The organism is Parafrankia sp. BMG5.11, assembly GCF_004337455.1.
In genome coordinates, this window is record NZ_SJXI01000044.1 from 57,672 (window position 1) to 288,357 (window position 230,686).

Annotated in this window: 171 protein-coding genes, 2 tRNA genes and 5 pseudogenes (1 of these 178 running past the window's edge); 84 read left to right on the forward strand and 94 right to left on the reverse strand. The window is 72.0% G+C overall.

Features of this window, described 5'->3' with window-relative positions; genetic code table 11:
- The first annotated feature begins 6 nt into the window (after positions 1-6).
- Positions 7-273: a cell division protein CrgA gene (locus E0504_RS27670; protein ID WP_112107966.1), complete on the forward strand. Its 267-nt coding sequence runs from the start codon at positions 7-9 to the stop codon at positions 271-273.
- 206 nt (positions 274-479) lie between these two features.
- Here E0504_RS27670 and E0504_RS27675 read toward each other — a convergent pair whose 3' ends face one another.
- The 3 genes from E0504_RS27675 to E0504_RS27685 form a co-directional block, all read right to left on the reverse strand.
- Positions 480-2,390: a glycoside hydrolase family 15 protein gene (locus E0504_RS27675; protein ID WP_071063985.1), complete on the reverse strand. Its 1,911-nt coding sequence runs from the start codon at positions 2,388-2,390 to the stop codon at positions 480-482.
- Positions 2,391-2,561: 171 nt separating this feature from the next.
- Positions 2,562-3,479 carry a PIG-L deacetylase family protein gene (locus E0504_RS27680; RefSeq protein ID WP_131626089.1) on the reverse strand — a complete coding sequence of 306 codons (918 nt, stop codon included), beginning with the start codon at positions 3,477-3,479 and terminating at the stop codon, positions 2,562-2,564.
- Complete coding sequence (locus E0504_RS27685; RefSeq protein WP_243657641.1) at positions 3,476-4,732, reverse strand: class I SAM-dependent methyltransferase; 1,257 nt, start codon at positions 4,730-4,732, stop codon at positions 3,476-3,478. Before E0504_RS27685 ends, E0504_RS27680 begins: the two co-directional genes overlap by 4 nt.
- Before the next feature lie 228 nt (positions 4,733-4,960).
- Here E0504_RS27685 and E0504_RS27690 point away from each other — a divergent pair, with 228 nt between their 5' ends.
- Positions 4,961-8,098: a BTAD domain-containing putative transcriptional regulator gene (locus E0504_RS27690; RefSeq protein WP_131626091.1), complete on the forward strand. Its 3,138-nt coding sequence runs from the start codon at positions 4,961-4,963 to the stop codon at positions 8,096-8,098.
- Between the two features lie 5 nt (positions 8,099-8,103).
- Positions 8,104-8,556 (forward strand): PH domain-containing protein, encoded by a 453-nt coding sequence (locus E0504_RS27695; protein ID WP_112107962.1) that lies wholly within the window; start codon positions 8,104-8,106, stop codon positions 8,554-8,556.
- Between the two features lie 23 nt (positions 8,557-8,579).
- Here the strand turns inward: E0504_RS27695 and E0504_RS27700 are convergent, their stop codons facing one another.
- A complete protein-coding gene (locus tag E0504_RS27700; protein ID WP_131626092.1) occupies positions 8,580-9,725 on the reverse strand; it encodes a rhomboid family intramembrane serine protease in 1,146 nt (381 codons plus the stop codon).
- 78 nt (positions 9,726-9,803) lie between these two features.
- Positions 9,804-10,331 carry a peptidylprolyl isomerase gene (locus E0504_RS27705; protein ID WP_071063993.1) on the reverse strand — a complete coding sequence of 176 codons (528 nt, stop codon included), beginning with the start codon at positions 10,329-10,331 and terminating at the stop codon, positions 9,804-9,806.
- Between the two features lie 416 nt (positions 10,332-10,747).
- On the opposite strand from E0504_RS27705, the gene E0504_RS27710 reads away from it, so the two are divergent.
- Complete coding sequence (locus tag E0504_RS27710; protein WP_071063995.1) at positions 10,748-11,470, forward strand: hypothetical protein; 723 nt, start codon at positions 10,748-10,750, stop codon at positions 11,468-11,470.
- 102 nt (positions 11,471-11,572) lie between these two features.
- Here the strand turns inward: E0504_RS27710 and E0504_RS27715 are convergent, their stop codons facing one another.
- The 3 genes from E0504_RS27715 to E0504_RS27725 all read right to left on the reverse strand — a co-directional run bounded on the left by E0504_RS27715 (position 11,573) and on the right by E0504_RS27725 (position 17,336).
- A complete protein-coding gene (locus E0504_RS27715; RefSeq protein ID WP_306769274.1) occupies positions 11,573-13,108 on the reverse strand; it encodes an MFS transporter in 1,536 nt (511 codons plus the stop codon).
- Between the two features lie 69 nt (positions 13,109-13,177).
- The gene (locus E0504_RS27720) at positions 13,178-14,980 is read right to left on the reverse strand and encodes an FAD-dependent oxidoreductase (protein WP_112105378.1); all 1,803 of its coding nucleotides are present in this window, start codon (positions 14,978-14,980) and stop codon (positions 13,178-13,180) included.
- Between the two features lie 79 nt (positions 14,981-15,059).
- Positions 15,060-17,336, reverse strand: coding sequence for a hypothetical protein (locus tag E0504_RS27725; RefSeq protein ID WP_131626093.1), 2,277 nt, complete (start codon positions 17,334-17,336; stop codon positions 15,060-15,062).
- A gap of 950 nt (positions 17,337-18,286) precedes the next feature.
- Between E0504_RS27725 and E0504_RS27730 the strand changes: the two genes are divergently transcribed.
- A complete protein-coding gene (locus E0504_RS27730; RefSeq protein ID WP_112105380.1) occupies positions 18,287-19,432 on the forward strand; it encodes a universal stress protein in 1,146 nt (381 codons plus the stop codon).
- 24 nt (positions 19,433-19,456) lie between these two features.
- On the opposite strand, the gene E0504_RS27735 is transcribed toward E0504_RS27730, so the two are convergent.
- From E0504_RS27735 to E0504_RS27745, 3 genes are all read right to left on the reverse strand, one after another.
- Positions 19,457-21,244: a C2 family cysteine protease gene (locus E0504_RS27735; protein WP_112105381.1), complete on the reverse strand. Its 1,788-nt coding sequence runs from the start codon at positions 21,242-21,244 to the stop codon at positions 19,457-19,459.
- Positions 21,245-21,385: 141 nt separating this feature from the next.
- Positions 21,386-22,558: a phosphotransferase family protein gene (locus E0504_RS27740; RefSeq protein WP_235013775.1), complete on the reverse strand. Its 1,173-nt coding sequence runs from the start codon at positions 22,556-22,558 to the stop codon at positions 21,386-21,388.
- A gap of 74 nt (positions 22,559-22,632) precedes the next feature.
- Entirely contained in the window at positions 22,633-23,802 is a 1,170-nt protein-coding gene (locus tag E0504_RS27745; protein ID WP_112105382.1) for a phosphatase PAP2 family protein, read from the reverse strand.
- Positions 23,803-24,553: 751 nt separating this feature from the next.
- Between E0504_RS27745 and E0504_RS27750 the strand changes: the two genes are divergently transcribed.
- The 3 genes from E0504_RS27750 (at position 24,554) to ahcY (ending at position 29,439) form a co-directional block, all read left to right on the forward strand.
- Positions 24,554-24,760, forward strand: coding sequence for a DUF1918 domain-containing protein (locus E0504_RS27750; protein ID WP_112105383.1), 207 nt, complete (start codon positions 24,554-24,556; stop codon positions 24,758-24,760).
- A gap of 430 nt (positions 24,761-25,190) precedes the next feature.
- Positions 25,191-27,788, forward strand: a complete 2,598-nt coding sequence (locus E0504_RS27755) for an RND family transporter (protein ID WP_112105384.1) — start codon at positions 25,191-25,193, stop codon at positions 27,786-27,788.
- Between the two features lie 214 nt (positions 27,789-28,002).
- Positions 28,003-29,439, forward strand: a complete 1,437-nt coding sequence (gene ahcY, locus E0504_RS27760) for an adenosylhomocysteinase (RefSeq protein WP_071064009.1) — start codon at positions 28,003-28,005, stop codon at positions 29,437-29,439.
- A 132-nt stretch (positions 29,440-29,571) separates the two neighbouring features.
- Here ahcY and E0504_RS27765 read toward each other — a convergent pair whose 3' ends face one another.
- Both E0504_RS27765 and E0504_RS27770 read right to left on the reverse strand, forming a co-directional pair.
- Complete coding sequence (locus E0504_RS27765) at positions 29,572-30,249, reverse strand: hypothetical protein (protein WP_131626094.1); 678 nt, start codon at positions 30,247-30,249, stop codon at positions 29,572-29,574.
- A 182-nt stretch (positions 30,250-30,431) separates the two neighbouring features.
- Positions 30,432-31,139, reverse strand: coding sequence for a GNAT family N-acetyltransferase (locus E0504_RS27770; protein ID WP_243657642.1), 708 nt, complete (start codon positions 31,137-31,139; stop codon positions 30,432-30,434).
- A 275-nt stretch (positions 31,140-31,414) separates the two neighbouring features.
- Here E0504_RS27770 and E0504_RS27775 point away from each other — a divergent pair, with 275 nt between their 5' ends.
- From E0504_RS27775 to E0504_RS27785, 3 genes are all read left to right on the forward strand, one after another.
- Complete coding sequence (locus tag E0504_RS27775; protein WP_131626095.1) at positions 31,415-31,987, forward strand: IS607 family transposase; 573 nt, start codon at positions 31,415-31,417, stop codon at positions 31,985-31,987.
- Entirely contained in the window at positions 31,984-33,312 is a 1,329-nt protein-coding gene (gene tnpB, locus E0504_RS27780; protein WP_112105031.1) for an IS607 family element RNA-guided endonuclease TnpB, read from the forward strand. Before E0504_RS27775 ends, tnpB begins: the two co-directional genes overlap by 4 nt.
- Positions 33,313-33,640: 328 nt before the next feature.
- On the forward strand, positions 33,641-34,444 hold the full coding sequence (locus E0504_RS27785) for an N-acetylmuramoyl-L-alanine amidase (RefSeq protein WP_112105030.1): 804 nt from the start codon (positions 33,641-33,643) through the stop codon (positions 34,442-34,444).
- Positions 34,445-34,502: 58 nt separating this feature from the next.
- On the opposite strand, the gene E0504_RS27790 is transcribed toward E0504_RS27785, so the two are convergent.
- Positions 34,503-35,819 carry an ABC transporter permease gene (locus tag E0504_RS27790; RefSeq protein ID WP_131626096.1) on the reverse strand — a complete coding sequence of 439 codons (1,317 nt, stop codon included), beginning with the start codon at positions 35,817-35,819 and terminating at the stop codon, positions 34,503-34,505.
- Positions 35,816-36,796 carry an ABC transporter ATP-binding protein gene (locus E0504_RS27795; RefSeq protein WP_071059643.1) on the reverse strand — a complete coding sequence of 327 codons (981 nt, stop codon included), beginning with the start codon at positions 36,794-36,796 and terminating at the stop codon, positions 35,816-35,818. The genes E0504_RS27790 and E0504_RS27795 overlap by 4 nt, the downstream gene beginning before the upstream one ends.
- A 175-nt stretch (positions 36,797-36,971) precedes the next feature.
- Between E0504_RS27795 and E0504_RS27800 the strand changes: the two genes are divergently transcribed.
- The 3 genes from E0504_RS27800 to E0504_RS27810 are packed head-to-tail and all read left to right on the forward strand — an operon-like array spanning position 36,972 to position 38,950.
- The gene (locus tag E0504_RS27800) at positions 36,972-37,919 is read left to right on the forward strand and encodes an SPFH domain-containing protein (RefSeq protein WP_071059639.1); all 948 of its coding nucleotides are present in this window, start codon (positions 36,972-36,974) and stop codon (positions 37,917-37,919) included.
- Positions 37,920-37,942: 23 nt separating this feature from the next.
- Positions 37,943-38,215, forward strand: coding sequence for a hypothetical protein (locus tag E0504_RS27805; protein WP_071059638.1), 273 nt, complete (start codon positions 37,943-37,945; stop codon positions 38,213-38,215).
- Between the two features lie 24 nt (positions 38,216-38,239).
- Positions 38,240-38,950: a GPP34 family phosphoprotein gene (locus tag E0504_RS27810; protein ID WP_071059637.1), complete on the forward strand. Its 711-nt coding sequence runs from the start codon at positions 38,240-38,242 to the stop codon at positions 38,948-38,950.
- Positions 38,951-38,979: 29 nt separating this feature from the next.
- On the opposite strand, the gene E0504_RS27815 is transcribed toward E0504_RS27810, so the two are convergent.
- On the reverse strand, positions 38,980-39,609 hold the full coding sequence (locus E0504_RS27815; protein WP_131626097.1) for an SRPBCC family protein: 630 nt from the start codon (positions 39,607-39,609) through the stop codon (positions 38,980-38,982).
- A 141-nt stretch (positions 39,610-39,750) separates the two neighbouring features.
- Positions 39,751-40,587, reverse strand: a complete 837-nt coding sequence (locus E0504_RS27820) for an undecaprenyl-diphosphate phosphatase (RefSeq protein WP_112105027.1) — start codon at positions 40,585-40,587, stop codon at positions 39,751-39,753.
- A 306-nt stretch (positions 40,588-40,893) separates the two neighbouring features.
- Here E0504_RS27820 and E0504_RS27825 point away from each other — a divergent pair, with 306 nt between their 5' ends.
- The 7 genes from E0504_RS27825 (at position 40,894) to E0504_RS27855 (ending at position 49,158) form a co-directional block, all read left to right on the forward strand.
- A complete protein-coding gene (locus E0504_RS27825) occupies positions 40,894-42,132 on the forward strand; it encodes an alpha/beta hydrolase (RefSeq protein WP_131626098.1) in 1,239 nt (412 codons plus the stop codon).
- A gap of 133 nt (positions 42,133-42,265) precedes the next feature.
- Entirely contained in the window at positions 42,266-42,925 is a 660-nt protein-coding gene (locus tag E0504_RS27830) for a TetR/AcrR family transcriptional regulator (protein ID WP_071059634.1), read from the forward strand.
- An 88-nt stretch (positions 42,926-43,013) separates the two neighbouring features.
- Positions 43,014-44,786, forward strand: a complete 1,773-nt coding sequence (locus E0504_RS27835) for a GGDEF domain-containing protein (protein WP_131626099.1) — start codon at positions 43,014-43,016, stop codon at positions 44,784-44,786.
- Positions 44,787-44,996: 210 nt separating this feature from the next.
- Entirely contained in the window at positions 44,997-46,298 is a 1,302-nt protein-coding gene (locus tag E0504_RS27840) for an acyl-CoA dehydrogenase family protein (RefSeq protein ID WP_112105024.1), read from the forward strand.
- A complete protein-coding gene (locus E0504_RS27845) occupies positions 46,295-47,317 on the forward strand; it encodes a phosphotransferase family protein (protein ID WP_112105023.1) in 1,023 nt (340 codons plus the stop codon). The genes E0504_RS27840 and E0504_RS27845 overlap by 4 nt, the downstream gene beginning before the upstream one ends.
- Complete coding sequence (locus E0504_RS27850) at positions 47,314-48,117, forward strand: enoyl-CoA hydratase-related protein (RefSeq protein WP_071059631.1); 804 nt, start codon at positions 47,314-47,316, stop codon at positions 48,115-48,117. The genes E0504_RS27845 and E0504_RS27850 overlap by 4 nt, the downstream gene beginning before the upstream one ends.
- Before the next feature lie 63 nt (positions 48,118-48,180).
- A complete protein-coding gene (locus tag E0504_RS27855) occupies positions 48,181-49,158 on the forward strand; it encodes an NADPH:quinone oxidoreductase family protein (RefSeq protein ID WP_131626100.1) in 978 nt (325 codons plus the stop codon).
- A 178-nt stretch (positions 49,159-49,336) separates the two neighbouring features.
- Here E0504_RS27855 and E0504_RS27860 read toward each other — a convergent pair whose 3' ends face one another.
- Positions 49,337-50,599, reverse strand: coding sequence for an amidohydrolase family protein (locus tag E0504_RS27860; protein WP_131626101.1), 1,263 nt, complete (start codon positions 50,597-50,599; stop codon positions 49,337-49,339).
- 496 nt (positions 50,600-51,095) lie between these two features.
- Positions 51,096-52,007, reverse strand: a complete 912-nt coding sequence (locus E0504_RS27865; protein ID WP_112108754.1) for an alpha/beta fold hydrolase — start codon at positions 52,005-52,007, stop codon at positions 51,096-51,098.
- Positions 52,008-52,239: 232 nt separating this feature from the next.
- On the opposite strand from E0504_RS27865, the gene E0504_RS27870 reads away from it, so the two are divergent.
- Positions 52,240-53,265 carry a TetR/AcrR family transcriptional regulator C-terminal domain-containing protein gene (locus E0504_RS27870; protein WP_200835466.1) on the forward strand — a complete coding sequence of 342 codons (1,026 nt, stop codon included), beginning with the start codon at positions 52,240-52,242 and terminating at the stop codon, positions 53,263-53,265.
- A gap of 85 nt (positions 53,266-53,350) precedes the next feature.
- Positions 53,351-54,307 carry an NADP-dependent oxidoreductase gene (locus E0504_RS27875; RefSeq protein ID WP_112108755.1) on the forward strand — a complete coding sequence of 319 codons (957 nt, stop codon included), beginning with the start codon at positions 53,351-53,353 and terminating at the stop codon, positions 54,305-54,307.
- Between the two features lie 98 nt (positions 54,308-54,405).
- Here E0504_RS27875 and E0504_RS27880 read toward each other — a convergent pair whose 3' ends face one another.
- Together E0504_RS27880 and E0504_RS27885 are read right to left on the reverse strand one after the other, a co-directional pair.
- Complete coding sequence (locus E0504_RS27880) at positions 54,406-55,323, reverse strand: hypothetical protein (protein ID WP_112108756.1); 918 nt, start codon at positions 55,321-55,323, stop codon at positions 54,406-54,408.
- Entirely contained in the window at positions 55,320-55,931 is a 612-nt protein-coding gene (locus E0504_RS27885) for a SigE family RNA polymerase sigma factor (RefSeq protein WP_112108757.1), read from the reverse strand. Before E0504_RS27885 ends, E0504_RS27880 begins: the two co-directional genes overlap by 4 nt.
- Before the next feature lie 215 nt (positions 55,932-56,146).
- On the opposite strand from E0504_RS27885, the pseudogene E0504_RS52280 reads away from it, so the two are divergent.
- A pseudogene (locus E0504_RS52280) lies at positions 56,147-56,461 on the forward strand (MerR family transcriptional regulator); the annotation flags it as partial.
- 168 nt (positions 56,462-56,629) lie between these two features.
- Positions 56,630-57,622, forward strand: coding sequence for an aldo/keto reductase (locus E0504_RS27890; RefSeq protein ID WP_243657660.1), 993 nt, complete (start codon positions 56,630-56,632; stop codon positions 57,620-57,622).
- Positions 57,623-57,659: 37 nt separating this feature from the next.
- Here E0504_RS27890 and E0504_RS52285 read toward each other — a convergent pair.
- Positions 57,660-58,127 (reverse strand): annotated as a pseudogene (locus E0504_RS52285) (aldehyde dehydrogenase); the annotation flags it as partial.
- On the opposite strand from E0504_RS52285, the gene E0504_RS52290 reads away from it, so the two are divergent.
- On the forward strand, positions 58,023-58,388 hold the full coding sequence (locus E0504_RS52290; RefSeq protein WP_243657644.1) for a hypothetical protein: 366 nt from the start codon (positions 58,023-58,025) through the stop codon (positions 58,386-58,388). The pseudogene E0504_RS52285 and the gene E0504_RS52290 sit on opposite strands and share 105 nt — an antisense overlap.
- A gap of 326 nt (positions 58,389-58,714) precedes the next feature.
- On the opposite strand, the gene E0504_RS27900 is transcribed toward E0504_RS52290, so the two are convergent.
- Genes E0504_RS27900 through E0504_RS27915 form a run of 4 tightly spaced genes read right to left on the reverse strand, consistent with a single transcriptional unit; the run spans position 58,715 to position 62,446 of the window.
- The gene (locus tag E0504_RS27900) at positions 58,715-60,034 is read right to left on the reverse strand and encodes an ABC transporter permease (protein ID WP_243657645.1); all 1,320 of its coding nucleotides are present in this window, start codon (positions 60,032-60,034) and stop codon (positions 58,715-58,717) included.
- Complete coding sequence (locus E0504_RS27905) at positions 60,031-60,738, reverse strand: ABC transporter ATP-binding protein (RefSeq protein ID WP_243657646.1); 708 nt, start codon at positions 60,736-60,738, stop codon at positions 60,031-60,033. Before E0504_RS27905 ends, E0504_RS27900 begins: the two co-directional genes overlap by 4 nt.
- Complete coding sequence (locus E0504_RS27910) at positions 60,735-61,940, reverse strand: peptidoglycan-binding protein (RefSeq protein WP_243657661.1); 1,206 nt, start codon at positions 61,938-61,940, stop codon at positions 60,735-60,737. Before E0504_RS27910 ends, E0504_RS27905 begins: the two co-directional genes overlap by 4 nt.
- Before the next feature lie 2 nt (positions 61,941-61,942).
- The gene (locus E0504_RS27915; RefSeq protein WP_071059620.1) at positions 61,943-62,446 is read right to left on the reverse strand and encodes a hypothetical protein; all 504 of its coding nucleotides are present in this window, start codon (positions 62,444-62,446) and stop codon (positions 61,943-61,945) included.
- Between the two features lie 171 nt (positions 62,447-62,617).
- Between E0504_RS27915 and E0504_RS27920 the strand changes: the two genes are divergently transcribed.
- Both E0504_RS27920 and E0504_RS27925 read left to right on the forward strand, forming a co-directional pair.
- Positions 62,618-63,277: a response regulator transcription factor gene (locus E0504_RS27920; protein WP_112108406.1), complete on the forward strand. Its 660-nt coding sequence runs from the start codon at positions 62,618-62,620 to the stop codon at positions 63,275-63,277.
- Positions 63,274-64,485, forward strand: coding sequence for a cell wall metabolism sensor histidine kinase WalK (locus tag E0504_RS27925; protein WP_131626106.1), 1,212 nt, complete (start codon positions 63,274-63,276; stop codon positions 64,483-64,485). The genes E0504_RS27920 and E0504_RS27925 overlap by 4 nt, the downstream gene beginning before the upstream one ends.
- Before the next feature lie 279 nt (positions 64,486-64,764).
- Here the strand turns inward: E0504_RS27925 and E0504_RS27930 are convergent.
- The 3 genes from E0504_RS27930 to E0504_RS27940 form a co-directional block, all read right to left on the reverse strand.
- Positions 64,765-64,837: transfer RNA gene (locus tag E0504_RS27930), tRNA-Ala, on the reverse strand.
- A 2,081-nt stretch (positions 64,838-66,918) separates the two neighbouring features.
- Complete coding sequence (locus E0504_RS27935) at positions 66,919-67,983, reverse strand: ParA family protein (protein ID WP_112108408.1); 1,065 nt, start codon at positions 67,981-67,983, stop codon at positions 66,919-66,921.
- Positions 67,984-68,197: 214 nt separating this feature from the next.
- Positions 68,198-68,905: a maleylpyruvate isomerase family mycothiol-dependent enzyme gene (locus tag E0504_RS27940; RefSeq protein ID WP_071065068.1), complete on the reverse strand. Its 708-nt coding sequence runs from the start codon at positions 68,903-68,905 to the stop codon at positions 68,198-68,200.
- 562 nt (positions 68,906-69,467) lie between these two features.
- Between E0504_RS27940 and E0504_RS27945 the strand changes: the two genes are divergently transcribed.
- The 4 genes from E0504_RS27945 (at position 69,468) to E0504_RS27960 (ending at position 73,106) form a co-directional block, all read left to right on the forward strand.
- Positions 69,468-70,667, forward strand: coding sequence for an ABC transporter ATP-binding protein (locus tag E0504_RS27945; RefSeq protein ID WP_131626143.1), 1,200 nt, complete (start codon positions 69,468-69,470; stop codon positions 70,665-70,667).
- Complete coding sequence (locus tag E0504_RS27950) at positions 70,664-71,917, forward strand: spermidine/putrescine ABC transporter substrate-binding protein (RefSeq protein WP_112108409.1); 1,254 nt, start codon at positions 70,664-70,666, stop codon at positions 71,915-71,917. The genes E0504_RS27945 and E0504_RS27950 overlap by 4 nt, the downstream gene beginning before the upstream one ends.
- Before the next feature lie 134 nt (positions 71,918-72,051).
- Entirely contained in the window at positions 72,052-72,897 is an 846-nt protein-coding gene (locus tag E0504_RS27955; protein ID WP_235014657.1) for an ABC transporter permease, read from the forward strand.
- Positions 72,894-73,106 carry a hypothetical protein gene (locus tag E0504_RS27960; RefSeq protein WP_235014659.1) on the forward strand — a complete coding sequence of 71 codons (213 nt, stop codon included), beginning with the start codon at positions 72,894-72,896 and terminating at the stop codon, positions 73,104-73,106. Before E0504_RS27955 ends, E0504_RS27960 begins: the two co-directional genes overlap by 4 nt.
- 70 nt (positions 73,107-73,176) lie before the next feature.
- Here the strand turns inward: E0504_RS27960 and E0504_RS27965 are convergent, their stop codons facing one another.
- Both E0504_RS27965 and E0504_RS27970 read right to left on the reverse strand, forming a co-directional pair.
- The gene (locus E0504_RS27965; RefSeq protein WP_018504118.1) at positions 73,177-73,305 is read right to left on the reverse strand and encodes a DLW-39 family protein; all 129 of its coding nucleotides are present in this window, start codon (positions 73,303-73,305) and stop codon (positions 73,177-73,179) included.
- Between the two features lie 206 nt (positions 73,306-73,511).
- Positions 73,512-74,054, reverse strand: a complete 543-nt coding sequence (locus E0504_RS27970; RefSeq protein WP_012157465.1) for a YbhB/YbcL family Raf kinase inhibitor-like protein — start codon at positions 74,052-74,054, stop codon at positions 73,512-73,514.
- A gap of 114 nt (positions 74,055-74,168) precedes the next feature.
- On the opposite strand from E0504_RS27970, the gene E0504_RS27975 reads away from it, so the two are divergent.
- A complete protein-coding gene (locus E0504_RS27975) occupies positions 74,169-74,507 on the forward strand; it encodes a P-II family nitrogen regulator (RefSeq protein WP_131626107.1) in 339 nt (112 codons plus the stop codon).
- A gap of 344 nt (positions 74,508-74,851) precedes the next feature.
- Here the strand turns inward: E0504_RS27975 and E0504_RS27980 are convergent, their stop codons facing one another.
- On the reverse strand, positions 74,852-75,916 hold the full coding sequence (locus E0504_RS27980; RefSeq protein ID WP_112108411.1) for a DedA family protein: 1,065 nt from the start codon (positions 75,914-75,916) through the stop codon (positions 74,852-74,854).
- A gap of 224 nt (positions 75,917-76,140) precedes the next feature.
- Between E0504_RS27980 and E0504_RS27985 the strand changes: the two genes are divergently transcribed.
- Positions 76,141-77,418 carry a lipase family protein gene (locus E0504_RS27985; protein ID WP_165938628.1) on the forward strand — a complete coding sequence of 426 codons (1,278 nt, stop codon included), beginning with the start codon at positions 76,141-76,143 and terminating at the stop codon, positions 77,416-77,418.
- Positions 77,419-77,421: 3 nt separating this feature from the next.
- On the opposite strand, the gene E0504_RS27990 is transcribed toward E0504_RS27985, so the two are convergent.
- A complete protein-coding gene (locus E0504_RS27990) occupies positions 77,422-77,904 on the reverse strand; it encodes a type II toxin-antitoxin system Phd/YefM family antitoxin (RefSeq protein ID WP_131626108.1) in 483 nt (160 codons plus the stop codon).
- 261 nt (positions 77,905-78,165) lie between these two features.
- Here E0504_RS27990 and E0504_RS27995 point away from each other — a divergent pair, with 261 nt between their 5' ends.
- Positions 78,166-78,741, forward strand: coding sequence for an ATP-dependent Clp protease proteolytic subunit (locus E0504_RS27995; protein WP_071065067.1), 576 nt, complete (start codon positions 78,166-78,168; stop codon positions 78,739-78,741).
- 7 nt (positions 78,742-78,748) lie between these two features.
- Here E0504_RS27995 and E0504_RS28000 read toward each other — a convergent pair whose 3' ends face one another.
- On the reverse strand, positions 78,749-79,438 hold the full coding sequence (locus tag E0504_RS28000; protein WP_112108413.1) for a TetR/AcrR family transcriptional regulator: 690 nt from the start codon (positions 79,436-79,438) through the stop codon (positions 78,749-78,751).
- Positions 79,439-79,660: 222 nt separating this feature from the next.
- On the opposite strand from E0504_RS28000, the gene E0504_RS28005 reads away from it, so the two are divergent.
- The 4 genes from E0504_RS28005 to E0504_RS28020 all read left to right on the forward strand — a co-directional run bounded on the left by E0504_RS28005 (position 79,661) and on the right by E0504_RS28020 (position 83,813).
- A complete protein-coding gene (locus E0504_RS28005) occupies positions 79,661-80,089 on the forward strand; it encodes an organic hydroperoxide resistance protein (RefSeq protein WP_012157459.1) in 429 nt (142 codons plus the stop codon).
- 253 nt (positions 80,090-80,342) lie between these two features.
- Complete coding sequence (locus E0504_RS28010; protein WP_112108414.1) at positions 80,343-81,719, forward strand: glycosyltransferase family 4 protein; 1,377 nt, start codon at positions 80,343-80,345, stop codon at positions 81,717-81,719.
- Positions 81,713-82,582: a class I SAM-dependent methyltransferase gene (locus tag E0504_RS28015; protein WP_112108415.1), complete on the forward strand. Its 870-nt coding sequence runs from the start codon at positions 81,713-81,715 to the stop codon at positions 82,580-82,582. The genes E0504_RS28010 and E0504_RS28015 overlap by 7 nt, the downstream gene beginning before the upstream one ends.
- Entirely contained in the window at positions 82,569-83,813 is a 1,245-nt protein-coding gene (locus tag E0504_RS28020; protein ID WP_112108416.1) for a hypothetical protein, read from the forward strand. The genes E0504_RS28015 and E0504_RS28020 overlap by 14 nt, the downstream gene beginning before the upstream one ends.
- Here the strand turns inward: E0504_RS28020 and E0504_RS28025 are convergent.
- From E0504_RS28025 to dnaA, 9 genes and pseudogenes are all read right to left on the reverse strand, one after another.
- Positions 83,772-84,389 (reverse strand): class I SAM-dependent methyltransferase, encoded by a 618-nt coding sequence (locus tag E0504_RS28025; protein WP_071065024.1) that lies wholly within the window; start codon positions 84,387-84,389, stop codon positions 83,772-83,774. The genes E0504_RS28020 and E0504_RS28025 overlap by 42 nt on opposite strands.
- A gap of 820 nt (positions 84,390-85,209) precedes the next feature.
- A tRNA-Ile gene (locus E0504_RS28030) sits at positions 85,210-85,283 on the reverse strand.
- Positions 85,284-85,355: 72 nt separating this feature from the next.
- The gene (locus E0504_RS52295) at positions 85,356-87,293 is read right to left on the reverse strand and encodes a DUF3566 domain-containing protein (protein WP_243657649.1); all 1,938 of its coding nucleotides are present in this window, start codon (positions 87,291-87,293) and stop codon (positions 85,356-85,358) included.
- A 107-nt stretch (positions 87,294-87,400) separates the two neighbouring features.
- The gene (gene gyrA, locus E0504_RS28045; RefSeq protein WP_112109229.1) at positions 87,401-89,914 is read right to left on the reverse strand and encodes a DNA gyrase subunit A; all 2,514 of its coding nucleotides are present in this window, start codon (positions 89,912-89,914) and stop codon (positions 87,401-87,403) included.
- Positions 89,915-90,110: 196 nt separating this feature from the next.
- Positions 90,111-92,108: a DNA topoisomerase (ATP-hydrolyzing) subunit B gene (gyrB, locus tag E0504_RS28050; protein WP_112108062.1), complete on the reverse strand. Its 1,998-nt coding sequence runs from the start codon at positions 92,106-92,108 to the stop codon at positions 90,111-90,113.
- A 289-nt stretch (positions 92,109-92,397) separates the two neighbouring features.
- A complete protein-coding gene (locus tag E0504_RS28055; protein ID WP_235014457.1) occupies positions 92,398-93,144 on the reverse strand; it encodes a DUF721 domain-containing protein in 747 nt (248 codons plus the stop codon).
- A gap of 127 nt (positions 93,145-93,271) precedes the next feature.
- Positions 93,272-94,495 (reverse strand): annotated as a pseudogene (recF, locus tag E0504_RS28060) (DNA replication/repair protein RecF); the annotation flags it as partial.
- Between the two features lies 1 nt (position 94,496).
- Positions 94,497-95,657 (reverse strand): DNA polymerase III subunit beta, encoded by a 1,161-nt coding sequence (gene dnaN / locus E0504_RS28065; RefSeq protein ID WP_112108064.1) that lies wholly within the window; start codon positions 95,655-95,657, stop codon positions 94,497-94,499.
- A 2,111-nt stretch (positions 95,658-97,768) separates the two neighbouring features.
- Positions 97,769-99,352: a chromosomal replication initiator protein DnaA gene (gene dnaA, locus E0504_RS28070; RefSeq protein ID WP_071065017.1), complete on the reverse strand. Its 1,584-nt coding sequence runs from the start codon at positions 99,350-99,352 to the stop codon at positions 97,769-97,771.
- Positions 99,353-100,460: 1,108 nt separating this feature from the next.
- Between dnaA and rpmH the strand changes: the two genes are divergently transcribed.
- The 10 genes and pseudogenes from rpmH (at position 100,461) to E0504_RS28120 (ending at position 113,344) form a co-directional block, all read left to right on the forward strand.
- On the forward strand, positions 100,461-100,598 hold the full coding sequence (gene rpmH / locus E0504_RS28075) for a 50S ribosomal protein L34 (protein WP_071065016.1): 138 nt from the start codon (positions 100,461-100,463) through the stop codon (positions 100,596-100,598).
- Between the two features lie 32 nt (positions 100,599-100,630).
- A complete protein-coding gene (gene rnpA, locus E0504_RS28080) occupies positions 100,631-100,996 on the forward strand; it encodes a ribonuclease P protein component (protein ID WP_020464713.1) in 366 nt (121 codons plus the stop codon).
- Entirely contained in the window at positions 100,993-101,499 is a 507-nt protein-coding gene (gene yidD, locus E0504_RS28085; RefSeq protein WP_071065015.1) for a membrane protein insertion efficiency factor YidD, read from the forward strand. Before rnpA ends, yidD begins: the two co-directional genes overlap by 4 nt.
- 12 nt (positions 101,500-101,511) lie before the next feature.
- Positions 101,512-102,897: a membrane protein insertase YidC gene (gene yidC, locus E0504_RS28090; RefSeq protein ID WP_071065014.1), complete on the forward strand. Its 1,386-nt coding sequence runs from the start codon at positions 101,512-101,514 to the stop codon at positions 102,895-102,897.
- A gap of 231 nt (positions 102,898-103,128) precedes the next feature.
- Positions 103,129-103,740 carry a R3H domain-containing nucleic acid-binding protein gene (locus E0504_RS28095; RefSeq protein WP_131626110.1) on the forward strand — a complete coding sequence of 204 codons (612 nt, stop codon included), beginning with the start codon at positions 103,129-103,131 and terminating at the stop codon, positions 103,738-103,740.
- A 152-nt stretch (positions 103,741-103,892) separates the two neighbouring features.
- On the forward strand, positions 103,893-106,118 hold the full coding sequence (locus tag E0504_RS28100; RefSeq protein ID WP_112108067.1) for a hypothetical protein: 2,226 nt from the start codon (positions 103,893-103,895) through the stop codon (positions 106,116-106,118).
- A gap of 966 nt (positions 106,119-107,084) precedes the next feature.
- A complete protein-coding gene (locus E0504_RS28105; RefSeq protein ID WP_112108085.1) occupies positions 107,085-109,349 on the forward strand; it encodes a GH92 family glycosyl hydrolase in 2,265 nt (754 codons plus the stop codon).
- Positions 109,350-109,945: 596 nt separating this feature from the next.
- Positions 109,946-110,866: a 16S rRNA (guanine(527)-N(7))-methyltransferase RsmG gene (gene rsmG, locus E0504_RS28110; RefSeq protein WP_112108068.1), complete on the forward strand. Its 921-nt coding sequence runs from the start codon at positions 109,946-109,948 to the stop codon at positions 110,864-110,866.
- A pseudogene (locus E0504_RS54355) lies at positions 110,829-111,839 on the forward strand (ParA family protein); the annotation flags it as partial. The gene rsmG and the pseudogene E0504_RS54355, both read left to right, overlap by 38 nt.
- 575 nt (positions 111,840-112,414) lie before the next feature.
- Positions 112,415-113,344, forward strand: a complete 930-nt coding sequence (locus E0504_RS28120) for a ParB/RepB/Spo0J family partition protein (protein WP_112108069.1) — start codon at positions 112,415-112,417, stop codon at positions 113,342-113,344.
- Positions 113,345-113,432: 88 nt separating this feature from the next.
- On the opposite strand, the gene E0504_RS28125 is transcribed toward E0504_RS28120, so the two are convergent.
- From E0504_RS28125 to E0504_RS28170, 10 genes are all read right to left on the reverse strand, one after another.
- Entirely contained in the window at positions 113,433-114,071 is a 639-nt protein-coding gene (locus E0504_RS28125) for a GNAT family N-acetyltransferase (RefSeq protein WP_112108070.1), read from the reverse strand.
- Between the two features lie 273 nt (positions 114,072-114,344).
- Entirely contained in the window at positions 114,345-115,592 is a 1,248-nt protein-coding gene (locus tag E0504_RS28130; RefSeq protein ID WP_112108071.1) for an N-acetylmuramoyl-L-alanine amidase, read from the reverse strand.
- Positions 115,593-116,203: 611 nt separating this feature from the next.
- On the reverse strand, positions 116,204-116,530 hold the full coding sequence (gene trxA / locus E0504_RS28135) for a thioredoxin (protein ID WP_071065006.1): 327 nt from the start codon (positions 116,528-116,530) through the stop codon (positions 116,204-116,206).
- Between the two features lie 96 nt (positions 116,531-116,626).
- Positions 116,627-117,673, reverse strand: coding sequence for a thioredoxin-disulfide reductase (trxB, locus tag E0504_RS28140; RefSeq protein WP_083391147.1), 1,047 nt, complete (start codon positions 117,671-117,673; stop codon positions 116,627-116,629).
- Positions 117,674-117,852: 179 nt separating this feature from the next.
- Positions 117,853-119,430, reverse strand: a complete 1,578-nt coding sequence (locus E0504_RS28145; protein WP_112108072.1) for an anti-sigma factor — start codon at positions 119,428-119,430, stop codon at positions 117,853-117,855.
- Positions 119,431-119,436: 6 nt separating this feature from the next.
- Entirely contained in the window at positions 119,437-120,321 is an 885-nt protein-coding gene (gene sigM / locus E0504_RS28150; RefSeq protein ID WP_112108087.1) for an RNA polymerase sigma factor SigM, read from the reverse strand.
- A 77-nt stretch (positions 120,322-120,398) separates the two neighbouring features.
- Complete coding sequence (locus E0504_RS28155; protein WP_112108073.1) at positions 120,399-122,333, reverse strand: protein kinase family protein; 1,935 nt, start codon at positions 122,331-122,333, stop codon at positions 120,399-120,401.
- A 629-nt stretch (positions 122,334-122,962) separates the two neighbouring features.
- Positions 122,963-126,412 (reverse strand): murein biosynthesis integral membrane protein MurJ, encoded by a 3,450-nt coding sequence (gene murJ / locus E0504_RS52305; RefSeq protein WP_243657650.1) that lies wholly within the window; start codon positions 126,410-126,412, stop codon positions 122,963-122,965.
- Positions 126,346-128,859: a DUF6049 family protein gene (locus E0504_RS28165; protein WP_112108074.1), complete on the reverse strand. Its 2,514-nt coding sequence runs from the start codon at positions 128,857-128,859 to the stop codon at positions 126,346-126,348. The genes murJ and E0504_RS28165 overlap by 67 nt, the downstream gene beginning before the upstream one ends.
- Before the next feature lie 239 nt (positions 128,860-129,098).
- The gene (locus tag E0504_RS28170) at positions 129,099-129,569 is read right to left on the reverse strand and encodes an NUDIX hydrolase (RefSeq protein ID WP_207974595.1); all 471 of its coding nucleotides are present in this window, start codon (positions 129,567-129,569) and stop codon (positions 129,099-129,101) included.
- A gap of 207 nt (positions 129,570-129,776) precedes the next feature.
- Here E0504_RS28170 and E0504_RS28175 point away from each other — a divergent pair, with 207 nt between their 5' ends.
- Positions 129,777-131,297, forward strand: a complete 1,521-nt coding sequence (locus E0504_RS28175; RefSeq protein ID WP_112108076.1) for a CCA tRNA nucleotidyltransferase — start codon at positions 129,777-129,779, stop codon at positions 131,295-131,297.
- A gap of 42 nt (positions 131,298-131,339) precedes the next feature.
- On the opposite strand, the pseudogene E0504_RS28180 reads toward E0504_RS28175, so the two are convergent.
- Positions 131,340-132,763 (reverse strand): annotated as a pseudogene (locus E0504_RS28180) (MFS transporter).
- Positions 132,764-133,050: 287 nt separating this feature from the next.
- Between E0504_RS28180 and E0504_RS28185 the strand changes: the two are divergent.
- Entirely contained in the window at positions 133,051-134,817 is a 1,767-nt protein-coding gene (locus tag E0504_RS28185; RefSeq protein WP_235014464.1) for a substrate-binding and VWA domain-containing protein, read from the forward strand.
- 102 nt (positions 134,818-134,919) lie between these two features.
- On the opposite strand, the gene E0504_RS28190 is transcribed toward E0504_RS28185, so the two are convergent.
- Together E0504_RS28190 and E0504_RS28195 are read right to left on the reverse strand one after the other, a co-directional pair.
- Positions 134,920-135,993, reverse strand: a complete 1,074-nt coding sequence (locus E0504_RS28190; protein ID WP_020464691.1) for an inositol-3-phosphate synthase — start codon at positions 135,991-135,993, stop codon at positions 134,920-134,922.
- A gap of 158 nt (positions 135,994-136,151) precedes the next feature.
- Positions 136,152-136,841: a PadR family transcriptional regulator gene (locus E0504_RS28195; RefSeq protein WP_071064997.1), complete on the reverse strand. Its 690-nt coding sequence runs from the start codon at positions 136,839-136,841 to the stop codon at positions 136,152-136,154.
- Positions 136,842-137,305: 464 nt separating this feature from the next.
- Between E0504_RS28195 and E0504_RS28200 the strand changes: the two genes are divergently transcribed.
- From E0504_RS28200 to E0504_RS52310, 14 genes are all read left to right on the forward strand, one after another.
- Entirely contained in the window at positions 137,306-137,713 is a 408-nt protein-coding gene (locus E0504_RS28200) for a DUF5318 family protein (RefSeq protein ID WP_020464689.1), read from the forward strand.
- Positions 137,714-138,040: 327 nt separating this feature from the next.
- Positions 138,041-141,841, forward strand: coding sequence for a transglycosylase domain-containing protein (locus tag E0504_RS28205; protein ID WP_112108079.1), 3,801 nt, complete (start codon positions 138,041-138,043; stop codon positions 141,839-141,841).
- A gap of 87 nt (positions 141,842-141,928) precedes the next feature.
- Positions 141,929-143,875 (forward strand): glycosyltransferase family 87 protein, encoded by a 1,947-nt coding sequence (locus E0504_RS28210; protein ID WP_131626111.1) that lies wholly within the window; start codon positions 141,929-141,931, stop codon positions 143,873-143,875.
- Positions 143,872-145,086, forward strand: coding sequence for a glycosyltransferase family 39 protein (locus E0504_RS28215; RefSeq protein ID WP_071064994.1), 1,215 nt, complete (start codon positions 143,872-143,874; stop codon positions 145,084-145,086). The genes E0504_RS28210 and E0504_RS28215 overlap by 4 nt, the downstream gene beginning before the upstream one ends.
- A gap of 169 nt (positions 145,087-145,255) precedes the next feature.
- Entirely contained in the window at positions 145,256-145,513 is a 258-nt protein-coding gene (locus tag E0504_RS28220) for a hypothetical protein (protein ID WP_131626112.1), read from the forward strand.
- Positions 145,514-145,635: 122 nt separating this feature from the next.
- On the forward strand, positions 145,636-145,962 hold the full coding sequence (gene rpsF, locus E0504_RS28225; protein ID WP_020464685.1) for a 30S ribosomal protein S6: 327 nt from the start codon (positions 145,636-145,638) through the stop codon (positions 145,960-145,962).
- 63 nt (positions 145,963-146,025) lie between these two features.
- Positions 146,026-146,607: a single-stranded DNA-binding protein gene (locus E0504_RS28230; RefSeq protein WP_112108089.1), complete on the forward strand. Its 582-nt coding sequence runs from the start codon at positions 146,026-146,028 to the stop codon at positions 146,605-146,607.
- Positions 146,608-146,669: 62 nt separating this feature from the next.
- A complete protein-coding gene (gene rpsR / locus E0504_RS28235) occupies positions 146,670-146,906 on the forward strand; it encodes a 30S ribosomal protein S18 (protein ID WP_006543269.1) in 237 nt (78 codons plus the stop codon).
- A gap of 11 nt (positions 146,907-146,917) precedes the next feature.
- Complete coding sequence (rplI, locus tag E0504_RS28240) at positions 146,918-147,364, forward strand: 50S ribosomal protein L9 (RefSeq protein ID WP_020464683.1); 447 nt, start codon at positions 146,918-146,920, stop codon at positions 147,362-147,364.
- Positions 147,365-148,337: 973 nt separating this feature from the next.
- Positions 148,338-149,696: a replicative DNA helicase gene (gene dnaB / locus E0504_RS28245; protein ID WP_020464682.1), complete on the forward strand. Its 1,359-nt coding sequence runs from the start codon at positions 148,338-148,340 to the stop codon at positions 149,694-149,696.
- Between the two features lie 121 nt (positions 149,697-149,817).
- The gene (locus tag E0504_RS28250; protein WP_020464681.1) at positions 149,818-150,189 is read left to right on the forward strand and encodes an antibiotic biosynthesis monooxygenase; all 372 of its coding nucleotides are present in this window, start codon (positions 149,818-149,820) and stop codon (positions 150,187-150,189) included.
- Between the two features lie 30 nt (positions 150,190-150,219).
- Complete coding sequence (locus tag E0504_RS28255) at positions 150,220-151,485, forward strand: hypothetical protein (protein ID WP_112108082.1); 1,266 nt, start codon at positions 150,220-150,222, stop codon at positions 151,483-151,485.
- Between the two features lie 339 nt (positions 151,486-151,824).
- Positions 151,825-153,678, forward strand: a complete 1,854-nt coding sequence (gene ilvD / locus E0504_RS28260; protein WP_112108083.1) for a dihydroxy-acid dehydratase — start codon at positions 151,825-151,827, stop codon at positions 153,676-153,678.
- Between the two features lie 267 nt (positions 153,679-153,945).
- The gene (locus tag E0504_RS52310) at positions 153,946-155,412 is read left to right on the forward strand and encodes a family 16 glycosylhydrolase (protein ID WP_243657651.1); all 1,467 of its coding nucleotides are present in this window, start codon (positions 153,946-153,948) and stop codon (positions 155,410-155,412) included.
- Positions 155,413-155,499: 87 nt separating this feature from the next.
- Here E0504_RS52310 and E0504_RS28270 read toward each other — a convergent pair whose 3' ends face one another.
- Genes E0504_RS28270 through egtA form a run of 4 tightly spaced genes read right to left on the reverse strand, consistent with a single transcriptional unit; the run spans position 155,500 to position 160,481 of the window.
- Positions 155,500-156,678 carry an L-histidine N(alpha)-methyltransferase gene (locus E0504_RS28270; RefSeq protein ID WP_112104884.1) on the reverse strand — a complete coding sequence of 393 codons (1,179 nt, stop codon included), beginning with the start codon at positions 156,676-156,678 and terminating at the stop codon, positions 155,500-155,502.
- Between the two features lie 43 nt (positions 156,679-156,721).
- The gene (egtC, locus tag E0504_RS28275; RefSeq protein WP_112104885.1) at positions 156,722-157,465 is read right to left on the reverse strand and encodes an ergothioneine biosynthesis protein EgtC; all 744 of its coding nucleotides are present in this window, start codon (positions 157,463-157,465) and stop codon (positions 156,722-156,724) included.
- Between the two features lie 53 nt (positions 157,466-157,518).
- Positions 157,519-159,096 (reverse strand): ergothioneine biosynthesis protein EgtB, encoded by a 1,578-nt coding sequence (locus tag E0504_RS28280; RefSeq protein ID WP_373693943.1) that lies wholly within the window; start codon positions 159,094-159,096, stop codon positions 157,519-157,521.
- Positions 159,078-160,481: an ergothioneine biosynthesis glutamate--cysteine ligase EgtA gene (egtA, locus tag E0504_RS28285; protein WP_112104892.1), complete on the reverse strand. Its 1,404-nt coding sequence runs from the start codon at positions 160,479-160,481 to the stop codon at positions 159,078-159,080. The genes E0504_RS28280 and egtA overlap by 19 nt, the downstream gene beginning before the upstream one ends.
- A gap of 604 nt (positions 160,482-161,085) precedes the next feature.
- Here egtA and E0504_RS28290 point away from each other — a divergent pair.
- On the forward strand, positions 161,086-161,877 hold the full coding sequence (locus E0504_RS28290; protein WP_020464673.1) for a nuclease-related domain-containing protein: 792 nt from the start codon (positions 161,086-161,088) through the stop codon (positions 161,875-161,877).
- Positions 161,878-161,980: 103 nt separating this feature from the next.
- On the opposite strand, the gene E0504_RS28295 is transcribed toward E0504_RS28290, so the two are convergent.
- The 6 genes from E0504_RS28295 to E0504_RS28320 form a co-directional block, all read right to left on the reverse strand.
- Positions 161,981-164,056, reverse strand: coding sequence for a conjugal transfer protein TraC (locus E0504_RS28295; protein ID WP_112104886.1), 2,076 nt, complete (start codon positions 164,054-164,056; stop codon positions 161,981-161,983).
- Positions 164,053-165,555 (reverse strand): SCO6880 family protein, encoded by a 1,503-nt coding sequence (locus tag E0504_RS28300; protein ID WP_112104893.1) that lies wholly within the window; start codon positions 165,553-165,555, stop codon positions 164,053-164,055. Before E0504_RS28300 ends, E0504_RS28295 begins: the two co-directional genes overlap by 4 nt.
- Positions 165,556-165,562: 7 nt before the next feature.
- Positions 165,563-166,870: a hypothetical protein gene (locus E0504_RS28305; protein WP_112104887.1), complete on the reverse strand. Its 1,308-nt coding sequence runs from the start codon at positions 166,868-166,870 to the stop codon at positions 165,563-165,565.
- A 128-nt stretch (positions 166,871-166,998) separates the two neighbouring features.
- Positions 166,999-167,781 (reverse strand): hypothetical protein, encoded by a 783-nt coding sequence (locus E0504_RS28310; RefSeq protein ID WP_131626113.1) that lies wholly within the window; start codon positions 167,779-167,781, stop codon positions 166,999-167,001.
- Positions 167,782-167,853: 72 nt separating this feature from the next.
- Positions 167,854-168,291 (reverse strand): DUF6112 family protein, encoded by a 438-nt coding sequence (locus E0504_RS28315; RefSeq protein ID WP_071064984.1) that lies wholly within the window; start codon positions 168,289-168,291, stop codon positions 167,854-167,856.
- Positions 168,288-171,314 carry a hypothetical protein gene (locus tag E0504_RS28320; RefSeq protein WP_131626114.1) on the reverse strand — a complete coding sequence of 1,009 codons (3,027 nt, stop codon included), beginning with the start codon at positions 171,312-171,314 and terminating at the stop codon, positions 168,288-168,290. The genes E0504_RS28315 and E0504_RS28320 overlap by 4 nt, the downstream gene beginning before the upstream one ends.
- A 540-nt stretch (positions 171,315-171,854) precedes the next feature.
- On the opposite strand from E0504_RS28320, the gene E0504_RS28325 reads away from it, so the two are divergent.
- The 3 genes from E0504_RS28325 (at position 171,855) to E0504_RS28335 (ending at position 173,895) form a co-directional block, all read left to right on the forward strand.
- Positions 171,855-172,166, forward strand: coding sequence for a helix-turn-helix domain-containing protein (locus tag E0504_RS28325; protein ID WP_235013835.1), 312 nt, complete (start codon positions 171,855-171,857; stop codon positions 172,164-172,166).
- Between the two features lie 74 nt (positions 172,167-172,240).
- Positions 172,241-172,879, forward strand: a complete 639-nt coding sequence (locus tag E0504_RS28330) for a hypothetical protein (RefSeq protein WP_235013834.1) — start codon at positions 172,241-172,243, stop codon at positions 172,877-172,879.
- A gap of 26 nt (positions 172,880-172,905) precedes the next feature.
- Entirely contained in the window at positions 172,906-173,895 is a 990-nt protein-coding gene (locus E0504_RS28335; RefSeq protein WP_112105634.1) for an NlpC/P60 family protein, read from the forward strand.
- Between the two features lie 15 nt (positions 173,896-173,910).
- Here E0504_RS28335 and E0504_RS50530 read toward each other — a convergent pair whose 3' ends face one another.
- The 4 genes from E0504_RS50530 to E0504_RS28350 form a co-directional block, all read right to left on the reverse strand.
- Positions 173,911-174,069 (reverse strand): hypothetical protein, encoded by a 159-nt coding sequence (locus E0504_RS50530; protein WP_165938629.1) that lies wholly within the window; start codon positions 174,067-174,069, stop codon positions 173,911-173,913.
- A gap of 460 nt (positions 174,070-174,529) precedes the next feature.
- Positions 174,530-176,158 (reverse strand): FAD-binding oxidoreductase, encoded by a 1,629-nt coding sequence (locus E0504_RS28340; protein ID WP_131626115.1) that lies wholly within the window; start codon positions 176,156-176,158, stop codon positions 174,530-174,532.
- 34 nt (positions 176,159-176,192) lie between these two features.
- Positions 176,193-178,469, reverse strand: a complete 2,277-nt coding sequence (locus E0504_RS28345) for a serine/threonine-protein kinase (protein ID WP_131626116.1) — start codon at positions 178,467-178,469, stop codon at positions 176,193-176,195.
- A 59-nt stretch (positions 178,470-178,528) separates the two neighbouring features.
- Complete coding sequence (locus E0504_RS28350) at positions 178,529-181,234, reverse strand: protein kinase (RefSeq protein WP_131626117.1); 2,706 nt, start codon at positions 181,232-181,234, stop codon at positions 178,529-178,531.
- A 413-nt stretch (positions 181,235-181,647) separates the two neighbouring features.
- Here E0504_RS28350 and pgi point away from each other — a divergent pair, with 413 nt between their 5' ends.
- The 3 genes from pgi (at position 181,648) to E0504_RS28365 (ending at position 184,578) form a co-directional block, all read left to right on the forward strand.
- Positions 181,648-183,300, forward strand: coding sequence for a glucose-6-phosphate isomerase (pgi, locus tag E0504_RS28355; RefSeq protein ID WP_131626118.1), 1,653 nt, complete (start codon positions 181,648-181,650; stop codon positions 183,298-183,300).
- A 162-nt stretch (positions 183,301-183,462) separates the two neighbouring features.
- The gene (locus tag E0504_RS28360) at positions 183,463-183,810 is read left to right on the forward strand and encodes an STAS domain-containing protein (protein ID WP_071064975.1); all 348 of its coding nucleotides are present in this window, start codon (positions 183,463-183,465) and stop codon (positions 183,808-183,810) included.
- A 444-nt stretch (positions 183,811-184,254) separates the two neighbouring features.
- Entirely contained in the window at positions 184,255-184,578 is a 324-nt protein-coding gene (locus tag E0504_RS28365; RefSeq protein WP_241831719.1) for a hypothetical protein, read from the forward strand.
- Between the two features lie 33 nt (positions 184,579-184,611).
- Here the strand turns inward: E0504_RS28365 and E0504_RS28370 are convergent, their stop codons facing one another.
- From E0504_RS28370 to E0504_RS28380, 3 genes are read right to left on the reverse strand one after another with little or no spacing between them, the layout of a single operon-like run.
- Complete coding sequence (locus E0504_RS28370; RefSeq protein ID WP_243657652.1) at positions 184,612-185,706, reverse strand: hypothetical protein; 1,095 nt, start codon at positions 185,704-185,706, stop codon at positions 184,612-184,614.
- 38 nt (positions 185,707-185,744) lie between these two features.
- Positions 185,745-188,327, reverse strand: coding sequence for a right-handed parallel beta-helix repeat-containing protein (locus tag E0504_RS28375; protein WP_235014225.1), 2,583 nt, complete (start codon positions 188,325-188,327; stop codon positions 185,745-185,747).
- Positions 188,324-189,604: a glycosyltransferase family 2 protein gene (locus E0504_RS28380; protein ID WP_131626119.1), complete on the reverse strand. Its 1,281-nt coding sequence runs from the start codon at positions 189,602-189,604 to the stop codon at positions 188,324-188,326. Before E0504_RS28380 ends, E0504_RS28375 begins: the two co-directional genes overlap by 4 nt.
- Before the next feature lie 368 nt (positions 189,605-189,972).
- Between E0504_RS28380 and E0504_RS28385 the strand changes: the two genes are divergently transcribed.
- Both E0504_RS28385 and E0504_RS28390 read left to right on the forward strand, forming a co-directional pair.
- Entirely contained in the window at positions 189,973-191,370 is a 1,398-nt protein-coding gene (locus E0504_RS28385; protein ID WP_112107296.1) for a UDP-glucose/GDP-mannose dehydrogenase family protein, read from the forward strand.
- Entirely contained in the window at positions 191,367-192,344 is a 978-nt protein-coding gene (locus tag E0504_RS28390) for a polysaccharide lyase (RefSeq protein WP_131626120.1), read from the forward strand. The genes E0504_RS28385 and E0504_RS28390 overlap by 4 nt, the downstream gene beginning before the upstream one ends.
- Before the next feature lie 27 nt (positions 192,345-192,371).
- Here E0504_RS28390 and E0504_RS28395 read toward each other — a convergent pair whose 3' ends face one another.
- The 4 genes from E0504_RS28395 to E0504_RS28410 all read right to left on the reverse strand — a co-directional run bounded on the left by E0504_RS28395 (position 192,372) and on the right by E0504_RS28410 (position 198,007).
- Positions 192,372-195,533 carry an adenylate/guanylate cyclase domain-containing protein gene (locus E0504_RS28395; RefSeq protein WP_131626121.1) on the reverse strand — a complete coding sequence of 1,054 codons (3,162 nt, stop codon included), beginning with the start codon at positions 195,531-195,533 and terminating at the stop codon, positions 192,372-192,374.
- Positions 195,534-195,637: 104 nt separating this feature from the next.
- The gene (locus E0504_RS28400; protein ID WP_235014223.1) at positions 195,638-196,414 is read right to left on the reverse strand and encodes an ABC transporter permease; all 777 of its coding nucleotides are present in this window, start codon (positions 196,412-196,414) and stop codon (positions 195,638-195,640) included.
- The gene (locus E0504_RS28405; protein WP_112107302.1) at positions 196,411-197,427 is read right to left on the reverse strand and encodes an ABC transporter ATP-binding protein; all 1,017 of its coding nucleotides are present in this window, start codon (positions 197,425-197,427) and stop codon (positions 196,411-196,413) included. The genes E0504_RS28400 and E0504_RS28405 overlap by 4 nt, the downstream gene beginning before the upstream one ends.
- Positions 197,428-197,551: 124 nt before the next feature.
- Positions 197,552-198,007, reverse strand: a complete 456-nt coding sequence (locus E0504_RS28410; protein WP_112107292.1) for a MarR family winged helix-turn-helix transcriptional regulator — start codon at positions 198,005-198,007, stop codon at positions 197,552-197,554.
- 274 nt (positions 198,008-198,281) lie between these two features.
- On the opposite strand from E0504_RS28410, the gene E0504_RS28415 reads away from it, so the two are divergent.
- Positions 198,282-198,899 carry a nitroreductase gene (locus E0504_RS28415; RefSeq protein WP_112107289.1) on the forward strand — a complete coding sequence of 206 codons (618 nt, stop codon included), beginning with the start codon at positions 198,282-198,284 and terminating at the stop codon, positions 198,897-198,899.
- Between the two features lie 442 nt (positions 198,900-199,341).
- Positions 199,342-200,169 carry a hypothetical protein gene (locus E0504_RS28420; protein WP_243657653.1) on the forward strand — a complete coding sequence of 276 codons (828 nt, stop codon included), beginning with the start codon at positions 199,342-199,344 and terminating at the stop codon, positions 200,167-200,169.
- Between the two features lie 68 nt (positions 200,170-200,237).
- Here the strand turns inward: E0504_RS28420 and E0504_RS28425 are convergent, their stop codons facing one another.
- Positions 200,238-203,567, reverse strand: coding sequence for a patatin-like protein (locus tag E0504_RS28425; protein ID WP_112107285.1), 3,330 nt, complete (start codon positions 203,565-203,567; stop codon positions 200,238-200,240).
- Between the two features lie 167 nt (positions 203,568-203,734).
- Here E0504_RS28425 and E0504_RS28430 point away from each other — a divergent pair, with 167 nt between their 5' ends.
- Positions 203,735-205,564, forward strand: a complete 1,830-nt coding sequence (locus E0504_RS28430) for an acyl-CoA dehydrogenase (RefSeq protein ID WP_112107283.1) — start codon at positions 203,735-203,737, stop codon at positions 205,562-205,564.
- Between the two features lie 212 nt (positions 205,565-205,776).
- Complete coding sequence (locus tag E0504_RS28435; protein WP_235014220.1) at positions 205,777-206,142, forward strand: DUF6458 family protein; 366 nt, start codon at positions 205,777-205,779, stop codon at positions 206,140-206,142.
- 52 nt (positions 206,143-206,194) lie between these two features.
- On the opposite strand, the gene E0504_RS28440 is transcribed toward E0504_RS28435, so the two are convergent.
- From E0504_RS28440 to E0504_RS28455, 4 genes are all read right to left on the reverse strand, one after another.
- A complete protein-coding gene (locus E0504_RS28440; protein WP_018504030.1) occupies positions 206,195-206,431 on the reverse strand; it encodes a hypothetical protein in 237 nt (78 codons plus the stop codon).
- A 322-nt stretch (positions 206,432-206,753) separates the two neighbouring features.
- Entirely contained in the window at positions 206,754-208,511 is a 1,758-nt protein-coding gene (locus tag E0504_RS28445; protein WP_131626122.1) for a dihydrolipoamide acetyltransferase family protein, read from the reverse strand.
- An 11-nt stretch (positions 208,512-208,522) separates the two neighbouring features.
- Complete coding sequence (locus E0504_RS28450) at positions 208,523-209,560, reverse strand: alpha-ketoacid dehydrogenase subunit beta (protein WP_200835197.1); 1,038 nt, start codon at positions 209,558-209,560, stop codon at positions 208,523-208,525.
- Positions 209,561-209,700: 140 nt separating this feature from the next.
- Positions 209,701-210,780 carry a thiamine pyrophosphate-dependent enzyme gene (locus E0504_RS28455; protein WP_071064963.1) on the reverse strand — a complete coding sequence of 360 codons (1,080 nt, stop codon included), beginning with the start codon at positions 210,778-210,780 and terminating at the stop codon, positions 209,701-209,703.
- Positions 210,781-211,002: 222 nt separating this feature from the next.
- Between E0504_RS28455 and E0504_RS28460 the strand changes: the two genes are divergently transcribed.
- The 3 genes from E0504_RS28460 to E0504_RS28470 all read left to right on the forward strand — a co-directional run bounded on the left by E0504_RS28460 (position 211,003) and on the right by E0504_RS28470 (position 214,994).
- Positions 211,003-211,950, forward strand: coding sequence for an LLM class F420-dependent oxidoreductase (locus E0504_RS28460; protein ID WP_112105247.1), 948 nt, complete (start codon positions 211,003-211,005; stop codon positions 211,948-211,950).
- Between the two features lie 456 nt (positions 211,951-212,406).
- Positions 212,407-213,702: a CapA family protein gene (locus tag E0504_RS28465; protein WP_112105243.1), complete on the forward strand. Its 1,296-nt coding sequence runs from the start codon at positions 212,407-212,409 to the stop codon at positions 213,700-213,702.
- Between the two features lie 332 nt (positions 213,703-214,034).
- Positions 214,035-214,994, forward strand: a complete 960-nt coding sequence (locus E0504_RS28470) for a hypothetical protein (RefSeq protein ID WP_020464639.1) — start codon at positions 214,035-214,037, stop codon at positions 214,992-214,994.
- A gap of 211 nt (positions 214,995-215,205) precedes the next feature.
- On the opposite strand, the gene E0504_RS28475 is transcribed toward E0504_RS28470, so the two are convergent.
- Positions 215,206-215,733 carry a Fur family transcriptional regulator gene (locus E0504_RS28475; protein WP_112105248.1) on the reverse strand — a complete coding sequence of 176 codons (528 nt, stop codon included), beginning with the start codon at positions 215,731-215,733 and terminating at the stop codon, positions 215,206-215,208.
- Between the two features lie 203 nt (positions 215,734-215,936).
- Here E0504_RS28475 and E0504_RS28480 point away from each other — a divergent pair, with 203 nt between their 5' ends.
- Entirely contained in the window at positions 215,937-216,338 is a 402-nt protein-coding gene (locus E0504_RS28480) for an SCO5389 family protein (protein WP_020464637.1), read from the forward strand.
- A gap of 234 nt (positions 216,339-216,572) precedes the next feature.
- Positions 216,573-217,274, forward strand: a complete 702-nt coding sequence (locus E0504_RS28485; protein WP_112105244.1) for a hypothetical protein — start codon at positions 216,573-216,575, stop codon at positions 217,272-217,274.
- A gap of 55 nt (positions 217,275-217,329) precedes the next feature.
- Here E0504_RS28485 and E0504_RS28490 read toward each other — a convergent pair whose 3' ends face one another.
- The 9 genes from E0504_RS28490 to E0504_RS28530 form a co-directional block, all read right to left on the reverse strand.
- Positions 217,330-219,249, reverse strand: coding sequence for a glycosyltransferase family 39 protein (locus E0504_RS28490; protein WP_243657662.1), 1,920 nt, complete (start codon positions 219,247-219,249; stop codon positions 217,330-217,332).
- A 334-nt stretch (positions 219,250-219,583) separates the two neighbouring features.
- Positions 219,584-220,798: a pyridoxal phosphate-dependent aminotransferase gene (locus E0504_RS28495; RefSeq protein ID WP_112105245.1), complete on the reverse strand. Its 1,215-nt coding sequence runs from the start codon at positions 220,796-220,798 to the stop codon at positions 219,584-219,586.
- A 62-nt stretch (positions 220,799-220,860) separates the two neighbouring features.
- Positions 220,861-221,784 (reverse strand): metal ABC transporter permease, encoded by a 924-nt coding sequence (locus tag E0504_RS28500; RefSeq protein WP_131626123.1) that lies wholly within the window; start codon positions 221,782-221,784, stop codon positions 220,861-220,863.
- Positions 221,784-222,698, reverse strand: coding sequence for a metal ABC transporter permease (locus tag E0504_RS28505; protein ID WP_071064956.1), 915 nt, complete (start codon positions 222,696-222,698; stop codon positions 221,784-221,786). Before E0504_RS28505 ends, E0504_RS28500 begins: the two co-directional genes overlap by 1 nt.
- 7 nt (positions 222,699-222,705) lie before the next feature.
- On the reverse strand, positions 222,706-223,710 hold the full coding sequence (locus tag E0504_RS28510; RefSeq protein ID WP_112109031.1) for a metal ABC transporter ATP-binding protein: 1,005 nt from the start codon (positions 223,708-223,710) through the stop codon (positions 222,706-222,708).
- Positions 223,711-223,738: 28 nt separating this feature from the next.
- Complete coding sequence (locus tag E0504_RS28515; protein ID WP_112109030.1) at positions 223,739-224,776, reverse strand: metal ABC transporter substrate-binding protein; 1,038 nt, start codon at positions 224,774-224,776, stop codon at positions 223,739-223,741.
- 76 nt (positions 224,777-224,852) lie between these two features.
- On the reverse strand, positions 224,853-225,455 hold the full coding sequence (locus tag E0504_RS28520) for an OmpA family protein (RefSeq protein ID WP_020464627.1): 603 nt from the start codon (positions 225,453-225,455) through the stop codon (positions 224,853-224,855).
- A gap of 53 nt (positions 225,456-225,508) precedes the next feature.
- On the reverse strand, positions 225,509-226,243 hold the full coding sequence (locus E0504_RS28525) for a hypothetical protein (protein WP_243657654.1): 735 nt from the start codon (positions 226,241-226,243) through the stop codon (positions 225,509-225,511).
- A gap of 303 nt (positions 226,244-226,546) precedes the next feature.
- The gene (locus tag E0504_RS28530; protein ID WP_112107780.1) at positions 226,547-227,590 is read right to left on the reverse strand and encodes a DUF2470 domain-containing protein; all 1,044 of its coding nucleotides are present in this window, start codon (positions 227,588-227,590) and stop codon (positions 226,547-226,549) included.
- 222 nt (positions 227,591-227,812) lie between these two features.
- Here E0504_RS28530 and E0504_RS28535 point away from each other — a divergent pair, with 222 nt between their 5' ends.
- Positions 227,813-228,139, forward strand: a complete 327-nt coding sequence (locus E0504_RS28535) for a type II toxin-antitoxin system VapB family antitoxin (protein WP_071064952.1) — start codon at positions 227,813-227,815, stop codon at positions 228,137-228,139.
- A 63-nt stretch (positions 228,140-228,202) separates the two neighbouring features.
- On the opposite strand, the gene E0504_RS28540 is transcribed toward E0504_RS28535, so the two are convergent.
- Together E0504_RS28540 and E0504_RS28545 are read right to left on the reverse strand one after the other, a co-directional pair.
- A complete protein-coding gene (locus E0504_RS28540; protein WP_020464623.1) occupies positions 228,203-228,559 on the reverse strand; it encodes a hypothetical protein in 357 nt (118 codons plus the stop codon).
- Between the two features lie 96 nt (positions 228,560-228,655).
- A protein-coding gene (locus tag E0504_RS28545; RefSeq protein WP_243657655.1) for a primary-amine oxidase crosses the window boundary here: on the reverse strand, positions 228,656-230,686 show its 3' portion. Its footprint extends 129 nt past the window's final position; 2,031 of the gene's 2,160 nt are visible here — the last part of the coding sequence; its start codon lies beyond the right edge, outside the window — the gene reads right to left on this strand; the stop codon is at positions 228,656-228,658.

A 230,686-nucleotide genomic window follows, 5' to 3' on the forward strand; every position in this document is an offset into this window, starting at 1 on the left:
CCCGCAGTGCCCGAATCCCGACGCCGGAAGCCGAAGAAGACCACGGTGGCGGCCCCGCAGACCAGCACGCGCGCACCGAAGCGCAAGCCGCCGTCACCGCCATGGTTCGGCGGCATGATCCTGGCGTTCTTCCTGATCGGCATCGCCTACCTGCTCGTGTACTACTTCTCGAACGGCGGCGTGCTGGGGATGGAGAGCCTCGGCGGCTGGAACATCCTGATCGGCTTCGGTTTTGTCGTCGTGGGCCTCGCCGTGTCCACCCAGTGGCGCTGACCGCCCGGTTCCAGGCAGCGCCCGGGGTTCCTGGCGGACCGGTCCGCCAGGAACCCTGACACAGGCGCGACTTGCACAGCTGTCATTCATCCACAACCGTTGTCCACAATGTGGATATCGGGGTTCTGACCCCCCATCCGGGTGGTTGTGTGCCCGGTGCCCGGTCCCGCGCGCCGGAGCCGGGCGGCGCCTCAGCACCCCGGCGGCTAGGAGCGGGTGAAGGACTCCCCGGACTCGGCCCGGATCACGTACATGACCGCGTTGATCAGCGCCAGGTGGGTGAATGCCTGCGGAAAGTTGCCCAGGTGCCGACCGTCGGCCGGATCGATCTCCTCGGCGTAGAGGTCCAGCGGGCTGGCCAGGCTCAGCAGCCGCTCGCACAGCTGCCGGGCCCGGGTGAGCTCACCGATCTCCACCAGCGCGGAGACGAGCCAGAACGAGCAGATGAGGAAGGCGCCCTCCTCGCCCTCGACCCCGTCGTCGGTCTCGTCCGTCCGGTAGCGCAGCACCAGGCCGTCCACCGTCAGCTCGTCGGCGATGGCGAGCACGGTCGCCTTCACCCGGTCGTCCGTCGACGGCAGGAAACCCAGCAGCGGCATCAGGAGCACCGAGGCGTCCAGCGACGTCGAGCCGTAGTACTGGGTGAAGACACCGCGGTGGTCGACGCCGTTCGCGAGCACGTCGGCGTGGATCTCGTCGGCGATGTCGTCCCAGCGGCCCGCGGTTCGCAGGTCACCGCGCATCTGCGCGAGGCGGCGCCCCCGGTCCAGCGCGACCCAGCAGAACATCTTCGACGAGGTGAAATGCCGCGGCTCTCCCCGGACCTCCCACATGCCGCGGTCCGTCTCCCGCCAGTGCGCGGCCGCCGCCTCCACCAGCCGGACCAGCACCGGCCACAGCCGCTCCGAGAGATAGTCCCGCGACCGGGTGTGCAGGTAGACCGAGTCGAGAACGGCCCCCCACACGTCATGCTGGCGCTGCTTCGCCGCCTCGTTACCGACCCGCACCGGGACGGCGCCGTCATAGCCGGACAGATGCCCGAGAATCTCCTCGTCGATCTTCGGCTCGCCACCGACCCGGTACATCACCTGGATGTCGTCGGCGTGCTCGGCGACGTCCGCGATGAAGGAGAAGAAGTCGTTGGCCTCGTAGTCGAGCCCGAGGGTGTACAGGCCCCACAGGGCGAACGTGGAGTCCCGGATCCAGCTGTAGCGGTAGTCCCAGTTGCGCTCGCCCTGCGGCGTCTCCGGCAGCGAGGTGGTCGCGGCGGCGAGCAGCGCCCCGGTCGGGGCGTAGGTGAGGCCCTTGAGCGCCAGTGCGCTGCGCTGCAGGTGCCGGCGCCACGGATGGTCGGGGAACCGCCCACGTGAAAGCCACTGCCGCCAGAACTCGGTGGTGCTGTCGACGGCGGCGCAGGCCTGCGGATAGTTGCCGGGCAGCAGCGGGTCCTCGGCCCGCCAGGTCATCGCCACGAACGCGGTGTCGCCCTCCCGCAACGTCGTCCGGGCCAGCGCGCGGCGGCCGTCGAACCCGAGCCGCAGGTCGGTGCGCAGCCGCAGCGCGACGCCCGCTGCCGGGTCGCCGGCCGGGGAGTCGTGGGTGATGATCCCGGTCGAGTAGTCCTCATCCTCGTACCGCCAGGACGCCGGGCTGCGGCCGTAGTCGAAGTTGGGCTCGCAGACGAGGCTGAGGTCGACGTCGCCGTGCTCGCAGCGGGCCAGCCGGAGCAGCACGTGGTCGGCGTCCCAGTCGCCCGGGGTGCGCCGGTGCGTCTTGGAGCGCCGGTGCGTCCGGTGCCAGCGGCCCACGACCAGGCAGTCGGTGACGATCAGCCAGCCCGTGGGCGTCTGCCAGGTCGTCTCAAGGACGTTCGTGCCGGGCAGGTACCGCCGGCCGGCCGGAATGAAGGTCCGGTCCGGGCCGAAGCGGAACCCGCCGGCCGAGCGGTCGAGGACGGCACCGAACACGCTCGGCGCGTCCGGGCGTGGCACGCACATCCACTCGACGTTGCCGCTGGGCGCCACGAGGCAGTTCGTCTCGCAGTCGGAGAGGAACCCGTACTCGGCGATCGGTGGGAACGGGCTGCCCCCGCCACGCCGCGTCGGTGTGTGCGCCACCGCTCCCCCTTCACCCGCGCCGCCCGCGCGGCGCCGTCGCGTGCGACCGGACGCCGTCACCGACGGATCAGGGCAACCGTGCCGCTACTTTAAGTAAAGTTAAGAACGCGAATGGTAGCCGTCGGGCCGTGGTGCGCAAGCCCCCCTGCCGGGGAGTCGCCAAGGCGACAGTCAAGGTGACACCCGGCCGCGATGGTCGACGAAGGCCTCCTCCGCGACCCAACCGGCGAACCGGTCCGGCCCCAGCGCCGCCAGCGCGCCCGCGGTCTGCGAGGCGTGCGCCCGCAACGCGGCGACCTTGCGTTCCAGCAGCCGTCCAGCCAGGTTCAGCCGTACCGCGAGCGCGCCTGGCGGGACGACCGGGCCGTCGTCGCCGTCAAGGTCCGCGCCATCCACCGCGATGCCGAGGAGTTCGTCGACGTCCCTCGTCCGCTCACGGTGGTCGGTCGACGCGGCCGCGTACAGCAGGCGGGCGCCGTCCGGGGCCGCCCGCGCGAACGCGGTGGTGGTCCAGGCCGAGACGGCGCGGTGGTCCGGATGGCCGGTGAACCCGTCCGGCCCGAACGTCACGACGACCGCCGGACGGAGCTCACGGATGATGCCCGCGATCCGCTCCACCGGGCCGGCCGGGCCCGGCGGGCCGGCCGGGCCCGCCGCGGCGGCCTGGGCGACCTGGGCGCAGCCGCCGTCGGGGAGTCCGAGCAGAACCTGCTCGCGCACCCCGAGGACGTCCAGCGCCTCGGCCAGCTCGGCCACCCGCAGCCGGTCGAGGGTCAGCCCCGGGGGCGAGCCGGGCGGGACCAGCCCGCCCAGCTCGCCGCGGGTGGCGGTGACGCAGACGACCCTGGCGCCGAGATGCGCGGCGGTGGCCATCAGCGCCCCGGAGAGGTAGGTCTCGTCGTCCGGGTGCGCCCAGACGCCGAGCAACGGTCCCGGGGACGGCGCCCCCGCCGGTGCGGTCGCCGGGGGTGCCGCCGCGGCGCGGCCCGCGGTGAGGAGGTCGAGGACCACCGCCGCCACCTCGGGATCGACCGGAGCGGCGGCCTCCGTCGCGGCCGGCCCGGAGGTCACGACCGGGCCGGAGGTCACGACCGGGCCTCGACGACGATGTTCACCATGGTCTCGGCGGCCACCCGGACGGAGCCGAACCCCGCCGCCGTGAGGACCTCGCGCAGCCGCGCCGGCCCGGCCATGCCGCCGAGCGCGTCCGTGGCGTCGCCGTCGCCGTCGTGGTCGTGGCCGCCGACGTGGTCGTGGCCGTGGCCGTGCTGGGACAGCGCGTCCGGCAGGCACACCAGGGTGGAGGCGGCGTAGAAGGTCAGCCCGACGACGTCGGTGTTCTCCTGCACGCTGTCCCCCGCGCGCGGCTCGACCAGCATCAGCGTGCCGCCCGGCGCCATCGCCCGGCGGCACGCCGCGGCGGCCGCCACCGCGTCCCGGACGTGGTGGAAGGAGTCGAAGAAGCAGACGAGGTCGTACCCGTTGCCGATGTCGCCGGTTACCGGGGCGACCGAGAACGTCGTCCAGTCGGCCACCCGGGCGCGGTTGGCGGCCGTCCGCGCGGCATGGATCGACTCGGGGTGCGGGTCGACGCCGTGGAAGGTGGACATCGGGAACGCCTCCGCCATGAGCAGCGTCGAGGTGCCGTGGCCGCAGCCCACGTCGAGGACCTTCGCGCCGGCACGCAGCCGCTCGACGACCCCGTCCAGCGCGGGCAGCCACTCGCTCACCAGGCTGGCGCGGTAGAGCGGACCGAAGAACCGGTCGACACCGCTGTAAAGCCGCGGGTCGTGGGTCCCCCAGCCGATGCCGCCGCCGGTGCGGAACGCCTCGACCAGCCGGTCCGCGGCCGCGTAGAAGCCCATGAGCGACTCGTAGCCGCCGGCCGAGGCCACCGGCGAGTTCGGGTCCGCGAGCACGGCGGCCCATTCCGCGGGCAGGTGGAACCGCCCGCTCGCCGGGTCATGGCGCAGGTTGCCCGCGGCGAACTGGGACGCGAGCCACTCGCGCAGGTACCGCTCGGCGAGACCGGTCGCCGCCGCGAGCTCCGTGCTGGTGACCGGGCCGGCGGCCGCGAGGGCCGCCCACAGCCCGAGCCGATCGCCGAGCCAGCCCAGCGCGCCCACGGTGGCGACCGCCTGGTCCTGGGCGATCTTGTAGGTGAACCGCTCGACCTCCGCGAGGTCCAGGCCCGCGGGCGTACCAGCCTCGGCGACCGCCGCTCCAGCCGTCTCGGGGGCACTCCCGGGGACGGTCCCGTCGGTGGTCCCGGGCGTTGCCTCTCGGCTCGTCTCGCCGGCCGTCGTCTCGATGGTCGTGCTCGTCATGGTCGTGCTCGTCATGGCTGCCTCCTCGCTGTGTCGGATGCCCGGCGAGGTGTCAGGCACCCGTCCGGACGATCCCGGTGATGAACACCTCTGAGACTGCGGTCACGGACTTGAATGGGACCTGCACGCGGGATGCGCGACGGTCCCGGCGGATGCACGGCCACCGAACGGCGGATGCACGGCCGTCCCGGGGGGCGGAAACGTCCCGGTGGGCGGAAATCGAGGGATTCGGGGGGCGACAACGTGGACGACGCGGACACGGGCGTGGAGATCGACGTGCTCGGCCCGATGCGGCTGCGTGTCGACGGCGCCGAGGTGGACGTCCCCGGTGCACGGCGGCGGGCGTTGCTGGCCATGTTGGCGATGTCGCGGGCGCGGGTCGTCGGGGCCGGCACGCTGATCGACGCGGTCTGGGGCGCCGACCCGCCCGCCTCGGCGGACGGCACGCTGCACAGCCATCTCTCCCGCGTCCGGGGCCATCTGGGGCCGCGGGCCGGCCGTCTCATCCGGGACGGCGCCGGATACCGCCTGGTCCTGGGCGCGGACGCGCTCGACGCCACCCGTGCCGAGGCGTTCGCCGCCCAGGCCCGCGCGCTGCGCCCCACCGACCCGGCCGCCGCGGTGGACCGGCTACGGCAGGCCCTCGATCTGTGGCGCGGTGACGCCCTGGCGGAGTTCGGCTCCGCCGGTCCGCTCGGCGCCGAGGCGGCCCGGCTCACCCGGCTGCGGCAGACGCTCGTGGACGGCCTGCTCGACGCCCGACTGGCCTGCGGCCCGGCTGGCGCGGTGATCGGAGATGCCGAGCAGGCGGCCACCGCCGACCCGTTACGCGAGTCGGCGCTGCTGCTGCTGGTCCGCGCGCTGGCCCTGGACGGCCGGGCACCCGAGGCCCTCGCGGCGGCCCGTGACTTCCGCCGCCGGCTCGCCGACCAGACGGGCCTGGAGGCGTCGCCGGCGCTGGCCGACCTCGAACGCGCGGTCGCCCGCGGCGACCTCGCCGGCCCCGTCCCAGGCGCCGTCCAGCCCGGCCCACCAGTCACGGCAGGCCAGCCGGTCACGGCCAGACCGGCAGTAACGGCAGGCCAGCCGGTCACGGCCAGACCGGCAGTGACCGCGGTCACGACACCGGCACGGCGGCCGGATGACCCGGACGGCCGCGGTGCCGGGCCGGCCAGGGCGCGCGTCCCGCGCTCGCCCACCCCGCTGCTGGGCCGCGCGGAGGAACTGGACCGGCTCGCGGAGCTGCTGCACCCCGACCGCTGCGTCACCGTCGTCGGCCCCGGCGGAGTGGGAAAGACCCGGCTGATGCTGGACCTGGTGCACCACGCCGCCCCGCGATGGCCGGACGGAGCCACCCTCGTCGAGCTGGCGCCCGTCCGGGACGAGGCGACCGTGCCGTTCGCGCTGGCCCAGGCCCTCGAGGTCACGACCAGAGGGGACCTGCTCCGCGCGGTCATCGACTATCTGGCGACCCGCCGGCAGATCCTGGTGATCGACAACTGCGAGCACCTCCTGGACGCCGTCCGCGACCTGGTGGGCGAGCTGCTCCGCTGGGTACCCAACCTCACGGTGCTCGCGACCAGTCGCGCTCCGCTGGGAACGTCCGGGGAATGGGTGTTCCGCCTCGGGCCGCTGCCGCTGCCCGCCCCGGACACCGATCCCGCGGGCGCCGCCGCCGTTCGGCTGTTCCTCGACCGGGCACGCCAGGCACGGGGCGGCCGGGATCTGCCCGCGACGGCCCTCGAGGACGCCGCGGCGATCTGCCGACGCCTGGACGGGCTGCCGCTGGCCATCGAGCTCGCCGCGAGCCGGCTGACGGCGCTGAGCCCGGCCGACCTGCGCGCGCGGATGGACGCCGGGCTCGACCTCGGGCGAGGCCGGCGACCGCCCGTCGACGACGACCGCCATCACACCCTGCGCGGCACGATCGCCTGGTCCTACCGGCTACTCGACGCCCAGGCCCAGCGTCTCTTCCGCCACCTGGCGGCGGTTCCCGGCCTGTTCGACCTCTCGATCGCGGAGGCCGTCGCCGACGCCGTCACCTGCTCCGAGGATCCCGAGCCGGCGGAGGATCCGATCGCCGCCCTCAGCACACTTGTCGACGCGTCGATGGTGGAAACGGTCACCGACCCGGCCCATCCCGATGACGGCACCGCGTTCCGCATGCTGGACAGCATCCGCGCGTTCGGCCTGGAGGCCGCTCGGGCCGCCGGGGAGCTCGAGACCGCCCAGATCCTGATCGCGGCGTGGGCCCGCGAGTTCACCCGGTCGGCGGCGGGCGGCCTGCATGGTCCGGACGGGCCGCGCTGGGGCCGGCGGATCCTGACCGCGCTGCCCGTGCTGCGTGCCTGCCGCGAGCGGATGCTGAAACACGGCGACCTGGCCGGGGCGGCCCGGATCAGCATCGATCTCGGGGAGTTCGCGGCCTGGCACAACAACGCCGAGCTGTGGGCCTGGGCCCTGGAGACCGCGGACGACCCCGGCCTCGCCGAGCTGCCCGAGGCCCCGCTGCTGTACGCCGCGGCCAGCCACGCGGCCTGGCGGGCCGGCAGTCTCGGGAAGGCCCGCGAGCTGGCCGACCGGGCCCTCGCCACCGCCGTGGACGACGCCGGTGTCGCGACCGCCCGGTACGCGCTGGGCGTGACCGACCTCTTCGCGGGCGAGTTCGCCTCATCGATCGACCACCTCGTCGCGGCGGCCGCGCTCGACGCCGACCTGGCCGCCAACGAGATGGCCGTCGCGGCGTTGGCCGCGGCCTACGGCGGCGATGCCGACCGGGCGGACGCGCTGGTCACGCGGGCACGTCAGCTCGTCGGCACGTCGGGAGGGCCGATCATCTGGTCGTTCGTCGAGTACGTCCAGGCCGAGATCCACATCCACGACGATCCCGTTACGGCGCGCCGGCACGCCGAGCGTGCCCTGGCCGCGGCCCGCGCCGGCGGCGTCACCTTCGCGGTCGGGATCTCGCTGGTCACCCTCGCCTCGTCCGCGGTGCGGACGGGTGACCTGGCGACCGCGACCGCCCACTACCCGGAGGTGATCCGGCTGTGGCTGCGCACCGGTAGCTGGCCGCAGCAGTGGACCACGCTGCGCAACGTGGCGGACCTGTTCGGCCGGTTGGGGCGGGACGCCGAGGCGCTGCTGCTCTCAACGGCCGCCGACGCGGACCCGGACTCCTCCGCCGTGGTCGGAGCGGATGCCGAGCGGGTCCACAACCTGGTTGAGCAGCTGCGGGACAGGCTCGGCGTGGACGCGGTCGCGGCGATCCGGCGGCAGGCCGCCCAGCTGACCCGGCTGGAGGTCGTGGACCGCGCCCTGACCACGCTCGCCGAGCTGGAGCACCAGGGGGCCGGGACGCCCGCGCCACCTGTGGTTGGGTGAGGCGGGTGAGCACGCCCCCGGTCGACCTCTCCTGGTCGCCGCCGCTCTGGCGGTGCGTGGCCTACGCCGCGGGCGGCGCGGTGCTGCTCGTTGTGGCCGCCGTCGAGGACCTCGCCTGGCGGGTCGCCTCCCTCGACGGCGCGGGACGGCTGCTGGTCGGCCTGGTCGGGCTGGGCCTGGTGGCGCTCGCGATCAACGACGCGGTGTCCCGGCCGACGCTGCGGCTCGGCCCCGGCGGGATCGACTACATGGAGGGCCTGCGGCGCCGGCACCTGCCGTGGGCCGCGGTGATCGGCGCGCGGTCAGGCACCCTCACCCACGGACGGCGCCTCGTTCACCTACGAACCCTGGAGATCGAGACCATCGACGGGCCCGTGCTGCTCAGCCGCCGCGCACTGGGCACCGACCCGGAGCGGGTGGCCGAGGCCGTCGAGGAACTCCGCCTCCGCCTGGGCTGACTCCCGACGGCGGCAGGGGGCCGCTAGGCGAAGGCGGTGGTCAGGTCCGCGCTCTTGATGACGGCCGCCGCGAAGAGCAGGCCGACAAGCGCCAGCACCCCGGCCGCCTGCACGACCGTTCGGCGCGGCGGGACGTAGGCGTAGAGCAGGCCGACGAGCACCCCGGCCGCCAGCCCCCCGACGTGGCCCCAGCGGTCGATGAAGGACAGCGTGAACGTGAGCGCGAAGTTGATCCCGATCAGGATCAGGATCTGCGTCGTGTCGGCGCGCAGCCGCCGGGCGATCACGTAGTACGCGCCGAAAAAACCGAAGATCGCGGTGGACGCCCCGACCGAGTTCACGGACACACCGTTCACCAGGTAGCTCAGGGTGTTCCCACCGACGGCGCAGGCGACGAACAGGGCCACCAGGCGGAGCCGCCCGAGAATCGCCTCGAGCTGGTAGCCGAGCACGAACAACGCATACAGGTTCACCAGGACGTGCAGGTAGTTGACGTGCAGGAAGGCGGCGGTGAGGAGCCGGTAGTACTGGTCGTCCCACGCGAGAGACACGCCGTACAGGCGGAAGTCGGCGCTGAACTGGTTCAGGGAGCCGGAGTCGCGCGCCAGCCCGGGCAGGCCCTGCAGGACGAACGCGACGAGGCACAGGCTGATCAGAACCTGGGTGACCAGCCCGCGGCGACCGGCTCCCGGCCGGCCACCGAAGTCCGTCCGCGGCTCTCGGCGCCGCTCGGGGCGCCCGCCACCGCCGGCGCCGGACTCCTCCGGGCAGTGGAAGCCCACAGCCGCCGGGCGCATGCAGTCCGGGCAGATGGGACGCCCGCACCGCTGGCAGGTGACGTACGTCTCCCGCTCGGGATGCCGATAGCAGTGGGGCAGGCTCGGCGCTCCCGCCGGCGGTGGGGTCCACCCGGCGTGGCCGGCGGGCGGGCCGGTCTCCGGCCGCCATCCGACCTGCTCGTGCGGCGGGCCGCCCGACGCAGGGCCGCCGTTGGGAGGGCCGCCGTTGGGAGGGCCGCCGGCGGGCGGCGGCTCGCCTGCGGCGGGCAGGGGGGACGCGGGACGCGGGATCTCGGCTTCGCCGGCACTACCGGCCCCACCGGAACCCCCGGGCGCATCAGAAGAGCCTTCCGGCGCACGGGTCGGATCACCCGCTGGCGAGTCCGTCACCGCCGGACCCGCCGCGCCGGGCACCTGCGATCATCCCGGTCGGTCGCGCGCGCCGCCCCTGCCCTCATGATCGACGCTTCAGGCCGGGCGGCGTTCGACGACGATCTCCTGAACCACCACGTCGGTCTTGGGGCGGTCCTGAGCGCCGGTCGGCGTCTTACCGATCTTGTCGACGACGTCCGTCCCCCGGGTGACCTCGCCGAAGATCGTGTGCTTGCGGTTCAGCCAGTCGGTGGCCGCCGTGGTGATGAAGAACTGGGAGCCGTTCGTGCCCGGGCCCGCGTTCGCCATCGCGAGCAGGTACGGACGGTCGAACCGCAGGTCGGGGTGGAACTCGTCGGCGAACTGGTAGCCGGGGCCGCCCCGGCCGCTGCCGAGCGGGTCGCCGCCCTGGATCATGAAGTTCGGGATCACCCGGTGGAAGATCGTCCCGCTGTACAGCGGCACACCGGTCTTCTTCTCGCCGGTCGCGGGGTCGGTCCACTCCCGGGACCCGGTCGCGAGCCCGACGAAGTTCTTGACCGTCTTCGGCGCGTGATCCGGGAACAACCTGATCTCGATGTCGCCCTGAGTCGTGCGCACCGTCGCGTACAGCTCCTCGGCCATGGGGCCTCTCTTCTCTCCGTCTTTTCGGCACGTACGGCGTGTCCTGGCCCCGATCGTATGCCGCACCTCCGACCGGAACCTGGCGCGCCGCCCGCGGCCGGCTCCCGGACATCCCGACAGGCACGCCGGACGCCGCCCCGGACCCCGGGCCGTACCCGAGCGGCACCACGGTCCGCACCCACACGGGACCACCGGTAACCGTCGGTACCCGGGACAGCACAGGGCATGTGTCACAAGGGTAGGTGACACGACCCGACGTCCCGCCGCGTTGTTAGGAGCCACCGAACGGGGTACGGGACACTGCACAGATCTTGACGGCGCGTATCAACACACGCCGGTGGAGCCGTGGCCGGCCGCCGGGCGCGATCCGGCACCAGGATCGCGACAGGCCACGACGCAATAAGCGAAGGGATGCCATGAGCACGACACTCAAGGACAGGCTCGCGCACGTGACGGACGCCGCGCCGGTGAGCGGGCTCCCTGGCGCGGCGAAGAACGCGGCGGATCGCGCCGGCGCGGCGGCGTCGAAAGCCGCGTTGAAGGCCGGCAGCACCGCGGGCTCGGCGGCGCACGCCACCCGTGACGCCAGCAGCACACTCGTGCACCGGGTCTCCGACGTCTCCGGCGCCGGGGGGACGGCCGCGGGCAAGGCTGCCGGCAAGGCCGCGGGGCTCGCCGTCGGCAAGGCGTCGGCGGTGTCGGGCCGGACGGCCCGGCGGATCGAGAAGGCCCGCTCCAGCGCGGAGCTGTCGGCCGAGCGGGCGCGGATGGCGACCGAGCTCCGGTTGGAGAAGTCGCGGTCGCGCAAGGCCGTCCGCTCCGAGTCGAAGGCCCGCCAGCGGGCCGACCGCGCTCAGGAGCTACTGGAGAAGCGACTGGAGAAGGCCGAGGTGAAGCTCGCCCGGGTGCACCGCCGCCGGCGGCGCGGAGTCGTGACGCTGTTCCTCATCGGCGTCGGCGCGGCCGCCGCCGTCGCGGCGCGCCGCTACCTGGCCAGCGCCGACACCGAGACGATCACGGCCGAGCCGGTCACCCCGCTGCGCTCCGACCTCGCCGACGGCGTGAGCCCGGAGGTCACCTCCGGGCTCGAGGAGATGCCCGGCGTCGACACCATGACCGAGGCTGGCCGGCGCACCTGACCGGCGCGTGGTGCCCGGCCCTTCCTCGGGCCGGGCACCGTCTGCCGTCGGCTCAGACGCCCCGCTGGTTCCGATGCCGCCGGCTCGTCCGACGCCGTCAGTTCAGACGTGGCCGGGAACGGGCTGGGATGCGCCCTCGGCTGCACCGGCCGACTCCAGCCGGCCGGCGGCCGACGTGATCATGAACAGCCCGGCGAGCATCGCTGCCAGGCACATCCCCGCCCCGACCAGGAGGGCGTCGGCGTACCCGGCGACCGAGGCCTCGATGATCGCGGCAGGCGAGGGCCTGGCCGACCCGGCGGCGCTGGCCGCGTCCGCCGCGTGGTTGTTCGCCACCGTGCTGGCGACCGTGGCGAGAACCGCCAGCCCGATGGCACCGCCGACCTGCTGGGTGGTGTTCAGCAGACCGGAGGGCAGGCCGGCGTCAGCCGCGTCCACGCCGGCAACCGCGACGGCGGTGAGCGGGACGAACGAGATCCCGACCCCGAAGCCGAACAGCACCGTCGCGGGCAGCAGCAACGTGGGGTAGGACGAGTCCGCCGACAGGGTCGACAGCCAGAAGAGCGCCCCCGCCGCGATCAGCGGGCCGATCACCAGCAACGGCTTCGCCCCGAACCGGCCGAGCACCTGGCCGGAGACTCCCGCCGCCACCATGATCGCGATACTGACGGGCAGGAAGGCGAAGCCCGTCTGGAGCGGGCTGTAGCCGAGCACGCCCTGCACGAACAGGGTGAGGAAGTAGAAGACACCGAACATCGCCGCGGCGACGGCGAGAATGATCAGATTGGCGCCGCCGCGATCCCGGTTCCGGAACAGCCACAGCGGAACCAGCGGCTCGCGGCACATCGCCTCCCGGAGGAGGAAGAGCCCCAGGAGCGCAACCCCGCCGATCAGGCAGAGCAGAGTCAGCGCGTCCGACCATCCGTGGGTGGTCGTCCTGGTCAGGCCGTAGACGCCGACCGTCACACCGGCGGTGACCCCGACCGCGCCGGGGAGGTCGAACGTTCCCGTCCGCCGGGGTGCCTCGGTCAGGACCCGCGGCGCCAGCAGGGCCACGAGCAGGCCGATCGGCGCGTTCACGAACAGGACGAAGCGCCAGGACAGCAGGTCGGTGAGGACGCCGCCGAGGATCAGCCCGATCGCGGCACCCGATCCGGACATCGCGGCGTAGATGCCGAACGCCCGGTTCCGTTGCTGGCCCTCCGGGAAGGTGGTCGTCACCAGCGACAGTGCCGCCGGTGCCGCGATCGCGCCGCCGACCCCCTGTACGACCCGGGCGACGTAGAGAAAGGCCGGGGTCGTCGCGAACCCGCCCACCAGCGACGCCAGGGCGAACAGCAGGACACCGACCACGAACATCCGGCGGCGGCCCAGAATGTCGCCCGCCCGGGCGCCGAGCATCAGCAGGCCACCGAACGCGAGGGTGTAGGCGTTCAGGACCCAGGGCAGGTCGACCTCGCTGATCCCGAGATCGTCACGCATGCTCGGCAGCGCGACGTTCACGATCGTCGCATCGAGAACGATCATCAACTGTGCCCCACAGATGACCAACAGGGCGAGACCGAACCGCCCCGACGTGCCGGCCGGCGGCTGCGGTGTTGTTCCTGTGTCGGGTGGAGTCGACATGCCTGGGAACATAACCGGGGCCGCCGACGGAATTCGGCCAGAGACTGCCGCCAGCCATATCCCCAGGAAATGTGACTCTGATTACATATTGTGAGGAGTCTCCCGGCCACCGCCAGCTACCACATCCCGGGGAATATCCGTATTCGTCCTGGTCAGGGCACTTATTTCATAATGTCCCGGTGCGTCCGCGGGCACCGCCGGGTTCCGCGGTACCACCGGCGCGATCCGCCGGTACGCCGCGCCCACCGGCGGGCGGGGGTCGGTGTCGCCCCGGTTCGGCCAGAAGGCCATCGCCCGCTCCGCCATCGCCGTGATCGTCAACGAGGGGTTCACCCCGAGGTTCGCCGGCACCGCCGAGCCGTCCACAACGTGCAGGCCGGGATGGCCGAAAACCCGGTGATACGGGTCGATCACGCCCCGGGCGGGATCAGCGGCCAGGACCGCCCCGCCGAGGATGTGCGCCGTCAGCGGGATGTCGGCCAGCTCGGTGATCGCGCCGCCCGGATGCCCGCCCAGCCGCTCCGCCACCAGCCGCGCCGCCTGGTTGCCCTCCGGTATCCAGGTCGGGTTGGACTCCCCGTGGCCAGCGTGGCTCGTCAGCCAGGACGTCCCGAACGGCCCGCGGCGCCGGCTGACGGTGAGCGAGTTGTCCCGGGACTGCATGACGAGAGCGATCATGGTTCGTTCCGACCACCGCCACGGCAGGGCGAGCAGCGTGAGGTACGGGCGGCGGGCCAGCAGCAGCAGGTGCTTCGCCCAGCGTGGCAGGGAGCCGCCGCCGTCGGTCATGGCACTCGACAGGAACGCCATGAGGTTGCTGCCCCGGCCGTACCGGACAGGTTCCACGTGCGTGTGATCGTTCGGGTAGAAGGACGACGTTATGGCCACCCCCCGGGTGATCCGCTCATCCGGCCGCAGCCGGGTCGCGCCCAGGATCGCCTCGGAGTTCGTCCTGGTCAGGTGGCCGACCCGGTCGGAGATGCCGGGCAGGTGCCCCTCTTCGCGCATGCCGAGCAGGAGGCGCTGGGTTCCCAGGGCGCCCGCGGCGAACACGACCTGGCGGGCCGTCCAGCGCCGCGCGTCCCGCCGCCGGCTGCCGGTGCGCACCGTCTCGACCTCGTAGCCACCGCGCCCGTCGGGGCGCACCGAGCGCACGGTCGTGTCCGCCACGATGCGGGCGCCCAGCCCTTCGGCCAGGTGGAGGTAGTTGCGGTCCAGGGTGTTCTTCGCGCCGCGCCGGCATCCCGTCATGCACTCGCCGCACTCGACGCAGCCCGTCCGGGCCGGGCCGGCGCCGCCGAAGTAGGGATCGGGAACCGTCACCCCCGGCTCGCGCTGGCCGTCGCGGCCGAAGAACACGCCGACGTCGGTCAGGCGGAAGGTGTCCCCGACGCCCATATCCCGTGCGACGTCCCGGAAGACCTCGTCCGCCATGGTCATCGACGGGTTCCGGGTGGAGCCGAGCATGCGCTCGGCCTGGCCGTAGAACGGCCCGAGCTCGGCACGCCAGTCGGCGATGTCCGCCCACTGGGGATCGTCGTAGAAACCGTCCAGGGGCCGGTACAGCGTGTTCGCGTAGACGACCGATCCACCGCCGACCGCTGCTCCGGAGAGCACCAGCACCCGCCCGAGCAGGGTGATCTTCTGGATCCCGTGGCACCCGAGCCGCGGCAGCCACAGGTACCTGCGGATGTCCCAGCTCGTCTTCGGCAGTGTCGCCGGGGTGAACCGGCGGCCGGCCTCGACGACCGTGACGCGGTAGCCCTTCTCGGCCAGGCGGAGCGCGGTCACGCTGCCCCCGAACCCGCTGCCGATCACCAGGACGTCGCAGTCGTCCCGAGGCTCGATGTCCGCGCCCGACCGCTCGGTCTCGTCGCCGCCCATGTGCCCCATCATGCCGCCAGGCATTCAGGTGCGCCGGGGCGCCGGGAACGGAGCGTGACGGACGACCATCGCGCTCTACTCAATCTTCCGTGAGCGGCTCCGCTTCCTGGCTCGTACCGTTCTGCACGCCCGCGGTGCCCGGCGGGGTCTGGGCCGATGAGCCCTCAACAATCGAGTCACCGCCCACCAGGTCACCAGGCTCCGAGTCACCGGCTGCTGAGATACCGGCCGTCTGGAGTCGCTTCGCCTCCTCGTTGCGTCGGGCCTCCTCCGCTCCGGCGGCCGCCGCCGCGGCGATCGCGGCGAGATCCGGCGGCGGGGGCGGCGCGGCAGGCGACTGCTCCACCGGGCCCGCCCGATTCACCTGACTAGCCGATTTAGCCGAACTCGCCTGGTTCGCCACGACGTCCGAGGTCGAGGCCGGACGGGCCGGCGGCGCCGGAGGGTTCGCGGCGGGGGAACGCCCGGACCGCGCCGAACCCGCCTTCGTCGCGGCGGCGGTGGTGACCGCCGCGACCGGACCGGCCGGTGGCGGTCCGGCGGCCCGCACCGGGGTGGACGTTCTCGCGGACGCCCCCGCCGCGGACGGCCCAGGCGCCGACGGCGGTGCCGGTCGCGGCGGACGCTCCGGGGCGGCCCGCCAGCCCAGGCAGGACTTGCAGCCACACTCGGTCACGCCCAACGGCAGCCGGTCCATCCGCCACCGGATGTTGTCGGCCACATCGTCGCCGTTCACCCAGACACCGTTGGCGACGAAGTTGACCAGGTGGGTGGCCAACTCCACCGGAGCCCAGTCGCCTTCGGAGAGAACCTCGTAGACCCGCCTGTCCAGCTCCGCGAAGTCCTCGACCTGGCGGCGCAGCATCTTCGCGAGGATTTCGATCACCTGGCGGGTTGCCATCCGGATCTCGTCCACGACAGGTGACTCGACCGGTTCCGGCTCGGCTTCCGACTCCGGCTCCGGTGCCGCTGCCTGCGGCTGCGGCTGCGGCTGCGGCTGCGATTCAGGCGACGGTGCCTCGGCGGTCGGCGCAGTCGTAGCCGGCGCAGTCGTAGCCGGGGCGGGCGCGGGCGGCTGAGGCGCGGGCATCGTCGGCTGGGACGCGGGCGCGGTCGGCGCAGGGGGCTGAGACACGGGCGCGATCGGCCCGGGCGCCGTCGGCTGAGGCGCGGGCACGGGCGGTGCAGGTGTGATCGGCGGCTCGGCGCTCGTCGCGACCCCGCGGAGGGAGGCCTCCGGCGCCCGGGCCGCACCGGCTACCCGCTCGCTCACGGGAACGATCGGCCGCGGCCCGAGTGAACGGCCCGAGGCCGCCGATGCCGAGATGGCCGACGCGGACGCCGACTGCGCGGACGCGGACTGCGCCGTCGCAGAAGGTACAGACGATGAAGGCGCAGACGCCGACTGTGCGGACGAGGCTGACTGTGCCGTCGGAGACTGTGCCGCGCCGACGGCCCCTGTCGAGATGTCGGACACTGCGCGGACCGCGCCGCCCGCTGTTCCGGCAGCGACGTCGGAGCCCATCTGGCCGCCACCGAACGGCACGTAGCTCGTCTCGCCGACGGCCATCGGGCGCGCCTCGTCCACCTGCTCCGGGCCGGCCGCGGAGGCTGTGTCTCCCACGGTCACCGGCGCCACCGAGGACGCGGCCACGATCACGTCCGTGACCGCCGACGGGGGGAGCGTGCGCGGCTTGCGCCGCACCCGGACAACCCCGCGGCCGCCCGCGCTGTACGTCGCGCGCTTGCGGCGGCGGACGAGCGCCGGCCGCTCCAGGGTTCCGGAGGCGAGGCACCCGGAGCCCCGGCCGGGCTCCGACGGCCCGCCCGGTGCCGGGGGGGTCGTGAGCATGCGATCGGACGACGTCACCGCGGCGAGGCCGGGGGTGCGGCGGGCCGGCGCGGCGGTCGCGCCAACCAGCTCCGTGTCCCGCTGCTCGACGTCCTCGCCGGCAAGCCGGTAGCCGCCCGCACGCGCGACCGCGACGGGCACGCTCAGCAGGTACCGCGCCGGCCGGCCGGCCGCGGGCCGGGTGATCGTCACGAGCCAGCCGTTCGCCCGCAGCAGCGACAGCTGCCGCTGCACGTGGGTACGGCTGAAGTTCGTCTGCTCGCAGAGCAGCGACAGGCCGGGCGAGGTGACGTAGGCACCGCTCGGCGCCGGCCGGTCCGCCGGGGCGCAGTGCGTACAGATCGTGAAGGCGACGAGCTTCATCGCGGGCGTGACGCCCGACTTGACGTTCAGGAGAGCGTCGTGCCAGTCCGCCGTGCTCGCGACCGGGACACCTCGATCGGGAGTACTGACCATCACTAGGGCGCCAGGAATGACTAACTGGGTCATGGTGTCGGAAGCCACGTTCCTCCTTCCCTCAGATGGCGGGCGTCTCCCGGTGCCGGAGGCCGCCGCCCCCGCGGCTCCTCCGCTCGCGACCGACCGGTCACGGGTACGCAGCCGCCGACTGGCGCGTTCGATGGTCTTTGGTATCAGTCGTGGAGGCCGTCCAGTGATGCTGAGATCGCGTTGTTGTGCGGTCTCGTAGTTGTCCGATCGCTTTATCGGGCATTTAGCCAGGAACTCAGGGTGCGCGCTCCCGGGGGCACGACGCTCACCCCCGGAGCGCGCAGGTTGTCGAATGCACCTTTGTCATCTGAGCCAGGCCGCTCCGGCAGCACCCGGAACCCCGGCGGGGAGACAACGATACGCGGGCCTTCGTCCGCTCACGTACGTTACTCCGCCCCCCGCGGCGACGCGCCGGGGCCGACCACCGCCCACCCACGTCCAGAACACAGCTCCCTCACCGCGTCGTGTGACCGCGAAGTCACCGGGTGCTCCAACCATCGGCGGTGACCTCGATGCGCGGACGCAGAGCATACAAAGAGCGCACACCGGCCGGGGAGGGAATCGTCCGTGACAGTCCGGAATGATCGGCACCACCCGGTTGGGCCCGCCGGCTCCGAGCCAGACTGCGCACAGCGAGGCCACACTCCGGCCACGGCGCATGATTCGATCGAATTTTCTCTGCTGCGCCGAGGTCAAAAACCTCTCGCGAATCACAACGTTGAGGATCTTTATTCGCAATCATCGGCACACATCAGAGTCGAGCTCAACCCAAAAAAGCGACAACTGATTGATGTCACAGCGGTGTCCGGCCGCCCACCACCCCCACCCGGCAACAACGATCTGCTCGCCAGACAGCTCGGGTTCCCGCTCGACGAGCCGGGTAGGTCCGCTCCGACGGCACGTCCCGCCGCCGTCGCCGAGGCGCGACCCGGGACGGACAGATCGCGCCGAGCAGGAGGACAACGATGACCGACGGCGCCCTGACCGGCACGCAGGCGGACCAGACCCCGGAACGAACCGGCGCGCCGGCGACCGAACGGCACAGCGGTCCTACGGTGGGCACAGCAGCCGACATCGTGGTCGGGATCGACGGATCCCCCGGCTCCGCGGCGGCGTTGACCTGGGCGGTCGCCGAGGCCGGCCGGCGCGGCCTGCGGGTGCGCGCCGTCCTCGGGTCCTGCGCCGACGAGCAGCCCGCCGCCGTACGCAGGTCCGCCGACGCGATCGCCGGGCCGCACGACGAGGCCACCTTGGCCTTCGCGGCCAGCCACCTCCTGCATGAGACGATCAGTGCTGCCCCCATCCCCGCGGGACTCGAGGTCCTCGAGGAGGTGGTGGACGCTCCTGGCGCCGAGGCCCTGCTCACCGCCGGCCGGGACGCCGCCATGATCGTCGTCGGAGCGCGCGGGCGCGGGCTCCTGCACCGCCTGCGGCTCGGATCGGTGAGTACGTCCGTGGCCGTCCATTCCCCCGTGCCAGTGGTCGTCGCGCGACTCCCCCGTTCGGGGGATGCCGGCGAGCCCGATGCGGACGGCCTCGCCGGTGCCGGGCCGGTCGCCGACGGGCGGCTGAGCCCCACGAGCGCACCGGGGCAGGGCCCGCCGCACCGGCGGCCGGTGGTCGTCGGGGTCGACGGCTCACCCAACTCGCTGGCCGCGCTGCGGTGGGCCGCGGTCACGGCGGCACTGCGTGGGGCACCGCTGCATGTCATCCACAGTTGGCTCGCCGCGGTCCCCCTCCCGCTCGCCGAGACGTCCGGGGAGATCGTGCAGGCGCTCGAAGGCCAGGCGCGGGCCGTGCTGGACGAGTCCATCGAACAGGTCCTCGGCCCGATCCCCGGCGGCGAGCCAGGGGAGCCCGCCGAGCCGGGCGGTACGGAGCCCGCCGTGCTCCGGCTCGCCGCTCCGGCGCCCGGCTCCGGGGAGATCGACGTCTGCCGTCAGCTGGTACCCGCCTCTGCCACCCGGGCCCTCCTCGAGGCCAGCCACGACGCCGACCTGTTGGTCGTCGGAGCCCGGGGCAGGGGCGGATTCGCCGAGCTCCTCCTGGGCTCGGTCAGCCACCAGACGATGCTGCACTCCGCCGCCCCCGTAGCGATCATCCGGGCCTGACACCTGACGCCCGGAGAAGGCCGCTCAACGAGGCGGCGGACCGCGGCCGGTCGAAGCCCACTGGACGCCCGCCAGCGCCGGCTTCAGGCCGTCCCAGTCGCGCCAGTCCAGCCGGTTGTCGGTGCCGGTCTGATCCCACGGGTTGCGGAGGAGGACCTGCCTCGTCCGCGCGTCCGCCTTCAGTACCGCGTAGGCGTGGTTGGGCACCAGCCCGCAACCCGGCGGCGGGTCCGAACGCGTCACGACGGTCACCACCCCACCGGCTGCCAGCCTGGCGGCGAGCTCGTCGACACCCACGGCGGACGGCGGGCGGCGGGCGGCGGTTGTGCCGGTCAGGTACTCCATCGCGGTGGCGGGGTCACCGCCCTCGAGACGCGCGTAACTGCCGGCCGTCCGCGCCCAGGCCTTCTCGTAGAGCGCGGCCCAGAGCTCCGGCTCGCCCGCGGCGTTGTCCGCGTCCGCGGCGATCTCCTGCCCGGCCTCCGCCCGGGCAGGCAGGCTTCTGGTGACCGTGACCGGGACCGCGCCGGTAGGAAGGTGGACGGTGACGCTGACCGTCCCGTTCGGGTTCTCCCGCAGATTGCGGCGCAGCAGCCCCGGATCGGCCTGCGCGATACCGATGAGCGCGGCCAGGAGGTAGCAGTCCCCCACCGCGCCCTGGCCGACGTCCGACGGGGTGACACCGCTCGCCCAGACCGGATCGCGACCGTGGTCGCGCATCGTCAGGTCGCCGGTGGACGGCGGATGCCCCGCGGTGTACGCCCACGGCCGATACCGCCCGCCCATGGACGGTTCGAGGCCGGGGAACAGCCGCGCGATCTCGGCCACCATCGACGCCGGCGCCCCGCGCAGGAGCAGGTCACCAAGGGAGAGGACGGCCGGCAGGAGGCCCAGCGTGCGCAGCTCCACCCGGGTCGGCGCGATACGGACCGCGGCGGCGAGCACCTCCAGCGGGCGCCCCCGCAGCCCGCCGATGACCGCCCGCAGCTCGGCCGGGCCGAGCCGGCCCAGCCGGGTGGACAGCTCGCTCAGCTCACGCGGATCGAGGCGGAACGGGTCCGCGCCGATCGACGCGGTCAGCTCGGCCACGGTGCGCGCTGTGTCCGCGCCCGCCGACCGCGGTTCGGTGAGCCGGGCGGCGTGCTGCATCTCGGGACCCGGCGCCCGCTCCACGGCCGGAGCGGATGTCGCAAACCCGCCGGACCCGCCGAACCCGGCAGACGCGCCAGACGCGGCGTAGGCCAGTCTGCCGTCGATGGCGCCGGCCATGTCGGGTGCCTCGGCCGCCACCCGGTCTAGGCCCCGACAGCACCCCTCCGCCGCCAGGGCACCACCCATGTCACCGGGCAGGGCGTGCGCCACGCGCCTGACCTCGGCCGCGAGCCGGGCCGCGTCGTCCGCGGCACGCCGGAGCCGGCGGGCCAGCTCCGCGAGCCGCTCCGGAGAGAAGGCAACGCCCACGACGGCCGGATGAGAGACGGGCGAGCGCGGGGCGCTCACCGCCGCCGGCCCGAGCGTCACGGCCCCCCAGGCGCCCCGAGCCGCAAGGAACTCCAGACGCACCGCCTGCTCCCGCGCCGCACGGGCGCCGGCCGCGAGCGCGGACGTCCACTCGTCGATGCGGCCATGGCAGCGGCGCTGCCAGGGTGACCGCCAGGTCTCGTCGTCGTCCAGGACGATCACCGGCGCAAGCAACGACGAGCTCTCCACCGCGACCCGGCGCAGCACCGCCGCCGCGGCGGCGACCGGAGCCCCTTCGGCCCACTGCCCTTCGATCCACTGCCCTTTGATCCGCTGCCCCTTGATCGACAATAGTCACACTCCGACCACATCTGTGACACGAAACGTGATGATCAACGGTATCCGCGTTCCACCCGCGGTGGACCAGCGCGTCGGTAGAGGACAACAGACAGTTCCGCCAGTCAGAGCAGCGGCCGCAGGTCGAGGGCGGCGCTAGAGGCCGGCCGCCGCCATCACGCGCAGGCACCGCTTCTCGAGGTGTGTGACGACCTGCCAGTACTCGCGGAACGCCGGGTTGGTCGTCTGGCCGTGGTGGTAGCGGAAGTAGATCTGCTGCGCGATGACAGCCAGCCGGAACAGCCCGAACACCTGGTAGAAGGGCCATCTGCCGACGTCCAGCCCGCGCCGTGCCGCGTAGTACTCGACGATCTCCGCCCGGGTGGGCATGCCCGGGCTGTGGGTCGGCTGGCGCCGGGTGAGCCGGAAGAGGTCGTCGTCGTCAGCCTGCACCCAGTACGCGAGGGCACCCCCGAGGTCCATCAGCGGATCGCCGAGGGTGGCCATCTCCCAGTCGAGGACGCCACTGATTCGGGGGAGGCCGTCGTCGTCGATACGGGCCACGTCGAAGACCACGTTGTCGATGCGGAAGTCGTTGTGGATGACGCACGTCGCGACGTCCTCGGGGGCGTACTCCATGAGCCAGCGCACGACGACCTCGAAGGAGGGCACGTTCGGCGTGCGGGCCTCCCGGTAGCGCCGGGCCCAGCCGGTCAGCTGCCGATCGACATACCCGGCACCGCGCCCCAGGTCGGACAGCCCGTGGGCGACCGGGTCGATGTCATGCAGGGCGACCAGGAGATCCACGACGTGGAAGGCGAGACGGCGCGTCCGCTCCGGGTCGAAGGTGAGTGAGCGCGGGAACTCCGAGCGCGGGATGACGCCGGGCACCCGCTCCATGATGTAGAACTCCGAGCCGATCACCGTGGGGTCGTCGCAGAAGGCGACCATCCGCGGGACGTACCGGAACGCCGGGCGCAGCCGGGCCTGCACCCGGTACTCCCGCGCCATGTCGTGTGCGCCGGACGCCTTCCGCCCGTGCGGCGGCCGCCGCAGGACGAGGTCGCGGTCCTCGTAGCGCAGGAGGTAGGTCAGATTGGACGCGCCGCCGGAGAACTGCCGGACCTGCGGGCGGCCCGGCGGCGGGATGGAACGGGCGACGGGCGGGCGCTCGGTCAGCACCCCCGCGCCGGTCGCGACCCCCATCTCGGCCGCGCCGACCGCGGCCCGCTCCTGCAGCCGGCGCCGAAGCCAGCCGTCCACCGCGGGTACGTCGAACGCGTCCTCGTCGCGCACCGGGCGTGACCCCGCGAGATCATCCACCGCCATCCGCCGAGCCTAGTGCCGGGAACGGCTGTCCGACCGAGGCATCGGCAGGAGTGACCGCGGACGATCGGCGGCGGTCAGCCGCTCTCGCCGTCGGCGGATTCCACCGCGGCGACGTCGGCCCGCGCCGCCGTGGGCGGACGGTCCTCCGGCTCGGTGCCGCCCGGTGGGAACGGACGCTGTGCGGGCAGGTCAGCGCGGGGAGGCCCGCCGCGCGCGGCGGGAAGCACCACCGTGAGGACCACGGAGGAGGGCACGCCCACCGGGTGGTCCGTACCCGTCCCGTGGTCTGTTCCAGTCCGCGGATCCGTATCAGTCGTGTTCCCGACACCCGTGCCGACACCCACGCCACCGAGGGCTCCGGACGGCGAGCCGGCAAGCGACGCGGTGGCCTCACCCGTCCGTCCCCACAGCCGCTGGCCGGCGGCGATGGTCCACAGTCGCATCCGGGCGTGCGCCTCGAGCCGGGTGAGCTGAACCGCCGTGGCCACCAGGCTGCCGCCGATCACGCCGTCCAGCCAGTAGTGGTTCGCGGTGATCACGACGACGACGGTTGTGATCACCGGGTGCGCGATGATGAGCCACCGCGCGCGTGAGCGCAGGATGCTCACCACTCCCCAGGCGACCAGGATCGACCAGCCGACGTGCAGGCTCGGCATGGCCGCGTACTGGTTGGCCACCGCGTCACCGGCGGTGTACGGGGACGGCCCGAAGACCGCGCCGGTGTCGACGAGGGTGACGTGCGGCAGTTCCTGCGGCAGGAACCGGGGCGGCGCCAGCGGGTACAGAATGTGGATCATGAGCGCGGCGCCGGTCGACACGAGGATCACCGTGCGCACCCGGGGCCAGTAGTCCCGGTGGCGGATCATCACCCACAGCAGGAACGCGATCGACGCCGGGAAGTGGACCCCGACGTAGAAGCGGTTCGCCAGCTCCAGCAGCTCCGTGGAGTGCAGCGCGAGCTGCTGGACCGCGGACTCGTTGGGCAGGTCGAGCAGGCGTTCCAGGCTCCAGACGTCCCGCGCGTTGGCCAGCGCCTCGGGCTCCCGGCCGACGGCCATCTTCCGCCCCATGCGATAGATCATGTAGAGCGCGGCGAGCAGCAGCACCTGGCCGGCGAAGAAGAGCGTCGTGGCCGCCACGCGACCGGTGCGGGTCGCCCGCCACCCGGCGCTCCCCGAGCCGACCGTGACAGACCCGGTCGCGGACCCGGCCCGCCCGTGCGAAGGAAACGGAATGCTCACCATGAGCCGCCCCGGTGCATCTCACGCCCTCCCGCCGACATGCCCCGTTAACCTCACGTTCCTACCGGCCGATCGGTAAGTAGAGCAAGCTCCTGGGAAGTGTGACCCCGCACTCATCCCCCGGAGACGGCCACGCACTGACTCTCAGTCGCCACGCTCGCTGCGGTCCGCCATCAGCCCGGCACGCATGCGACACGCCGGTCGCCACGACGGGTGACAGTGAGATAAACCAACGGCGAACAACCCTCGGCTATTTCCACCACATCGGGCACTTTCACCCACCGTCGTGTCAGATGCCCGACACCTGTCAGCCACACTTGTGCCCGGCTTGGGCACCGGCATGCCAACAACATGCGGATTCGGCGGTCCGTGGGCGAAGTGTCCGGACTGGACCCACCGTGCACGTCAGGGCGAGACATGGCGCACACCGGGACGTCGGAGCCGACGACTATAGCCGAAATCACATAGTCAGCTCACGGCCGAGGCCGCCGCGGCCGCCGCGGCACCACCCGACGTCCCGCCCCCCCGCGCAAAATTGATGAAACGGACCTTCGCGGCGTTCCTCCCCCTCCAAGCTGCCCGTGGCCGCGAACCGTGTTACTCCGGAACTACCGCTCCACCGGGGCGGCGCCGGCGCTCGCACCCCGGGCCGGCCGCGCCGGAGGAGCCCGCCGGACAGCCGTGGCGGGCGCGCAGCGATGCGCGTCGCCTCGGTCGGCGGCGTTGCGCACCAATGGCCGAAGGGAGACACATCATGTACGCATCCGTCGGGGACCGCTTCGTCGTCCACGGCCGGACGGTCGGGTGCCCTGAGCGCCATGGGGTGATCATCGAAGTCCGCGGCGTCGCCGGTGGCCCTCCGTACCTGGTCCGCTGGGATGACGGCCATGAGGGCCTGTTCTTCCCGGGTGCCGATTCCACGATCGAGCTGCGGCCGGCGCGGGAGCACGCGAGGGCCTGACAACACCTGATCTGACAGCACCTGACAGCACCTGACAGCAACCGAAGGCGCCCGTCGCCCGGTCCGCCGGGCGTCCGGGCACCTCGCCCGGATGTGACGGACGCTCCGCACATTTCCTGAGCGCCCACGCACGCTCGTCCGGACACCCGTTTTTCCGGAGATCGATAGACCGCACGTGCAGTGCCGATCCGAACCCGGCGCACCCGCTCGTACCGGCGGGACTCCTCCTACCAGGGGCAAAGTCCCGCTACCAGCATCAACTGGTCGGTGGTGAGCGGAGCCGTCCGAGGCCGTATGCCGGCCTCGGGATGATTTTCTCCCGCGCAAGGGGTCGGCATGCGGATGTGACGTGCGCTATACACCTTGGAAACCGTTCACGGACGGACCTCACAGGCCCCCCGCGAACATCTTCGATCCCCGGAGCAGCCTGATGCCAAGCTCGCCAGCGCCGTCCGACCCGTCCGCCCCATCTGGTGGGTCGGCGCGATTCTGGTCGGGCCTCGGACGCACGGTCGGCCGCCGGACGGGCGTGGTGGCCGCGGTGACCTTGATCATCACCGCGGTGCTCGGTCTCGGCCTGACCAAGCTGGAGTTCACCACCGGCCAGGACAACTATCTCAATTCCGACTCGCAGGTAGCCAAGGACAACGTCGCCTACCAGAACCTCTTCGGCGGCCAGGCGATGATCGTCCTGTTCACCACGAAGCCTGGCGCGGATCTCGTCGACCTCTTCACCACCGGCAATGTCGAGAAGTTCCGCGATCTCTCCGCGCGACTGGAGAAGGACCCGCGCATCGAGAGCGTGATCACCCCGCTCACCGCGCTGCAGTTCACCGCGAACCTGGTCACCAGCCCGGACGGGAATCCGATCAGCAGCCCGGCGGGGCAGATCCTGCTCGACGCCCAGAGCCGCGATCCGAATCCGGACTCCGCAAAGCGGCGGCTTGCCGACTCGCTGCGCACCCTGGAACGAATCAACGCGATACCCGCGGATCGGCGTGACTTCGACGATCCCGACTGGGCGGACTTCCTGCTGCACGACAACACCGGTGCCGTCCGCAAGTCGCTCGAGTCGTTCTTCCCGACCGACCGGACGGCGCAGATGATCGTCCGGTTGAAGGGGAACGCGTCCATCAAGGAAGAGGGCCACGGAGCGTCCGCCACCGAGGCCGCGATGCAGGACCTGACCTTCGACAACGCCGACGTCATGACGACCGGCGCCGCCGTGCTGCTCCGTGACATCAACGACTACCTGCGCGGCGGCTTCCTCACGCTCGGAGCCATCTCGCTGGTCATCATGGCCGGGCTGCTGCTGGTCGCCTTCGCCGTGCGCTGGCGGCTGCTGCCGCTCGGGGTGGTGGCGGTCGGCCTCGTCTGGGCGTTCGGGCTCGCGGGCTATCTGGGCGTGCCGCTGTCCGTCGTGACCATCGCCGGCATGCCCGTCCTGCTCGGGGTCGGCATCGACTTCGCGGTCCAGCTGCACAGCAGGGTCGAGGAGGAGGCACAGCTCGACCGGGCCCGCGATCCCGTCGCCGAGGCGCTGGCCCGGCTGATGCCGGCCCTGGCGGTGGCCACCGTCGCCGGAATCGTCGCGTTCCTCGCGCTGGAGTTCAGCAAGGTGCCGATGATCCGCGACTTCGGCGTCCTGCTCGCGATCGGCCTGCCGGTCATCGTCGTCGCGACCGTGCTGCTGAGCGCCGCCTCGCTCGGGTTCCGGGAGCGCCGCTCCCCCACCGCGCCGAAGGACTACTCACGAGGCCCGCTCGGACGCGCGGTGGTCGCACTCGGCTCGCTACCTCGGGTGACCGCCATCCCACTCGTCGTGCTCGCGGCCGCGATCTTCGCCGGTGGGCTGGTCGTCGAGGGCGACCTGAAGGTCCAGACCGACCCGGAGAAGTGGGTGAGCCAGGACTCCCAGGTCGTGCACGACATCCAGGACCTCAAGGCGCAGACGGGGTCCAGCAGCGAGCTGGGCGTCTACATCCAGTCCGGTGAGGTCTTCGACGACAGGACGGTGAAGTTCGTCCACGACTTCACCTACCAGCAGCTCAAGGAGCACCCCCAGAAACTGCTGACGGCGTCCAGCCTGGTGACGACGATCAGCTTTCTCATGGAGGTGCCCGACACCACGCTCCTCGCCCCGACCGGCGCGGACATCGAGCGGGCCTACCGGGTCACGCCGGAAGCGATCCAGAAGAGCACGGTCAACCTGGACGGCAAGGCACTCAACCTGATCTTCCGGACCGGGCCGGGCGCGCTGGAGGAACGCGCGGTCGTCGTCGACGACATCCGGGCGACGGTCAGCCCGCCCGAAGGGATCCGCGCGACGCCGTCCGGCCTGGCCGTCGTCGGCACCGGCCTGCTGGAGAACTTCGAGAAGAACCGCGTCGAGCTGACGTACTTCGCGCTCATCGGCGTGTTCCTGATCCTGCTGCTGTGGCACCGGAACATCGTCCGCGCGGTGGTGTCGGTGATACCCGTGCTGATCGCGGTGGGGCTCACCGCGATCGTCTCCTGGCTCGCCGGCTTCGACCTCAGCCCGCTGACGGCGGTCGGCGGGCCACTCGTGATCGCGCTGTGCACGGAGTTCACGACACTGATCGTCATGCGGCACATCGAGGAGCGCCGCCGCGGGCGCGACCCGCTGGCCGCCATCGAGGAGGCGGCGGCCCGCACCGGGCGTGCCTTCATGGTGTCCGCGCTCGCCGCGGTGATCGGGATCGTGGTCCTGGCGTTCAGCTCGTTGCCGCTACTGCGCGACTTCGGCCTGGTGGTGGCCCTGAACGTGGGCGTCGCCCTGCTCTCCGCGCTCGTCGTGCTGCCGCCACTGCTGCTGTGGGCGGACGAGCGCGGCTGGGTCTACCGCGGCCCGCGGCTCGCGGCCGGCGCGATCCCGCTGCCCACCCCGGCCCCCGCCGGCGCCGGGGTGGGTGGGCCGCCCGGGCCGGACGGCAGCTCGGCACCGCCCGCCGGCAGCTCTACCCCGCCCGCCGCGGGGGGCTCGGCCGGGCCCACCCCCGAGAGCTGACGGCGCGGTCGGCTCCGCCCTTACCGGGCGGGCCGACGGACCCGGTCCGGTGTGACGCGGCCGGACCGGGTCTTCGTCGTTCGGCACCCCTGTGGCACGCTCGACTGACTCGCGCTGTCGCGGCGGACGGCTGTCCGCCATGCCGGCAGCCCGGAAGCGGAACGTGACACCGCCGTACAGGCTCGGCAGCCACCGAGCGCAATGAGGAGAGGGCATGACTTTCGACTTCAAGGTCGCGGATCTCGCGCTGGCCGAGTTCGGCCGCAAGGAGATCCGGCTTGCCGAGCACGAGATGCCCGGGCTGATGGCCACCCGCGCCGAGTACGCGGCCAGCCAGCCACTCAAGGGCGCCCGGATCATGGGCTCCCTGCACATGACGATCCAGACCGCGGTCCTGATCGAGACGCTCGCCGCCCTCGGCGCGGACGTCCGGTGGGTGTCCTGCAACATCTTCTCCACGCAGGACCACGCCGCGGCCGCGGTGGTCGTCGGGCCGAACGGCTCCAAGGACGACCCGAAGGGCGTGCCGGTCTTCGCCTGGAAGGGCGAGACCCTCGATGAGTACTGGTGGTGCACCGACCAGGCGCTGTCCTGGCCGGACGGCGGCGCGCCGAACATGATCCTCGACGACGGCGGTGACGCCACCCTGCTCGTCCACAAGGGCGCCGAGTTCGAGAAGGCCGGCGCCGTCCCGGCGACCGACGCCTCGGACTCCGAGGAGTACGCGATCATCCTGGAGACGCTGCGCCGCACGATCTCCGAGAAGCCCGGCCGGTGGACGACGACCGCGACGTCGGTCAAGGGTGTCACCGAGGAGACCACCACCGGCGTGCACCGGCTGTACGAGATGGCGAAGGCCGGCACGCTCGCCTTCCCCGCCATCAACGTGAACGACTCGGTCACCAAGTCGAAGTTCGACAACAAGTACGGCTGCCGCCACTCCGTCATCGACGGGCTGAACCGGGCGACCGACGTGCTCATCGGCGGCAAGGTCGCGGTCGTCGCCGGCTACGGCGATGTCGGCAAGGGCTGCGCGGACGCGCTGCGCGGCCAGGGCGCCCGCGTCATCGTCACCGAGATCGACCCGATCTGCGCGCTGCAGGCCGCTATGGACGGCTTCCAGGTCGCCACGCTCGAGGACGTCGTCTCGACCGCCGACATCTTCGTGACGACCACCGGCAACTACGACATCATCACGGCCGCGCACATGGCCGCGATGAAGCACCAGGCGATCGTGTCGAACATCGGGCACTTCGACAACGAGATCGACATGGCCGGCCTCACGAAGACTCCCGGCATCGAGAAGATCAACATCAAGCCGCAGGTCGACGAGTGGGTGTTCCCGGACGGGCACTCGATCATCGTGCTGGCCGAGGGCCGGCTGATGAACCTCGGCTGCGCCACCGGCCACCCGAGCTTCGTGATGTCGAACAGCTTCACCAACCAGGTGATCGCCCAGATCGAGCTGTTCACCAAGACCGAGCAGTACCCGGTCGGCGTCTACACGCTGCCCAAGCACCTGGACGAGAAGGTCGCCCGGCTGCACCTGGACGCCCTGGGCGTCAAGCTCACGACGCTGACGAAGCAGCAGGCCGACTACATCGGCGTGCCTGTGGAGGGCCCGTACAAGCCGGACCACTACCGCTACTGAGCACAGGCGCTCGCCTCGCCGAGCCGCCGTGAACACGAGGGCCGTCCCGATCGATCGGGACGGCCCTCGTCGTCACCGGGCCCCGGCCTCCGTGCACCGCCCGGAGAGTTCGCGGCCCGCGGTGCGGGGAGCTCAGGCGGCCGGGACGCCGGGATCGGTCTGGGACCAGCACACGGTGGTCCAGACGACCGTGCCGGCGCCGTCCGAATCCGGCGCGGTGCCGCTGTCGGTGAACGCGCCGACCTCGGTCGCGCCGCCCTCGGTCGCGGGGCTGGTGGTCCCGGGGCTGGTGCTCCCGGGGCTGGTGCTCCCGGGGCTGGTGCTCCCGGGGCTGCCCGCGACCACGGACTGGGCGCCGGCCGGTGCCGACTCGGGATCCAGCGACGGGAGCGAGTACCAGCCGGCGGGCAGCAGCGCCCCGGAGTCCGCCACGACGTGCGTCTCGAAATCGGCCGGGATCACGTCAGGGACCACCAGCTCGGAGGCGCCGGACGGGCAGGTCAGGCCGGGTGTGTGGGTGACCTCGGCGGATGGCTGGTCCGTGCCCGACTCCGTGCGGCACAGCACCGCGGACCGGGGCGGCCAGAAGGACGCGGTGTGCGCGTAGTAGCCGCCCTCGAGCCGGACCGGCGGGCCGGGATCAGGTTCGTCGCCGGTGGCGGCGACCTCGAACTCCTGCCCGCCCGGGCACTCGGCCCCCGGGGTGCCACCTGCTCGGGCCGCCGTCTGGCCGGTGAACGCGAACGTGCCGGCGATCAGAACGGCCACGAGCCCCGCCCGGCCCACTGAGAACGATCGTGCGACGGTCATGGTGACACCCTCCCTCTACGGACGATCAGACAAACACGCCGGATGAACATCGGCGCCGAGTTCGTAGGCAACACACGGCCTGTCAGCTTGGCGACAGGGCACAGCCGGACCACCAGAGCCGCGGCGCGGCGACGCCCACCGCGCCGGCACCGGCGCACCAGCCGCGGCACGGCACCCCCGGCTCATGGCGCGACCGAGGCACGGCGGTACTCCAGTTCAGGTGCTCCCGCACGCTCCCGCGCCCCACGCTCCCGGCCCGTACGCGCGTAGCCGAGACGCGCGACGACGCGGAGCGCGTCCGGGGAGGCGCCGCGGATCCACAGCTCGCCGACCCCGGCGTGCCGTGGATCCCGACCCGGATCGAGGCGCGGCCCGGGTTCGAGGTCGCGGCGCAGCCAGATGTGGTCGATGCCCGCCTCGCTGTCGCGCACCGGCCCGAAACGGGCGGGCCGCGGCCGGTAGCCGGCCCGCCGGTAGAACTCCTCGGCCCTTTGCTGCGCGTGCAGTTCGATCGCGGTCAGCCCCCGCTCGGCCGCCAGTTGCTCGAGGGCCTCGGTGACGAACTGCCCGAGGCCCCGCCCGCGGTACGGGCGCCGGACGGCGACCCGCCCGACCACGCCGAACCTCCCGCGCCCGGCAGCCGGCTCCTGGGCACCCGCCGGGGTGATCAACCGTGCCGTCGCGAGCACCACGCCGTCCGCGCCGAGCAGGACGGCGTGGTCGGCGCTCGCGTCCAGGACGTCGCGCTCCAGCTCCTCGGGCACGCCCTGCTCCTCGATGAAGACCTCGTGGCGCAGACCGAACACCGCCGCCGGCGGGACACCCGCGACGAGCACGAAGGTCGGACCGCCCCCGGGGGCGCCGGCGACGGCCAGCGAGGGGGGCGTCACGGAAGGAACCGGGCAAACGGTGGCGGAGGGTGCACGGTTTGCCAGTGTAGGCAGTCAATCTAGCTCGGCAATCCGCGCACTTATTGATCAAATCAAACCATGAAAGCAAACCAAATCATCAACACACAGACAATCTGCCTCGCACCGTCGAAGAACGCACCCAGTCGAAGCCGGCCCGCTCGGCCGACCCAGATGTGCGGGGTTCCCAGTACAAGGGGGTGTAACTGTTACGTTGATAATGGTCTTTATTGATCATTGCGTGCCATGATGGTCGTGTGAACCTCAAGGAGTGGGCCGAGTCGCAGGGCATCGCCTCTGTGACGGCTCGCCGCTGGTTCAACGCCGGGAAGCTACCCGTCCCGGCCCGCAAGGTCGGCGGGCTGATCATCGTCGGGGATGTCGACCGGACCCCCTCCCCCGGTGAGACCGTGGTGTACGCCCGTGTCTCGTCCGCGGACCAGAAACCCGGCCTTGACCGGCAGGTCGCCCAGGTCACCACGTGGGCCACGGGCGAGGGCCTGCCGGTCGACCGGGTGGTGACCGAGGTCGGCTCGGGGCTGAACGGTCACCGGCGGAAGTTTCTTGCCCTGCTCCGCCACCTGAGGGCCGTCACGATCATCGTCGAGCGTCGTGACCGGTTCGCCGGCGTCGGTGCCGAGTACGTCGAAGCGGCCTTTGCCATGTCCGGCCGGCGGCTGCTGGTCATCGATCCCGCGAAGGTCGATGACGGCTGTGTCCGGGATATCACCGGGATCGTGACGTCGGTGTGCGCCCGGTTGTACGGCCGCCGCACCGCTGGGAACAGAGCGCGGCGGGCTGTCGAAGCCGCCGCTGGGGCCGCCGGGTGAGGACAGTGCAGGCTTACCGGTTCGCTCTGGACCCGAACGAGGTGCAGCGGGCCGCGCTTACCCGGCATGCCGGGGCGGCCCGGTTCGCCTACAACTGGGGCTTGTCGCGGGTGAAGGCCGCGCTGGCGCAGCGGGAGGCGGAGAAGTCCTACGGTGTGCCCGGGGATCTGCTGACCCCGGTGCCGTGGACGTTGCCCGCGTTGCGGTTGGAGTGGAACAAGGCCAAGGCGGGGGTCGCTCCGTGGTGGGCGGAGTGCTCGAAGGAGGCGTACAGCGCCGGACTCGATCAGCTCGCCCGGGGGTTGAAGAACTTCACCGCGTCCCGGCACGGGAGGCGGAAGGGCCGCCGGGTCGGTTTCCCCCGGTTCAAGAAGCGCGGGAAGGCCCGCGATTCGTTCCGCTACACCACCGGCTCCTACGGCCCGGACGGCGACCGGCATGTGAAGCTGCCCCGGATCGGCCGGGTGAAGGCCTGCGAGGCGATGGGCGCGCTGACCGGTCGGCTCGCCGGCGGCAGGGCCCGGCTGTTGGGCGCGACCGTGGCCAGGACCGCCAGCCGGTGGTTCGTGTCGTTCACCGTCGAGGTCGACCGGGAGGTTCCCACCGGCCCGTCGCGGTCGCAGCGCACGGCCGGGCCGGTCGGTGTCGATGTGGGCGTGAAGCATCTCGCTGTGCTTTCCACCGGGGAGATGATCGCGAACCCGAGGTATCTGGCCGGGTCATTGCGCCGGCTGCGGAGCGCTTCGCGGGCCTACGCCCGGTCCACCCCCGGATCGGCCGGACGGCGCAAGCGCGCGGCCCGGCTCGCCCGCATCCACGCCCGGGTCGCCCACCAGCGCCGTAACGGGTTGCACACGCTCACCACCCGGCTCGCGAAAACCCACGACACGATCGTCGTGGAAGATCTCCACGTTGCGGGGATGGTACGTAACCGGCGGCTGGCTCGTGCGGTCTCCGACACGGGGATGGCGCAGATCCGCCGCCAGCTCACCTACAAGACCGGCTGGTACGGATCGAGACTCATCGTTGCGGACCGCTGGTATCCGAGTTCGAAGACCTGTTCCGGCTGTGGCTGGCGAAACCCAAGCCTGACGCTGTCGGACCGCACCTTCCGCTGCCAGCCCTGCGGGCTGGTCCTCGACCGTGACGTGAACGCCGCGGTCAACCTGCGTAACCTCGTCGCCGCCAGTGCGTCGGAGACGGAAAACACCCGCGGAGCCGACCGTAAGACCCACTCCGGTGGGCGGGTGGCTGGGAAACGGGAACCCGGCACGGCCTCGGCCGGTCAGACCGGGAGCGCCGCCCCGCAAGGGACGGCAGGCTGACCGGTGAACGCCAAAACACACCGGAACGCAACAGTAGGAATCCCTCTTGTAACGCATCCTCAGGCGATCACACGCGAAACACCGAAGGCATGTCCTGGGACCGACCACCAGGACGGCGGGCGCGGGCCGCGGCGGCCACCCCGACACCACACAGACACGAAGAGGAACACGTGACTCGTCCAGACCGACGGCAACCGGTACGTCGAGCGCAGGCAGGGACCCGAACACTGGCAGGGGCCCAGGCGCCGGCAGGGGCCCGAATGCCGGCGGGGACCCGACCGCAGACGGAGACCGGGTACGCGGCGATCACGAACGGCCGGGACTGACCGTGGCCGCCACCCTCTACCCACCGGCCCGCAACCGCCCGGTCCGCAACACGTCCGGGACGATGGTGGAGCCGACCCGCGGGCTGATCCCCCACGTCCAGGTCGGCACCGGTTCGCTCTTCGGCTGGTTCGACAGTCCGGCCAGCCAGGTCAGCGCCCACCTGTGGCTGTCGAAGGCGGGCGAGTTCGAGCAGTACGTCCCGTTCGACCGCCGGGCCTGGGCGCAGGCCGCGGGCAACCCGTTCTGGATCAGCGTCGAGTGCGAGGGGTACGACTCCGAGGACTACACGGCGATCCAGGTACAGCGCCTCGGCGAGCTCTTCGCCTGGGGGATGCGTGAGTTCGGCTGGCGCCCCGAGATCACGGACTCACCCAACGGCTACGGGCTCGGCACGCACCGCATGGGCGGCGCGGCGTGGGGTGGTCACTCGTGCCCGGGGAACGTCCGCGCGAACCGCCGGGGCGACATCCTCGCGGCCGCGCTGGGGGCGTCCCCCGGGGGCTCGCTCGCGGACCCGCGACAGCGGTACGCGGGGATGCCGACCTTGCGGGAGGGGATGAGCGGGCCGGAGGTCGTCACCCTGCAGAACGCACTGAACATCATTTTCGGCCACGAGGCGCCGACGGGTGACCCCTACCGCCTGGCGCCCGACGGGGCCTACGGCGCGCGCACCACCGCCCGGGTTGCCTCGCTTCAGCGGTACGCGACGCCGTGGTTCGGCCGCATACCCGAGGACGGGGTCTGCGGCCCGAACACCTGGCGCAAGATCGGCTATGTCCTCACCGGGATGAACCGCCAAGTATGAGTCGGCCGGGCCCGAGCCGGGGCCGAGGGTCGGGACCGGGACCGGGACCCGCGGCGGCTCAGGCCTCGCGCAGGGCGTCCCGGAAGGAGACCCTCGCCCCGGTCCGCAGCACCGCGTTGCGGTAGATCCGCCCGGTGAGCCGGACGAGCACGCCGATCAGCGCCAAGGCGAGCACCACCGAGAGGACCAACTGCCACACCGGCGCCACCCCGAGCGCGATCCGCATCGGCATCAGCACCGGCGCGAAGATCGGCAGCAGGGACAGCACCGCGATCAGGCCGTTGTCGGGATCGCCCGGCACGATCGAGATCCCCAGCACCCAGGGCACCACGATCGCCAGCACGATGGGGCTCGAGATGCCCCCGACGTCCTCCTGCCGGGAGACCATCGCCCCGACCGCGGCGAACGGGAGAGCGTAGAGGAAGAACCCGATGACGTACCAGACCACCGACCAGATCACCGTCCCGGTGGCCTCGCCGGAGGGCAGCGAGAGCGCGCCGGTGACCAGCGCGGCGACCAGGCCCCCGCCGGCCAGCACGATCATCTGGATCAGCGCTACCAGCCCGATGCCCAACACCTTGCCGGCCATGAGCGTCCACGGGCGGACCGTCGACAGCAGCAGCTCGACCACCCGGCTCGACTTCTCCTCGATCACCCCCTGGGAGACGGCCGGCCCGTAGAGCATCAGGCCCATGTAGATCAGCAACGCGGCGGCGATCCCGAGGACGAGCCGCTCGCCCTGGTGGGCCGGCGCCGGGTCGAGCTGGGTGACATCGACCCGCGTGGCGGCGACCGCCTCGTTCACCCGGGCCGGGTCGCCGCCGAGCACGCTGATCTCGTTGTCGAGAACCTGCTGGCGGGCCACAACAGCCAGCACAGCGCGCCACTCGTCGTTCAGGTCCTCCTTGACGGCAACGCGCAGGCCGTTCGGGGACGCGGTCACGAGGGCGTCCAGATCGCCGTCGGCGACCTGGCGCAACCCGGTGGCCTCGTCGGGCACCTCGCGGGTCGTGATGCCGACGTCCAGGCTCCGGGCGGCGGCGGTGAGCGGCGCCGTGATCGCGGACTCCGCCGCCGTCACGCCGACGGACTCCGTCGAATCGCCGCCGCCGACCAGGTCGATCACGACCGCGGCGCCGACGAGCAGGACGAGGAGGGCGACGGTGGTGATCCGGAAGACCTTGGAACGCAGCCGTACGCCGAGCTCGCGACCGGCGACGAGCCGCACGGTCGCCCAGGAGCCCAGCGCCGGATAGTCGCCCCGGCCGCCGGAACCCGGCGCCGGCGCCGGCCCGGCGCCGGTCTGGGCCGGGATGCCTGGGGCCGGGCCGGCCGTGGCCTCGCGGCCGTGTTCGTGATCGGATTCCGGGCTCATGCCACCGTCACCTCGTCCGTCGCGCCCGCCGTGTCAGATCCGGAGCCGGTACGGGAGCGGACGCCGGGGGCGCCCTCGTCGGTGCTCACCGCGGAGCGGAACAGCTCGGCGAGTGACGGCCGGCCGCGGCGGAACTCCCGCACCGGACCGACCGCCAGCGCCCGGCGCAGCAGGTCCTGGTCGTCGGCGCCGGGAGCGAGGTCGACCACCGTACGGTCCCCCTCTGTGGCGCGGACGGTCATCCCGGGCAGGTCCTCGGCCCAGCCCGGTGGGGCCCCGGGCACCTCGACGACGATCCGCTCGGTGCCGTCCGCCCGCAGCTCGTCGACCGTGCCGGCGGCGACCATCCGCCCGGCGGCGACGATGCCGACCCGGTCGCAGAGCCGCTCGACGAGCTCGAGCTGGTGGCTGGAGAACACCACGGGAACCCCCTCGTCGCACTTCTCCCGCAGCACCTGGCTCATGACGTCGACCGCGACCGGGTCGAGCCCGGAGAACGGCTCGTCCAGCACGAGGACCTCCGGGTCGTGCACGAGCGCGGCGGCGAGCTGGACCCGCTGCTGGTTGCCGAGGCTGAGCTTCTGTACCTCGTCGTCCCGCCGCGCCGCGACGCCCAGCCGCTCGAGCCAGGCGTCGGCGGAGCGGCCGGCGGCAGCGGCCGGCATCCCGTGCAGCCGGGCGAGGTGGACGAGCTGGTCGCGGACCTGCATCTTCGGGTACAGGCCCCGTTCCTCGGGCATGTAGCCGATCCGGCGGCGGGCGGCGAGGTCGACCGGGCGGCCGGCCCACCGGACCTGCCCGGCATCGGCCGCGAGCACCCCGAGCACGATGCGCATCGTCGTCGTCTTGCCCGCCCCGTTGCTGCCGACGAAGCCGAACAGCTCCCCCTCGCGAACGTCGAAGGTCATGCCGTCGAGCGCGACGACCTCGCCGTACCGCTTGCGCACATCGTCGATCTCGAGCCGCCTGTCCGGCATCGACCACCTCCGCGTCACGTCCTGCTGCTGGACGACCACATAGTACCGAGCTAAAGTGATATCACTTTGATACCTCGGCGCTAGCGCAGAGGTAGCCGGGCCCGACCAGCACACCAGGTCGGAACGCGCCGAGCGGACCGGCTCGCCAGATCCAGCTCCTCATTCGGAGGCACACATGAGCACCGAGGCACCGCAGGTGGACGTCGAACATGTCGTTGTCGACATGCCCGAACCGAGCGTCCGGGAACACCACGCGAAGGACCACTCGGGCCTGTTGGCCCTGCTGGCGGGCCTGTTGGGCATGCTGGCCTGCCTCGCGATCGGTATCGCCGGGATCGTCGTCGCCGCCGACCACTCCGCCCCCGTCGGCGCCGTCCTCATCGTGGTCGGCGTGCTCGGCCTCATCGCCGCGTTCTTCGCGCTGTGCGGCCTGACCGCCGTCGCGCCGGGCGAGGCCCGGGTCGTCGCGCTGTTCGGCCGCTACGTAGGGACGATCCGCACCACCGGGCTGCGCTGGGTGAACCCCTTCACCACGCGCAAGAAGGTCTCCACCCGCATCCGCAACCACGAGAGCGGCGTGGCGAAGGTGAACGACGCCGACGGAAACCCGATCGAAATCGCGGCCGTCGTGGTCTGGCAGGTGAAGGACACCGCGCAGGCCGTCTTCGAGGTGGACGACTTCGTCGAGTTCGTGGCCATCCAGTCCGAGACCGCCGTGCGGCACATCGCGACGAGCTACCCCTACGACGCGGCCCCCGAGGTCATGTCGCTGCGCGACAACGCCGAGGAGATCACCGCGAAGCTCTCACTGGAGATCGCGGCCCGGGTCGCCTCCGCCGGTGTACACGTGATCGAGTCCCGCATCACCCGGCTGGCGTACGCGCCGGAGATCGCCCAGGCGATGCTCCGGCGCCAGCAGGCGGGCGCCGTCGTCGCGGCCCGCTCGCGGATCGTCGAGGGCGCCGTGGGCATGGTCGAGGCAGCGCTGGAACGCCTCGACCGGGAAAACATCATCGAGCTGGACGAGGAACGGAAGGCAACCATGGTCAGCAACCTGCTCGTGGTCCTGTGCAGCGAACAGTCGACGCAGCCGGTCATCAATGCCGGATCCCTCTACACCTGAGCCGCGGGAGCCGGTGACGGTACGTGGCCGAACGGAAGAAGATCCTGCTGCGCCTCGACCCGGCCGTCCACGACGCGCTGGCGCGATGGGCGTCGGACGAGCTGCGCAGCACCAACGCACAGATCGAGTTCCTGCTGCGGGCCGCGCTCGCGGACCGGGGCCGGCTGCCGAGGGAGGCCGGCGCGATGCCGCGCCGCGGACGCCCACGGCGGGACACCACCACCGACCCCGAGCCCGGCCCCGAGGACGCCCCCTCGACCGAGGCGGTGGACGTCCGCCGCACCCCGCCACCGTGATCGGCAACCGGGAGGAGACCCGTCGTGCAACCACCACCGTCACTACCGGCCCAGCTCTACCTGCTGGCCTACGACCTGGAGCGGAACCGCATGTACCGCTCGCCCTATCTGGGTCGCGCGCTACGCGCGGCCGCCGCGACCGAGCTCTACCAGGCTGGACTGCTGACCGACGAGAACGGCCGGGTCAAGCCCGTCGCGCCCCGTGCGGAGCACCGGCCGCACGCGGAAGGGCGACCGGGCCAGCCTGCTGCGCCGGGCCGGCGGCGCACCCCGACCGCCGATGAGCTGTGCGCACAGCTCATCGGCGAGGTCGGCGCGTCGTCCCGTCACCGGTCGTGGAAGCACTGGGTGAAAAAAAACCAGCGGACCGCCGGCCGGGTCGTGCGCGACCAGCTCGAGGCGGGCCGCTGGATCAGGGTCGAGCGACGCCGAATCCTGGGGATGATCCCGGCGACCTCCGTGACCGTGCGGGACCGGGCGATGGTCCGCCGGCTGCACCGCGAGGTGGAGCAGGTCCTGCACGGAGGGCCGGCCGGCCGCGCCGACCCCGGCCCGGCGAGCCTGGCCGCGCTCCTCGCCGCCGGTCAGATCGGGGCGATGAAAAGCGGCCGGGCCCGGCGGGCACTCAAGGGTCGGCTCGCGCTGCTGGAACCGGTCGCCGGGCCGGCCGTCCCGGCGCTGCGCGCCGCCGTGCGGGAGGCGCAGGCCGCCGAATCAGCCGGTGCAGCCGGTTGACGACTCGGTCGCGGGGTTGACCCGCCAGGTCAGGACTCGCCGCCGCCGGGCTGCGAGTACGTCGCCCCGCCGGTCCCCTGATCCCGCTGCGGGCCACCGGCGCCGCCCGTGCCGGGGGCTTCCGACGAACCCAACCGGCCGGGCTGACCGAACTCACCGGGCTGACCGAACTCATCGGGCTGGCCGGGCTGGCCGGCGGCGTCCGGGCGCGGTACGTCACCCCGCCAGGCTCCGGTCTCCTGGCCACGCTCCTCGATGAAGGACTTGAACCGCTTGAGGTCGTCCTTCACCCGGCGGTCGTCGGCGCCCAGCACCGAGCCGGCCTTCTCCGCGAGCCCCTCGGGCTGCCAGTCCATCTGCACCGTCACCCGGGTGGCGTCGTCGGCCAGCCGGTGGAATGTCACCACGCCGGCGTGACGGGTCCCCTCGGTGCTCTTCCACGAGACGCGCTCGTCCGGGAGTTGCTCGGTGATCGTGGCGTCGAACTCGCGCTCGGCGCCGCCGGCCTTGATCTTCCAGTGGGTGTGGGTGTCGTCCGTCTGCTGGACGGACTCGACCCCCTCCATGAAGTTCGGGAACGACTCGAACTGGGTCCACTGGTTGTAGGCGGTCCGGACCGGGACGGCCACATCGATCGATTCCTGCACGGTGCTCGTCATGGTTCCTCCCATCGACTTCGACGTCGGACGGGTGGGGTCCTCCCCGATGGTGAGGCCCTAACACACGCATCCGGGACGGGAGGGCAAAAGGGTGCCGGGCGGCGCGGATCCTGGAGCGTGATCCCGGCACCGAACCCGGCGTCAGGTCGCGGAGATGATCCCGGTGGCGAGGAGGAACAGGATCACTGAGCCGAGCGCGAGCCGGTAGTAGATGAAGACGCTGTAGCTGTGGCGGGCGACGAACTTGAGCAGCCACGCGATGGCGAAGTAGGCCGTCACGAAGCTCACCACGGTCGCGGTGATGGTGACGGTCCAGCCGACGCCCTGCTCGATGTTGGACGACTCCGTCACGACCTGCAGCAGAGCCGCCGCGAACAGCGCCGGGATGGAAAGGAAGAACGACAGGCGGGTGACCGTCACCCGGTCGATCCCGCACAGCAGCCCGGCGGACATCGTGGACCCCGAACGCGAGATTCCCGGAATCAGCGCCATGCACTGGACGACGCCGATAACCAGCGTGTCCTTCCAGGTCACGTCGTCTTCGTGCCGTTTCTGGGTCGCGACGCGATCGGCGTAGCCCATCACCGCGCTCCACCCGATCAGGGCGGTGCCGACGAACCACAGGCTGCGCAGCGTGGTCTCGATCTGGTCCTTGAAGAGCAGGCCGACTATTCCGATGGGAATGGATCCGACGATCACCGCCACACCGAACCGGAAATCAGGGTGATCGCGGTACTCCGGCCGGGTCACACCCCTGGCCAGGGCGGCGATGATCCGCCGGAAATCATGCCGGAGGTAGAGCAGCGTGGCGAACACCGCGCCGACCTGGATGATCGCCGTGAATGCGGTGATGTCCGGGTCGTCGATGCTGTAGCCGAGCAGCTTCTCGATGATCGTCAGGTGACCGGTACTGGAGACCGGGAGGAACTCGGTGAGCCCCTCGACGGCGCCGAGAAAAACCGCTTCGACGATGTTCATGCCCGCCCTTCCTCCGCACCACCTCCGCCCGGGAGATCGCCAGGAGTGTATGTCGAGAAAGATCACCAATACGCGGTGGGTCCGCCGAGGTCACGCTGCGCGCGCGTCGAACGCCGGCGAGAGCGACCGTCCGCGACCAGGTGACTGTCCGTGATCGGATTGCCGTCCGTGGTCGGGTCGGGCCGGAACGAGGCGCTACCGCTTCCCGCCACCGGCTCGGATACTTGTCCGACCCAATGCCACGGATGTGGCCTATCGACCACGTAACGCCGGCATCGGGCCCGATGTCATGGAACGGGAGCAACAGTGCGCAACGCACCCGACGCGGAGAACTCGGCGGACTCGGCGGACTCGGCGGACTCGCTCCAGGAGCCGGTGCCGCACCAGCCAACGGTTCCCGCGCCCGGCCCGCAGCGACGGCCCGAGCCGGCGGGCCGGCCGGACGGCGGCGTGCTGCGACTCGACCTGCGCATCCCGGTACCCGCCACGCGCGGCCACGACCAGAGCAGTCAGAACCAGAGCAGCCAGCCCGACGGAGCCGACCAGGACGGCTGGCAGATCGCGGTGACCGTCTGCCTGCCCGCGCAGCCATCCCCGTCCGCCGCCGGCCCCGGCACGGACGGTTTGGAGACAGGCGGCCTGGAACCAGGCGGCTCAGCCGCGGGCGGCTCCGGCCCGGGTGTCCCCGTCCTGGTCGGGCTTCCTGGCGGTGGGTACGCCCGGCGGTACTTCGACCTGCCCGAACCCGGCTACAGCCAGGCCGAGCACCACGTCCACCGGGGCGCGGTGGTTGTCATGGTCGACCACCTCGGTGTCGGGGAGAGCAGCGTTCCGCCGACCGAGGTCACCGACCTGCCGACGGTCGCCGCGGCCGGCCACCACGCGGTGACGGCGGTCGTCGACGGCCTGCGTTCCGGCACGCTGGCGCCGGGCGTCGGGCCGGTCGGCGTGTCGGCGGTGATCGGCATGGGGCAGTCGATGGGCGGTCACATCCTGGCCGCCATGCAGGCCCACCACCGCACCTTCGACGGCGTGGCGATCCTGGGCAGCAGCATGACGGCGACGACCATTCCGTGGCGTCCCGGAACGGCCGGCCCGGTGATCCCCGAAGGGTCCTCCCCCGACGAGGCGATGGCGGTCGTCCTGGCGTCAGCCGACTGGATCTACGCGTTCTTCTGGGATGACGTGCCGGAGTCACTCGTGCGGGCCGACAGCACCGGGGGGCTGCCGGGCCGGCGGACCGCCCCGGTCTGGGGCAGCACCACCTACCCGGGGCTCACCGGCGCCGAGGTACTGCCCGCGGGGGTGGCCGAGGCGGCGGCGAGCATCGACGTCCCGGTCCTGTTCGCGACCGGGACGCGGGACGTGACCGGTCCGCCACTGACCGAGCTGGCCGCCTTCGGTTCGGCCACCGACCTCGCCTGGTTCGTCGCGCCGAGGATGGCGCACATGCACAATTTCGCCGGCACCCGGCACCTGCTGTGGAACCGGCTGGACGCCTTCGCCGCCCAGGTGACCGGCCCGCGAACCACCCGGTTGTGGTGATCCGCCCGGCCAGAGCCCGGTACCCTGACCGCCCCCACAGCCGCCCCGCCCCGCCCCGCAAAGAATATAATTCTTTTATCCAAAGAACCGAGTTTCGCGCCTCCCAACATCCCGTACCCAAAGGACCTCGACCATGAGCGACACTGCTGGAGTGGAATGGGAGGGCACCCCCGCCTCGGTGCGGGCCGCTGTCGACCGGGCCCTGAACCGGCACCAGCGGGACGCCCTCGTCGAGGTCGAGCAGATCCTCGACGCGGCCCTGCGGGTCGCCGTCCGTGTCGCGCCGGCCGATCCCAAGGTCGCCGACATCGTCGCCGAGGCCGGGACGTCCAACCAGACCTTCTACCGGTACTTCGCCGGCAAGAACGAGCTCATGCACGCGGTGCTGGAGCGCGGGATCGTCATCCTGCGCTCCTACCTTCGCCATCAGATGTCGAAGAAGTCCGATCCTGCCGGCCAGATGACCGCCTGGGTCGACGGCATGATCGCGCAGATCACCCGGCCGGCGCTCGCGCAGCAGGGCTCCACCGTCAACCGGCTGCTCGCCCGGGCCAGTGATTCGGTGCCGGGGCGGGCCACCCTCGACCAGCAGCTCGGCCAGCTGCTCGTCCCGCCGCTGACGGCGGCCGGCCGACCACGGCCGGATCTCGACGCCAGGCTGATCCAGGACGCCGTCCTCGGCACGATGCAGCGCCATGTGGAGCCCTGCACGGTGCCGACCGAGGACGAGCAGCGCCATCTCATCGACTTCTGCGTCTCGATCCTCCAGGCGGGGCCGGCCGCCGCCCACTGAAACCGGGCTCCGCCTCCGACCTCCCACCAGGTCGCCACGCAAAGTAACGATCTGTGTATTTTGCGTCGGTTAACGGTAGGGGAAGGAGATGGGGCACAGCCGTCGGCGCGACCGGCTCTTCCGCCGCGCGGCGGTCGGCGCCGCGGTGCTGACGGGCGCCTGCGTGGTTCTCGCCCAGGTGCTCCCCGACAGCCTGGCGCTGTCCGCCGTCCGGCTGACGGTGATCGGGTTCCTGCTGCTCGGCGGGACGACCTGCGTGGTCGCCGGGCTGCGTCGCCATGGCGCCGAGCGGTGGTGGCGGCTTCTCATGGCGGTGATGGTTCTCGCCGTGGCGGTGGCGTCGGCCGCGGTGTTCCGGGACACGGCGGCGGGGCGATCTCCCGTCCCCCAGCTGACCCCGGCCTCGCTGGTGTATCTGATTCCGCTCGCGATGGGTGTCGCCGGCGTGCTGCTCTACCCGACCGACCCCGTCGAGCACGACGACGCCGAGGACGGCGGGCCGCTGCACGCCTACCGCTGGTACGCGATCACGATCCTGGACGGCATGATCGTGGTCGGCTCGGTGGCGCTGCTGGTCTGGGCCACCGTGCTGGAGCGCACGGTCGGGCACGGCGAACCACTCGGCCCCGGCCCGCTCTACTCGATCATCCTCGCCGCGGTCTCGCTCGTGGTCTTCGTCGTGCTGATCCTGGTGGCCGTGTTCCGCGAGCCACGCGACAGCCGCGGCCACGCGCTCCTGCTCGCGGGCATGTGCGCCGCCTCGATCTCCGCCATGTGGGAGCTCGCGGTGCTCATCCACGGCCTGGACTACGTCCCGCGGCTGACCGATCTGCCCATTGGCGTCGGTGCGCTGCTCATCGGCCTGGCCGCCATCTCCACCGATCCCGATACGGGTACCGCTACCGGTGCCGCTGTCGACGCCGACGCCGACGCCGACGCCGACGCCGACATCGTGGGAGTGGGGCTGGCCGCCGTTCCCAGCCCGGGTCGGCGGGCCGCCTCGGCCAGGCTCCGCCGGTGGCACGCGATCCTGCCGTACCTCCCGCTGACCGCGGCCGGGGCGGCGACGGTGCTCCAGATCGCCGGAGACGGCATCGGGCACTGGGAGGAGATCTGGGCGCTGCTCGCCCTGCTGCTACTCGCGCTGGTGCGCCAGATGATGACGATGTCGGACAACATCCGCCTGCTCGGCCAGGTGGAGGAGAAACAGCGGCAGCTGCGGCACCAGGCGTTCCACGACCCGCTGACCGGGCTGGCGAACCGCAGCCTGTTCATCGACCGGCTCGAGCGGGCGCTGCGCCGCCAGCCGGGCCCCGCCGAGCGCTTCGCCGTCCTGTTCTGCGACCTCGACGACTTCAAGCGGGTCAACGACGTCCTCGGCCACGCGGCGGGCGACGACCTGCTGCGGATCACCGGCGCACGGCTCGCCGGCTGCGTCCGCGCGGCGGACACCGTGGCCCGCCTCGGCGGTGACGAGTTCGCGATCCTGCTCGTCTCGGCCAACACCGACGATCCCGAGGCAGTCGGACGTCGGCTGGCGGCCGCGGTCCGGGCGCCGGTGCGGCTGGCGAGCCACACCTTCACCGTCGCGGCCAGCGTGGGCCTGGTGACCGTCGACCCGGAGACCGGGACGGGTGCCCCGCACCGAGGCGCGAACCCGGACGCGGAGCCGGACCCGGACCCGGACCCGGACGTGGAGCCGGACCCGGACGTTCCGGACACCGCCGAGCAGCTGCTGCACCGCGCCGACCTGGCGATGTACGCGGCCAAGGCCAGGCGCAACGGGGAGCCGGCCGTCTACACCCCTGAGCTGGTGGGCCCAGGGCGGGCACGGCCCGCCCTGAACGTCCCGCTGCCCTGAGCCGGCCCGAATCCGACTGCCCCCCGAACCAACCCGAACTGGAATCACTCCAAAAGTGTCCGAACCTGATGAAACGGACTGGACCAGCCCTGAGGTCGGCCCGGCGATCCGTGATCACCGGACCAGTGTCGGATCGATATTTCGATCATTCGGAAGTTGCGTTCTTTGTGTACAGAACGCTATTCTGACCACTCCGAGAGGAGACCGACGATGTCGTGGGACTTCGAGACCGAACCCGAGTACCAGGCCCAGTTGGACTGGGCTAACAAGTTCGTGCGGGAGGAGGTCGAGCCCCTCGACATGGCTTGGCCCGACCTGCAGTTCGTGCCACGCGGCGAGACACTGCAACGGGTCGTCGACCCCCTGCGGCAGCAGGTCAAGGACCACGGCCTGTGGGCGACCCACCTGGGCCCGGAGCTCGGTGGCCAGGGGCACGGGCAGCTCAAGCTGTCGCTGCTCAACGAGATCCTGGGCCGTTCCAGCTGGGCGCCGATCGTCTTCGGGTGCCAGGCGCCGGACACCGGCAACGCCGAGATCATCGCGCACTACGGCACCGAGGCCCAGAAGAAGCAGTACCTGCAGCCGCTGCTGGACGGCGAGTGCTTCTCGTCGTACTCGATGACCGAGCCGCAGGCGGGCTCGGACCCGACCCAGTTCACCTGCAGCGCGGTGAAGGACGGCGACGGGTGGGTGATCAACGGCTGGAAGTTCTTCTCCTCGAACGCCAGCACCGCGCGGTTCGTCATCGTCATGGTGGTCACCAACCCCGATGTCAGCCGGTACCGGGGCATGTCGATGTTCCTGATCCCGACGGACACTCCGGGCATCAACATCGTCCGGAACGTGGGTCTGCCCGGTGAGCCGCTGGGCGAGGGGCACCACGCCCTCATCCACTACGAGGACGTCCGCGTCTCGGACGACGCGCTGCTCGGCGGCGAGGGCCAGGCGTTCGCCATCGCGCAGACCCGCCTCGGCGGCGGGCGGATCCACCACGCGATGCGCACGATCGGCCTGGCGAAGAAGGCGCTGGACATGATGTGCGAGCGCGCGCTGAGCCGCAGCACCCAGGGCAGCCTGCTGGCCGACAAGCAGTTCGTCCAGGGCTTCATCGCCGACTCGTACGCCCAGCTGGCGCAGTTCCGGCTGTTCGTGCTCTACACGGCGTGGTCGATCGACAAGCACAAGGACTACCGCAAGGTCCGCAAGGACATCGCCGCGGTCAAGGTGGTCATGCCCGCGGTCCTGCACGACATCGCCTCGCGGGCGCTGCAGGTGCACGGCGCGCTCGGCGCGAGCAACGAGATGCCCTTCAGCCAGATGGTGATGGGCTCGTTCGTGATGGGCCTCGCCGACGGGCCGACCGAGGTGCACAAGGTCACCGTGGCCAAGCAGGTGCTGCGCGACTACAAGCCCACCGACGACCTGTGGCCCACCGAGCACCTGCCCAAGCGCCTCGCCGCGGCGCGCGAGAAGTACGCCGAGTACCTGGAACTCGAAGTGGGGAACCTGTGATCGACATCGAGCGCCTCGCCACGTGGATGGACGAGGCCGGACTCGCCGGCAAGGGCGAGCCGATCGAGCACCGTTACGTCTCCGGTGGCACGCAGAACGAGATCTACGAGATCCGCCGCGGTGACCTGCACGGAGCGCTGCGCATCCCGCCGGCGGGGGCGCCCGCCAGCCGCGACGCCGGCATCCTGCGCGAGTGGCGCATCATCGAGGCCCTGGACGGGACCGACGTCCCGCACACCGCGGCGCTCGGCATGTGCGAGGACGCCTCCGTCCTCGGCCGCTCCTTCTACATCATGGGTTTCGTGGACGGCTGGTCGCCGATGAGCCAGCGCGGTGTCTGGCCGGAGCCGTTCAACTCCGACCTCGAACTCCGCAAGGGGCTGTCCTACCAGCTCGCCGAGGGCATCGCGCTGCTGTCGAAGGTCGACTGGAAGGCCCGCGGCCTGGAGGGCCTCGGCCGCCCCGACGACTTCCACGAGCGCCAGGTCGACCGCTGGACGGCCTTCCTGAACCGCATCAAGAAGCGGGAGCTGCCCGGCTTCGACGTGGCCGCGCAGTGGCTGCGCACGCACCGGCCGATCGACTACATCCCCGGGCTCATGCACGGCGACTACCAGTTCGCGAACGTGATGTTCCAGCACGGGGCGCCCGCGAAGCTGGCCGCCATCGTCGACTGGGAGATGGGCACGGTCGGCGACCCCAAGCTCGACCTGGCCTGGATGCTGCAGAGCTGGCCCGAGGACACCAGCTCGACCGACCTGATCGGCAAGAGCTACGCGGATCTCTACGCGATGCCGACGAAGTCCCAGCTCCTCGCGCACTACGCGGAGGTGTCCGGCCGGCAGGTCGACGACTACGACTACTACCTGATCCTCTGCAAGTTCAAGCTCGCCATCGTCCTCGAGCAGGGCTTCCAGCGCGCGGGTGACGACGAGAAGCTGTTGACGTTCGGCCCGATCGTGCTCGGCGCCATGCAGGAGGCCGCCGACCTCGCGGAGAGCACGGACTACAAGCGATGACCGACACCGACACCAGCACCGCGGACATCCTGCTGGAACGGGTCGGGGCGGTGCTGGTCATCCGCCTCAACCGGCCCGAGGCCCGCAACGCTCTGACCCCCGCGCTGCTCAGCGCCATCGGCTCGGCGATCCTCACCGCGGAGTCGGACCCCGACATCCGGGTGGCCGTGCTGACCGCCGCGGGTGAGAAGGCGTTCTGCGTCGGGATGGACCTGAAGGCCTTCACCTCGGGCGGGGGCTTCTCCCAGATCGCCCCGGAGGACAAGGAGGGCCGGGCGGCCTTCGACCGGCTGATGAGCGGCGACGTCAAGGTCCCCCTCGTCGGCGCCGCGAACGGCACCGCGGTCGGCGGCGGCTTCGAGCTGCTGCTCTCCTGTGACGTCGTCGTGGCCTCTTCGGCGGCGAAGTTCGGCCTGCCCGAGGTCAAGCGAGGCCTGCTCGCGGCCGGCGGAGGCGCGGTCGCCATCGCCAGCCGGATCCCCCTCGCCCTCGCGCTGGAGCTGACCCTCACCGGCGACACCGTGGACGCCGCGCGCGCCCAGCAGCTCGGCCTGGTCAACGCGGTGACCGAACCGGAGAAGGTGCTCGAGGCGGCGCTGGCGTTCGCCGAGCGCATCGCCGCCAACGGCCCGCTCGCCGTCGCCGCGACCAAGGAGATCGTCCGGGCCGCCGCGGCCGACCCCGCGCGCGGGCAGGAGCGCATGGCGCAGCTCTCGCCGGCGGTGTTCAAGAGCGAGGACGCCAAGGAGGGCGCGATGGCGTTCATCCAGAAGCGCACGCCGCAGTGGAAGGGCCGGTGACCATGCGCCGCCCGCTCACCGTCACCGGGCTGCGCCCGCGCGTCAGCGGCCGGGTGGGCTGAGGTGCGCGCCGCGGTCTGCCGCGAGTACGGGCCGCCCGAGGTCGTCCACGTCGAGGAGTTCCCCACTCCCGAGCCGCAGCCCGACCAGGTCGGCGTGCGGGTGCACGCGGCGGCGGTGAACTACTCCGACGTCCTGCTGGTCGCGGGTGAGTACCAGATCAAGGTGCCGCCGCCGTTCGTTCCCGGCAGCGAGTTCGCCGGTGTCGTCGAGACGGTCGGTGCGGACGTGACCGGCGTGTCCGTCGGCGACCGCGTGTTCGGCACCGGCATGGTCGGTGCCTTCGGCGAGGTCGCGGTGGCGCGGGCCGCCGGCATCACCCGCACGCCGGCCGGCATCGCCGACACCGTGGCCGCCGCCTTCGGCGTGGCGCACCGCACCTCGTACCACATGCTCCGGTCGGTGGGCCGGCTGCAGCCCGGCGAGCAGCTCGTCGTGCTCGGCGCGGGTGGCGGGGTGGGCCTCGCCGCCGTCCAGCTCGGGGCGGCGTTGGGCGCCACGGTGACGGCGGTGGCGTCGTCCGCGCGCAAACTCGAGGTGGCGGCCGCCAACGGCGCCACCCACCTCATCGACCACCGCGCGAACGACCTCCGCAAGGCGCTGAAGGAGACCCTCCCGGACGGCGCCGACGTGGTCATCGACCCCGTCGGCGGCGACCTGGCCGAGCCCGCGCTGCGTTCGCTGCGCTGGCGCGGCCGGTTCGTCACGGTGGGCTACGCCGCGGGCTCGATCCCGCGGATCCCGCTCAACCTGGTGCTGCTCAAGGGCATCCAGATCGGCGGGATGCAGCTGCGCGACCTGGGTACGCACGCGCCGGACGAGCTCCAGCGCAACGAGCGGGAGCTCATGGAACTGTTCGCCGCGGGCAGGGCGGTGCCGCACATCGGCGCCAGCTTCACCTTCGACGAGACAGCGGCGGCGCTGCGCTATGTGGCCGACGGCCACGCCATCGGGAAGATCGTCCTGGAGATCGCCCCGTAGCACGGCCCGGGACGTCCACCGCGGGTGCGGCGTGGTGGACGTCCCGAGGGGGGCCGGAAACGACGCCCGGCGCGGCGCAGCCACAACGAGGTGGGTGCGTCGCGCCGGGTCTTTTCGTTTTCGTGCCGCTGGCCGACTCCGACTCCGGTGGAGCGGGAGCCGGCCAGGGCGTGCGTTCTCAGATGGTCTCGGGGTGCTTCTCCGCGAAGAGGCGGGCCCATTCCTTGCGGGACCGGATGGCGGTGTCGACGTCGGTCGCGATCGCCCGGCGGGCGCCGACGGTCGCGCGCTCCTTGGGGATCTCGGAGAACGGGTCCCAGTTGAAGAACCGGCAGGCGTTCTGCCAGGTGATCTTGTCGATCTCCTCGTCGGTCGCACCGGCGTTGTTCAGCTCGTTGAGCACGAACTCCGGCGCGTCCGGCCAGATCGAGTCCGAGTGCGGGTAGTCGCACTCCCAGGCGATGATGTCGATCCCGATCTCACGGCGCAGCTTCAGCGACGTCGGGTCGGTGACGTAGCAGGCGAGTGAGTGGTCGCGGAACACCTCGCTGGGCAGCTTGCCGCCGAAGTCGCGGCGCAGCCAGCGCTGGTTGGTGTAGTGCCGGTCGCAGCGGTCCAGGTAGAACGGGATCCAGCCGATGCCGCCCTCGGAGAAGGCGAACTTCAGGTCCGGGTAGGTCCGCATCGCCGGGCCCCACAGCAGGTCCTGCACAGCCAGCGACGAGATCTGGCACGCCAGGATGATCAGGTTGTCGATCGGCGCGTCCGGGGCGAGCTTGAGCGCGCCGAAACCGGTGCCGATGTGCAGGCACATCACCATCCCGGTGTCGGACAGCGCCTCGAACACCGGAGCCCAGAAGTCGAGATCGTGGTAGCTGGGCAGGCCCTCGAGGTGCGGCAGCTCGGGCATCGTGACCGCCCGGCAGCCCTTCGCCGCCACCCGGCGGATCTCGTTCACCATCAGCTCCGGCTTCCAGGTCGGAAGCAGCGCCAGCGGGATGAACCGGCCCGGGTAGGTGCCGGCCCACTCGTCGATGTGCCAGTTGTTGTACGCCTGGATCATCGTGACCGTGGTGTCGGTCTTGTAGTGGTTGAGATGCCCGGCGCTGAACCCGGCGAACGTCGGGAAGCACATCGACGCCAGGATCCCGTTACGGTCCATGTCCCGGACCCGGTCGTGGATGTCGTACACCCCCGGGCGCATCTCGGCGAAGCCGGCCGGGTCCTTGCCCCACTCCTCCGCCGGCCACGAGACGACCGCGTTCAGGCCACTGACGCCCGTCACCCGGCCCTGGTAGATCCACTGGTCCACGCCCTTGTCGTTGCGCACGACGTGCGGCGCCTGGTCGACCAGGTTCGCCGGGACGTGGTTCTTGAACATGTCGGGCGGCTCGACCACGTGGTCGTCGATGCTCACCAAGACCATGTCGTCGATGTTCATGATCCTCCTCGACTGGCGGGTCCGGGGCGTGCGCCAGACCACATCGTCAGCGTCTCTATCTGTTTCTACGCTTCCCGGCTCTGGCCGTCTCTGCGTATTCGGCCAACAAGCCCACGAAATCGGTCAGGGATCCGCTCGGCTCATCCCGGGTGACCGGGGTGCGTCGGTGCGTCATCAGGACACCCCGACACCGTTCCCGGCAGGGCGACGTCTCGGCGCATCCATACCCCCTCCCTGATCAACCATGACTGATGAGCAGGTCAAGCGCCATCGAAGCCGGCCACGCCCCACCCGGGATCCGGCCGCGCCACATCGTGGTGGATTAGTCACTCAAAGTAGCGCTGCCGTGAATCGATCAGGAATCGATCGGGCCGGATCTGGGACGCCGCCACCGGCCGGCCTGTCGGTTGGCGGCTTGAGCAGTTGCCCGATGGCGAGCTGGCGGTCTGGTCAGCGTCTCGGCGGATGACGCTGCCCGTCACCGTCACCGTCACCGTCACCGCTCGGCCCGTGCCGAGCCGGACGTGCCGACGGCGGCGAAGAAGTCGGCCACTGCCGCGGCTACACGCCGCGGCGCCCTCTCCGGCCCGAAATGGTCGAGGTCCCCGAAGGTGACGAGGCTGGCGCGGGGCAGAATCCCGGCGAGCTGTCGGGTCGCGCGTCCGGCCGCGGTGTCGTCACTGTCCCTGCCGGCCATGAGCAGCGTCGGAGTCGTGATCGCGCGGTAGCGGTCGGGCTGGTTCGCCACCCTCGCCGCTTCCTGATGCTCCCTGATCGTCCCGCCCAGCAGGGCGTGTTTCCGACGGCGTTCGGCGGGTCTGATCGCGAATGCCAGGATGAGTCCGAGCAGGGCACGAGGGACCCGTCCCGTCGTCTCGGGGTTCACGCCACGGACGAAGGTGATGAACGCCTGCCGTGGCCGGCCGCGATCGAGTTCGTCCTGGCAGCGCCGCGCCCATTCCAACGTCACGGGCCCGACGCCGTCGAGGAGGACTCCGGGTTCGTATGCGGCGGCGCCGTCGAACGCACCGACTCCGACTCCGACGGGGGCACCGGCACCGGCAGTGGCACCGGTGTTCCGCAGGGCCTCCAACAGCAGGAATCCGCCGAAGCTGTGCCCGACGACGAATCGAGCTCGCGTCGCCGCTCGGACGGCCTCGAGGTCGGCGAGCTCCTTGGCCGCCGTGTAGGCGTCGCCCTGCGGGCCGCTGGCACCGCGCCCCCGTCTCTCGATTGTGTGGACCGTGAACCCGCTCGCCAGCGCGGCCGCGAATCCATCAAGGTCCGCCGCGACCGCGAGGGCTCCCGGAACAAGCAGAAGACCGGGGCCCCGGCCAATCGTCCGATAACTGATCACCGTTCCGTCGGTCGATTCCACACTCCCTGTCTCGACCTGCGTAGCCACCACGCCACTTCCTTTCGGGCTCCGATATACGTGCGCATTCCGCCGGGCGTGGGATCCAGAAAATCGCGCCACGACCCGCCATCACCCGACCAGGATCGAATCGATCCGGACGGTCGCATCGTATGGAACAGGTCCAGCAAAGGAAATCACGCACTAGTGCACCAGAATTTGATGGCCGGATAGCATCCGTTCCCAGGCGACATGCGCACTAGAGCAGTCCGGGAAGAGGCACGCTGTGGTCATCTCCGATTCGGAGGACGTCCCGCCATACCTGCGGATCACCGCCGAACTGCGGCGGCGGATCACATCCGGCGAGCTGCGGCCGGGCGAGCGGCTGCCGTCGACCCGCCAGATCGTCCGCGAGTTCGGCATCGCGATGGCCACGGCCACCAAGGTGCTCGCGACGCTCCACCAGGAGGGTCTGGCCCGACCTCTCCCGGGTGTCGGCACGATCGTCGACTTCTCGGGCCCGCATCCCCGGAGCCCTGGTGCTGCCCGGCCCCGTGCCGGCGGCCATCCGACGTCGGGGCTGGCCCGACCGCGGATAGTGCGGGTGGCGGTCGACATAGCCGACCTGGAGGGGCTGGCGGCGCTGTCCATGCGTCGCGTGGCCGTCGAGCTCGGTGTCACCACCGTGGCGCTCCACCGGCAGGTGGGCGGGAGGGGACAGCTGGTGCTGTCGATGGCCGACATGGTCTTCGCCGAGGCACCGCCACCCGACCCACCGCCGGCCGGCTGGCGCCGGTGCCTGGAGGCGGCGGCACGGTCCCAGTGGGCCATGTACCGCCGGCACCCCTGGCTGGCACAGGCGATGTCCTTCACCAGGCCCCTGATGTCGCCGCAGATCAAGGCTCATGCGGAGTGGGTGATGCGGGCACTGCACGGACTCGGTCTCGACCCGGTGGCCATGATCCACGTACACACCACCCTGGCCGCCCACATCCGTGGGCTGGCCCTGAACCTGGAGGCGGAGGCGGAGGCGGTGCAGGACTCGGGCCTCACCGACGAGCAGTGGATGGACGCCCACGGCACTTCCGCGATCACCCCACCGGCGGCGACTTCGGCTCACCCGCTGCTGGCGAGCGTCCCGCCCCGATCCCTCGACCTCGACTCGCTCTTCGAGTTCGGCCTGCAACGCCTCCTCGACGGCATCGCCATCCTGATCGAGACGAGTCGCTGCCCCGTTCAGCCTCCCCCGCAGGCCGTGTCCAGGCCGATGAGCGGTGACGAGAATTCGCCGGAGCGTGGTGCCTCCGCGTGACCCGGGTCTCATCTCCTGCCCTTGATCTCAACCGCGGTCGAGGTCGCAGACTCGACCTTCGTCAACGGCGATGAAGGGATGTCCGATGAAGGCAGCGGCGTTCGCGCGGCACGGTGGCCCGGAGGTTCTCGAGCTGATGGATCTGGCCACGCCGGTGGCCGGGCCCGGCCAGGTACGGGTCCGGGTCCGGTTCGCCGGTGTCCAGCCGATCGACTGCGCCGTCCGCGCGGGCTGGGCACCGCCCGGGGTGACACCCCGGCTCCCGACGATTCCCGGCAACGAGTTCGCCGGGGTCGTCGACCAGGTCGGCGACGAGGTCGATGGAGTCGGCGGGATCGACGGCGTCGACGGCGGGGGTCACGGCGTCGCGGTGGGCGCCGAGGTGCTCGGCTTCGGGCAGCTGGGTGCGTATGCCGAGTATCTGGTGGTACCGGCCGGCCAGGTGACCGCCAAGCCGGCCGGCATGTCCTGGGAGGTCGCGGGTGGGTTCAGCGGCGGGGCGCAGACCGCCCACATCGCGCTGCGGGAGCTGGGCGTCGGCAGGGACGACACCGTCCTGATCCACGCCGCCGCCGGCGGGGTCGGGACGGTCGCCGTCCAACTGGCCGTACGCGCCGGCTCGACCGTCATCGGCACCGCCGGCGCGGCCAACCACGACTATCTCCGCTCACTGGGCGCGATCCCGGTCGCCTACGGCGACGGCCTGGTCGAACGCGTCCAGGCGATCGCGCCCGCGGGCGTGGACGCCGTGCTGGACGGAGCCGGCGGCGACGCGCTGACCACGTCGCTGGCGCTGGTCGCCGACCGGAGCCGGATCCTCACCCTCGTCGAGCACGGCCGGGCGGGGGAGCTCGGGATCCGGGTCACGCCCAACCTCCGGTCAGCCGCCCGGCTCGCCGAGCTGGCCGACCTCCAGGCGCACGGAGCCCTGCACATCAACGTCCGCCGGGTCGTCCCGCTCGCGGACGCCGCCGAGGCGCACCGGGAGCTGGAGACGAGACACGGCCGCGGCAAGATCGTCCTTGCCGTCAGCAGCGGCTGACGGCCACCGCCCCTGCAGTGGCGCGCAGGAGGCGCCACTGCCTCTGCCCGCGCGGCACGGGGAGTGACGGCGCCCGTCTCAGCCCTCCTAGGCCCTCCTCAGCCCGCCTCGGTTGCAGCCAGGAGGCGGCCATCCCGGTCGTAGGCCCGGACGACCGGTCGATTGGCCTGGTACCAGTCGTTGAAAAGCGTCGGGTTGTTCCGTCTGAAGTCCTCGAACCCGGGCTCACCGGGCCGTGGACCAGGCTCGGGCGGATCGATCTGGACGGTCCTGACCACGACCTTCCCGTCCTGGATGGGAACCTCGACGATTTCGCCGGACGGAGTCGTCGCGGTGACCCGGGCAACCCGGGCCGACACCCGTCCGCCACAGTCATGGACCGTGCGACTGTCACCGGGGCCGCTACCGAAGCCGGCTCCGAGGCGGCCTCCGAAGCCGCCGCCTATCCTGTGACTTCCGCCGGCGTACTCCAGCTCGAGATCGGTCCGGGGCACCGCATCGTGCCCGCCCCCCCAGCTGTAGACATACGCCCCGTCGATGTCCAGCCGACCTGCCGCGTCCGCCGGCACGTCGCAGTCGACGAACGTCGAGGGGTTCGACAGGATCACGGTCGCTCCGGCGGCGTCCCGCGCCGCCGCCCACACCGTCAGCCCACCCGGCTGGAAGCGCGCCGGGTCCGCCGGCCCAGGACCGGACTGTAGGCACTCGACCACGAGATGTGCCGCTTCGTCCGGAGTGAAGGTGACCGGCTGGAGCCGGGTGATCCGCGGGGCCGGCGGAAGGTCGGCGGGCGCGAGGGATGCCTTCCCCGTGCCGCCCCCCAGAGTCAGGCCGGCCGCGATCCCCACCGCGGCCACGGCGCACGCCACCGCCGGGGCGGCCCGCCGCGCGACCCGACGACGGCGCTCCCCCGGAACCCGGGCCCGTACGCCGGCCCACAGATCACCCGACGGCCGGACGTCCACCGTTCGCTCCGCGCCACGAAGGCGTTCGATCATCTCCTCGTCGGAGGTCATGCCGCACCTCCCCTCGTCCCGTTCAGTTCCGATGCGCCGAGCTGGGGCGGCACGGCGCCGTCGCCGGATCTCGACGGCTGCCGCACGCCGTCGGACCGCGGTCCCATCGCCGTCCCCAGCGACGGATCGGCCCGCAACCGGGCCAGGCCCCGTGACGCGTGGGTCTTCACAGTCCCGACCGAGCAGCCGAGGATCTCCGCGACGCGGGCCTCGGACAGGTCCTCGCAGTAGCGCAGCACCACGACGGCCCGCTGCCGGGTGGGCAGGGCGGCCAGCGCCGCCGCGAGTCCCGCCCGGTCCTCCACCGCCGCCAGCTCGCCGGCGGACCCGCCGACCAGCCTGTCGGGCACCGTGGGCATCAGCGTCTCGACCACCCGGCGACCGCGGAACCGTCGCCGATGAGCGTTGACGAGAATTCGCCGCACGTAGGCGTCAGGGGAGTCGCACACACGGACCTTCCGCCAGGCGACGAAGGTACGTGCCAACGCCGTCTGCGCCAGGTCCTCCGCCTCGGCCGCGTCGCCGGTCAGCAGGTACGCCAGCCGCAGCAAGGCCGGCAGCCGGGCGGCGAAATACGCCCGGAACTCATCGTGTCCGTCATCGTCCATCAGCTCTCCTCAACCCTCCAGAGGCCCCCAGGACCCGCTCAGGTTGACCGAGACGGAGCTGACCGACTCGACGCCGCCAATGACGCCGATCATGGCGGCCGCGTTGATCCTGGGCACGACGGCCCGTCCCGATCCGCGTGGGTGAGGCTGGTCGGGCGCGCCGTACGCCGGAAGAGGTTTGACTTCGAGCGCGCTCGAAGTCCTAGCTTCGAGGCATGACCGCGATCGACGAGCTCAGCGAAGACGGTCCTCGGGTGCCGGCCGGGCGTACGTCGGGCTGCCGGGCACCCGGGCCGGGACGGCCCTCCGTCGGCGTCGCCGGGCCGGCGGACAGCGGCCTCACCATCGCGGAGACGGCGACGGTGAGCGGCGTGAGCGCGCACACTCTGCGGTACTACGAGCGGGTGGGCCTCATGCTCGATCGGGTGGCGCGCGCTCCGTCGAGCCATCGCCGCTACGACGACGAGGACCTGCGCTGGATCGCGACGCTCACCGCGCTGCGCCAAACCGGCATGCCGATCCGCCAGATCGCGCGGTACGCGGCGCTTGTACGGGCCGGCCACGGCAACGAGACCGAACGGCTCGAGCTGCTCACCGCCCACAAGGAGCGCGTCACCGAGCGTCTCGATGAGGTTCGCCGCCATCTCACAGCCATCGACACCAAGATTGATATCTATCGGGAGAGGACCAGACGACCGATGCCCCACGACACATTGCGCCAGGTACCGCTCGGTTCCCAGGGACTCCAGGTCAGCGTGCAGGGCCTCGGCTGCATGGGCATGTCCGACTTCTACGGCGCAACCGACGACAACGAATCGATCGCCACCATTCAGCGCGCGCTCGGCCTGGGCGTCACCTTCCTCGACACCGCCGACATGTACGGGCCGTTCACAAACGAGCGACTGGTCGGGCGGGCCATCTCCGGCCGGCGCGACGAGGTGACGCTCGCGACCAAGTTCGGGATCGTCCGTGACCCGGACAATCCCCAGGCCAGGAACATCAACGGCCGGCCGGAGTACGTCCGCTCAGCCTGCGACGCATCCCTGTCCCGCCTCGGGGTCGACCACATCGATCTCTACTACCAGCATCGGGTCGACCCGACTGTGCCGATCGAGGACACCGTTGGCGCCATGGCCGAGCTGGTCACCGCCGGGAAGGTGCGCTACCTCGGCCTCTCCGAAGCATCGCCGGCCACGATCCGCCGGGCGCACGCCGTGCATCCCATCTCCGCACTGCAGACCGAGTACTCGATCTGGTCACGCCACCCCGAAGAGGAGATCCTCCCGACGGTGCGCGAGCTCGGCATCGGCTTCATCGCCTACAGCCCGCTCGGACGGGGGTTCCTCACCGGAACCTTCCGTACCCAGAACGACTTCGAGGCCGGCGACTTCCGCGCCAGCATGCCCCGGATGAACTCCGAGAACCTCGACGCCAACCTCTCGGTCGTCGCCCAGATCGAGGAGATCGCGGCGGCGCGGAACGCGACACCCGCCCAGGTCGCGCTCGCCTGGGTGCACCACCAGGGCGACGACATCGTCCCGATCCCCGGAACGAAACGACGTCGTTACCTGGAGCAGAACGTCGCCGCCGCCGGCCTCTCACTGACTCCGCACGAGTTGGAAATCCTGACGAAGGCCGGCGAGGCTGTGCAGGGCGAGCGCTACCCGGACATGTCCAACGTCAATCTGTGATGTGAGAGCACACCGGTGCCGGCGGCCGTTCTCCTGTTCAGAGCTGGTTGTAGACGGATTTCGTCTGGAGGTACATCTCGATGCCGTCCTTGCCGAACTCGCGGCCCCAGCCGGACTGCTTGTAGCCGCCGAACGGCATCTGGTGGTCGAAGACCAGCTGGCAGTTCAGCGTGATGGTGCCCGCCTCGATCCGCTTGGCGAGGCGGTGGGCCCGGGCGCCGTTCTGCGTGTAGACGGCGCCGGCCAGACCGTAGGTCGTGTCGTTGGCCAGGGCGATGGCCTCGTCCTCGTCGTCGAACGGCAGGACGGCGACCACCGGCCCGAAGATCTCCTCGCGGTACAGCCGTGCGTCGGTGGAGACGTTGGTGAGCATGGTCGGGTGCACGAAGTATCCCTTGCCTTGTGGGAGTTCGGCAGCGAACCCGGTACCGCCCTGATCACCGAGTTCATGGCCCTGGCCAACCACCGCAAGACCATCCGCGCGGAGATCGCCGAAATCGCCGAGCGATCCCGCGAGGCACAACTGGAGTCGCTCACCCGTAGAGCCGCCGATGAGGATCTCGGCCTCCCCGACGTGCCCCCGATCGCGCTCCTGGTCCTGATGACCATGGTCTCCAGAGGAATCATGATGGAAAATTCCCTGGGAGTGACCCTCGGACATGCGGAAGCCCTGGCGGTCATCGAGAACATTCTCGCCACCGTCGAGAACAGGTCAGACTCGGCCCACATCGACGGCGTCACCGAAACGCGCGCCGCCGGCCTGTGACACGATTCCACCCCTTTCCAACTCGGCACCATGTACTACAGATGAGTGCCAGACCTTCGGAAAACTCGTTCGGCTGGTCCCACCCGATGCTGACGCCCCTTCGTGGCTGTCCTGTCGGGTTGCGCCCTGGAGCGCCTCGTCGAAATGAGGCGTCCACATCGTTCACTCGCCCCCGTTGCTGACGCCGCCGAGTTGTTCGATCCGCTGGGCCGCAGGTCGGTCAGCGCGGCGACGGAGGCGGTGAGTGAGCCGTCCGGCGCACGAGCAGACGGCTCCGAATCCTGTGACGCGACACCGCCCGTCAGCGGCCCCGGTGCCCTGGCGGCTCAGGGCGCGGTGAGTGCTTCGGTGGGTTGGAGGCGGGAGGCGCGGGTGGCGGGGTAGAGCCCGGCGCCCGCGCCGACGACGAGGGTGGCGCCGAGTCCGAGAAGCATCGCCCAGGACGGGACGACGGTTGGCCAGGCCTGAGTGGTGGCGTAGCACGTGGTGACGCCGGTGCCGAGGATGAGTCCTGTGATCCCGCCTAGCGTGGACAGGAGAAGCGCTTCGGCGAGGAACTGGTTGCGGATGTCCCCGCGGGTGGCGCCGAGGGCGCGGCGGAGTCCTACCTCGCCTCGTCGTTCGAGGACGGAGATGACCATGGTGTTCGCGACGCCGATGCCGCCGACGAGTAGCGCGACCGATCCGAGGCCGAGCAGGAGCGCGCCGAGTGTGGAGTCGGCCGCGTGCTGTGCGGCGAGGGCGTCGGAGGGGCGGGAAACGTCAACCTCGTTGGGGGCCGCGGGGTTGGCGGTGCGGGCGAGCAGCGTCTGTACGGCTTCGACATGGTCGGGGTTTGCTCGGGTGTACGCGGTGGTCGGGTAGGTGTCGAAGCCGAGCAGGTCGGCAGCGACGGGCCAGCCGACGAGGGCGGCGCGGTCGAGTTCGGGTGCGAGGGCGACGTGGGCGAGGATGCCGACGACGGTGAACCACCGGCCACCGAGGTAGATCTGCTGGTCCGGTCCGGTCGAGTCGATGCCCAGGTGAGCCGCCGCTGTCGATCCAAGGACCACGGCGGGATAGTGCTGGGTCGCCTCGTTGAGGTAGGTACCGGCGACGATGTTGGCGCCGACGGTGTCGGGAAGGTCCAGTCTGGTTGCCAGCACGGCGATGCTGCCGGATTCCGCGGCCGGGATGTGATCGTTGCGGTAGATCCTGGCTTCCGGCACCAGGCCGGTGGCGCTGACCGACTTGACATCGCCGATCGCGCCGATCATTGCGACGGCCTCGGTCGGCAGGTGTGCCTGGTCGCCGAAGAGGTTCTGGCCGGGCCTGACGGTGAGCAGGTTGGTGCCGAGTGCGGCGATCTGGCGGTGGAAGTCCTCCCGGCTGGAGGAGGAGATGCCGACAACCGAGATCATGGCCGCGATGCCGATCGCGATACCCAGAGCGGACAGCGCGACACGCGTCGGTCGCGAGCGCAGACCGCCGGCGCCGACTCGGATCAGATCCCGCGCCGCGAGCCGGACCGGGCGAAGCACCCTGTTTACATCCGGCACCGGTCCGACGCACGCCGCAGGTCCGGGCCTGCTCGTCGGCGAGTTGCCGTCCCGGGCAGCTGCGTCACTCGTTGCAGAGGCATCGGTCGTTGATCGGGCGGTGATCATACGCGGGCTCCCTGAGGTGTCCGGACGTCTCCGCTGTCGCCGACCTTGCGGCCGTCCCGCATCTCGATGCGTCGCGGCAGGGCTGCGGCGATGTCGCGGTCATGCGTGATGACCACGACAGTGGTTCCGGCGGAGTGGAGCTGTCGTAGCAGGGCCATCACCTCGCCCCCGGACGATGAGTCGAGGTTGCCGGTGGGTTCGTCGGCGAGCAGAAGCATTGGCTCGCCGATCACGGCGCGGGCGATCGCGACGCGTTGGCGTTCGCCGCCGGACATCTGGTGCGGCCGGTGGTGGACTCGTTGACCGAGACCGACCCGGTCAAGGGCGGCGCGCGCGCGTTCGAGCCGTTCCGCACGGCGCACGCCGGTGTACAGCAACCCGTCGGCCACGTTGTCCAATGCCGGTACGCCAGGGGCGAGATGGAACTGCTGGAAGACGAACCCGATGCGTTGCGCGCGTAGTGCCGAGAGCTGGTCGTCACTCAGCGTATGGACCGGCTGGCCATCGACGGTAAGGGTGCCCGTCGTCGGCCTGTCGAGGGTGCCGAGCAGGTGGAGCATCGTCGACTTGCCCGATCCGGACGGCCCGACGATCCCGACGAGCTCGCCATAGTTGATCCGCAGGCTGACTTCGGCCAGCGCGCTGACCGGGCCAAAACGCCTGGACACCTGGTCGAGGACGACGATGGGAACCACGGCGCTCACTGGGCGACTCGCACGGCGACGCCCTCGGTGATGCCCGCCCCACTGATCTCGACCTTGCCGTCAGCGAACAATCCGGCCTTGACCGGCAGAAGCACCGGCCGCCTGTCCTGGACGGTCTGTACCGCGTACCCACCGTCCGGGTTCGCTAGGAGCGCGGTGATCGGCACCATCAACACGTTCGTCCGCTGCTCCGTGACGATCCTCAGTGTCACCGGCGATGAGTCGAAGCCGCCGGCGAGCGCGGACGGATCGTCGAACGACACGATCACGGTGACGAAGGTCTTGTTCTGCTCCTCGATGGTCTGCGCGACAGTGCCGACGCTGCTGACCGTGCCGTCGAGACGTTGACCGGTCGGAATGGTGATGGTCGCCGGGTCGCCGGTGTGGACGAGATGTTGCAGCGACACGTCCAGCGGGATCGATGCCACCTGCGTGGTGCCGCTGTAGGTGAGGACCTGCTGGTTGGGTTGCAGGCCCAGATGGCTGCCGACCGGGATGGCCTGGAGGGCGACCCGGATGTCGCCGTCGTGGACGAAGATCTGGTCGGGTGGGACGGTGCCTGTGACGGGTAGCCCGCTCTTGGCCTGCCACGCCTGCACGGCCGGGGCGGTGGCGGCGTCGAGGGTGTCATCGACGGTGAAACCCGTGTAGCCCAGCTCCTGGAGGCTGGCCTCCAGCTCCTTCACGTCGGGACCCACTGTGCCTGTGGCGAGTGTCCGGTACGGCGTCGCGGTGCCGTGCAGGAGGATGACCGGCCTGCCGTCGACCGCGTACACGGGTTGGCCGATCTTCACCGTCGTGCCCGGCGCGGCGATCCAGGTGACGACTCCGGACTGCTGCTGGGCGACGAGCCCTACCGGCTCGCCGTAGGAGATCAGGCCGCCGACCTGCTGGGTCTGGGTGAGGGTGCCGCGTTGGACCGTCGCGGTCGCCGCGGGAACCAGACCGGTCGGCGGCGATGACGAGCCGCCACCGAATCCCACCGCGGCGGCGACGATCAGGACGGCGACTCCCGCCCCCGCGAGGACGAACAGGTACCGGCGTGGAAGGCGCCGTAGCGGGCTCGCCAGCAGGGCGACCGTCGCCCGTGCCCAGGCCCCGCTCGGCACACGCCGGTCGCCTGCCTCATGCTCGGCTGCCGTCGGTGGGGCGGTCGCGAAAGTCCCATCGGTCCTGGTCTCGTCCGTTCCGGTTCCGGCCATGGTCACGCGCCCGCCTTGTCCAGGATGGTCTGGCACTGCTGGGCCGCCTGTTGGAACGCCGGATCGTTGCGGTCGACGTCCGCGCCGGCGAAAAGGCCGCCGGCCGAGCCGGGCTGGGGGTCGGGGAAGCTCGGCAGGCCGTTGTCGCGCATGCACTGCGCGAAGGCCACATAGACGTCGAGATCCGCGTCGCTCGGTTCTCCCCGACTGCCGACGGGCAGCAGATCCTGGCAGGCGGCCAGGGCCTGCTTCACGGCCGGATCGTCCGGATCAACACCCTCCCCGAACTGCGGAACTCCCGTGGACGGGTCCGGGTCAGCCATGTCGATTTCGTGGTCGCGCATGCACTGCGCGTACGTCTGTACCGTCGGTGTCCCCGTGCTACCGCCACCGGACGCCGTCCCGCCCGGGGCCGTGCCGCCGCCGGAGCCGCAACCGGCCAACGCCATGACCACCAGACTCAGGCCGGCGGCCACCACTGCCAACGGACGTGCGGTCCTGATCATCCGTGCCCTCCGTCGTGAACTGGGCTAGCGAGTACGGCATCCAGTGGACTGCGTCGCGGATAACCGGGCCGTAATGTCGGCGGCCGCTGGTTATCCGCCGGTTATGCCGGCGGCGCCACTCTGGACGGGCACCGCATCGCCGATGCATGCGAGGAGAGGGGTGGAGAGCGGATGGTTCGGGTGATGGTCGTGGAGGACGAACCAGAGCTCGCCGGTGCGCTCTGCGAGGCGTTGACACGCGAGTCGTTCGCGGTCGACGTGGCCTACGACGGGGGCGAGGCGCTGGAGAAATACGCCGCTCACGACTACGACGTCGTCGTCCTGGACCGGGATCTGCCCGTCGTGCATGGCGATGATGTCTGCCGCGCGATCGTGGCGGCCCAGCGATCGACGCGGGTGCTGATGCTCACGGCCGCCTCGGCGATCCGCGCCCGGGTCGAGGGGCTCGCGATCGGCGCCGACGACTACCTCGTGAAGCCGTTCGCGCTGGCAGAGCTGTCCGCCAGAGTGCACGCTCTCGCCCGCCGCACCGCGCCGGCCGCCGCTCCAGTTCTCAAACGCGCCGGCCTGCGAGTGGATCAAGCCAGCCGGACCGTCACCCGAGACGGCCGCTCCGTCACTCTGACGAACAAGGAGTACGCGGTCCTGGTCGAACTGCTCCGCGCCAGCGGCGGCATCCTGTCCGCCGAGCAGCTACTGGAGAAGGTCTGGGACGAGAACATCGATCCCTTCACCAACACTGTCCGCATGACGGTGATGAAACTGCGCCGCAAGCTCGGCACACCTCAACTGATCGAAACGCTGCCGGCGGCCGGATACCGCATCCGATGAGCCGCCTGAGCCTGCGCGCCCGTCTCACCGTCCTCTACGGCGCGCTGTCGATTCTCGCCGGAGCGGTCATCCTCACGCTGCTCTACCTGGTCGTCCAAGCCCGCCTCGACGCAGAGCTCACCGGAGACGCCGAGTCCCGCATCGCCGCTCTTCAACAGCGGGCCGGTCAGGCAGGCGAAGCGACGATCACCACACCCAACGGGAGCCGGATCAGCCTCGACGACCTCACCGAGCAGATCAGGGGCAACGAGGAAAAGATCAGGAACGCCGCCCTCGACACACTGCTCGTTCGGGGCAGCGGCATCGTCCTTGCCATAGGCCTCGCCACCGCGGGCACCGGCTGGATCATCGCCGGCCGGGGCCTGCGACCGCTCCACGCCATCACCGCCACCGCCGAGCAGATCGCACGGTCCACCGGCCCACACCGCGACCTCAGCCGGCGGATCGCGCTGACCGGACACAGCGACGACACCCAACGGCTAGCCGATGCCTTCGACGCCATGCTCGAAACCCTCGACCGCGCCTTCGATAGCCAGCGCCGCTTCGTCGCGAGCGCCTCCCACGAACTTCGCACCCCGCTCGCCCTGGAGCGCGCCGTGATCGAGCTCGAAGCGACCAAACCGGCCGCTCACCCCGACACTGTGCACTTCGCCGACCGCCTGCTGGCCATCAACACCAGGAACACCGACCTCGTCGACCGGCTCCTGACCCTCGCCGACGGAGGTAACGAACTCACCGAACCGGTCCCCGTCGATCTCGCCGACGTCGCGGCCGACGTTCTCGCCCAGACCAGCACGGACACCCCGACCAGCGCCCGGATCACCGCCGACCTGGTTACCGCTCCAGTGCTCGGCGACCCCATCCTGCTCCACCAACTCGTCCGCAACCTGGTCGAGAACGCGGTCAACCACAACGTGCCGGGTGGCTGGATCAAGATCACCACCGGTATCGACACCGGCCAGACGTACCTGGCCATCGCGAACAGCGGCTTGCTAATGCTCCCCCGTGAGGTGAACGGACTCTTCGAACCCTTCCGGCGCGGCCGGTCCGACCGAACACGTGACACGGGCCGCCGCGGGTTCGGCCTCGGCCTCACGATCGTCAAGGCCATCTCCGACAGCCATCACGCGCAGATCACCGCGCTCCCCCGGCAGGACGGCGGAATGGACCTCCGCATCACATTCCCTGCTGGGCTATCACGCCGGTGACAGTCCAACCGAGACAGCGCTACGGCCACGCTCTCCCCTAGCGCCTGCACGCCGCCGACGGCGCCATAGACGACTTCCTGAGCGGTATGGCCATGGACAAGCCGGACGGAGACCGACACTGACCCGGCTTGGCTACACAGTTGGCTACATAACCATCAACGCCTACCCCGCCAGGTCGGGCGCAGCCCGACACCCGGGGGTCCGGGGGTCGCCCCCGGGCAGACATCGCGGCTGGTGGCGAAGCTGACCGAAGGTCAGCGAGCAACCGAATCCAGCTCGTGGAGACGAGGGGACTTGAACCCCTAACCCCTGCCTTGCAAAGGCAGTGCTCTGCCAGTTGAGCTACGCCCCCGTGAGGTCGGCCGCCCAGGCGTCGCCGCCCCGAGTGACCGATGCCCCTCAAGAGTACGGCATGACTACCAGCTCGGGGATGGTCCGGCCGGCCCTTGGCCGCTGATGCCTGACCGTCCAGCGGCCACCGCCGGCGCCACGCCGCCACGGGGCGCTCGCTGTTGTCCACCGGCGGGTCGCCGGCTGCCGTCACCCTGCCCCGCGGACGCGTGGGCGGCGTCGTTCTGCAGTAGTCACACCACGTTCATGGTCACGGGCCGTTCACATGGGTCTTCGTTGTGGGCAGTCGAGGTTTCCCGCCGCGACGCTGCCCACCCACGGTGTGTGTCGCACCAGAGTGCCTCGAATCGGCCGTAGCTCGTGACAAACATGCGGCAATGCGTCATGCTCTCCACAACAAGCGTTGTGAACACATATGGCGGGTCTCGTCGACTTGCCCAGTTGGAGCGTTGTTCCTCTGGTTGGGGCTGCGTCCGGTTAGGGCTGTTCTGCCGGCAACGATGCCCGCCTGAGGGCATCGTTGGCGCGACCCGACAGCGGCGAGAAGCGCGCGCTGTGGATAGCTGTGGAAGGTTTCCCGCCGCTGCCGATGGATTTCCCGGGCAACGTGCACCGCCTGCGGAATCCGTTGACGCATTCCCCGTCGCAGTACTACCGCGACCCACCGTGACCGATCGCCAGTCGCAAGGACGAGCAGGCTGCTGCAGGACACCTGGCCGGCTTCGGAATCCGCCGCCTTGTCCAAGGCCGTCGGGGACGCGGCATCAAGGCCTCCGGTCGCCGCACGATGCCCCCATACGGGCAATGTCAGGGTTTTCTCGGACCAAGGCTGTGGACAACCCGCGAGTGGGGCCTACTCGGTCCTACCCGGTCCGGCTGAGGTCGATCGCCCCTCCGGTCCGTCGCCCATCCGTAGCCCATGGCCAGCTGCTGGCCGGCGGGCGGCGGCGTCCGGCGAACGGCGAACGGCAGCGAGCGCCGTCCGGCTGACGCCGGCGGCAGCCGGTCGACGAACGGGCAGGCGGCGCCAGCGGGTGGCGCGCATGACTCTCCACCTGGGAGGGCCTCGGGAGCAGTACCGCCGGGCCTCGAGCCGAGCTCGCCGTTGGAGTGCGACAGCTTTTGATGCAAAGCAAACGTCGTACACTCACGCCCCGCGCGATCACGGCGGTAAATAGCTGACGCAACTCGTCGTGGGTCATGGATGTCGGTTGACACCAAGCAAAATCCGTTGACGTCGACGACACACGCCCCCAAGGGGAACAGGGCGTACCGATCACCGGAACCCTCGCCGGAGTCCGACGTATTTTGTCGCTAAGCAAACGTCGTACACTCACTCCCCGCACGGGCAGCGTCCGAATCCTCCAGCGCACTGCACCTGAGGTCATAGATTCCGGTTGACGGCAAGCAAAATCATTGAGTTTCGCCGACAGAACCCTTGCGGGGCTTGCGCTAGCCGATCCTTCGGACACCCTACCTGGAGACCGTCAACGTTTGACGAAAAGCAAAATAATTAGACAGAACCCAGGCGTGGAATTAGTTCGCGAGCACCTCGAACACCAGCCATGGGTATCGACATCATTTGACAACTCGCAAAATGAACTGCCATGACCATCCACGGGGTTCGTCGATAGATCGACCGGCAACCACCGACGGTTTCTGGAAACGTTTGACGATAAGCAAAATAAAATGACCTTCTCCCGCCAGGGAAATCGATACAGAAGGATGCGGAACGCACCCACGGTCATCGGTTAATTTTGACGATGAGCAAAGATCGGTAACCATCACCCTGGCGGGCATCAGTCACCTGATCATCGCCACGATCCGGGCGGTCATCGTCAACGTTTTACGCCAAGCAAGCTTCGCGAACTGTCACCGTGACGGGATCTCCGGAGCCTGCCGCGCGAGCGAGTGTCGGCCACGACGTTGGTTCCGTGGGCGTCCCGACGGCGGTGCCGGGCACGACGAGCCCGACGGCGGCGGGAGGACGGCGCTCGGGGCGGACTCGAGGCAGGCCTGGAGCAGGATCGAGGTGATCCCAGGGCAGGATCAGGGCAGGTTCGAGGCCGGCTCGAGGCGGGCTCAGCCTCGGCGCAGCGTCGGGTCGATGAAGACGAGCCTGTCCCGGACCTTTGTCGCCAGCTCCCGGAAGTCGGAGAAGCAGCGCCGCACGGCGCTCTGCGTTCCCCCGACGGCGCCGTCCCCGGCCCGGAGCTCGAACATCGGCTTGCGGGCGTCCTGGGCGAGGGGCATCAGCGCCGCGTAGTTCTTCATGGTCGCGATCTCGAAGGAGCGGTCGCCGTCCGCCGGGGCGGCGGCGGAGCCGAGGACAGAAGTGGTGAACACGCCCGGGATGCGGTCGAGCCACCGCCCGTGACCCTTCGACGGCCGGTCCGCGCGGGCCGGCGGCTCGACCAGGATGTAGCCGATCGGCATCATCAGGCCGCGCGGTGCCGGGATCCGCTCGGGGATCCTCGGCAGGATCGTGCCCTGCCAGGTCACCCGCCAGTCACGCAGGGTCGGTCCGATGTTGCGCAGGCCGCGCAGGGAGAAGAGGTCGGCCGCCAGGGGCATGAGGATCGTGTCGGCCGAGAGCAGCGCCGCGCGGTTGATGGCGCCGAGGTTCGGCCCCACATCGATGATCACGATGTCCGCGCCGGTCTCCCTGGCTCCGTGGTCGATGGCGCGGTGCAGCGCGGTGGTGGTGCGCAGCGCGGCGACGTCCCGGCCCAGGAAGCTGTTGGGCCACGCCGCCGAGAGCCGGTCCTCGAAGCTGGCGAGGTTGACGTCCCCGGGCAGTAGCCACAGGCCGTCCTCGACGGTCACCGGCTCGCTCAGCCGGACGTCCCCGACACCTTCCATGATCGGTTCGATGGCCGTGGCCAGGGTGCCGTTGCCGGGCCTGATCCGGCTGCGGCGCGGGTCGAGCACGGCGGGCCGGGGCGCGGACGACCCGAGGCCCTCGTCCTCTTTCCAGAGGCTGGCGAGCTCGTCCTCGTCCAGGAACTGCGCGGTCAGGTTCGCCTGGGGATCGAGGTCCACGGCGAGCACCCGGTGTCCCATCCGCTGGAACATGTGTGCCAGGTGGTAGACGAGCGTCGTCTTGCCCACCCCGCCCTTGTTGTTGAACAGCGCCATCGAGATCACGCGCGGATACCCGCCCGGCCGCGCACCCGCCCGCGCCGCAAGGCACCGCCGCGGTGGCGTGGCCCGGTCGGACCGACACGGTCACGGCGATCCGGGCAGCCGGCTGCAACGCTCACGAACCGTTCCGTCTGCTCCACACCCGGACATTCTGGATCACGCTGATATCGCCGCGCCGGGCAGGCCGGTGCGATCCGGGTGGGACCAGAGGATGGGATCAGGTCCAGGGGCCCAGCGGCGGCCAGGCCGGATCGCCGGCGTCCCGGCCGGTCAGCCAGCGCAACGCCGGCAGCGTCGGGACATCCACCCGGACGACTTGCGGGCCCCGCCCCACGGCGCGCGACGGCCGGTCCCCGGGGGTCAGCAGGACGGTGACCTCGGCGGGCAGCCGTTCGGGCAGCAGCCGCGTGCTCCACGCCCACTCCGCCTCGACGTAGGCGGGGCTGAGGTCGTCCCACTCCGGGCCGCCGCGATCGGTCAGCGCGAGGTCGACGAGGTGGATCTCGGCCTCACGCCACCGCAGGAACACCAGGTCCGCCACACTCGTCGCGCCGCGCGCCGCGGTCAGCCCCAGGCCCCCGCGCCAGACATCGACGTGGGTGCCGTCCCAGGCTCGTTCGAGCCGGGCCACCGCGCCGGCGAGGTCGGCGAGCAGCAGGTCGGCCGGCTGGTAGGCGCCCGCCTCGATTCCGCCGTCGCGCTGCGTCAGGCCGCCCGGGTACTGCGCCACGACCCGTCCTTCGGCGGCCGCCCCGAACATCCCGGTGTGGCTGTCGGCGTTCCTCGCCAGGTGGGTGACGAGGTGGCCGACGGTCCAGCCGGGCAGCAGGGACGGGCGGCGGGCGGTCGTGTCGTCGACGCGGGCGACGGCTTCGAGCAGCCTGGCGTGCGACCGCGCGCAACCCAGCAGGATGTCGAGCGGCACGGCGGACGGTGTGTACTCCGGTCCCGGCAGCGGGCTCGACGCCGCCAACCGCCGCGACGACGGCGATGGCGATGGCGATGGCGATGGCGGCGAGACCGGTGGGACCGGCGAGAGCGACGGTGAGCCCGAACGAGGCCCGGCGTGGGCATCCATATATCCAGAGTGCTCCTCCGCGCACCGCCGGCGCCACTTCGCCGCGCGCCGGCGGGTAACCGGTCTGCCGCGCGGCGCCACAACATTGCCGCCGCATAGCGGCACGGATCGGCGCGTCCGCCGGCAAACATGCTCAGCACGACGCGAATCAACAACGGAGAGCGCTGATGGATACCGATTCCGCAGGGTCATCCAGCCTTTACAAGGGGATCCCTTGTCGCACGTCAATCGGGCTGTCACGCTGACCCGGCGCCGACAATGCCGTCGAGCCTGTCCACACCGATGAGCTCACGGAGAAGTCGTGAACAGTGGCGAGGCCAACGCGGTGGTGATCCCGGCCGCCGACGACCACGATGCGCCCGCGCCCGCGTCCCCGCCCGCCGTATCCGCCGCACCCTCGACACCCGCCATCGAGCTCGTCGGTGTCGCGAAGGAATACAGCTCGCGCGCCGGCCTGGTGGGCGCGGTCTCGCGGGTGGATCTCAGCATCGAGCAGGGCGAGTTCTTCTCGCTGCTCGGCCCATCCGGCTGCGGCAAGACCACCACCCTGAGGATGATCGCCGGATTCGAGGAACCGACCCGCGGGCGCATCCTGCTCCACGGCCGCGACGTCACCGCCGTCCCGCCCAATCGGCGCGATGTGAACCTCGTCTTCCAGAGCTACGCGCTCTTCCCACACCTGGATGTCGCCTCGAATGTAGCCTTCGGGCTGCGGCGCCGCGGGGTCCGCGGCCAGGAGCTGCGCAGGCGGGTCGGCGAGATGCTCGAGCTCGTCGAGCTGTCCGGGCTCGCCGACCGGCGGCCCCGGGCGCTCTCCGGCGGCCAGCAGCAACGGGTCGCGCTCGCCAGGGCGCTGGTGAACCGGCCGCGGGCCCTGCTGCTGGACGAACCGCTCGGAGCCCTCGACCTGAAACTGCGCCAGACGATGCAGATCGAGCTCAAGCGAATACAGCGCGAGGTCGGCATCACGTTCGTGTACGTGACACACGACCAGAGCGAGGCGCTCACGATGTCGGACCGGATAGCGGTGATGAACAGGGGCCGCGTCGAGCAGCTCGCTGCCCCCCGGGAGATCTACGAAAGGCCTGGCACCCGGTTCGTAGCCGGATTCATCGGCACGTCGAACCTGCTGCGCCGATCGGTGCGGTCCGTCGATCCGGCTGGCGTGGACGGAACTCCGGTGGCGGTTCTCGACTCCGCCGCCGAAGAACGCCTGGTGGTTCCGCTCCGGCCGGAGCTCGGCCGGCCAGCAACCGGATCCGAGTTGGAGATGACCGTCCGGCCGGAGAAAATCACCCTGGGTTTGACACGCCCCGACGGAACGTGCTGTGCGCTGCACGGGCGGGTCACCGAGGTCGTCTATCTGGGCACATACACGACATACACGGTGTTGACGCACGGTGGATCCAAGATCACGGTTTTCTGGCAGAACAGCGCCGACGCGACGAACATCGCAGACCGGGGCGACGAGGTGTGGCTGTCGTGGCTGCCGACGCATTCCTTCGCCCTCGCACCGAGCGCCCACACAAAGAGCACCCCGCCGAGCGCCCTTGCACCGAGCGGCTCCCTGCGGGAAGGCCAGAACCACACGGAGGGACTCGAATCGTGACCAGCAATGACCGGCAGGGAATTCCCGCGGCACCGGGGGCGTCGCACGGGGCGGTTCCCGACCCGGCGCTGCTGCGCGGCCTGACCAGACGTCGTTTCGACCGACGGGACCTCCTGCGCCTCACCGGGGCGGCCGGTAGCGCCGCACTCCTGGCCGCCTGTGGGGTCAAGGGCGAGGCCGGTGATTCGGCGCAGGCCGCCGACGTCGCCGGCTACTGGGCGGGCAAGGCGAAGGCGGGAACGCTCGACTTCGCGAACTGGCCGCTCTACATGGATGTCGGTAGCTCCGACGCGGAGCATCCCTCGCTCGACCTGTTCACCCAGGAGACGGGCATCAAGGTCACCTACCGCGAAGTGGTCCAGGAGAACGAGTCCTTCTTTGCCCAGATCCGGCCCGGTCTCGCCGAGAACCAGCCCGTCGGGTACGACCTGATGGTCCTGACCAACGGCATCACCCTCAGCCGGGTCATCCAGCTCGGCTACCTCGCCCCGCTCGACCACAAGAGGCTGCCCACCTTCGCCGCCAACGCCGACCCGAGCGTCAAGGATCCCGCGTACGACCCGGGAAACCAGTTCACCGTGGCCTGGCAGTCCGGTATCACCGGCATCGCCTACGACCCGGAGAAGACCGGCCGGGAGATCACCGGTTTCGCCGACCTCATGGACCCTGCCTTCGCCGGCAAGGTCGGGATGTTCGGTGAGAACCAGGAGCTGCCGAACCTGGCGCTCCTCGGCATCGGCGTCGCCCCGGCCGACTCCGCTCCGGAGGACTGGCGGCGCGCGGCCGACAAACTGATCGAGCAGCGCGACGCCGGAATCGTCCGCAAGTACTACGACCAGAGCTACATCGACTCGCTCGCGGGCGGCGACCTGTGGATCTCGATGGCGTGGTCGGGGGACGTCTACCAGCAACTCGCGGCCGGGACGAAGCTGAAGTTCGTGGTGCCGGAGGAAGGCGGCCTGATCTGGACCGACAGCATGTGCATCCCGAGGACCGCCGCGCACCCGGTGGACGCCCTCACCTACATGGACTTCGTGTACCGGCCCGACGTCGCCGGGATGCTGGCCGAGTACATCAACTACATAACGCCGGTGCCGGCCGCCCGTGACCACGTCTCCCCCGAGCTGGCCGAATCCACGCTGCTGTTCCCGACCCGCGCGGAGTTCGACCGTGTGCACCGCTTCCGGGTGCTGACGACGGAGGAGGAGACCGAGTGGAACAAGATCTTCCAGCCGGTCTACCAGTCCTAGCGGGCAGCCCCCGCGGCGCGCACGGCCGGGCCGGCGCTGACGACCCAGGCAGCACTAACCACCCAGGCGGTGCTGACGACCCAGGCGGCACCCGCGGCACTGGCACGGAGGTGTCGCGGCGCTCGCGGTGGCGGGTGTCGACGCCGTATCTGCTGGTGCTGCCCGGTGGCCTGTGGCTGGTCGCCTTCTTCGTGATCCCGATGCTGGTCATGCTGTCCATCTCGGTGCAGACCGGCAATGTCGTCGACGGGTTCCGCCAGACGTTCAACATCTCGGTCTACTGGGACGCCATCAGCACCTACGACGTGCAGTTCGTGCGCTCGTTCGTCTACGGCGGGCTCGCCACCCTGGCCACGATCCTGCTCGCCTACCCGATGGCGTACTGGATCGCGTTCCACGCCGGCGAGCGGAAGTCGACCTACCTGTTCCTGGTGCTCCTGCCGTTCTTCGTCTCCTTCGTCATCCGGACGGTCTCCTGGCGCTTCCTGCTTACCGACGACGGCATCGTGCTCGGCAACCTGAAGGACGCCGGGCTCCTCCCGGAGAACTTCCACGTCCTGGCTACGTCGTTCGCGGTGGTGGCCGGCCTGACCTACAACTTCTTCCCGTTCATGCTGCTCCCCGTCTACGTCGCCCTGGAGCGGGTCGATCCGCGCCTGCTGGAGGCCGCGGCCGACCTCTACGCGTCCCGAACGCGGGCGCTCGGGAGAGTCGTCCTGCCGCTTTCGCTGCCCGGGGTGTTCGCCGGCTGCCTGCTGACGTTCGTCCCGGCGACGTCGGACTTCGTGAACTCGTTCATCCTCGGCGGCACCGACACCACGATGATCGGGAACATCATCCAGACCACCTACCTCACGAACGCGGACTATCCGCTGGCGTCGGCGCTGTCCTTCATCCTGATGGCGGTGCTGCTGATCGGGATCTTCCTGTACGCGCGCGTTCTCGGCACCCGTGACGTGCTGGAGATGAGCACCCGGTGAGCGTGGGCACGCACCCCACCGCGAGACGGACCGGCCGCGGCGAGAAGGCCCTGCGGGTCTACACGTGGCTCATTCTGGCCTGGTTGACCCTGCCCATCGCGACGATGATCGCCTTCAGCTTCAATGACCGGGTCGGAAAACGGAACAACACCTGGAACGGCTTCACCGTGAAACGGACAGGCAAGCACGACCTGCCAGCCGGCGGCTAGGCGCGGCTGGCAGGTGGGCGCGGCCGGCGACCGGGCACGCCCACTCGCCGGCCGGGCCGGTTGGCTTCGGTCAGCGGTTCCCCGCCGCGGACGTCGCCTCGCGCCACAGGTCGATCTCGTCCTTGTTCCTGCGGCGACGGGCGGCGGTGAGGAGTGCGCCGGCGCTCGCCACGAGGGCGACGACAGTGAACTTGCGCATACCGACTCCCCTTCGTCGACTGCCTTCGCCAGCCACCGTATCTCGGCGGGATGGCCCCCGCCCCGACGATCGTGATCCGGTCACGACCGGATCACACCCCCGGCGCCGGGACGCGGCGCGGTGCCGACCGGCCGGAGCACGGGATCAGCGCCGGCAGCCACGCATCAGCGGCCGGTGGCCGTGTATCCGTGGCTGGTGGCCGCGGGTCAGCGCTGGTAGGTCGCCCGCAGCACGGCCCGCGCCAAGGTGTGGAAGGTCAGGTTGAACCCGACGACCGCGGGCGCCACGGTCGCGTCGATCTCCAGCTTCGGGACGTCCACGGCGTGGACGACGAAGACGTACCGGTGCGGCCGGTCTCCCTCGGGGGGCGCCGCGCCGCCGTAGTTCGCCGTGCCCCAGTCGTTACGGACGTGGTACGCCCCGGCCGGCAACCCGGAGAGGTCACCACTTCCGGCGCCCCGCGCCAGCTCCGTCACGCTGGCCGGCACGTCGACGAGCACCCAGTGCCAGAACCCGCTCCCGGTCGGGGCATCCGGGTCGAAGCAGGTGACGGCGAAGCTCTCGGTCTGCGCGGGGAAACCCGTCCAGGACAGGTGCGGCGACAGGTCCGCGCCGCCGGCGCCGCTGAACACCTGGTCCAGGCCAAGCGGGCTGCCGTCGGTCAGGTCGTCACTGCTCAGCGAGAACGACGGCAGCGGGGGCAGCAGGTCGAGCGGATCCGGTGCGGTGTTGCGGTCCAGCAGGGACATCGGTCGATCCTCTCCTACACGTTGGATGACACTGGCGAGACAGAGCCGACATCCGTCGGCTCTGCGCTTCCCCGCGATGAAACATCAGCGCGCCGGTACGTGTGGAGACGGGTCATGAAGCTGGTCACCGCGATCGTGCGGCCCCACCGCGTCGACGACATGCGGGCGGCCCTGACAACCTATGGTGTGCACGGGATGACCGTCAGCCAGGTAACCGGATTCGGGCTGGAAATGTGGCGCACCCAGACCTACCGCGGCAACGCCTTCCATGACGAGTCAACCAGCAACATCCGACTGGAGCTGGTGGTGGCGGACTCCGACGCGCCCGACGTGGTGAACGTGATCCGGCGAGCGGCGGCGTCGACGTCCAGCGGGGCCGGAAAGATCTGGGTGCTCCCGGTGGAGGGCCTGGCCCGGATCCGGACCGGCGAGCGGGGCACCGACGCGCTGTGAGGTCCTCGGCCAGGAGTCGGACATCCCGCCCCAAGACCGGGCGCAATGTGTGCATTGGGACAATCCGGGAGCTTTTCGGCTTATGTTGTGTCGCCGGGGCGACATCGGACCCATCGAGCGGATACGGTGGACAGGTTCCGGCGGGTGTCTCCCACTGAATCCCCCCGTATCAGTGGGCCGCCCGCCGGAACCCAGAACATCCTCGGGGCCACGGCCAGACCGCTTCGCGGTGGCCGCACCCGCCGCGGGCCACGCGGCGGATCTCCGCCTCACACTTCCAAACTCCCGGTCAGCGTTCCCGGTCGTTCCCGGATGCTCCCGCTCAGCGAGCGGTACCGAGGAACTCAGCGGTGCCGAGGAGCGGAGTGCCGCCCGCCACCGCCGCGGCGCCCGGCCGGGCCACGCTCCTCCTGGATCGGGGCCTCGCCCTCCCGCGGCCGAGCATCCTGGAATCCCTCGGTGTCGTAGCCGTGCCCGCCGTGCCCGGCCGCACCCGCCGTGCCCGCACGGGGCTGGTCGTAACGTCCGTCGTCGTAGCGGCTCTCCGGCTGCCACCCGTCCGCGTTGCGGTACACGTCCACGGGCTGGTACCCGCCCTGATACCCGCCAGCGGGCTGGTAGCCGCCCGCGCTCTCGTGGCCGCCCGCGAACCCCGCGCCCGGGGCCCGGTCGTGCTCCCGGACCGGGCCGTCCACCCAGGCCGGACCATGGCCGGCGGTGGGCCCGGTACCCGCGGCGTTGGTGGCGTCGGGGGACCCGGCGGCGTCTCCTGTCTTCGCCTTCGTCCGGCGGGCGCGCAGGTACTCGATCAGGATCGGGACCACCGAGATCAACACGATGAGGATCAGCATCGCCTCGAGGTTCTGGCGAATAAAATCGATCTTCCCGAGCAGCGAGCCGAGGACGGTGACCCCGCAGCCCCACAGCAGGCCGCCGATCACGTTGTAGACCACGAACGTCCGGTAGTTCATCCGACTCACCCCGGCGATCACCGGGGTGAAGGTACGCACGATCGGCACGAAACGCGCCAGCACGATCGAGCGGCCACCATGCTTCTCGAAGAACTCGTGCGCCTGCTCCACATACTCCTGCCTGAACAGCCGCGAGTCCGGACGCCGGAACAGCGCCGGACCCGCCTTCCGCCCGAACAGGTAGCCCACCTGGTCACCCGCGATCGCGGCCACACCGATCAGGGCACACGCGAGCCACAGCGGCGTGGACACCTCGTCCTGGGAGATCAGTAGACCGAGGGTGAACAACAGCGAGTCACCCGGCAGGAAGAACCCGACCAGCAACCCCGACTCGGCGAAGACGATCAGAAGGACGACCACCAGGCCGGCCTTCGCCAGACTGTCGGCACTGATGAAGTCCGGCCCCAGGGCCAGAGTGTTCGACGCGAACGTGGTCACTGTCGAGGGCCTCCAGGGAACTCAGGCGACGGGGCCGGCGCCCGCCCGTCCAGGATCTCACGCCACGCAGTCGGCACCGATCCCGCCTCGGGGGAGGTCAGCTCACCCGGTGGCCCGCGCCCCGTACCGACTCGAAACTCGCTATAAGGGGCCTGCGCTCACAAGAAACACAGCGGACGCACAGACGACCTCTTCTCCGCCGAAACGGCCCATAACCTCATTACGTGGCAAGATCCCGGCTGTCTCTGCGCGGACTTGCCCTCACGGCCGTCATTCTGACGGGGCTGCTCACCACCTGCGCGGCGGAGCCGACCCCGACGCCGGCTCCGCCGCCGGCCACCACTCCCCGGGCACCCGGCCTCGGCTACCAGCTCGCCGGGTACGGCCTGGAGGACGTCATGACCGGCGGCAGGCGGGGGTCCACCGAACTCACCGATCTGCCACCCGGCGCCCCTGGTGAGCTCGTCTCATCCGCCGAGGTTCCCGCCCCGGACGGCATGCGCGCCTGGCGGATGATCTATCACTCGCGCGGGCCCCTCAACGAGGACCGCCTGGTCACGGGCCTCGTCGTCGCCCCGGCCGGTACCTCCGCCATTCCCGCCGGCGGCCGCCGACTGATCTCCTTCGGCCACGGCACCACCGGGATCAACGACTCGTGCGCGCCGTCACGGGCCGAGCCGCCGCTGTCGGCGGTGGGCGGGGTGCTGCCCCTCGTCCGGGCCGGCAACGTGCTGGCCGTCACCGACTACATCGGCCTGGGTGGGCCCGGCGAGCATCCGATCTACGTCGCCGACACCGAAGGACGGGCGCTCCTCGACGCCGCCCGTGCCGCGCACTCGCTCTCCGACGCCCGAGCAGGGCGTGACGTCGTGCTCTGGGGCTACTCCCAGGGCGGTCAGGCAGCGCTCGCCGCCGGTGGGCTGGCCGCGTCGTACGCGCCCGACCTGCGGGTGCACGGGGCGGCGGCGACGGCACCGTTGGCGGACCTGCCCACCTCGCTGCGCCTGCTCGACCGCACCGTGCCGGACGGCGTCGCCTACGTGCTGCTCGCCGCGCTCGGCCTCGCCGCCGCGGATCCCACCATCGATCTGAACGCCATCCTGACCCAGACCGGGCGGCGGCTGACCGCCGTGGCGCGCAACCAGTGCGCCGTCGGCCTGCTGAAGGCCAGCCAGGGGGAGTCCACGTCGAGCGTGTTCACCGCGGATCCGTTCACCACGGAGCCGTTCGCGGCCGGGTTCGCGCGCCAGTGGCAGCAGACACGGCTCCCCGGGCCGCCCGAACTCGTGCTCCAGGGCGACCTGGACACGGTGATCCACCGGTCCACCACCGACGGCGTCGTCAGCGGGCTGTGCGCCAGCGGCGGTCCGGTCGAATACCACCGGTACGGGCTGGCCGACCACGGCACGATCCTCGGGGTCTCGATGGCCGATCTGACCAGCTGGATCAACGCCCGGTTCGTCGGGACGAAGCCACCAGGAGACATCTGCGCCCGCCCCTGAGCATCACCCCGCCGGCGGGTGGCGGTGCTCCGCGGCGACCCGGTGCTCGGTGCCCCGCTGTTCGGCGGAATGTCGCTCGGCCGGACGGTGCTCGGCCGGACGGTGCTCGGCGGCGATCCCGAAGCCGCGGCGGATCGGGCCGACCGGGTCCAGGCGCACCGGCGACAGGCCCACCCGCTCGGGGTGGTCGGCGACATCGTCATCGGTCGTCTCGGTGCCGCTGGTCCCGGTCTCGCCGGTGCCGGCCGCGTGCCCGGGTACCTGCTCCCGGTCGACGTCGCCGCGGTCCGCCGGCCCACGGGGCGCGGTCTCGCCGGAGGTGGCCTCGTCGAGGGCCTCAAGGCGGGACAGGTCCGCGGCCGACACCAGCGCGGCGACCGACTTTCCGTGCCGGGTGAGGCTGACGCGCTCCCCGCTGAAGGCGACCCGGCTGACGAGATCCGACAGCTCCGCGCGCGCCTGGGTGACCGGGATCTGGCGCGTCATGGGTTCTCGATGTACGTTCTGTACAGAACGAACAGTGAGGAGAGACTGTCCATGAAAGCAGTGTGTCATCGGAAGGGCCTTCTCTGCCCATCCACACCCGTGAAGATCGACCCGGTTCTGGGCGTTCCCGGTTCCGGCGGGCTGATCGGCGCCGACATCGGCCCGGTCAGCGGCTCGCTCAACAGCTCGCCCGGCGGGCCGGTCAGTGGCTCGTTCGGCAGGCCGGCAGCGGGCGCGGCCGGCCCCCCGTCCGCGGCGCCGCTGGGCTCGACCCTGGACGAGCAGATCTATCAACGGCTGCTGGACGACCGGATCGTCTTCGTCGGCGCCGCCGTCGACGACGCCCTCGCGAACCGGGTGTGCGCGCAGCTCCTGCTGCTCACCCGGGCCAGCAGGCGCCAGGACATCTCGCTGTACATCAACTCGCCGGGCGGCTCGGTCGACGCGGGAATGGCGATCTACGACACGATGCAGTTCATCGAGAACGACGTCGCGACCTACGCGCTCGGGCTGGCGGCCTCGATAGGCCAGTTCCTGCTCACCGCGGGCACCGCCGGCAAGCGGTTCGCGCTGCCGAACGCGCGGATCATGATGCACCAGCCACACGGCGGCGTCGGTGGCACGGCGTCCGACATCGCCATCCAGGCCGAGCAGGCGCTGCACACCCGCCGCCGGATGCAGGAGCTGATCGCCGAGCACAGCGGTCACTCCGTGGCGGAGATCGCCGCCGACTCGGACCGCGACCGCTGGTTCACCGCGGCGGCGGCGAAGGAGTACGGGCTCGTCGATGCCGTCGTGGAGCACGTCCGGCGCGTGCCCGCCGGCTTCACCCGCTGACCGGGCGCTACGCGGGGCCGAAGGCCTGCCCGGCGCCCCTCGCCGCGGCGAGGGAGAACTCGACAAGCCGGCGGTGGTAGGCCGTGACCGCACCGGGCGGCTGCTCGCCCGGCTCGTCGCCCGGGCCGCCCGAGCCGGCGCGCGGCCGCCCGAACGCCTGGCGCCCGAAGGCCTGACGGGTCAGCAGGGCGCCGAGGAACGCGGCGGCGGCCAGGTCGGTGTCGAGGTCGGAGCGGATCTCTCCGCGCCGCCGCGCGTCGTGGAACGCGTCCTGCACGGCGGCCGCGCAGCGGTCGACCGACTCCCGCCGGAACGCCTCGTACAGCCCGGGGTACCGGGGCAGCTCGGCCAGGCATCGGGCGAGGATCGACATCCGCGGCTCGGTGAAGACGGCGTCCACCAGAGGTGCCAGTCGTAGGAGATCCTCGCGCAGGGATCCGGTGCGCGGCGGCACGAGGCCGGCGGCCAGCGTGCCCAGTGCGGCGAGGACGAGATCGTCCCTGGTCGCCCACCGGGCGTAGATGCCCCGCTTCGCCACGCCCGCGCGGGCGGCGACGCTGTTGACGCTGAACCCGCCGACGCCGCGACCAGCCAGTTCGTCGACGGCGGCCCGCAGCACACGGTCGTCGATCGTCGCGTCGCGAGGACGGCCCCGACGTGGCCGCACACACTCCGCGGCCGGGTCATCGGGGGGCATCTGTCAAGAGTAAGGGCCGCCCGTTGGGCACCGTGCTCACGGAGAGCGGAGCTACCCGGCGGTGTGGGTCACAGCATGCCGGCGAATATTCGAGCCGTGACACCGGTTGTGACCGGCGGGTGTGCCTGCGCCCTCAGTCACCCCACGAAATCTCGGGGTACCTCGCGAACGGACCGCACGACCAGACCGCACGTCCAGACCAGCCGACGAACAGAGGAACCGATGGCCGCACCGCTCTACACCGCCACGTCCACCGCCTGGGGCGGCCGCGATGGCCGCGTGGTGTCCAACGACAACCGCATCGACCTGCAGCTGTCCATGCCGAAGGGACTGGGCGGGGACGACGGGCCCGGCACGAACCCCGAGCAGCTCTTCGCCACGGGCTACGCCGCCTGCTTCCACGGCGCGCTGAAGGCCGTCGCCCGGGAACGCAAGATCGACGTGACCGACTCGGCGGTCACCGTGTCGGTCAGCATCAGCCGCACCGACGAGGGCCTCGACCTGTCCACCCGCATCGAGGCGCAGATCCCGGGCGTCGACCCGGCGACCGGCCGTGAGCTGCTCGACCTCGCGCACGCCAAGTGCCCGTACTCGCGGGCCACCCGGGGCAACATCGCCGCGGAGGTGACGCTGGTCGACGGCGACAGCTGAGCGGGCGGCACCCGCCGCAGGGAGCCCGCCACAGGGAGCCCGCCGAAAAGAGCCCGGGGACGGGTCAGCCAACGGACGGACAAGAGGTGGGACAGGCGGTTCGAGCCCTTAGCACCGATTACGAGCCGTCATGGGCTTTGTTGTGGAGCAAGGGCAAGTGTCCCGATTCCGTGAAGATCGCTGCCCAATGTCCTAGTGTGCCAAGCAACGGCGCTGTCCTCGGGCTCGCGGGACCCGCAGGAGGCCGCGAGCGATGGAGGGCGCACCGTTGCGGATAGCGTTGCTGTCGTACCGAAGTCTGCCTACTTGTGGTGGCCAGGGGGTGTACGTACGGCAGCTCTCGCGTGAACTGGTGACTTTGGGTCATCAGGTTCAGGTGGTGAGCGGGCCGCCGTACCCGGACCTCGACCCGGGAGTCGGACTCACCAGGCTTCCGAGCCTCGATCTCTACCGCGACGGGGACCCCTTCCGTTGGCCGGGGTTCCGCGAGTTCCGCTCGCTGGCCGACGTCGTCGAGTTCGGCATGATGCGCACCGGGCAGTTCTCGGAGCCGCTGGCGTTCTCGATCCGGGCCTTCGAGGCGCTCCGGCCGCGGCGTGGCCAGGGCCGGCCCGACTTCGACATCGTGCACGACAACCAGGGGCTGGGCTACGGCCTGCTGCCGCTGCGCCGGGCGTTGCGGCCCTACGGCATCCCGGTCGTGTCGACGATCCACCACCCGATCACCGTCGACCGGCGCCTGCACCTCGCCGCCACGACCGGTCGCCGTGCCGCGCTGGGCGTGCGCCGCTGGTACTCGTTCCTGCCCATGCAGGCACGGGTGGCCCGTGGTCTCGACGGCGTGGTGGTTCCCTCCGAGAGCTCCCGGCACGAGATCGTCGCCGACATGAACGTCCCCATCGAGAACCTGCACACCGTCCCGCTCGGCGTGGAGGCCGACGTGTTCACCCCGCGGCCGGCACCGCCGTCCGACGCCGGGAACGGCACCGTCGCCCCGGTACAGGGGCGGATCATCGTGGTGACCAGCGCGGACGTCCCACTCAAGGGGCTGATGGTGCTGCTGGAGGCGCTGGCGAAGCTGCGGGCCGAGCGCTCGGCGCACCTGGTGTGCATCGGGAAGGTCCGCGAGGGCGGGGCCGCGCAGCGCCAGGTCGGCGAGCTCGGGCTCACCGAGGCGGTGACGTTCCGGTCGAACGTCCCGCAGGCGGAGATGGTGGACCTGCTGCGGTCCGCCGAGGTCGCCGTCGTCCCGTCCCTCTACGAGGGCTTCAGCCTGCCCCTGGTCGAGGAGATGGCGTGCGGGCTGCCGCTGGTCGCGACCACCGCGGGCGCCCTGCCCGAGGTGGCCGGGCCGAACGGCGAGGCCGCGCTGCTGGTGCCGCCCGGCGACGCCGGCGCGCTCGCGGGCGCGATCGCCACGCTGCTCGACGACCCCGAACTGCGCGCGCGGATGGGCGCCGCCGGCCGCCGCCGCGTGGAGGAACGGTTCTCCTGGCAGGCCGCCGCCGCCGGCACCGCGGCCTGGTACGAACGGCAGATCGCGGCCGTGCGGGCGGCCGTCCCGGGCAGTGGGCCACCGCCCGTCGCCGCCTCGACCGGCGCGGCGGCACCGGTCGAGCCGGCATGCTGACCGTCGACTTCACCCGGTTCCCCGTCCCGCGCGACACCCGGGTTCTCGACCTGGGCTGCGGCGCGGGGCGGCACTCCTTCGAGGCGTTCCGCCGGGGCGCACACGTGATCGCCCTCGACTACTCGGCCGACGAGGTCACCGGCGTCGGCGCGATGCTCGCCGCCATGTCCGCCGAGGGCCAGGTTCCCGCCGGCGCCCGTGCGGCGCCCGTGCGCGGCGACGCGCTGGCGCTGCCGTTCGCGGACGACACCTTCGACCGGGTCATCGCGGCCGAGGTCCTGGAGCACCTGCCCGAGGACACCGGCGCGATGGCCGAGCTGGCCCGCGTGCTGCGCCCCGGCGGGTTCGCGGCGGTCACCGTGCCCGCCCGCCTCCCGGAACGGGTCTGCTGGGCGCTGTCGGACGACTACCACAACGTCGAGGGCGGCCACATCCGCATCTACCGGCGCGACCAGCTGATCGAGAAGCTGCGCGCCAACGGCCTCGAGCTGGTCGGCCAGCACCGCGCGCACTCCCTGCACGCCCCCTACTGGTGGCTGCGCTGCCTGGTCGGCGTGCACGACGACGACCACCCCGCCACGAAGCTGTACCACCGCCTCCTGGTCTGGGACATGATGCGCCGCCCGGCGCTCACCCGGACGGCCGAACGCCTGCTGGACCCGGTGCTCGGCAAGAGCATCGTGCTCTACCTGCGCAAGCCGCGCCCCAGGCCGGAGCCGCCGGCGCGCTCACCGACGCAGGCAGGGGCGACGACGGACGCGCAGGCGGTTGCGGCAGCGGACGCGGCGGCGCAGGCGGGTACGGACGCGCTGGCCGCACGGGCCGGCGGCAGGACACCGGAGGTCGAGCGTGCGGCCAGGTGAGTCGGCGACGGGTGCTCCCCTCCTCTCCCCCGAGGCGCTGCGCGCCACCGCGGACGCGATAGCCGCGGCCCAGGAGCCCGACGGGGCGATCCCGTGGTTCGCGGGCGGCCACACCGACCCGTGGGACCACCTGGAATGCGCGATGGCGCTGCTGGTCACCGGCCGGGTCGACGCCGCCGACGCCGCGTGGGACTGGCTGCACCGCCGCCAGCGCCCGGACGGCTCCTGGGCCACCAGCCACGTCGGCGGAGCAGTCAAGGAGGACTTCGCCGACAGCAACCAGTGCGCCTACGTGGCGACGGCCCTGTGGCACCGCTGGCTCGTCACCGGCGACCGCGCTTTCGTGACCCGCATGTGGCCGGTCGCCCGGGCTGCCCTGGACTTCGTCGTGGACATGCAGGCCCCCGGCGGCCAGATCTGGTGGGCCCGCACCCCGACTGGCGAGGACTACCCCGAGGCACTCGTCACCGGATGCTCGTCCACCCTGCACAGCCTGCGGTGCGGCCTCGGCCTCGCCGCGCTGGTCGGCGAGGCGCGGCCGGAATGGGAGGTCGCCGCCGGCGCGCTGTGGCACGCGCTGCGCCGCCATCCCGAGTACTTCATGCCGCGGGACCGCTGGTCGATGGACTGGTACTACCCGGTGATCGGCGGCGCGCTGCGCGGCGCGGAGGGGCGGGCCCGGCTGCGCTCCCGGTGGGACGAGTTCGTCGTGCCCGGTCTCGGCATCCGCTGCGTGGACGACGAACCATGGGTCACCGGCGCCGAGACCTGCGAACTCGCCATCGCGCTGCACCTGGTGGGCGAGACCGAGGCGGCGGCCGGCCTCGTCCGGGAGATGCAGCACCTGCGGGCCCCCGGCGGGGCCTACTGGACCGGCTGGCAGTTCGCCGACGGATGCCACTGGCCGGAGGAGCAGTCGACCTGGACGGCGGCCGCCGTCGTACTGGCCGTCGACACCCTGGCCGGTGGCCCCACCGAACGCACCTTCCGCGGGGACGATCTGCCCGAGGGCCTGCACGTCGTGCACCGCGACGACCTGCCCGAGCCACGCGACCCGTCGACGCCCCGCACCGGACGAGGCACGGCCGGTGAACGGGCGCCGCGCGGCGAGCGGCGGGCCGGCGACCTCGCCACCCCCGGTCGGGGCGGCGAGGCGCTCACCGGTCCGTGGCGCGCGTGCGGGTGTGACTCAGAAGAGCCGGCGGAGGACCCGCAGCGATCCCGTGCGTGACATCTCGCTGAAGCCGTCCCGAACGGCGCGAAGCAGGACGTGGTACGGCGCCTGACCGCCGTCAGCGGGGTCGGGGAACACGTCATGGATCACCAGCCGGCCACCGGGACGCACGTGGCGGGCCCAGGCCTCGTAGTCGGCCTGCGCCTGCTTCTCGGTGTGCCCACCATCAAGGAACAGCAGGTCGATGGGGGTGGACCACCACCGCCCGACGATCTCGGACCGCCCTACCACCACGGTGACGACGTCCTCGACCCCGGCGGCCTCCAGGGTCGTGCGCAGCGTGGGCAGCGTGTCCAGCCGGCCGGTGCGGGGGTCGACGAGCGTGGTGTCGTGGTACTCCCAGCCTGACTGGTTCTCCTCCGATCCCCGATGATGATCGACCGTGACGACCGCGGCGCCGACGAGCCGGGCGGCGGCAGCAAGGTAGAGAGTGGATTTCCCGCAGTAGGTGCCGATCTCGCAGATCAGTCCGCCACCAGGCAGTTCGGCCGCGGCCGCGTGCAGCGCCAGTCCTTCCTCGGGTGGCATGAAGCCCTTGGCGGCCTCGGCCGCCTGCCGCAACGCCACGTCCACGTTGTCTCCTCGTCCCAGTGTCAGAGGATCCGAGAGGCGGATCCGGGGTACGCGACCGGCGGGATGGACCCGCCCGGCGCCCCGCCCCGCCGCCGATGCCGCTCGCCCGTCTTACCAGATCAGGCAAACCGGACGCATCGGATGTATGGACTCACGACCGTGCCTCGGCGCACCCACATGGCTACGGGATGGGGTCGGACCACTGGCCCGATCAGGCTTTACCTCCCGAGGTTCCGCCGGCACGGCCCGGCATGGGTCGGTTGTCCGACACGTCGCTCGATCACATCCTGCCCGGATGCCACCCGGAACGCACGCAATGAACAGGGATATCCACAGCATCATCCACAGGTTTATCCACAGCCCTGTGCACAGAGCGCAGCACCCTGGCAAGCACGACACCCCTGAAGCACACGGCCGGCCACGGGAACATGGCAATTCCGGAGCGCCCGGCGGAGCTCCGGGGAGGGACAGCGAGACGCCCGAACCCGGGGACGCCGGGGCACCGGGGCACCGGGGCACCGGGGCACCGGGGCACCGGGGCACACCAGGACACGGAAGCCTCGGGCCACCGGGCCACAGGAGCCCTCGGGACCCCGCCTCACAGCGTCCTGGGCGCCTCCCGGGCCTCACGGACCCCCGGACACTCCCCGGATCCCGGATCCCGCCGGCATGGTCGTCGCCGATGTGAGCGTCATCGCGGAGCGTCCTGGACGAGTTGGACCCCTATATGGAAAGCCCCGCGCACGAATCCGTGGGCGGGGCTGAGAGAATCAAATCTTGATCAGATGAAGATGCAGGCCGAACGCCTGGTGCCTATGGGTGGACCTAGGTGGACTTGAACCACCGGCCTCTTCCTTATCAGGGAAGCGCTCTAACCGACTGAGCTATAGGTCCTGGCTTCTGATGAGAGTACAGGATGGCGACGGCTCCGTGACGGCCGCCGCCCCCTGAATTCCGGCGGATCGGCTACTGGTCGCTCAAGGTGACCTCGAGCCCGCCGATCATGTCCGCGCAGAGGTTGTAGAGCAGTGCGCCCAGGGTCGCCAGCGCCGTCATCAGGACGACGTTGATCGCCCCGACCAGCAGGGTGATCTGCATCGCCCGCCCGAAGGACAGCCAGCCTGAGACGTTGGCGTTCGTGCCGTCGGTCAGGGTGTCAGCGGCCTTGGTGACGCTGTCGAAGACCCCGATCGAGTTCAGCACGAACCACAGCACCGCCACGGCGACAATCATGATCAGGAAGACGCACAACGAGAACGCGAACGAGAGCCTGGTCACCGAGAGCGGTTCCACCCTGGAGACCCGCAGGCGGGCGCGCCGGCCACCGGCGGGGCCCCGGCGTGGGCCCTGGCCGGCGGTGTCCCGCCCCGGCTCACGGCCGCCCGGCTGCTGCTGACCCCGCGGGGGACCACCCTGTGGTCCAGGAGCACCGCCGGGCCGGCCGTGGTCGGCGTCGTCGACCCGGTCGAACGGCTCGGTGGACAGACCGTTCGGGCCCACACCTCCGGACGTCGGCAGCGGCCCTGGCGGCGTCCCAGGGCGGTCGTAGGGGGCTGTGCGGCCCGCCGGCGGCGCCTGCCGGGTCGACGGAGTGGCTGCCCGCACCGGTTCAGGGGTGGGGCGGCGCTCGGCGGGCATGCGGTCGGTGACCGCGCCGCGATCCGGGGAGGTCTTCACGTCCGCGCCGACGCGGTCCGCCGGGGGCTTCGAGCCCCGCTTGGGCAGGTTCGGTCGCACCAGCGAGATCGTGTCGCTGTCCCGGGGTGGGTCGACCGGTGTGCCGGGGCGTGCCGCCGGGCTTCTGACGGTGGTCTGCGCATCGGGCTTTCTCGTCGTCTCGGCTCTGGATGTATCCGGGCGAGCGGCGTCCGGTCGGGCGGCGTCCGCTCGCGTGCCCGTTCGGGATGCCCCCTTGCCAGCCGCCGGGGCAGCGTCCTTGGAGGTGCCCGCGCCGGCCCCGCGGGTCGCCTCGGTCGGCTTCCTGCCGTCGCCCGCCGGCCTGGCCGCGTCCGCGTCGCGGGCGGGCTGCCGGCCGGCTGGCGGCCGTGATGTCTCGTCGGGGTCGGAGTCACCGCCGCGCGGCGCGGGGGCCGCGCGGTCCGTCCCGCCGCCGGTGCCGGCCGAGGACGAGCCCGGAACGGTCGCCGAGGCGCTCAGCAGCTTGGGCTCTGCCGTCCCGCCGACGCCGAGGCGTGTCGTCTGACTGGTCTGGCCACCCGCACCGTCCCGGTCGGACGGGTCGTTCTCGTCCCGCCCGGGACGCTGGAAGAACGGGCTCGCCGCCCCGCCCGCGCCCGCACCGCTTGCGCCCGTGCCACGCGCGGGCGACGCCGATCCGGAGGTGCCGGGCGACGCCGATCCGGGGGCACCCTTTCCGGGCGATGCCGATCCGGAGGAGGGCCGGGACGGACCGCGTGAACCCGATCCAGCCCCGCCCCCCGCGGCCGGACGCCCCTCCCCCGAGCGGCCCTCAGCGGGACGGCCATCGGTCCCGGGACGCCCGTCGGCGGGACGGCCGGTGCCGGGGAGGAACGCGCGCTTGGACTCTCCGTCGGCCTTTCCCGGTGTCGAGCGGGGACCACCCACACCGCCCCCCGCCGCCGAGCTCACGCCGGTTCCGGAGCCGGTTGTCCCGGGAGCTCCCTTGCCGATCCCAGTTCCGGAACCGGCACCGGAACCCACGCCTGGTGCCGCGCCCACGGGCCCGGCCTTCGCCGTGCCGGACCGGCTGGAACCAGCCGCGGAGGCACCGCCGGCGGTGGTACCGCCAGCCGCGGCGCGCCCGGCGGCGGTACCACCGACAGGCGCGCCACCGGCCACGGCCGCGGTGCGCTGCTCCGGACGGGCCGGGGATGCGCGGTGGACGGCCGACCGGGCGGGCCGGTCATTCTGACTGTCGCTCACGGATTCTCCCCGTCCACTCCTGGTCGCACGTGTGGCTTCACGCCCGTGGTCCTGGCATGCCACCGACGACGCGCGCCGTGGCCGCCCGGGACGTCACGTCACCGGCTTCAGCCCGCCGTGCCGTCCGACCCGGCGGTCTCGCCGTCGCCGTCACTGTCGTTGGCATCAGCATTGCGCGCCACACCGACCACCTGCACACCGGCCTCCAGGTCGATGAGCCGTACGCCCATCGTCTGCCGTTGTGCCCGGCGAACATCCTTCGCTACGGTACGCAACACACCGCCATTGGATGTGATGGCGTAGAGCTGGTCGTTCGGCTCCACGACGAGCGCCCCGACCAGACCGCCCCGGGTCGACACGATCTTCGCCGTGAGGACCCCCTTGCCGCCTCGGCCCTGGATGGGGTACTCGGCGAGCGGCGTCCGCTTCGCGTAGCCGCCACTGGTCGCGACCAGCAGATCCGCGGGGCTCTCCGGCATGACGACGTCCATCGAGAGCAGTTCGTCGGCATCGTCGAACCGCATGCCGATCACGCCGGACGTCGCCCGTCCCATCGGCCGCAGCTGCTCGTCGTCGGCGTGGAATCGGATGGACTGGGCGTTGCGGCTGACCAGCAGCAGGTCGTCACCGGGAGCGACGAGACGGGCGGAAATCAGCTCGTCGTCGTCGCGCAGGTTGATGGCGACCAGGCCGCCGGCGCGGTTGGAGTCGAAGTCGGTCAGCGCCGTCTTCTTGCACAGGCCGCGCTTGGTGGCGAGCACCAGGTAGGGGGCGGCCTGGTAGTCCTGGATCGCCATCACCTCGGCGATCCGCTCGTCCTGGCTGAAGGCGAGGATGTTCGCGACGTGCTGCCCCTTGGCGCTGCGCGCCTGCTCGGGCAGCTCGTGCGCCTTCGCCCGGTAGACCCGGCCCTTGTTGGTGAAGAACAGCAGCCAGTGGTGCGTCGTCGTGACGAAGAAGTGCTCGACGATGTCGTCCTCGCGCAGCGCCGCGCCCTGCACGCCCTTGCCGCCGCGCTTCTGCGAGCGGTAGAGGTCGGTCTTGGTCCGCTTGGCATACCCGCCGCGGGTCACCGTGACGACGACGTCCTCGCGGGCGATGAGGTCCTCGACGGACATGTCGCCCTCGAACGGGACGAGCCGCGTCCGCCGCTCGTCGCCGAACTTCTCGACGACCTCGGCCAGCTCCTGACCGATGATCTCGCGCTGCCGCGCCGGCGAGGCGAGGATCGCCTCCAGCTCGTCGATCTTGGCGCGCAGCTCGGCGGCCTCGTCGATGATGCGCTGACGCTCGAGGAACGCCAGGCGGCGCAGCTGCATGTCGAGGATCGCGGTGGCCTGGATCTCGGAGAGCGAGAAGCGCTCCATGAGCTGGCCGCGTGCGACCTCCGCCGACTCCGCGTTGCGGATGAGGGCGATGACCTCGTCCAGGTGGTCGAGCGCGATCAGCAGACCGTCGAGGACGTGCAGCCGCTCGCGGGCCTTGCGCAGCTGGTAGCGGGTCCGCCGGACGATCACGTCGACCTGGTGCTCGACGTAGTAGGAGATCATCTGGTCGAGGCGCAGGGTGCGCGGCACGCCGTCGACGATCGCCAGCATGTTGACGCCGAAGGTGTCCTGCAGCTGGGTGTGCTTGTACAGGTTGTTCAGCACGACCTTGGCGACGGCGTCGCGCTTGAGGTCGATGACGAGCCGCTGCCCGATGCGCGCGGACGTCTCGTCACGGACGTCCGAGATGCCGGTGACCTTGTTGTCCCGGACGAGCTCGGCGATCTTCTCGGCGAGGTTGTCCGGGTTGACCTGGTACGGCAGCTCGGTGACGACGAGCTGGGTCCGGCCCTTGTTCTCCTCGACGTTGACGACGGCGCGCATCCGGATGCTGCCGCGACCGGTGCGGTAGGCATCCTCGATGCCGTTGCGCCCGACGATCAGGCCGTGGGTCGGGAAGTCCGGGCCCTTGATGATGCCGAGGAGCGCCTCGAGCAGCTCCTCGGCGGTGGCATCCGGGTGATCCAGTGCCCACTGGACGCCCTTGGCGACCTCAACCAGGTTGTGCGGCGGGATGTTGGTCGCCATGCCGACGGCGATGCCGCCCGCGCCGTTCACCAACAGGTTGGGGAAGCGACTGGGCAGGACGAGCGGCTCCTGTGAGCGGCCGTCGTAGTTCGGCGCGAAGTCGACCGTCTCCTGGTCGATGTCGCGCAGCATCTCCATGGCCAGCGGCGCCATCCGGGCCTCGGTGTACCGCATGGCGGCGGGCGGGTCGTTGCCCGGTGAGCCGAAGTTGCCGTTACCGTCGACCAGTGGGTAACGCAGCGACCACGGCTGGGCGAGGCGGACGAGCGTGTCGTAGATCGCCGAGTCGCCGTGCGGGTGGTAGTTACCCATGACGTCACCGACGACGCGGGAGCACTTGAAGTACCCCCGGTCAGGCCGGTAACCGCCGTCGTACATCGCGTACAGGACCCTGCGGTGGACGGGCTTCAACCCGTCACGCACCTCCGGCAGGGCACGGCCGACGATGACGGACATGGCGTAGTCGAGGTACGACCGCTGCATCTCGACTTCGATGCCGATGGGTTCGATGCGGTCGCCGGGGGGCGGGGGTAGGACGTCGACCACGGGGTCCTTCCAGGCAGTGGGGGCGATGAGTCGGCTGGGGCGGGCCGGGCGCCGGGTCGCGGGGATGGCCCGGTCCGGGCCACGCCTTCCGCGGGCCGCTCACTCGCAGGTCCGCCGGGATCGGAGTCGATGTGCCAGGCTGCCGGGACGGGTCGATCGGCCCGGTCAGCCCGGACCCGCCCCAGCGCAGGCTGGCTCAGATGTCCAGGAAGCGCACGTCCTTCGCGTTGCGCTGGATGAAGCTGCGCCGCGCGTCGACGTCCTCGCCCATCAGGACCGAGAACAGTTCGTCGGCGACAGCGGCGTCGTCGAGCGTCACCTGGAGCAGGATCCGCTTGTCCGGGTCCATGGTGGTGTCCCAGAGCTCGGTGGCGTTCATCTCGCCGAGACCCTTGAATCGCTGGATCGCGTCCTTGGGCAGTTTGCGGCCGGCCTCGACGCCCTGTTCGAGCAGGCCGTCGCGCTCCCGGTCGGAGTAGGCGTACTCCCAGTCCTCACGACCCCACTTGATCTTGTAGAGCGGGGGCTGCGCGAGGAAGACGTGCCCGGCCTCGACAAGCGGGCGCATGAACCGGAACAGCAGGGTGAGCAGCAGTGTGCGGATGTGCTGGCCGTCGACATCGGCGTCCGCCATCAGCACGATCTTGTGATAGCGCAGCTTGGCGATGTCGAAGTCGTCGTGGATACCGCAGCCCAACGCCTGGATGAGCGCCTGGACCTCGGTGTTCTTCAGAACCCGGTCGATGCGGGCCTTCTCCACGTTCAGGATCTTCCCGCGCAGCGGCAGGATCGCCTGGAACTTCGAGTCACGACCGCCCTTGGCCGAGCCGCCCGCCGAGTCACCCTCGACGATGTACAGCTCGCACCGCTCGGGGTCGGTGAACTGGCAGTCGGCGAGCTTGCCGGGCAGGCCCGTCCCGCCGAGCAGGCCCTTGCGCCGGGTGAGGTCACGGGCCTGGCGGGCGGCGATGCGGGCGCGCTGCGCGTCGAGCGCCTTGCTGACGATCGAGCGGGCCTCGGTGCGGTTGACCTCGAACCAGTCCTTGAGCGCCGAGTAGCACATCTCCTGGACGAACTTCTTGGCCTCGGTGTTGCCGAGCTTCGTCTTGGTCTGGCCCTCGAACTGCGGCTGCGCGAGCTTCACCGAGATGATCGCGGTGAGGCCCTCCCGGATGTCGTCGCCGGAGAGCCGCTCGTCGGAGTTCTTCGAACCGGCCTTGACCGGCTTGAGGAGGTTCTGGTCCTTCGCGTAGGCGTTGACCGCGCTGGTGAGGGCAGCACGGAAGCCCTCTTCGTGGGTTCCGCCCTCGTGGGTGTTGATCGTGTTCGCGAAGGTGTAGACCGACTCGTTGTAGCCGGAGTTCCACTGCATCGCGAGCTCGGCCTCGATGCCCGTGCCCTTGGACTCCAGCGAGATGACGCTGCGGTGGACCGCGTCCTTGGTCGCGTTGAGGTGACCGACGAAGTCGACCAGGCCGTTGTCGTACTTGAACGTGACCTCGGTCGGCTCGACTGCCTCGACCGGCTTGGCGGCCTCGGTCGGCTCCTCCGTGGTCGTGGCCGGGGCCGTGGCCTTGCCGCGCTCGTCCCGCAGGGTGATGGACAGGCCCTTGTTCAGGAACGCCATCTCCTGGAGGCGGCGGAAGAGCGTCTCGTACTTGTACGTGGTGGTTTCGAAAATCGTGGGGTCGGCCCAGAACGTGATGGTCGTACCGGTCTTCTTCGACGTGCCGGTCTGCGCCAGCGGCCGCGCGGGACGGGAGTTCTCGTAGGGCTGGAACCAGCTGTGGCCCTCGGTCTGGATCTCGACGTCGAGCCGGGTCGAGAGCGCGTTCACGACGCTCACGCCGACACCGTGCAGACCACCGGAGACCGCGTACGACTCGCCGTCGAACTTGCCGCCGGCGTGCAGCGTGGTGAGCACCAGCTCGACGGTCGGGATCTTCTTGACGGGGTGTTCGCCGACCGGGATCCCGCGGCCGTTGTCCGTGACGCGTACGCCGCCGTCGGCCAGCAGGGTCACGCTGATCGTGTCACAGTAGCCAGCGAGCGCCTCGTCCACCGCGTTGTCCACGACCTCGTAGACCAGGTGGTGCAGGCCCCGTTCCCCGGTGGAGCCGATGTACATGCCGGGGCGCTTGCGTACCGCTTCGAGACCCTCGAGAACCTTGATCGAACTAGCGTCGTAGGCCACGCGGCAGGTCCCCTCGTTCTGGACGGAAGTACCACTCAGTCTACCTGGCAACCCGCCGTAACGGACGCAAGGTGCCGTCTCAGCCGTGCGCAGGGCCCCGAACTTCGACCCGGTGACCTCCCCTACCGGCTCCGCGCCGCCCGCAGTCTTGCGCGCCTCTGCGACCGGCGGGCGGCTGAAGCCGCGTCCCGGCGGCCCCGCGGACCCGTTTCCGGGCCCGCCAGCACCCTTCCGACTTGGCCGGGGTGGCCCTCGGCGTGATCTCCGGGATGCGCCGGGAGCTGGTCCGTCATCCGTATGTGTCCCGCGGGCCACGGCCGCCCGACGCGTACATGCCGCCGTGGTTCCATGACGGTGCGGCCGGGCCCCGCACCGTGATGCGCCGGACGACGTGCGGCCCGAGTTCCTTGCGGAGAATGCCGAGAATCTGCCGGGAGAGCATGCGCAGCTGCGTTGCCCAGGCCGTCGACTCGGCGACCAGCTCCAGTTCCCCGTCCCGCAGCGAGACCGGGGAACAGTGCGCCGCGATGTTCGGCCCCACCAGGACATCCCACCGCGCCAGTACCGACGCGTCAGTCGCCCGCGTCTGCCAGCCGCGCTCGGCGACGAGGCGCGCGACGGCCGAACCGAAGTTCATCGGCGTCCGCCACTCCCGGCCCGGCGCGGCGATGCCCGGCAGCCGTTGGCGCGCGGGCGGATCGCCGGAGTCATCCCGCCTACGACGCCCGGCCGCACCGCCACGGCCGCCACTGCCGTCACCCGCCCCGCCACCTGGGCGGGTCGTCCCCCGCGCTCGCGCGTCCTGTTTCGCCCGCGCGAGCATCTGCCGGGCGAGATCGGCCCCGCGCACCGCGGGCGAGCCTGCGTCAGGAACGGCCTGCGGCGCCTGCGCGCGCGGCGTTCCCGCCGCGGACGGCTTCGCCCGCGAGGGCGCCGACGAATCGCGCCCTGCCGGCCCGGACACCGGAGGCCGCGCGGTCGGCGGGAACATTCCCGCGCGGTCGGCTGGTCCGTCGGCCAGTCCGTCAGCCGGCACGGCACACCTCCCCGGAGACCACCTCGAAGCGCACACCGGCAAGCTCCGCCGGCACATCCGCGTCGACCGCCGCGGTCACGAGTACCTGCTCGGCGTCAGCGACCAGGGCGGCCAGCCGCACGCGACGGCGGGTGTCCAGCTCCGCGAACACGTCGTCGAGCAGCAGCACCGGTTCCCGGTCGTCCGCGCGGAGCAGTTCGAACGAGGCCAGCCGCAGCGCGAGCGCCAGCGACCAGGACTCGCCGTGGCTGGCATAGCCACGCGCCGGCCGCCCGTTCACTGACAACAGCAGATCGTCACGATGTGGACCGACCAGCGTCACACCGCGCTCGATCTCCTGGGTGCGCACCGCCGCGAGACCGGCGAGGATCGCCTCTTCGAGCGCCGCCCGAGTCGCCGCGCCGCCGACGGCACCTCCCCCATGGCCAACCTCTGCGCGGCCGGCTTCCGTGCGACCGTCACCCGCGCGGCCAGTCTCGGTGTCGCCGACCTCGGTGTCGCCCGCACCGCCGTTCCCGCTCGCGGGGTCACCCGAGCCACTCGGGTGATTCGGGCTGGCGCCGGTTCCGTTCCGGCCGGCGTCCCCGTCCGGCTCGCCCAGGCCAGCTCGGCCTGGCGACAAGGCCCGATCGGGTGACGAATCGAGCGTCACGGTCGAGCGGTACTCGATGCCGGTGGGCGCGTCCTGGCCCGCGACCGCGGCGTAGGCGCTCTCGACCCGCGGCCGCAGCTCCTCGACCAGCGCCAGGCGGGCCGCGAGCAGCTCCGCGCCGTGGTCGGCGAGATGCCTGTCCCAGACGTCGAGCGTGCGCAGGTCGCCCCGGCCACCGGCGCGGCGGGCGGCTCCCGCCGACCGCAGGAGCGCCGAGCGCTGCTTGAGCACCCGGTCGTAGTCGGACTGCACCGCCGCCATCCGCGGCGACCGCGCGACCAGCAGGTCGTCGAGGAACCGCCGCCGCTCGGCCGGGTCGCCCTTCACCAGCGCGAGGTCCTCCGGGGCGAAAAGGACCGTGGCGAGCAGTCCCGCCACGTCGCGGGCCCGGGCCACTGGGGCGCGGTTCAGGCGGACCCTGTTCGCCTTCCCGGGCACGATCTGCATCTCGACCAGCGCGGCCCGGTCACCGCGCACGATCCGGGCCCGAACAACGGCCTGCCCGCACCCCTCGCGGACGAGCGGAGCATCGTTCGCGACACGATGGCTACCCAACGTGGCGACGAATCCGATCGCTTCGATCAGGTTCGTCTTGCCCTGACCGTTCGAACCCACGAACGTCGTGACACCTGGCTCGAGGACGAGGTCCAGCCGGGCGTACGAGCGGAAGTCGGTCAGGGACAGGTGGGTGAGATGCACGTCACCCGTTGAGTCGGATCGGCATCAGCAGGTAGCGGTAGTCGGGGATCTCGGTCTGGTCGTCGCCGCCCTTGCCGGTGAGGATCGCGGGCTTGCTCGCGGCAAGCGCGGCGTCCTCGGCGCTGGCGAACCCGATCCGGACGATGTCGGACTCGAGCGCGCCGAGGGCGTCGAGCAGGTAGGCGGGGTTGAAGGCGACCGTGAGTTCAGGCCCGTCATAGGTGACGGGCAGAGTCTCGGACGCCTGGGCCTCGCCGCCGGTACCTGCCTCGAGGACGAGGTGGTCGGGGGTGAACGTCAGCTGCACCGGGGCGGTGCGGGCCGCGACGAGCGCGACGCGCTTGACCGCCTCGGTGAGGGGAGCTATCTCGAGCTGGGCGATCAGCGGTGAGCTGTCGGGCAGCAACTTGCGGTAGGGCGGGAAGGTGCCCTCGAGCAGACGCGTGGTGGTCTGGCGGGTGTTGCCGGCGAAACCGGCGAGCGTCTCCCCGGAGGGACCGGTGCCGAGCGCGACGGCGACCTCGACGCCCGAGCCGGACAGGCTCTTCGCCGTGTCGAGCAGGGTGCGGGCCGGGACGAGCGCGACGCCGGACGCATCGGGGCTCGCAGGGCGCCACTTGAGCGTGCGCACGGCGAGGCGGTAACGGTCGGTAGCGGCGAGGGTGAGCGTGTCGCCGTCGATCTCGAGACGCACGCCGGTGAGGACCGGCAGGGTGTCGTCACGGCCCGCGGCTACGGCGACCTGCGCGACGGCACTGCCGAACGCGGCGCCCTCGATGTGCCCGGTGATCTCCGGCATCGGCGGCAGGGTGGGGTAGTCGTCGACGGGCAGCATCGGTAGTGCGAACCGGGCGTTGCCGCAGGCGACGACGAGGCGGGTGCCGTCAACGTGGACGTCGACCGGCGCCGCGGGCAGGGAGCGGGTGATGTCCGCGAGCATCTTGCCGTTGACCAGGCCCCGGCCCTCTTCGGTGACGGTGGCGTCCAGCTCACCCTGCGCGGCGACCTCGTAGTCGAACGCGGCGACCTTGAGCGCCGGACCGGTGGCGTCGAGCAGCAGGCCGGCCAGGACCTGCAACTGCGTGGTCGCCCGGCTCGGCAGGGTGCGGGCCGTCCAGGCCACCGCGTCGGTGAATTCGTCCCGTTCCACGCGGAACCTCATGGACATGTCCTCCCGTCGTCCCGCGGTGGCCGTTCCCACGGCCGCTCGCGGAACTTGACATCACCGGCATAGCTACGCCGAGCCGAACACCTGACGCGCGCCGCCCGCCTCGTCGGCAGGGAGCGGGCAGTCGAGCACCAGCCTGACCCGATCCAGCATCCCAGAGCGCCACGAGCGGGCGGTGGGTGGTCTGTGTTCCGAGGGTGGCACACCGGGCTCGACGACCGGGCACACCCCCCGCACCGGCCGATCGAAGATCCGCGGCGAGCAGACCGGACGGCTGACCGTCGCGGTGGCGCCTGAAGGTCACCCGCGTCCGGGGTGTCCGGGGTGATCTTCCGCATCTCGCCAGGGGCCACACAGGTCGCGCTGATGCCACCGGTCGCATCGGTGGCGCTGGTCGTGCGGACCCGCGTTGGTGATCCGTCCACGTGCCGCGCAGCGGAGGAACGACTCCCGGACGGCGGTCGAGGTTTCGCGGGATGCCCCGACGGGGAGGCGACTGACCGAGGGCAGCGGCCGCATCGCTCCGTGCGCTCGTTTCGGGCAGCCAGGCCACACCATGATCGAAATTTGAGGTTGTCCCCAGCTCCTACTGCTTCGAGGTTTTGATCTCTCTGAAGAAGATCTAGTTCGTAGTAGTAGTAGGGGCTGTGGAAACTGTGGAAAACGGCCGTTTTCCCAGGTCAGACCCGCTGGGGCCCTGTGCGCATCCTGGGGGTGCCGATGTGGATGATCAAGGGGTTTATCCCCAGGGCTTGATCGATTCCACAGGTGACCCTCAGATGCACACAGGCTGTACACACGTTCATCCACTGGCTACCCACAGGTTACGAGGCCACTGTCCCCAGCTTCGAAGGCCACTTGGAGTCCGCCTGGAACCCGCTCGACGATCGGCCCGCCGCGCTCGAGCGGTCGACTCCGGTTCTTCGCAGGTCGGGAATCACCTGTTATCCACAGCCTTTTCCACAAGCTGTGGGTGAATGCCACGCAGTGGGCTCTCAACCGTTTCGGTCACCCCACCCGTTCTCCGCCGACTCGGTCCTCCGCTCGCGGCGCCGACCGAGAACGCCCCGCTCGGATGCGGACTCGGATCGGCACCCCCGCTCGGACAGGACTCAGACTCCGACCAGACGTCTGTTCGGACCGGGCCCGGACCGGACTCGAGCTCGAACCTGAACGCAGGCTTAACCCCGGACGCGGAGCCGGATGCGCACTGGACGAGCACCGGACCCGAACGCCGATGTGCACTCGGAGTCGCGCCCGGGCCTGGACGCGCGTGGACACCAGTGCACTGGCTGGCCCGGACTGTGGGATTTCCTCCGCCCAGCCCTAGCGCGTCGAATGTTCGTGTCGGTTCGGCTCCCGTGTCCGGTCGGCCCTGTGTCGCTGTGTCCGGGTGTCCGGTCGGCCCGTGTCCGGCGGCCCTGTGCCCGCCCAGTGTCCCCGTGTCCCCGTGTCCCCGCGGCTCGCCGACTCCCCGGCCGCTCGAGGCCTGCACGACGCGGCTCGGGGTTCGTGCGGTGTTGGTTGTGGTTTGCATGTCGTCTTGCGGGGGTTTCCGTCGGACTCGGTGGTCGCAGCGGAACGGTCGGACGATGCGAGGGTGTCGCGGCGGGCCGGGCTTGGCTGACACATTCGCGTCGGAATCCCGGGCGAACACCGGATCCCGGGCGAACACCGGATTGGGACCCGGCGCGATGCGCCGGTCGCTCACGTCGCGCGAGGATTCGGCAGCCGGCGCTGTGCATTGCGCGCGGAGCCGTTCGAGCCAGGAGTTTCGGGAAAATCCGGAATCAGAAGTCCGGCAAAAGTGTCAAAGCCCCCACGCGGCCTCCCCGGCCCGGCAGCGCAAGAACCTCAACCCGAACAAAGTGGTCGCTCCGGTTTCTGCCGTGGCAGGTGGAGTTCGGTGTGCGGGCACGTGCCGGGCACGGTGCCACGGCCAGAGCCAGGGCCTCGAGACGAATCCGCCCCGGACGTGATTCCGGCCCCGGAGCGGGATCAAAGATGAAGCCGCCCCCGGACGCGTCGCCGCCCCCGGGCGCTACGCCAAGCGGCTCAGTCGATGCAGAGTGTGCACACCGAAGGGTGCCGAGAGTGATCGAGAGTCAGGCGTGTCGGGCCTGGGCGCGGATGCGGTTGGTCAGTTCGGTCACCTGGTTGTAGATCGCCCGGCGTTCGGCCATCAGACCGCGGATCTTCCGGTTGGCGTGCATCACGGTGGTGTGGTCCCGTCCGCCGAAGTGCTGGCCGATCTTCGGGAGGGACAGGTCGGTGAGCTCACGGCAGAGGTACATCGCGATCTGACGGGCTGTCACCAGGACCCGGCTGCGCGACGTCCCGCACAGGTCCTCCATGGAGACACCGAAGTACGCCGCGGTGGCGTTCATGATGGCCGCGGCGGTGATCTCCGGGTTGGCCGCGTCAGGGATGAGGTCGCGCAGCACGATCTCGGCGAGTGTGCGGTCGACGTGGGACTTGTTCAGGCTGGCGAAGGCCGCGACCCGGATGAGCGCCCCTTCGAGTTCGCGGATGTTGCGCTCGATGTGTGTGGCGATGTACTCGAGGACGTCCGGGGGGACCGGCAGCCGCTCGGTGGCGGCCTTCTTCGAGAGGATGGCGATCCGTGTCTCGAGGTCGGGCGGCGTGACGTCGGTGATCAGCCCCCACTCGAATCGGCTGCGCAGGCGGTCCTCGAGGGCCGAGAGCTGCTTGGGCGAGCGGTCCGAGCTGATGACGATCTGCTTCTCGGTGTCGTGCAGGACGTTGAAGGTGTGGAAGAACTCCTCCTGCGTCCGCTCCTTGTTCTCGAGGAACTGGATGTCGTCCACCAACAGGACGTCGATGTCGCGGTAGCGACGCTGGAACGCGAGCTGACGGTCGTCGCGGATCGAGGCGATGAAGTCGTTGGTGAACTCCTCCATGCTCACATATTTGATCTTGCTCTCAGGATAGAGCTTGACCGTGTAGTGGCCGATCGCGTGCAGCAGGTGAGTCTTGCCCAGCCCGGAGTCACCGTAGATGAACAGCGGGTTGTAGGCCTTCGCCGGGGCCTCCGCGACCGCCACGGCGGCGGCGTGTGGGAAGCGGTTGCTGTCACCGATGACGAAGGTCTCGAACAGGTAGCGGGGATTGAGCCGGGCTGGTTCGGACGGGCGAGGCGACGGGTCGCGGCCCAGGCCCGGGGCCATCCGCCCGGGGGGCGCCCCGTCGACCCGACCCTCGAGACGTCCGTCGAGACGATCTTCGCTCCGGCGGTCCTCGCCTCGGTGTTCCTCCCCCGGCCGGAGCTCGTGGCCGGTTCCGAGTAGCGAGCGGGGGCCGCCGCCGGGGTCGGTGCCCGGGAGAGTGAGGGGACCGGTCATCGGTTCCGGGTCCGGCGTGTGCTCGACGGTGACCGCGACCCGGATCTCCCGGCCGTAGGCCGTGGACAACGCGGTGGAGAGGAACGGTCGCAGCCGGGAGTCGAGCAGGTCCTTCGTGAACTCGTTCGGCGCGGCGAGCAGCGCGGTGTCCTGGACGAGGCCGAGTGGACGGGTCAGCCTCAGCCACGCGCGCTGCTGGCCGGAGAGCGTCCCGTCCGCGACGCCCGCCACTGCCTGCTCCCACACCGCCGACAGGTCCGGCTCCGAGGTGGGCGCGGCTCCCCGGGACGGCTGACCGGCGACGGAGTCGGCGCTGAGGTCGGTCACAGGGGGGCTCCTTGTGGCTCTTCGTGGCTCTCGGGCGGGACCACACGACCGCCGGGAGCCGGAGTCGCTGGCTGGCACTGTGGTCACTTTGCGTCGGTGGGCGTCAGCTGTGTCGGGCCGGCGACACTGCCGACCGGCGGTGGGGCGGTTCCGGCCGGTGGTGCGGTGCCCGACCAGGTGGTGGTGCTGTGCCGACGACAGTGCCGTGCCGGCGGCGCCGCCGTGCCGGCGGGACCTGGCCGCTCGGGTGGACGCGGCCATCGGCCGACGACGCTGTCGGGCGGGCTGATCGGGGACGGGTGCCGCCGGTGGTTCAAGTCTGGTTCGTGTCCGGTTCGTGCGCTGGTGGTCGAGAGGTTCCCGGTGGTTAAGAGGGTGATGGTGACAGGATGCGCGGCTGTTGTGTAGCCGAGGATTGTTCCGTGTCGCCGCGGTCGATGGACGTGGACCCCCGGCGTGAGGGCACCGGACCCGCCGGGCGCGCGGGCGGCGTGCTGCTCCTCCGAAGGCGGTTCTCCACATCGTCGTCCACAACCTGTGCATGGACATGACACCGCATCCGGCGTGGCGTCGGCGACCGGCCCACGAAGTGGACGACAGCCGCGCGGACCACTGGGCGGACCACTCTAGGGGGTGCGCCGGCGAGACCGGTCGGTGATGGTGCCCCCACCCGCGTGGTCCCCTGCCCGTGGAGTCCGCCAGCGTCCGCCCATGGAGTCCGCGTGGTCGGAGGAGTGGCAGGCGGTTCACGGACCGGGTTGTGGACAGAGAGTCAGACGTTAACAGCCGTCCCGGGGCACCCGATCCAGGGTGCCCCCACGGTGTCTGTCCGGCAACCTTGTCGTGGCCTGTGGTCCGGACGGAGCCGGCGTTGGTGGCATCGTGTGTAGGCTAGGGCGAACCACGGCGGCGGTCGGCTCGTGGGCCTGGCTTTGTGCTGGGCCTGATCTCGCGGGCCTGACCTCACGGACGTGGGCTCCGGCGACAGGTCTCCTCGGCTGAGGGCTCCTGGCGGTCGGTCGCCCGGGTTCTGGTCCCGTCACCAAGGTTCCAGCCACGACCGGCGTCCAGCCGGTTTCCCACCCGCCTGCGTCTCCGGAGTTCTCACGTGAGTAAGCGCACCTTCCAGCCGAACAACCGCCGGCGGGCCCGCACCCACGGGTTCCGGCTCCGGATGCGGACCCGCGCGGGCCGCGCCATCCTGTCCGGCCGTCGCAGTAAGGGCCGCAGCCAGCTCTCCGCCTGACGGCGGAGTGAGCGCGCCCGCCGCCGTCAGTCATGCTCCCCCGGGGCTCCCGAGTTCGTACCAGGCAGGAACACGCCCTTGTCGGGCGCTCCGGCCGGCGCGTTCGGGCAGGGTCAATCGTTGTCCACAGCGTGCAAACCGATGTGGACGGCCCGCCTCGAGCCGGGTTCGTCGTCGGCCGCCGGGTGGGTAACGCGGTGGTGCGTAACCGCGTCCGCAGGCGGCTGCGCGAGCAGACGCGCTCACGGCTGTCCTCGCTGCCACCGGGAACCGCTGTCCTGATCAGGGCGTTACCCGATGCGGCGGGTTCGTCGTCGGCCGATCTCGGCCGTTCACTCGACTCCGCCTTTCGTACCGTCCGTTCCCCGCGCCCCCAGCGATCGGCGCGGTCGGGATGAGCGCGGTCGCCGGCGTGGGCATCGCGGTCGCCGTCCTGGCGTTCGTCGATCTCGTTTTCGTCGCCCTCGCGGCGTCCGCCAGGTTCGCCACGCTGGCCAGGACGTCCGGTGACGCGGTGCGGGGCCCGCTGGCCTGGATCCTCGTCGCGGCGGTCAGGGTCTACCGGGCCGGCTGGTCGGGGCGGAACGCGGGCTGTTGCCGCTTCGAGCCGTCCTGTAGTGCCTACGCGCTGACAGCGGTGACCCGCCACGGCGGCGTCATCGGTGGCCTGTTGGCCATCCGCCGGCTGTTGCGCTGCCAGCCGCTTTCCGCGGGTGGTTACGACCCGGTGCCCGGTGAGGCGCCCGGAGGGTCCGTCGATCCCGGCACCGATCGGTGCCGGACGGCCTCGGGTCCGGTGGGCGCCGTCGACTCGGGTACGAGGCACGGGCATGGCACTGCGTCCCTCCACCGGGGGACGCGTTCCGAGATCGTCGGTTCCCGTCGCGGAACGCGGGTGTGAGGAGACAGTCTGGTGTTGGATCCGCTTTATCATCTCGCGGCGAACGCGATCGTCTTCTTCCACAGGGGTCTCGGGCCGATCTTCGGCGCGGACAGCTTCTTCGCGTGGGCGTTGTCGGTCATCCTGCTCGTCATCGCCGTCCGCATTCTGATCTTCCCGCTGTTCGTCAAGCAGGTGAAGTCCCAGCGGACCATGCAGATGATGCAGCCCCGGATCAAGGAGATCAAGGAGAAGTACGGGCACGACAAGCAGCAGATGCAAGCGGAGATCATGAAGCTCCAGAAGGAGCATGGCAATCCGCTGCTCGGCTGTCTGCCGATCCTCCTGCAGATCCCGCTGTTCATCTCGCTGTTCCACGTTTTCACCCACCTCGCTCCGATGAACGAGGGCCCCGGCGGCTCGCTGGTGTGGCGCCCACGGGTCGGTCTGTCCGCCGACCAGGTGGAGCAGATCGCCGAGGCGAAGCTCTGGGGTATCTCGCTGTCGAGCGAGTTCGGCTCGTCCCAGGATTCGCTGGACTTCCTGGGCGCGAACGGGACGAACGTCAAGATCCTCGCGATCGTGTTGATCGTCCTGATGGGGGCGACGACCTTCCTCACCCAGCGTCAGATCATGGCGCGGACCGGGCCGGTCGATCCGCAGCAGGCGATGGTCCAGAAGATCCTGCTGTACGGTTCGCCGCTCATGCTGGCGATCTTCGGGTTCCAGTTCCCGATCGCCGTGCTGCTGTACTGGCTGACCACGAACCTGTGGAGCATGGGGCAGCAGTTCTTCGTCATCAAGAAGATGCCGCCGATCAAGCCGCTCGGTGCGGGCGGCAAGGTGCCCGGCGCCCGGACGGCGCCGACTGACGGTGCCGCCGTCTCCCGGCCTGCCCCGGGTGCCCGCGCGGGCGCGAAGTCGAAGAGCCGTCCCCGTCCCGCCACGACGTCCCTGACGAAGGGCGCGGATTCCGGCGCTGGCGGCCAGGCGGCGGGTGAGAACGGGCGAGACTCCGGTTCGGGGGTCTCTGTCGGCTCCGGTGAGCGAGTGTCGAGCGCCCCGCCCGGAACCCGCTCCCGATCCGGCTCGTCCGCCAGCAAGCCGAAGACCCCGGCCAAGGCAGCCGGATCGAAGGCCACACCCAAGGCCACGACACCCAAGGCCACGACGGCCGAGGCCGCCGGCGGCGCGGGGAAGGCGGCCGCCACGAGCGAGATCGCGGACTCCGGCCGGGAAACCACCCCCGGTTCGGCGACGGCGGCAGCGGGCACGTCCCGGTCGAACGGTGTCGCGGAGTCGGAGGGCGCCTCCCGATCCACTCCGCCGCCGGTTCCCGCGGGGATGCGCCGCGCCCCCGGTGGGTCGCGGCCGGCCAAGCGCCGGGGGAAGGGCAAGCGACCGGGCGGGCGTCGCTGATGAGCTGGCGGTTGCCGCGCCCGGCCAAGCGCCCGGTCGCCGCCTGGAGGCCTGGCCCGGCATCGGTCCCGGTCCCGACCACAGGCATCGTCCGGGCTGGACGGCCCGTCCGGCCTGGACGCCCCGGTTCGTCCCGGGCGGTTGCCCCCCGTAACCGCCGCGCTGACCCCGCGGCGCCCGGACGTCCCGTACGCTCGGCATCGCCGCCCCCTTTCCCCTGGAGTAACGCTGATGACCGGTTCGGCACCTGACCTGGCCGTGGAAGGACCCGAGGCCAACGAGGCCAACGAGGACGGCCCGACGGCCGGGGCCGACACGACCGCGGTCGAGGACACCACGAGCTCGAACGGCTCGCACGGCTCGCACGGCTCCGACGAGCGCCGGCTCGCCGACCTCGAGCAGGAAGGCGAGATCGCGGCCGACTACATCGAGGGCCTGCTCGACATCGTCGACATGGACGGCGACCTCGATCTCGACGTCGAGGGCGGGCGTGCCGTCGTCGCCGTGGTCGGGGACGGGCTGGACAAGCTGATCGGGCCCGGCGGTGAGACCCTCGAGGCGCTGCAGGAGCTGACCCGGCTCGCCGTGCTGCAGAAGACGGGTGTCCGCAGCCGGCTCATGCTCGACGTGGGCGGTCACCGCGCCCGTCGCCGCATCGAGCTGCGGAAGGTCGCGACCAACGCCGCGGAGCGGGTCGTCGACACCGGCGAGCCCCAGAAGCTGGCCGCGATGACGCCCTTCGAGCGCAAGGTCGTGCACGACGTGATCGCCACGATCGACGGCGTGCGCAGCGAGTCCGAGGGCGAGGAGCCCACCCGCCGGGTCGTCGTTCTGCCTGACTGACGGCCGTGTACCGTCGCCGGAGCTTGTCCGGGGCAGGGAACCGACCGCGGATCTGACGCTCGCGCACGGTTCTGACACCGTGCGCGGCCGTGATGCCGTGGGCGTCCGCTGCCCTGGACGTCGGATGCACGGCGAGGGGAACGAGGGCGCCAGTGGTGCTGCCGAGAGTGGGCGGGCCGCCACCGGAACCGACCACGACGCCCGTGACCATCGCCGAGACGCCCGTGACCATCGCCGCCGAGCTCGGTGGGTTCGGTGGGCCGGCTGACCTCGGCGGTATCGGTGAACACCCGTCCGCGGCGAGCGGGCCCGCGCTGCTGGAGCGGGATTCCGCGTCCGCTGACCTCCCTCCCCGGGCCCGGCCATGGGGCTGGCGGCGACTCCGGGCTCAGTCGCGGCGGTGGGCCCGGAGGGCTCGGCCGCGACAGTGGGCCTGGTCGCGGCTGTGGCTGCCGGGCTTCGTCGCGCTCGCGCTCATCGCTCTCGTGGTGCTGCTGCGCGCCTACCTCGACCGACCATTCTGGTACGACGAGATCTGGCGCGGGCATTTCGTCAGTGAGCCGGTGGGCACCCTGTGGTCTGAGCTGGCCGCCGCGAACACGCCGTCGGCCCTGGGATGGCTGAGCGTCACCCGGCTCTCCGGGGATCTGTTCGGCTGGCACAGCTGGGCGTTGCGGCTGCCGGGCTTCGCCGCGCTGCCGGCGCTCGGCGCGCTGACGGCCGTTCTCACCCGGCGGTTCTCCGGAACCGTGGCCGCCCTGTTCGCGGTGTGTTGGCTCTGCCTGAACGCGACCTTCCTCGACCTCGCCACCCAGCTCAAGCCGTACACGATCGAAACCCTTGCCGCGGTCGCCGTCGTCCTGCTGTGGCTTGGCCCGGCGCCCGGTTCCGGAATCGGCTTCGGAGCCGGCGGTGTTCACAGCGGCGGGGACGTCCGTCCGCCCGTCCGTCTCGGCTCGGTTGACCGTGGTCGTCTCGTCCGCCGGACGGCAGCTGGCGTGATCTCCCTGTTCTCCGTCCCGGCGATCTTTCTCGTCATTCCGCTCGCGGTGATGGACGTCCTGCCCGGCCCGGACCGGCGGCGGAGGATCACCGAGACGCTGCCGAGTGTGGTGCTCGTCGCCGCGCACACGCTTCTCTTCATCGGCCACCAGTCCGCGCAGCGCGCCGGGGGCTACTGGGACACGCAGTTCCTGGCCGGGCGGAACCCCTGGCAGGCCGTGAGTTTCGTCGCCGAACAGCTGTGGCGGTTCGGCACCGGCTCACCGCCTGGGATCGACCAGTTCGATCCCAGTCTGGTGCCCGGATTTGTCGATCTTCCGGGGTACCTGCCGGGGCTGTTGGCCCCCGTGATCGTCCTGCTCGGGGCGATTGGCGCCGCCGCGCTCGCCCGCCGGTCGGACGGCCGCCGCGTGCTCGGCGCTCTCGCCGGGGCGGAGCTGCTCATGCTGGGCGCGAGCGCTGCCCGCTTCTGGCCGTTCGGGCCGACGAGGACGAACCAGTTCGTCGTGCCGATGTTCATCCTGGTCGTCGTGGTTGGTGGGGATCGCGTCATCCGCCTCGCCGCCCGCCGGGCGGGTCGGGCCTGGCACGCCGTCCGCTGTTCGGGTGCCGTGCCGGCCCCCCGCACATCGCGAGACCCGGAGGTCACCGACGCCGCCGACGTGACGGCCGTTCCGGATCACCCGGATAGTCCCGCCGATCCGCTCGTCCCGCGTGTCCTGGATGTCGGGCGCGCCCCGGCCGGCCGGTGCGTGGTCGATGCGAGCGGTGCGGTGGCGGTGATCCTGCTCGTGGTCCTCGCGGCGGGCGTGGCGCTGTCGGGTGCTGTGTCCGGTGACAGGCTCGTCTGGGAGCGGCGGGATCGGATGCGCGGCCTCGACCTCATGGTGGACGCGGCGGTGGCCACCCGGCGGCTGGTTCGTCCCGGGGATCTTGTCGTGGTCGGCGGCCGGCTCGCCCGCCCAGGCTGGATCTACGCGATGGAGGTCAGCACGGACGCCCCCCGGGCGCCCGAAGGTCTCCCCCGGCCCCGCGTGGAGCGTGCCCCCGGAACCGCCGCGGGCGGGACCGGCGCCGGAACCACCTCCAGGACCGAGCCGCCCCGGGTGGTCCGTGCGGAGACCGTTTTCGTCGATCCCGGCCTCCGTGATTCCGTGGGCCGGCTGGTGCCACTTGCTGTGCAGCTGGAGAGGCCTCGCCGACCCGGACGTCTCGTCGTCTTCGTCTTCGATATCGATGCGGCCGCGATGGCTCCGGGGCTGGCGGCGTTGCGGGATGAAGGCTGGTGCCCCGGTGAGAGCTGGCGGTTCCGGCTGACCGGTTCGGTCACGGTCTACTCCGACTGCCCGAAGCCTTCAGTCGCGAGCCGCGGATGATTCACGGGAAACGTCGCCGAGCCGCTTAATTCCTGGCACTGAATTTCCGGCACAACGCCTGTCCGGCGCATCACCTGACGCGCCTCGGCCCGGTCGGCGCGGCCAACTGAGTCGGCCGGGCACCGCTATGCCTGGGTCGGTGACTCCGTCCGACCGGAGGGCGGGCCAATCCCCAACGCCTCCCCCGCGGACCCGATGCCCCCGCCGGGTTCCCGCCGCGGGCCCGCTGACTGCTGTGGCCGTCCGGATTCGTCGCTCGCGCTGGCCGGACATGTGGGGCTCCGCAGACCTTGGCCAACTGTTCTGGTGCGACGAGATCTGGCCCGACCAGGTGAGTGGCCCGAGGAGCCACTGATCGGTGGTCCGGAAGGCATGTTGCTGACAACGTACTCGAACGAGGAGAAGGCCGACCGGGCCCGAAGAAGGCGTTCAGGTTCCATCCGCTGTGGCCGTTGGACGGGTCCGGGGGACCTGTGTCGGTGCTGCTGAGCATGGGTAATGTCCTCAGGTGCGCGATCCGGTTCACGATGCTCAGCGACGGGTGTGGGCAACGCGAGAGCCGGTGATGCCGGGCAACTCCTCGCGTCGCAAGGGGTATGTCCTGCCTTTGCCAGTCGTGAGGCGGTCGATCCGATATCCTCGAGGAGGATGCGGTCGCCACTGATCCCGACTGGCGGTGTATGCGCATAGCCCAATATGCGTCCAGTCCGGACCGCAGAAGAGAGCTCCGCCGGACCAGAGCCTCCTGGTCCGGCCTCCGTAACAGGTCGCGAGCATGGAACAGTGCTGCCCTGGCGGACGGAGATGGCCTGAGACTCGCCGTATTTTTTTACCTGACCGGCCGCGTCGATGACCGTCGGAAAGGGATTGTGCGTGTCTGTCGGAGGTTGGCGTGCCCGCACGGTCGCATCGGTTGTACTGTCTCTGCTGGTCGCAATGGCCGCAGCCGCGGGTCTACTCATCGAAATGCGGCCGGGTGCCCACGGCAGAACTACACGGGCATCAGACCTCGCGACTCAGACCGCGGACGCTGTCTCCGCAGGCGACGACCTGGCCAAGTTTGTCGACCCGTTTATCGGCACTGCGCAGCAGCGTCATGATGTCATACCCGGCGATGGGGTCGCGGGTGCCTTTCCAGGAGCCGCGGCGCCGTTCGGGATGGTCCAGTGGAGCCCGGACACCAACGGACGGGCGGCTGCGGGGTCGGGCGGGTACCGGTACACCGACTCAGTAATAGACGGATTCAGCCTGACCCACTTACATGGCACGTCGTGTCCTGCGGCCCAGGATATTTCGATCATGCCGTCTACCGGCTCCTATCCCTTCTATCCACCCACCGGCGCCGTGGACGAGCCATCGTTGTGGGGCGCCGGATTCTCTCATGGCGACGAGTCGGCCACACCCGGTCGCTACAGCGTTCAGGTCACCTCCCCGGTGGGCGATCGGATAGGTGTGGATCTCGCCGCCGGAGCCCGTGCGGCGATTGGTCGCTTCTCGTTTCCGGCAGGCGTGGCGGGATCCCTGGTCCTCGACGTGGGACGCCGTGCCGACGGCGCCGGCCGGGCGGACCTGCATGTGGACTCCGCCACCGGGGAGGTTTCAGGCTCGGTGACCAGCCGGGTCTTCTGCCGGCAACCAGCCGTCAGCACGCTTTACTTCGTCGCGAGACCCGATCGGCCGCCGGCGGCTGTGGGTACCTGGTCGGCGGGGCGATGGTCACTGAGCCCGGACGTGGCCGACGAAGGAGGACCCACCGCGACGTCGCGTTCCGCATCGGTCGGAGTCTGGCTGAGAATGCCACCGGCAGCAGACGGAGCGGTCATGCTCCGTGCTGCTGTGTCCTATACCAGCGTCGAGGGGGCGCGCGCCAACCTCGAGGCCGAGTACCCCAGCAGTGTCGACGCGGTCGCGAGCGCCACCCGCGCCGAATGGAACCGGAGGCTGTCGACCGTGTGTGTCGCCTCCGCGCCACGGTCCGAGTTACGCACCCTGTACACAGCGCTCTATCACGCGATGCTGGGCCCCGGTGCCGTCAGCGATGCCGACGGCACCTACCGTGGCTGGGACGGATCCACCGCCGCCGCCCAGGGATGGACCGCACGCAGCGGGATCGCGGGCTGGGACGCCTACCGCAGCTCGTTCCCATTACTGGCGATGCTGGCTCCGGACGTCGCCACCGACACCGCATGGTCGTTGATGGCCGGCGCCATGCAGACCGGGTCGGTGCCAGGATGGACTCTCGCGACCAGTCGGCCCGACGTCATGCCTGGCGACGGCGGCACGGTCCTGCTTGCCGAGGCGGTGGCTCTCGGGTTGCCCCTTGACCCAGCACAGGCTTTGGCCGCCGCGCTGGCCAGCGCGGCCCGCCGCCCGTTCGCGGCCGAGTACGACCGACTCGGCTTCGTCCCGGTCGGCCACGCCGGCCCCGCGGATGCTGTGTCCATCACTCTCGAGTACGCCCTCGCGGACTTCGCGACAGCGCAACTGGCGCTTGCCGCGAACCGGCCCGAAATCGCGGCTATCTTCACCGAACGGTCGACGCGCTGGCGGTCGGTATGGGATCCGGTCAGTAAGCTGCCCGCCCCGCGCAGCACGGACGGTGGCTTTCTACCGGTGGAGCCGACGACCCTGCCCGGCTACACCGAAGGCACCGCGGCCCAGTACTCATGGCTGGTTCCGCAGGATCCCGATGGCCTCGCCGAGGCGATGGGCGGACGGCGCGTCGCGGTCGACCGGCTCGCCGACTTCCTCGCCCGGCTCGACGACGGCCCGATCGGGGCACATGCGGAGATGGGAAACCAGCCCAGCCTTCTCGTGCCCTGGCTCGGTGGATCGTTCGGCGCCGTCGATCTGACGATCGACGCTCTCGACCGGACGCGCCGGACTTTGTTCCGGGATACTCCCGACGGTCTGCCCGGAAATGACGACACCGGGGGCCTGTCCGCCTGGTACGTGCTCGCCTGGCTTGGACTGGGCCCCGTCCAGCCGGGAACAGACCTGCTCATCGTCACTCCGCCGGTCGCCCCATCGGTCGAGATCACCCTTCCTCACGGACAACTTCGGTTGGTGAACCAACAGGTCGGCGGGGTGGATGGTCGCATACCGGTCGGGCTGAGACGTGACGGCGAGCCGCTCCCCGGGCCCTGGACCCGGTTTCGTGATCTCAGCGCAGGAGCGACTCTGACCTGGTCACTGTCCGATCAGCCGACCGCCCGGGGTACGCAGAACTGACCGGATCATCGTCGACGCGGTGTCCTGCAGCCAGGCGGAAGATCCGGGCCAACCCGCTCCTGTGCGCCAGACCGCCAGACCACCAGACCGGTGATCGAAAGATCTATTACTTTGCGTAGAGGGGATCGTCTCGCAGAGCCAGGTCGGCGACGTTGGTCGGAGTTTGTGTCAGTGCTGGTTGGATGCGGGTGAATCTGCCCGCCGGCTTGGTGATCGACTCCGCCTGCTCCGCTCGTCCCGCCGCGAGCGATGGATGATTCACGGGAAACATCTGCCCGCGGTGTCGGGTTTCTGGCGCCGAATTCCCGACACAGCACCTATCAGAGGCATCACCTGACGCGCCAGCACGGGTCCACCGGGGATGCTGGTGTGGTGCTTTCGCGTCGCACCCTCCCGTCTCGCCCCGAGCCGCCGCGGCCGCCTGCCGCTCGCTCGTCCATTCCGGGATGTCCGGACCGTCCGCTCTCAGCCCGGGGCGGGCCACATCCGAGCCTGGATCCGCGTGCCTGGCGCGCCTTCGTGACCTGGTCGACAGCTCGGACCGCTCAGCTTGGCCGGCTGGGCCTGCCGGGTGCTCCGGTGGTTGAGGTGAATCGGTGACACCGCCCGAAGGGACGGCGGGCGGCCTCCGCCCCGACTCCTCCCCCGGCGATCCGCTGCCCCCGCCGTCGGATTCCTCGGCTGCGCCGGCGACGACATCCGAAGGCCCGACCGGCGCCGCCGAGGTGGTTCCCGACGCCGCTCGGACCGTCTTCGGTGATCGTTTCGGTCTCGCGGTGCGGTATGTCGAGATGCTTTCGACGGCAGGAGTCGAGCGAGGGCTGATCGGTCCGCGGGAGACCGGCCGGCTCTGGGAGCGCCACCTTCTCAACAGCGCGGTCCTGGCCGAGGCCGTCCCCACCCGTTCCGCCTCCCCCGGTTCCGACGAGGCCGCCCTCGAGGTCGTCGACGTCGGCAGCGGCGCCGGCCTTCCCGGAATTCCGCTCGCGCTCGCCCGCCCCGACCTGAGGGTGACCCTGCTCGAGCCGATGGAAAGGCGCTGCCGTTTCCTCGCGGAAGCCGTGGCCGAGCTCGGTCTGGCGGGTCAGGTGGAGGTCGTACGGGGACGAGCGCCGGACGTCGCCGAGCTGCCTCCGCATCGCACATTCGACGTTACGGTGGCGCGCGCAGTAGCCCCTTTGGGACGTCTTGGCGCGGTACTGCTGCCGATGACCCGTCCGGGCGGTGTCATGCTTGCACTGCGCGGTTCGCGAATCCTTGAGGAATTGCAGGCCGCGCGTAGTGATCTCGATTCCCAGGGTTGGCGCGAGGTGAACGTCATGACGTGCGGGGCTGGCCTGGTGGACGAACCCACCCGTGTTCTGTGCGCGACGCGGTCACCTCAGGCGACCCAAGGGGACGGCGGGAGGGGACGGCGCGGCGCGGATGACCGGCAGGCCAGACGGACGACACAGCCACGGCGACCACGGGAGGGCACTCGTGATCGACCGGCACGTGGGAGGTCCCGTTCCACGTGAAACAGCGATGCCATATCAGACGGCGAGGGCACCTGAAGCAGCGTCGGCGGGTCGAGGCGGCCTGGCACACGGGGGGAGTCCGGGTGACACGTCCGGCCTCCCGGGCCTGGACCCCCTTGACTCCTCGACCCCGATCGGAGCGGCGGCGGCAGCAGCGGTGGAAGCACTGACGATGGAACGACGACGACCCTTTCCTCGACCCAGCCGGCGACGTGTCATCACTGTCGCCAACCAGAAGGGTGGCGTCGGCAAGACGACGACCACCGTCAATCTGGCCGCCGCACTGGCCATGCACGGAGTCCGTGTACTGGTCGTGGACCTGGACCCGCAGGGGAACGCCTCCACGGCGCTCGGTGTGGACCACCGGTCCGGCACTCCCTCGATCTACGAGGTGCTGCTCGGTGACCGCCCACTCGACGAGGTCGTCGTGCGGTCCAGCGAGTCCAGCGGGCTGTTCTGCGCACCGGCGACGATCGACCTCGCGGGCGCCGAGATCGAGCTGGTCTCGATGGTCGCGCGGGAGACCCGCCTGCGTCGGGCCATCGACGGCATGCGGAACGAGGTCGACTACGTCCTCATCGACTGCCCGCCGTCGCTGGGGCTGCTCACGGTCAACGCGCTCGTGGCGGCCCGGGAGCTCCTGATCCCGATCCAGTGTGAGTACTACGCGCTGGAGGGTCTTGGTCAGCTGCTGCGTAACGTCGAGCTGGTCCAGGCCCATCTCAATCAGGAGCTCCGGCTGTCGACCATCCTGCTGACCATGTACGACTCGCGCACCCGGCTCGCCGATCAGGTCGTGCACGAGGTGAAGGAGCATTTCGGGGACAGGGTGCTGAGCACCACGATCCCGCGCAACGTCCGGCTGGCCGAGGCGCCGAGCTACGGTCAGTCCGTCCTGACCTACGACCCCGCCTCCCGCGGGTCGCTGTCCTACCTGGCCGCTGCTCGCGAGCTCGCCGAGCGCGGAGTCGACCCGGCTCCACGTGGCACCGCCGGGAGCGCCCGCGATGGGGCTCCCAGCGGCCCCATCCCGACCGGTGGGGCTCCGGTGAACGGCCACTCCCCCGCAGGGCACGCGCCGCCCACCGGCCGCGGCACGGGCGCCGTCCAGGCCAGCCCTGACCGGCACGGCCCGCCGTCCGGCTACGGCGCAGACGGCGGCGCAAACGGCCGCAGCGACGGACGTGCAGACAGCCGTGCAGACAGCCGCGCAGACGGCCGCGGCGCGGACGACTACGCCGCCGCCGACGGCTACGGCACGGATGGCTACAACGCCACCGACAGATACGGCGCCGCCAATGGATACGGCGCTGACGACAGCTACCCCGCCGACGACGACCGGTACGGCACGCCCGCCGACGGCTACGACTCGCCGGGCGGTCACGCCGCTCCGGCCGGGCCGTCCACGCCGGACGGCTTTGCCGTTCCGGACGGGCCGATGGTCCCGGGTGCACCCAGCACCCGGGACGGGTACGGACGGCCCAACGGCTACGGCCCGCACGGCGGTGCCGCGGGTCCTGGCGGTCCGAACCTGAACGGGGCCGGTCGATGACGGCGCGGCGTGGTGGTCTGGGTCGTGGTCTTGGCGCGCTCATTCCGGCGGCCGCCGAGCCGCAGGACGGCTACCAGAGCAACGGCCTGGACCACGCTCCGGCAGCGGCTCCCGTCCCGGTCGCGGGCGCGGTCTTCCGGGAGATCCCGGTGGACTCGGTGACCCCGAATCCGCGCCAGCCACGCACCCACTTCGACGAGGACGCCATCGCGGAGCTCGCCGCGAGCCTGCGCGAGGTGGGGCTACTGCAGCCGATCGTCGTCCGGGAGCTTCTGCCCGGCCGCTACGAGCTGGTCATGGGCGAGCGGCGCTGGCGCGCGTCGAAGCTCGCCGGGCTGGAGCGGGTGCCCGCCATCGTCCGGGACACCGCGGACGACGCCATGCTGCGCGACGCCCTGCTGGAGAACCTGCACCGCCAGCAGCTCAACCCGCTCGAGGAGGCCGCGGCCTACGAGCAGCTGTTGCGTGACTTCGGGGCGACCCACGAGGAGCTGGCCGGGCGCCTGGGCCGGTCGCGCTCGCACGTCACGAACACGATTCGCCTGCTCGGGCTGCCGCCGGCGGTGCAGCGTCGGGTGGCGGCCGGAGTGCTGTCCGCCGGGCACGCCCGCGCACTGCTCTCGCTGGAGAACCCCGACGCCCAGGACAGGCTGGCGACGCGCATCGTCGCCGAGGGCCTGTCCGTGCGGGCGGTGGAGGAGATCGTGGCCCTCGGCGAGGAGGGGCCCCGCAAGCGGGCTCCGCGCGGGCCGCGGGCGGCCGAGCCGGCGCTGACCAGCATCGCCGACCGCCTGTCGGACCGGTTGGAGACCCGGGTCAAGGTGGACATGGGCCGCAGCAAGGGCCGCATCACCGTGGAGTTCGCGACGATCGAGGACCTGGAGCGGATCGTCGAGGTGATGTCCCCGAACTCGAAGGTCTCCTGACCTCGGTACCAGGCCTCGGGGCGCACGTGGCGGACACGTGCGCCCCGAGGCATGTCCGGGGTGTGTGCCCGTCCCGGTGCGGTCCCGCTCAGACGGTACCGGGGACGGGGTTCACCTGGCGCAGGACGCCTTCGGGATTCATTGAGCCGAGCAGGCGCTCCAGGGCGACCTCGACGTCCTCCCGCCAGCTGACGGCGTTCTTCACCTCGAGGCGCAGGCGGGGCCAGCGGTGGTGCGGGCGAACCGTCTTGAACCCGACCGCGAGCAGGTAGTCGGCGGGCACCACGCAGCGGGTGCCGGAGTCGCGCAGGTCGCCGAACGCCTCCAGAGCGCGGTAGCCGCGCCGCGTGATCTCCTTGGCCACCGACTGGATGAGCACCCGGCCCAGGCCCTGGCCGGTGAACTCCTGGACGATCTGTGCGGTCATGAGCAGCACCGCGTCCGGGCTGACGGGGCTGGTCGGGAACGCCACGGAGCGCGGGACGTACGCCGGCGGCGCGAACATGACGAACCCGGCCGGGACGTTGTCGATATACACGACTTTTCCGCAGCTACCCCATTCGAGAAGCGCCGCCGAGACCCAGGCCTCCTTCTCGATGTCCGTGCCGCCGGCCTCCTCGGCCCGGCTGCGGGCCACCGGGTCGAGCTCCCAGAAGACGCACCTGCGACAGGGGAGCGGCAGGTCGTCGATGTTGTCGAGAGTGATGTTCGCGATCCGACGACTCATCGAGCCAGCCCTCCCAGCGGTCCGGACGACCGTCCCCGGCCGATTCTTCCGCTTACTTCGGACAGCCTAGGACGGTCGTCAGCGCATGTGGCCACGGGCACGCCGTGACCTGTTCCACGTGAAACCTCGCCAACGGATTACACGTTCCCGGGACGTCCACCACAAAGCCGGTCGCGGTAGTGAAACACGACAAGCGTGCGGGACGGGGGAGCGACCGCGGAGCCGTCCGGCACGGCCGGCGGCGGCAGTAGCCAGGCGTGGTGCGGCGAGGCCTCAGGCGCGCGCCGCGATGCGCGGGACGCGCAGCTGCCCCGTTGGCGGGTCCTGCTCCGGCGGCAGGAACAGGCGCTGTGTGGCGGCGAGCAGGCCCTCCGCGACGGCGGCCCGGAACTCGGTCGACGCCAGCGCGGCGGCGTCGTGAGTGTTGCTGAGGTAGCCGAGGTCGATCTGGACAGCGGGCATCCTGGTTCGGCGGAGCAGCTCCCAGGTCTTGGGATGGGCGCGGCAGTCCACCATGTCGGTCCGCGAGACGATCTCGCGCTGCACCAGCGCGGCGAAGCGCTCACCGACCGCCGACGAGCCTCGCGCGTGGCCGTAGTAGTACGTCGAGACACCCTGGGCCTGCGCGGAGCCGCTCGCGTCCACGTGCAGCGAGACCAGCAGGTCGGCGCCGATCTCGTTCGCCCGCGCCGCGCGTTCCGCCTCGGGCGGCGACTCGTGTGGCCCGTGCACCGGGTAGGCCTCCAGGCCGGACGCGAGCAGCCGGGCCTCCAGCCGTGAGGCCAGGTCGGCCATCAGGTCACGCTCGCACAGCCCACCACTGGACACGCCAAGGTCGTCGCCGCCGTGCCCGGGGTCGATGGCGACGACCATGCCGAGCAGCGACGGCCCCCGGGCCAGCAGGCGCATGGACTCGCGCAGGACGTCCGGGCGGCCACCGGTGACCGTGCGCTCGAGGCGCTTGAGCTCGCGCAGGGTCCGCGGCCCGCAGAGGCCGTCGGGGTCGAGGCCCCGGTTGCGCTGGAAGTCCCGCACGGCCGAGTCCGTCCGTGCTCCGAAGATGCCGTCCGCGCGGCCGACGTCGAAGCCCATGTTCGACAGCCGCTCCTGCAGGGCGGCGACGTCATCGCCGACGAACGGGTGAGTGACGCTGTAGTGAAGGAGCCGGTCGCCGAGGCGGCGGCGAGCCTCCTCGATGGCCCGGAAGGTGTCGGGTCCGATGATGCCGTCGACCGACAGCCCGCGGCTCTGCTGGAACGCCCGGACGGCGTTGTCCAGCTCGCTGTCGAACTGGTCGGTGGCGTCGACCGGGCCGCCGTTCCCGCCGTTCCCGGCGTCGCCGGCGGGCGACGCCGGGAACGGGTCCGGACCCGTCGCGGTGGAGGTCCCGAGGGCACCCGGACCGGGGCCGTCAGCCGCATCGGTCTGGCGGGGTGCGACGGGAAGAAAACCCAGGTGGATGAAAGCTGCCCGGGCCTCCGCCACAGAGGGGTCACGGTCACCAAGACGCAGCAGCTTCACGAATGAGTACCTTTCGAGTCCGCGTTCATCGAGCCGTCGACCTGCGTCGGGCGGTTCCGCCGCCGAATCCCGGTCATCAGATTAGGCCATCGGTCCCGGGCAGTGAGGACGGCGATCCCCCTCGTCCGGCTTTCTGCCTCGGTGCACCGTGCTCCGGTCGGGCCCGGTCCGGACCTGAGGTCGGAGCCCGGGCTCGGTGGGGTGGCCGCCGAAGTGAACTGCCTGAGTCACTCCAGGCGCCGCCGGGCCGACTCACTTCGGCGTGAACCCCGCCTGGAGGTGGCCATCCTGGGGAAACGGTCGATGACTACCCGATGTGACCAAAGGTGACGTGTGCGGTGCAGGGGCCGCCCTGCGCCGCACATTCGATCATGTTTACGGCCCGCTCAGGGCCACTAGCGGCCGACGGTCCGGAAACATCCACCGGACGTGTGCTCCTGGCTACCGAAAGTTCCGAACAGTCGGACCCTGCGCGGCGCAGGCCGGTGCCGACTCCGCGGTGCCGGCGGAGACGAAGACGGCCCGCTCCGAGATCGGAGCGGGCCGTCGAGGTCGACCATGGCCGGCGGAGTGCGCTGGCCCGGCCCGGGCGGGGCCGGGCGCGGTCTGGATCAGATGTAGGACGACAGGTCGCGCAGCAGCGCGGCCTTCGGCTTCGCGCCGACGATGCTCTTGTCGATCTCGCCGTTGACGAAGACGGCCATCGTCGGGATCGACATGATCTGGTACTGCCGCGCGACCTCCGGGTTCTCGTCGATGTTGAGCTTGACGATCCGGAGCTTCTCGCCGTGCTCCTTGGCGATCTCCTCCAGTACCGGCGCGACCATCTTGCACGGGCCGCACCACTCGGCCCAGAAGTCGACGAGTACGGGCTTGTCGCTCTTGAGCACCTCGACGGCGAACGTGCCGTCCGTCACCGCGGGGGTGGAGCCTGCCATGGCGTTCTCCTCAGGGTTTGCGCTCTTGTGTCTTTGGACTGGTGGTTGACGGCTGTGCTGTGGCGGGGCTCCCGCCACAGCACAGGTTGGTCCGCGTCAGGTCGTCGCGGCGAGCTCCGGTGCCGGTACCCGGGGCGCCTCGGCGGCGCTGTCAGCGGCGCCCTCCAGGCTGGCGATGTAGCGCTCGGCGTCGAGGGCGGCGGAGCACCCGGTGCCGGCCGCGGTGATCGCCTGGCGGTAGGTGTGGTCGACGACGTCACCGCAGGCGAACACACCCGCGATGTTGGTCTGGGTGGTCGGGTGGGCCACCTTGATGTAGCCCTCGCCGTCCAGCTCGAGCTGATCGTGGATCAGATCCGTGCGGGGGAGGTGGCCGATCGCCACGAACAGGCCGGTGATCGCCAGCTCGTCCGTCTTGTCGGTGACCGTGTCACGCAGCCGGACGCCGGTGACCTTGTCCTCGCCGAGGACCTCCTCGACCACGGCGTTCCACCGGAACCGGACCTTCGGGTTGGCGAACGCCCGCTCCTGCATGATCGCGCTGGCGCGCAGCTTGTCGCGCCGGTGCACGATCGTCACCGACTTCGCGAACCGGGTGAGGAAGGTCGCCTCCTCCAGCGCCGAGTCGCCGCCGCCGACGACCGCGATGTCCTGGTCCCGGAAGAAGAAGCCGTCACAGGTCGCGCAGGCTGACACGCCCCGGCCGAGCAGCCGGTCCTCGTGCTCGACGCCGAGCTTCTTGTAGGCCGAGCCGGTCGCGACGATGACCGAGCGGGCCAGGTAGGTCTCGTCGCCCACCTTGACCACTTTCGGATCCGCGGCCAGGTCGACCTCGGTGACGTCGTCCGCGATGAGCTCGGCGCCGAACCGCTCCGCCTGGGCGCGCAGGTTCTCCATGAGCTCCGGCCCCTGGATGCCCTCGGGGAAGCCCGGGAAGTTCTCCACCTCGGTCGTGGTCATCAGCGCGCCGCCCGCGGACACCGCGCCCTCGAAGACGACCGGCTTCAGGTTCGCCCGGGCGGTGTAGATCGCCGCGGTGTAGCCGGCCGGCCCCGACCCGATGATGACGACGTCCAGGACGCGCTCGCCGGAACGCTCCGCTCCGGCGGCCTGACCGGCCTGGTCCTTGCCCTGGGCTGTCACACCCACTCCCTTCACGACTGTCGTACGAGGCTTCGTCGACTCTGTCGATCGTTGGCCCCGCCGACGTGATGTCTGCCCCCATAACCGTCGCGGACCGCCGCTGATTCCACCGCTGGGTCACCGTGGCAAGGGGGGCGTGCCCGTCCGTACGTGTGTGCCGTCCTGTCGCCGACCACCGCCTACAGCGCGCGGGTCGTGTTCACGGTGTACAACACCGCGCCCGGCATCGGTACCACGCCGCAGCGTGCGTCGATCACGACGACCCGCGCGGCGGCGGGCTGGCCGGCGACCGAGAGCACCACCAGCAGCGCCCGTTGGCCGTCGAAACGCACCCGGTCGAGGGCCAGTACCGATCCGCCCGTCTGGGCGGTGAGGCTGTCGTAGCACATCCGCAGTTGTGGGGTGTCGATCACGCGGGCGAGCGTCTCCGGCGTCGTGGCGGACGCGGCCGACGGATCCGTTCCCGGCACCGTGGTGGACGCGCCGTCGTCGGTGGCCTGTTCCTCGCCCGCGGCGGGCGGCACGGACGTCGCACCGGAAAGCGCAGGCAGGACGGACCAGGTGAGCATGGTCGTCGGGATCCGCCCGGTGAGCAGGCTCCGGCCGTGCACGACGATGTCGCCGGCCCGGACCGCCTCTCCCGAGTCGGCGACCATCGTGAAGGCCGCGGATGGCTCCTCGGGCGTTCCGCTGGCACTGGGGACGGCCGCGGCGGCGGCCGGTCCGGGAACCCGGGCGGCTTCCGGACCGGCCGTCTGGGAGGCCCCTGACAGCGCCGTGGGCGCGTCGTTGGCCGCGGTGGAGCTCGCGTCCCCGCCGCCCGCGGTCAGCCCGCGCAGGGTCAGCACAGCCGCGCCGAACGCCACCAGCGCGACGCAGGTCGCCGCGATCGAGACCCAGTCGCGGGCGACCCGGCCGCCGGCACCGGCGAGCCCGCCGCGCCGCCGCCCGCCGCCGTGCCGCGGGGGCCGCGGCGCCCCGGAGATCGGCGGCCTGCCCGGCTCCGTGCTCCCCCGTGTGGTGCCGTGTGCCGTGATGTCCGGCCCGGCGATGCCCTGCTCGGCGATGCCCGGCGCCGTCGTGTCTGGCGCCCTGGTGCCCGGAGTCCTGGTGTCTGGTGCCGAGATGGTTGTTGGTTCGCCGATGCCTGGCCCGGCGGTCCCCTGCTCGGCGATGCCTGAGTCGCGGTCGGCCGCGTCGGGACCTGTGCCAGCGGTGCCTCGGCCTGCGTTGCCCGGAGTGCTCTTCCGTTCGAACTCGCCAGGGGCGACGAGGCCCGCGGCTGGCAGCGAGCCGACCCGCCCGAGGCGGCGGCGTGGCCGCGGCGGGCCGCCGACAGTTCCCGCGCGGGGACCGCGCCCCGACCGGGCGCTCTCCCGTGCCCGGGTGTCCGTGGCCGACCTGGCGGCCAGCGCGGCCTGGATGCGCTCGGCGACGTCGGCCGGCATCGTCATGCTCGCGAGGCGGGCGAGGTCGGCGCGCACCCGGCGCAGCGCCGTGAGCGCCTCCTGGCAGGTGGCACACGAGTGGACGTGGCGCTCGACCCGGGCGGTCGCGGGCTCGAGGGGGAACCCCTGATCCGAAGGGTCCGGCCGGGCGTCGAGGTAGGCGTCAAGCGCCTCCACGTCGGGATGCCCGCCGGTGGTGCGACCGTCGGTCATGCGCTGGGCGGCCGTGCCGGCCCGGGTACGCGGGCCACGGTCGCCGGGGCGCCAGCCCGGATCAGGGGCGTGGGCGCCGTGTTCGTCCGTCACCACCGCTGATCACCTCCTCCGGCGAGTCAGCCGCCCGGCCGTCGTGCCGGTCCGGTCGGCGGGTCCCGGGACGCCGGCCGCGCCCGGCATCTCGGCGGGTTCGGCGGCGGCGCCACGAGTGGTCGTGCCGGTGGGGTCGGTGCCGTCCGCATCCGCGCGGTCGGACCCCGCCTGCTCGACCGGCCGGTCGTCGACCAGTCGGTCGACCGGTTCGTCGGGACCGCCGGCCGATGTGTCGTACCGTCCCTCATCACAGACGGAAGGCGAGGCCGGCTGGTTCCCGGCGACGGGCCGCCGAGCCCGTTCGGGGGCAAGGTGCCCGAGCAGGACGGCGAGCCGCGCCCGGCCGCGCGCGCAGCGGCTCTTGACCGTCCCGACCGGTATGTCCAGCAGTTCGGCCACCTCGGCGACCGAGCGGCCCTCGACGTCCACGAGGACGACCGGGGTGCGCAGTGTGACCGGAAGCATGCCGAGCGCGGCGCCGACGTCCATCCGGGTGTCGTGCTCGGCGATGGCGTCCCGGGCGTCGGCCGGCTCGTAGGGGGCGCCGTCGGGGGCCGAGGGCATCGGCACCGTCGGGCGCACGGCGCGGCGGCGCAGCCGGTCGAGGGCGGCGTTGGTGACGATCCGGTGCAGCCAGGTGCCGACAGCCGCCTCACCCCGGAAGTCGGCGGCCCGCCGGTGCGCGGAGAGCATCGCCTCCTGGACGGCGTCCGCCGCCTCCTCGGTGTCCTGCAGCAGCGCGAACGCCACCGACCACAGCCGGTCGGCGTGCGCGCGGAACAGCTCGCCGAACGCCGCCGGGTCACCCGCCACGTGCCGGCGCAGCGCCGCGAGGTCGGCCTCGGGAGCCCGGCCGGAGGATCTGGCCCCGGCCGCCGCGGGAGGGTTCACCGGGTTCTCTGGACCGGCAGTCGCCGCCGGGGCCCGGCGCGCATCGATCTCGACCCGCCGCACATGATTCCGTCCGGTCAGCCCCGGAACTCGATCTCCGCGATCGATCCCTTCGTGGACGGAAGCTCGGTCAACCACAACACCCAGTACCGATGAGTCGGCTGCTCGGACGGCATGCTGATGCGGACCTCGCCCGTCTTGTTCTGCTGCGGCACACCGATGACCGAGTAGCCGTCGATGTTGTCCGAGAGTGAGTCGCCGGCCCGCAGCTCAAAGGTGATCGGGCCTTCTCTTCCGACGGTGACGACAACTTCGCTCGGGGTTATCGGCTGGTTGAAGTCGAAGCGCAGTCCCACGCCCTTCTTCAGACCGCCGAACTGCGGGCTCGCGTATCCGTCGGTCGTCCACTGAGTGCCCGGGTTCTCGTCGGTGGCGAGTGAGACGAGGTCCGGCTTCTCCGCCCCGTCACCGCCCGGGGGCGGGTCGAACGAGGTGACCGAACCGAAGGGGATCCGGTTGCCGGAGGGCACCACGGCCATCGAGGAAGGGCCGGTGTCCCCGCCCGGGCTGTCGCCGCCGTCGTCCTTCGGGCGCAGGGCGATCACGGCCACCACGGCGACGAGGGCGACGACCACCAGCAGGGCCACCCACGGCAGGACGCGGCGGACGGTGCCGCCGCCCGACCCGCCACCTTGGCGGTGGCCGCCGCCGGCGGGCGGGTAGCGGTCGTCGTCGTACCGGCGCTGCTCGGGCGCCTCGCGCTGCGACGGGTAGCCGCGGTCGCGGTCGTCGTAACCGCCCCGGCCGCCGTAGCCGCGGTCGTTGTAGGAGGTCTGGTCGTAGGCGTCGCGGCCCAGGTAGGAGGTCTGGTCGTAGCCGCGGCGGTCGTAGTCGTCGCGGCCGCCGTAGCCGTTGCCGCCGGAGCTGTTCCCGCCGGCGTAGCCCTGACCCGGGTAGTCGGAGGGGGCGGGGTAGTCGTCCGTGGCCGGGTTGTAGCCGTCGACCGACATCGCCTCGGTGCTCGCGGGGCCGTCGTCACCGAGACTCATCAGGCCGGTGTCGAGGACCTGGTCGACCGGGCTGACCGCCTCGAGCTCCGAGACCAGCTCGGCGGCGGTCGTGATCGGCGCGCCGGCCCGCTCGTCGCCGAGGGTCGCCAGGGTGATCGCGTCGAGGTCGCGCGGGACGGCCGAGTTGATCTGCCGGGGGGTCCGCAGCCGGCCGTCGCTCGTCGGGGCGGCTGGCAGCGCGTGCTCGCCGAGCAGCGGCCAGGTGCCGGTCAGCCCGGCGTACAGCAGCCCGCCGAGGGCCCGGACGTCCGCCAGCTCGGCCGAGGGGGGTGCGTCGTCCTTCTCCGGGTCGGAGCCGATGGTGGGCTCCGCGCCCGTCGCCGCGCCGTCCAGCCCCGCGAGGACGCCGCCGATCTCCAGGTCGACGACCTTCACGGTGCCGTGGCCGGAGACGATCACATCGCCGGGGTTGAGCCCGCCGTGGTGGATGCCGCGGTCGTGCGCGGCGGCGAGGACGCGCGCCGCCGCCAGGACGATGGCCCCGGCCTGTTCGGGGCGCAGTGGCCCGTTGGTGGCGAGCTGGCGCAGGGTGCGCCCCTCCACCCACTCCGAGACGACATAGGAGACACGTGCCGTGCCGGTGGTCGTGGTCGTGGCGTCGTAGGTCGACGCGGCGCCCGGGTGGACCAGCCGCCCGGAGTTGATCGCCGCCTTCAGCAGGGCGCGGGCCGCGTCCTCCCGGACAGCCGGATCGATCTCCGCCGCGGCGTCAGGGTCGACGTGCTCGACGATCCGGACGGCCACCGGCCGGGCGAGCGTGTTGTCGTCACCCCGCCACAGGGTCACCGGGCCGCGGGTGTTCAGCGGCGCCAGGAGGCGGTAGCGGCGGTCGAGAACGGATTCGGCCAGCACGGCCGTGCTGGCCGGGCGCTCGCCCGGCGAGTCGGTGGTCACGTCGTTATCGACGTCCGCGCCCTGCGGTCGGTTGCTTCCGTCGACCACAGCGCCTCCGTCGTCCGCATACCCGCCGGCCGACCCGACGGCGGGTTGCCCCACCTCACCCGGGCAGGGGATCCGCCCAGCGTTCCGCCACTGCGAACGAACATCCCGGACACCCTCCGTCGCATCGGAACGCATCGTGTGACCAACGCGACGAGCTGGGTGCTGCGCCTGGTTCACCGGCGACGTTGGGCGGGGCCCGCGCACAGCGTGTTCAGTGTACGAGTCCGGCCCTGGCATCTCGCGGATGTCTCCGGACAAGCCAGCTTGGCACACCGGGGCGAACCATCCGCCTATGGACACGCCATGGACCCGGCATGCGATCGCGCGGAATCAGTGGTAACGCACCGATCTTCACCCCCAAACCTGATTGACGCCTCCAGAGGATCACTTTCTGTGCGTATCCGGGCTTGAGTGTGACAAAACTTTACCGAATGATTTTCCGGCGTTACTTAACGTCGCGTCGATGTGTTGCTGGTGGCATGGGTGTGGACGGGGTTCCGCTGTCGGCTCCGGGCGCCGCTCGCCGCGCCGGTGGGACCTTGGTGCCATCCCGGCAGGTAATCCGGGCGACGGAATCGAGACCATCGGCCCGCATGGGTGAGGCCGTGTCGGGAGGTGGCCCCGGCCCGTCAGCCGCGCCGGCCCGAGGACCCGCCGCGGCGACCTGGTGGCCCGCCTGGCCGACCGGAGGGCCCGCCGCGACCGCCGCGATCGCCACGCCCACCCGGGGGCCGGCCCCGCCCGCCGTCTCCCCGCCCGCCGTCCCCCCGCCCACCGTCTCCCCGGCCGGCCGATCGCGGTGGCCGGGCCGAGGACGCCGAGGCCGCGCCAGTGCCAGTGCCAGTGCTGGCACTGGCACCAGCACTGGCGGGCTTCGTCCGGCGGCCGACGCCGAGGCGGCCACCGACGATGCGCATCAGGGCCGTCATCTCGTGCATCCCGGTGCGCACGGAGATCACGACGAAGACCAGGCCACCGACGACCAGCGCCAGCACCACCGCGATCCCGGAGCCGAGCCAGCCCTTGCCGAGCAGGTCGCGCAGGCCCTCCGCGATGACGCTGGCGAGGACCGCGCCCACGCCGGCCGTCACGCTCACCCGGGTCGTCACCCGCGCGATGCGGTTGCCGTCGATGCCCAGCAGGCGGCGCCGCAACAGGACCGTCGTCGCGACCAGGCCGATCAGGTAGGCCAGCGAGAAGGCCAGCGCCAGCGCGGCCGCCCGGTGCTTCTCGGCGACCACCTCCGACAGCACGAACGCGGCCAGGATGTTCGTGGCGACCACGCCGATGTTGACCAGAGCGGGCGTGCGGCTGTCCCGGTAGGCGTAGAAGGCCCGCAGCTGCACCTGGAACAGGGAGAACGGCACGAGCGCGATCGCGAAGGCGCTGAGGGTGTCGCCGATCGCCATCGCGTCGTCGTAGTCGACCGCCCCGTGGTTGAAGACCGTCACGGCGATCGGGCGTCCCAGCGCCAGCAGGAACAGCGCTGAGGGGATGATCGCGGTGACCGTCATCCGGGACGCGGTCGAGAGGTCCTCGCGCACCAGGTCCGCCTGCTCGTTGGCGGCGTGGCCGCTCATCCTGGGGAGCAGGGCGGTGATCACCGAGACACCGATGATCGCGTACGGCAGCTGGAAGATCTGGTAGGCGTAGCTGTAGATCGAGTACGCGGTGGTCGACGTCGAGAGCCTGGAGATCATCAGGAAGCCGACCTGGCTGATCAGGACGTAGAGCAGCGTCCAGCCGGCCAGCCGGGACGCCGTGCGCAGCCCGGGGTGGCGCAGGTCGAGCCGTGGCCGGTACCGGAACCCCACGGCGCGCACCGAGGGCAGCAGCGCGATGGTCATCACGACCACGCCGAGCGTCGTGCCGCCCGCGAGCACGATCGTCTGGGCGTCGGTGATGCCGCCCAGGGTCGGTGGGCGCGGCCCGGGCAGGAAGATGAACACCACGCAGGTGGCGATCACCACCAGGTTGTTCAGCACCGGCGCGAACATGGGCGCGGCGAAGGACTGGCGGGTGTTGAGGATCGCCCCGAGCGTCGCGCCGACGCCGTAGAAGAGGATCTGCGGCATGAACCAGCGCAGCAGGTCCGCGCCCAGCGCGCGCTGCGCCGGCCCGGTGTTCAGGTAGAGGCCGATGATCTGGGGCGCGGCGAACATCCCCACCAGTACCGCCGCGCCCAGACCGAGCGCCATCAGCGTGATCAGGGACGAGGCGAAGCTGTCGCCCCCGTCCGGGTCCTCCTTGGACGCCTGCACCAGCACCGGCACGATGACGCTGGTCAGGATCCCGCCGAGCAGCAGGTCGTAGAGGATGTTCGGGGTCGTGTTGGCGACGGTGTAGGCCTGGCCGACGGCCCCGGTGCCGATCGCCGCGGCGATCGCGACCGTGCGCAGGAAGCCCGAGGCCCGCGAGGCGATGGTGCCGATCGCCATTGTCCCGCTGGCGCGGCCGAGCCCGCCCCGCTTCGCCGTGGCGGCGCCCCGCGCGGCGCCTGTGCCCTGCTTGCCCGCGGCCTGTTTGCCCGCGGCCTGCTTGCCTGTGGCGGGTCTGCCTGTGCCCTGTTTGCCCGCGGCCGGCCTGCGTCCGGCTGGCCGGGCCCCCTCGGCCGCGGGGCGCCGGGTGGACGCCGGTGGCGGCGTCACGGGCGGTGCGAGCCGGCTGGTGCGATCGTCGGCGGCCATCTCGTCGAGCGGCTCGACCAGTGGCTCCACGTGTGGCCCGTCGAGCGGCTCGACCGGCGGCCGGGTCCGGCGCGCCGGACCGGCGCCGGCCCTCGGCGCCGCGCCGGGGGCCGGCGTGCGGGAACGCGACGACCACATCGCCGGCCCGCCCTCGGACGGCGGCGGCACCGCGGGCGCGCTCGGCAGCCGGCGGGTCTGCTCACCTGCCGGCGGACGTCCGCCGGCGGGACGCCTGCCGATCTCCGCGCCGCCCTCCTGGTAAGACTGGGGCGACATGCCCGCGTTCGGATCGGCGCGGCGCGGCCCGGTCGGGTGCGGCGCGGCGTCATAGGGATCGTCGGGATCGGAGCGCCGCCGGCCGGGCACCGGCGGCGGGGTGTCCGGGTAGGCGGAGCCGGTGGGTACCCGGGCCGTGGCATGTGACCCGTCCGCGTACCAGACCGGTGGCTCGCCGCTGTGGTCCGGACGCTCCTCGTAGGTCGGCGGCTGCCCGGGCGTTCCGTACCGCGAGTCGTCGTACCGAGGTTCGCCGTGGCGGGAGTCGTCGTACCGAGCCTCGTCGCGCCCGTCGTACCGACGATCCCCGTACGGAGGTTCGTCGTGCCGAGGTCCGTCGTACTGAGGTTGGTCGTACGGCGGATCGTCGTACCGGGCGCGGGACCGGTCGTGCCGGGGGCCGCCGTCCCGCGGGTCCCACTCGTGGCGAGCAGGCTCGTACGGTGGCGGCCCGGGGGGCCGGTCCGACGGCGGTTCCTGATCGCCCCACGGCGCCGGCGGGTCCTGAGCGGGCCGGTTCACGTTCGGACGGTAGCGGGCCGGGTGCTCATCGGCATGAGGAAACGGCGAACCCGGCCGATGCGGCTCACCGGCGTCCGCGTACCGGTCGTCCGGGTACGGGCTGTCCCGGTACGGGCGGTCGTCGTACCCGCCGTCCCCGTATCGGCTCTCCGGGTTCGCCGGGTACCCACCGCCGTCGTACCGCCCGTCCGGCCGCGTGCCGCCCTCGTACCGCTCCTCTGGACGTCTGCCGTCGTGCCGGTCCTCCGGGTACCCGCCGGGGTAGCCGTTGTCGTAGCCGCCGTCCCGGCGCTGGTCGTGGACGTAGCTGTCGTCCGGGTAGCTTCCGCCCGCGTACCGGCCCCCGTCCTGGCCGCCCGCGTAGCCGCCGTCGGCGTACCGCTCGTCGGGATACCGCCTGTCCGGGTACCGGTCGTCTGGATAACGCTCGTCCGGATACCGGTCGTCCGGATACCGGGGAGTGCCCTGGCCGTCCCGGGTGCCGTGGTGGTCGTCGTCAGGCGGCCATCGCGACTCGTCCGGCGGGGTCACCGGCCGTCCCGTCGCCGCGGCTGGGACGCGGATCCGGCCGGGGCCGCGGGACGCCCGGACCACGGCTCGGCCGTCCTGTCGCCGGGGCCACCGGTGGACGGGCCGTACGGCGAGCCGGTGGGCTCCCGGTACGCGGCGGGCGCGGGCAGTCCGTCGAAGTAGGGATCGTGCCCGAGGCCGGCCGGCGCGGGATCGTCGACGGGCCGCTCCGGCCAGCCGGGGCCGGCGGTCCCGGGGGGATCGAACGGCCCGGCGCCCGTGCCGGGGTGGTCGGGATCGCCGGCGCCCGAGGCCCCGTTCGCCCCGGCCGGGCCGAGGAGACCGGCGCCGGCCGGCGGGCCGGAGCCGTCGGGCGGCGCCGCGGCCGCCGCCGATCCGCCGCCGGAGCGCGCGCGGAGCTTGCGTAGCAGGCGGATCAGCACGGCCAGCATCAGCACGCCGATCGCGCCGATCGTGATCGCCGTGGCGATGGCCCCGTAGACCGTCGAGCGCACCAGCACCCGGGCGGCGGCGTCCGGGCCCAGGGCCTGCCCGTCGACGGTCTCGAGCCGGATGTCCACCGGGAAGGTGCCGGCGCTCTCCGCGTCCACCTCGATCTCGAACTGGTCCTTCTGGAGCGGTTCGAGCACCCTGGTGACCTCGGTGGCCGACACGAGCCGCCCCCGGTCGGTGGACGAGAGCTTCAGGACCACCGTGACATTCCAGTCGGCACCGTTCTCCAGCGTCACCGGGACGCGCCCGCGGCTGCTGGTGAGGTTCACGATCCGGGACGCGACGACCCGGATCTTCGACCGGTAGTCACCGACCTGCCCGTCCGCCTGCTGAGCCAGGGAGAACCCACCGAGGCGGTCGGTTCGCCACCACGCCGACAGTGCCGCGATCAGCGTGTTGCTCATCGGGTCGATCCTGTTTATCCGGCAGTCCAGCCAGAGCAGCTCGGTCATGGTGGTCGGCGGGCAGAAGGCGGCGCTCAGGACGGCCACCTCGCCGCGGATCTGCCCGACCCCTTTGACGTAGTCGACCGGGAGCTCCCGGCTCTGCGCGTCGGCGTTGTAGGTCAGGCCGGCGCGCTGCCTGGTGGCGTCGGGGGACGGCTCCTCGATGCCGACCGGCCTCGAATAGGCACTGTCGAGGTCACGGAGGATCACGTTGAGCCAGCCGGAGGGAGGTGCGAAGTCGCGCGGGAGGGCCAGCACCGCGGCCCGCTCGCTCGACTGCTCGGCAGTGATCATCGCCAGCTCGGCGCGGAACCGGGCGAGGGCCTGCTCCGGGAGCTCCCGGCCGTCGTAGCCGGCGACCGCCTCGGCCAGCCGGTGGTCCGCCGCCAGCACGCGCACCTGGCCGCTGGACGTCGGCAGGGTGACCGCCGCGGACGGGGTGTACCGGACGGACTGCGCCGCGGGCAGCAGCCGGTCGTCGACGATCACCGTGCCGGCGCCGTTGGCGCTGAGCACGTCGACGGTGCGCGGGTCGGCGATGCCCCCGGCGGGGTAGGCGATCGTGCCGCTCCTCGGGGTCTCGAGGCCCAGCAGCCCGGCGATGACGACCTGGCCGGTGTTCACCGAGTACTGCAGCGCGTCGAGCTGGTCGGCGCGGACGAGGGCCGGCAGGTCGGCGTCCCCGTAGGGCAGGGCGATGACCTTGCCGCCCCGCCGCGCGAAATCCTTGATCCGGTCGAGGAAGGCGCCCGCGTCGATGTCCGCGGGGGCGTCCCTTTCCCCGCCGGGTGAGGCGTACTTGTACGGCTTCTCCATGCGCCCCAGCGCCTGCACCAGCGTGGGGTCGACCGCGAGCGTGACCTGGGGCGGCGGTGCTCCGGGAAGGGCGGACTCGAACGGGTCGAGCAGCGCGTCGAGCCGGCCGCCGTCCCGGATCTCGTCCGCCAGGGTGTTGTCGGTGAGCAGGCCGTCCGAGCGCAGCCGGGGCTTGCTGGAGATGGGCAGGACGGTGACGACCGCCGTCCGCGTCGCCGCCTGCGGGGGCGAGACGACCATGAACGTCGTCGTCGACGCCACCGTGGCCCGGGCCCGCCCGCTGATCCGGCCGACGACGCTGATCCGCACCGGCCGCACGCTCACGGCCGACGAGCGGAACATCGGGGTGACGTCCGCCTGTGCCGCGAACTGGCCGGGGGTCGTCGCGGTGGGGCTGATGGTCAGTGGCCCGCTGCCGAGCAGTGAGTAACGGATCTGGGGGGGCGGGCCGCCGCTGGTCAGCTGGGCGAGCTCGCCCCGGGACCGCAGCGGGCCGCCCACCTCGAGGACGACACCGAGGTCGGTCGGCAGCACCGTCCCGCCCACGTCGACCGTGCCGGTCACCCGGAGCTGGGGGACGGCGGCGCTCGGGGTGACGAAGCTGGTGAGGCGGACCTCGATGGGAAGGCCCGTGGTCCCGTTCGTGGTCCCACCGGTGCTTGGTGTGGTCTGTTGAGCACCCGAAGTGCCGCTTGTGCTGGGGTTCGTCCGGGTTATCGGCTGGATGATCGCCGCGCTGTCCGGCGAGATTCCCACAGATGAGGCCGATCCTGTGGACAACTCTGTGGACAGTCCTGTGGAAACTGTGGATGAAGCCTGTGGATTGTGCGAATCGAACGTGGTGCTCGTGCTCGTGGTGCTCGTGGTGACGGGCGCTCGTGCGCCGTCGGGCGGAGCCGCCGCCAGGCCCACCTCGGCCCCGGGCCAGACCAACGCGACGGTCCCGAGCAGCGCCGCGGCCGCCAGCCGGTGCCGGCGGAGCGGGTTACGGCCGGTCACGAGGCGTCGGCGAGGATCGTCGGCACCCCGTCGAGCAGCCGTCGTTCGTCGGCGTACGCGAGCCGTCGCGCTACCTCGGACAGCGGGACCCACGCGACCTCCGCGACCTCGATGTCGTCGTCGGAGAGGTCGCCCGACGTCCGGAGCAGGAGGAAGTGGTGAACGGTCTTGTGCACGCGCGCCTCGCCGGCGACGAACCAGAAGTCGATCGTGCCCAGCGGGCCCAGAACCGCTCCGGTCACACCGGTCTCCTCTGCGACCTCTCGGACGGCGGCCTCCTCCGTGGTCTCATCGCGCTCGACATGACCCTTCGGCAGCGACCACAACAGCCGGCCACGCTTGTCCCTGCGGGCGATCAGCGCCGCGTTCGCGGCGGCCGACGCGGTGTCGAGCACGAGGCCCCCGGCCGAGGTCTCCTCCACCCTGCGCAACGGCCTGCGGCCGGGCGTCCTGGGCGGGGAGGGCATGGACTGATCGTACGAGCACCAGCCGAAACAGCCCCGTTGTGTGTCCCGCTCGTCCGGGAAAATCGCAGCAGAGGCCCGAGTGGGTACTTTCGTCCGTCGTGCGGGGGACCATACGACGATGGTCCCGCGTCGAGGGTGGCCGGACGCCTGCCAGATAGGCACGGCCACCAGCAACGGTCCGCGCGCCCGTAATCTGAACAGGTGGCTGTGATCAGTCTTGACAATCCCCGGGACTCGGCGGAGCAGGTGGTGAGCGACCTGCTCCGCGTGCCCGCGCCCGCCGACGAGCTTGGTCGGATCTTCGCCGACCACGGGCATACCCTCCATCTGGTCGGCGGCTCCGTCCGCGACGCGCTGCTCGGCCGGGCGGGTGACCCGAGCGACACGAACGCGACCGGTGGCACGGGCGGGGGCGCGCCGGACCTCGACTTCACCACGGACGCCCGCCCCGAGCGCGTCCTGGAGATCACCCGGGGCTGGGCCGAGGCGACCTGGGACGCGGGCATCGCGTTCGGCACCGTCGGCCTGGCCCGCCGCGGGGTGCGCTTCGAGGTCACGACCTACCGCAGCGAGTCGTACGACCGGACGTCCCGCAACCCCGCCGTCACCTACGGTGAAGGCCTGCAGGAGGACCTCGTCCGCCGCGACTTCACCGTGAACGCGATGGCGGTCTCCGTCCCCGGGCACGACTTCGTCGACCTCTTCGGCGGGATGGCCGACCTGGCCCGCGGCGTGCTGCGCACCCCCGGCCCCCCGGAGGCGTCCTTCGACGACGACCCGCTGCGCATCCTGCGGGCCGCCCGGTTTGAGGCGGCCCTGGGCCTGACCCCGGTTCCCGAGCTGGTCGCGGCCATGCGCTCCCGGGCGTCCCGCATCTCGATCGTCTCCCCGGAGCGGGTGCGCGACGAGCTGCGCAAGCTGATCGCGAGCCGCGACCCGGTCGCCGGCCTGGAGCGGCTCGTCGAGGTCGGCGTCGCCGACCTGGTGCTCCCCGAGCTGGGCGCCATGCGGATGGAGATCGACGAGCACCACCAGCACAAGGACGTCTACGCGCACACGATGACCGTGCTGCGCCAGGCGATGGCGCTGGAGGACGACGGCCCCGACGAGATCCTGCGCTGGGCCGCGCTGCTGCACGACATCGGCAAGCCGCGCACCCGCCGGCACATCGCCGGCGGTGGGGTTTCCTTCCACCACCACGAGGTCGTGGGGCGGGACATGACACGCCGCCGCCTGGTGGCCCTGCGGTTCCCGAAGGACGTCGTCGACGCCATCTCCTCGCTGGTCTACCTGCATCTGCGCTTCCACGGGTACGGGTCCGGCGAGTGGACGGACGCCGCCGTCCGTCGCTACGTCCACGACGCCGGGCCGCAGCTCTCCCGGCTGCACAAGCTCGTCCGCTCGGACTGCACGACCCGCAACCGGCGCAAGGCGGAGAACCTGGCCCGCGCCTACCGGTCGCTCGAGGAGCGGATCGCCGACCTCGCCGCCCACGAGGAGATCGCGGCGATCCGGCCGGAGCTGTCCGGCGACGACATCATGGCCCTGCTGGGCCTGCCGCCGTCGCGGCTGGTCGGGCAGGCCCGGGCGTACATGCTCGACGTCCGCTTCGAGCGCGGTCTCCTGGGCCGCGAGGCCGCCGAGGCCGAGCTGTTCCGCTGGGCCCGGGAGAACGACATCGTCATCCCCGGCGAAACTCCCACCCCGGACGAGGCCCCCGACGCCTGACGCCAGCCCGGGGTTCGTGCCAGCCCGGGGCTCGCTTCGGCGTCACCGGGCCGGGCCCGGCCCGGTGGCTGAGACCGGGCCCGCAGGTCGGCCTGGGCCCGAGGTCGGCCCCGGGCTCGGGCCCAAGGTCGGGCCGGGGGCGTCGGAGGAGACGGGTGTGTCGGCGCGGGATTCGCCGACGCCGCGGATCACCCGGTCCTCGGGGTGGCGCATGGCGGCCCGGTAGTAGAGGAGGCCCGCCAGGCTGTAGCCGATGCCTGCGGCGATGATGGTCGGCGAGGACCTCCCGTCCTCCGGAACCACCACCGCGGCGACCGCGGCCGCGGCCACGAAGGCCACGTTGAACAGCAGGTCGTAGAGGGAGAACGCCCGCCCCCGGTAGGCGTCGTGGGTCTCCTCCTGCACGATCGTGTCGACGCAGATCTTGCTCGCCTGCGCGGAGAAACCGAGGAGCAACCCGGCGGCGACGTACAGCGGGGAGAGGTACGGCAGCCCCAGGACCACCTCGACGACTCCGCCCGCGCCGAGGACGATCGCGATCCAGGTGGCCTTCGGCATCCGCCGGGTCACCCGGGGGGTGACGACGGCGGCGAGGATCGTCCCCGCGCCGCTCGCCGCGACCACCGCCGCGAGCCCGGCCAGCCCCCCGCCGGGCCCGGTGAAGGGTTGCGGTACAGCAGTACCGTCATGACGAGCACCAGCCCGTAGGCGGCGCGGGACGTCGTCAGCGCGGCGAGCGCGCGCCGGGCGGGGCCGTGGTTCCACAGGTAGCGGACGCCGTCCACCATGTCGGCGACAACGTGCCGGGCCTGCGACCAGGCACCCTGCCAGGGCATCGTCTCGACCGGGCCGAAGGCGAGGCGGGCGGGGCGTGCCGCGGTGACGGCGGCGACGATGTAGGCGAGGGCCGCCAGGCCCGCCACCAGCGCGACGGCCCGGTCATCGCCGTCGGTGAGGCCGCGCAGCCCGCTGCCGACACCGGCCCCGACCAGGGTGGCGACAGTTCCGGAGGTGACCGACAGGGCGTTGGCCGTCACGAGCCGGTCGACGTTGACGACCATCGGGAGGCCTGCGGACAGCGCTGCCAGGACGAACCTGTTCACGCTCACCGAGGCCAGCGCCGTCGCGTAGAAGTCGGCGCCGGTACGCCCGCCGAGGATCAGGCCGACGAGCACGATCATCAGCAGCGTGCGGACCACAGAGGAGACAACGAGTACCCGCTGGCGGGAGACCCGGTCCAGCACGATGCCGGCGAACGGCCCGATGACGCTGAACGGCAGCACGACCACGGCGAGAGACGCGGCCAGTGCCCCGGCGGACGTCGCGCGCTCCGGGGAGAACAGCACATAGCTGACGAGGCTCGCCTGGAACACGCCGTCGGCGGCCTGTGACGTCAGGCGGCACGCGTAGAGCTGCCGGAACGCGCGACCGCCGAGCAGCGCGCGCAGGTTGCCGGTCCAGGCCACGACGGCCAGCCTACGGAGCCGGCGGACGCCCCGGGTCGCCGGGCGGCATGACGGATCACTCTGCGAGCACAGCGGACGGCGACGATCCCTATGGCCGGACGGCACGCGAACAGCGATGTGACGTCGAATCAATGCAGAGACTTCGGTTGTCCCATCCGGCGCAGACCTCGACACGTTTGGTTACGGTCGCGGTCCAGACTTCGGTTGTTCCGGGAGGTCCCGGTCTGATGCCTGGTGCCCGCCACCGCCACCGCCGTTCGGGCCCCTCGTTACGGGGGGTCGCGGCGGTGGCTGCGGTACCCCTCATGGTCGGTGCCCTGACCTGCGGATGGCTCGTCCTGCGCGGAGGGGCCGGCCCCGTTCGCTGCGATCGCACGATCGCCCTCGGGGTCACCACCTCGCCGAGCCTGGCCACGGCGTTGAGCGCGGCCGCCGCGGCCTACGGCAGCGGGAAGCCGACGGTGTCCGGGTACTGCGTGTCCGTCCGGGTGGACACGGCGGGCGGCGGCCAGGTCGCCTCCTACATGAGAGGCGGCTGGACGGACCCGACGGCCGGTCCGATCCCGGACGTCTGGGTGCCGGACTCCACGGACTGGCTCACGCTGGCGCGGACCACCGAGCCGGCCAACCGGCTGCTGGTGGACACCGGCACCGTTATCGCCACCTCACCGGTCGTCATCGCGATGCCCCGCCCGATGGCCGAGGTGTTCGGCTGGCCGCGCCGCGAGCTCTCCTGGGCCGACCTGCGCAAGCTCGGTGGCGACGAGGGCTACTGGGGGTCACGGGGACGGTCGGCCTGGGGCGGTTTCACCGTCGGGCTGCCCGACCCCCGGGTGTCGACTGCCGGGATGACCGCGCTGGCCGACGCCGTGGCCGCCGCGCTGAAGACCCCGGTCGAGCGGCTCACCGAGGACATGTTCACCGACGGCCTCGAGGCCAAGGGTGCCCTCCTGGATCTGGAGCGCTCGTCGGCGCTGGTAGCCGCCTCCGACACCGACCTGCTCACGGCCGTCCGCGCGGCGGACCTCGAGGACCCCACGGCGACCCGGCTCACCGCGTTCCCGCTTCAGGAGAGTCTCGTATACCAGTACAACCGCCGGGTGGGCATCGGCGCCGCGCTGCCGGACGGCCGCGGACCGGAGCTGGCCGCCTTCTACCCGCGGGACGGCACCGAGCTCGACGAGATCCGGTACACCGTGCTGAGCCGGGCGTCGGACGACCCGGTGAAGGCCGAGGTGGCGCGGGACTTCCTGCGGACGCTGACGTCCGGGCCGGGGCGGGTCGCCCTGCTCGGGAACGGCCTGCGCCCCCCGGACGGCATCGCCGACTCGTTCACCGCCCGGACGGGGCTCACCCCGCGGCCGCGGATGACGCCCGAACGCACCCTGGACGCGACGGTGCTGACCGCGCTCCAGGGGAGCTTCGCAGGCGTCCATCAGCGCGGGAACACCCTCGCCGTGCTGGACACCTCGGGCTCCATGAACGAGGAGGTGCCGGGCAGTGCGGGCCGTAGCCGGCTGTCGGTGGCGCTCGACGCGGCGAAGTCCGCCATCCCGCTGTTCGCCGAAGACAGCAATCTCGGGCTGTGGCAGTTCTCCACCCGGCTGCGCGGCGACCAGGACTGGGAGGAGCTCGTGCCGCTCGGGCCGATGGGCGAGCGGCTGGGCGCCGGCACGCGCTCGCAGGTGGTGATGGACGCGGTGAACCGGATCGAGCCGCGCGGCGACACCGGGCTCTACGACACGGCCCTCGCAGCGTTCCGCTACATGAACCAGCACTACGTGCCGGGCCGGCCCAACCAGGTCGTGCTGCTGACCGACGGGAAGAACTCCGATCCCGGCAGCATCGCGCTCGACGAGCTGGTGCGGATCCTGCGCCGGGAGTACTCGCCCCAGCGGCCCGTCCAGGTGATCACGATCGGCTACGGCGCCGACACGGATCTCGCCGCGCTGTCGCGGATCTCGGCCGCGACCGGAGCCGAGACGTATCCCGCGCTGGACCCGAACACCATCTTCGAGGTCCTCGTCGACGCGCTGACCGAGGTTCCCGGCTGACCCGCGCATGCCCGTAGCCCGGTCGTCCCCCTCCGGACGACCGGGCTACCTGGCAGATCGTGGGTGCCGCTGGTGGTGCTGGTGCCGCTGGTGGTGCGGAGGTCAGCCCTCGTCGCGGATGAACGCCTCGACCTTGTCGCGGGCCTCGTTGTCGCGGTACTGCTCCGGCGGCGACTTCATGAAGTACGACGACGCGGAGAGGATCGGCCCGCCGACGCCGCGGTCCAGCGCGATCTTCGCGCAGCGGACGGCGTCGATGACCACACCGGCGCTGTTGGGGGAGTCCCAGACCTCGAGCTTGTACTCCAGGTTCAGCGGGACGTCACCGAACGCGCGGCCCTCGAGCCGGACGTAGGCCCACTTGCGGTCGTCGAGCCAGGCGACGTAGTCGGACGGGCCGATGTGCACGTTGTCCTTGCCCAGGTCGTGGGAGACCTGGGAGGTGACGGCCTGGGTCTTGGAGATCTTCTTCGACTCCAGCCGATCCCGCTCGAGCATGTTCTTGAAGTCCATGTTGCCGCCGACGTTGAGCTGCATCGTGCGGTCGAGGACGACGCCGCGGTCCTCGAACAGCTTCGCCATGACCCGGTGGGTGATGGTGGCGCCGACCTGCGACTTGATGTCGTCGCCGACGATCGGCACGCCCGCCGCGCGGAACTTCTCGGCCCACTCGGGGACACCGGCGATGAAGACCGGCAGGCAGTTGATGAACCCGACGCCCGCGTCGATGGCGCACTGGGCGTAGAACTTCGCGGCGTCCTCGGACCCGACCGGCAGGTAGCAGACGAGCACGTCGGCGCGGGTCTCACGCAGGGTGGCGACGACGTCGACCGGGGTCTCGTCCGACTCGTCGATCGTCTCGCGGTAGTAGCGGCCGAGGCCGTCGAGGGTGTGCCCGCGGGCCACGGTCACGCCCAGCGGCGGGACGTCCGCGATCTTGATGGTGTTGTTCTCGCTGGCCACGATGGCCTCGGAGAGGTCACGGCCCACCTTCTTCGCGTCCACGTCGAACGCCGCGACGAAGGTCAGGTCGGAGACATGATAGTCACCGAGCGTGACGTGCATCAGGCCTGGGACCTGGGCCGCGGGGTCGGCGTCGCGGTAGTACTCGACCCCTTGGACGAGAGATGCGGCGCAGTTGCCCACGCCCACGATGGCGACACGTACCGAACCCATGACGGATGCGCTCCTTAAGCTGGTGGGGGATGCTGGTGTTTCCCGCGAGGAGCGGGATCGGCCGGTGCTGACCGGGACACCGGCTTGGTGCCGACGCCACGCGGTACCGCCGCCGGGTGGGCGTGTGCCGCCCCGCCGCCGGTCCGCCCGGTCGCCTGCTAGCTGTCGGGGGACGGAACGGCGCCGCCGGAGCCCTCGTCACCGTGCTCCGGGCCGCCCACCGCCTCGTCCCGTCCCGCGTCAGCTGTGGACGAACCTGTGGACAACTCTGTGGATGATGTGGACAACACCTCGCGCGTCGAGACCCCGCGTGTCGAGCCGGGCGCCTGTGCCCGTTCGGTCTCGATCAGCTCGCTGAGCCACCTGACCTCGCGCTCGACCGACTCGAGGCCGTGCTTTTGCAGCTCGAGGGTGTAGGAGTCCAGCCGCTTCTGAGTGCGGGACAACGCCGAGCGCACCTTCTCCCCACGCTCCTCGAGCCGGCCGCGCCGCCCCTCGAGGATCCGCAGCCGCACCGCCGCGTCGGTCTTGGAGAAGAAGGCGAAGCGGACGCCGAACATCTCGTCCTCCCAGGAGGACGGCCCACCTTCGCCCAGCAGTTCCGCGAGCTTTTCCTTGCCCTCGCCAGTGAGGGTGTAGACGACCCGGCTGCGGCCACCGAGGCGGCCGGCCGCGCCGACGTCGTCCGCCGTCACGTACCCCGAGGCCTGCAGGCGGCGCAGGCACGGGTACAGCGACCCGTAGCTGAAGCGGTGGAAGGAGCCGAGAACGGCGGAGAGCCGCTTGCGCAGCTCATAGCCGTGCATCGGGCTCTCCGACAGGAGCGCGAGCACCGCCAGCTCCAACATGCGCGCTCTCCTCTCGCACCGGGCCGCCTCCCGCCGCCGCCGGACGGCCGGGTGTATCGGCGGACTGTATCGCTTGGTTCTCTCGCCCCGACATATCGAGGCGATACATCGAGGATAGACGCGCCGGTACTACTACGGCAACTAGGGATGGCCGACCGGCGACCGGTTGATGACGGACGGGCGTGGACAACCGCGCGCGGACAGCCGGGCCGGCGCGTGCGGACGAGGTACCGGGGCGGTGATCCGGCGTGCCTACACGTCGCTTCGACGGGCCGGAGCGGCGGCCGGACCGGTCGGCGGGACGCGCTGGCGTGGCCGTCGAACCGGCAGGCGGAACGGGTTGGCAGGAGCCGGGAACCGTCCACTGGTGCACCGGCTTTCACCAGTACGAACGGCCCAATCGGCTTGTCACCTTCTGTCGGTACCGTCTGCCCGGGACGCGGCGTCGGCGTACCGTGGATGCCATGCGTCCACGGTCGGTCATCGACTACGCGCTCGCCCGCCGGGCGACGCTGGGCGACCTGTTCGCGGGGCGGATCTCCTCGCTGGACGTGTGCGATGCGCACCCTTATCTGATCCGTGCGGCGAAGTACCACGGAGAGCCCACGAAGAAGCGGTGCCCGGTCTGTCGCGGGGCCGATCCGCTGATCAACGTCACCTATACCTACGGTGACGAGCTCGGCCCGAGCTCCGGCCGGGTCCGGGCCACCAAGGAGCTTCCCGGGCTGGCCTCCCGGTACAGCGAGCTGAATGTGTACGTCGTCGAGGTGTGCCCGCCCTGCGGCTGGAACCACCTGATCACGTCCTATGTGATCGGTACCGGCGAGCCGCCGGCGAAGAAGCAGCCGCGCCGCCGCGCCGCCGACACCTAGGCCCGGTCGGGGCGGTCCGGCGGCGTTCGGCGAGGGGTACGGGTAACCCGGCCGAATACCCGGTGTGAGCGGCGAGTCCTCCTCGGCCTTTCTGTCCGCGCCCTGTTGGCACAGCGCCGGGCCGTGGTGTGCCGAGAGTGCGCGCCATCCCCACTTCAGTGCCCTGCCGCAAGGGCCCCGATCTGGCGTGAGATTCTGGTCTGCCATGTGGGCTTCCACGTGGGTGCGGCCGCCTTCGGCGTGCTGTACCGGAATCTGGGGGCGCTGGCCGGACTATGGCATCGGCACGGTGACCGGGGGGATTCACGGCAACGGACGGGGTAGTGGGTGAGTACTCCCTATGACCAGGGCGCGCGGACGGTAGGACCTCGTGCCGGCGACGGGCGGGTTCCGCCCGGCCGCGCCGTGCCCGGTCCGGGCGGCGGGAGGCCGGCCCCAGATGGCCGGCCGGCCGGAGCGGGTTCGCCCGGTGGGCCGCTCGCCGGCAGTGGCGCGGCCGGTGGGAGCACCGCCCCCGACCAGGACGCCGGCGGCTGGACCCCGGACCGCGGCGCCGCCGCGCGCCGCCGCGCGGCCACGACCCGCTCCGACGCGGACGGTGCGTCCGGTACGACCGGCCGCCGGGCGGCTGATCGGGGCGCCGGGCGTCCGCCGGGCCCGCGAGGTGCTTCCGGCGGTACGAGCGGTACCAGCGGTATGGGTGGTACCGGCGGCGCTGATCGGTCCGGGCCCGCCGAGACGGGGCGGTCCGCCGCGGGCGGCCCGGCCACCGGGCGAACCGGGGCCGGCCGGGCAGCCGGCGTCTCCGACCGCACCGGTTCGGGCCGGGGCGCACCCGAGCGCGGTGTCCCGGATCGCGGTGTCCCGGACCGTGGTCTCTCCGATCGTGGTTCCGCGGGGCGCGAGGCCTCGGGCCGTGGCGGCTCCGATCGCGGTGTCTCCGATCTCGGTGCCGCCAGCCGCGGTGTCTCCGATCGTGGTGCCGCCAGCCGTGGTGGCTCCGATCGTGGTGGCTCGGGCCGTCCCGGCGCCGGGCCCGTGGAGCCGGGCCGCACCGGATCCGACCGCCTTCCCGCCACCCGCGGTGACTCGGCCCGCATTGACGCTGCCCGCGGTGAGGCGACCCGCGGGGACTCCACCCGCGGCGCCACCCGCGGTGATTCAGCCGGCGGTGGCTTCCCACGCGGCGATGCCCGGGGCGACGCCCGGGGTGAGCTCGCTCGCGGCGACTCCGGCCGGGGTGCCGTCGGCCCCGGCCGCGGTGCCCCGGGCCAGCGCGAACCCGGGCGTGGCGAGCCTCGGCCCGGTGGCCCGGAGGGCCGTGGCCGGGCCGCGGCCCCGGACGCCGACCCGGCGGCCACCCGGACCCAGCGGCGGGCGGGCGGGCGCCCGCCCCGTCCCGTGGCGGGCCGGGCGGCCGCTGACCGGGCCGCGGCCCGGTCAGCGGCCGGAGTCGGCGCCGCCGAGGCGACCGGCCGGGACGGCCGGCTGACCGGCGCCACCACCCGGCTGCGGGCGTACCGCCCGGGCGGCGGGCGCGGGGCCGGGCCGGAGGAGCCCGCCGGCCGCACGAACGCCCTGTACGACACGGTCGACCAGGCTGCGCTGCGCCGCGTCGACGTACGCGAGCGCACCGCCGACGCGACCGTCTACCACAAGGTGGCGCCCGGCGACGGGCTCGACTCCTTCGGTGACGGGGACCGCACGGGCCTGCTCGACCGCACCGGCGGCGCGTCGCGCTCGGCCGGTACCCGGCTGGACGCGCTGGAGGGCGGCCGGCCCGGTGCAGGCCGGCCCGGTGCAGGCCGCACCGGTGCAGGCCGCCGGCCGGGTGGGCCGACCCGGCCAAGTGACCGGGAGCGGGGCAGGCGGCCCGGCGCGGGCGAGACCTCCGCAGCGCATGCGACCGGCGGTCGCGCGGGCGGCCGGGGCCGCGTCCGGCCGAACGCGGGCAAGCGTGGCCCCAGATGGTGGCGGAACCGGCCGCGATGGCTGCGCCGCCTGGTGCTCATCGGGATGACGTCCGGCGCGTTTCTGTTCGTCGCGGGCATCGCGGTGATCTACGCGGCGACCCGGGTGCCGCTGCCCGACGAGGTGAAGACCGACCAGACGTCGATCATCTCGTGGGCCGGCGCGGACGGAAAGCCCGGCGGCGAGCTCGCCCGAATCGGCGACGTGAACCGCACGGACGTCCCGCTCTCGCAGGTGTCGAAGGACGTCCAGCACGCCGTGCTGGCCGCCGAGAACGAGAACTTCTACAACGAGCCGGGTATCTCCCCGCGCGGTATCGCGCGGGCGCTGTGGGTGAACCTCAGCGGTGGTGAGATCGCCCAGGGTGGATCGACCATCACCCAGCAGTACGCGAAGAACGCCTATCTCACCCAGGAACGCACGTTCACCCGGAAGATGCGGGAGATCGTGCTCGCCATCAAGCTCGACCAGAAGTACTCCAAGGACCAGATCCTGGAGTTCTACCTGAACACGATCTATTTCGGGCGCCAGTCGTACGGCATCGAGGCGGCGGCGAAGACCTACTTCGGCAAGCCGGCCGCGGAGCTGACGGCGGGTGAGGGCGCGGTCATCGGGGGGCTCATCAGATCCCCGAACTATCTGGACCCGTTGGAGCATCCGGGGCCGGCCGAGGCCCGCTGGAAGGACGTCGTGGCGACGATGGTCGCCAAGGGCTGGGCGCCGGCGTCGCTGGCGACCGAGAAACCGCCGACGGTGCTGCCCTGGAACCAGAACACCAACAACTCCTCGGACCAGGTCCAGTACATCAAGCTCCAGGTCAAGAAGGAGCTGGACGCCGCCGGCATCACCGAGGACCAGATCAACCGCGGTGGGCTGCGTATCACCACGACCCTCGACCTGAACCGGCAGACCGCTGCCTTCCAGGCGGTGACCAGCCAGATCTCGGACGCGTATGCGGCCGTACCCGACCTGCGCACGGGGCTGGTGGCGATAAAACCGGGAACCGGTGAGGTGCTCGCCTGGTATGGGGGCTCCCTGTACGGCAAGGGCACGAACGGCCAGGAGCAGTACTTGGACAACGTCTCTGGCGCGGCGGTGCCACCCGGGTCGACGTTCAAGACGATCACCCTGGTAGCCGCGCTGGAGAACAACATCAGTCTCCGGTCGACGTACGAGGCTCCGTCACAGATCACCCTGGAAGGCGGCTACGTGGTCAACAACGACGAGAGCGAACCCGGCCACCTGGGCTGGCCCGACCTCGTCGAGGCGACCGCGGAGTCGATCAACACCGTGTACGTTCCGCTGGGCAACGACATCGGCGTCAACAAGATCATCCAGACGGCCCGCGACATGGGCGTTGACGCCGATCTCGACGACGTCGCCGGTGTCACCCTCGGCCAGGACAGCGTGACCGCGCTCGACATGGTCGAGGTCTACGGCACGCTGGCCAGCGGTGGCTACCGGGCCACCCCGCACATCGTCGCCAAGGTCGAGGACAACTCGGGCCGCATCATCATGGACGGCGCGACCATCAACGGGAAGCCAGTTGTCGACAAGGAGCCGACCGTTCCGCCGTCCGTGGCGCGGGACGCGACCTTCGCGCTGGAGAGCGTGATCGACCACGGCACCGGCAAGAGCGCCCGGCTGGCGAACAACCGGCCGGCGGCGGGGAAGACGGGCACCACCGACGACTTCCGGTCCGCCTGGTTCTGCGGGTACACACCGGAGATCTCCTCCTGCGTGAACATGTTCCGTGGCAAGGGTGAGGTGGCCGACCAGCTCCGGGGCATCCCCGGCGCCGAGCGGGGTGTGTACGGAGGCACCTACCCGGCGCAGATCTGGAAGGCCTTCATGGACGCGGCGCTGCAGGGCATCGCGCCGAAGCCGTTCGACCCCCCCGCCTACGGCGGCATCGTCACCCAGCGCAGCCCCGCGCCGGCGCCGACCCCGTCCGACCTGCCCACGCAGCCGCCGGTCGCGGGGACCGACGACTGGGACATCTTCGGCGACGACCAGAACGACAACGGCCAGAACGACGGCGGGCAGGCCGGCCAGACGGGTCAGACCGGTCAGACGGGGCAGCAGCCACGTCCGAGACAGACCCGTCCACCCACCGGCGGCGGCGGCGGGATCGTGGTCAATCCGTTCAACAACTGAGCGAGCCGAGAACTGAGCAGCGCCGCGGGTGCCCCTGGCACCCGCGGCGCTGTGTCGTCGGGAGGCCTCGTCACCGCGTGTACCAGAATGGCCGGCATGGCCACGACACCGGCGTCGCCCAACCGGACCAGCCCGGCGCGCACCGACCCGGTGGTCGCGGGCGCAAGTGAGCTCATCGGGGGCCCACCCGGGCGGCACGCCCTGCTCGGCGCGAGCCGGAGCTGGTGGACGCCGCTGCGCGTGCTGATGCTCCTGGTGACGCTGACCTGCGTGCTCGGCTACGCGCAGAAGTCCGGCTGCCGCGACACCCGCAACTGGACGGACGAGTACCAGTACACCCGGATGTGCTACTCCGACGTGGTGGCCCTCTACAGCCAGGAGGGCCTGGTCGACGGCAAGCTCCCCTACCTGGACTACCCGACCGAGTACCCGCCGGTGATCGGCGGCGCGATGCAGCTGGTCTCCTCACTTGCCGGCCTCGGCTCGGCCCCGGCCGCGGTGTTCCGCACCGACGAGGCGGGCGCCCAGGTCTTCGACCACTACTCGATGGACTCCCGCTCGGCGCTGTTCTACGACCTCACCGCGCTGCTGTTCCTGGTGGCGGCCTGCGTGGCGGTCTTCTGCACGGCGCTGACCATGGCGCCGTCCCGGATCTGGGACGCGGCGCTGCTGGCCCTGGCGCCGACGCTCGCGCTGCACCTGCTGACCAACTGGGATGTCCTCGCCGTGGCCTTCGCGGCCGGTGGGCTGCTGGCCTGGTCGCGGCGTGCCCCACGGCTGGCCGGCATCCTGTTCGGGCTGGGCGTGGTCACCAAGCTCTACCCGGCGCTGTTCCTGCTGGGGCTCGCGGTGCTCTGCCTGCGGACCGGCCGGATGCGGGAATGGGCACGCACCGCCGTCTACGCGGTGGGCGCCGCGGTCGCCGTGATGCTGCCCGTCTGGCTCACCGCCGGCTACTTCGACGGCACGACGAAGGTCAGCGACGGCATCTGGTCCACCTTCTGGGGCGGCGGCGACTGGGTCGCGCTGCTCGACGGCAAGCAGGCCGGCGGGCACAACGGCCTGCAACGCTTCTTCGAGCTCAACTCCGAGCGCGGCGCCGACTGGGACTCCCTCGCCTTCGCGACGACCTGGCTGGCCGGCAAGTACGACACCGGCTGGTTCGAGCCCCTGCACCTGGTCGTCCTCGCCATCGGGCTGACCGCCGCCGGCGCGGCCGCCGCGCTGGCGGTGCGGCGCTGGCCGTGGCTGCGCGCGCAGGTCATCGGCACCGCCGTCGCGTGCTGGCTGGTCCTGGCCGTGGCCACGCCGCTGGTCCTCGGTGCCGTGCGCGACCACGGCATCCCGGTCGGGACGCTGAACGTCCTGACCGCGGTCGGCCTCGTCCTGGCCGTGGTGGGCATCCTGGCGCTCGCCCTGCTGGCGCCGCGCCGACCACGGGTGCCCCAGGTGGTGCTCCTCCTGGTGATCGCCTTCCTGGTGACCAACAAGGTCTTCTCGCCGCAGTACACGATCTGGCTGCTGCCGCTGATGGCCCTGGCCCGGCCGCACTGGCGGCTGTTCCTGGTCTGGCAGGCCTGCGAGATCTGGGTGCTGTTCACCCGGTTCATGCACTTCATCTACAACGACACCTCCGGCGCCGACGGGATCGACCGGGGCTGGTTCGTCGGCGCCGTGGTGCTCCGTGACCTGATGCTCTGTGTGATCGCGGCCTTCGTGGTGCGCGAGATCCTCCGCCCCGAGCTGGACGTCGTCCGCGACGGCGGCATGGACGACCCGGCCGGCGGGATCCTCGACGGCGCCCCCGACGTGCGCGGCGGGCGCCTGGGCCTGCGGCTGCCGTCCCGGCCCTGGGGCCGCGCGGTGCCCGCCTCGGCACCGTTGTCCGGCACCGAGGCAGGCGCCGATCAGGACGAGCTTTCGTGGCCGGAGGGTCTCGCGGGCCCGGTGGGTGACGAGCCGCGCGTCGCGGCGCCGGAGACGTCAACCGCACCCCACTCCCCGCGGCCCGTCGACAGGCGGGAGCAGGGATGACGGCGGACGCTCCGGCCGAGTCGCACGCCGGGCGTCCCGTCGAGTCGGCCGGACACGCCGCTCCCGGTGGCAGCGATCCGGTGCGGCGGGTCTGGACCCGGCTGCCTGACGCCGTGCAGGCCTCGCTCCCGGTGTGGTTCGCCAGCCGGGTGGCGGTGATGATCGCGTCGTTGGCGGGGGCACGCGCCCTCTCGGACGGCCCGGCCGGCGACGCGCCCGGCCTCACCACACTCTGGGACCGCTGGGACGTCGGCCTGTTCACCAAGGTGGCCCGCTACGGCTACCTCTCGCCGTCCTACGCCGACCGGACGGAGGTCGACTTCCCAGGGCTGCCGCTGGCCATCCGCCTCGTCCACGTGGTCGTCCCGGACTGGATCGCCGCCGGACTGGTGGTCTCGTTCCTCGCCGGCACGCTCGCCGCCGCCGCGTTGTGGCGGCTGGCCGCCGACGAGGTCGGGCGGGAGGACGCGCGGTTCGCGGTCGTCGCGCTCGTCTGTTTTCCGTACGCGGTCTTCCTGTTCGCCGCGTACTCCGAAGGTGTCTTCCTGGGCTTCGCGGTGGCCTCCTGGCTCGCCGCGCGGCGTGACCGGTGGCTGCTCGCCGGCCTGCTGGGCGCCGGCGCCGCCTCGGCGCGGGTGACCGGTATCCCGTTCTGCGCCGCCCTGGTCGTGCAGTACGTGCTCGTGCGCCGCGCCGCGGGCCGCCCGCTCTTCGCCCCGCCGGCGCTGGCGCTCGCCCTGCCACCGCTGCCGATCATCGGGTACGTCCTCTACCTGCGCGCCCGGACCGGGCGGTGGGACACCTACACCGAGGCGATGCGCGCCGGCTGGAACCGCGGCGTCGACTGGCCGTGGCGGGGGTGGTCGCGGACGTGGGAGTCCGCGTTCGACGGGAGCGGGGCCTCGACGTTCGTCTGGTTCTGGCGCGGGGAGCTGCTCGCCGTCGTGATCGGCGTGCTGCTGACGGGCGTGCTGCTGTGGAGCAGGCGTTGGGGCGAGGCGACCTTCGTCGGCCTGATGACCGTCCTGATGAGCTTCTCGAACTACTACGCCTCGGGGATCCGCGGGATCCTGGTCGCCTTCCCGCTGTACCTGCTGCTGGCGCGGGTGGCCGCGCGCCGGCCGTGGGTCCGCGGCGCCTACGTCTGGCTCTGCGCACCGATCATGGTGGTCTTCGTCGTGGCCTTCACCCAGGGGAAATGGGTCGACTGACCTCGGGCGACCGCTCGCCGGGTGACCCCCTGCCGGGCGCCCATCCGACCACTCACCGCGAGCCGCCGGGACCGGCCGGCGACCCGCCGCGGCCCATCGGACGGCGGCGACACGACCATCGGGATCGGATGTCGGTCCGGGCGACCGGCGGATGCGCGAGGATAGGACGGTGGCGGCAGACGACGTACGGGTGGACGGGCCGGGGCCCTCGTCGCGGCAGCCGCCGGGCGTGACGGCGTCCGCCGCCGTGGCGGGCCTGCTGGCACTGGTGTTCCTCGCCCTCGCCCTCGCCGTGCCCGATCCGTCCCGGCACGCCCACGGGCTGCTGGTGGTCGTCGACCTGGTGGCTGTGGCCGGGGTCGGTGCGGTGTGGATCCGGGTGGTCCGCCTGGTCGGCCTCTCCGTGGACCGTCGCCGGGTCGAGTAATCTCGTCCAGACACACCGTGTGCCGACGTTTCAGCTCGCCCGTGGGGCGAACATCCGGCACCCGGTCCCTCCTGCCACGGATGATCCGTGGCCGCTAGAGTCCACAGGAGGTGGGTTCAGCCTTGCCACGCCACTATGAACTGATGGTGATCCTCGATTCCGAGCTCGAGGAGCGCACGGTCGCACCCTCGCTCGACCAGTACCTCAACGTCGTCCGTCAGGGCGGCGGAGTGGTCGAGAAGGTCGACGTGTGGGGCCGCCGCCGGCTCTCCTACGAGATCGCCAAGAGCTTCGAGGGCATCTACGCCGTCATCGACCTGCACACGGAGCCGGCCGTCGTCGCCGAGCTGGACCGCCAGCTCGTCCTCAACGAGTCCGTGATCCGTACCAAGGTGATCCGGCTGCCCGAGCCCAAGGCGCCACGGCCGAACCGCCGGGCGGCGGCGTGACGTGCTCTGCCCGGCCGGCGCTGCGCGCGCTGACGCGGGCCCCTCGACCGGAGGAGCGTGATCATGGCCGGTGAGACGGTGATCACGGTCGTCGGCAATCTGACGAACGACCCCGAACTGCGTTTCACGCCGAACGGCGCCGCGGTCGCGAGCTTCACGGTCGCGTCCACCCCGCGCACGCTCGACCGCGGAACGAACGAGTGGAAGGACGGCGAGGCGCTCTTTCTTCGCTGTTCCATCTGGCGGCAGGCTGCCGAGCACGTCGCCGAGTCCCTCACCAAGGGTGCGCGCGTCATCATTCAGGGGCGTCTCAAGCAGCGCTCCTTCGAGACCCGCGAGGGTGAGAAGCGGACGGTGATTGAACTGGACGTCGACGAGATCGGTCCTTCGCTGCGTTACGCGACCACGAAGGTCACCAAGGCGGCCCGCGGTGGCGGCTTCGGTGGTGGCCAGGGTGGCGGCGGCTTCGGCGGCGGCCAGGGTGGCCCCGGCGGCCCGAGCGGGCCTGGTGGCCCCGGTGGCCAGCCCGGCGGCGGCTACAACGGCGGATCCCCACAAGGCGGTGGCTCCGGCTATGCCGGCGGCGCCGTCGACGACCCGTGGTCACAGCCCGCGGGTGGTTACTCCGACGAGCCGCCGTTCTGAGCGGCCGGGTGTCATCTTCGCGCGACCGGAACTCGGGCGCAAAACGAGGTAGGAGCTCATCCATGGCCAAGGCGGCCGTGCGCAAGCCCAAGAAGAAGGTTTGCGTCTTCTGCAAGGACAAGGTCCACTACATCGACTACAAGGACACTTCCCTGCTCCGGAAGTTCATCTCCGACCGGGGGAAGATCCGCGCCCGCCGGGTGACCGGCAACTGCAGCCAGCACCAGCGTGACGTCGCGACCGCGGTGAAGAACAGCCGCGAGATGGCGCTGCTGCCGTACACCTCGACGGCCCGCTGAGGAGGATGACGATGAAGCTCGTCCTCACCCAGGAGGTCCCGGGGCTCGGCAGCCCGGGGGACATCGTCGACGTGGCCGACGGCTACGGCCGGAACTACCTGGTGCCGCGCCGGTACGCGATTCTCGCGACCCGCGGCGCCGAGCGTCAGGTCGCCCAGATCAAGCGGGCGCGTGACGCCCGGGCGGTCCGCGACCTCGACCACGCCAAGGAGATCGCCGGCCAGCTCTCCGGCCTGTCCGTCCGGCTGGTCAGCCGCGCGGGCAAGGAGGGCCGGCTGTTCGGCTCGGTCACGGCCGCCGACGTGGTGTCCGCGGTGACCGACGCCGGAGGCCCCGCGCTGGACCGGCGCCGGGTCGAGCTGAGTACCCCGATCAAGTCGCTCGGCTCGCACACCGTCGCCGTGCACCTGCACCCCGAGGTCAGCGCGAAGCTGACCGTCCAGGTCACCTCGGCCTGACTGCGGACGCAGGCCAGGGTCGCGCCGTTCGTGGCGCCACCCTGGCCTGCTCTTGTTGGCAGCGCTCGGGATCCGGGACCGAAGGTCCGAGAGCTGGGATCTTGGGATCCAGCTCTGAGATGTCGGGACTTGGGAACCCGGGTCCGAGGGATCGGGACCCGTTCTGGAGCAGGTCTCACAGACCTCACCCCCGCTGACGCCGGTTCCAGCACGACCGTGGCGGCTGAGTGAGTCCATGGACACGCTCATTCGCCACGCATCAGCCGGTGGCTTCCTGGCCGCTCGGAGCCCGGTGCTCCGGGGTTCGGCGGCTTGGCGCCCGGTGACTTACTCGGATGACGCGACCACATCCAGATCACGTCTGTTTCCGCACGTGAACGGGTGGTGACGCTGCGGCTCGGGCAAAATGATCGTGGGCATGTCGCGGGGAGATCAGATCCCCGGGCGATATAGCTCAAAATGATTAGTCAGACCGCGATCTCGGGGTTGCGTCAAAGATTTTTTTGTCCACAGGTGTCGTATCCCTGTAGTCCTTCTGGCGCTGCGGTTCCGGGCGCTCGCGGCGCCGTCATCCACAACGTCGCCGCCGCTCGTCCCGAGGCGTTCCCCAGAATCCCCCTCGTTACCAACAGGTTGTCCACAGGTGGGTGTGGATAACTTTTTGGAGCCTCCCCGTGGGGACCTCTACTGTCGAGCCCTCCACACTGGCCATGTATCCGTGGGAACGGGATAGTCCAGACGGGTGAGGTGGGCGTGATCTTCGGATCGGTGGGCGGGCGGTCGAGTTGACACCCTCCAAACTGTGGTCGAACATATGTTCGATAGTGTCGGTGGGATCGGGTTCGATGAAATCGGGGCCTGTGGGATCGGGGCCTGTGGGATCGGGTCGGGAGCTTCCGGCGCACGGCGCTGCTCCGATCGCCCGGTCGCGGCGGTGCGCAGGTGGGCCGGTCGACATCCGGGAGGGGGAGGCTTGAGCGTCGCCGACATCGCGCGCGGGCCTGGATCCGCGGTCGAGTTCGATCGCACCCCGCCCCACGATCTTCCTGCGGAGCAGAGCGTGCTGGGCGGCATGCTGCTCTCGAAGGACGCGATCGCGGACGTCGTCGAGGTCCTCCGTGCGAGCGACTTCTACCGGCCGGCGCACGCCACCGTCTACACCACGATCGGCGACCTCTACGGCCGTGGGGAGCCGGCCGACGTCATCAGCGTCGCGGCCGAGCTGGGCCGGCAGAACCTGCTGGAGCGGGTCGGCGGGCCGGCCTACATGCACACGCTGATCTCCAGCGTCCCGACCGCGGCGAACGCCGGCTACTACGCGCGCATCGTCGCGGAGAAGGCCGTGCTGCGCCGGCTGGCCGAGGCCGGCACGCGCATCGTGCAGCTCGCCTACGGCCCGGCGCCCGACGTCACCGATGTCGTCGACCGGGCCCAGGCGGCCGTCTACGAGGTGACCGAGCGGCGCACGAACGATGACTACACCCCGCTCGGCGAGTTGCTGAACCCGGCGCTGGAGGAGATCGAGGCGATCCAGGCCCACGACGGCGCCCTGACCGGGGTGCCGACGGGGTTCACCGACCTCGACGAGCTCACCAACGGCCTGCACGGCGGCCAGCTGTGGATCGTCGCGGCCCGGCCCGCGGTCGGCAAGTCGACCCTGGGCCTGGATTTCGCCCGCGCCGCGTCGATCAAGAACGGGATGACCTCGGTCGTCTTCTCGCTGGAGATGAGCCGCATGGAGATCACCATGCGGCTGCTCTCCGCCGAGGCCCGGGTGTCGCTGCAGAACATCCGCACCGGCCGGCTGACCGACGACGACTGGGGTCGGCTGGCCCGGCGGATGGGGGAGGTCGCCGAGGCACCGCTGTACATCGACGACAGCCCGCACCTGACGATGATGGAGATCCGGGCGAAGGCGCGGCGGCTCAAGCAGCGCAACGACCTGCGGCTGGTCATCCTCGACTACCTGCAGCTGATGTCCTCGCCGAAGAAGGTCGAGAGCCGCCAGCAGGAGGTCAGCGAGATCTCCCGGTCACTGAAGCTGCTCGCGAAGGAGCTGGAGGTCCCCGTCGTGGCCATCTCGCAGCTCAACCGGGCCTCCGAGCAGCGGGCCGACAAACGGCCCCAGGTCTCCGACCTGCGCGAGTCCGGCAGCCTCGAGCAGGACGCCGACGCGGTCATCCTGCTCTACCGGGAGGACACGGTGGAGAAGGAGTCCGCGCGGGCCGGCGAGGCCGATCTGATCATCGCCAAGCACCGTAACGGCCCCACGGGCACCGTCACGGTCGCCTTCCAGGGCCACTACTCCCGGTTCGTCGACATGGCCAACTGATCCACGCCGTGATCCGGTGGAAGGGCGGCCGCCCGCTGCGGTCGGGTCGACTGGCCCGATCGGACTGGTCGGCGGGCCGACCGGCCTGAAGAGCCGGCCCCGCGGTGACAGACTGGGCGACATGAGCGTTTCCGGTGTTCCCCCGCGCGACTCCGGGGTCGTCGAGGTCGCGCGGTTCGACGTGTTGCCAGGGTCCGAAGAGGAGTTCGCCGCGGCGTACCGAACCGTCCGGCACGAGCTGGTCGCCACGCCCGGGTGCCGCTCCGCCCGGATGACCAGGGGGGTCGAGTCCCCGTCCAGCTTCGTGCTCCTGGTCGACTGGGACAGCCTGGAAGCGCACACCGAGACCTTCCGCGGTTCCGACCGGTTCACCCGGTGGCGGGCGGCGCTCTCCCCGTTCTTCGCGGCCGCGCCGTCGGTGGAGCACGTCGTGGCGATCACAGACCCCGTCGCGCCGGCACCGGCGTCGGCGGACCGGCCGGCCAGCTCCTGAGCCCGCCGGCCGTCGCGCGCCTCCGCCGCCATGATGACCTTCATCGGGTACCTCTTTCTGGCGCCCCTCTCGGCCGCGTTCTTCGGCTTTCTGGTGTGGCTGCTGCCCGCGATCGCGATGCGCGACGTGATCGGCCGAATGCGGATCCGGCCGTTCACGTTCTTCGTGACCGGCTACATCTTCATCGGCCTGATGAGCTTCTACCTGCTGGTCTTCTACGAGGACCATGAGGTCGCCCCGTTCCTCGGAACGGTCGCGTCGCTGGGCCTGGTGTGGGCGGTCCGGCGGTGGTGGCGGTCGCGGCGCGGCTCCCGCACGGTCGCCGGGTTCAACCGGCTGACGGGCCCCCGGCGGCGCTCGGGAGCGCCCGCCAGCGGGCCCGGCATCCCCCACCCGGGCCAGTGGGGCGTCCAGCCGGGGCAGTACGGCGTCCAGCCTGGCCAGTGGGGGGTCCAGCCGGGGCAGTACGGCGTCCAGCCTGGTCCGCACGGCACCCACCCCGGCCAGTGGGGCGTCCAGCCTGGTCCGCACGGCGTCCAGCCCGGTGAGCACCCCGGTCCGTACGGCGGGCCCGGGTATCCGGGCGTGCCTGGGCAGACCACTCCGCCGGGATATCCGGCCCCGCCCGGCCAGGGGGGACATCCCGGCCATCCGGGGGCCGCGGCCACGGGCGGTCCGCCTGGGTCCGTCGGCCAGCCGCCCGCGGATGGTGTCCAGCCGGGGGGTCCTGGCTGGACGCCCGGCCAGGATGGCGAGCACCTGGATACGGCGGGCGCCGGCGAGCCACCCGCGCCGGGCAGGACCGGCCGGATCGCCGGCTATCCGCTCGCGGCGCCGCCGCCGGACTCGCCTTCCGGTCCGCCCGGATACCCGCCGCCGGAGCGCCCGGCACCCGGCGGACCGGCGGCGGCGACACCGGAGGCATCGGGTGGACCTGTGCCGAATCCACCGGCGCCAGGCTCATCAGCGCCAGGCTCGCAGGTGCCCGGTTCGCCGATGTCGGGTGGACCGGTGTCGGGTGGACCGGTGTCGGGTGGACCGGGCGCGGGCCCGCCGGCCTGGAGCGACGAGCCGGACATCGACCCGACCTGGCTGGAGTTCTTTGCCAGCGAGCCCGGCGGCCTGGGCACTGACGGTCCGGGCGCCGGTGGCCCGGGGGGAGGCGCCGGTCCGGCCGGTCCGGCGGGTGCGACCGGGCGAGGTGGTCCGGGCGGTCCGGTGGATTCCCCGGGACCCGTCGATCCCGAGGAGCCGGACGGGCCGACCTCCGGTCCTCCCGGCGACCGGAGGCCCTGACCTCCGAGAGCGTCGCGTGGTCGGTTCTCCGAGTGGTCTGCTCGGGCCGCCAGGTGACGTGGTCGGTTCTCCGGGTGGCGTGGCTGCCGGGTGGCGTGGTCGGGCGGGTGCGGGCGAGGCGTAGCCTGATCGGTGGCGAAGCCTCCGGATCGGAGCGCGCCCGCGTGCCGCCTGTCGACTCGGGAACACCCGCCGACTCGGGAGCATCGACGTCGGAGACACCGATATCGGGAACACCGACGTCCGCTTCGTCATACCGACGGCTGTTCGCCCGCCCGCGTCCGGCACCCCGACGCACCGCCCGTCTCCAGTGCCCCACAGCCCAGCTCAGAGGTCGAGATGCCCGCTCTGCGTTCCCGCACCACCACCCACGGTCGCAACATGGCCGGTGCCCGCGCCCTGTGGCGGGCGACCGGAATGACCGACGACGACTTCGGTAAGCCGATCGTCGCGATCGCGAACAGCTTCACGCAGTTCGTTCCCGGACACGTCCACCTGCGGGACGTCGGGAAGATCGTCGCGGACGCGGTGGTCGGGTCGGGCGGGGTGGCCAAGGAGTTCAACACGATCGCCGTCGACGACGGGATCGCGATGGGCCACGGCGGCATGCTGTACTCCCTGCCGTCCAGGGAGATCATCGCGGACAGCGTCGAGTACATGGTCAACGCCCACTGCGCCGACGCGCTGGTCTGCATCTCGAACTGCGACAAGATCACTCCGGGGATGCTGATCGCCGCGCTGCGGCTCGACATCCCGACCGTCTTCGTCTCCGGCGGCGCGATGGAGTCCGGTAACGCCGTCGTCACCGGCGGTATCGTGCGCTCACGGCTCGACCTGATCGACGCGATGACCGCGGCGGTCAACCCGAACGTCAGCGACGCCGACCTCGAGACCATCGAGCGGTCCGCCTGCCCGACCTGCGGGTCCTGCTCCGGCATGTTCACGGCCAACTCGATGAACTGCCTGACCGAGGCCCTCGGCCTGGCGTTGCCGGGCAACGGGACGACGCTGGCCACCGCGGCGGCCCGGCGTGGCCTGTTCGTCGAGGCCGGTCGCCTGGTCGTCGACCTGGCCCGCCGGTACTACGAGAAGGACGACGAGGCCGTCCTGCCGCGCTCGATCGCGACCGCGGCGGCCTTCCGTAACGCGTTCGCGGTGGACGTCGCGATGGGCGGCTCGACGAACACCGTCCTGCACCTGCTCGCCGCCGCGGTCGAGGCCGAGGTCGGGGTGACCCTCGACGACATCGACCAGGTCTCCCGCTCGGTGGCCTGCCTGTGCAAGGTGGCGCCCAGCTCGACCGACTACTACATGGAAGACGTCCACCGGGCCGGCGGGATCCCGGCGATCCTCGGTGAGCTCGACCGTGGCGGGCTGGTGGACCCGAACGTGCACAGCGTGCACGCGGCCAGCCTGCGCGAGTTCCTCGACCGCTGGGACGTCCGCGGCACCGACCCGGCTCCGGACGCGGTCGAGCTGTTCCACGCCGCGCCCGGCGGCGTGCGCACCGTCGAGCCGTTCGGCTCGACGAACCGCTGGGACACCCTCGACACCGACGCGAAGAGTGGCTGTATCCGCTCGGTGGAGCACGCCTACTCGGCCGACGGCGGCCTGGCCGTGCTGCGCGGCAACCTGGCCCCCGACGGCGCCGTGGTGAAGACGGCCGGCGTCGACGAGAGCCAGTGGACGTTCCGCGGGCCCGCGCTGGTCGTCGAGAGCCAGGAGGCCGCGGTCGACGCGATCCTGAACAAGGTCGTCAAGGCGGGCGACGTGATCATCGTCCGGTACGAGGGCCCCCGCGGTGGCCCCGGCATGCAGGAGATGCTCTACCCGACGGCGTTCCTCAAGGGCCGCGGCCTCGGGCCGAAGTGCGCGCTGATCACCGATGGCCGCTTCTCCGGTGGCAGCTCGGGCCTGTCGATCGGCCACGTCTCCCCGGAGGCGGCGCACGGTGGCCCGATCGCGCTCGTCCGGGACGGTGATCTCGTCGAGATCGACATCCCGCGGCGGCGGATCGACCTGCTGGTGTCGGACGCCGAGCTCGCCGCGCGGCGGGCCGAGATCGAGGCGAACGGCGGCTACCACCCGGCGAACAGGGAGCGTGTCGTGTCGGCCGCGCTGCGCGCCTACGCGGCCATGGCGACGTCCGCCTCGACCGGTGCCGCCCGTGACGTCCGGCTCATCACGGGATGAGATCTCGCTCGGTAGCTGAATCAATCGCGGTGTGTGTGCGAAGGTGGAGCCTGTTCGCTTGGCGCGACTCCAGGTAGTCGCCTGATCACCTAGTGATTGGGTGGGTGTGGGTGGTCGTGGCCGGGGCCGCGGGGGGCGCGACCGTTCCAGGAGATCCGCCTCGCCATGGCTCGTCACAGACGTTCGGACCGCCACTTCGCTCGCCGCGGCCGCTTCGCTCGCCGCGTCGGCCCAGCTCGTCCTGCCGACAGCGGGATGAGGTTTCCCGTGAATCCTCGCGTCCACCGGCGGTCGCGCTCGCGTTCGCACCCGGCCCGGCTGCTGCTGGCGGTGGTCGCCGTGACAATGGTCGGGCTGGGGACCCTCGGCCTGGTCGCGGGCGTGGACGGCTCCGGGGGGTCCGGATCGGGTGACGGGCCGGCCCGCCTCGGTGCGGCGGAGATCCCTACCGGCCTGGACGGATCATCCGGTCCGCTGGCGGCTTCCGGCACGGCCGGTTTCAGCACCGCTGCGCCAGGAGCCGCCTCGGGCGCCGCCGCCTCGGGTGCTGCCGGGGCGGACGCTGCGTCGGGTGCCGCTGGATCAGGTGGCGCTGCGCCTGGTGCTGCCGGGTCAGCTGTCGCGGGGGCGGGCGTCGGTCGGTCTGCCGCGGAGGGCCCGGGAACGGGGGAAGTGGGCTCGGCTCCAGCGGGGACCCTTCCGGAAGGGTCGGCGTCCGGCGGCCAGGAGGGGGCGACGTCCGGTCGTGTCCTGGCGGGTGGCTCGTCAGGCGGCTCGGTGCAGGGCACGGCAGGTGGCACGGAGCAGGGCACGGCGGGAGGTGGCCAGGCCACGGGCACCACGGGTGGGCGGGAGCCCCAGATCCCGGGATCAGGCGTGGCAGGCGCGGTGCCCGCGGCGCCGGGGGGCGCGGCCACCAGCACGCCCCAGCCCGCCGTCGAGCGGGCGATGACGCCCTCGAAGAGCGCCTCGACCAGCTCCGCACCGGTCTCCGGGGGCGATGACGGCGCGGGCCTGCTGTGGTCGGACGAGTTCGGCGGCGCGGCGGGCGCGGCCCCGGACCCGGACACCTGGATCACCCAGACCGGCTCCGGCTGGGGCGACCGGGAGATGCAGTGCTACACCCGCGACCCGCGGAACCTGGCGACCGACGGCCGCGGCCACCTCGTGATCACCGCGCGCAGGGAGCCGTCCTGCGACGGCGCGGGCTTCTCCTCCGCGCGAATCGAGACGCTCGGCAGGCGAACCATGCGCTACGGCTACCTGGAGACCCGGGCCGTGCTGCCTACCGGCCGCGGCGCCTTCCCGGCGGTGTGGCTCCTCGGCTCCGACATGCCGGCCGTCGGCTGGCCGGCGAGCGGCGAGCTGGACGTCGTCGAGGCGGTCTCGACGGCGCCCACGACCGTGCACACGAACGTCCACGGCGTGGACACCGCCGGCGCTCACTGGCAGGCCACCTGGGGCAACGGCGGGATGTACGACGCCGGGGCCGACCTCGCGGCGGCCTTCCACACCTACGGCCTGGAGTGGACGCCGTCCGCGCTGCGGTTCTACTTCGACGGCCGGCTCATCCGCACCGTCACCCGTGATCAGGTGCCGGTCTGGCTGTGGGACCGGGAGCACTACGTGATCCTCAACGTCGCGGTGAACTCGGAGGGCGCGAGTGCCTCGGCCGCTGACTACCCGCAGTGGATGGCGGTCGACTACCTGCGGGTCTACGTCGCCAAGCCGTGATACTCCGACTGCCCTGGCACCCCAGCCGCCCTGATGCCACCGCGCAGGCTCCGGCCGCCGCGCCTCGGCGCGGTCGGCCCGGTCGGATCAGGAGGGGACGGCCAGGGTCAGGGCGAAGTCGCCGTCCGGGTCCGTCCACTGGTGGCTGACGGAGAGTCCGGCCGCGGCCAGCTCGGCGGCGATCGAGTCGAGAGTGAACTTGGCGCTGATCTCGGTGCGCATCTGCTCGTCGGCGTCGAAGCGGGCGACCAGATTCAGGGCGCGGACCCCGACCTCCTGCTCGCGGACGCTGCGCAGGCGCATCTCGATCCAGGAGTTCTCCGCGTCCCAGGCGGCGACGTGGGCGAACCCGCGCAGGTCGAAGTCGGCCCCCAGCTCCCGGTTGATCACCGAGAGAACGTTGCGGTTGAAGGCGGCTGTCACGCCGGCGCTGTCGTCGTAGGCCGCGACGAGGCGTCGCGGGTCCTTCACCAGGTCGGCGCCGAGGAGCAGGGCGTCGCCGTCGGCGAACTGGTCGCTCAGGGCGCGCAGGAAGGCGGCGCGCGCCGCGGGCCGCAGGTTGCCGATGGTTCCGCCGAGGAAGGCCACAAGCCGCCGGTCGCTGCGGCCTTCACCGTGGCCGCCATCAGCACCGGCAGCGCCGGCGCCCGCCGCCGCGCCCGTGTCCGCGGCGGGCCGGGCGCCGGGGAGAAGGCCGAGGTGGCGCTCGAAATCCCCGACCACCGCGTGCACCGAGATTCCCGGATACGCCCGCAGGATGTCCTGTCCGGCCTGGAGCAGGGTCTCCTCGTCCACGTCGAAGGGGACGAAGCGGCGTAGCACCCCGGTGGCGCGCAGCGCGTCGAGGAGCAGGCGGGTCTTCTCCGAGGTGCCGGAGCCGAGCTCGATGAGGGTGCCGGCCGGGCAGACGGCGGCGATCTCGGCGGCGTGCGCGGTGAGCACCGCGTGCTCGCGGCGGGTCGGGTAGTACTCGGGCAGGCGGGTGATCCGGTCGAACAGCAGGCTGCCGGTGGCGTCGTAGAACCACTTGGGCGGCAGCTCACGAGGGCGGGAGGTCAGGCCGGCGCGCACGTCCGCGGCGAGCGAGGCGTGCCGTTCGGTGGCGGCGAGGTGGCGGTCCACGGTGATCTGCGGGGCCTGGTCCGTTCGGGCGGGTTCGTCGGGCCTGCCCGACGGGGCGGACCCGTTGGTGGCCGTGGCGGGATGCGGCTGCCTGCCGGGCACGGGAATCGTCTCCGGGGCGGTAGCCGGTGTCCTCGATGTCATCGTGGTGCCCTCCGTCTGCCTCGTACGACTCACCGTAGTCGTTCTAAGAGATCAAACTACTAAGAGTAACTTTGTGTGTGTCGGCCACCAGGAGATATTGGTCCGGTACGTCGACCCAACCGGATTCGTCATCATCTGGCTCACTGGCGACGACGATCCCGTCCACCTCCTCGCGGTAGCTGAGGGTGTCCCGCCAGGTGCTCGCCACGAGCTGCGTGCCGTCGGTCACCAGCAGGTTCAGCCGGGACGGCGTCCCGTCCGGCTCGCGCAGCCCGCCCAGCGTCAGGACGACGTCCGCCACGGCCCGCGGCAGTGGCAACCGGGACGCGCTCTCCCACAGCAGGGCGGCCACGATGGCCGAGTCGCAGCGGGAGTCCGGCACCGGCGCGCCGGGCCGGGCCGCCAGCTCCCGCAGCGCGCCGTCGGCGGCCACCCGCCCGTTGTGGCTCAGCAGCAGCCGGCCTTCGGCGAAGGGGGCGGTCGCGGTCTCCTCGACGGGCATCCCGACGGTGGCGCTGCGCACCGCGGCAAGCACACATCCCGAGGTCACGGCGCCGGCGAACGAGCTGTAGGAGGCGTCCGTCCACATCGGCACCGCGCGCCGGTAGCGGGCGGGTTCGGGGCGCAGGCCGGGCGCGTACCAGCCGACACCGAAGCCGTCGGCGTTGACGCTCCCGTGCCGCATCCGGCGGGGCGCCCACGACTGGCGCAGCAGGCTGGACGGCCGGTCGAGGGTCAGCTCCGCGAGCGTGCGCGGGGCACCGAGCCAGGCCAGGTGACGGCACACGGGCAGGCGTGACCTTTCTGCGCGCGGGACTCGGCGCCGTGCCCCCGGCGGGGTCAGGGGGTGTCGGCGTCGCGGGCGAGCCGGAACCCGGCGAAGATCTGCCGTCGGATCGGAAAGTCCCAGTTGCGGAACGTGGAGCGGACGGCGCTGGGATCGGTCGCCCAGGAGCCGCCGCGCAGCACCCGGAACCGGGCCGGGGCCGCATCGCGAGGATAGAAGACCTCGCTGTACTCCCGGTACGGGAACGACGCGAAGCCCGGATAAGGGGTGAACCCGCCGCCGGTCCATTCCCAGACGTCCCCGATCATCTGTTCGGCGCCGTACGGGCTCGCGCCGGCCGGCCTGCCGCCCACCGGTGCGGGCCGCGCAGTGCGGTGCCCCAGGTTCGCAAGCTCGGGAGTCGGGTCGGTGTCGCCCCATGGATACCGTCGTGAACGCCCGGTGACGGGGTCGTGCGCACACGCCTTCTCCCACTCGGCCTCCGTGGGCAGCCGTCGTCCGGCCCAGCGGGCGTGGGCCTCGGCTTCATACCAGCACACGTGCTGCACGGGCTCGTCGAGAGGCACCGGTTCGACCCGCCCGAATCGGCGGCGTGTCCAGACGTCGCCGTCGCGTGACCAGAAAAGCGGCGCCGTCAGGCCCTCCTGGCAGCGCCACGCCCAGCCCTCGGCGGACCAGAGCCGCTCGTCGGCGTAGCCGCCGTCCGCGATGAACGCCAGGTGGGCCCGGTTGGTGACCGGGTAGCGGCCGAGGCGGAAGGCGGGCAGGAACACCCGGTGCGCCGGCCGCTCGTTGTCGTACGCCCACGGCTCGGTCGACGTGCCCATGGTGAACTCGCCGGCCGGCACCAGGACCTCGGCCGCCTCGTCCACCGGCCCGGCCGGGGACGGCGGCGCCGGCCGCGGGTCGGCCAGGACGGGCGGGCCCGCGCGCAGCTGCAGCGTCGCGAGCATCGTCTCGTCGTGCTGGTGCTCGTGCTGGATCACCATGCCGTAGACGAACGACCCCGACAGCAGCCGGGCACGCCGGTGGACGGCCGCGCCGCCGTCCCGCTCACCGTTCCCGTTCGCGGCCCCGTTCCTGCTCTCGGCCCCGTTCTCGTTCCCGTTCGCGGCCTCGGGTCCGGCGGCCTCGCCGGCCGTCTCCGGGGCGTGCAGCAGGTCGGGGTCCAGCCCGGTCAGGACGTCCATCGCCCGCCCGCGGACGTCCCGCAGGTACGCGCGGGCCTCGTCCGGGCCGAGCAGCGGCAGCGCGGTCCGGCTGGCCCGGCTGTGCCGGAAGGCGTCGTAGACGTCGTCCAGGCCGGGGCGCAGCTCGGCCGCGCCGGTCAGGGCGCGCAGCAGCCAGATCTCCTCGTAGTTGCCGATGTGCGCGAGATCCCAGACCAGCGGTGACATCAGTGGCGAGTGCTGGCGCAGGAGGTCGTCCTCGGTGAGGTCGGTGTAGGCGAGCGACCGGTCCCGGGCCGCCGCCAACCCCGCCGCCAGCGCCTCCGCGTCGAGGGCAGGAGCGGCCGTCGGGCCGGCAGGGGCTGCCGGGTCGGGAGCGCCGGCCCGGCCGGTGGCGGCCGCCACCGCGGCGGCGGGGCCACGGGTGGTGGTCGGGTCGCCGGTCAAGGGACTGGAACGCACTGGGACGCCTCCTCGCGCAGCAGCTCAGCCGGCCCGCGCGCCTCGAAACGCGCGTTCAGGTCGTCGGCCGGGGAGCGCCCCCGCCGCGTGTAACGGTTGGCGAATGCCTCCACCGCGGCCCGCAGCCCGGGATCGGCGTCCGTCCGGGCGAGCGCGTCCAGGGCCAGGTCGACGCACCGCACCGCCGCACGGTGCAGTGCCGGGTCCCGCAGGCCGAGCTGGGCCGCCAGCCGCCCCTGCCGGGTGACCGGGAGGCACGCGGCGAGCGCGGCCCGGGCGGCGGCCGGCTCGTCGAGGAGCACCGCCGGCACGGCGACGGCCACCGGCCACAGGTCGGACGGCTGAGCGTCCAGGTAACGCAGCTCCAGCCAGCCACGTGGCCGGACGGGCGGGAACAGCGTCGTCGCGTGCCAGCCGAGGTCCTGGGCGGTCGGGGGGCGTGCCACCGGCCCCGCCCCGGCCATCCAGTCCCCGAAGGTCGTCCGGTTCCGGACCGGCTGGTACCGCCCGTCCGGCTCGCCGACCATCATGAGGTCCGCGTCGTGCAGGTAGCGGGCCCAGAGCCAGGCCGGCTGGGCGTCTCCGGTGGGCGGCGCGCCGGGGGCGTCGCCGCGCCCGCCCAGGCCCGCCTGGGCGAGCCACGCCGTCGCCGGCGCCGCCGGGTCGGGCAGGACCGGCCCGGTGCGGCTCGCGTCGATACCGGCCCAGACCGCCTGGCGACCCGACTGCCAGGAGATCTGCCGGCCGTGGGCCAGCGGCGACGCGGCGAACATGGCGATCAGTACCGGCTCGAGCGCGTGCGCGAGCCGGAAACGCTCGACGGCCTGCGCCGTGTCCGTGCCGATGTCCAGGTTGACCTGGACGGAGGCGGTCGAGCACATCATCGTCCGGCCGTCGTCGCAGTCCCGGGCCAGGAAGTGCTGCTCCATGGCCACGTACCGGGAGGCGGTGGTGTGGCGGACGGGCGTCCGCAGCGGGTCGACACCCATGCCGACCAGGCCGAGCCTGCGCCGGGCGAGGGCGCCGCGGACGAGCGTGAGGTCGGCGCGCATCGCGTCCACGGCGGCGGTCAGGTCCAGCGGAAGGCCCGAGAGCTCGAGCTGGCCGCCCGGCTCGAAGGTGAGCCGGCTGCCGCCGGGAAGCCGCGGGGCCGAGTCGGTGCCCGGCGGGCCGCCGTCGCGGGCCTGGCCGTTCTCCCGGCCTCGGTCCGGTTGCCGGCCCTGGTCAGCGGGGGCGAGGACGCTCTCCAACGCCGCGGCGGTCTCGTCCGCGGGGACGGGCCGGCGCGGGTTCGCGACGTCGACGACGAACCACTCGGTCTCGATGCCGACCCGGTTCGTCGTGGCCGCGCCCGGAGCCGGTGAGCCCGGGGCGGCGGGGGTCACGTCCCGGGCGGCGAGGCGCAGGAGATCGTCGAAGGTGGCGATGGGAGTCGCGGCTCCAACCACGGTTGGAGCCGCAGTAGGAACAGTGGTCTCTGTGTGATCTGCTGTGTGATCTGTCCCGCTGATCAACTCGGGTCGAGCGGCCGGTGCCTCCTCGCCGGTCGTGCCCCGTCGTCGGCGTCCAGAAGCCTCAGGTGTCACGCAGGGTGGCATCGAGTGGCTCCTCTCTCGGCGCCTCGATCCTCAGAAGGCGCCTGTCGTGAGGGCGTTCTCCCCACGGCGGCGGCCCGGCTACCCCTCGTGGGGCCGCCGTGGGCTGATGCCCACCCGACACAACCCGTGGTGATGGCTTCCACTTCCCCAAAGGTGGGACATGGGACCTCCGTGATTCTTCCGGTTATTCCACGCTTCAGGGCTGTTGTGGTTGTGAATTGGATGGAAGTGTGACTCTGATGGGGGAGATTCCCGGTAGCGCGCGGTGACCAGGGCACGGCAGACTCGCAGTCACCCCCCTGCGGTCCGCCGAAGCGCGGCGGCGATATAGACCTGACGGGAGGTGGTGACCGCGGACACGTCCGATCGCGTGTCGGCCGGTAGGTCGGCCATGGCCGAATACCTGCGCCGAAGACAGTTGTACGCCGCCGAACGCGGCGACAGATCACGACGGGTGATGATCACTGCGGCGGCGGGCGCCATCGGTGCCGCAGTGCTCGTGGGGCTCGTGTGCGGTGCCGCCGGGCTCGCGGGCGGGACGGTCGCGCAGGTCGCGGTGCTCACCGGGCTGGCCGTGCTCGGTGTCCTGGCCGCCCGGCACTACCGCGTGCCGCCGGAGATCGAGGCCTGGCGGGTGGACGCGGAGGCCGAGCGTCGTACCGCCCGCTCGCTGGACCGCCTCACCCGCGCGGGCTACACCGTCCTGCACGACCGCCAGCTTGCCGACTCGGCGGGCAACATCGACCACCTGGTCATCGGGCCGTCAGGCGCCTGGGTGGTGGAGACCGACGCCCACCGCGGGCCGATCCGGCAGAACGCGGCCGGGGTGTGGGCGGGCAAGGTGCCGCTGCGCGCCATGCTCGGCCTGGTCGCCTGGATGGGCGAGGAGGCCACCGGCCAACTCGTCGCCGAGCTCCCCTCCGGATGGCAGCTCGAGGCACAGTCGGTCGTCGCCTTCGCCCGTACCGAGGTGCCGAACGGCCTGGCCCTGGTCGACGGCGTGCTGCTGCTGCCGATGGCCGGAGTCGCCGACTACATCCTCTCGGCCGGGGTGGTGCTGCGCCCGATCGATGTGGCGATGCTGGTCGACGTCGCCGAGCGGGTGTTCCCTCGCTACGAGGTCGCCGGGCCGCCCCCGTCATGGCCGACCCGCTCGCGGCTGCGCGGCCTGCTGCGCCGGTAACGGCGCCAGGCCTCTGGCGCGGCGCGCCGGGCTCACCCGGTCGCGCCGCGACCGGGTCTGCCCGGGCCCTTCGGCTGGCGCGTCGAGCCGGGTTCAGCCGGGTTCAGCCGGCGGTGTCGGGCCCGCTCGTGCGACCGCCGCGGCCGTGGTGCGGCGGCGAGTCGATGATGTGCGGATCGCCCACCTGGATGTGGTGGAAGCCGTCCCCGGCGAGCGGGGGCGCGGACCAGTGCGGCTGCTCGGCGACGAGGTTCTCCTCGACCTCCTCCGCCGGGTCGTGCCCATACCCGTAGCCACTGTCGTGGTAGCCACCGTCGTGGTGACCGCTGCCCGGGCCGGACCGGTCGCCGGCGGGCGTGCCCGGCGGCGGGTCTCCCAGCGGATGTCCGGTCTCCAGCGCCGGGGCGGCGGCCCGCCGCACGAAGGCCGGTGGCCCCGGGGGGTCGGTCCACGCGCGGGGGGTGAGCTCGGGCGGGTCGAGCTCGCTGGGGTCCAGGTCGTCCGGCACGAGGTTGGTGTCGTCGATCTCGCCGTGCATCTTCGAGCCGTTGAGGACGACCGGGATCTCCAGGTCGCCGACGACGTGCTCGACGTAGAAGGCGCGGTTCTGGATCAGCCACAGCGCGTAGCCCGGGTCCAGGCGGGGGAGCAGGTCGGCGGCCACGTCCGTGAGCCCGAGGGCCTCCTGGGTGTCCGCGATCTGGTCGGACGCCTGCTTGTACAGGATGCGGATCGCGGTCTCGGCGAGCAGGCCCTTGGCGATCTCCACCGAGTCGGGGGAGGCGGAGAGCAGGTCGGAGATGCGGTGCGCCACGATCGCGTTGGCACAGCCCCACTGACGCGCCAGCTTCTGCTGGGCCGACAGCCGGCGGACCAGCCCGGCGAAGCGCATCAGCCGCCAGCACTCGTCGTAGACCACGTAGCGCTGCACGCCGTCCTGGCGCATCAGCGCGGCTTCCATCCATGCCTGCGCACAGGTCATGATCAGCGCGATCATCTCGTCGCTGCCCTGGACCCGCTCCAGGTTCAGCACCGCGATCGGCCGGTCGAAGTCCAACGGGGACGTCGTCGGGCCGTCGAAGAGACCACCGAGAGCACCGTGCGTGAGCCGGCGCAGGGTCAGCGTCGCGTCTCTGGACGCGTCGCGCAGCTCGGTGGCCGTCATCGGCAGCGCCGAGCAGTCCTCCTCGCTCGGGTCGGTCATCGCCTCGAGGACGTGTGGGAGCAGAGGGGTGGCCCAGCGGTCCGGTGTCGCGCCGGTGATCTGCCGGGTGACGACGTCCAGCGCGAGATCGACGGCGGTGTGCTCGGCCGGGGTGAGCGGTACCCCCTTCGCGGTCTCGATCAGTGACGAGAGCAGGGACGAACGCGCCCGCTTCACCTCGCGCGCCCAGTCGGCGTCCGCGATGCCGCGCGGGCGCGGAGGGGCGTCCAGCGGGTTGAGCCGGGTGGACATGCCGGGCCCGATGTATGTCGGCTCGCAGCCGAGCCGGCGCGCGAGCCGGGTGTACTCACCCTTCGGGTCACAGGGGACAGCGGCCTGGTACCCGAAGGCCGAACCCCGCGAGATCAGCGTCTTCAGCAGCGCGGACTTGCGGGAGCCGACGGCCCCGAACACCGCGAAGTTCGGGTTCTCGATCACCTGCTGCCGGTAGAGCTCGAAGACATCGAAGTCGAACGAGTTGCCCGACCAGACATGCCGGCCGATGTACATGCCGGGCGCGTCGAGCCCGGAGTCGACGACGAACGGATAGATCCCGGCGATCTGGGCCGTGGTCTCCATATGGGCTGGTAGGCGCAGCTTGTGATAAGCCCGTCCGGCGAACGGGCCGAGCAGCTTCGGGGGCTGCGCGCCGCGGCGCAGGGCGGCCTGCGCGCGGCGCATCGCGGCCCGTTCGGCGTTGGCCGCGGCCCGCTCGGCTCGCCGCGACCGGCGGTCGTGCGCCGCCGCGGCCTTCGCGCCCCGGCGGCGGGTGCGCGGGCTGCCGCCGAGGTCAACGAACCCGTCGGCGTCGCGGCCGGGATCATGGCCCGGGTCGATCTGGTCGGCGTCGTCGTAGTCGTACTCGTAGTCCGCGTGGTAGTCGTCGCTCGCGCCGGTGCCGCTACCAGGGGCGTCGTAGCGGATCGGGTCGCCCCAGGCGGCGTCGCCCCCCACCGCGGGCGGGCGGGAGGTCACGCAACCCCCACGGCGAGCGGCAGCGCGCCGACGCTGAAGCCCTGGTCCTGCTCGCCGACGAGACGGACCATTTCGAGGCGGCTGCGCGAGGCCAGGGTCTCGGCCTCACCGCAGGCGTCCGCGAGCGACTCGAGGTCGTCGGCGGAGACGGTGACGAACCCGTGGAACCGGAAGGCGCCGAAGCCCGCGATCAGCTCCTGCTCACGGCGTTCGACCTCGTCGGCCTCGGCCACATCCCGCTGGGTCGTGACCTTGCCGACCTTGTCCCGCATCTGCTGCTCACCGAGGTGCGCCATCCGGCGCCGGTTGACCGCCTTCTCCGCCTTCCTGCCGGGCAGCGGCTCCACGACGAGCGACACCGTGCGCCGGCACGTGGTCTCCATCAGCAGCGGCGCGAGGAAGGCTGCCGGTGAGGGAACCCGGGGCCAGCCGTTGATCCAGTACGTGGTGTGGAAGCCGGAGTCGGTGCGGTAGTGGTCCCAGGCGTTGACCGTCCGGACCGGGCCGGCGATCGCCGGGTCGATGCCGGACGGCAGGCCCTTCAGCCCACCCGCGAGGTCGGTGCTCGCCCCACCCCGCGCATCGATCATCTCGATCGAGTACGGGTCGTAGGTGGTGCGGATGACCGCGGCCAGCGCCCGCGGTGGCAGCCAGCCGACGGTGCTGATCGACGCCCTGGCGAGTGCCGCCTCCATCGTCCGCAGCTCACCGAGCAGGACGGCGCACGCGGCCTGGTCGCCGCCGCCGGCGCGTTGGATCGCCCGGCGGGCGTCCTTCGCCCGGAGCTGGAAGGAAAGGTAGGTCTCGTGCCGCTGCGCCACCGGCCCGGCCGCGTCGATGACCTGCTCGTACGCCTGCGACGCCCACGAGTCGTCGTGATGACCGCGCACCCGCCAGTGCCGCTGGAGCTGGTCGCCCGAGTCCGGCAGCGTCCGCTCCAGCCACTGGATGCGGGACAGCTTGCCGCCACCACCGGTGAGACCGGCCAGCAGTTCGCCCCAGGCATCCACCCGGGCCTGCTGGTCCCCGGACTCAAGCAGCGCGAACTGGCTGCCCTTCACCTGGAGGACAGCGGTGTAGGTCTGCTTCTTCACGTCCTTGACGACAGCCACGTACCGGCTGCCACCGACCGGAACCGACAACATGACCAGGGTCGACAGCGGCCCTGGCAGGACCGTCCTGGTGATCCGGTCGTCGCCGGGACCGAGCCGGAAGAACCCTCCACGGAACACCGTCTCGCCCGTCACCTTCTGCATCGTGAAGCCGAACACGATCGGCACCCACTGGTCGAGGTTACGATCCTCCACCCGGACGAACGCGACGAAGGCGAACCCCGCGGCAAGCAGCAGCCACACGGGCACGAATACCAACGGCGAACGCAGCGCTCCCAGCACACAGAGCATCACGCCGATCAGGAGCGCGAGCTGAGGCCAGCGCATGCCGAGGAGCACACCGCCGCGTTCCAGCGGCCCGAAGCGGTAGCTGCGTTCAGCGGCCATGAGCTGCTCACCCACCCCCGGTACGCGCCGGCGGGGTGACCCGCGGCTGTGGTGACGGCGTCACCGGGGGCCTGCCGGCCGAGGCGCCCGCCGATCCGCTCGGCGCGGACGCGGTACTGCGCCCGCCGCCTGACGTGCCCGGACGGGCCGCGCCGCCGCCACCTGACGTGATCGCCCGCGCTGTCTGGGGCCGCGCGGTGGACGTAGCCCGGACCGAAGCGGTCGCCCGCGTGCCGCTGGACGCCGCCTCGCGGCCGCCGGCCACAGCCGGGGCCGCGCCCGAGCGGGTGACCCTGGCACGAACGCCGCGGACCGCCGCGGTTCCGGCGGTTCCGCCAGCCGCCCCCGCGGCGGCCCGGGCCGGAACTCCGAGCGGGGAGCCGACGCCACCGCGACCCGGGCGAACACTCGGGCGGGCCGTCGGCACACCGGCGCCCGCGATGGCACCGGCGTCGCCGAGCATTCCCCGGTTCCGGGTCTGCAGACGCGAGCCGATCCCACGGAACGTCTCCCGGGACGAGGAACCGAGCAGAGCACCCGCTCCGTGCCCGAACGATGCGGCGCTGCGGCGCCCGGCCGATCCGACCGCGCGCATGAGCTGGACGTCGGCGAACCCGAGCAGGTGCATCAGCATGAACGGCGAGAACACCGCCGCGATCATCACAACGACACCACTGAGAATGCTCAGCGTCTGGTCAACGGCCGATCCACTGGGATCCTGGGCGATGCCCGCCCCGAGGGCAAATATTGCGTAGATCACCGGCTTCGCAAAAATCAGCGCCACCAGCATCTCGGTGGCCCGCTTCATCCAGGCACTCGTCGTCATCGTCGGCTGGCCCGCCAGGTACAGCGGGATGAACACGGCCACGACGATGATCGCGACCTTGCGGATGTAGAGCACCACGAACAGCGCGAACGAGAAGATCGCCACGAGCAGCGACAGCACCAGGTCGAGGGCGAAATTGCCCTGTTCGGGTAGTTGTCGCAGCTGCCCGACCAGGTCGGCGCCCAGCGCCTTGTTGTCGCCGAACGCATCCGCCATGCCGTCCGAGGCGGCGAGGACCATCTGCAGCAGCGTCAGGGCGATGAACGACCCGATGATCGCCGTGCCGGTTGTGGCGAGGGCCCGGACGAACACGTGCGGATCGCCCCGCAGGGCCGCCACGGTGCAGGAACAGAGGAAGAGCCCGGTGACGATCAGCACCGACATGCCGAAGACGATGTTGTAGTTGTCGACGACATATTGCGCGTTCAGGTCGACCGCTGTCTTCTGCGCCGCAAAGCTGAAGACAGACGACGACAGGTCGGCCGCCATGTTACAGAAGGCTTTACCAACCGAACTCAAAAACTCGTCAGCCGCACCACCAGCTAGGCCCGCGATTGCATCGCCAATGCCAGATACTGGATTTGGAACAGCCAGGATCTCCACTGTAGGAGTGGCAGTCATGATGTCACCCCCGAAAGAGCGAAGCGCTCGAAGGCCTCTGAGCTTCGCTCAGTCATAGCGTGTCCTTCTACTCCACCTGAGACGTCACGAAGCTTCCAATCCGAGCCGTCCCAGTTTATCGTACATATATCGGTGCCCCAATGCATGGCGGGTTGCAGATTGGGGCTTTCTCCGCTTACTCCAGCAGCAATAGCAGAAAGTACTTCGACTTTACTTTCGCCGCCATTGAAATTGCTGACACGATATCCAATAACTCGATGATTCAAGGTGAATTGTGGAGAGATTACCGAGGGAACGCCAAAATTTTTTGCTGTCTCCGCGTCGATCCCGGAGAGCAGGTCGGAAAGCCTCTTTGCAGTCTCTTCGTCTGAGATCGAAAGAATCAAGTCATGTGATCTCGTGTGCTCGCGGTTGCGTGCCATGCTGGTCGCCGCGATGTAGTTTCCGCAGGCGCTTATTGCGCCGGCTTCTGTGTGTGGGTAGCCGACGGGCACGCCGAACTGGTTGACCCGGGTGGGTGCTCCGATCGGGCTGTCGCCGGCCGCGGGCGCCGCGGTCGCCTCGCTGCTCGGCGGCACCACCACGGCAGGCGTCCCGGTCGGGGGCGCCTCGGTGGGCACGTCGGAGACGGGCTCCGGGTCGGCCGAGGCCTTGGGACCGTCGTCCGATGAATTCCGTCCCATGAAGAAGCCGAGCGCTCCGGCCCCGATCGCGCTCACCGTGGCTGTCGCGACGATGACGATGATCAGGCGCCTGATCGCCCACTCTGCCAGGCTCACCAACGCCTACTCCCCTCCCGTGCCGGCAGGGTCATCATCGCAATGTCGGGGCCCAGATACCCCCGGAACCGCTTAGAAGCCTGTGGACGGCAGCTCATGGACCACGTCGGGGTCATCGACGACGTCTTCGGCGGGCTGGGGGGCAACAGTCTGGACCACGGCGGGTGGGCGCATGCCGTTCGTATCGTCGGTGCTGTTGGATGCCGAGGCGCCCGTCGCCAGGAAAAAGTTGACGAAGGCAGCGGCGGCGCCCACCAGGAACGCCAGGCCGAAGCCGGCCAGTACGCCGCTCTTACCCACCATCGAGGCGCGGTCGAGGCCCATGCGCTCGCCGAGCGCCCACGCGATTCCGCCGAGGAGCACGGCGGCCACGGCGGCGATCACGGCGTAGGCCGCAAGTCCGTTGACCAGGTCTTTCAAGGCGTTGATGCCGGGCGCCTTCGAGTCGTCCGGGTTGACCTCCACGGCCAGAATGGCCGCTGCCGAGGCCGCGGCTGCATCGACGATCATCGTGGTTCCCTTCCTGCGGGCGGTTGGCCGCCCGGACGATCCGGCCCGGACACCCGCGTGGGTGTGCTTCCGTGCCGCAGGTCGCCAAATGATACGCCCGACACCTCTGCGTGATCAGTATCGGCGTTGCGTGGCAACACCGGAGCGGTGCGTATCGGTCGTTCGAACTGCGGTTGAAAGGAGGGATGTTCTCCGCCGGCCGGTGTCCCGACATCAGCGTTGGCGATGCCGGCGAGCGCGTCGACGGTCTCGGCCGCCAGCCGGAGGTAGGACCTCCTGGTCGCCCACCGCAGCCGCGGGATGCGGACCGGGGTCCCCCTGCTCGGGTCGAGCCGCGGGTCGTACGGGACCCGCACGATGCCGTCGACGTGGCGGGCCAGCCGCGCCGTGGCGGTGCGTGTGCGTGGTGACGGGCGGCCGCGGCGGGGCGACACGACGGCCGCGATCACCGCGGGACCCGTCCGCTCGTGCGGCGGGTGGCCAGGGCCCTGGCCTGACGGGGTGCGCTCCCGCGCGCTCACGCCGACCTCCGCGAGTGAGCCCTGGGGATCGCGCAGGTCAGCGAGGGTGGCCTCGAGGTCGGACGCGGTCGCGAGGGTCACGAGGAGGATCACATCGGCGGCGCGGATCGCTTCCGGGGTCAGCGGTGCGGTCGCGGGGGCGTCCATCAGGATCAGCGGGTACGCGTGACCGAGCGCCCCCAGGGCGGAGCGCAGCATGGCCGGGGTGATCGGCTCGTCGACCGGCACCAGCGCGTTCGTGGTCTCCTCGTCGCCGACCGGGCGGTCGACCGGCAGCACGTCAAGGTCGAAGACGCTGCCGGACCGCCGCGCGCCGACGAGCGAGCGCAGCTCGTCGGGCGTCGCCTTGGCGGTGGAGCGGCGCCGGCGGGCGATGTCCGCAACCGTGGTGGTGCCTCGGCTGCCGACCCGCGCGACCAGGTTGTCGCCCCGCGACTCGTCGATCTCGGCGCTCTCCGACGAGGTGGGCGGCACGAAACCGGGCGTGGCGGCCCCGGGGTAGAGATCGATCGCGAGCACCGGCTCGGCACGCACACCGGCCAGGGTAAGTCCGACGACCCCGGCCAACGTGGTGGTGCCGGAGTAGGGGAACAGGGAGGTCACGGCGATCCGCCACGAGCCCGGCAGGGCCACCGCGGCCCGGTCCGAGAGAGTGATCCGTAGCGGGATCTCCTCCCATGGCTCGAGGTCGTCGAGGTCGGCCCAGGGCTCCTGCCAGGGCCACAGGCCCTGGCCTGGGCCCTGGTCGGTCAGTGCCGGCGCGCGGTCGGCGCCGGTGCCCGGCCTCGGGAGGTGACCGGCGGGAACCAGCTCGGTCGAGGGCCGCGGGAGCACGTCGGACGTCCGCTCGGGTGCCGCGACGCCGTGACCAGCCCAGGCCGCGTCCGTGGACGCGGCCTCGTCGGCGGGCGGCGCTCCGCCTGTTGACGGGCTTCCGGCCGCGGCCGAATCGTCGGTCTCGGTCTCGGTCTCGCCGGCCGCCGCGCCCCGCCGGGTGCGCTCGGCCGGGCCGCTGCCGCTTGCGGGATCGCCGGGCGGGGCCGCCTCGCCCGGCTGGGCGGGCTCCCCGAGGCTGACCGGTTCGCCGGCCTCCTGCCAGGCGTCGACGGCGCCCCACACGGGAGCACCGGTTGACTCGTCGTTCCCGGCATCCGGCGCCGGATGGGGGGCCCAGGGGTCGTAGTAGGACCCGCTGCCCGGCTGGTCGCCGCTCGGCGAGCGGCTTTCCATCGGGAGACCACCGAGCTCCATGGGGAGACCACCAAGCTCCACCGGGGGGCCACCGAGCGACGGATCCACCAGCGGGACGTCGGCCTGCCCGTAGCCCTGAGAGGGCCACGCCGGGGCCGGCGAGCCAGCTGCCTCGCCGGGCGCGAGCGGCTCGGACCGGTCATACGGCCCTTGCGCGTCGGATGGGTGGCGCGGGTCGGGCGCCCCGGGCGCGCCGGTGGTCTCGGGCGAACGGAAGGCATCCGGGGCGTGGAAGGCGTCGGCGGGGTGCAGACCCGTGGGCGCGTCGAACGGCCCTGGCCCCATGCCCGGCGTGGGCTCGCCGAACGAGCCACCGGACGCGGGACCAGCCGGTGGTGAACCCGCCGCCGGGTGGTCCGCCTGTGGCGATCCCGTGGCCGGGGCGGGCCATGCGGTCGATCCCGTCTCCGGCCCCGCCGGCGGGGGGCTGGCGGCGGGGGTCCTGGGCGCGAGGGCGGACGGGCGCCCGGGACGGCGCGGGCCGGCCGACGTCGGCCGGCGGCTGGGCGGGGGCGCGCTGGTGCCGCCCGATCCGCCGGCCCGCCGGACCGGCGCCTCCGGCGCCTCGGGACGCTGAGAACGCGAGGCTGCGGACCCAGCCGAACCGGCGGCCCGGCCGGTTCCACCGGACCGCGCGCCACCGGACCGCATCGCGCCCGAACCACCGGCACTCGAGCTACCGGAACCCGAAGCACCGGAACCTGACCCGCCGGAACCAGGACGGGCCGCACTACCGGGAGTGCTCGAACCCGCGTACCCACCCGAGCCGGCTGACGAGCCCGGGCTCCCGGTGGCTCCGGCGCCGCCGGGGGTGCCCGGAGCGGCCGTGGTGCTCGTGCCGGCGGCGGCCGCTGCCGCAGCGGCCGCCGCGGCCGAGGTCGCGGGCGGGAAGCTCGGGTCCTTGCGGCCCATCGGCGCCGGCGGCGGGACGGCGCGGGGTGTGGCGGCCCGGCGCAGCATCGGCCGGCGCGGCGGGGCGGAGCCGTCGAGGGAGCCGTCGGGCGAGTCGACCGCCGCCGCGGCGCCCGCGTCGAACCGCCGTGCCTGGTCAGCGGCCCTGGGCGATTCGGGGCGCGGCGAACGGGGCGGCACGGCGCGGCCGCCGCGGGCAGCGTCGCCGGGCGGAACGGGCGTGCCGGGCGGAACAGACGACCTCGGCGGGACGGGCCCGGCTGCCGGCGGCGTGCGCGGCAGGCGCCGCCCCCGACGCTGCCCGGGCTCGCGCGGCTCCGGGGCGGTGCCGCGGGTCATGCCCGTCCGGCCTGATCCCGATATGCCGGACCGGCCTGCGGGGGGCGGGTCGCCGGACACCGCATCCTCTAGATGGAACGCTTGGTCCTGCCACGATCCGTCACCATCGTCGGTGGCGGAGACATCGTCGGGATCGCCGCGCCGACGGTTCCGACGGCGGGCAGCTCGGGCCGCCGAGCGGTCGTCGCTCTCGCCATCGCGAGCCGGGAGCTTGGCCGCGGATGGCGTAGGTGAGGGGATTCGCGCACCTATCAACGAAACGGGCCGCGCGTCCCCTTCCTCGCCGTACGGTGCCTGTGGCACATCGCTCACGCGCCGTCGCCCTCCTGGCAGGTCTGGGCTGATTGCAGGTCTGGGCTAGTTGGTGCCAGTTACGGTTACTTACTGTTACTTGCTCTCGGCTGCGGTCGGATCGATGTAACACGAGCCGTTCAAGTATGACAAGCGCCAGTTGGGACTCGCCAGGGCGGGCATTGCGGTGTTAGCCTCCCTCGCCGGTGCGTACCGGCGGACGATCGCCGGCTGAGAAAGGGGCCCTGGGTGGTGCAGGACGGCTTCTCGGTGGCCTCGTCGCGCCCGGCGCGGATGCCCGCGCGGCCTGTCTCCAGGACCGCGGAGCCGATGGCCCCGCCCGCCGCGTCGGGCGCTCCACCTGCGACGACGCCCCGCCCGCCGCGTCATGCGGACGACGACGACGTGCTGACCGTCGACGAGTTGGTCTCCTGGCTGCGGCTGTCCGAGAGCACCGTGCTCAAGCTCCTGTCGGAGCGCGCGATCCCGGCACGCAAGGTCGGGCATCAGTGGCGGATCCGCCGCGGCCGGGTTCGTGACTGGTTGGACGGCCACGAGTGAGACCACGCGGGAACGAGAGAGAATCACCGCATCGGCACTTTGGTTGCTCTCGGTCTAGGGCACCCGCGGCCTCCGTGATTTTGATCTCGTCGCTGCTGGTGGTCACGGCCGGGTGCGGGGCGATCGGCGACGCCACCCAACCGCCACCCTCGGCGACCACCGGGCCTCCGCCGGGCGCCAGCCAGGCCCCCGGCCCCCCGCTCGCCACCGCGACGGCCGACCCTCAGAGCACGGTCGATCCCACAGACCCGGTCTCCGTGGCGCGGGACTGTTTCACGAAGTGGCAGTCGTTCGACGCGCGGACCGACTCCGGCCCGTCGGCCGGGGTCGAACGCGCCCGTGACTGTCTGACACCGGATTTCGCCGCGGAGCTGAGCGGATCCGGCGCCGGCGCCCCGGCCTCCGGCGAGCCCGGCACCGGCGGTCCGGCCGCCGACCCGCAGGCCGGACCCGCCTGGGACAAGCTGCGTGCCGCCGGCACGCGGTCGACCGTCACGGTGCTCGCCGCGACCCCCGTCGGCGGCGCGGACACGACCGCATCCGGGCAGGTGTCGCTCCTGCTCAACGTGCGCCGGGAGACCGTGACCGGTGACGGGCCGCCCGAGGTCACCGTCTCCACGCCCGCGGTGACGATGCTCGTCGGCACCGACGGCACCTGGCGCCTTGCCGGCGCCGACCTCGCGAACGCCGCCGGCGACGCGCCGGGCCGGTAGCGGCGAGACGGACGGGGGCGGCTGGGATGGCGCTGAGATCGGGCCGGCGGAGAAGCTGGCTGGTCTGGCTGGGCGTCGGCGGCTTCGTGACCGTCGCCGGAGCCTTCCTGCTGATCTCCGTCCTGATCCTGCTGATCGCCGCGCCTTTCCTGGACGACAAGAACATCGGTGGCCGCACGATCGTCAACTCCGAGGGCATCCCGGCGGAGTACGTCCAAATGATCATTGACGCGGCCAACGCGGCGGGGTGCCCCGAGGTCACGCCCTCACTGCTGGCGGCGCAGCTGCGCCAGGAGTCCGGGTTCAACCCCCGGGCGCAGTCGCCGGTCGGCGCGATGGGCATCGCCCAGTTCATGCCGGGCACCTGGGCCTCGCACGGCACCGGCGACGTGTGGAACCCGGTGGACGCCATCCCGGCCGCGGCGCGCTACGACTGCGCGGTGGCTGCGTCGGTCGCGTCCGTCCCGGGGTCGGGGCAGGAGAAGATGCTCGCGGCCTACAACGCCGGGCCCGGTGCCGTGCTCGCGTACGCCGGTGTGCCGCCCTACCCGGAGACGCGCAACTACGTGCGCACCATCCTGGCGCAGGCGCAGGTGTACGGCGACGCCCTCGACACCGGGGAGACGGTCTCCGTCGAGGCGCTGGGTCCGGTGATCGACTTCATGCGCTCCCAGATCGGCAAGCCCTACGTCTGGGGGGCGACCGGACCGGGAGCCTGGGACTGCTCGTCGCTCGTCCAGGCCGCCTACCGGATGATCGGCATCTCCATCCCCCGGGTGACCACCGACCAGCTCGCCTTCGGCCCGCGCGTGTCGGGAGTCGACCCGCAGCCCGGCGACCTGCTGTTCATCCCCGGTTCGGACGGAACGGCCCTGGCTCCGGGCCATGTCGGCATGTACATCGGGAACGGGCAGGTCATCGCAGCGAAGGGAGCACGGTGGGGGGTCGTGCTCTCGGAGCTGTCGGACTGGACGACGGTCGTCGCGGTCACCCGTCCGCTGGCCCGCGACTTCTGACGGGAACGGGGCGGGTCAGACGGCCACGTCGGAGACGAAGTTGCTGAGGCCGTCGGCCACGGAGCCCAGCGCGCCGACCGCGCTGTGGATCACATCGGCTGCGTCTCCCGGCGAGTTGACCATGTAGAACAAGACGAAGATGGTCACACCCCACGGCCAGATCAGTTGCTTCATGTGGGTCCTCCCGAGGAGCTGTGGGCAGCCGGCGGCGTCGGCGACCGGTGCTGTTGGTAACCGTCGGCGGTTACCGACAGCACAGGTGTACTGACTTCGAGTAGCGGTCGCAAGAGGAACCGCCGTGCCACGGCGGGGTCCGCGCCGGGCCTACCGGTGGTCCTCCGGTGCCTCGATGTGGCGTCCTCGACGGGGGTGTGGCCTTCGTCCGGCCGCCGCCGGACCCGGCTGGCGTGGGCGGCGCCCGGATGCCGGGAACGCCTGTCGTCGCGCGAACACCGCCATGTGTCGGAAGACACAGAGTGGACAGTGGTTAGACCATCCGTAGCCAGTAGTCGGGCCGGAGGATCAACGAGTGTACTGATCCATGTCGCTCCGGGCAGGTTGACGTCGACTCCCTGCTCGGAGCGACAGCCAGCCGTCCCGTCCGGTTACCTGGAGTAATGATCGCTCGGGTCGATCAGGCAGGAGGGATGCTCTGGGCGAAGCGGAAGACGTTGTCCGGGTCGTAGGCGCTCTTGACCGACCGCAGGCGCGGCAGGTTCGTCCCGTAGTACGCCTCCGCCCAGTTCCTGAGCTCCGGATCGATGTAGTTCTGGTAGGCCGATGCCGACACATGGGGCGCCATGGCCGCCACCGTGGCCCGCAGCCACTCGGCGTTGCGGCGGCGCAGGTCGGCGCTGTCCCGCACGTCGTAGCCGGCGATGTACTGCGCGCTGGCCAGCACGTCGCGGTGCACGAACGCCGTCTCCCCCGCCCCGACCCGGCCGATCGCGCCGCCCCAGGAGTCGAGGATGACCCCGCCGGAGCGCAGACCGGCCTCCCGCTGACGGCTCTCGATCGCGCCCAGCAGCGCCTCCGACCCGGCCGCGGACAGCGGCTCGGTGAGGAAGTTCGAGGCGGCGAGCTGGGCGACCCGTTCCAGGGCCCCGCCCGGGCTCCGCCCGGCGAGATGGCACTGCGCGACCGTCCGCCCCGAGCAGCCGGCCTCGATCAGCATCGCCTCCAGCGGTTCCCGCTGGGCGGCGAAGGTGGACGTCGGCGCGCTGCCCACGGCGTCGACCAGCTCCGCCAGCAGCGCCCGGGCCGACGACGGAACCCCGGGCGGTTCGCTGATCACGCCGCTGATCCGGATCGTGGGCGTCCCGGTCCCGTTGGGCGTCGGCGCGGTGGTGATGACACAGGTCGACCACAGTTCGTCCGGTGCGCCCGGGCGCAGGTTCCACTCCTGCCAGGCCGCGACGACGACGGCGGCCGCCGCCCACGGCCAGCGGTAGGTGAACAGGGTCAGCGGGGTCGCCCGGTGGGTGGCGAAGGTGAAGGACGTGACCACGCCGAAGTTGCCGCCGCCGCCGCCACGCAGCGCCCAGAACAGGTCGGCGTCGCGTTGGCCGTCCACCTGGATGATCTCGCCGGAGGCGAGGACCACCTCGGCGGCGAGCATCCGGTCGCAGGTCAGGCCGTGGCGCCGGCCGACGACCCCGATCCCGCCGCCGAGCGTCAGCCCGGCGATCCCGACCGTCGGGCAGGAGCCGGCCGGTAGCGCGGCGCCCGCTGCCGCGAGCTGGGCGTAGACGTCCACGAGCTGGGCGCCGGCGCCGATCGTCGCGATCCCGGAGCCGGGGGTTCCGGTGCCGCCGGTCGCGCCGCCCATCCCTGACCGGATTCCCGGGTGCACCGCGTTCAGGGTGGAGACGTCGAGGAGCAGGCCGCTCGTCGTCGAGTAGCCGCCGTAGCTGTGCCCGCCCGCGCGGGCGGTGAACGGGATGCCGGTGGACCTGGCGAAGGCCACACCGGCGGCCACATCGGCCGGGGAGGCACAGTAGGCGATCGCCCGCGGCCGGATCCGGTCGAAGGCCGGGTCGAAGAGCTGGCTGGCGGTGGGGTACTCGGCGCCGCCGGGCCGGACCAGCCGGCCGGAGAGCCGGTCGGCGAGCCGGCTCCAGTCCCGCTCGGTCGGCTCGCCGTTGTCGTCGCCGCCGCAGCCGGCGAGGCCCGCGCCGAGCCCACCCGTACCGAGCGCCACCAGGCCCGCCCCGGCGAGCCGCAGCGCCCCGCGCCGATCGAACATCCTGCCTGTCTCGTCCATCCCCGCCCGGCCCGTAGCACCTCGCCCGGACTGTTTACTCCTCCGCCTGCCGCAGAACGGTCGTCACGGTGCGGTCGAGGGCGATTCGCCGGACGACACCGTAGCTGCCCTCGCTCACGTACACGGCGCCGGAAGTGTCGACCGCCAGCCCCGTGGGGGAGGAGATGCGGGTCTCGGTGGCCAGGGCGCCGTCCGCGTCGTCCGCGGTGGACTCGTCGCTGCCGGCGAACGTCGTGATCTTACCGTCCGGAGTGACCATCCGGATCACGTTGTTGTACGTGTCGGCGATGTAGAGCTCGCCTGCCGGGCCGAGGGCCAGGTCCTGCGGGGAGGCGAGCAGCGCGTCGACCGCGGGCCCGTCGTCGCCCTCGTACCCGGACTGCCCCGGCTTGCCGGCGACGAGCGTGATCTTTCCGTCCTTCGTGATCCTGCGGACGGTGTGGGCGCTGCTGTCCGCGACGTAGAGGGTGCCGTCGTCGGCGAGTGCGAGCCCGGACGGCGAGGTGAGGGTGGCGTTCACCGCCGGCCCGCCGTCGCCGGCCGTACCCGACTCGTCGGCGTTGCCGGCCACCACCGAGATCAGGCCATCGGTGGTCACCTTGCGGACGCGGTAGCCGGCGGTGAGGTAGAGGGTGCCGTCCTCGGCGGCGACCACCGCCGAGGGACCGGACAGCTTCGCGCCGACGGCGCGGCCCGCTCCGCCGCCGAAGCCGGTGCCCGGCCCCGCGCCGGCGACCGTGGTGATGGTCGTGTCGTCGTTGACGCGGCGGACGCGGCCATCGTCGCTGTCGGCGATGTACACCTCGCCGCCGGGGCCGACCGCGACCCCGGCCGGCCCGATCAGGTTCGAGGCCACGGCCGGGCCGCCGTCGCCGAGCACGGGGGTGGGGGACGGGGACGGGCTGGCGCTGCCGGTGGCCGTCGCGCTGCCGGTGGCCGTGGCGCTGGGCACGGGAGCGGGCGGGCCGACCCCGGCGATCCGGGTGACCACGCCGTCCGTGCCGAGCCGGAGCACCTGGCCCTGGCCGGACGAGCCGCCGCCGTCGACGACGTAGAGGGAGCCGTCCGGACCGACGTCGATGCCCTCGGTGGTGTAGAGGCCCCTGACCTCCGCGGCGGCGCCGTTCCAGGCAGGGCGGTCGGGATCGTCGCCGGACCCGGAGACCCAGAACCCGATGCCGATCGCCGCGGCGAGGACGGCGAGGGTGGCGACCGAGGCGATCAGCGCCGTCGGGCGCCGCGGGCCGCGCCGGCCGCCGTTCGCGTGCCGCCGTCCGCCGGCGCCGGCCTGATCGACCGCGGTGGGTGCCAGCGTCGCGTACGGACCGGAGCCGCCCCGGCCGGCCTGAGGCCGTCCGAGGTGCGCGGCGAGTTCTCCTGGGGTGGGGGTGGTCCCCTGGGTGTGGCCGGCGGCGGCGAGGATCTCGTCCGGCAGCCGCACCGGCACCTCGCTGGCCGTCAGCCAGCCTGGTCCGAAGACCGTGGTCGCCGCCGTGGCGAGCGCGAGCGCGAAGTCGCGGGCCGTCGGCGGGCGCCACCCCGGCTCCTTGGCGAGCGCCGAGAGAATCACCGCCGCCAGCGGCGGCGGCGCCTCGACCAGCGGCAGCGGGGCCACCGACAGGTGGTGGTGCAGCAGCGCGGGGACGGTCAGCCCCGACGGGAACGGGGTCCGTCCGGCGAGCAGCTCGTAGAGGACGACGCCGAGCGAGTAGAGGTCGGTGCCCGGCCCGAGGCGGCTCCCGGTGATCTGCTCCGGCGCCATGTAACGCGGGGTGCCGACGAGGCCGGTCGTGGTCGCCGCCGTGGTCTCGAGGATCTTGGCGATGCCGAAGTCGGTGACCTTGGGGATGCCGTCCCCGGTGAAGAGGAGATTGTCCGGCTTGATGTCGCGGTGCAGCACGCCCCGGTCGTGCGCGGCGGCCAGCGCGCTCGCCGCGGCCAGCCCGATCGCGCAGACGGCCCGCGGGTCGCGCATGGCCGGGCCGCGGTTCTTCAGGCTGCCGCCGGTGAGCTGCTCCATCACGAGCAGGCACAGGCCGTCGCGCTCGACGTAGTCGTAGATCCGCACGACGTGCGGATGGTCCAGCCCGGCGAGGACACGGGCCTCGGCGAGGAACCGCCCGCGCAGGTCGCCATCACTGCCGCTGTGGCCGTCGCCGCCCGGCTCCAGCAGGACCTTGACGGCGACGTCGCGGTCGATCAGCCGGTGCCGGCCGGCCAGGACGGCACCGAAGCCGCCCCGGCCGAGCTCGCCACCGAGCTCGTATCCGGTCAGGGCCGCGGCGACGCGGTTGGTGTCGACGAATGTCACGTGACGGCCCCCCGCCGGGCCGCGTGCACTGCTCGCTGTCGGGTCATCTCCGCGCCGCCCTACTGCGCGACCGTCGTGATCGTCCCGTCCGGAGCGATGCGGCGCAGCCGGTTGTTGCCCGAGTCGGCGATGTAGAGCGCGCCGTCGGCGTCCTCGGCGACCGAGCTGGGCTCGTTGAACTGGGCGGCCGCGGCCTGGCCCCCGTCGCCGCCGGAACCCTCGGCCCCGGTGCCGGCGATCGTGGTGATCGTCCCGTTCGGGTCCACCTTGCGGACCCGGTTGTTCCCGTAGTCGGCGATGTAGATCTCCCCGCCGTTGCCGAGGGACACCGACGGGACGGAGAGCTGGGCCGCGGTGGCGGGGCCGCCGTCGCCGGAGAAGCCCTTCTGCCCGTTGCCCGCGACCGTGGTGATGATCCCGTCCTTGGTGATCTTCTGGATGGTGTTGCTGCCGAGGTTGGCGATGTAGAGCGTTCCGTCGTCACCCAGCTCGACGTCGTTCGGGCCGTCCAGCTTGGCCGCGGTGGCGGGGCCGCCGTCGCCGGAGTAGCCCTGGAGGCCGGTGCCGGCGATCGTGTTGATGATCCCGTCCGGGGTGATCTTCCGGATGCGGTGGTTGTCGTAGTCGGCGATGTAGATCGAGCCGTCCGGGCCGATGGCGACCTTCTCCGCGCTGTTGATCTGGGCGGCCGTGGCCGGGCCGCCGTCGCCGGAGAAGCCCGCGGTGCCGGTGCCGGCGATCGTGTTGATGATCCCGTCCGGGGTGATCTTCCGGATGCGGTAGTTCTGTGCGTCCGGGATGTAGATGTTGCCGTTCTTGTCCGGCACCGCGGAGCCGGGGCCGTTGAGCTTGGCGGCCGTGGCCGGGCCGCCGTCGCCGCTGTATCCGTCCGCGCCGGTACCGGCGAGGTCGGAGACCTCCCCGGTCCTGGCGACCTTCTGAATCCGGTCGGACGACAGGCTCGTGATGAACAGCGTGCCCTGCGGGTCGATCGCGACGCTGTACGGGCTGAGGCCCTGCACCGTCACCGGCGTTCCGGTGTAGGCGACACCGGGGACCGGGAGCACCGACACCTGGTCGCGGCCCGAACCGCTGTCGTCGCTGCTGCTGCCGCCCGACAGGCCCACGATGAGGCTGATGGTCAGCACCACGACCACGGCGGCGGCGACGGCGGCGAGGATCAGCGTCCGGTTGTTGCGGTTCGGGGGTCCCGGCTGGGGGCGGTGGCCGCCCATGGGCGGCCGTGGCGGGGCCTGGTGCGCGGGCGGGCGGGGCCCGGAGCCCTGCCAGCCCTGGCCACCGAAGTTCTGGGCGCCGGTGGGCCGCGGACCGCCCGGCCCCGGCTGGCCCGGGCCGGGCTGCCTGGGCTGCCCTGGCTGGCCGCCGTAGCCGGGGACGGGCCGCGGCGGCGGCGTGGAGTTGGGCGGGCCCATGGGGCCGGGGGGCCGGGGCGTCGCGGCGGGTGGCGTGAGCGGCATCGGCTGCGGGGTGGCCCCGCCGGGCTGGCCGTAGCCGCGCCAGCCGCCAGGGGGCGTTCCGGGAGTCGGCCCGGGCCGGCCCTGACCGCCCGGCACACCCTGCCCGGGCATGACCGGCGTGGCGCCGGGGAAGCCCGAGGTGGACGGATGCCCGCCGGTCGGGCGCATCTGCTGGTTGGGCCGGGGCCCGCCGGGCCCGAAGCCGCCGCCGACGGGCTGCTGCGGGCCGGAGCCCGGCACCGGGCCGCGGTAACCGGGGCCGCCCGGCTGCCCGGGCGCGTAACCGGGCCCGCCGGGCCTGCCAGGACCACCAGGACCACCAGGACCACCAGGACCCGGATAGCCGCCCGGGCGCGTGGCGGCCGGGAACCCGCCGGAGTTCCCGGAGGTGGTCGAGCCGCCGATCACGCCGCGGATCTCGTCGTCCACCCGCAGCTTGACGTCCGAGCGCGCCACCCAGTTCGGCCCGTACGTGCCGGCGCTGGCGCGGGCCAGCTCGAGGGCGAACTCGGAGGCGTCGGAGAAGCGGGCGCCCGGGTCCTTGGCCAGGGTCCGCATGATGACCGCCGAGATCGCCGGCGGCACCGTCGTGAGCGGGTCGGGCATCACGGTCAGGTGGTGGTGGGTCAGCGGCTGCACCGCCATCGGACGTCCGAACAGCGGCCGCTCGGCGAACATCTCGTAGAGGACGCCGGCCAGCGCGTACAGGTCGGTGGCGGGGAACAGCCGGGCGCCCATGATCTGCTCGGGCGCCATGTAGCGCGGTGTGCCCAGGATGGCGCTGGCCGTGGTCTCCGCGCCGTCGAAGATCTTCGCGATGCCGAAGTCGGTGACCTTGAGCAGCCCGGCGCCGTCGAACATGATGTTGTCGGGTTTGACGTCGCGGTGCAGCACGCCCTGGCGGTGCGCGGTGGCGAGCGCTGCCGACGCGGCGACGCCGACGGCGCAGATCGTCTCCGGGGAGAGCTTCCCGGCGGTCATCCGCTGCTTGAGGGTGCCGCCGGAGAGCAGCTCCATCACCAGCAGGCAGGTTCCCTCGTGCTCCACGTAGTCGTGGATGCGCACGATGTGCGGATGGTCGAGCTCGGCCAGGACGCGGGCCTCGGAGAGGAAACGGGCGCGCAGGTCGGGGTCGTCGGTCGTGTCAAGGAGGATCTTGATCGCGACCTTGCGGCCGATCAGCCGGTGCTGCCCGGCGAGAACGAGGCCGTAGCCCCCCTTGCCGAGGTCCCCCTCGACCGCGTATCCGGGGAGCGCCGCCTCCACGAGAGATCTGTCGATAAGCAAGGTCGGTTCCGTCCGTCACCGGCTGCCGGGGCGTCACCACGATCACCACGCGGTGGTGACATCCCGAGGGCCACATCGTGCGGGTCGTGCGTGGGCTGTCCCGCGTGTTGTTCGTACTAGTCGCCGCGCTGGATGGCGCTGGTTCCACCTCGGTTCATCGGGCGGGGTTCATCGGGCGGTTCATCGGGCGAGACGCGGTCGCGTGGGTGCACCGCGGTCTTTTGGTGTTCTTCGTCGCGTTCTCGGCGATCCTACGGCCTGTTCCCCCACATTCCGCCCCTCGCAGGGACCCGACGGGCGCGTCAGATGCGCGACTGCACCATGCTGGTCGTCGTCGACAGGTGTTCGGCCGTGTGGGCGCGCGGACGGCGCGGCACACGACAGCACTCCTCCGAGGAAGGGCCTCCAACGTCATGGCGAACACCGAGTCCACCGCCCTCGCCGCTGGAACGGTCGTCGACCGGACCCCGGAGTGGGCCGCGCTGGCCGCGCACCACGCGGAGATCTCCGGGGTGACCCTGCGGAAGCTCTTCGCCGATGATCCGGGCCGCGCCGATTCGTTCACCGTCGAGGCGGACGGCCTTCGGCTCGACTACTCCAAGAACATCGTCACGGCCCGGACGGTCGAACTGCTGCTCGCGCTGGCGCGTCGCGCCGGCCTCGGCGCGCGCATCGAGGCGATGTTCGGCGGCGAGCGCATCAACGTCACCGAGAACCGGCCGGTGCTGCATGTGGCGCTGCGCACGCCGCTCGGAACCAGCATCCACGTGGACGGCGTCGACGTGGTGCCGGAGGTGCACGCCGTGCTCGACCGGATGTCGGCGTTCTGCGACCGGGTCCGCTCCGGGGTGTGGACGGGGGCGACCGGCGAGCACATCACGACCGTCGTCAACATCGGCATCGGCGGCTCCGACCTGGGGCCCGCGATGGCCTACGAGGCGCTGCGGGACTACTCCGACCGCTCGATCGCCGTCCGGTTCGTCTCGAACGTCGACCCGACGGACATCTGGGAAGCCACCCACGACCTCGATCCGGCCAGGACGCTCTTCATCGTCGCGTCGAAGACGTTCACCACGCTGGAGACGCTCGCGAACGCCCGCGCCGCGCGGGCCTGGCTCACCGCCGCGCTCGGCCAGGACGCCGTCGCGCACCATTTCGTTGCCGTGTCAACGAATGCGGAGAAGGTGGCCGAGTTCGGCATCGACACGGCCAACATGTTCGAGTTCTGGGACTGGGTGGGCGGCCGGTACTCGATGGACTCCGCCATCGGTCTCGCTCTGATGGTCGCGATCGGCCCGCACCACTTCCGGGAGATGCTGGCCGGATTCCACGCGATGGATGTTCATTTCCGGAACACCCCGTTCGAACGGAACCTGCCGGTTCTGCTCGGCGTGCTCGGGCTGTGGTACCGGGACTTCTTCGGCGCCCAGAGCCACGCCGTGCTCCCCTACAGCCAGTACCTGGACCGCTTCCCGGCGTACCTGCAGCAGCTGGACATGGAGAGTAACGGCAAGTCAGTTGATCTGGCCGGCCGGCCCGTACCGGTGCCGACCGGCCCGGTGGTGTGGGGCACCCCGGGAACCAACGGTCAGCACGCCTACTTCCAGCTCCTGCACCAGGGGACGACGGTCGTCCCGGCCGACTTCATCGGCTTCCTCGCGCCCAACCACCCCGGTGTCGGCGACGTCGACCAGCACGTCCTGCTGATGGCCAACTTCTTCGCCCAGACGGAGGCCCTCGCCTTCGGCAGGACGGCGGAGGAGGTCGCGGCCGAGGGGGTGGACGCCGGCCTCGTCCCGCACCGGACGTTCGCCGGAAACCGTCCGACGAACACCCTGCTGGCGCCGAAGCTGACGCCCTTCGCCCTGGGCCAGCTGGTCGCCCTCTACGAGCACAAGGTGTTCACGCAGGGCGTCGTGTGGGGGGTGAACAGCTACGACCAGTGGGGCGTGGAGCTGGGCAAGGTGCTGGCCGGACGGATCATCCCCGAGCTGACCGACCCGTCGGCGTCCCCGCGGCACGACAGCTCCACCAACGCGCTGATCAACCTGTTCCGGTCGGTCTGAGCCGCGACCGCCCGGTCCAGTCCGGTCGCGGGCTGGACTGGGCTGGGCGTCGTCAATTAGTCATCAAGGTTTAACGATTCCTTGATCTATGTTACTCTCTGTAATCGACTCACGGGGCGGTGGCCCGTGCTGCGACGGATGGAGATCCCGGGGGGCGCACGCATGCGGGTCGACGCGACAGCCACGCGGATGACCGTGCGGCGGACCGGGGACGACGTCGTGATCGAGCTCGGGGGCGAGTTCGACACGGTCGGCAGGCTACGTTTCCGCGAGCAGGTCGGTGAGCTGCTGGGTCGGGGCGGCGGAGTGGTGACGGTGGATGTGGCCGAACTTCGGGCGATCGACATCGCTGGTCTCGCCGCCCTGCTCCGGGCGGATCTCCTGCTCCGTCGCGTCCACGCCGAGCTGCGTATTCGCGCGGCCGCGCCGGCGTTCGCCGAGCTCGTCCGCGAGACCGGGCTCGCCGGCCGGCTTCGCGTCGAGGAGGCCGGCCGCCGCCGCGGCCACTGAACCGCCGTCGAAGCCTTCGTTCAAGCCGCCGTGCAGGCCGCTGTTCGGGCCGTCGCCGCCGCCCGGCGTGATCCCCGCCGCCAGCGCGAGCGGCGGGCCCACCTCGGCGATCGTCCGCGCGGCGCGGCCGGTGACGGTGAGGCTGCGTTCGACCCGGCTCATCATCAACATCCCGGCCATCGCGAGAAGCGGGAAGCCGAGCATGATCAGAATCGCGGGTGATGTCAGGTCCACCAGTGCCCCCAGTGGTCGGGCCGTCGGGGATCCGGATCGGTGTCCCCGCAGGTCCGCCTACCCGAACCAGCGGTCGCCTCACGTGCGGGGGGCGGTGCGGATCCGGACTCACCCGAGCCGGGTAATCACCCACCCGGTGCGTCAGGTCGCCAGAGTGTGGGCTATCCGGTGCTGTGCTCCCAGCCCAACTCCTCGTACCCTTCCTTCACCATGTCTGTGCGACGCGCCGATCTCTCCGCCGGCGGGGGAGGTCCGACCGTCAGTACCGAGGACATGCGCGCCCGCCTCGCGATGGTCACCGAGCAGGTGGATTTCGCCCTGGCGGAGGTCGCGTTGCGTGGAGCGGCCTACCGGCGTGCGGCCCAGGACGCCGCCGACTGGCAGTGGCCGCCGGAGTCGCCGCAGAATCTGGCCAGGCCGGTCGTCGCCCGGGCGCTGTTGGCGCAGCTCACGGCGGTCGCCCGGCTCCGCCTGTGGGCGCAGGAGCTCTACTGGCTGCAGGAACAGGTCCGGCTCAGGGCAATGGTGCCCTGAGCCGGACCTGCTGGATCTGGCGCGCGCCCCGCGTCAGGCGGATGAGCAGTCGATGTTGGACGGCCCCGATGACGCCCCGCTGACCTGGTTGTCGCAGCTGACGATGTTCTGGGCGTCGGCACCCTCGTGGATGTAGACGCCGTAGCCCTTGGCGTTCACCGGGAGCCGGTTGCGGCGGAAGGTGTTCTGCCGGCCCCAGTTCTCCTGCTCGACGTGGGTCTGGAAACCGTCCTCCAGAGTGCCGCCGCCGATGCCGGTGTTGTCCTCGATCAGCCAGCCGTTGCCCTTGATGTCAATCCACGAGTCGGCCTCGGCGAGGGAGTCCGACGACAGGGTGTTCCCGCGGATCACCCCGCCGCTCGTGCCCTCCTTGATGTCGATGTTCTCCGAGGTCGTGCCGGCGATGTCGTTGCCGATGACCGAGTTGCGGTCGCTGCGGTCGGGCCCGCAGTCGGTGTACTTGCACCAGTTGCTGTGCGCGCTCCCGACGTAGACGCCCTCGCCGAACTTCTCCCGCCGGTTCCCGGTGTCGCGGATGACGTTGCCGACGACCAGGTTGTCCGAGCTCGCCGTGCGCAGGTGGATCGCCTCGTCGCCGATCGTGTTCACCTGCAGCTGGGCGATGATCGAGTGCTGGACGCGGTCCGCCATCACGCCCTTCTGGCCGTTGCGCACGGTGAAGCCGACCACCCGTACCCAGGACGCGCCGTCCAGGTGCAGTACGTAGTCCGTGTCGTCCTCGCCGTCGAGGACGGCCTTGGGCGAGCCGCACAGCCAGATCGGCGCGGCCTCGGTGCCCGAGGCGGCCAGCTTGTAGCCCCCGGTGTAGACGCCGTCCGTCATCCGGATGATCGCCCCCGGCTTCGCCGCGGACAGGGCGCTGCGCAGGTCACCGCCGTTGTTGACGGTGGTCCCGCCGGCAGGGCACGCGACCGGCCGCTCCGCGGCGACGGGCGCTGCCGTCGCGAACGGGTCGGCGGCCGCGGTCGCCGGGGCGCTGGACGGGGCGGCCGTCCCGGTGCCGGCGGACGGCGTGGCGCTGGGCTGCGGGCCTGCACCGCCGCCGCCGGAGCCGCAGGCGGTCAGGGCGACCGACGCCGCCGCGAGCGTGCCGGCCGTCAGCAGCACCGCGGCTCGTCGCCGGGATCGTCCCGGCGAGATGGTCCTCACCTGTTGTTTCCCCCTTTGGAACGGCGGCGGCGACCTGGCGCCGTGCCCACCGGATCGATGATCTCGAGGTTCCCGTCGGCGTCCGGACCGGGCCCGGACATCGCCGGCTGGGCGCCGTGATCCGCCATCGGCTGGCGGGTGTCGGGGATCGGGGCACTGGTGATCCGCCCGTCCGACCACTGGCCGTCCGGGCCCTGGTTGCCGGACCAGTAGGGGTCCGGCTCCGGCGCCTGCTCCCATTCGGCGCGCGGCCACTGGGCGGGACCGGCGAGGTGGTCGGCGCCGTCGAACGGCCGTGTCGTGATCTCGGTCGTGACCTCTCCCGCCGACATGTCCGGTCCGACCGACAGGTCCCGGGGGGTGCGGTAGAAACGCAGGCCGCGCAGGGTCGGGTGGGCGTCCTCGCTGATCGGCGCGGCGGCCGGAGTCAGTGTCGCGGCCGGCGACAGAGCGGCGCCGACGTCGTCGGTGCCACTGCGGTCGCCGTCAAGGTCGCCGGTACCGGAGTGACCGGTACCGGCGCCACCCGTACGGAGCGCGGCCGTGTCGCCGGAGCCGGCCGTCGCGGACCGTGGCCGTGCCGGGGATCGACCCGGCTCCGCCGCGCCGGCGCGGCGGCGGGAGCCAGGCCTGGCCCGACCGCCGGGGGCTGGCTGGACGTCCAGGGCAGCCCCCGCCGGGCTCGCCGCGGTGAGCACGGGTGCCGCGGGGGCCAGGACGCCCGCGTCAGCCCTGGCCGGGGTCGGCCGCACTCGGCCCGGCGTGGGGTAGCGCTCCGCGGGCACCCGGGGAAGTGCGGTGCCCGCGGGCGAATGGACCGCCGAGGACTCCGTCCGCTGGTCGGGGATGCCGGAGAAGGCGGGATCGGGGCGCATCGTGCCCCCGGTCAGGCGGCGGACCAGCAGCTCGGACTCGGGGTAGGGGTGCTGCGGCGGACGGCGCCGGGCCCGCCGCCGCGCCCACCAGCCGGCGAGCGGGAACAGCGCCACCAGGCCCCACACGATGAGGGCGGGATGGCGGCGGATCAGCGTGTACCAGTGCTTCGGCTCGCGTGACACCCAGGCGTCGGAGTTGTTGCTGTGCACGTCGCGCGGGTTGATCCCGACCGCCTTGCGGGTGTCGACCGCGCGCCAGCCCTCGCCGGCGAGGGTGTTGTGCTGGATCGTGCTGCCGTCCGAGACGCCACGCAGCGTGATGGCGAAGTCGGTGGCGCCGCTCACCTGGTTGCGGCTGACGATGGTGGTGAGGGCGTCCTGGGTGATCACGCCGAGGCGGCCGTCGGCGAGTTTGTTGTCGACGATGGCGGTGCGGCGGGCGTCCGGGCCGATCTGGATGCCGGCCTCCTCCGCCCCCGTCACCTTGTTCCCTGTGATCTGGGTGCCGTTGGCGCCGCTCTTGACGACGATGCCGAGCTGGCCGCCGCTGATCGTGTTAGTGCGGACGACGGTGTTCTCGCCGCCGACGACCCGGATGCCGTACCGGCCGTTGCCGGAGACGGTGTTCTCCTCGATCAGGGTGTCCTTGATCTGGTTGACCTGGACTCCGGTCGCGGTGGCGACCACGCCGAGGCCACGGCCGTCCAGCGAGATGCCGTCGCCGCTGTTGTCATTCACGGTGCTGCGCATCACCCGGGAGCCCGAGGCACGGTCGATGGTCATGCCGTCGCCGTGGTTGCGGGCCGCCGTCACCCCGGACACGAGCGTGGTGATGGCGTCGCGGTGCACGGCCAGGCCGGAGCGCTCGTTGTCGGTGAGGCGCACACCGACCATCTGGATGCCCTCGCTGCCGGAGACGTACGCGCCGTAGATGTTGTCGCTCAGGGTCGAGTTCGCCGCGCCGCCCGTGCTCGGCTCGCCCTTGCTTCCCGTCCAGGCCACGCCGCCGGTCCGGCCGTTCCAGAAGCCGAGGTGGTTGGCGCTGGTGTTGCGCATGATCAGCTCGCCGCCCATGGTGCGGATGTAGGCGCGGCCGTCCACGGTGAGCTTGTCCGGCTCGAGGTTCTGAACGTCCCATCCGACGACGGTCAGCGGCTGCTCCGGGGACCGCCCGGCGAACTCCAGCCCGCCGCGCCAGGTGGCGACCGAGGCGAACCCGGACGCGCCGCTGGCCAGGCGCAACGCGGTCACGCTGGGATCGATCACGAGCCGGGCCTGCGGGCCGACCAGCACGTTCGCGGTGAACAGCACGGCGCCGTCCACCTCGCGGCGCCCGCCGCCGGCCGCGACGACGTCCCCCGCGGTGTAGGGGGCCTGGCGCGCCGGCAGCAGCAGGGTGGGCAGGCTGCCCGCGACCTCGACGAGCGTCGGCGCGGTCAGTACCCCGAAACGTTCGAACATCGAGCGCAGCCGGATGTCCTCGGCGTCGACGAGGTTCGACTGCTTCTTCGCGTCCGCCGAGCTGACCGGGGGCAGCGGCGCCACCGGTTCGGCGTGCGCGGGGACGGCCGTCAGCAGGCCACCGCCCCCGATCGCGGCCGCCGCGAGGGTGGTCAGCGCCGCCCGCCGTATCCAGGACGGGACCCGCGCGGTGACCGGGCGGCCGACCGGGAACGGCGATCCGGCCAGGTGCGGGGGCCTCATCGGGTACCACCCGTCGCGGTCGCCGTCGCCGGGCGGGGGCTCGCGGCCGGGCTGGTTCGCGTGGAGGCGTCGGTCTGGCCCTCCCCGCCGATGAGGTCGGAGCGCCGGGTCAGCCAGCCCTGCTTGTTCATCGACACGAACGCCCAGGTCTTGATGGGCAGCGCGACGACGATGATCATCAACACGGTGAGCGGGAGGATGAAGACGTCCCGCGGGTGCTCCTTGAGGTGGGAGAGCCCGCGGATGAACCGCCCGAGCAGCAGCCAGGCGATCGCGATGATCGGGGCGTTCGCCTCCGGCCGGAACATCCACAGCACGAAGTAGGTCATCGCGACACCCATGGTCACCGGCGTCAGCACGATCTGCAGCACGCTGACCTGGGTGATCAGCGGCTGCCGCCACAGCCAGCCCTTGTAGATGGCTGTCAGGTAGGTCCGGTAGGAGTTCCGGCTCCAGCGCACCCGCTGCTTGATGAAGGCCCGCAGGTTGTCGGGGAACATCGACATCGCGTGCGCCGTGTGCTGGTGCATGGTCTTGTAGCCGGACGCGAGCACCAGCCAGGTCAGCCGGCCGTCGTCACCGGCGATGCACCGCCGGCCGAGGAAGAACTCGTGCTCCAGGTTGTGCAGCACGGGCAGGATCGCCGAGCGCCGGTAGGCCGCCGTGCGCCCGGACAGGCAGGCGACGGCGCCGACCCGGCCCTGCGCCGGCACGTAGTCGAGGTAGCGGATGTCGACGAGCCAGTTCGCGACCCGCCGCCACACGCTGCTGCGCGGCTCGTAGACGTTCTGCCGGGTTCCGACCCCGCCGACCTGCGGGTCGACGAACGGCATCTGCACCGCGGCGAGCAGTCCCGGCTCCCACGCGGTGTCGGAGTCGCAGAGTACGACGATGTCCTTGGTCGCCGCGGACAGTCCGACCCCGAGCGCCGAGCGCTTGCCCTCGTGGACGAACGGGATCACGCGGACCGTCGGGTCGGCGCGCTGGGCGAGCCTCGCGATGAGCTCGGTGTCCTCCACGTCCGGGATGATGATGATCTCGTCCGGCTGCTGGGAGAGCCAGGTCTCCAGGCACCGGATGAGGACGTCGGGGTCTTCCCGGAACGAGGGAACGATCACCGAGGTGCTGGCTCGGAAGTTGTTCCGGACGGGGCGGTACCGGGTGGAGAGCAGGCGGCGAGTGAGCCACACCACCCAGGAGACAACGCCCGCGATCCCGATCGGGACCAGAGATCGATGATCGCGAACGAAATCGATCGCGACGCCGAACCACTCCATCTTGTGTGTTGCCCCCCCAGCTGCAGGCCACCGAGAACGCCAGGGTCATGGGGAAGCGTGTTGGGACGTGTACGAACCATCCGGCGCGCCAGCCGGATGGTTCAGGTCCCCACCGCACCCCCGCCGGTGGTCGCTGATGTCTATCCATTGATAGACGAAGCAGACATTAGCAGTGGTCGGGACAGGGCGTAACTGATCACTGTACCCGGGCACCGGTAACGACAAACCGTCAACGTTAGGTAGTCAACCGGCTACCTGTCGCGGCGTCCGCCCAGCCCCGGCACCCCGCCTCATCTCCCGGAAACGCGAGCGGTCCACAATGCGCTCCGCGGCCTTGCAGCCCGACGTTGAGTGGGGGGATACACACAATGAGCACACCAGAAGCGGGGAGCCCGCTCCGGATCAGCGTTATTGGCACCGGATATCTCGGGGCGACGCACGCGATCTGCATGAGCGAGCTGGGTTTCGATGTTGTCGGCGTCGACGTCGACCAGGACAAGGTGCGCCGGCTCGCCGGCGGCGAGGTGCCCTTCTTCGAGCCGGGCCTCGAGGAGCTCCTGCGCAAGAACCTCGAGACCGGCCGCCTGGCCTTCACGACCTCCTTCGCCGACGCGGCGAGCGCGGACGTGCATTTCCTGTGCGTGGGCACCCCGCAGCGCGCGGACTCGGGCGCGGCCGACATGAGCTACGTCGACGGCGCCGTCGAGCGGCTCCTCGCCGCCCAGCCGAAGGCCGGTTCCCTGCTGGTGGGCAAGTCGACCGTCCCCGCGGGGACGGCCGTGCGCCTCGCCGACTGGCTCGCCCGGGAGGCACCCGAGGTCGATCTCGCGTGGAACCCGGAGTTCCTGCGGGAGGGCTTCGCCGTCGAGGACACCCTGCGCCCGGACCGGCTGGTCTTCGGCCTGCCCGCCGACGACGAGTGGTACGGCGTGGCCGACCGCACCGACCGGGGCGACCACACCGGGCGCCGGGTCCGGGTCGAGGCCAGGCTGCGGGAGGTGTACGCGACCGCGCTGGCCGCCGGCACGCCGGCGGTCGTCGCCGACTTCGCCACCGCCGAGCTGGTCAAGGTGGCGGCGAACGCGTTCCTCGCCACGAAGATCTCCTTCATCAACGCGATGTCCGAGGTCTGCGAGGTGGCGGGCGCCGACGTCAAGACCCTGGCCTCGGCCCTCGCCTACGACACCCGGATCGGCGGGCGGTTCCTCGGCGCGGGCCTCGGCTTCGGTGGCGGCTGCCTGCCCAAGGACATCCGCGCCTTCCAGGCACGCGCCGAGGAGATGGGCGCCGGCCCGGCGCTCGGCTTCCTGAGCGAGGTCGACCGCGTCAACCTGCGCCGCCGCAGCCGGACGGTGGAGCTGGCCATCCACCTGCTCGGCGGCGGTGCGGCCGGGCGGCGGGTCGCCGTGCTCGGGGCCGCGTTCAAGCCGAACAGCGACGACATCCGCGACTCGCCGGCGCTCGACGTCGCCGACGCGCTGCGCAAGGCGGGTGCCCGCGTGACGGTCTACGACCCCGCGGCCATGGCGAACGCCGCCCGCAAGTTCCCCGACCTGCGCTACGCCTCGGGCGTCTCCGAGGCGGTCACCGACGCCGACGTCGTGCTGCATCTCACCGAGTGGGCCGACTTCCGCGAGATCGAGCCGTCGCTGCTGACGTCGCTGGTGCGTCGCCCGGTCATCATCGACGGCCGCAACACCCTCGACCCGCAGCGGTGGCGGGCCGCCGGCTGGATCTACCACGCGCTCGGCCGCCCCAACGTATGAGCGGTCCGGGCAGGCCGGGGGAGGCCGGTCCGGACCGGCGCGGCTGGACGAGGCGGGCCCTGCTCGCCTCGTCCCTTGGCGCGTTCGCGCTGGCGGGGACCGGCTGCGGCCTGGTCTCCGACGACCAGCCGTTCGACCCGGCCAGTGAGATCCTGCCGCCGGACACGGCGGCGCCCGTCGCCGCGCCCGCGACCACCGCCGCCGCGCGGCGCACCCTCGCGGACCCGGCCGCGGCGAAGGAGTTCTTCGGCAAGGACCTGGTGGCCCGGAGCCGGTCGAGCTTCGGGCTGGACCGGGCGGAGATCATGGCATCGGACGATCCGCGCTTCCCGAAATTCCTGCGAATCTCACTTCCGGTTGACGCGATGAACCCCGCGGACGCCAGAATCTACGGCGACGGGCCCACGTACGGCGGGACGCAGGTCTTCGTCGATCACACCCTGAGATCACCCTACGAGTTGTACATGCGTTACTACCTGCGGTTCCCGGAGGGTTTCGCCTTTGGTAAGGGCGGTCGCCTGCCGGGATTCTTCGGCACCATCGTCAAGAACCGTCAGCGCACGGAAACGTTGCGAAGCGGATTGGCGACCCGTTTTGCGTGGCGGGACGGTGACGAAGGAATCGTCTATGCGAACACCGCGCGCACCGATCACCCGATCAATGTGATCGGCAAAGGCGCGTGGCACTGGCCGGCCGGCCGCTGGATCTGTGTGGAGCAGGGCGTCAAGCTCAACTTCGAAGGCTTCGCGGACGGCGTCCTGCTCGTCTGGCTGGACGGTCAGCTCGTCCACAAGGAGCAGAGCTTCAACCCGAGGATCTCCAACGACCTGCGCATCGGTGGGATTCTCGTCACAGCGACCTTCGGCGACGGCGGGACCTCGTTCGCGCCGCCCTCGCCGCAGACCATGGACCTGGCCGGGTTCACCTACGGCACCGCGCGGCTCAACCCGCTCCCGAAACCCGAGGCGACCTGAGCCGGCTCCAGACCTGAGCCGGTCCGGTCAGCCGAAGCGCTCGGCGTCGAGGGTCTCGAACAGCCGTCGGCTGGTGGCCGCCGCCGCCCGGTTCCCCTTCTGCAGGAACCGGGCGCTGGCCGCCTCCAGGCTCTCGGCGGCGTCGTCCTTGCGCCCGGCCCGGTAGAGCACCTCGGCGCGGGCGAGCAGCGCGTTGCCCTGCCCGTCGATGTCGTCGGTGCGGCCGGCCAGGTCGCACGCGGTGTCGGCGAAGCGCAGCGCCTCGGCGTCCCGCCCGGAGATCGCCAGCAGCTTGGCGTGCACCGAGCACCAGCCCGCCTGGGCGGGGAGCTGGTCGCCGGCGGCGGCGTCCCGGCACCGGTTGACGTACTTCTGCGCCTCCTCCAGCTTGCCGCGCCGGACCAGCACGTCCGACAGCAGGGCGGCCCGGGTGGCCAGGTGCGCGCGCTCGCCCATCCGGGAGAGCTGGCGGCAGCTGCGGCGCAGCTCGCGCTCGGCGATCTCCGGCTCGTCGGCGAGCAGCGCCACGCGGGCCACCACGAAGCCGCTGTGGAACGGGTCCGTGCGGGCGCCGCGGATGTCCCCGACGATCTCCTCGGCATCCTTGAGGTGGGTGCGCGCCGCCTCCAGGTCACCGGACATGGCGTTGAGCAGCGCGAGCTGCGCGAGCACCGCCCGACGCAGGCCGCGGTCGTCGCCGGCCGCCTCCAGCGCCCTGGTCGCCTTCGCGATCGCGTAGGGCACCGGGCGCGGCACGAGGCTCAGCAGCAGGACCTGCTCGCGCCGCAGCGAGTGCGCGGCCCTGGGCACCCCGGACTCCTCGGCGTGGCGCACCGCGGTCTCCATGGCCTTCTCCGCGGCCGCGAACTGGCCGGCCGCGCCGACGTCGTCACCGTCCCGGACGAACGCGGCCAGCGCCGCCGTGGCCTCGGTGAGCGTGCTGGCGACCAGGCCCTCGGGGTCGGTCGCGAACAGCACCCGCAGCTGGGCGAGCCGGGCGTGCGCCCGCAGGCCGTCCTCGCCGGCGCGCCGCGCCCGCTCGGTGACCTGCCGCAGGATGCGCTCGGCGTCGGAGAGGCGGCCGAAGGAGTACAGCGCCCAGCCGAGGTCGATCTCAGCCCGCAGCCGCAGCGGGTCGGTCTCCGGCAGCAGCGTGATCGCGCGTTTGAGGAGCTGGGCGGCGCCGGTCTCGTCACCCTGGCGGACGCGGTCTGCCGCCTCGATCAGGCAGGTGGCCGCCGCCCGGCCGAGTTCGATCATCTCGTTGTCGCGCTGCCCGAGCTCGACCCGGTAACGGTAGGCCTGCTCGAGGTGGTAGCCCACCAGCTCGTCGTGCTCACCCGGCCCGCCGACCATCCGCGCCTGCAACCAGCCGGCGAAACGCTGGTGCAGGTCGGCGCGTTGGCGCTTGGACGTCGCCTGGTACGCGCAGTCGCGCAGCAGGACGTGCAGGAACCGGTAGGCGTCGACGCCGGGCAGGTCCGAGCGGTCCGGGTGGACGAGCTCCTTGCGGACCAGTGACAGGCAGTGCTCCGTGACGTACGGGCGCTCGGCCGGGTCGGAGAGCTCGGCGACGGCGTCCAGGTAGAACCGCTCGCCGACCACGGCGGCACGCTCGAGCACCCGGCGCTCCGGGGGCTCGAGGCGGTCGAGTCGGGCGGCCAGCAGCGCGGAGATCGTCGGCGGCACCGTGACCCCGCGCAGGTTCCCGGTGGCGATCCAGCGGGAGCCCTCCCGGCGCAGCAGTCCGTCGTCGACCAGCGCGGCGACCATCTGCTCGACGAACAGCGGGTTGCCCGCCGCCGAGGTGGTGATCCGCGAGACGAGCGCGGGGTCGAGGTCGTCCGAGCCCATCAGGGTGCGGATCAGCCGGTGGCAGCGTGCCTCGGTGAGCGGCGCCAGCAGCATCGACGTGGCGTTCAACTTGCCGCCGCCCCACTCGCGCCGGTCCTCCAGCAGCTCCGGGCGGGACAGGCACAGCAGCAGGATCGGCGCGTCCCGTGACCAGTCGGCGACGTGCTCGATCAGGTCCAGCAGGGTCGGCTCGGCCCAGTGGACGTCGTCGAACCACAGCACCAGCGGGCGCTTCTCGGCCAGGGCCTGGAAGAAGGTGCGGACCGCCCAGAAGCTCTCCTGGGTGCCCAGCTCCGCGCCGCCGAGTCCGACCAGCGGGGCGAGCGCGTCGACCACCTCGGCGGCCTGCGGGACGTCCGCCAGCAGTTCCTTGAGGCGCAGGCGGCCGTCCGGCGCGCTCTCGTCGGCGGACATGCCGGTGGCCTGGCGCACCATCTCCATCAGCGGCCAGTAGGCGATGCCCTCGCCGTAGGACAGGCAGCGGCCGGTGAGCACGGTGGCGCGCGACGCGGTGGCCTGGCAGAACTCGCCGACCATCCGCGACTTCCCGATGCCGGCCGGGCCGAGCACGGTGAACAGGTGGCAGGTCCGCTCCTCGACGACGGCCTCGAAGGCGTCCTGGAGGCGGCGGCGCTCCCGGTTTCGGCCGATCACCGGCGCCGCGAAGCCCTGGGTGGGGGCCCGGCTGCCCGGGCCCGCGGTCGGGTCGACCAGCCCGATCAGGCGGTGCGCCCGCACCGGCTCCCGCTTGCCCTGCACGACCAGCGGGCCCACCGAGCTGACGGTGACGCTGTGCCGGATGAACCGGTACGTGCTGTCACCGATGAGGATCTCGTCGGGTGGCGCCGCCTCCTCCAGCCGGGAGGCGACGTTCACCGGGTCGCCGGTCGCGCCGCCGCCGGCGACGGTCACCTCGCCGGTGTTGATGCCGATGCGCACCCGCAGCCGCAGGCCCCACTCGCGCTGGAGGTCGGCGTTGAGCTCCTCCATCGCCGCGCGGATGTCCAGGCTGGCCCGCACGGCGCGCAGCGCGTCATCCTCGTGCAGCACCGGGATACCGAACACGGCGAACACCGCGTCCCCGATGAACTTCTCGACCGTGCCGCCATGGGCGTGGATGACCTCGCGCACGGTCGTGAAGAACCGCCACATGACCTGCTGCAGCGGCTCGGAGTCGATCTTCTCACCGATGTCCGTCGAACCGGTTATGTCGACGAACATGATGGTCACTGTCTTGCGCGACCCATTGCCCGCGACGGGCAGCGGGTTCCCGCACTCGGAGCAGAAGCGCGCTCGCTTCGGGTTCTCCTCCGCGCATGTCGGGCACGGCACCATGTGCGGGATCGTAGGCCGATCGCGGTGCGGCGCGGCAGGGGATGGGGACACGCGCCGCGCCGGCAGTGACCTATGCCACATCACGGATTCGGTTGGTCCCTTGTTCAGGATGGCAGGTCCCGGTGCAGTGAGGCGCTCGCGGCGGCGGTGAGAACCACCGCCCACGAGATCGCGGCGAGCAGGGACGAGACATGTGTCTCGCTGGTGGGCCAGAGCAGGACGCCCAACGGTGCGGTCGCCGGGCCGTGGAAGCGGGCCCCGTCGAGCACGGCCTCGGCCAGCCCGGACAGGGCGATGGCGCCGGCGGCCGCGGGCGAGCCGCGGGTCAGCGTCCCCACCCCCACTCCGGCCACCCCGGCCGCGCACACCATGAGGACCACGATCACATAGGCCGACAGCAACTCCGCCGGCCGGTCCGCGCGCATCGCCGGCGCGCCATGGCGGGCCGCCCCGCGCGCCCACCAGGCGGCGAACGTCGCCGTGCTCAGCACGGCGCCGATGGCGAGCACGGTGAGCACCTGGGCGCCCAGCACCCGGGACCGCCGCGGGGTGAGCAGCCAGGTGTGGGTGACCGTGCGGTACCGGTACTCGCCGGTCACCAGGATCACCCCGAAGAACATCATCGCGTAGGCGAGCAGGAACCCCGAGCGCGAGCGCAGGCTGTTCCAGGCGACAAGCGGTTCGGCCTGGGCACCCCACAGCAGCAGCAGCGGGACGTGGACCGCCAGTGCGACGCAGAGGCCGACGAGCTGCCACCGCCCCGTTGTGATCTTGAGTAGCTCGGTGGCGACCAGCCGGCCCGTGCCCGGCCCCGTGCCCCGGCGCCCGCGGGAGCGGCCGGAACGGCGGACGACCTCGACGGTCGGGCGGGCCTCGGTCACCGCCACCCGCCTCCGGCCCGCTCGCGCGCCCCGCCGCCGGCCCCGGTGTGTGTCTCGTCGTCGGCCCCGCCGTGCGTCTCGTCGTCGGCCCGGCTGGTCAGGTCGAAGAACGTCCGCTCCAGGTCGGGGCCGGTCGTGTGCAGCTCGACGAGCGGGATCCCGTGGGCCGCGCAGAGCCGTCCGACCTGCTCGGCGAGGCCGTGTGGCAGGCGCAGGCCGTCGGGACCGGTCCGGACGACGTCCTCGGGGCGCAGCAGCTCTGCGAGCCGGTCCGCCTCCGGGGTGCGGACCTCGACGTGCCCGCGGCCCACCTCGGTGGCGGGCGCGGCCAGCACCACCTGGCCGCGGTCGACGATGACGACGTGGTCGACCGTCTGGGTGACCTCGGCGAGCACGTGGCTGGACAGCAGCGCGCTGCGGCCGCTCGCCGCCCACGAGCGCAGGAACCGGCGCAGCCAGCGGATGCCGTCCGGGTCCAGCCCGTTCGCCGGTTCGTCCAGGACGAGCAGCTCGGGATCCCCGAGCAGGGCGCCGGCGATGGCGAGCCGCCCGCGCATCCCCAGCGAGTAGGTGCCGACCGGGCGGTCGGCGGCGGCGGTGAGGTCGACGGCGGCCAGCGCCTCGTCCACGGCCGGGCCGCGCCGCCGCCGGGGCAGGCCGAGCGGCAGCGCCAGGCAGCGAAGGTGGTTGCGCCCGGTGCGGGCCGGGTGCGCCGCCGGCTCGAGCACGGCACCGACTGTGCGGGCCGGGGCGGGCAGCTCGCGGTACGGCCGACCGTTGATCAGGGCGTGCCCGTCGGTGGCGGCCACCATGCCCAGCAGAATTCGCAGCGTCGTCGTCTTGCCCGACCCGTTGGCACCGAGGAACCCGGTCACCGTCCCGGCGGGCACGGTGAACGAGACATCACGCAGTGCTTCCACTCGCCCGTACCGCTTCGTCAGCCGGTGGACGTCCACCACCGCCGGCGCGGTGCCGGTGCCGGCACTGGGCCAGGCGCCGGGCTCGCTGGCCACAGCGGGGCGCGCGCCGCCGGCCCGGCCGCTGGTGGGGCGGTCGCCGCCGCGGCGCGGGGTTTCACCCACCGTGAGAGCTCCGGTTACCGTGGCCTCCTCGGGTTGGCGCGCCCAGGTGCTCACCTCACGGTAACGGCACCGTGTTAACGGCAGCCGCGTTGTCCCGCACCTGCGCCAGGAGCCGGCCCAGAGTGGCCCGATCGTCCGCCGACAACCCGTCGGTGAAGCGTCGGACGGCGGCCGACGCGCAGGCACGCCCGGCCTCCAGTGTGGTCTTTCCCTCCGGCGTCAGCTCCAGCAGGATCGCGCGGCGGTCGGCCGGGTCGATCTGGCGGCGCACGAGGCCGTCGGCCTCCAGCCCGTCCACTGTCTCGGTCATCGTCCGGGGTGCCACGGAGACGGCGCTCGCCAGGTCCCGCAGCCGCAGGGGGCCGGTCTCCGCGACGAGCCGCAGGACCTTGAGTCGGGGCAGGGTCAGGCCGGCGCCGGCCCGCAGCGACTCGTTGACCCCGCGCCTGACCTGGTGGCCGAGGGCGAGGATGAGGTCGACGACCTCGTCGCCGGTGTCGGGTGGGGGCATGGGCCGGCCGTCCTCTCTGCTGGCGGTGCACGGCTGCACGGCTGCACGCGGTGCGCAGCTGCTGGTGGTGCGGGCTGCCGGAGGTGCGCGGCCGGCAGCCCGGATTTCTGAGCCTCATCTATTATGAGGGAACCTCAGTGAAATGGGAAGAGTTCGTCTGCGGAAAGTGAACGATCGGGAACCTGGCGTGTGCGGCGCCGATCCGGGTCGATCCTGGCCAAATTAGATCAAATTGCAAACGCGCGGACGCGAACCCGAACCGAATGGAGCTGCTGTGGACGCCCTCGACTGCCTGATGACCCGACGCACCGCGACCCGGCTCGTGGAGCCCGGCCCCACCGACGAACAGCTCGCCGTCATGCTCGCCGCCGCGACCACCGCGCCGGACCACAAGATGCTGCGCCCGTGGCGGTTCGTGGTGGTGCGCGGCGAAGCCCGCGAGGTGCTGGCGAACGCCATCACCGCGGCGGCCGAGGCGGTCGGCGGCCTGGCCGAACCGGTCATCCGTAAGGCCGCGGGCAAGGCGACCCGCTCGCCGGTCCTCATCGCCGTGATCGCCTCCCGGGTGCCCGGCGCGCGCGTCCCCCGCGCCGAGCAGGACGCGTCCGCCGCTGCCGCGGCGCAGAACCTCTGCCTCGCCGCGCACGCCCAGGGAGTCGCCTCGGCGTGGAAGTCGACGCCGCTGCCCGACAGTGACCAGGTCCGCGCGGTGTTCGGCCTGACGGGCGGCGAGGAGCTGCTCGGCTGGGTGGAGCTGGGGACGCTCTCGGACGCCATCCCGCTGCCGCCGCGTGAGCCGGTCGCCCTGTCCGCGGTGGCCTCCGAGCTGACCACGGGCGGCCAGCTCGCCCCGGTCGAGTGGGCGGCCCAGCCCGTCCCCGTCGACGCCTAATGACCGGCCCGCCGGCTGGTACGCGGGCGATCGTCCGGGCTCTCCCACCCGGCCCGCCCGGGCCGCCCGGCCCCGGCGGCACCAGAAGACATGGCACCAGGAGACACGGCACCAGGAGACACGGGTCGGCACCCCGGGATGGCGGACTCGTCGGCACCCGTAGGAGGAATGTGGGCCTCAGTGGGGTAGGACACCCCCGCGGTCGGACGCCCGCGCCGATCCGAGCCGGATGGAGGAGCTTCCGGGAGAGCGCCGATCACCCGGCCTGGAATCACATCCAGACCACTAGCCAGCAGCAACGGGACGACGGTCTCGGGCCCGGACAACCGGCCCGTTCCGGCCGCCGCCCGGCGCCCGTTCCGGTCAACTGGCCGCATTCGGTGCCAGCGGCTACCTAAGCTGGATCGAGGCTGTGGGCCGGACCTGCGAGGGGAGGGATGCCGTGACCGGTGATCGTCCGTTTGGCGTGGCCTCCCGCGGCACCTCGTCGGGGCACTTTCGGGGTGCCCCCACCGCCCTCGATTCGCTACATCGGAACAACTTCGACGGCCCGGTTCGCTCCACCGTTCTCTCACGTGCCGGTCTTCGTGTGGTGATCGTCGGTGCGGCCCTCGCTGCCGCGCTCGCCGGTTGCGGCGAGGCGGGGAGTGACACGACGACCACCCGGCCCGAGCCGGCGGTGGCCGCGGCCCCGCAGCCACCGGGAGCGGGTTCGTCCTCGTCCGCGGGCTCCGGCGAGGACGCCGGGTCGGCGGGTGACGGTCAGACCACGGCCGGTGCGGGCACTCCCGGCGCGGACTCCGCGGCGGGCGGGCCGGGGAGCACCGGCTCGGCTTCGGCGGGCGCCGGTGCGCCGGGTTCCAACCCGCAGGCGGGGACCGGCCCGAGCACGCCGGCCGGCCCGGAGGCGCAGACCAGCCCGGACGCGCAGTCCGCGGAGCCCACCGGCCCGGTCGTGCCCGACCTGCCGTCGGTGGCGCCGTCGCCGGTGTTCCTGGGCGAGGCCTGCGTCCCGGGGCGTGATGAGGAGCCCGCCGTCGCCGTCAACGGGCTGGTTCTCTACTGCGTGCCCGGCGAAGCCGGTACCGGGTCGGCCGTCTCCGGCCGGTGGTCGCCGGAGGCTCCGGCGCAGTCCACCCGGTCACGGCCCGAGCCGGGCAGCGAGTGCGAGCCCGCCGACGCGGGGCAGATCGTCCCGGGTGCCGACGGCCGTCCGGTCACCTGCCTGCGTGAGCCCGACGGCGGGATGCGCTGGGCGGACGTCTCCTGACCGCGGTCAGCTCGCCGGTCGGTGCCAGTTCGCCGGACCGAGCCGGTTCGCTGGCTGGCTGGCTGGCGTCAGCTTGCCGGCCGGTGTCGGCTCCGCCGCCGCGGGCGCAGGAGTTCGGCGAGTGACCACACCGGCGGGAGCATCAGCAGGCCGAAGACGGCCGCCCATGCCCAGGGATGATCGGCCAGGTAGGGCACCGCGTCGTCGTGTAGCCAGGGGAAGAGATGGTCACCCACGACCGGGATCACCCCCGCCGCGGCCACCACCGCCAGCCCCGCCACGCCCACGACGGCCAGCCCCGCGGGCAGCACCCGCCAGCCCGTGAGGCTGATCAGCAGCAGCCCCGTCACGGCCACCAGCAGCCCCACGCCGCCCATCGGGCCGGACAGGATGAGCGCGCCCGCGAGTCCGGCGGCGAGCAGCACCGTGCCGAGGGCGATCGTCGCCCGGCGCCGGCCGCGCGTCACGTCGTCCACCAGCGCGTAGGCGACGCGGGCGATGGCGCGCACCGCCGCGACCGCCGGACGCAGCGGCCGCGGCAGCGCGCGCAGCGACGCCAGCCACCCGGTGAGGACCGCCAGCACCTGGGCGACCGTGATGGCGAGGATCGGGCTGTTGGCCCGATCGGTCAGCCGCTCGTCCGAGACGCGGCACGCCCGCAGCACCCGGGCGGCGTCGGCGGGATCGAGCTGGGCCGGGCCGGGCGCCATCGCGTCGAGGAACTCCCGGGTGGGCGCGGAGCCGACCCGGGCACCGGCGATGTCCGCCCGGACGGCGTCGGCGACGCTGGTCAGCTCGCCGGCGGCGATCTCGCGTTGGATCCCGGCGGCGACCCAGGCCGCGGTCTCGGGCAGGGCGGCCGGCACGGCCGCGTCCGGGTCGTCGAGCCAGGCGAGCTCGTCGAGGACGTCCGCGGTGACGGGGCCCGCGGCGACCGTCGCCAGCAGCTCCACGAATTCGGTGAGCCAGGTCGCGGTGCTGTCGGGCGGTTCCGCGCCCGGCGCGGCGGCATCGCGTAAGTGGACCAGCCGCCGGGGGTCGAGCAGGATGCGGGCCAGCCAGGCGGCGCCGTCCAACCGGCCCCACATCCAGTCGCTGGCCCGCCAGGACGACTTCGCGAACGCGCCGAAGTTGCCGAGTTGGAGCCCGGTCAGCTTCCGGTCGGCGCTCGCCCGTGACGGGTCCAGATCGCAGCGGATGTCCGCGCTCACCTGGACCAGCTCCACCGGCTGGTCGACGACGTCCCCGCCGGTCAGGGCGTGGGTGACCAGGTGCAGGTCGAGCAGGGCCAGCGCGGCCCGCGAGCGCCGGGTGGGGAGGTAGCCGACGAAGTCCCGCAGGGTGCGGGTGGCGACCCGGCGCCGCCCGGCGAGGCTCAGCCCGTTCGTGTGGGTGCGCGGCCCTGGCGCGATCAGCGCCGCGGGCCCGAAGGGCCGGTCCTCGTCCTGCCCGTCCCGCTCGTGTCGACCCCCGTGCTCCCCGTCCCCGTGGCCGGGCCTGTCCGCGCGGTCGGTTGTGGCCGTCCGCGATGGTGCTGAGCGGGCGAGGACGCCGGTCAGAAGACCGCGCAGGTTCTCGGTGACCGAGCCCAGCGTGCTCCAGGCGAGCGTGAGGTCGGTCCGGCTGGTCTCCTCGTCGCCGGCGCCGCGTAGCCAGCGGCGGGTCGCCTCGGCCACCACGGCGGCGGACGACGCCCCCGCCAGGTCGCGCAGGGTGTGGCGGACGACGGTGAAGCCGCCCCGGTTCGCCGGCGTCGACGGGAGCGGGAGCAGCTGTGCTCCGGCCTGCTCGCGGGGCGCGACGACCGCCGCGTGCACCTCCCGGGCCAGCGTCGCCAGCGCCACCCGGTCGTCCGGGCCGGTCGACAGGAGGTAGGCCTCGTTGATCATCGAAATCAGGATGCCCTTGGCGGCGTCCACCGCGGGGCGGCCCAGCCGCCAAAGGTCACCGAGGTCGTCCGGGCCGGGCAGCCGGTCCGGGAACTCCGCCAACGCGGCCGCGACCGCCGCGGCCCGCAGGTCCGTCCGTCCGGCCGGGTCCGCGAGCAGCGTCGCCGCGTCCGCGCCGACGTCCGCGCCGATGTTCGTGTCGGCGTTCGTGTCGGTGACGATCCGGTCCAGCGTGCTCAGGACGACGTCCGCGGCGCGTTCGGCCTCGCGGTGGCGGTAGGCCTCGTAGATTGCCTCGTCGGCGAGGCGGGGGCCGCCGGCCGGGGCGAGGCGGAACAGCCCGCGCCGGCTCGCGCGGACGCCGCGTACCGCCTCGTTGTGGTCCCTGATGCGCCGCAGGTCGCTCGCGATCGACTGGTTCAGCGCCGCGCCCAGGGCGCCGAGCAGCGTGTCGGAGACTGTCGGCGTCGACCCGTCGTCTCGGCTCGGCGTGGGGTCGTCCGGCGGGTTGGGCGCGGGCACCACGTAGGCGAGCACGCGGCGGACCTGCCGCCCGTGCGCCGGCCGGTCGAAGATCTCTTGCAGGGCCGGCCCGATCGGGCGGTTCACCAGGATGCCGCCGTCGGAGCCGTAGAAGCCGCTGGCCGCGTTGACGTAGTCGGCCATGTCGGGATGGTCCGCGTCGGGCGAGCTTTGGACGGGAATGTAGGCCGGCTCGAAGGCACCGGGGAAGGCCGCGCTGGCCCGGGCGGCAAGCGCCAGGCGGTTGGCCGCCTCGGGGTCGGTCAGGTCGTCCTCGCCGAAGACGAACAGGCCGCGGTGGTCGAGGTCGCGGACGATGCCGCCGAGGTCGTCCGACCAGCGCGCCGACTCGCCGCGCAGGATCGTGGTCGTGATGAACACCGAGGTCGGGCGAACCGTCCGCGCGGATCTGGCGCGCCTCGCCTCGGCGGTGTGACCGCTTCGGGACGGGGGCTCGAGGCTGCGCAGCGCGGTCTGCAGGGCGGGCAGCATCACGGCGTCGCCGCGCAGCAGCGACGGGAAGCTCCGCTCGCCCGGGCGTCGCATCAGCTCGCGCAGTGATCCCAGCGTGATCCACAGATCGCGCAGCGGGCCCAGGTCGGCGTCGTGGGCGTTGGCGTAGCCGAGCAGCGCCGCGTTGATCCCACCCGCAGAGGCCCCGGCCAGGACGTCCACCGACACCTCGACGTCGAGGATCTCCAGTAGCGCCGCCCAGCGGGACGCGGCCGCCGCGTCGGCGGCAGACAGGCCCTGGTCTCCGGTCCCGGCCACGCCGACGTGACCGTCACCCGCGGCGCGGTCGCGGTGTGCGGAGGCGCCGGTCAGGAGGTTGATCTCCCGGGCGACGCCGCCCATCCACACCGCCAGGCTCGCGCCGCCGGTCATCACGACCGCGAGCCGGACCTCCTGGGTCGACCCGTCGTCGGACTCGTCGGCGACCGCCGCCCTGCCCTCCGTCATGGCCGCAAGACTAAACGTGCCGGACATTACTGACTCGACGTACTTTCCGCCCGACTCCGAACGGATGCGGCTTTCGTCGGCGGATCACCTGGAACCTTGGTTACTCACGGGTAGCATGGGGCATGACCTACCAGCGAGTAACTACGCCCGCGCCGCCGATGATCATGCGGTGAGCCGGAGGGGAGGAGCCGTCCATGGGGCACTACCGGAGCAATCTCCGCGACATCGAGTTCAACCTGTTCGAGGTGTTCGGCGTGGACCGGACGCTCGGGACCGGGCCCTTCGCGGAGATGGACCGCGACACAGCGCATGAGGTGCTCGCCGAGTTGGAGCGGGTCGCCGTCGGGCCGATCGCCGAGTCCTTCGAGGACGCCGACCGGCACCCGCCGACACTCGACCCCGCCACCGGCACCGTCACGCTGCCCGAGTCGTTCCGCAAGTCCTTCGCGGCGGCGCAGGAGGGCGAGTGGTGGCGGCTCTACGTCCCGCCGCACCTGGGCGGCATGGGTGCCCCGCCGACCATCGCCTGGGCGGCGTCCGAGCTGCTCCTCGGGGCGAACCCGGGGGTGTTTCTGTACATGGCCGGGCCGACGTTCGCCGCGATCCTCGAGGGCATCGGCACGCCATGGCAGAAGAAGATCGCGAACTGGGCCATCGAGCGGCACTGGGGCGCGACCATGGTGCTGACCGAGCCGGACGCCGGCTCCGACGTCGGAGCCGGCCGGACGCGGGCCGTCGAGCAGCCGGACGGGACCTGGCACATCGAGGGTGTGAAGCGGTTCATCACCAGCGGTGACTGGGACATCCCGGAGAACATCCTCCACCTGGTGCTCGCCCGCCCGGAGGGGCACGGCCCCGGCACCAAGGGCCTGTCGATGTTCGTGGTGCCCAAGTACCTGCCCGACCCCGGGACCGGTGAGCCGGGTGCCCGTAACGGCGCCTACGTCACGAACCTCGAGAAGAAGATGGGCCTGAAGGTCTCGACCACCTGCGAGATGCGCTTCGGCGAGCGCGAGCCGGCCGTCGGATGGCTCGTCGGCGACGTCCACGACGGCATCGCGCAGATGTTCCGGGTCATCGAGTACGCCCGGATGATGGTCGGCACGAAGGCGATCGCCACGTTGTCCACCGGGTACCTCAACGCGCTGGCCTTCGCCCGCGAGCGGATCCAGGGCGCCGACCTGACCCGGGCGTCGGACAAGACCGCGCCCCGGGTGGCCATCATCAACCATCCCGACGTGCGCCGGATGCTCATGCAGCAGAAGGCCTACGCGGAGGGGATGCGTGCCCTCGTGCTGTACACCGCTACCTTCCAGGACGCCGTCACGCTGGCGGCGGCCCGCGGCGAGGCGGACGACAACGCGGTGCGGATGAACGACCTGCTGCTCCCGATCGTGAAGGGATTCGGCTCGGAGCGCTCCTACGAACTGCTGGCGAGCTCGCTGCAGGTCCTCGGCGGTTCCGGATACCTGCAGGACTACCCGATCGAGCAGTACATCCGCGACGCGAAGATCGACACCCTGTACGAGGGCACGACTTCCATCCAGGGCCAGGACCTCTTCTTCCGGAAGATCGTCCGGGACAAGGGTCGGGCGCTGACCACTCTGTTCACGCAGGTCCAGGAGTTCGTGAAGGGCGAGGCGGGCAACGGCGCGCTCCGCGCGGAGCGGGAGTCGCTGGGCGCGGCGCTCGACGAGTGCCAGGCCATGGTCGGTTCGATGGTCGGGTTCCTCACCGCCACCGCCCAGGACAAGTCCCAGGTCTACCGGGTCGGGCTGAACACCACGCGGCTGCTGATGAGCATCGGCGACCTCGTCGTCGGCTGGCTGCTGCTGCGCGGTGCCGACACGGCGCTACGTGGGCTGGACGGCTCCCCGTCCGAGCGCGACCGGGCGTTCTACGAGGGCAAGATCGCGGCCGCGCGCTGGTTCGCGGCCAACATCCTGCCGGAGCTGCGCACACGCCGGACGGTGCTGGAGGGCACCGGTCTCGGGCTGATGGAGATGTCCGAAGCGGCGTTCTGACCGTTCGTCCCAGCTCGTTTCAGCCTGGTCGGATCGGTCCAGCCAGTGTGATCCTCCCGGGGCCGCGGTCGTGTCGGCGCGGCCCCGGGAGGATCTTTGTCCGGGCTGGTTCGCGTGGAGTTGTGGCTACCCGCGGCGACCAGGGTCGCGCTCCGTCGTGGAGATGTGCCGATCGTGGTTCTACGGTGTCCGATCTGGGGTAGACGAGCCGTATGGGAACCCCGCTGAGCCTTCTCCTCTTCGCACTGGGTGCCGTGCTCGCCTTCGCCGTCCGTTCCGAACCGTCCGGCCTCGACCTCACGGCGGTCGGGGTGATCCTCATGATCGTGAGCATCGTGGGCCTGGGCGTCACGCTCTACCGCGATCAGTGGCGCCGGAAGATCGTCGAGGAGTCGATCGAGCACGGCGCCGCGCCTCCGATCAGCGTGGACGACACCGTGCTGGTCGACCCGTCCATGCAGATCGAGGCCCCGTCCCACCAGGATCCCGTCCGCCCCGAGACCGGCCACGAGCGCCCCGAGACCGGCCACGAGCGCGGTGTGCCGCACCGGCCGCTGCAGTCGTCCGACGGCAGGTGACGACATGCGGGCATCCCGGTACGGGCCCGGATCCAGGTAGGGGCCGGCTGGCTCAGGTGGTGCGCAGCGGCGGGAACGCCTGGTCGAGCTCGTTGCGCATGTCCCGCTTGAGCAGGTCGTCGGCCTCGGAGGACGACTGGCCCTCGAGAAGGAACCGGGCGACCCGCAGCGTGAGGTCCACGCGCTCGGCCAGGTTGAGCGCCCCGTTGAACCGGCCGCTGGTGCTGGCGGAGGTCAGAACCTTCGCGACGAACTCGTCGGCGGCCTGCAGAGCCTCCACGCGCGTCATGCGTTCACCTCTTCGTGGTGGAAGTTGAGCCGGATGCCGGGTGTGAGGCGCAACCGTACCAGGCAGGACACCTGTCTCCGTTGTGCACCCCTATGCGTCCGTTGTTCCCGGGGGGTGTATGTGGCGAACTGCGTAGTTCGCCCCGATCAACCAGCCGGCCGGAAGCCCCACCAAAAGCTCACTCCAAGCCGCGGCCGGACGTCCCGTCGAGGCTCGAGTCGTTGTGCGTCGTGTAACCGGGCTGTGGGGTGGCTGGCGCGGCCCGGTTCGCCCGGATCCTCCGCTGTAGGCGGGCTTTCCGGGTCGCCGGCCGCCCCACGGGTCAGCTCCAGGCGAGCGCGATGACGGGGTCGGCGAGGACGGCCGCGACGTCGGCCAGGACCGCCGAGCCGAGCTCGCCGTCCACGACGCGGTGGTCGAAGGACAGCGCGAGGTGGGCCACCGTCCGTACCGCCAGCTCGCCTTCGTGCACCCAGGGAGCCGGGCGGATCGCGCCGAGGGCGAGGATCGCGGCCTCACCGGGATTGAGGACCGGTGCCCCGGTGTCCACCCCGAGAACTCCGACGTTGGTGATGGTGATGGTCCCGCCGGAGAGGTCGGCCGGGCGCAGCCGGTCGGCGCGCGCGGCCTCGGTGAGGGAGTGCAGGCTGCGGGCGAGGTCGACCAGGCCGCGCGATCCGGCGTCCGGGATGTTCGGGACGACCAGGCCACGCGGCCCGGCCACGGCGATGCCGAGGTTGATCCGCTCGTGCACCTGGATCTCGGCGTTCTCCCCGGACGTGTCGCCCACCCAGGTCGAGTTGATCATTGGGTGGCGCCGGACGGCGGTGAGGAGCGCCTTCGCCACGAGCAGCAGCGGCGTGACCCGGATGCCGGCGAAGTCCGGCAGGGCGGCGATCCGCTCGCGGGCCGCCATCGTCTCGGTGACGTCCACGCTGAGGAACTCGGTGGCGTGCGGGGCCGAGAACACGCTGGCCACCATCGCCCGTGCCATGGTGCGCCGCACGCCCGTGACGGGGATCCGCCAGATCCGGTCGGTGTCGTTGAATCCGGCGTCGGGCGGGATGGCTCCGGGCACCCGCCGCATGGTCTCCGCGTGTCCGTTCAGTTCCGGCTGGCGCGGGCCGTCGATTCCGTTGGACGAAGGGACAACGCCAGGGACACGGACCGGCCCAGTGCGGGTCGTCGGAGTGGCGGTGGTGGGGACGGGCGCGGGCTCGGGGGGCGTGGCCTGACGCGCCGCGGTTTCGACGTCGGCGCGGCTGATGGTGCCCGCGGGACCGGTGCCCGCGAGCGTGGAGAGGTCCACACCCAGATCACGCGCGAGCTTGCGGACGGGTGGCTTCGCCGCGACGCGCCCATGCCGCGGGGCCGCCCCGATCGGCACTACGGCTGATCGGTCCGGCGCACCGGCCGCGGCCGACGCCGGGGATACGGCTGGCGCCGAGGCCGGCACCGACGACACGACGGGTGCCATGGCCCCGGGCGCCGAGCTGGCAGTGGGCGCTGTGCCGGGAGCGGGCGCGGGGGCGGCGATGGTCGCCGCGGGCGTCGTCGAGCCGGGCAGGGGGCCGTCCGGGTTGCGGGGGCGCCGCCGCCGGCGCGGGCCGGAGTCGCTGCGCGGGCCGTACCCCACCAGCATCGGGGTGCGCCCGGCGGCCATCGGTGACAGGTCGGCCGTGCCGGGCCCCCCTGGGACGTCCGCGGCCTCTCCGGTCCGGGACACGGGCAGGGATGCCGCGCCGTTGCGAGTGGCGTCCCCCGGCATGGTCTCCTGGCCGGTGGCTTCGGTAGCTCCGGTGACTGACCCGGTCGTCGGGCCGGTCGCGGGCTCGTCGCCCGGCTCGTCGATGGTCAGCAGCGGCGCGCCCACGGCGAGCTCGGTGCCGGCCTCGCCGTGCCGTTCGACGAGCACACCCGCGAACGGGGACGGGATCTCGACGACCGCCTTGGCCGTTTCCACCTCGACCAGCGGCTGGTTGACCGTCACGGTCTCGCCGACCTCCACCAGCCACCGGACGATCTCCGCCTCGGTCAGCCCCTCGCCGAGATCGGGGAGGCGGAACTGTCGATGGGTCACCGGAGATCTCCTCAGTAGCCGAACGATCGGTCGACGGCGTCGAGGATCCGGTCGACGTCGGGGAGGTAGTGGTCTTCCAGCCGGGCCGGGGGGTACGGGGTGTCGAACCCGGTGACCCGCAGCACCGGCGACTCCAGGTGGTAGAACGCCTGCTCGGTGACCCGGGCCGCGATCTCCGAGGACAGCGAGACGTTCGACGGAGCCTCGTGCACCACCACGAGACGTCCCGTGCGGCGCACCGACTCGACGACCGGGTCGAGGTCGAGCGGCGAGAGCGAGCGCAGGTCGATCACCTCGAGCGAGCGGTCGTCGTCCTCGGTGGCCACCTGGGCGGCGTCCAGGCAGGTGCGGACCATCGGGCCGTAGGCGACCAGGGTGGCGTCGGCCCCGGGCCGCACCACCCGCGCGGTGTGCAGCGCGAGCTGCTCCTGCCCCGGCATGCTGGCGAGTGGGGTGGTGTCGACCTCGCCCTTCTCCCAGTAACGGCGCTTGGGCTCCAGGAAGATCACCGGGTCGTCCGAGGCCACCGCCTGCTGGATCATGAGGTGCGCGTCGGCAGGGCTGGAGCAGGTGACGACCCGCAGCCCGGCGGTGTGGCAGAAGTACGCCTCGGGTGACTCGCTGTGGTGCTCGACCGCTCCGATCCCGCCGCCGTAGGGGATGCGGATCGTGACCGGCAGCCGGATCCGTCCGGCCGAGCGGTAGTGCAGCTTGGCGAGCTGGCTGACGATCTGGTCGAACGCCGGGTAGACGAAGCCGTCGAACTGGATCTCGCAGACCGGGCGGAACCCGCGCATGGCCAGGCCGATGGCGGTACCGACGATGGCCGACTCGGCGAGTGGGGTGTCGATGACGCGGTCCTCGCCGAACCGGGCCTGCAGGCCGTCGGTGATACGGAAGACGCCGCCGAGCTTGCCGACGTCCTCGCCCATGATCACGACCTTCGGGTCGGCGGCCATGGCCGAGAGCAGGCCCGTGTTCAGCGCCTTCGCCAGGGTCAGGGTCTGGCGGGGGCTCGCCGGCGGCTCCCCGTCCGTCGCCGGGCCCACGGAACCGACAGAGTCCGGAGCGATCGAGCCCGGAGTGATCGAGTCCGGACCGATGGAGTCCGGATCGACCGGACCCGGGTCGATGGCGTCGATAGAGCCGATCGGGCCGGTCGCCGCCCCCGTGGCCGTATCGCTGGTCGTCAAGGCAATGCTCCCCGTAGTTCCGTGAACGCGGCGCGCTCGGCGGCAACCAGATTGTTCTCCGTCACCTGGACGTGGTCGAACAGTGCGGCCTCGGGCGGGTCGGGGAGCGCGAGGCAGCGGGCGCGCAGGTCCGCCGCCACGGCGTTCGCCTCAGCGGCCAGGCCGGCCTCCCGCTCGTCGGTCAGCGCGCCGCGGGCCCGCAGATGGATCGTCAGCCGCTCGATCGGGTCGCGCATCCGCCAGCTGGACACCTCGTCCGCCGGGCGGTAACGCGACGGGTCGTCGGCGGTGGTGTGCGGATTGATCCGGTACGTCAGCGCCTCGACCAGGACGGGGCCGCCCCCCGATCGGGCCTGCCGCAGCGCCCACCGGGTCACGGCGAGGGTCGCGAGGACGTCGTTGCCGTCCACTCGCACGCTGGGGAAGCCGAAGCCGCGCGCCCGCTGGTAGACCGGCACCCGGCTCTGCCGCCGGTACGGCTCGGAGATCGCCCACTGGTTGTTCTGGCAGAAGAACACCAGCGGCGCGGAGAAGACGCTGGCCCAGCCGAAGGCCTCGCTCACGTCGCCCTCGCTGGACGCGCCGTCCCCGAAGTAGGAGATCGCGGCGCCGTCGCCGCCGTCCCGGGTGATGCCCATGGCGTAGCCGGCGGCGTGCAGGGTCTGCGACCCGACGACGATCGCGTAGAGAGCGAACCCGTGTTCGGCCGGGTCCCAACCGCCGAGCGACGTCCCCCGGAACAGGCCGAAGACGTGCAGCGGATCGACCTCCCGACACCAGGCCACACCGTGTTCCCGGTAGGAGGGGAAGGCCATGTCGGATGGGCCGAGCGCGCGACCGGAGCCGACCTGCGCCGCCTCCTGGCCGCGCAGGCTGGCCCACAGGCACAGCTCACCCTGGCGCTGCAGCGCTGTTCCCTCGTCGTCGAGACGCCGGACGATGATCATGTCCCGCAGCAGGCCGAGCAGGTCGTCGTCGGTTACGTCGGCCACGAATGCCTGGTAGTCGGTCTCCTGCCCGGAGTCCGAGGCGATGCGGCGGCCGTCGGGGGTGAGCAGCTGCACGAGCTCCGTCACACGGGCAAACGATAGTCCTCGTCCCGGCCGCGGCAACCCGACAACGCGATGTTCGTCGCGCCTGGTGAGATCCCGGCGGACGATGTTCGCCGGGCCGGGTGGGACCCCGACAGGCGACGCCCGCCGCGGCGGGTGGCGGTCGGGTGCCCCCGATACGGTGACCCCGTGAGCGACCCAGTGAGCGACGCAGCCAGCAGCTCGGCGGGCCATCCCGGCACGCCCATGACCGCCGGGAGCCCGCGGGGTTCGGAGCCGCCCGGCGAACGCCCGCCGGCCGGGGCGATTCTCGGCAAGGTCGGCATCTGGAGCGGGCAGTTCGACTTCTCCAACGCTGCCACGGTGCGCGAGGCGGTGTCCGAGCTCGACGAGCTCGGCTACTCCACCCTGTGGACAGGCGAGGTCAAGGGCCGCGAGGTGCTGGTCACCGCCGGCCTGATGCTCGCGGCGACGTCCCGGATGACGATCGCGACCGGGATCGCGCAGATCCTCGCGCGCAATCCCCTGACCATGGCCGCCGGCCAGCTCGCGCTCGCGGAGGCGTACCCGGGGAGATTCCTGCTCGGGCTCGGCGTCTCGCACGCGGAGCTGATGCGCATCCGCGGCGCGACCTACGCGAAGCCCCTGGGCCAGATGCGGGCCTACCTGGACGAGATGGACCGGATGGCCGCCGAGCAGTACCGGGCGGTCCCGCCGGAGGGAGTCCAGCCGCGGGTGCTGGCCGCGCTGGGGCCGAAGATGCTCAGCCTGGCAGGCGAGCGCGCGGACGGCGCGCACACCTACTTCGTGCCGCCGGAGCACACCGCCGACGCCCGCGCGGCGCTCGGGCCGGGGAAGCTGCTGATACCCGAGCAGGCGTTCGTCCTGCACCGGGACGCGAGCGAGGCGCGGGAGCTGGCCCGCCGGCACACGGGGTCCTACCTGCGGCTGCCGAACTACACGAACAACCTGCGCCGGTACGGCCTCACCGATGACGATCTCGCCGGCACCGGGTCCGACCTGCTGGTCGACACGATTGTTCCGTGGGGGGACGCCGACGTCCTGCTCGGCAGGGTCAAGGAGCACCTGGACGCGGGCGCGGACCAGGTGGCCGTGCAGGTCCTGGACTTCGATCGCAGGGGGCTGCCGCGCCGGCAGTGGCGCGAGCTGGCCCCGGCGCTGCTGTCGCTCTGAGGCCGTTGCCCGGGGTCGTTCCGAGGTTACCGCACGCTGGTTCCCGCACGCTGGTTCCCGCACGCTCGGAGGCGGCCGTCGCCCGCCGTGCTCGGGCCAGCCGTCGTGGATACGACACTTTTCAACCTGATTGAGTATTTAGTCTGGTAAGCGACATTTTTCGGTGGGTCGCAATCTCGGACGGCCCCCGGCCGGATCCACTGCCGTCCCGGTCCTGCGCGCTCCGTGTCGCAAATACGACTCGTTGCCTCGGGGTGGCGCGGACGGCGATATTACGGTTGGTGCCGAATTTCCGATCGCTCCGGGGCGGCGCGCGTGTTTCGCGCCGTTCCCGGTTCCGGAGTGCGTCCGGTATGTATCGGTGGGTTCCGTGCGGCGCAGCGGCGATGTGCCGTCGCGGAGATTCCCGGTAGGGTTACTTTCGTTCGATGATTATCGCGGGCGGGGGTCGGGTGAATGCTCGGGGATGACGGAGACGGCCGGCAGGGGCCGACCTCCAGGCGCCGGCACGGCCGCCGGTCGGGCCCCGCGCGCCGATCCGGCGGATTCCGGGAAAGCTGGGGCGCCGCGGTCGCCGGAGGCACTGTCCTCGCGGTCGCCGTGTGCGTCGGCCTGGCCACGTTCGGCCTGATGGGCGGCGGTGACGACCCTTCGGGGAATCTCACCGCGCTCGGCGGCACCGGGCAGGGCCGGGACGGCCAGCCCGCATCCCAGCAAGGCGCATCCCAGTCACCCCAGGCGTCTCCGCCCGCCGAATCGTCGGCCCCCGCCGGGCAGGGGGCGGTGGGTAACGGCCCCCGGCGGCCGACCGGAAACCCGGTCCGCATCGCCTTTGGTGGGGACGTCCATTTCGAAGGCGCGCCCGGGCAGCAGCTGGCGGCTGATCCCAAGACCGCGGTGGGGCCCATGGCACAGACCCTGTCCGCGGCGGACCTGGCCATTGTCAATCTGGAGACCGCTGTCACGACCGGCGGCACGCCGGCCACCAAGGAGTTCGTATTCCGTGCACCGCCCGCCGCATTCACCGCCATGCGCGCCGCCGGTATCGACGTGGTGAACATGGCGAACAACCACGGAATGGACTACGGGGTCGAAGGTCTCGCGGACTCGCTGCGCAGCGCCCGAGAGGCCGATTTTCCGACCGTCGGTATCGGCGCGGACGACTCGGCGGCCTACACCCCCTACGTGACCACCGTGAACGGCCAGCGAATAGCGATCTTCGGTGCGACGCAGGTTCTCGACGACGAGCTGGTCTCCGCGTGGACCGCCGGGCCCGGCAAACCCGGGCTCGCCTCGGCGAAGAAGGTCGAGCGGCTGGCCGCGGCGATCCGCGAGGTGCGGCCGACCATGGACACCGTGATCGTCTACCTGCACTGGGGGGTCGAGCGCGAGGCCTGCCCGAGCGACACGCAGACCGGCCTGGTCGCGCCGCTGGTCGCCGCGGGCGCGGACGCGCTGGTCGGTGGGCACGCGCATGTCCTGCAGGGCGCCGGGTGGAACCACGACGGCGTGTACGTCGGCTACGGCCTGGGCAACTTCGTCTTCTACGCTTCGGGCGGCGGCCCGAACACCGAGACCGGCGTGCTCGAACTGACCTTCCAGGGCCGGGCGGTCACCACGGCCAACTGGGTACCCGGCCGGATCGTCGACGGGGTCCCGCGCCCGCTGACGGGCGCCGCCGCCAGCCAGGCCCTGACCGGCTGGAACAGCCTGCGCGACTGCACGGACCTCTCCGGCACGGCCCCCTGGTAGACGGCACCCCCGGGTCGGTCACCGGTACCGCCCCCCGGTAAACGGCACTCCCGGGCAGGTGTCGACGGATGCCCGTCCGCCCGTTCAGGTAATTGTCCCCCGGCGTTCGCCGCCGGGGGCTTCAACCTGCTGTACCTTGGCTCGCAGGAAGCCGTGACAAAAGCCGGCACGAGTGGTGCTCCCATCGCCACATCGCGGTGCCTCGGAAATTCCTTCCCGTCCTTTCCTTCTTTTGGTGACGCGTGACGCCGGTCTTCTGTCGAGAAGACGCGTCGCGAAATCGACGCCTGTCCTTGGTGCTCCGTCCAACCCTTTGTCGATCCGGGAGTGTCGTGTCGCGTACCCTGCGCAAGAGGTCGAGCCGCCGCGGACTGGCCGCCGGCGTCGGCCGCAAGATACTCGTCGCCTTCGTCTTTCTCGCCGGGAGCGGACTGGTGGTGGTCGGGGGGCCGTCGCCCGCGTGGGCCGCCGACACCACCCAGTACGCCGGCGACTCCACCCGGGGCAACGGGGCGGCCGTCCCGTTCGAGGGCCTCACGGACCAGAACGGCGGCCCGGTGCCCATCTCCGGGGCCATCGGCGTCGACCTGGTTCTCGGCTCGACGCAGCAGCCCTACCTGCCGTGCCAGAACTACAACCGGACCACCGGTACCGGCGACACCTTCGTCAACGCCTGCCAGGAACGGGGCAGCTACGCGACGTACACGCGTTTCGCCACGGGCAAGGGGCTTGTCTTCCCCAACGGGTACTTCATGGGCGACAGCCAGCCTGACCTGGTCAAGGGCGGCACGCTGAACACCGGTTGGGGCCGCCGCACGGCCGGGCTTTCGTTCGAGTTCTACCCGCAGGTCGACCGGGACGCAGAGTTCGTCCACTCGCGTTTCTACATCGACGTCTTCGACCATCGCGCCAACGGCTGGACGTACTCCGCGCACGTCGGCCGCATCAAACTGACGACGCTCAATGATCCGGGTACGGCGCAGGTCGGCGGCCGGCTCACCGACGGTGGGCAGACACCGGCCCGTGACCGGGTGAAGTTCCTCATCTTCGGCGGTGACGCCCGTTCGTCGACCGGGTACCCGATCTCGTCCTTCGCCGTCTTCACGAGCTCGGGGGCGGCGAACTGGAGCAGCGGCGCGCTGTACGCCGGCGCGCAGCGCATCACCGTCACGGACACCGCGACCGGCCGCGAATGCGTCATTGACCTGAAGCCGATCAGCGGTCGGGGCAACGCGCTCGACATCGACCTCTCCCGGCCCGGGTTCGGCCACGAGGGCAGCGTCTGCCACTGAACGGTGCCGAGTAACTGCGGCGGTTGAGCGACAGCCAGGACTCATCCAGTCGCCACACATCGCCGGGCGGCGGGACCTGTGACGTACGTAGAACGGCGGCACCGGCCAGCGGCCGGGACGGCTTGGCTGTCCCGGCCGTTTTACATTTCTCCAACCGCTTTCGCAGGCGTTCGTTCAGTCGTTTCCGCGCGTTCGTTTCCGCGCGTTTCGCTCAGCCGCCGTCGCGGGGGCGGCCGGGGCTGTTGCCGCTGTTGCGTGAGGCGGCGCACCGGGCGCACGTTCCGTAGATCTCGACGGTGTGTACGACGTCGGTGAAGCCCTCCGCGCTGGCCACGGAGGACGTCCAGGCCTCGATCTCGGGGCCGGCGATCTCCACCGTGTGGCCGCAGTGGCGGCACACGAGATGGTGGTGGTGACCGTCCGTGGTGCACCGCCGGTACACGGTCTCGCCGTCATCCCGGCGCAGGACGTCCACCTCGCCGCGGTCGGCCAGCACCTGCAGGTGACGGTAGACGGTCGTCAGACCGACGGACTGGCCCTCCTGGCGTAGCCGGGCGTGCAGGTCCTGCGCGCTGGTGAAGGCGTTCGTCGCCGCGAGCGCGGAGGAGACCGCGTCGCCCTGCCGGGTGGCCCGGACGGAGGTGCCGCGGCCGCGACCCGGGCGGGACACCGCTCCGTTCGGGCGGTCACCGGAGCCAGCGCCTGCGCCGCCTGCCGCCCGGTCGGAGGCCGCTGACATGCCGCGCGGGGAGCTCACCCGCTCGCCTTCCACACTCGCCACGACATCCACTCTCTCATCTACCCGGCCTGTCTGGAGGGCGCGCGATCTCCTCAGTTCTCGTCATGGGAACGGTGTTGACATCGGTTTTCATTTCGTGCGACGGTGTGTGACGTAGTAGGCGCCGACTGTCGCCAATCCGTGTACTTCCCTGGAGGTTCCAGATGTCACTGACCGTCACGCCCGAGCTGGTCGAGGCCGCGGGCGAAGGCCGGATGACCGACGAGGACTTCGTCGCGTGCGTGCGCACCTCGCTCCCGTACGCCTACCGGCTGGTCGAGGAGCTGGTCACGGCCCTGCCCGACGCCGGCCCCGCGGGCCGGGATTTCGCCGACAACCAGGTGCCCCCGCCGGACGAGGCCGCGCGCGGGCAGCTGCTGCGTGCGATGGCCAGCACGTCCATCCGGTCGGCGCTCGAACGGCACTTCGGTGTCGCGCTGGCGTTCCAGAACTGCCACCGGGTCGCGGCCTTCGCCCCCGAGGCCGTCGGGCGCGCGCAGTACCAGGCGTTCGTCTCACCGCGGGCACAGGTACTCAATCAGCAGCCCGAATTCGTCGACTGCTAGGCCACATTCCCAAGCCAGGCGCGGGCGTTCGCCCCGCCCCGGGGCCCCTCACGGGCGCCCGCCCCGGGAACTCACCCGGCCGGCCCGGCCGTCTTGTCGCGTTGTGCCCTCGCTGCTGTCGGTTGCCCTCAGGTCGGCCCGGTGACCAGCACTGAGGTCATTTGAGGCGGCGGAATGTCCGTCCCGTACCCTTTGCTCGCGGTAATACGGTGGCGGGCAATCCGGGGGTGGTGGGTGGCAGGACGTCCGGCCTGGCTGCGGGGGGAGTCGTGGCGGATCGCCGAGCCGCCCCTGACCCCGGCGGCGACAGGTGCCGCGGTGCTCGGCGCGGTCGTGCTGGTCGTCGGGTGCGTCCTGACCGCCGGATCGGGCTTCGACGAGGGCTCCACGGCGACGACGCCGGTGGGAGTAGAAGTCGATCAGGGCCCGCTGGCCTCCTGGTACACGTCCACCCAGGGGATGCGCGGCAGTATCGCCACCAGCGTCGCGTCCGCGCGCGCCTTCCTCGACGCCCAGGACGGCGCCTCACTGCGTCCACTGTGCATCCAACTGGCGGCGGAGGGACAGCAGGCGGGCGGGCTCACACCCGGGCCGGACCAGGAGGCGCAGCGGCTCTTCACCAGCGGCGCCGGGCACTACGAGGCTGCCGCGCGCACCTGCGCCCAGCTCTTCGACGGCACGCAGATCCCCGCCGCGCAGCTACAGGCACAGGTCCGGGCGGCGCTGGCCGACGGCGACCGCGACTGGGACGCGCTGGCCACCCGCGTCGGCCTTCCCATGGCCCATGCCGGGCCGACCCCACCGGCCGCCACCGACGGCTCGGGAGGCACGGGTGGGTCGGCAGCCACCGATGGCACGGGCGGTACCGGCGACACAGACGCCACGGGTGGGACGGACGGCAGCGGCGATCCGGAGGACACGAGCGCGTCCGGGTGAGACCTCCGCCGTGCGGACCCGCCCGGCCGGGCGGGTCGGGGCTCGGTGGGTGTGCTCAGCCTGCGTTGTCGGCTCGGTGCCCGCACGGGGTGAGGACGCGCAGCGTGCCGGTGAGCTCGAAGTCGTGTGTCCAGGCGGGGCACCAGCCCACGGCCCGTGCCTCGTCGAGCGCGTGGCCCGTGCCCCGGCGGTCGTAGGCGAGGACGAACAGCAGCACCCGCCCCTCCGGGCCCGGGGCGCGCCGGGTGAGTGCCCGCCCGACGCCGCCATCTCCGATCGCGGTCAGGAACACGGTCGAGGAGCGCGGCACCCGTGGTCCCACCGGCCCGGTCACCACATCCGCGCCCGGCCCGCCGGGACGTTCCTGACCGGGCGCATCCTGACGGGTCGGGCCCTGCCCGGCTGTGTTCGCGGCGGGTGCGTCCTGGCCGGCCGTACTTTGACCGGCTGCGTCCTGGCCGGGTGTCCGGTCGTCGGAGGCGCCGTCCTGGCTTACCTCCATCCCGTACAGCCAACCCGCGCGGGCGAGCCGGCCGCCTACGACGACCAGGTCGCCGGGCCGGTGGAGCCGGCGGGCGGTGACGGTCGCGTCCACCATCAGGTCGATCGGACGGCGGTCGCCGCGTTCCTCCCACAGTGGGTGCAGGGCGCTGACCGCGGCGGCGGGCACCGCGGCTGCGGCGAGGACGGTCACCGCCGTCACCGCTGCCAGCAGGCCCGCCGCCGTGCGCCGCCAGCCGGCCGCGCGACCGCCGGCCGCGCGACCGCCGGCGGGATCGCCACCGGAAGGACCGTCCCCGGGGCGGCCGGCGACCCCGGCTCCCGCCCACGCGACGCGGGCTGTGCGGGCCAGCGCGGCGGCTCCGGCGGCCGCGACCACGGTGAGCAGCGGGACGAGGAAGACGTTCGTCCGCACGGCGCCGAACGGCCAGTACCGCCCGGCGCTCGCCGCCAGCACCATCAGCTCGGCGCCGCCGGTCGCGACCAGCAGCACCCGGCCATCCGGGCGTCGGGCGAGCGTGACCACTCCGGCCAGGAACGTGATCGCGACGGCACAGCCAAGCACGATCACTGCCGGGTCGGACGAGTCGGTCAGCGGGTGAACCAGGTTCGGGTCATAGCGGTCGATGCCCGGGGGCGCGCCGGCCGCGGTCGCCGCGAGCTGGTCGGCGATGAAACGGATCCCGTCGGGCAGTCCGCGCCCGGCCAGGAAGTGGTCGTCCCAGAACGTGCTCGCCCGCTGGCCGGACTGGTGCAACACGAACAGCGCCGCGTGCAGCCCCGCGATCACGGCGGCGGGGGCGTCGCACAGCGCGGCGCGAACGGCCGCGCGAACGGTCGGACGGAAGGCCGCGCGAACGGTCGGACGGAAGGCCCTGCGAGCAGCCGTGCGGCGGCCAGCCCAGCCATAGGGGCCGGGCAGCGGCCGGGCGACGTCCACGACGGTCAGCGGGACGATGAGGAAGACCGCGGGCAGGGAGAACAGTGCGAGGACGCCGACGGCGAACCGGCTCCACAGCAGCGCGCGGGTGGTGGAAGCGGCGCGCATCCAGAGCATGACCACGGCCAGCGCGCAGGTCGCGTCGAGGGTGTACGGCTTGACCTGGGACGCGAGGTCCACGACGGTGCCGCCGAGCGTGACCGTCAGCGCCGCCGTGAACGCCGCTGTGCGTCCGGTCAGCCGGCGGGCCAGGAGCCAGGTGCCCGCGGCGAGCGCGACGAGGGGAACGGCGGAGGGTAGCCGCAGGGCCCAGGCATGCCACCCGAACACGTCGCCGCACACCCGGAGCAGACCCATCGAGCCGATCGCGGACGGCGTGTTCGCCACTGACAGCTCCGACCAGAAGGTCCCCGGCGGCTCGGCGACGAAGTGCGGGCGCCACAGCTCGTCGTACCAGAGCGGCTGGCGGAAGCGTTCCCACAGCACCGCCTGGACCGCGACCGCCAGCAGGCTGACTACGACCACCGCCAGCATGTCCACCGCGCCTCGCGACCCGGTTGTTTCACGTGTGTCCGGCGCAGGCCCCGCCACGCCGCCGCTGATCACCGCGACGGCCTGGACCGCCCCGCTGGCCTGGACCGCCGGGTCGGCCTGAACCGCTCCGTCGCCGCGGGTCACGCCGCCGCCCCGGAGCGGCGGGATGTCCAGCTCGTGGGCGGTTCGGCCGGCTGGCTGGTCGGTTCCACCGGCCGGCTCGGCCAGCACACGCGTGTCCTCCACCCGGTTGTCCACAGGTTCTGTCCACAGGACACCCGTCCCTTGTGGACATCGCCTGTGCGGCGCCGCCCGGCAAATCCGGACGAGGCACTCAGGTCCGAGCGTAGGCGGTCAGGAACCGGTCGATCCGACCGACTGCGTCGGTCAGGTCGTCGACGCACGGCAGGGTCACCAGCCGGACATGGTCGGGCCGCGGCCAGTTGAACCCGGTGCCCTGCACCAGCAGGATCCGCTCGGCCCGCAGCAGGTCGAGCACGAAGCTCTCGTCGTCGTCGATCGGGTAGACCTCGGGATCGATGCGGGGGAACGCGTACAGCGCGCCGCGCGGGGGCACACACGACACCCCGGGGATGTCGTTGAGCAGCTTCACCACCGTGTCGCGCTGCTCGAGCAGCCGGCCGCCGGGCAGGACGAGATCGCCGGCGCCGCTGCCCTCGGCGAGCGCGGCCTGGAGCGCGAACTGGCCGGGCACGTTCGCGCACAGGCGCATGTTCGCCAGGATGTTCAGGCCCTCGATGTAGCTCGACGCGTGCTGGCGGGGCCCGGAGAGGGTCATCCACCCGGAGCGGAAGCCCGCCAACCGGTAGGCCTTCGACAGCCCGTTGAACGTCACGCAGAACAGGTCGGGGGCGAGCGCCGCGGGCGAGTGGTGCTCCGCGCCGTCGTAGAGGATGCGGTCGTAGATCTCGTCGGAGAACAGCATCAGGTTGTGCCGGCGGGCGACCTCGATGAGCTCCTCGAGCACCGGCCGGTCGTAGACGGCCCCGGTCGGGTTGTTCGGGTTGATGATCACGATGGCGCGGGTACGTGGGGTGATCTTGCGGATGATGTCGTCGAGGTCGGGATTCCAGCCCGCGGACTCGTCGCACAGGTAGTGCACGGGCCGCCCGCCGGTGAGGCTGACCACCGCCGTCCACAGCGGGTAGTCGGGGGCGGGGAGGAGTACCTCGTCACCGTTGTTCAGCAGCGCCTGCAGCGACATCATGATCAGCTCGGAGACGCCGTTGCCGAGGTAGACGTCGTCGGGCGTGACGCTGGTCATTCCCTTGCCGGCCGTGTAGCGCACGACGGCCTCACGGGCGGGGAGCAGGCCCTTGGAGTCGCTGTAGCCCTGTGCTGCCGCGAGGTTCTCGACCACGGCGGCGAGCACCGAAGGCGGCGCGGAGAAGCCGAACGGGGCGGGGTTGCCGATGTTCAGCTTCAGGATGCGCTGGCCTGCGGCCTCCAGCCGGGTCGCCTCGTCGAGGATGGGACCTCGGACGTCGTAGCAGACGTCGGCGAGCTTGTCGGACTGGGCGAACTCCATAGTGCCCAGGGTAGATGCCGTGTCGACTGGATTTCCTGCCCTCGTGTGCCGTGGGCGTGGGCTCACCCGCGGTGGGTGGCCGCGGCGATCCGCGCCGCCGGCGCTCCGGACAGCCCGCCCCGGGGCGCCAGGGCGAGGGAGAGAACGAGGGCCGTGGCGAGGGTCAGCACGATCGCCCCGCCGGCGGCGACGTCCCACTGCTCGCTGACGGCGAGCCCGACCACACCGCAGACCACGGCCACCGCGATCGAGACCGCGGTCATCGTCGACGTGCGCGAGCACCACAGCCGGGCGGTGGCGGCCGGCCCGACGACCAACGCGACGGCCATGATCGTGCCCACCGCGGGCAGCGAGGTGACGACCGCGGCCTCCACGAGCAGCAGCAGGACGAGCCCGAGCCATCTGGACGGGTACCCGGCCGCGGTGAGCGCGGTGGGGTCGAACGCCCCGAGCAGCAGCTCCTTGCGCAGCGCCACGAGCGCGGCGAGCACCACGACGGCCGTCACACCGCTGACGACCAGATCGCTCTCCTGGACTGTCAGCACGGAGCCCACCAGGAAGGCGCTCAGATCACGGTTCGACCCGTCGCGGGCGGACATCAGCGCGACGCCGAGCGCGAACCCGCCGGAGAGGACGACGCCGGTCACGGTGCTCACGTCCCGCCCGCCGGTGCCCGCCCGCCCCGCGCCACCCGGGCCAGCGCCACCCGGACCGGTGCCGGCCGAGTGCCCCGGGGTGCCGGTGAGCAGGGCGACCGTGCTCACCAGCAGCACGCCGAACAGCCCGGCGCCCAGGACGAGGTTCATCCCGATCAGGGAGGCGATCACGACGCCCGGGAAGGTCGCGTGGGTCATCGCCATGGTGAGGAAGCTGAGCCGGCGCAGCACGACGTGCACGCCGACGGCGCCGCACAGCGTCCCGACGATCAGCACCTCGAGGAGGGCCCGCCGGGTGTAGCCGTCGCCCAGCGAGTCGAGCAGCGCCATCAGGTCGCCCCGCGTGACGAGGCGGGCCGCCGCTGCCGGCGCTCGCGGGAACGCGCGCCCCGTGACCGGCGCGGCAGCATGGCGACGAGGAGAGCCAGCGCGTAGATCACGACCAGCGCCAGGACGACCGTCGCGCCGGCGGCGAGCCGGATCTCGTGGCGCACGGACGCCTCGTAGCTGGCGACCAGGCCGAGCCAGCCGCCGAGGACCCCGAGCCCGATCGAGGCCAGCACGATGACCACCAGCCGGTCGCTGAGCAGCCGGGCCGCCGCCGCCGGGATCACGATCAGGGCAATGACCAGCACCGTCCCGACGGCGCGGACGGCGGCGACGACGACGAGCGCGATCACCAGGTTGAGGACGAGGTCCAGCAGCCACACCGGGTACCCGGCCGCGCGCGCCCCCTCCGGGTCGAACGCCCGCAGCAGCAGCTCCTTGTGGATCAGCGCGAGCACCGCGAGAGCCACGGCGGCGGTCACCGCGGTCACGGTGATGTCGGTGGAGTCGACGGTCAGCAGACGTCCGAAGAGGAACGCGGTGAGATCCGACGTGTAGGACTCCCGGCGCGAGACCAGCACGACACCGACGGCGAAACAGCCGGTGAGCAGCATCGCCATGGCCGCGTCCTCGGTGACCCGCCGGGTGGAGACCAGCGCGGTGAACCCGGCGGCGGCCGCGACGGCGACGAGCAGCGCACCCGGCACGATGCCGGAGTCGCCGGCGATCAGAAAACCGATCACGACACCCGGGAAGACGGCGTGGGTGAGCGCGTCGGTGAGGAAGGCGAGCCGGCGCAGCAGGACGAGGACCCCGACCACGGCGCTCAGCGTCCCGAGCAGCAGCACCTCGAGCAGCGCCCGGTACATGAACGGCCGCTCGAACGGCGCGATCAGGAGATCGCCGGGCGTGCTCACGGCCTGGTCACACGCGGGTCACGACGACGCCCCGGCCGTCGATCTCCAACGCGGCGCCGCCGTAGGCGGCCCGCAGGGGCTCCGCGGTGAGCGCCTCGGCGGGCGGTCCGAACGTGATCTGACGGCCGCTCAGCAGGCACACCTCGTCGCTGATGAGCTGCGCCAGGGCCAGGTCGTGGGTGGAGACGACGACGGCCGTGCCGGCGGCGGTCAGCGTACTGAGCGCGGCGAGCAGGGCGTCCTGCGAGACGACGTCCACGCCGTTGAACGGCTCGTCGAGCAGCAGCAGGCGGGGCTGGGCGGCGATGGCGCGGGCCAGCAGCACCCGCTGGCGCTGCCCTCCGGAGAGCGTGCCGAAGCGATCCCGGGCCCGGTGGGCCAGCCCGACGGCCTCCAGCGCGGCCTGCGCCGCCGCCCGGTCGGCGCGGCCCGGCCGGCGGATCCAGCCGATCCCGCGGTAGCGGCCCATCAGCACGACCTGACCGACCGAGATCGGGAAGTCCGGGTCGAGCGTGTCCGCCTGCGGCACGTAGGCGACCTCCCGGCGGGCGGCGCCCGGGGGACGTCCGAGCACCGTGATCAGCCCGTCGACCACGGGCACCAGGCCGAGCACGGCCTTGATCAGCGTTGACTTGCCCGCGCCGTTGGGCCCGATGAGGGCCAGCGTCCGGCCCGGGTGGAGGACGCCGTGCACGCCGTGCAGCACCGGCACCCTGCCGTAGGCGATGCTCGCGTGCTCCAGCGACAGTGCGGCGGGAGCGGCCCCGGCCTGGCCGCCGCTCTCGCCCGCGGCCGTACCCGGGATCGCTGCATCCGGAATCGCCGTATCCGGGATCACGGCGCCGACCTGGTCGGGGAGCGCGATCGCGTCGGCCGCCAGTGCTGTCGCCACTGCCGCCACCGGCGCCGCGGTCGTCGGTATCGCCACGGGCGACGGGGCTCCGTCCGGCCCGTCCGGCGCGGTCAGGCACGGTGCCTGAGCGTTACCGGTCATGATCGACCACCGGTCCATCCTGTAGATCCTGGCTGTGGGTCCTGTCTCACCGGAGGGCGTTGACGATGGTATCCGTGTTGTGCCGTTCGGCTTCGAGGTAGGTGGCACCATCAGACCCCGCCGGGCCCAGCGTGTCGGCGTAGAGGGCACCCTCGCCGGCGACGACGCGGACGCCCGCCTCGCGGCCGATGGTCTGCGCCGTCCGCGGCGGCAGGGATGACTCGGAGAACACCGCCACGACGCGGGACGCCCTGATCCGGCTGACGATGTCGTCGATCGCCCGGCCGGAGAGCTCGGCGGACGTGTCGAAGCTCGGGATGATCGACCCGACGAACTCCAGGCCGTACCGGTCCACGTAGTAGCCGAACGAGTCGTGGTTGGTGACCAGCTTGCGCCGGTCCGCCGGGATGGTGTCGATCTTCTGCTGGTTCTCCCGGTCGAGCTCGTCCAGCCTGGTCGTGTAGCCGGCTAGGTTGGCGCGGTACGTGGCGGAGCTCTCCGGATCGGCCGCCGTGAGCCCCTTCTCGACGTTCGTGACCATGATCTTCGCGTTGCGCGGGTCGTGCCAGATGTGCGGGTCGCCCCCGGCGTGCTCGTCCTCATGCGCACCCTCGTCGGCGTGGTCCGTGCCCCCTCCGGGCTCATTCCGGACGGTGACCCCGTCGGCCATCACGACCTCGACGCCGTCGAAGCCGCTGGCCGAGATCGCGTCGTCGAGCCAGCTCTCCAGGTCGACACCGTTCTCGATCAGGACGTCCGCGGAGCCGATCGCCTCGAGATCGGCCGGCGAAGGCTCGTAGTCATGCGGATCGACGCCCGGCCGCAGGATCTGCCTGACCTCGATGCCGTCACCGCCGATGGCGCGGGCGAAATCCGCCGCGTAGGTGGTCGTCGCGACCACCCGTGGCGCCGAGCCGCCCGCGCCGCCGGAGCCCCCACCCGAGCCGCCGCAGGCCGCCAGCGCGGCGGCGAGCGCAGCCGCGGTGAGCAGAGCGGCGGCGGGACGCGCCACCGGCAGCGACCGGGGGCGCGAGGCCTGGTCCGACGGGTGTCCGGCGGCGGGCCGGAGGGGCAGGGGCGACATGAGGAAAATGAAAACGGTTGTCGATGCAGATGTCAAATCGAACCGGCGTGGTCCAGACGGATGGCGCCCGCGGAGGTCAGCTGGCCAGGAAGCTGATCTGGACCCGCCTGTTCAGCGCGCGCCCGGCGGCGTCGTCGGACCCGTCGGGCCGGGTGTTCGGCGCGACGGGGTCGGCTCCGCCGCGGCCCGTAGCCGAGACGCGCGTGCCGCTCGGTACGGCTGGGCGGAGCAGATCCGCGACCGCGTTGGCCCGGCGCTGCGAGAGGATCACGTTGTAGGCCGGGGTGCCGAGGCTGTCGGTGTGGCCGAGAACCGTGACCGTCCTGGTGGCAGGGCCGACCCGGCCCGCGAGCGTGGCGATCTCCGTGCGCGCGGCCTCGGTCAGATCGTCGGAGTCGAAGGCGAACAGGACGTCCGCGCTGATCGTGACGGTGACCCGGTCGCCGGACCGTTCCTCGGTGACCAGCGGGAGCACGGAGTCCGCCGGGTCGATGGTGAGGACCGAGCCGGCGGCGTCGAGCGGGCGCACCGAACGGGTGATCTCCTCGGCGGGCACATCGGCCGGGGGCGGTGGTGCGCTCGTGGCGCCGAGGGCCCCCGGGCTCTCCGCCCCGGCGAGCACCCAGAGCGCCGCGGTGACCAGAGCCAGCCGGGCGGCCCGGCCCGCGATCGCGGTCACCGGCGCCGTCACTGCCGCTGTCGCTGTCGCGGCGGGGGGCCGCGGGAGCGCGCTCAACGCGTGATCGCGGCGTCGTCGACGATCACCCGGTCGTTGAGGTAGACGTCCACGGTGGTCACGTCGGCGGGCGGTGCGGCGAAGGTGAACGAGCCGGTCACGGGCACGTTGTTGCGGGTCCGGGTGGTTCCCGAGGCGGCGCCCAGCGCCACTCCGGCGGAGTCCCGCACGACTGTGTAGCGGCGCAGGTTCACGGAGTCGACCAGGGTGACAGCGGCGTCGCGCCTGCCGGCCATGTCGTAGAGCGTGATGCCGGTGCCCGGGTCCTTGGCGTAGCGCGGCGTGAAGAGCAGATCGAGGCGGGCGAGTTGGCCGTCGACCCGCAGCCCGACGAAGCCGACCTCGACGTCCCCGTCCGCTCCCTGGAAGCGGGTGGTGCGGCTCGCGGTCGGCGTTCCCGCGGGCGGGGCTTCCGGGGAGGCCGCGCCGCCCTGGCCCGTGCCCGCTGTGCCGCTCGCCGGGGCCGGTGAGGGTGCCTCATCGTCGCCGGAGCCCGAACAGCCCGGGAGGACCAGGCAGGCAACCAGCAGGCCGCCGACCAACGCGGATGTACTCCGCGCGCGGTAGCCGCCAGAGCCACGGATCGAGGCCGGCCGGGCGGTCGACGCGGGACGCGCCCCCGGGGCCGACGGCCTCGCCGGGACGGGTGTCGTCCGCGGGCTGGCCGTCACCGGGCTGGCCGTCGCTGGGACGGTCGTCGGCGCCAAGGCGGGCGGGGGCAGGTGCGGCATCGGACCTCCGGGCGGGAGGGTCAGGGGAGTCCGATGCCGATTATGATCCCCGCCCGCCGGGCCTGGGGACAGGTACGGACACCGCCCGGGCCCAATCCGTCACCCGTGGGTCGAAAGGCGACAGAACGCGCGCCCTGTCGGCGCCTGCCGTGGCCGGGCCGGATGTTGCCGGCACGGGGGCCGCGGTGGCGGAGACCGCCGTAGCGCGGGCCGCCCGGGCCGGACCCGCGACGGTGTCCGCCACGCCGCGGGTGGCGGTACGGCGGGGCCCGTCGGCGGTCGGCTCCGGTGCGTCAGCGCGGTTCATTCGGTGCCGTGCTCCGCCTCTTCCAGCAGCAGGCGCAGCTCGAGCCCGAGCGAGCGAGGTTCGGCCAGCGGAGACCGGAACAGCACCCGGACGGCGTCGGCGCCGTCGGGGCCGATCCGCCACATGTCCAGGCCGGCCCGGTCGAGCGAGGTCACCGACGCGCCGATCACCTCGTCGGCGCAGATGCTTCCGGCCGCCGTGACGCCGCGCGCGGCGAGCTGGCGCATCTGGGCGGCGTGGGCCTTGTTGAGGTGCTCGATCAGGTCCGGGGCGTAGGCCGTCACGAGGTCGGGCTCGGCGAGGGCGTACGAGGTGAGCTCGACGCGGCGGGCCGGCCCGAGCGACGACCAGCGGCCGCCGGGGCGTGCCGCCGCGTCGCGCCGCGCGCCCCGCGCCCGGCGGGTGACCCGGGACCGCCGCGGGGCCGGAGCCTCCACGACCTCCGTGCCCGCCGCCAGTTCGGCACCCGCCGCTTCCGTGCCGGTAGCCAGTTCCGTGCCCGCGGCCAGCTCGGCGTGTGCGGCTTCGGTGCCTGCCGCGAGCTCGGTCGCGACCGGCACGGAGCCGGCGGCTGTCCGGTCGGCGACCGTCCGGTCGGCGACCGGTGCCCGGGTGGCGCCGGCCGGGGCTTCGGCGCGGCCGGGCAGGCAGATGAGCACCTCGTCCACGGCCACGGAGAGGACACGCAGATCGGAGATGTCGCCGGAGGTCACCGTGATGCTGCGCCCCAGGTTGCCCAGGCGTTGGACGAGCTCGTCGGCGGTCTCCGCCGCCGAGGCCAGCACCCCCGCGAGGACCAGGCGCTCCCCGTTGTGGCCGGGCACGTCGACGCGTGCGCGGCGGCCGGAGTCCGCGCACCGCGCGGGCGGGCTGTCGGCGCCCACGAGCAGCAGGGGCTCGCCGCCGTCGTCGATGAGTCCGACCCAGCCCCGAACGTGGGCGCAGGGCAGCGTGAGCAGCGCGCAGCGGCCGCCGGCGAGGATGGTCCTCGCCTGCTCAGCCAGCACGGGCATGTCGACGTCCGAGCTTGGACTCGTCACCGGGCCTCCTCCTGTCATCAGGTAAGGCTTACTTAAGTCGTCGAGAGCCCGATGGTCAAGCCTTTCGTCCGGTTGTGGTCCCCTGTCTCAGATCAACACTGGTCGCGATTCCCAATGTCCGCGCAACGCGGTCCCGGAAGGGCACCGCGATCCGGTTCGCGGGCGGAGGATTCTAGGCTGTCGTGGTCGGGCAGTGTCTCGCCCCTCGAGAAGGAGGTGCCGGTGATCTTCAAGTTGGTCGGTGACGGTCGCCCGTACCCCGATCATGGTCTTGGCCAGCGGGACTGGGCCGCCATCCCGCCGCGGCAGGTGCGGCTCGACCAGCTCATCACGACGAAACGGGTGCTGGCGCTCGACGTCCTGCTGGACGAGGACTCGACGTTCTACGGCGACCTGTTCCCCCACGTCGTGGAGTGGGGTGGGGCGCTCTACCTGGAGGACGGCCTGCACCGCGCCGTGCGCGCGGCGCTGGCGCAGCGGACGTCCATCCACGCCCGGGTGCACGTGCACACCGCGGCACGGCCGGTGGGCAGGCTCAGCCACCAGTGACGCCGGGCCGGGCGCTTCCCGCGCTCCAGGTCCGGGGCCTGGTGGCGGCGGTGCGGGCCCGGCTCAGTCGTTGGTGATCTCGTAGGTCACGTAGGTGTCCTCGCCGACCTTGGCGAAGACGTAGCGCGGGCACGCCGACCCCGGCCGGTAGGCCGCGATGGGCCGAAGCACGGGGGAGCGCATGACCTGCTTGAGCCGCCCGCCGGCGAGCTTGCGTGCCTGGGCCCCGGAGACATCCGCAGTCTCCTGGCGCTCGTACCATCCACCGCAGTAGTGGATGTCGTGGGGGCGTGACGTCCAGGCCGGCGTGTGGAAGACCCAGAGCAGGTAGGCCGTACGCATGATCAGGGCCAGCAGGGCGATCGTGATCAGAGCACGGACGAGGTTCCCGGCCCGGTTCGTGGCGAGAACGGGACTCACAACTCCGGGAGCCTAGGGCAGCTACCCCCGTTCCGGGGCAAGCCGTCCCTTCCGGCCGGGGCGTGTCGCGTGCGCGCCCGCCCGCCGACGCCCCGGCTAAACAGCACGACCGGGCCCGTCCGCGGCCCCACCGACGTGCTCGTCCGAGCTGCCACCCGCGTTGTCTGCTGTGTGGTCTCCCGGCTGCCCGCCGGCGCAACCGGCCGCGTGCCCGGCAGTGGGGTCGGCAGCCTGCCCGGCGAGGTGCCCGGATGCGTGCCCGGCGAGGTGCTCGGCCGGGGGCAGGTCGAGGGCCGGGTTGCCGTCGAAGAAGCCGTCCGGGCGCAGCTCGAAGCCGATCCGGCTGACCGGCATCACCGGCCAGTCCTCCGGGCGCACGACGTGGTGCGCCCCGAAGCTGTACCAGACGACGATGTCGGTGTCGGCGACCGGCCGGTCCGCGGCCGCGTACTGCGGCAGGCCCTCGTTGCCCGCGTTCTGGTTCGGGTAGCGGCCGGCGGCGTACCGCTCCCGCTCGTCGTGCGCGGTCACCCACAGGTTGCGGGACGCGAACCGCCCGCGCGCCGCCTGGTGCGAGTCGGGATGCGCCAGCAACGGCGCCGTGTGCCCCGGGACGAGCCGGTAGGCCACCGGGCGGCCGAGCGGGCCCTCGACGCGTGGGTTGGTGATCCGCCAGAACCGCGCGACGGACGGGTCGACCCTGCGCTGGGCGTGGCGCTCCGAGTCCAGCAGCGTGTCCTGGGTCCGCCAGGCGACGCCCGTCGGGTTGTCCGGGCCGATCGGGTCGGGCACCGAGTCGATCTCGTGCACCGAGTTCGGGCCGCCGTCGAGCTCCAGGTCCAGGCGCACGTTGAAGAAGTGCTGGTGATGCGGCCCGTACAGGCCGGGCGCCACGAGCACCCCGTGCGACGGCGACTCGCCCGGCCGCACCGCCCCGGTCGAGATCACCCCGGTCAGCTTCACCTCGAACTCGATCGAGCCGTCCAGGTAGAGGTACCAGAAGAAGCCGTACTCGTAGTTCCCGACCGTGCAGATCATCGAGATCACCAGCCGGCGCATGCGGCGGACCTCGACCTGGCCGGTCCGGAAGTCGGTGTGCTTCCAGGCGATGCCGGTGTCCTCCTCGTGCAGGCACACCGCGTTCGGGATCGCCACCGGGTTACCGTCGGAGTCGTTCACCACGGCGTCGAAGTACCGGATGTCACCGAGGCAGTCGCAGCCGAGCCGCAGCGAGTTGGCCATCACCCCGACCCCGTACTCGCCCATGTCGAAGACGTTCTTCACCCGGTGCGTCGGCGCCGGGTCGCCGTACGGGACGAACATCTCCGACACCGACGCGCGCTGCAGGATCGGCCGCCGCCGGCCCCGGTCGGTGTACGCGACCTGGTGCAGGATGAGGCCCTCGCGCGGGGTGAAACCGATGCGCAGGTCCCATTTCTGCCAGCGGACGGCGTACCCGTCCACGGTGAAGCTGGCGCCGCGCGGTTGGGTGACCTCGATCGGGCGCAGGTCGTCGCGCAGCCGGTCGAACGCGGGGACGTTCTCCGGGGCGGCCGTCATCAGCGCCGGTGCGTAGTTGCCGGGGCGCGGCGGCAGCGGCACGGGGCCGTCCGGGCCCTGGCCGTGGTCGGTCACGTCGATGACGGCCATCGCCTCGAGGTCGACGACGACCTGCAGTCCCTCCGCGGGCCGGGCGTAGCCGTTCTCGCCGGGCCCGGAGCGGACGAACGTCACCGGGCGCGCGATGCGCCGCCGGGCAGGGTCGTCCTCACGCCCGGTGTAGCCCGCGGACCACGGGTCGATCATCGCGAGGGAGAAGTCGGTGACCCCGCGCCTGCGCATCGCCGCCTGCCAGTCCGGGTCGGCACGGACGACGTCCTCGCAGGCCAGGAACTCCTCCATCATCATCGCCGCCTGCACGCCGGGGACCGCGTACATCTCCACCACCGTCCCGGCGGACAGCGACACGACGGCCTCGTGGGTCAGCCGCGCCCCGCGCTCGTGCAGGACGCAGAACGCCTGCCGGTCCGGCGCGGCCAGCTCCTCGCCGACGTCCCGCTCGGCCTCGCGCGACACCATGGCGGCTTTTGGTGGCTCGTTCAGTTCGACGGAAACGAAACGAAACTC

Excerpts from the sequence above, each read along its gene's own strand:
- E0504_RS28170 (WP_207974595.1), bottom strand. The coding sequence starts at position 129,569 with ATGCCCTCCCCGCCCAGGACGCCCGGCCGCAGGCCGTTGCGCAGGGTG.
- E0504_RS28010 (WP_112108414.1), top strand. The coding sequence starts at position 80,343 with ATGGAGGGCGCACCGTTGCGGATAGCGTTGCTGTCGTACCGAAGTCTG.
- E0504_RS27925 (WP_131626106.1), top strand. The coding sequence starts at position 63,274 with ATGAGCCGCCTGAGCCTGCGCGCCCGTCTCACCGTCCTCTACGGCGCG.
- E0504_RS28340 (WP_131626115.1), bottom strand. The coding sequence starts at position 176,158 with ATGGACGAGACAGGCAGGATGTTCGATCGGCGCGGGGCGCTGCGGCTC.
- E0504_RS27790 (WP_131626096.1), bottom strand. The coding sequence starts at position 35,819 with ATGAGCCCGGAATCCGATCACGAACACGGCCGCGAGGCCACGGCCGGC.
- E0504_RS28120 (WP_112108069.1), top strand. The coding sequence starts at position 112,415 with ATGACGGCGCGGCGTGGTGGTCTGGGTCGTGGTCTTGGCGCGCTCATT.
- E0504_RS28495 (WP_112105245.1), bottom strand. The coding sequence starts at position 220,798 with ATGGAGTTCGCCCAGTCCGACAAGCTCGCCGACGTCTGCTACGACGTC.
- pgi (WP_131626118.1), top strand. The coding sequence starts at position 181,648 with ATGGCGAACACCGAGTCCACCGCCCTCGCCGCTGGAACGGTCGTCGAC.
- E0504_RS27875 (WP_112108755.1), top strand. The coding sequence starts at position 53,351 with ATGAAGGCAGCGGCGTTCGCGCGGCACGGTGGCCCGGAGGTTCTCGAG.
- ahcY (WP_071064009.1), top strand. The coding sequence starts at position 28,003 with ATGACTTTCGACTTCAAGGTCGCGGATCTCGCGCTGGCCGAGTTCGGC.
- E0504_RS27990 (WP_131626108.1), bottom strand. The coding sequence starts at position 77,904 with ATGACGCGCCAGATCCCGGTCACCCAGGCGCGCGCGGAGCTGTCGGAT.
- E0504_RS27890 (WP_243657660.1), top strand. The coding sequence starts at position 56,630 with ATGCCCCACGACACATTGCGCCAGGTACCGCTCGGTTCCCAGGGACTC.
- E0504_RS28335 (WP_112105634.1), top strand. The coding sequence starts at position 172,906 with ATGGCGCTGAGATCGGGCCGGCGGAGAAGCTGGCTGGTCTGGCTGGGC.
- E0504_RS28510 (WP_112109031.1), bottom strand. The coding sequence starts at position 223,710 with ATGGACCGGTGGTCGATCATGACCGGTAACGCTCAGGCACCGTGCCTG.
- E0504_RS27750 (WP_112105383.1), top strand. The coding sequence starts at position 24,554 with ATGTACGCATCCGTCGGGGACCGCTTCGTCGTCCACGGCCGGACGGTC.
- E0504_RS27860 (WP_131626101.1), bottom strand. The coding sequence starts at position 50,599 with ATGAACATCGACGACATGGTCTTGGTGAGCATCGACGACCACGTGGTC.
- rplI (WP_020464683.1), top strand. The coding sequence starts at position 146,918 with ATGAAGCTCGTCCTCACCCAGGAGGTCCCGGGGCTCGGCAGCCCGGGG.
- E0504_RS28005 (WP_012157459.1), top strand. The coding sequence starts at position 79,661 with ATGGCCGCACCGCTCTACACCGCCACGTCCACCGCCTGGGGCGGCCGC.
- rpsR (WP_006543269.1), top strand. The coding sequence starts at position 146,670 with ATGGCCAAGGCGGCCGTGCGCAAGCCCAAGAAGAAGGTTTGCGTCTTC.
- E0504_RS27705 (WP_071063993.1), bottom strand. The coding sequence starts at position 10,331 with ATGGCCGAGGAGCTGTACGCGACGGTGCGCACGACTCAGGGCGACATC.
- E0504_RS28095 (WP_131626110.1), top strand. The coding sequence starts at position 103,129 with ATGACCGGTTCGGCACCTGACCTGGCCGTGGAAGGACCCGAGGCCAAC.
- E0504_RS28315 (WP_071064984.1), bottom strand. The coding sequence starts at position 168,291 with ATGATCGTCGATGCAGCCGCGGCCTCGGCAGCGGCCATTCTGGCCGTG.
- E0504_RS27795 (WP_071059643.1), bottom strand. The coding sequence starts at position 36,796 with ATGCCGGACAGGCGGCTCGAGATCGACGATGTGCGCAAGCGGTACGGC.
- E0504_RS27820 (WP_112105027.1), bottom strand. The coding sequence starts at position 40,587 with ATGAACATCGTCGAAGCGGTTTTTCTCGGCGCCGTCGAGGGGCTCACC.
- E0504_RS27970 (WP_012157465.1), bottom strand. The coding sequence starts at position 74,054 with ATGTCCCTGCTGGACCGCAACACCGCACCGGATCCGCTCGACCTGCTG.
- E0504_RS27915 (WP_071059620.1), bottom strand. The coding sequence starts at position 62,446 with ATGATCAGGACCGCACGTCCGTTGGCAGTGGTGGCCGCCGGCCTGAGT.
- E0504_RS28200 (WP_020464689.1), top strand. The coding sequence starts at position 137,306 with ATGCGTCCACGGTCGGTCATCGACTACGCGCTCGCCCGCCGGGCGACG.
- E0504_RS27835 (WP_131626099.1), top strand. The coding sequence starts at position 43,014 with ATGGGGCACAGCCGTCGGCGCGACCGGCTCTTCCGCCGCGCGGCGGTC.
- E0504_RS27910 (WP_243657661.1), bottom strand. The coding sequence starts at position 61,940 with ATGGCCGGAACCGGAACGGACGAGACCAGGACCGATGGGACTTTCGCG.
- E0504_RS28230 (WP_112108089.1), top strand. The coding sequence starts at position 146,026 with ATGGCCGGTGAGACGGTGATCACGGTCGTCGGCAATCTGACGAACGAC.
- E0504_RS28410 (WP_112107292.1), bottom strand. The coding sequence starts at position 198,007 with ATGCCCCCACCCGACACCGGCGACGAGGTCGTCGACCTCATCCTCGCC.
- E0504_RS27975 (WP_131626107.1), top strand. The coding sequence starts at position 74,169 with ATGAAGCTGGTCACCGCGATCGTGCGGCCCCACCGCGTCGACGACATG.
- trxA (WP_071065006.1), bottom strand. The coding sequence starts at position 116,530 with ATGGCAGGCTCCACCCCCGCGGTGACGGACGGCACGTTCGCCGTCGAG.
- E0504_RS27765 (WP_131626094.1), bottom strand. The coding sequence starts at position 30,249 with ATGACCGTCGCACGATCGTTCTCAGTGGGCCGGGCGGGGCTCGTGGCC.
- E0504_RS28255 (WP_112108082.1), top strand. The coding sequence starts at position 150,220 with ATGATGACCTTCATCGGGTACCTCTTTCTGGCGCCCCTCTCGGCCGCG.
- E0504_RS28425 (WP_112107285.1), bottom strand. The coding sequence starts at position 203,567 with ATGTCCGGCACGTTTAGTCTTGCGGCCATGACGGAGGGCAGGGCGGCG.
- E0504_RS28195 (WP_071064997.1), bottom strand. The coding sequence starts at position 136,841 with ATGTTGGAGCTGGCGGTGCTCGCGCTCCTGTCGGAGAGCCCGATGCAC.
- E0504_RS27920 (WP_112108406.1), top strand. The coding sequence starts at position 62,618 with ATGGTTCGGGTGATGGTCGTGGAGGACGAACCAGAGCTCGCCGGTGCG.
- E0504_RS28000 (WP_112108413.1), bottom strand. The coding sequence starts at position 79,438 with ATGCCCCCCGATGACCCGGCCGCGGAGTGTGTGCGGCCACGTCGGGGC.
- rnpA (WP_020464713.1), top strand. The coding sequence starts at position 100,631 with ATGCTCCCCCGGGGCTCCCGAGTTCGTACCAGGCAGGAACACGCCCTT.
- E0504_RS28490 (WP_243657662.1), bottom strand. The coding sequence starts at position 219,249 with ATGCTGGCGGTGGTCGTAGTCAGCCTGCTGGCGGTCGCGGTCCAGGCG.
- E0504_RS28390 (WP_131626120.1), top strand. The coding sequence starts at position 191,367 with ATGAGCGGTCCGGGCAGGCCGGGGGAGGCCGGTCCGGACCGGCGCGGC.
- dnaN (WP_112108064.1), bottom strand. The coding sequence starts at position 95,657 with ATGAGGTTCCGCGTGGAACGGGACGAATTCACCGACGCGGTGGCCTGG.
- E0504_RS28500 (WP_131626123.1), bottom strand. The coding sequence starts at position 221,784 with ATGGCGCTGCTCGACTCGCTGGGCGACGGCTACACCCGGCGGGCCCTC.
- E0504_RS27880 (WP_112108756.1), bottom strand. The coding sequence starts at position 55,323 with ATGACCTCCGACGAGGAGATGATCGAACGCCTTCGTGGCGCGGAGCGA.
- E0504_RS28215 (WP_071064994.1), top strand. The coding sequence starts at position 143,872 with ATGACGGCGGACGCTCCGGCCGAGTCGCACGCCGGGCGTCCCGTCGAG.
- E0504_RS27800 (WP_071059639.1), top strand. The coding sequence starts at position 36,972 with ATGAGCACCGAGGCACCGCAGGTGGACGTCGAACATGTCGTTGTCGAC.
- yidD (WP_071065015.1), top strand. The coding sequence starts at position 100,993 with ATGAGCGCGGTCGCCGGCGTGGGCATCGCGGTCGCCGTCCTGGCGTTC.
- E0504_RS27710 (WP_071063995.1), top strand. The coding sequence starts at position 10,748 with ATGAGCACGACACTCAAGGACAGGCTCGCGCACGTGACGGACGCCGCG.
- E0504_RS27900 (WP_243657645.1), bottom strand. The coding sequence starts at position 60,034 with ATGATCACCGCCCGATCAACGACCGATGCCTCTGCAACGAGTGACGCA.
- E0504_RS27715 (WP_306769274.1), bottom strand. The coding sequence starts at position 13,108 with ATGTTCCCAGGCATGTCGACTCCACCCGACACAGGAACAACACCGCAG.
- E0504_RS28515 (WP_112109030.1), bottom strand. The coding sequence starts at position 224,776 with ATGTCGCCCCTGCCCCTCCGGCCCGCCGCCGGACACCCGTCGGACCAG.
- E0504_RS27965 (WP_018504118.1), bottom strand. The coding sequence starts at position 73,305 with ATGCGCAAGTTCACTGTCGTCGCCCTCGTGGCGAGCGCCGGCGCACTC.
- E0504_RS28440 (WP_018504030.1), bottom strand. The coding sequence starts at position 206,431 with ATGACGCGCGTGGAGGCTCTGCAGGCCGCCGACGAGTTCGTCGCGAAG.
- E0504_RS28190 (WP_020464691.1), bottom strand. The coding sequence starts at position 135,993 with ATGGGTTCGGTACGTGTCGCCATCGTGGGCGTGGGCAACTGCGCCGCA.
- E0504_RS28250 (WP_020464681.1), top strand. The coding sequence starts at position 149,818 with ATGAGCGTTTCCGGTGTTCCCCCGCGCGACTCCGGGGTCGTCGAGGTC.
- E0504_RS27730 (WP_112105380.1), top strand. The coding sequence starts at position 18,287 with ATGACCGACGGCGCCCTGACCGGCACGCAGGCGGACCAGACCCCGGAA.
- E0504_RS28475 (WP_112105248.1), bottom strand. The coding sequence starts at position 215,733 with ATGTCAGCGGCCTCCGACCGGGCGGCAGGCGGCGCAGGCGCTGGCTCC.
- E0504_RS28360 (WP_071064975.1), top strand. The coding sequence starts at position 183,463 with ATGCGGGTCGACGCGACAGCCACGCGGATGACCGTGCGGCGGACCGGG.
- E0504_RS28290 (WP_020464673.1), top strand. The coding sequence starts at position 161,086 with ATGGCCGAATACCTGCGCCGAAGACAGTTGTACGCCGCCGAACGCGGC.
- ilvD (WP_112108083.1), top strand. The coding sequence starts at position 151,825 with ATGCCCGCTCTGCGTTCCCGCACCACCACCCACGGTCGCAACATGGCC.
- E0504_RS27840 (WP_112105024.1), top strand. The coding sequence starts at position 44,997 with ATGTCGTGGGACTTCGAGACCGAACCCGAGTACCAGGCCCAGTTGGAC.
- E0504_RS27745 (WP_112105382.1), bottom strand. The coding sequence starts at position 23,802 with ATGGTGAGCATTCCGTTTCCTTCGCACGGGCGGGCCGGGTCCGCGACC.
- E0504_RS28270 (WP_112104884.1), bottom strand. The coding sequence starts at position 156,678 with ATGACATCGAGGACACCGGCTACCGCCCCGGAGACGATTCCCGTGCCC.
- E0504_RS28380 (WP_131626119.1), bottom strand. The coding sequence starts at position 189,604 with ATGGAGTGGTTCGGCGTCGCGATCGATTTCGTTCGCGATCATCGATCT.
- E0504_RS28320 (WP_131626114.1), bottom strand. The coding sequence starts at position 171,314 with ATGACCCGCGGCACCGCCCCGGAGCCGCGCGAGCCCGGGCAGCGTCGG.
- E0504_RS28465 (WP_112105243.1), top strand. The coding sequence starts at position 212,407 with ATGCTCGGGGATGACGGAGACGGCCGGCAGGGGCCGACCTCCAGGCGC.
- E0504_RS28395 (WP_131626121.1), bottom strand. The coding sequence starts at position 195,533 with ATGGTGCCGTGCCCGACATGCGCGGAGGAGAACCCGAAGCGAGCGCGC.
- E0504_RS27685 (WP_243657641.1), bottom strand. The coding sequence starts at position 4,732 with ATGACGAGCACGACCATGACGAGCACGACCATCGAGACGACGGCCGGC.
- E0504_RS28105 (WP_112108085.1), top strand. The coding sequence starts at position 107,085 with ATGCGGCCGGGTGCCCACGGCAGAACTACACGGGCATCAGACCTCGCG.
- E0504_RS50530 (WP_165938629.1), bottom strand. The coding sequence starts at position 174,069 with ATGAAGCAACTGATCTGGCCGTGGGGTGTGACCATCTTCGTCTTGTTC.
- E0504_RS28430 (WP_112107283.1), top strand. The coding sequence starts at position 203,735 with ATGGGGCACTACCGGAGCAATCTCCGCGACATCGAGTTCAACCTGTTC.
- E0504_RS28365 (WP_241831719.1), top strand. The coding sequence starts at position 184,255 with ATGTCTGTGCGACGCGCCGATCTCTCCGCCGGCGGGGGAGGTCCGACC.
- E0504_RS27885 (WP_112108757.1), bottom strand. The coding sequence starts at position 55,931 with ATGGACGATGACGGACACGATGAGTTCCGGGCGTATTTCGCCGCCCGG.
- E0504_RS28385 (WP_112107296.1), top strand. The coding sequence starts at position 189,973 with ATGAGCACACCAGAAGCGGGGAGCCCGCTCCGGATCAGCGTTATTGGC.
- E0504_RS28210 (WP_131626111.1), top strand. The coding sequence starts at position 141,929 with ATGGCCGGCATGGCCACGACACCGGCGTCGCCCAACCGGACCAGCCCG.
- E0504_RS28460 (WP_112105247.1), top strand. The coding sequence starts at position 211,003 with ATGACCGCCGGGAGCCCGCGGGGTTCGGAGCCGCCCGGCGAACGCCCG.
- E0504_RS28305 (WP_112104887.1), bottom strand. The coding sequence starts at position 166,870 with ATGGCGGCCGACCTGTCGTCGTCTGTCTTCAGCTTTGCGGCGCAGAAG.
- E0504_RS28125 (WP_112108070.1), bottom strand. The coding sequence starts at position 114,071 with ATGAGTCGTCGGATCGCGAACATCACTCTCGACAACATCGACGACCTG.
- E0504_RS27755 (WP_112105384.1), top strand. The coding sequence starts at position 25,191 with ATGCCAAGCTCGCCAGCGCCGTCCGACCCGTCCGCCCCATCTGGTGGG.
- E0504_RS27850 (WP_071059631.1), top strand. The coding sequence starts at position 47,314 with ATGACCGACACCGACACCAGCACCGCGGACATCCTGCTGGAACGGGTC.
- E0504_RS27830 (WP_071059634.1), top strand. The coding sequence starts at position 42,266 with ATGAGCGACACTGCTGGAGTGGAATGGGAGGGCACCCCCGCCTCGGTG.
- E0504_RS28525 (WP_243657654.1), bottom strand. The coding sequence starts at position 226,243 with ATGCCGCACCTGCCCCCGCCCGCCTTGGCGCCGACGACCGTCCCAGCG.
- E0504_RS28015 (WP_112108415.1), top strand. The coding sequence starts at position 81,713 with ATGCTGACCGTCGACTTCACCCGGTTCCCCGTCCCGCGCGACACCCGG.
- E0504_RS27740 (WP_235013775.1), bottom strand. The coding sequence starts at position 22,558 with ATGGCGGTGGATGATCTCGCGGGGTCACGCCCGGTGCGCGACGAGGAC.
- E0504_RS28300 (WP_112104893.1), bottom strand. The coding sequence starts at position 165,555 with ATGGCCGCTGAACGCAGCTACCGCTTCGGGCCGCTGGAACGCGGCGGT.
- E0504_RS28480 (WP_020464637.1), top strand. The coding sequence starts at position 215,937 with ATGTCACTGACCGTCACGCCCGAGCTGGTCGAGGCCGCGGGCGAAGGC.
- E0504_RS28375 (WP_235014225.1), bottom strand. The coding sequence starts at position 188,327 with ATGAGGCCCCCGCACCTGGCCGGATCGCCGTTCCCGGTCGGCCGCCCG.
- E0504_RS28435 (WP_235014220.1), top strand. The coding sequence starts at position 205,777 with ATGGGAACCCCGCTGAGCCTTCTCCTCTTCGCACTGGGTGCCGTGCTC.
- E0504_RS27815 (WP_131626097.1), bottom strand. The coding sequence starts at position 39,609 with ATGACGAGCACCGTGCAGGAATCGATCGATGTGGCCGTCCCGGTCCGG.
- E0504_RS27720 (WP_112105378.1), bottom strand. The coding sequence starts at position 14,980 with ATGGGCGGCGACGAGACCGAGCGGTCGGGCGCGGACATCGAGCCTCGG.